The sequence below is a fragment of the Pseudomonas sp. GW-45 genome (assembly GCF_056896675.1).
Genome location: NZ_CM167674.1, coordinates 115,343 through 346,028, shown reverse-complemented (window position 1 = coordinate 346,028; position 230,686 = coordinate 115,343). Strand labels below are relative to the sequence as shown.

At 56.5% G+C, this 230,686-nt stretch carries 199 protein-coding genes, 2 tRNA genes, 1 other RNA gene, 2 pseudogenes and 1 riboswitch (1 of these 205 only partly in view); of the genes and pseudogenes, 91 read left to right on the top strand and 113 right to left on the bottom strand.

What is annotated here, in order from left to right; genetic code table 11:
• The 3 genes from AC1XYH_RS01530 to AC1XYH_RS01520 form a co-directional block, all read right to left on the bottom strand.
• Nucleotides 1–275, bottom strand: partial view of a 23S rRNA (adenine(2030)-N(6))-methyltransferase RlmJ gene (locus AC1XYH_RS01530; protein ID WP_483324915.1) — the 5' end (the start) only. 568 nt of this gene lie to the left of the window's left edge; 275 of the gene's 843 nt are visible here — the first part of the coding sequence; its start codon is at nucleotides 273–275; its stop codon lies beyond the left edge, outside the window.
• 78 nt (nucleotides 276–353) lie between these two features.
• On the bottom strand, nucleotides 354–2,153 hold the full coding sequence (gene tfpB, locus AC1XYH_RS01525) for a type IV pilus assembly ATPase TfpB (RefSeq protein ID WP_483324914.1): 1,800 nt from the start codon (nucleotides 2,151–2,153) through the stop codon (nucleotides 354–356).
• A gap of 71 nt (nucleotides 2,154–2,224) precedes the next feature.
• Nucleotides 2,225–3,628 carry a CYTH domain-containing protein gene (locus tag AC1XYH_RS01520; RefSeq protein WP_483324913.1) on the bottom strand — a complete coding sequence of 468 codons (1,404 nt, stop codon included), beginning with the start codon at nucleotides 3,626–3,628 and terminating at the stop codon, nucleotides 2,225–2,227.
• A gap of 126 nt (nucleotides 3,629–3,754) precedes the next feature.
• Here AC1XYH_RS01520 and AC1XYH_RS01515 point away from each other — a divergent pair, with 126 nt between their 5' ends.
• From AC1XYH_RS01515 to AC1XYH_RS01490, 6 genes are all read left to right on the top strand, one after another.
• Nucleotides 3,755–4,432: a TIGR00153 family protein gene (locus AC1XYH_RS01515; protein ID WP_483324912.1), complete on the top strand. Its 678-nt coding sequence runs from the start codon at nucleotides 3,755–3,757 to the stop codon at nucleotides 4,430–4,432.
• A gap of 37 nt (nucleotides 4,433–4,469) precedes the next feature.
• Entirely contained in the window at nucleotides 4,470–5,729 is a 1,260-nt protein-coding gene (locus tag AC1XYH_RS01510) for an inorganic phosphate transporter (RefSeq protein ID WP_483324911.1), read from the top strand.
• Nucleotides 5,730–5,790: 61 nt separating this feature from the next.
• Complete coding sequence (gene argE / locus AC1XYH_RS01505; RefSeq protein ID WP_483324910.1) at nucleotides 5,791–6,939, top strand: acetylornithine deacetylase; 1,149 nt, start codon at nucleotides 5,791–5,793, stop codon at nucleotides 6,937–6,939.
• Nucleotides 6,940–7,014: 75 nt separating this feature from the next.
• Complete coding sequence (gene argA / locus AC1XYH_RS01500; protein WP_483324909.1) at nucleotides 7,015–8,298, top strand: amino-acid N-acetyltransferase; 1,284 nt, start codon at nucleotides 7,015–7,017, stop codon at nucleotides 8,296–8,298.
• Between the two features lie 93 nt (nucleotides 8,299–8,391).
• A complete protein-coding gene (ilvD, locus tag AC1XYH_RS01495; RefSeq protein WP_483324908.1) occupies nucleotides 8,392–10,230 on the top strand; it encodes a dihydroxy-acid dehydratase in 1,839 nt (612 codons plus the stop codon).
• 227 nt (nucleotides 10,231–10,457) lie between these two features.
• Complete coding sequence (locus AC1XYH_RS01490; RefSeq protein WP_483324907.1) at nucleotides 10,458–12,143, top strand: putative bifunctional diguanylate cyclase/phosphodiesterase; 1,686 nt, start codon at nucleotides 10,458–10,460, stop codon at nucleotides 12,141–12,143.
• A gap of 69 nt (nucleotides 12,144–12,212) precedes the next feature.
• Here AC1XYH_RS01490 and AC1XYH_RS01485 read toward each other — a convergent pair whose 3' ends face one another.
• The 4 genes from AC1XYH_RS01485 to AC1XYH_RS01470 are packed head-to-tail and all read right to left on the bottom strand — an operon-like array spanning nucleotide 12,213 to nucleotide 15,117.
• Entirely contained in the window at nucleotides 12,213–12,743 is a 531-nt protein-coding gene (locus AC1XYH_RS01485) for a dihydrofolate reductase (protein ID WP_483324906.1), read from the bottom strand.
• Nucleotides 12,740–13,534, bottom strand: a complete 795-nt coding sequence (locus AC1XYH_RS01480; RefSeq protein ID WP_483324905.1) for a thymidylate synthase — start codon at nucleotides 13,532–13,534, stop codon at nucleotides 12,740–12,742. The genes AC1XYH_RS01485 and AC1XYH_RS01480 overlap by 4 nt, the downstream gene beginning before the upstream one ends.
• The gene (gene lgt, locus AC1XYH_RS01475) at nucleotides 13,531–14,325 is read right to left on the bottom strand and encodes a prolipoprotein diacylglyceryl transferase (protein ID WP_483324904.1); all 795 of its coding nucleotides are present in this window, start codon (nucleotides 14,323–14,325) and stop codon (nucleotides 13,531–13,533) included. Before lgt ends, AC1XYH_RS01480 begins: the two co-directional genes overlap by 4 nt.
• 9 nt (nucleotides 14,326–14,334) lie before the next feature.
• A complete protein-coding gene (locus AC1XYH_RS01470) occupies nucleotides 14,335–15,117 on the bottom strand; it encodes a sulfite exporter TauE/SafE family protein (protein WP_483324903.1) in 783 nt (260 codons plus the stop codon).
• 164 nt (nucleotides 15,118–15,281) lie between these two features.
• Between AC1XYH_RS01470 and AC1XYH_RS01465 the strand changes: the two genes are divergently transcribed.
• Nucleotides 15,282–16,058 (top strand): NRDE family protein, encoded by a 777-nt coding sequence (locus tag AC1XYH_RS01465; RefSeq protein ID WP_483324902.1) that lies wholly within the window; start codon nucleotides 15,282–15,284, stop codon nucleotides 16,056–16,058.
• Here AC1XYH_RS01465 and ptsP read toward each other — a convergent pair.
• Nucleotides 16,042–18,309 (bottom strand): phosphoenolpyruvate--protein phosphotransferase, encoded by a 2,268-nt coding sequence (gene ptsP / locus AC1XYH_RS01460; RefSeq protein ID WP_483324901.1) that lies wholly within the window; start codon nucleotides 18,307–18,309, stop codon nucleotides 16,042–16,044. The genes AC1XYH_RS01465 and ptsP overlap by 17 nt on opposite strands.
• Nucleotides 18,310–18,311: 2 nt before the next feature.
• The gene (gene rppH, locus AC1XYH_RS01455) at nucleotides 18,312–18,800 is read right to left on the bottom strand and encodes an RNA pyrophosphohydrolase (RefSeq protein WP_483326275.1); all 489 of its coding nucleotides are present in this window, start codon (nucleotides 18,798–18,800) and stop codon (nucleotides 18,312–18,314) included.
• Nucleotides 18,801–18,969: 169 nt separating this feature from the next.
• On the opposite strand from rppH, the gene AC1XYH_RS01450 reads away from it, so the two are divergent.
• Entirely contained in the window at nucleotides 18,970–19,623 is a 654-nt protein-coding gene (locus AC1XYH_RS01450; RefSeq protein ID WP_483324900.1) for a histidinol-phosphatase, read from the top strand.
• A gap of 68 nt (nucleotides 19,624–19,691) precedes the next feature.
• On the opposite strand, the gene AC1XYH_RS01445 is transcribed toward AC1XYH_RS01450, so the two are convergent.
• Nucleotides 19,692–20,885, bottom strand: a complete 1,194-nt coding sequence (locus AC1XYH_RS01445; RefSeq protein WP_483324899.1) for a class I SAM-dependent rRNA methyltransferase — start codon at nucleotides 20,883–20,885, stop codon at nucleotides 19,692–19,694.
• 124 nt (nucleotides 20,886–21,009) lie between these two features.
• On the opposite strand from AC1XYH_RS01445, the gene AC1XYH_RS01440 reads away from it, so the two are divergent.
• Both AC1XYH_RS01440 and AC1XYH_RS01435 read left to right on the top strand, forming a co-directional pair.
• Nucleotides 21,010–21,894, top strand: coding sequence for an HDOD domain-containing protein (locus tag AC1XYH_RS01440; protein ID WP_483324898.1), 885 nt, complete (start codon nucleotides 21,010–21,012; stop codon nucleotides 21,892–21,894).
• A 76-nt stretch (nucleotides 21,895–21,970) separates the two neighbouring features.
• On the top strand, nucleotides 21,971–22,492 hold the full coding sequence (locus AC1XYH_RS01435) for a glycine cleavage system transcriptional repressor (protein ID WP_483324897.1): 522 nt from the start codon (nucleotides 21,971–21,973) through the stop codon (nucleotides 22,490–22,492).
• Nucleotides 22,493–22,565: 73 nt separating this feature from the next.
• Here AC1XYH_RS01435 and AC1XYH_RS01430 read toward each other — a convergent pair whose 3' ends face one another.
• From AC1XYH_RS01430 to AC1XYH_RS01420, 3 genes are all read right to left on the bottom strand, one after another.
• Nucleotides 22,566–22,853 (bottom strand): encapsulin-associated ferritin-like protein, encoded by a 288-nt coding sequence (locus AC1XYH_RS01430; RefSeq protein ID WP_483324896.1) that lies wholly within the window; start codon nucleotides 22,851–22,853, stop codon nucleotides 22,566–22,568.
• A 95-nt stretch (nucleotides 22,854–22,948) separates the two neighbouring features.
• The gene (gene trkA / locus AC1XYH_RS01425; RefSeq protein ID WP_483324895.1) at nucleotides 22,949–24,331 is read right to left on the bottom strand and encodes a Trk system potassium transporter TrkA; all 1,383 of its coding nucleotides are present in this window, start codon (nucleotides 24,329–24,331) and stop codon (nucleotides 22,949–22,951) included.
• 39 nt (nucleotides 24,332–24,370) lie between these two features.
• Nucleotides 24,371–25,819, bottom strand: a complete 1,449-nt coding sequence (locus tag AC1XYH_RS01420) for a TrkH family potassium uptake protein (RefSeq protein WP_483324894.1) — start codon at nucleotides 25,817–25,819, stop codon at nucleotides 24,371–24,373.
• A 454-nt stretch (nucleotides 25,820–26,273) separates the two neighbouring features.
• On the opposite strand from AC1XYH_RS01420, the gene tspO reads away from it, so the two are divergent.
• On the top strand, nucleotides 26,274–26,717 hold the full coding sequence (gene tspO / locus AC1XYH_RS01415) for a tryptophan-rich sensory protein TspO (protein ID WP_483326274.1): 444 nt from the start codon (nucleotides 26,274–26,276) through the stop codon (nucleotides 26,715–26,717).
• Complete coding sequence (locus AC1XYH_RS01410) at nucleotides 26,717–27,709, top strand: alpha/beta hydrolase (RefSeq protein ID WP_483324893.1); 993 nt, start codon at nucleotides 26,717–26,719, stop codon at nucleotides 27,707–27,709. Before tspO ends, AC1XYH_RS01410 begins: the two co-directional genes overlap by 1 nt.
• Nucleotides 27,710–27,812: 103 nt before the next feature.
• On the opposite strand, the gene AC1XYH_RS01405 is transcribed toward AC1XYH_RS01410, so the two are convergent.
• From AC1XYH_RS01405 to AC1XYH_RS01380, 6 genes are all read right to left on the bottom strand, one after another.
• Nucleotides 27,813–28,508: a tRNA (adenine(22)-N(1))-methyltransferase gene (locus AC1XYH_RS01405; protein WP_483324892.1), complete on the bottom strand. Its 696-nt coding sequence runs from the start codon at nucleotides 28,506–28,508 to the stop codon at nucleotides 27,813–27,815.
• A gap of 222 nt (nucleotides 28,509–28,730) precedes the next feature.
• Entirely contained in the window at nucleotides 28,731–29,048 is a 318-nt protein-coding gene (locus AC1XYH_RS01400; protein WP_483324891.1) for a DUF6482 family protein, read from the bottom strand.
• 26 nt (nucleotides 29,049–29,074) lie between these two features.
• Nucleotides 29,075–29,776, bottom strand: coding sequence for an SDR family NAD(P)-dependent oxidoreductase (locus AC1XYH_RS01395; RefSeq protein WP_483324890.1), 702 nt, complete (start codon nucleotides 29,774–29,776; stop codon nucleotides 29,075–29,077).
• Between the two features lie 298 nt (nucleotides 29,777–30,074).
• Complete coding sequence (locus AC1XYH_RS01390; protein ID WP_483324889.1) at nucleotides 30,075–31,112, bottom strand: DUF2955 domain-containing protein; 1,038 nt, start codon at nucleotides 31,110–31,112, stop codon at nucleotides 30,075–30,077.
• Nucleotides 31,113–31,119: 7 nt separating this feature from the next.
• Nucleotides 31,120–32,184, bottom strand: a complete 1,065-nt coding sequence (locus tag AC1XYH_RS01385; protein WP_483324888.1) for an HlyD family secretion protein — start codon at nucleotides 32,182–32,184, stop codon at nucleotides 31,120–31,122.
• Entirely contained in the window at nucleotides 32,181–32,672 is a 492-nt protein-coding gene (locus AC1XYH_RS01380) for a MarR family winged helix-turn-helix transcriptional regulator (protein WP_483324887.1), read from the bottom strand. The genes AC1XYH_RS01385 and AC1XYH_RS01380 overlap by 4 nt, the downstream gene beginning before the upstream one ends.
• A 225-nt stretch (nucleotides 32,673–32,897) precedes the next feature.
• On the opposite strand from AC1XYH_RS01380, the gene AC1XYH_RS01375 reads away from it, so the two are divergent.
• Both AC1XYH_RS01375 and AC1XYH_RS01370 read left to right on the top strand, forming a co-directional pair.
• Nucleotides 32,898–33,677, top strand: coding sequence for a bestrophin-like domain (locus AC1XYH_RS01375; RefSeq protein ID WP_483324886.1), 780 nt, complete (start codon nucleotides 32,898–32,900; stop codon nucleotides 33,675–33,677).
• A gap of 71 nt (nucleotides 33,678–33,748) precedes the next feature.
• Nucleotides 33,749–34,159, top strand: coding sequence for a PH domain-containing protein (locus tag AC1XYH_RS01370; protein WP_483324885.1), 411 nt, complete (start codon nucleotides 33,749–33,751; stop codon nucleotides 34,157–34,159).
• A 7-nt stretch (nucleotides 34,160–34,166) separates the two neighbouring features.
• Here the strand turns inward: AC1XYH_RS01370 and mgtE are convergent, their stop codons facing one another.
• Complete coding sequence (gene mgtE, locus AC1XYH_RS01365) at nucleotides 34,167–35,795, bottom strand: magnesium transporter (protein ID WP_483324884.1); 1,629 nt, start codon at nucleotides 35,793–35,795, stop codon at nucleotides 34,167–34,169.
• 310 nt (nucleotides 35,796–36,105) lie between these two features.
• Here mgtE and AC1XYH_RS01360 point away from each other — a divergent pair, with 310 nt between their 5' ends.
• The 4 genes from AC1XYH_RS01360 to creC all read left to right on the top strand — a co-directional run bounded on the left by AC1XYH_RS01360 (nucleotide 36,106) and on the right by creC (nucleotide 40,879).
• Nucleotides 36,106–38,094 (top strand): marine proteobacterial sortase target protein, encoded by a 1,989-nt coding sequence (locus AC1XYH_RS01360; RefSeq protein WP_483324883.1) that lies wholly within the window; start codon nucleotides 36,106–36,108, stop codon nucleotides 38,092–38,094.
• Nucleotides 38,087–38,650, top strand: coding sequence for a class GN sortase (locus AC1XYH_RS01355; RefSeq protein ID WP_483324882.1), 564 nt, complete (start codon nucleotides 38,087–38,089; stop codon nucleotides 38,648–38,650). The genes AC1XYH_RS01360 and AC1XYH_RS01355 overlap by 8 nt, the downstream gene beginning before the upstream one ends.
• A gap of 79 nt (nucleotides 38,651–38,729) precedes the next feature.
• Nucleotides 38,730–39,431 (top strand): two-component system response regulator CreB, encoded by a 702-nt coding sequence (gene creB, locus AC1XYH_RS01350; protein WP_483324881.1) that lies wholly within the window; start codon nucleotides 38,730–38,732, stop codon nucleotides 39,429–39,431.
• On the top strand, nucleotides 39,428–40,879 hold the full coding sequence (gene creC / locus AC1XYH_RS01345; RefSeq protein WP_483324880.1) for a two-component system sensor histidine kinase CreC: 1,452 nt from the start codon (nucleotides 39,428–39,430) through the stop codon (nucleotides 40,877–40,879). Before creB ends, creC begins: the two co-directional genes overlap by 4 nt.
• Here creC and gcvP read toward each other — a convergent pair.
• From gcvP to AC1XYH_RS01300, 9 genes are all read right to left on the bottom strand, one after another.
• A complete protein-coding gene (gene gcvP, locus AC1XYH_RS01340) occupies nucleotides 40,867–43,752 on the bottom strand; it encodes an aminomethyl-transferring glycine dehydrogenase (protein WP_483324879.1) in 2,886 nt (961 codons plus the stop codon). The two genes, creC and gcvP, sit on opposite strands and share 13 nt — an antisense overlap.
• Before the next feature lie 96 nt (nucleotides 43,753–43,848).
• On the bottom strand, nucleotides 43,849–44,229 hold the full coding sequence (gene gcvH, locus AC1XYH_RS01335; protein WP_483324878.1) for a glycine cleavage system protein GcvH: 381 nt from the start codon (nucleotides 44,227–44,229) through the stop codon (nucleotides 43,849–43,851).
• Between the two features lie 47 nt (nucleotides 44,230–44,276).
• Nucleotides 44,277–45,368, bottom strand: a complete 1,092-nt coding sequence (gene gcvT / locus AC1XYH_RS01330; RefSeq protein WP_483324877.1) for a glycine cleavage system aminomethyltransferase GcvT — start codon at nucleotides 45,366–45,368, stop codon at nucleotides 44,277–44,279.
• Between the two features lie 140 nt (nucleotides 45,369–45,508).
• Nucleotides 45,509–47,140, bottom strand: a complete 1,632-nt coding sequence (locus AC1XYH_RS01325) for an ABC transporter permease (RefSeq protein WP_483324876.1) — start codon at nucleotides 47,138–47,140, stop codon at nucleotides 45,509–45,511.
• A 127-nt stretch (nucleotides 47,141–47,267) separates the two neighbouring features.
• Nucleotides 47,268–48,269, bottom strand: coding sequence for an extracellular solute-binding protein (locus tag AC1XYH_RS01320; protein ID WP_483324875.1), 1,002 nt, complete (start codon nucleotides 48,267–48,269; stop codon nucleotides 47,268–47,270).
• Nucleotides 48,270–48,410: 141 nt separating this feature from the next.
• A complete protein-coding gene (locus AC1XYH_RS01315) occupies nucleotides 48,411–49,664 on the bottom strand; it encodes an FAD-dependent monooxygenase (protein ID WP_483324874.1) in 1,254 nt (417 codons plus the stop codon).
• A complete protein-coding gene (gene ubiH / locus AC1XYH_RS01310) occupies nucleotides 49,661–50,818 on the bottom strand; it encodes a 2-octaprenyl-6-methoxyphenyl hydroxylase (RefSeq protein ID WP_483326273.1) in 1,158 nt (385 codons plus the stop codon). The genes AC1XYH_RS01315 and ubiH overlap by 4 nt, the downstream gene beginning before the upstream one ends.
• A gap of 29 nt (nucleotides 50,819–50,847) precedes the next feature.
• The gene (pepP, locus tag AC1XYH_RS01305) at nucleotides 50,848–52,188 is read right to left on the bottom strand and encodes a Xaa-Pro aminopeptidase (RefSeq protein WP_483326272.1); all 1,341 of its coding nucleotides are present in this window, start codon (nucleotides 52,186–52,188) and stop codon (nucleotides 50,848–50,850) included.
• Nucleotides 52,189–52,199: 11 nt separating this feature from the next.
• The gene (locus tag AC1XYH_RS01300) at nucleotides 52,200–52,772 is read right to left on the bottom strand and encodes a UPF0149 family protein (protein ID WP_483324873.1); all 573 of its coding nucleotides are present in this window, start codon (nucleotides 52,770–52,772) and stop codon (nucleotides 52,200–52,202) included.
• A 240-nt stretch (nucleotides 52,773–53,012) separates the two neighbouring features.
• Between AC1XYH_RS01300 and AC1XYH_RS01295 the strand changes: the two genes are divergently transcribed.
• The 6 genes from AC1XYH_RS01295 (at nucleotide 53,013) to AC1XYH_RS01270 (ending at nucleotide 57,158) form a co-directional block, all read left to right on the top strand.
• Nucleotides 53,013–53,231, top strand: coding sequence for a TIGR02449 family protein (locus AC1XYH_RS01295; RefSeq protein ID WP_483324872.1), 219 nt, complete (start codon nucleotides 53,013–53,015; stop codon nucleotides 53,229–53,231).
• Nucleotides 53,228–53,530 (top strand): cell division protein ZapA, encoded by a 303-nt coding sequence (locus tag AC1XYH_RS01290; RefSeq protein WP_483324871.1) that lies wholly within the window; start codon nucleotides 53,228–53,230, stop codon nucleotides 53,528–53,530. Before AC1XYH_RS01295 ends, AC1XYH_RS01290 begins: the two co-directional genes overlap by 4 nt.
• A 119-nt stretch (nucleotides 53,531–53,649) precedes the next feature.
• Nucleotides 53,650–53,828: non-coding RNA, 6S RNA (gene ssrS / locus AC1XYH_RS01285), on the top strand.
• A gap of 4 nt (nucleotides 53,829–53,832) precedes the next feature.
• Nucleotides 53,833–54,462: a 5-formyltetrahydrofolate cyclo-ligase gene (locus AC1XYH_RS01280; protein ID WP_483324870.1), complete on the top strand. Its 630-nt coding sequence runs from the start codon at nucleotides 53,833–53,835 to the stop codon at nucleotides 54,460–54,462.
• Nucleotides 54,463–54,745: 283 nt separating this feature from the next.
• On the top strand, nucleotides 54,746–55,195 hold the full coding sequence (locus AC1XYH_RS01275) for an EVE domain-containing protein (protein ID WP_483324869.1): 450 nt from the start codon (nucleotides 54,746–54,748) through the stop codon (nucleotides 55,193–55,195).
• A gap of 103 nt (nucleotides 55,196–55,298) precedes the next feature.
• Nucleotides 55,299–57,158, top strand: a complete 1,860-nt coding sequence (locus tag AC1XYH_RS01270) for a sensor domain-containing diguanylate cyclase (protein WP_483324868.1) — start codon at nucleotides 55,299–55,301, stop codon at nucleotides 57,156–57,158.
• On the opposite strand, the gene ilvA is transcribed toward AC1XYH_RS01270, so the two are convergent.
• Nucleotides 57,155–58,669, bottom strand: coding sequence for a threonine ammonia-lyase, biosynthetic (ilvA, locus tag AC1XYH_RS01265; protein ID WP_483326433.1), 1,515 nt, complete (start codon nucleotides 58,667–58,669; stop codon nucleotides 57,155–57,157). The two genes, AC1XYH_RS01270 and ilvA, sit on opposite strands and share 4 nt — an antisense overlap.
• A 154-nt stretch (nucleotides 58,670–58,823) precedes the next feature.
• On the opposite strand from ilvA, the gene rpiA reads away from it, so the two are divergent.
• Entirely contained in the window at nucleotides 58,824–59,498 is a 675-nt protein-coding gene (gene rpiA / locus AC1XYH_RS01260) for a ribose-5-phosphate isomerase RpiA (protein WP_483326432.1), read from the top strand.
• 7 nt (nucleotides 59,499–59,505) lie between these two features.
• On the opposite strand, the gene AC1XYH_RS01255 is transcribed toward rpiA, so the two are convergent.
• From AC1XYH_RS01255 to AC1XYH_RS01245, 3 genes are all read right to left on the bottom strand, one after another.
• On the bottom strand, nucleotides 59,506–60,399 hold the full coding sequence (locus AC1XYH_RS01255; protein WP_483324867.1) for an SdiA-regulated domain-containing protein: 894 nt from the start codon (nucleotides 60,397–60,399) through the stop codon (nucleotides 59,506–59,508).
• Nucleotides 60,400–60,421: 22 nt separating this feature from the next.
• Nucleotides 60,422–61,090, bottom strand: a complete 669-nt coding sequence (locus AC1XYH_RS01250) for a fumarylacetoacetate hydrolase family protein (protein ID WP_483324866.1) — start codon at nucleotides 61,088–61,090, stop codon at nucleotides 60,422–60,424.
• A gap of 72 nt (nucleotides 61,091–61,162) precedes the next feature.
• Entirely contained in the window at nucleotides 61,163–62,554 is a 1,392-nt protein-coding gene (locus AC1XYH_RS01245; protein WP_483324865.1) for an FAD-binding oxidoreductase, read from the bottom strand.
• Nucleotides 62,555–62,730: 176 nt separating this feature from the next.
• Between AC1XYH_RS01245 and serA the strand changes: the two genes are divergently transcribed.
• The 3 genes from serA to AC1XYH_RS01230 all read left to right on the top strand — a co-directional run bounded on the left by serA (nucleotide 62,731) and on the right by AC1XYH_RS01230 (nucleotide 66,403).
• Entirely contained in the window at nucleotides 62,731–63,960 is a 1,230-nt protein-coding gene (gene serA, locus AC1XYH_RS01240; RefSeq protein WP_483324864.1) for a phosphoglycerate dehydrogenase, read from the top strand.
• Nucleotides 63,961–64,128: 168 nt separating this feature from the next.
• Nucleotides 64,129–65,466, top strand: a complete 1,338-nt coding sequence (locus tag AC1XYH_RS01235) for an ATP-binding protein (RefSeq protein ID WP_483324863.1) — start codon at nucleotides 64,129–64,131, stop codon at nucleotides 65,464–65,466.
• Nucleotide 65,467: 1 nt separating this feature from the next.
• The gene (locus AC1XYH_RS01230) at nucleotides 65,468–66,403 is read left to right on the top strand and encodes a response regulator (RefSeq protein WP_483324862.1); all 936 of its coding nucleotides are present in this window, start codon (nucleotides 65,468–65,470) and stop codon (nucleotides 66,401–66,403) included.
• Between the two features lie 20 nt (nucleotides 66,404–66,423).
• Here AC1XYH_RS01230 and AC1XYH_RS01225 read toward each other — a convergent pair whose 3' ends face one another.
• Nucleotides 66,424–66,903, bottom strand: a complete 480-nt coding sequence (locus AC1XYH_RS01225; RefSeq protein WP_483324861.1) for a 2-thiouracil desulfurase family protein — start codon at nucleotides 66,901–66,903, stop codon at nucleotides 66,424–66,426.
• A 55-nt stretch (nucleotides 66,904–66,958) separates the two neighbouring features.
• A complete protein-coding gene (locus AC1XYH_RS01220; protein WP_483324860.1) occupies nucleotides 66,959–67,594 on the bottom strand; it encodes a 2OG-Fe(II) oxygenase in 636 nt (211 codons plus the stop codon).
• A 215-nt stretch (nucleotides 67,595–67,809) separates the two neighbouring features.
• Between AC1XYH_RS01220 and AC1XYH_RS01215 the strand changes: the two genes are divergently transcribed.
• A complete protein-coding gene (locus AC1XYH_RS01215) occupies nucleotides 67,810–68,556 on the top strand; it encodes a DUF2059 domain-containing protein (RefSeq protein WP_483324859.1) in 747 nt (248 codons plus the stop codon).
• A 98-nt stretch (nucleotides 68,557–68,654) separates the two neighbouring features.
• Here the strand turns inward: AC1XYH_RS01215 and bipL are convergent, their stop codons facing one another.
• Nucleotides 68,655–69,587, bottom strand: coding sequence for a phospholipase BipL (bipL, locus tag AC1XYH_RS01210; RefSeq protein ID WP_483324858.1), 933 nt, complete (start codon nucleotides 69,585–69,587; stop codon nucleotides 68,655–68,657).
• A 183-nt stretch (nucleotides 69,588–69,770) separates the two neighbouring features.
• On the opposite strand from bipL, the gene AC1XYH_RS01205 reads away from it, so the two are divergent.
• The 3 genes from AC1XYH_RS01205 (at nucleotide 69,771) to AC1XYH_RS01195 (ending at nucleotide 73,089) form a co-directional block, all read left to right on the top strand.
• Nucleotides 69,771–71,948 carry a malate synthase G gene (locus AC1XYH_RS01205; RefSeq protein WP_483324857.1) on the top strand — a complete coding sequence of 726 codons (2,178 nt, stop codon included), beginning with the start codon at nucleotides 69,771–69,773 and terminating at the stop codon, nucleotides 71,946–71,948.
• A gap of 164 nt (nucleotides 71,949–72,112) precedes the next feature.
• Nucleotides 72,113–72,697 (top strand): DUF805 domain-containing protein, encoded by a 585-nt coding sequence (locus AC1XYH_RS01200; protein WP_483324856.1) that lies wholly within the window; start codon nucleotides 72,113–72,115, stop codon nucleotides 72,695–72,697.
• 77 nt (nucleotides 72,698–72,774) lie between these two features.
• Nucleotides 72,775–73,089, top strand: coding sequence for an antibiotic biosynthesis monooxygenase family protein (locus tag AC1XYH_RS01195; RefSeq protein ID WP_483324855.1), 315 nt, complete (start codon nucleotides 72,775–72,777; stop codon nucleotides 73,087–73,089).
• 37 nt (nucleotides 73,090–73,126) lie between these two features.
• On the opposite strand, the gene AC1XYH_RS01190 is transcribed toward AC1XYH_RS01195, so the two are convergent.
• Nucleotides 73,127–73,363 carry a hypothetical protein gene (locus AC1XYH_RS01190; RefSeq protein ID WP_483324854.1) on the bottom strand — a complete coding sequence of 79 codons (237 nt, stop codon included), beginning with the start codon at nucleotides 73,361–73,363 and terminating at the stop codon, nucleotides 73,127–73,129.
• 125 nt (nucleotides 73,364–73,488) lie between these two features.
• Here AC1XYH_RS01190 and AC1XYH_RS01185 point away from each other — a divergent pair, with 125 nt between their 5' ends.
• Nucleotides 73,489–74,445, top strand: coding sequence for a quinone oxidoreductase family protein (locus tag AC1XYH_RS01185; protein WP_483324853.1), 957 nt, complete (start codon nucleotides 73,489–73,491; stop codon nucleotides 74,443–74,445).
• Here the strand turns inward: AC1XYH_RS01185 and AC1XYH_RS01180 are convergent.
• Nucleotides 74,435–74,977, bottom strand: a complete 543-nt coding sequence (locus AC1XYH_RS01180) for a DUF3087 domain-containing protein (RefSeq protein ID WP_483324852.1) — start codon at nucleotides 74,975–74,977, stop codon at nucleotides 74,435–74,437. The two genes, AC1XYH_RS01185 and AC1XYH_RS01180, sit on opposite strands and share 11 nt — an antisense overlap.
• A gap of 166 nt (nucleotides 74,978–75,143) precedes the next feature.
• On the opposite strand from AC1XYH_RS01180, the gene AC1XYH_RS01175 reads away from it, so the two are divergent.
• From AC1XYH_RS01175 to AC1XYH_RS01155, 5 genes are all read left to right on the top strand, one after another.
• Nucleotides 75,144–75,833 carry a hypothetical protein gene (locus AC1XYH_RS01175; RefSeq protein WP_483324851.1) on the top strand — a complete coding sequence of 230 codons (690 nt, stop codon included), beginning with the start codon at nucleotides 75,144–75,146 and terminating at the stop codon, nucleotides 75,831–75,833.
• 478 nt (nucleotides 75,834–76,311) lie between these two features.
• Nucleotides 76,312–77,139, top strand: coding sequence for a hypothetical protein (locus tag AC1XYH_RS01170; RefSeq protein WP_483324850.1), 828 nt, complete (start codon nucleotides 76,312–76,314; stop codon nucleotides 77,137–77,139).
• 196 nt (nucleotides 77,140–77,335) lie between these two features.
• The gene (locus AC1XYH_RS01165) at nucleotides 77,336–79,108 is read left to right on the top strand and encodes a diguanylate cyclase (protein WP_483324849.1); all 1,773 of its coding nucleotides are present in this window, start codon (nucleotides 77,336–77,338) and stop codon (nucleotides 79,106–79,108) included.
• A 39-nt stretch (nucleotides 79,109–79,147) separates the two neighbouring features.
• On the top strand, nucleotides 79,148–79,882 hold the full coding sequence (locus AC1XYH_RS01160) for a phosphatase PAP2 family protein (RefSeq protein ID WP_483324848.1): 735 nt from the start codon (nucleotides 79,148–79,150) through the stop codon (nucleotides 79,880–79,882).
• 204 nt (nucleotides 79,883–80,086) lie between these two features.
• A complete protein-coding gene (locus AC1XYH_RS01155; RefSeq protein WP_483324847.1) occupies nucleotides 80,087–81,388 on the top strand; it encodes a diguanylate cyclase domain-containing protein in 1,302 nt (433 codons plus the stop codon).
• A gap of 40 nt (nucleotides 81,389–81,428) precedes the next feature.
• On the opposite strand, the gene AC1XYH_RS01150 is transcribed toward AC1XYH_RS01155, so the two are convergent.
• A complete protein-coding gene (locus AC1XYH_RS01150) occupies nucleotides 81,429–81,968 on the bottom strand; it encodes a cytochrome b (RefSeq protein ID WP_483324846.1) in 540 nt (179 codons plus the stop codon).
• Between the two features lie 238 nt (nucleotides 81,969–82,206).
• Here AC1XYH_RS01150 and AC1XYH_RS01145 point away from each other — a divergent pair, with 238 nt between their 5' ends.
• From AC1XYH_RS01145 to AC1XYH_RS01125, 5 genes are all read left to right on the top strand, one after another.
• Nucleotides 82,207–83,193: a diacylglycerol/lipid kinase family protein gene (locus AC1XYH_RS01145; protein WP_483324845.1), complete on the top strand. Its 987-nt coding sequence runs from the start codon at nucleotides 82,207–82,209 to the stop codon at nucleotides 83,191–83,193.
• The gene (locus tag AC1XYH_RS01140; RefSeq protein ID WP_483324844.1) at nucleotides 83,190–83,999 is read left to right on the top strand and encodes a metallophosphoesterase family protein; all 810 of its coding nucleotides are present in this window, start codon (nucleotides 83,190–83,192) and stop codon (nucleotides 83,997–83,999) included. The genes AC1XYH_RS01145 and AC1XYH_RS01140 overlap by 4 nt, the downstream gene beginning before the upstream one ends.
• 3 nt (nucleotides 84,000–84,002) lie before the next feature.
• Complete coding sequence (locus AC1XYH_RS01135) at nucleotides 84,003–84,722, top strand: extensin-like domain-containing protein (protein WP_483324843.1); 720 nt, start codon at nucleotides 84,003–84,005, stop codon at nucleotides 84,720–84,722.
• A gap of 98 nt (nucleotides 84,723–84,820) precedes the next feature.
• Nucleotides 84,821–85,603, top strand: a complete 783-nt coding sequence (locus AC1XYH_RS01130; RefSeq protein ID WP_483324842.1) for a TSUP family transporter — start codon at nucleotides 84,821–84,823, stop codon at nucleotides 85,601–85,603.
• 60 nt (nucleotides 85,604–85,663) lie between these two features.
• Nucleotides 85,664–86,269, top strand: coding sequence for a glutathione S-transferase family protein (locus tag AC1XYH_RS01125; RefSeq protein ID WP_483324841.1), 606 nt, complete (start codon nucleotides 85,664–85,666; stop codon nucleotides 86,267–86,269).
• 8 nt (nucleotides 86,270–86,277) lie between these two features.
• On the opposite strand, the gene gtfA is transcribed toward AC1XYH_RS01125, so the two are convergent.
• Together gtfA and AC1XYH_RS01115 are read right to left on the bottom strand one after the other, a co-directional pair.
• On the bottom strand, nucleotides 86,278–87,720 hold the full coding sequence (gtfA, locus tag AC1XYH_RS01120; RefSeq protein ID WP_483324840.1) for a sucrose phosphorylase: 1,443 nt from the start codon (nucleotides 87,718–87,720) through the stop codon (nucleotides 86,278–86,280).
• Between the two features lie 101 nt (nucleotides 87,721–87,821).
• Entirely contained in the window at nucleotides 87,822–89,042 is a 1,221-nt protein-coding gene (locus tag AC1XYH_RS01115; RefSeq protein WP_483324839.1) for an MFS transporter, read from the bottom strand.
• Between the two features lie 231 nt (nucleotides 89,043–89,273).
• On the opposite strand from AC1XYH_RS01115, the gene AC1XYH_RS01110 reads away from it, so the two are divergent.
• Nucleotides 89,274–89,729 carry a YqaA family protein gene (locus AC1XYH_RS01110; RefSeq protein ID WP_483324838.1) on the top strand — a complete coding sequence of 152 codons (456 nt, stop codon included), beginning with the start codon at nucleotides 89,274–89,276 and terminating at the stop codon, nucleotides 89,727–89,729.
• Nucleotides 89,730–89,737: 8 nt separating this feature from the next.
• On the opposite strand, the gene AC1XYH_RS01105 is transcribed toward AC1XYH_RS01110, so the two are convergent.
• A complete protein-coding gene (locus tag AC1XYH_RS01105; protein WP_483324837.1) occupies nucleotides 89,738–89,968 on the bottom strand; it encodes a VF530 family protein in 231 nt (76 codons plus the stop codon).
• 132 nt (nucleotides 89,969–90,100) lie between these two features.
• On the opposite strand from AC1XYH_RS01105, the gene AC1XYH_RS01100 reads away from it, so the two are divergent.
• The 4 genes from AC1XYH_RS01100 to AC1XYH_RS01085 all read left to right on the top strand — a co-directional run bounded on the left by AC1XYH_RS01100 (nucleotide 90,101) and on the right by AC1XYH_RS01085 (nucleotide 94,420).
• On the top strand, nucleotides 90,101–90,628 hold the full coding sequence (locus AC1XYH_RS01100; protein WP_483324836.1) for an RNA methyltransferase: 528 nt from the start codon (nucleotides 90,101–90,103) through the stop codon (nucleotides 90,626–90,628).
• Nucleotides 90,629–90,637: 9 nt separating this feature from the next.
• Nucleotides 90,638–91,864 (top strand): BaiN/RdsA family NAD(P)/FAD-dependent oxidoreductase, encoded by a 1,227-nt coding sequence (locus tag AC1XYH_RS01095; RefSeq protein WP_483324835.1) that lies wholly within the window; start codon nucleotides 90,638–90,640, stop codon nucleotides 91,862–91,864.
• 192 nt (nucleotides 91,865–92,056) lie between these two features.
• Nucleotides 92,057–93,802 carry an amidohydrolase gene (locus AC1XYH_RS01090; protein WP_483324834.1) on the top strand — a complete coding sequence of 582 codons (1,746 nt, stop codon included), beginning with the start codon at nucleotides 92,057–92,059 and terminating at the stop codon, nucleotides 93,800–93,802.
• A 24-nt stretch (nucleotides 93,803–93,826) separates the two neighbouring features.
• Nucleotides 93,827–94,420: an HdeD family acid-resistance protein gene (locus AC1XYH_RS01085; RefSeq protein ID WP_483324833.1), complete on the top strand. Its 594-nt coding sequence runs from the start codon at nucleotides 93,827–93,829 to the stop codon at nucleotides 94,418–94,420.
• Between the two features lie 24 nt (nucleotides 94,421–94,444).
• Here the strand turns inward: AC1XYH_RS01085 and lnt are convergent, their stop codons facing one another.
• Entirely contained in the window at nucleotides 94,445–96,073 is a 1,629-nt protein-coding gene (gene lnt / locus AC1XYH_RS01080; protein WP_483324832.1) for an apolipoprotein N-acyltransferase, read from the bottom strand.
• 216 nt (nucleotides 96,074–96,289) lie between these two features.
• On the opposite strand from lnt, the gene AC1XYH_RS01075 reads away from it, so the two are divergent.
• Nucleotides 96,290–97,189, top strand: a complete 900-nt coding sequence (locus AC1XYH_RS01075; protein ID WP_483324831.1) for an acyltransferase — start codon at nucleotides 96,290–96,292, stop codon at nucleotides 97,187–97,189.
• A 17-nt stretch (nucleotides 97,190–97,206) separates the two neighbouring features.
• Here AC1XYH_RS01075 and ald read toward each other — a convergent pair whose 3' ends face one another.
• Nucleotides 97,207–98,331, bottom strand: coding sequence for an alanine dehydrogenase (ald, locus tag AC1XYH_RS01070; protein WP_483324830.1), 1,125 nt, complete (start codon nucleotides 98,329–98,331; stop codon nucleotides 97,207–97,209).
• 97 nt (nucleotides 98,332–98,428) lie between these two features.
• Nucleotides 98,429–99,484, bottom strand: coding sequence for a GGDEF domain-containing protein (locus AC1XYH_RS01065; protein WP_483324829.1), 1,056 nt, complete (start codon nucleotides 99,482–99,484; stop codon nucleotides 98,429–98,431).
• Nucleotides 99,485–99,735: 251 nt separating this feature from the next.
• On the opposite strand from AC1XYH_RS01065, the gene AC1XYH_RS01060 reads away from it, so the two are divergent.
• From AC1XYH_RS01060 to AC1XYH_RS01040, 5 genes are all read left to right on the top strand, one after another.
• A complete protein-coding gene (locus AC1XYH_RS01060) occupies nucleotides 99,736–100,740 on the top strand; it encodes a response regulator (protein WP_483324828.1) in 1,005 nt (334 codons plus the stop codon).
• Between the two features lie 31 nt (nucleotides 100,741–100,771).
• Nucleotides 100,772–101,725: a sensor domain-containing diguanylate cyclase gene (locus AC1XYH_RS01055; RefSeq protein ID WP_483324827.1), complete on the top strand. Its 954-nt coding sequence runs from the start codon at nucleotides 100,772–100,774 to the stop codon at nucleotides 101,723–101,725.
• A 181-nt stretch (nucleotides 101,726–101,906) separates the two neighbouring features.
• The gene (locus AC1XYH_RS01050) at nucleotides 101,907–102,071 is read left to right on the top strand and encodes a hypothetical protein (RefSeq protein ID WP_483324826.1); all 165 of its coding nucleotides are present in this window, start codon (nucleotides 101,907–101,909) and stop codon (nucleotides 102,069–102,071) included.
• A gap of 67 nt (nucleotides 102,072–102,138) precedes the next feature.
• Complete coding sequence (gene dbpA, locus AC1XYH_RS01045) at nucleotides 102,139–103,521, top strand: ATP-dependent RNA helicase DbpA (protein WP_483324825.1); 1,383 nt, start codon at nucleotides 102,139–102,141, stop codon at nucleotides 103,519–103,521.
• Nucleotides 103,522–103,571: 50 nt separating this feature from the next.
• Nucleotides 103,572–105,470 carry an SLC13 family permease gene (locus tag AC1XYH_RS01040; protein WP_483324824.1) on the top strand — a complete coding sequence of 633 codons (1,899 nt, stop codon included), beginning with the start codon at nucleotides 103,572–103,574 and terminating at the stop codon, nucleotides 105,468–105,470.
• Nucleotides 105,471–105,572: 102 nt separating this feature from the next.
• Here the strand turns inward: AC1XYH_RS01040 and sodC are convergent, their stop codons facing one another.
• The 3 genes from sodC to AC1XYH_RS01025 all read right to left on the bottom strand — a co-directional run bounded on the left by sodC (nucleotide 105,573) and on the right by AC1XYH_RS01025 (nucleotide 107,664).
• Complete coding sequence (sodC, locus tag AC1XYH_RS01035) at nucleotides 105,573–106,100, bottom strand: superoxide dismutase [Cu-Zn] SodC (protein WP_483324823.1); 528 nt, start codon at nucleotides 106,098–106,100, stop codon at nucleotides 105,573–105,575.
• Between the two features lie 176 nt (nucleotides 106,101–106,276).
• Nucleotides 106,277–106,459 (bottom strand): rubredoxin, encoded by a 183-nt coding sequence (locus tag AC1XYH_RS01030; protein ID WP_483324822.1) that lies wholly within the window; start codon nucleotides 106,457–106,459, stop codon nucleotides 106,277–106,279.
• The gene (locus AC1XYH_RS01025; protein ID WP_483324821.1) at nucleotides 106,456–107,664 is read right to left on the bottom strand and encodes an alkane 1-monooxygenase; all 1,209 of its coding nucleotides are present in this window, start codon (nucleotides 107,662–107,664) and stop codon (nucleotides 106,456–106,458) included. Before AC1XYH_RS01025 ends, AC1XYH_RS01030 begins: the two co-directional genes overlap by 4 nt.
• A gap of 143 nt (nucleotides 107,665–107,807) precedes the next feature.
• Here AC1XYH_RS01025 and AC1XYH_RS01020 point away from each other — a divergent pair, with 143 nt between their 5' ends.
• Nucleotides 107,808–108,830: a helix-turn-helix transcriptional regulator gene (locus AC1XYH_RS01020; RefSeq protein WP_483324820.1), complete on the top strand. Its 1,023-nt coding sequence runs from the start codon at nucleotides 107,808–107,810 to the stop codon at nucleotides 108,828–108,830.
• Nucleotides 108,831–108,860: 30 nt separating this feature from the next.
• On the opposite strand, the gene AC1XYH_RS01015 is transcribed toward AC1XYH_RS01020, so the two are convergent.
• The 7 genes and pseudogenes from AC1XYH_RS01015 to tkt form a co-directional block, all read right to left on the bottom strand.
• A complete protein-coding gene (locus tag AC1XYH_RS01015) occupies nucleotides 108,861–109,958 on the bottom strand; it encodes a PQQ-dependent sugar dehydrogenase (protein WP_483324819.1) in 1,098 nt (365 codons plus the stop codon).
• 24 nt (nucleotides 109,959–109,982) lie between these two features.
• Nucleotides 109,983–110,456: a hypothetical protein gene (locus tag AC1XYH_RS01010; protein ID WP_483324818.1), complete on the bottom strand. Its 474-nt coding sequence runs from the start codon at nucleotides 110,454–110,456 to the stop codon at nucleotides 109,983–109,985.
• A 36-nt stretch (nucleotides 110,457–110,492) separates the two neighbouring features.
• A pseudogene (locus tag AC1XYH_RS01005) lies at nucleotides 110,493–110,753 on the bottom strand (hypothetical protein); the annotation flags it as partial.
• Between the two features lie 82 nt (nucleotides 110,754–110,835).
• Nucleotides 110,836–111,900 (bottom strand): class II fructose-bisphosphate aldolase, encoded by a 1,065-nt coding sequence (gene fba, locus AC1XYH_RS01000; protein WP_483324817.1) that lies wholly within the window; start codon nucleotides 111,898–111,900, stop codon nucleotides 110,836–110,838.
• A gap of 141 nt (nucleotides 111,901–112,041) precedes the next feature.
• Nucleotides 112,042–113,202, bottom strand: coding sequence for a phosphoglycerate kinase (locus AC1XYH_RS00995; protein WP_483324816.1), 1,161 nt, complete (start codon nucleotides 113,200–113,202; stop codon nucleotides 112,042–112,044).
• Between the two features lie 58 nt (nucleotides 113,203–113,260).
• A complete protein-coding gene (gene epd, locus AC1XYH_RS00990; protein WP_483324815.1) occupies nucleotides 113,261–114,295 on the bottom strand; it encodes an erythrose-4-phosphate dehydrogenase in 1,035 nt (344 codons plus the stop codon).
• 107 nt (nucleotides 114,296–114,402) lie between these two features.
• On the bottom strand, nucleotides 114,403–116,403 hold the full coding sequence (tkt, locus tag AC1XYH_RS00985) for a transketolase (RefSeq protein WP_483324814.1): 2,001 nt from the start codon (nucleotides 116,401–116,403) through the stop codon (nucleotides 114,403–114,405).
• 226 nt (nucleotides 116,404–116,629) lie between these two features.
• Here tkt and AC1XYH_RS00980 point away from each other — a divergent pair, with 226 nt between their 5' ends.
• Nucleotides 116,630–117,640 carry an ArsR/SmtB family transcription factor gene (locus AC1XYH_RS00980; RefSeq protein ID WP_483326431.1) on the top strand — a complete coding sequence of 337 codons (1,011 nt, stop codon included), beginning with the start codon at nucleotides 116,630–116,632 and terminating at the stop codon, nucleotides 117,638–117,640.
• Nucleotides 117,641–117,643: 3 nt separating this feature from the next.
• Nucleotides 117,644–118,828: a methionine adenosyltransferase gene (gene metK, locus AC1XYH_RS00975; RefSeq protein ID WP_483324813.1), complete on the top strand. Its 1,185-nt coding sequence runs from the start codon at nucleotides 117,644–117,646 to the stop codon at nucleotides 118,826–118,828.
• Between the two features lie 77 nt (nucleotides 118,829–118,905).
• On the opposite strand, the gene AC1XYH_RS00970 is transcribed toward metK, so the two are convergent.
• Nucleotides 118,906–119,367, bottom strand: a complete 462-nt coding sequence (locus AC1XYH_RS00970) for a c-type cytochrome (protein ID WP_483324812.1) — start codon at nucleotides 119,365–119,367, stop codon at nucleotides 118,906–118,908.
• A gap of 103 nt (nucleotides 119,368–119,470) precedes the next feature.
• Nucleotides 119,471–119,553, top strand: a riboswitch (S-adenosyl-L-homocysteine riboswitch).
• A 20-nt stretch (nucleotides 119,554–119,573) separates the two neighbouring features.
• Between AC1XYH_RS00970 and ahcY the strand changes: the two genes are divergently transcribed.
• From ahcY to AC1XYH_RS00945, 5 genes and pseudogenes are all read left to right on the top strand, one after another.
• Complete coding sequence (gene ahcY, locus AC1XYH_RS00965) at nucleotides 119,574–120,983, top strand: adenosylhomocysteinase (RefSeq protein ID WP_483324811.1); 1,410 nt, start codon at nucleotides 119,574–119,576, stop codon at nucleotides 120,981–120,983.
• A gap of 91 nt (nucleotides 120,984–121,074) precedes the next feature.
• A complete protein-coding gene (gene metF, locus AC1XYH_RS00960) occupies nucleotides 121,075–121,923 on the top strand; it encodes a methylenetetrahydrofolate reductase [NAD(P)H] (protein ID WP_483324810.1) in 849 nt (282 codons plus the stop codon).
• Between the two features lie 20 nt (nucleotides 121,924–121,943).
• A complete protein-coding gene (locus AC1XYH_RS00955; protein ID WP_483324809.1) occupies nucleotides 121,944–122,684 on the top strand; it encodes a substrate-binding periplasmic protein in 741 nt (246 codons plus the stop codon).
• Between the two features lie 59 nt (nucleotides 122,685–122,743).
• Nucleotides 122,744–123,484, top strand: a complete 741-nt coding sequence (locus AC1XYH_RS00950; protein ID WP_483324808.1) for a substrate-binding periplasmic protein — start codon at nucleotides 122,744–122,746, stop codon at nucleotides 123,482–123,484.
• A gap of 219 nt (nucleotides 123,485–123,703) precedes the next feature.
• Nucleotides 123,704–125,227 (top strand): annotated as a pseudogene (locus AC1XYH_RS00945) (DEAD/DEAH box helicase); the annotation flags it as partial.
• A 208-nt stretch (nucleotides 125,228–125,435) separates the two neighbouring features.
• Here AC1XYH_RS00945 and AC1XYH_RS00940 read toward each other — a convergent pair.
• From AC1XYH_RS00940 to rpe, 8 genes are all read right to left on the bottom strand, one after another.
• Entirely contained in the window at nucleotides 125,436–126,011 is a 576-nt protein-coding gene (locus tag AC1XYH_RS00940) for a YceI family protein (RefSeq protein ID WP_483324807.1), read from the bottom strand.
• 1 nt (nucleotide 126,012) lies between these two features.
• Nucleotides 126,013–126,582 (bottom strand): cytochrome b, encoded by a 570-nt coding sequence (locus AC1XYH_RS00935; protein ID WP_483324806.1) that lies wholly within the window; start codon nucleotides 126,580–126,582, stop codon nucleotides 126,013–126,015.
• 157 nt (nucleotides 126,583–126,739) lie between these two features.
• Nucleotides 126,740–127,534, bottom strand: coding sequence for an indole-3-glycerol phosphate synthase TrpC (trpC, locus tag AC1XYH_RS00930; RefSeq protein WP_483324805.1), 795 nt, complete (start codon nucleotides 127,532–127,534; stop codon nucleotides 126,740–126,742).
• Nucleotides 127,531–128,577 (bottom strand): anthranilate phosphoribosyltransferase, encoded by a 1,047-nt coding sequence (trpD, locus tag AC1XYH_RS00925; protein ID WP_483324804.1) that lies wholly within the window; start codon nucleotides 128,575–128,577, stop codon nucleotides 127,531–127,533. Before trpD ends, trpC begins: the two co-directional genes overlap by 4 nt.
• A 20-nt stretch (nucleotides 128,578–128,597) precedes the next feature.
• Nucleotides 128,598–129,194, bottom strand: a complete 597-nt coding sequence (locus tag AC1XYH_RS00920; RefSeq protein ID WP_483324803.1) for an aminodeoxychorismate synthase component II — start codon at nucleotides 129,192–129,194, stop codon at nucleotides 128,598–128,600.
• A gap of 12 nt (nucleotides 129,195–129,206) precedes the next feature.
• On the bottom strand, nucleotides 129,207–130,685 hold the full coding sequence (gene trpE, locus AC1XYH_RS00915) for an anthranilate synthase component I (RefSeq protein WP_483324802.1): 1,479 nt from the start codon (nucleotides 130,683–130,685) through the stop codon (nucleotides 129,207–129,209).
• Nucleotides 130,686–130,865: 180 nt separating this feature from the next.
• The gene (locus tag AC1XYH_RS00910; protein ID WP_483324801.1) at nucleotides 130,866–131,546 is read right to left on the bottom strand and encodes a phosphoglycolate phosphatase; all 681 of its coding nucleotides are present in this window, start codon (nucleotides 131,544–131,546) and stop codon (nucleotides 130,866–130,868) included.
• A gap of 1 nt (nucleotide 131,547) precedes the next feature.
• On the bottom strand, nucleotides 131,548–132,222 hold the full coding sequence (rpe, locus tag AC1XYH_RS00905; RefSeq protein WP_483324800.1) for a ribulose-phosphate 3-epimerase: 675 nt from the start codon (nucleotides 132,220–132,222) through the stop codon (nucleotides 131,548–131,550).
• A 107-nt stretch (nucleotides 132,223–132,329) separates the two neighbouring features.
• Between rpe and AC1XYH_RS00900 the strand changes: the two genes are divergently transcribed.
• Nucleotides 132,330–133,334, top strand: coding sequence for a DUF3530 family protein (locus AC1XYH_RS00900; protein WP_483324799.1), 1,005 nt, complete (start codon nucleotides 132,330–132,332; stop codon nucleotides 133,332–133,334).
• Here AC1XYH_RS00900 and djlA read toward each other — a convergent pair.
• The 3 genes from djlA to AC1XYH_RS00885 are packed head-to-tail and all read right to left on the bottom strand — an operon-like array spanning nucleotide 133,308 to nucleotide 135,784.
• Nucleotides 133,308–134,102, bottom strand: coding sequence for a co-chaperone DjlA (gene djlA, locus AC1XYH_RS00895; RefSeq protein ID WP_483324798.1), 795 nt, complete (start codon nucleotides 134,100–134,102; stop codon nucleotides 133,308–133,310). The genes AC1XYH_RS00900 and djlA overlap by 27 nt on opposite strands.
• A 3-nt stretch (nucleotides 134,103–134,105) precedes the next feature.
• The gene (gene murU / locus AC1XYH_RS00890; RefSeq protein ID WP_483324797.1) at nucleotides 134,106–134,771 is read right to left on the bottom strand and encodes an N-acetylmuramate alpha-1-phosphate uridylyltransferase MurU; all 666 of its coding nucleotides are present in this window, start codon (nucleotides 134,769–134,771) and stop codon (nucleotides 134,106–134,108) included.
• Entirely contained in the window at nucleotides 134,768–135,784 is a 1,017-nt protein-coding gene (locus AC1XYH_RS00885) for an aminoglycoside phosphotransferase family protein (protein ID WP_483324796.1), read from the bottom strand. The genes murU and AC1XYH_RS00885 overlap by 4 nt, the downstream gene beginning before the upstream one ends.
• Before the next feature lie 185 nt (nucleotides 135,785–135,969).
• On the opposite strand from AC1XYH_RS00885, the gene AC1XYH_RS00880 reads away from it, so the two are divergent.
• The 11 genes from AC1XYH_RS00880 to AC1XYH_RS00830 all read left to right on the top strand — a co-directional run bounded on the left by AC1XYH_RS00880 (nucleotide 135,970) and on the right by AC1XYH_RS00830 (nucleotide 149,836).
• On the top strand, nucleotides 135,970–138,705 hold the full coding sequence (locus tag AC1XYH_RS00880; protein WP_483324795.1) for an LPS-assembly protein LptD: 2,736 nt from the start codon (nucleotides 135,970–135,972) through the stop codon (nucleotides 138,703–138,705).
• A complete protein-coding gene (locus AC1XYH_RS00875) occupies nucleotides 138,695–139,984 on the top strand; it encodes a peptidylprolyl isomerase (protein ID WP_483324794.1) in 1,290 nt (429 codons plus the stop codon). Before AC1XYH_RS00880 ends, AC1XYH_RS00875 begins: the two co-directional genes overlap by 11 nt.
• Entirely contained in the window at nucleotides 139,984–140,976 is a 993-nt protein-coding gene (gene pdxA / locus AC1XYH_RS00870) for a 4-hydroxythreonine-4-phosphate dehydrogenase PdxA (RefSeq protein ID WP_483324793.1), read from the top strand. The genes AC1XYH_RS00875 and pdxA overlap by 1 nt, the downstream gene beginning before the upstream one ends.
• Complete coding sequence (rsmA, locus tag AC1XYH_RS00865) at nucleotides 140,973–141,782, top strand: 16S rRNA (adenine(1518)-N(6)/adenine(1519)-N(6))-dimethyltransferase RsmA (protein ID WP_483324792.1); 810 nt, start codon at nucleotides 140,973–140,975, stop codon at nucleotides 141,780–141,782. Before pdxA ends, rsmA begins: the two co-directional genes overlap by 4 nt.
• Nucleotides 141,779–142,162, top strand: coding sequence for a Co2+/Mg2+ efflux protein ApaG (apaG, locus tag AC1XYH_RS00860; RefSeq protein WP_483324791.1), 384 nt, complete (start codon nucleotides 141,779–141,781; stop codon nucleotides 142,160–142,162). The genes rsmA and apaG overlap by 4 nt, the downstream gene beginning before the upstream one ends.
• 21 nt (nucleotides 142,163–142,183) lie before the next feature.
• Nucleotides 142,184–142,996, top strand: coding sequence for a symmetrical bis(5'-nucleosyl)-tetraphosphatase (locus AC1XYH_RS00855; RefSeq protein ID WP_483324790.1), 813 nt, complete (start codon nucleotides 142,184–142,186; stop codon nucleotides 142,994–142,996).
• A gap of 20 nt (nucleotides 142,997–143,016) precedes the next feature.
• The gene (glpE, locus tag AC1XYH_RS00850; RefSeq protein ID WP_483324789.1) at nucleotides 143,017–143,337 is read left to right on the top strand and encodes a thiosulfate sulfurtransferase GlpE; all 321 of its coding nucleotides are present in this window, start codon (nucleotides 143,017–143,019) and stop codon (nucleotides 143,335–143,337) included.
• A 309-nt stretch (nucleotides 143,338–143,646) separates the two neighbouring features.
• Nucleotides 143,647–145,569, top strand: coding sequence for a PrkA family serine protein kinase (locus AC1XYH_RS00845; protein ID WP_483324788.1), 1,923 nt, complete (start codon nucleotides 143,647–143,649; stop codon nucleotides 145,567–145,569).
• A 137-nt stretch (nucleotides 145,570–145,706) separates the two neighbouring features.
• Complete coding sequence (locus AC1XYH_RS00840; protein WP_483324787.1) at nucleotides 145,707–146,978, top strand: YeaH/YhbH family protein; 1,272 nt, start codon at nucleotides 145,707–145,709, stop codon at nucleotides 146,976–146,978.
• Complete coding sequence (locus AC1XYH_RS00835) at nucleotides 146,975–148,528, top strand: SpoVR family protein (RefSeq protein WP_483324786.1); 1,554 nt, start codon at nucleotides 146,975–146,977, stop codon at nucleotides 148,526–148,528. The genes AC1XYH_RS00840 and AC1XYH_RS00835 overlap by 4 nt, the downstream gene beginning before the upstream one ends.
• Before the next feature lie 69 nt (nucleotides 148,529–148,597).
• Nucleotides 148,598–149,836: a multifunctional CCA addition/repair protein gene (locus AC1XYH_RS00830; RefSeq protein ID WP_483326430.1), complete on the top strand. Its 1,239-nt coding sequence runs from the start codon at nucleotides 148,598–148,600 to the stop codon at nucleotides 149,834–149,836.
• Here the strand turns inward: AC1XYH_RS00830 and folK are convergent.
• Together folK and folB are read right to left on the bottom strand one after the other, a co-directional pair.
• The gene (folK, locus tag AC1XYH_RS00825; RefSeq protein ID WP_483324785.1) at nucleotides 149,815–150,357 is read right to left on the bottom strand and encodes a 2-amino-4-hydroxy-6-hydroxymethyldihydropteridine diphosphokinase; all 543 of its coding nucleotides are present in this window, start codon (nucleotides 150,355–150,357) and stop codon (nucleotides 149,815–149,817) included. The genes AC1XYH_RS00830 and folK overlap by 22 nt on opposite strands.
• On the bottom strand, nucleotides 150,354–150,716 hold the full coding sequence (gene folB, locus AC1XYH_RS00820) for a dihydroneopterin aldolase (RefSeq protein WP_483324784.1): 363 nt from the start codon (nucleotides 150,714–150,716) through the stop codon (nucleotides 150,354–150,356). Before folB ends, folK begins: the two co-directional genes overlap by 4 nt.
• Before the next feature lie 50 nt (nucleotides 150,717–150,766).
• On the opposite strand from folB, the gene plsY reads away from it, so the two are divergent.
• Nucleotides 150,767–151,351 (top strand): glycerol-3-phosphate 1-O-acyltransferase PlsY, encoded by a 585-nt coding sequence (gene plsY, locus AC1XYH_RS00815; RefSeq protein WP_483324783.1) that lies wholly within the window; start codon nucleotides 150,767–150,769, stop codon nucleotides 151,349–151,351.
• Between the two features lie 4 nt (nucleotides 151,352–151,355).
• On the opposite strand, the gene tsaD is transcribed toward plsY, so the two are convergent.
• A complete protein-coding gene (tsaD, locus tag AC1XYH_RS00810) occupies nucleotides 151,356–152,393 on the bottom strand; it encodes a tRNA (adenosine(37)-N6)-threonylcarbamoyltransferase complex transferase subunit TsaD (protein WP_483324782.1) in 1,038 nt (345 codons plus the stop codon).
• Between the two features lie 218 nt (nucleotides 152,394–152,611).
• Here tsaD and rpsU point away from each other — a divergent pair, with 218 nt between their 5' ends.
• The 5 genes from rpsU to AC1XYH_RS00785 all read left to right on the top strand — a co-directional run bounded on the left by rpsU (nucleotide 152,612) and on the right by AC1XYH_RS00785 (nucleotide 160,154).
• Nucleotides 152,612–152,827, top strand: coding sequence for a 30S ribosomal protein S21 (gene rpsU, locus AC1XYH_RS00805; RefSeq protein ID WP_092286121.1), 216 nt, complete (start codon nucleotides 152,612–152,614; stop codon nucleotides 152,825–152,827).
• A 234-nt stretch (nucleotides 152,828–153,061) separates the two neighbouring features.
• The gene (gene dnaG / locus AC1XYH_RS00800) at nucleotides 153,062–154,963 is read left to right on the top strand and encodes a DNA primase (RefSeq protein ID WP_483324781.1); all 1,902 of its coding nucleotides are present in this window, start codon (nucleotides 153,062–153,064) and stop codon (nucleotides 154,961–154,963) included.
• A gap of 87 nt (nucleotides 154,964–155,050) precedes the next feature.
• Nucleotides 155,051–156,907 (top strand): RNA polymerase sigma factor RpoD, encoded by a 1,857-nt coding sequence (gene rpoD / locus AC1XYH_RS00795; protein WP_483324780.1) that lies wholly within the window; start codon nucleotides 155,051–155,053, stop codon nucleotides 156,905–156,907.
• Between the two features lie 112 nt (nucleotides 156,908–157,019).
• The gene (locus AC1XYH_RS00790) at nucleotides 157,020–160,055 is read left to right on the top strand and encodes an EAL domain-containing protein (protein WP_483324779.1); all 3,036 of its coding nucleotides are present in this window, start codon (nucleotides 157,020–157,022) and stop codon (nucleotides 160,053–160,055) included.
• A 22-nt stretch (nucleotides 160,056–160,077) separates the two neighbouring features.
• Nucleotides 160,078–160,154: transfer RNA gene (locus AC1XYH_RS00785), tRNA-Ile, on the top strand.
• Nucleotides 160,155–160,293: 139 nt separating this feature from the next.
• Here the strand turns inward: AC1XYH_RS00785 and AC1XYH_RS00780 are convergent.
• Complete coding sequence (locus tag AC1XYH_RS00780) at nucleotides 160,294–160,860, bottom strand: MOSC domain-containing protein (protein ID WP_483324778.1); 567 nt, start codon at nucleotides 160,858–160,860, stop codon at nucleotides 160,294–160,296.
• Nucleotides 160,861–161,274: 414 nt separating this feature from the next.
• Between AC1XYH_RS00780 and AC1XYH_RS00775 the strand changes: the two genes are divergently transcribed.
• On the top strand, nucleotides 161,275–161,673 hold the full coding sequence (locus AC1XYH_RS00775; RefSeq protein WP_483324777.1) for a DoxX family membrane protein: 399 nt from the start codon (nucleotides 161,275–161,277) through the stop codon (nucleotides 161,671–161,673).
• A gap of 113 nt (nucleotides 161,674–161,786) precedes the next feature.
• Here the strand turns inward: AC1XYH_RS00775 and AC1XYH_RS00770 are convergent, their stop codons facing one another.
• The 11 genes from AC1XYH_RS00770 to amn all read right to left on the bottom strand — a co-directional run bounded on the left by AC1XYH_RS00770 (nucleotide 161,787) and on the right by amn (nucleotide 174,245).
• Nucleotides 161,787–162,671, bottom strand: coding sequence for a phytanoyl-CoA dioxygenase family protein (locus tag AC1XYH_RS00770; RefSeq protein WP_483324776.1), 885 nt, complete (start codon nucleotides 162,669–162,671; stop codon nucleotides 161,787–161,789).
• Nucleotides 162,672–162,786: 115 nt separating this feature from the next.
• Nucleotides 162,787–163,272, bottom strand: coding sequence for a nucleoside 2-deoxyribosyltransferase (locus AC1XYH_RS00765; RefSeq protein ID WP_483326429.1), 486 nt, complete (start codon nucleotides 163,270–163,272; stop codon nucleotides 162,787–162,789).
• Between the two features lie 3 nt (nucleotides 163,273–163,275).
• Nucleotides 163,276–163,854, bottom strand: coding sequence for a nucleotidyltransferase family protein (locus AC1XYH_RS00760; RefSeq protein WP_483324775.1), 579 nt, complete (start codon nucleotides 163,852–163,854; stop codon nucleotides 163,276–163,278).
• Nucleotides 163,855–163,860: 6 nt separating this feature from the next.
• A complete protein-coding gene (locus AC1XYH_RS00755; protein ID WP_483324774.1) occupies nucleotides 163,861–164,154 on the bottom strand; it encodes a putative quinol monooxygenase in 294 nt (97 codons plus the stop codon).
• The gene (locus AC1XYH_RS00750) at nucleotides 164,155–165,342 is read right to left on the bottom strand and encodes an XdhC family protein (protein ID WP_483324773.1); all 1,188 of its coding nucleotides are present in this window, start codon (nucleotides 165,340–165,342) and stop codon (nucleotides 164,155–164,157) included. It abuts the gene before it with no gap.
• A gap of 36 nt (nucleotides 165,343–165,378) precedes the next feature.
• Nucleotides 165,379–166,599 carry a cytochrome c gene (locus AC1XYH_RS00745; RefSeq protein ID WP_483324772.1) on the bottom strand — a complete coding sequence of 407 codons (1,221 nt, stop codon included), beginning with the start codon at nucleotides 166,597–166,599 and terminating at the stop codon, nucleotides 165,379–165,381.
• 12 nt (nucleotides 166,600–166,611) lie between these two features.
• Nucleotides 166,612–168,795, bottom strand: a complete 2,184-nt coding sequence (locus tag AC1XYH_RS00740) for a xanthine dehydrogenase family protein molybdopterin-binding subunit (protein WP_483324771.1) — start codon at nucleotides 168,793–168,795, stop codon at nucleotides 166,612–166,614.
• A 13-nt stretch (nucleotides 168,796–168,808) separates the two neighbouring features.
• Nucleotides 168,809–169,261, bottom strand: a complete 453-nt coding sequence (locus AC1XYH_RS00735; RefSeq protein WP_483324770.1) for a (2Fe-2S)-binding protein — start codon at nucleotides 169,259–169,261, stop codon at nucleotides 168,809–168,811.
• Nucleotides 169,262–169,579: 318 nt separating this feature from the next.
• The gene (locus AC1XYH_RS00730) at nucleotides 169,580–171,493 is read right to left on the bottom strand and encodes a metallophosphoesterase family protein (protein WP_483324769.1); all 1,914 of its coding nucleotides are present in this window, start codon (nucleotides 171,491–171,493) and stop codon (nucleotides 169,580–169,582) included.
• Between the two features lie 135 nt (nucleotides 171,494–171,628).
• Complete coding sequence (locus tag AC1XYH_RS00725; RefSeq protein WP_483324768.1) at nucleotides 171,629–172,642, bottom strand: HAD family hydrolase; 1,014 nt, start codon at nucleotides 172,640–172,642, stop codon at nucleotides 171,629–171,631.
• Between the two features lie 130 nt (nucleotides 172,643–172,772).
• A complete protein-coding gene (amn, locus tag AC1XYH_RS00720) occupies nucleotides 172,773–174,245 on the bottom strand; it encodes an AMP nucleosidase (protein ID WP_483324767.1) in 1,473 nt (490 codons plus the stop codon).
• A 93-nt stretch (nucleotides 174,246–174,338) separates the two neighbouring features.
• Here amn and AC1XYH_RS00715 point away from each other — a divergent pair, with 93 nt between their 5' ends.
• A complete protein-coding gene (locus AC1XYH_RS00715; protein ID WP_483324766.1) occupies nucleotides 174,339–174,680 on the top strand; it encodes an alpha/beta hydrolase in 342 nt (113 codons plus the stop codon).
• Nucleotides 174,681–174,690: 10 nt separating this feature from the next.
• Here AC1XYH_RS00715 and AC1XYH_RS00710 read toward each other — a convergent pair whose 3' ends face one another.
• Together AC1XYH_RS00710 and AC1XYH_RS00705 are read right to left on the bottom strand one after the other, a co-directional pair.
• The gene (locus AC1XYH_RS00710; RefSeq protein WP_483324765.1) at nucleotides 174,691–175,029 is read right to left on the bottom strand and encodes a YegP family protein; all 339 of its coding nucleotides are present in this window, start codon (nucleotides 175,027–175,029) and stop codon (nucleotides 174,691–174,693) included.
• A 104-nt stretch (nucleotides 175,030–175,133) separates the two neighbouring features.
• Nucleotides 175,134–176,168: an AraC family transcriptional regulator gene (locus tag AC1XYH_RS00705; protein WP_483324764.1), complete on the bottom strand. Its 1,035-nt coding sequence runs from the start codon at nucleotides 176,166–176,168 to the stop codon at nucleotides 175,134–175,136.
• A gap of 145 nt (nucleotides 176,169–176,313) precedes the next feature.
• On the opposite strand from AC1XYH_RS00705, the gene AC1XYH_RS00700 reads away from it, so the two are divergent.
• Nucleotides 176,314–177,222, top strand: a complete 909-nt coding sequence (locus AC1XYH_RS00700; RefSeq protein WP_483324763.1) for a TauD/TfdA dioxygenase family protein — start codon at nucleotides 176,314–176,316, stop codon at nucleotides 177,220–177,222.
• Entirely contained in the window at nucleotides 177,219–178,013 is a 795-nt protein-coding gene (locus AC1XYH_RS00695; RefSeq protein WP_483324762.1) for a 2-keto-4-pentenoate hydratase, read from the top strand. The genes AC1XYH_RS00700 and AC1XYH_RS00695 overlap by 4 nt, the downstream gene beginning before the upstream one ends.
• Nucleotides 178,014–178,284: 271 nt before the next feature.
• Here the strand turns inward: AC1XYH_RS00695 and AC1XYH_RS00690 are convergent, their stop codons facing one another.
• On the bottom strand, nucleotides 178,285–180,072 hold the full coding sequence (locus tag AC1XYH_RS00690) for an acyl-CoA dehydrogenase C-terminal domain-containing protein (protein ID WP_483324761.1): 1,788 nt from the start codon (nucleotides 180,070–180,072) through the stop codon (nucleotides 178,285–178,287).
• A gap of 242 nt (nucleotides 180,073–180,314) precedes the next feature.
• Entirely contained in the window at nucleotides 180,315–182,105 is a 1,791-nt protein-coding gene (locus AC1XYH_RS00685) for an acyl-CoA dehydrogenase C-terminal domain-containing protein (RefSeq protein WP_483324760.1), read from the bottom strand.
• A 301-nt stretch (nucleotides 182,106–182,406) separates the two neighbouring features.
• On the opposite strand from AC1XYH_RS00685, the gene selO reads away from it, so the two are divergent.
• Together selO and AC1XYH_RS00675 are read left to right on the top strand one after the other, a co-directional pair.
• Nucleotides 182,407–183,837 (top strand): protein adenylyltransferase SelO, encoded by a 1,431-nt coding sequence (gene selO, locus AC1XYH_RS00680; RefSeq protein ID WP_483324759.1) that lies wholly within the window; start codon nucleotides 182,407–182,409, stop codon nucleotides 183,835–183,837.
• Nucleotides 183,838–183,988: 151 nt separating this feature from the next.
• Complete coding sequence (locus AC1XYH_RS00675; RefSeq protein ID WP_483324758.1) at nucleotides 183,989–185,782, top strand: sodium:proton antiporter; 1,794 nt, start codon at nucleotides 183,989–183,991, stop codon at nucleotides 185,780–185,782.
• A gap of 47 nt (nucleotides 185,783–185,829) precedes the next feature.
• On the opposite strand, the gene AC1XYH_RS00670 is transcribed toward AC1XYH_RS00675, so the two are convergent.
• The 13 genes from AC1XYH_RS00670 to AC1XYH_RS00610 all read right to left on the bottom strand — a co-directional run bounded on the left by AC1XYH_RS00670 (nucleotide 185,830) and on the right by AC1XYH_RS00610 (nucleotide 204,014).
• Nucleotides 185,830–187,104, bottom strand: coding sequence for a bifunctional O-acetylhomoserine aminocarboxypropyltransferase/cysteine synthase (locus tag AC1XYH_RS00670; protein ID WP_483324757.1), 1,275 nt, complete (start codon nucleotides 187,102–187,104; stop codon nucleotides 185,830–185,832).
• A 99-nt stretch (nucleotides 187,105–187,203) separates the two neighbouring features.
• Nucleotides 187,204–187,974, bottom strand: coding sequence for a ParA family protein (locus tag AC1XYH_RS00665; protein ID WP_483324756.1), 771 nt, complete (start codon nucleotides 187,972–187,974; stop codon nucleotides 187,204–187,206).
• Between the two features lie 80 nt (nucleotides 187,975–188,054).
• Nucleotides 188,055–189,137: a uroporphyrinogen decarboxylase gene (gene hemE / locus AC1XYH_RS00660; RefSeq protein WP_483324755.1), complete on the bottom strand. Its 1,083-nt coding sequence runs from the start codon at nucleotides 189,135–189,137 to the stop codon at nucleotides 188,055–188,057.
• A gap of 289 nt (nucleotides 189,138–189,426) precedes the next feature.
• Nucleotides 189,427–190,845: an FAD-dependent oxidoreductase gene (locus AC1XYH_RS00655; RefSeq protein WP_483324754.1), complete on the bottom strand. Its 1,419-nt coding sequence runs from the start codon at nucleotides 190,843–190,845 to the stop codon at nucleotides 189,427–189,429.
• Nucleotides 190,846–190,947: 102 nt separating this feature from the next.
• A complete protein-coding gene (gene gltB / locus AC1XYH_RS00650) occupies nucleotides 190,948–195,396 on the bottom strand; it encodes a glutamate synthase large subunit (protein ID WP_483324753.1) in 4,449 nt (1,482 codons plus the stop codon).
• 269 nt (nucleotides 195,397–195,665) lie between these two features.
• Nucleotides 195,666–197,228, bottom strand: a complete 1,563-nt coding sequence (locus tag AC1XYH_RS00645; RefSeq protein ID WP_483324752.1) for an AAA family ATPase — start codon at nucleotides 197,226–197,228, stop codon at nucleotides 195,666–195,668.
• Complete coding sequence (gene aroB / locus AC1XYH_RS00640) at nucleotides 197,225–198,304, bottom strand: 3-dehydroquinate synthase (protein ID WP_483324751.1); 1,080 nt, start codon at nucleotides 198,302–198,304, stop codon at nucleotides 197,225–197,227. Before aroB ends, AC1XYH_RS00645 begins: the two co-directional genes overlap by 4 nt.
• Before the next feature lie 188 nt (nucleotides 198,305–198,492).
• Complete coding sequence (gene aroK, locus AC1XYH_RS00635; protein ID WP_483324750.1) at nucleotides 198,493–199,002, bottom strand: shikimate kinase AroK; 510 nt, start codon at nucleotides 199,000–199,002, stop codon at nucleotides 198,493–198,495.
• 5 nt (nucleotides 199,003–199,007) lie between these two features.
• Nucleotides 199,008–201,146 (bottom strand): type IV pilus secretin PilQ, encoded by a 2,139-nt coding sequence (locus AC1XYH_RS00630; RefSeq protein ID WP_483326428.1) that lies wholly within the window; start codon nucleotides 201,144–201,146, stop codon nucleotides 199,008–199,010.
• 57 nt (nucleotides 201,147–201,203) lie between these two features.
• Nucleotides 201,204–201,731 carry a type 4a pilus biogenesis lipoprotein PilP gene (pilP, locus tag AC1XYH_RS00625; RefSeq protein ID WP_483324749.1) on the bottom strand — a complete coding sequence of 176 codons (528 nt, stop codon included), beginning with the start codon at nucleotides 201,729–201,731 and terminating at the stop codon, nucleotides 201,204–201,206.
• Nucleotides 201,731–202,372 carry a type IV pilus inner membrane component PilO gene (locus AC1XYH_RS00620; protein WP_483324748.1) on the bottom strand — a complete coding sequence of 214 codons (642 nt, stop codon included), beginning with the start codon at nucleotides 202,370–202,372 and terminating at the stop codon, nucleotides 201,731–201,733. The genes pilP and AC1XYH_RS00620 overlap by 1 nt, the downstream gene beginning before the upstream one ends.
• Nucleotides 202,369–202,950 (bottom strand): PilN domain-containing protein, encoded by a 582-nt coding sequence (locus AC1XYH_RS00615; RefSeq protein WP_483324747.1) that lies wholly within the window; start codon nucleotides 202,948–202,950, stop codon nucleotides 202,369–202,371. The genes AC1XYH_RS00620 and AC1XYH_RS00615 overlap by 4 nt, the downstream gene beginning before the upstream one ends.
• Nucleotides 202,950–204,014 carry a pilus assembly protein PilM gene (locus tag AC1XYH_RS00610; protein ID WP_483324746.1) on the bottom strand — a complete coding sequence of 355 codons (1,065 nt, stop codon included), beginning with the start codon at nucleotides 204,012–204,014 and terminating at the stop codon, nucleotides 202,950–202,952. The genes AC1XYH_RS00615 and AC1XYH_RS00610 overlap by 1 nt, the downstream gene beginning before the upstream one ends.
• Nucleotides 204,015–204,198: 184 nt before the next feature.
• On the opposite strand from AC1XYH_RS00610, the gene AC1XYH_RS00605 reads away from it, so the two are divergent.
• Nucleotides 204,199–206,595: a penicillin-binding protein 1A gene (locus AC1XYH_RS00605; RefSeq protein WP_483324745.1), complete on the top strand. Its 2,397-nt coding sequence runs from the start codon at nucleotides 204,199–204,201 to the stop codon at nucleotides 206,593–206,595.
• On the opposite strand, the gene AC1XYH_RS00600 is transcribed toward AC1XYH_RS00605, so the two are convergent.
• Nucleotides 206,553–207,500, bottom strand: a complete 948-nt coding sequence (locus AC1XYH_RS00600; RefSeq protein ID WP_483324744.1) for a LysR family transcriptional regulator — start codon at nucleotides 207,498–207,500, stop codon at nucleotides 206,553–206,555. The two genes, AC1XYH_RS00605 and AC1XYH_RS00600, sit on opposite strands and share 43 nt — an antisense overlap.
• Nucleotides 207,501–207,657: 157 nt before the next feature.
• On the opposite strand from AC1XYH_RS00600, the gene AC1XYH_RS00595 reads away from it, so the two are divergent.
• Entirely contained in the window at nucleotides 207,658–209,352 is a 1,695-nt protein-coding gene (locus tag AC1XYH_RS00595) for an AMP-binding protein (protein WP_483324743.1), read from the top strand.
• 2 nt (nucleotides 209,353–209,354) lie between these two features.
• Nucleotides 209,355–212,639 (top strand): carboxyl transferase domain-containing protein, encoded by a 3,285-nt coding sequence (locus tag AC1XYH_RS00590; protein ID WP_483324742.1) that lies wholly within the window; start codon nucleotides 209,355–209,357, stop codon nucleotides 212,637–212,639.
• Nucleotides 212,640–212,698: 59 nt separating this feature from the next.
• Here the strand turns inward: AC1XYH_RS00590 and cydC are convergent, their stop codons facing one another.
• From cydC to AC1XYH_RS00545, 9 genes are all read right to left on the bottom strand, one after another.
• On the bottom strand, nucleotides 212,699–214,348 hold the full coding sequence (cydC, locus tag AC1XYH_RS00585) for a thiol reductant ABC exporter subunit CydC (protein WP_483324741.1): 1,650 nt from the start codon (nucleotides 214,346–214,348) through the stop codon (nucleotides 212,699–212,701).
• Nucleotides 214,341–216,017: a thiol reductant ABC exporter subunit CydD gene (gene cydD, locus AC1XYH_RS00580; RefSeq protein WP_483324740.1), complete on the bottom strand. Its 1,677-nt coding sequence runs from the start codon at nucleotides 216,015–216,017 to the stop codon at nucleotides 214,341–214,343. Before cydD ends, cydC begins: the two co-directional genes overlap by 8 nt.
• On the bottom strand, nucleotides 216,001–217,008 hold the full coding sequence (gene cydB / locus AC1XYH_RS00575; protein ID WP_483324739.1) for a cytochrome d ubiquinol oxidase subunit II: 1,008 nt from the start codon (nucleotides 217,006–217,008) through the stop codon (nucleotides 216,001–216,003). Before cydB ends, cydD begins: the two co-directional genes overlap by 17 nt.
• 2 nt (nucleotides 217,009–217,010) lie before the next feature.
• Nucleotides 217,011–218,414 carry a cytochrome ubiquinol oxidase subunit I gene (locus tag AC1XYH_RS00570; protein WP_483324738.1) on the bottom strand — a complete coding sequence of 468 codons (1,404 nt, stop codon included), beginning with the start codon at nucleotides 218,412–218,414 and terminating at the stop codon, nucleotides 217,011–217,013.
• Between the two features lie 224 nt (nucleotides 218,415–218,638).
• Entirely contained in the window at nucleotides 218,639–219,358 is a 720-nt protein-coding gene (locus AC1XYH_RS00565; protein WP_483324737.1) for an LrgB family protein, read from the bottom strand.
• A complete protein-coding gene (locus tag AC1XYH_RS00560; RefSeq protein WP_483324736.1) occupies nucleotides 219,358–219,717 on the bottom strand; it encodes a CidA/LrgA family protein in 360 nt (119 codons plus the stop codon). Before AC1XYH_RS00560 ends, AC1XYH_RS00565 begins: the two co-directional genes overlap by 1 nt.
• Before the next feature lie 329 nt (nucleotides 219,718–220,046).
• Nucleotides 220,047–221,189 (bottom strand): acyl-CoA dehydrogenase family protein, encoded by a 1,143-nt coding sequence (locus tag AC1XYH_RS00555; RefSeq protein ID WP_483324735.1) that lies wholly within the window; start codon nucleotides 221,187–221,189, stop codon nucleotides 220,047–220,049.
• Between the two features lie 19 nt (nucleotides 221,190–221,208).
• The gene (locus tag AC1XYH_RS00550; RefSeq protein ID WP_483324734.1) at nucleotides 221,209–222,387 is read right to left on the bottom strand and encodes an acyl-CoA dehydrogenase family protein; all 1,179 of its coding nucleotides are present in this window, start codon (nucleotides 222,385–222,387) and stop codon (nucleotides 221,209–221,211) included.
• A 141-nt stretch (nucleotides 222,388–222,528) separates the two neighbouring features.
• On the bottom strand, nucleotides 222,529–223,560 hold the full coding sequence (locus tag AC1XYH_RS00545; protein ID WP_483324733.1) for an AraC family transcriptional regulator: 1,032 nt from the start codon (nucleotides 223,558–223,560) through the stop codon (nucleotides 222,529–222,531).
• Between the two features lie 95 nt (nucleotides 223,561–223,655).
• On the opposite strand from AC1XYH_RS00545, the gene AC1XYH_RS00540 reads away from it, so the two are divergent.
• Both AC1XYH_RS00540 and AC1XYH_RS00535 read left to right on the top strand, forming a co-directional pair.
• Nucleotides 223,656–225,134 carry a flavin-containing monooxygenase gene (locus AC1XYH_RS00540; protein WP_483324732.1) on the top strand — a complete coding sequence of 493 codons (1,479 nt, stop codon included), beginning with the start codon at nucleotides 223,656–223,658 and terminating at the stop codon, nucleotides 225,132–225,134.
• Complete coding sequence (locus AC1XYH_RS00535; RefSeq protein ID WP_483324731.1) at nucleotides 225,118–226,098, top strand: alpha/beta hydrolase; 981 nt, start codon at nucleotides 225,118–225,120, stop codon at nucleotides 226,096–226,098. Before AC1XYH_RS00540 ends, AC1XYH_RS00535 begins: the two co-directional genes overlap by 17 nt.
• A gap of 57 nt (nucleotides 226,099–226,155) precedes the next feature.
• Here the strand turns inward: AC1XYH_RS00535 and AC1XYH_RS00530 are convergent, their stop codons facing one another.
• From AC1XYH_RS00530 to AC1XYH_RS00515, 4 genes are all read right to left on the bottom strand, one after another.
• A complete protein-coding gene (locus tag AC1XYH_RS00530; RefSeq protein WP_483324730.1) occupies nucleotides 226,156–227,607 on the bottom strand; it encodes an esterase-like activity of phytase family protein in 1,452 nt (483 codons plus the stop codon).
• Nucleotides 227,608–227,739: 132 nt separating this feature from the next.
• Nucleotides 227,740–228,276 (bottom strand): DUF2931 family protein, encoded by a 537-nt coding sequence (locus AC1XYH_RS00525; protein WP_483326427.1) that lies wholly within the window; start codon nucleotides 228,274–228,276, stop codon nucleotides 227,740–227,742.
• 152 nt (nucleotides 228,277–228,428) lie between these two features.
• Complete coding sequence (locus tag AC1XYH_RS00520) at nucleotides 228,429–230,312, bottom strand: PAAR domain-containing protein (RefSeq protein WP_483324729.1); 1,884 nt, start codon at nucleotides 230,310–230,312, stop codon at nucleotides 228,429–228,431.
• Nucleotides 230,313–230,505: 193 nt separating this feature from the next.
• Nucleotides 230,506–230,581: transfer RNA gene (locus tag AC1XYH_RS00515), tRNA-Thr, on the bottom strand.
• Nucleotides 230,582–230,686 lie beyond the last annotated feature (105 nt).

Sequence of the window (230,686 nt, the reverse complement as noted above, 5' to 3'; positions counted from 1 at the left end):
TCGTCCGACACATTGTGCGCCGCCACCGCAGCGCGAAAATCGTTCAGCCATAGAGGCAGATCATCGCGCTCCCAGAGTCGGCCAATACCATCCTGATACTCGCCAGTCTTACCGGCGGTCTCACCGTGCAGATCGTAAAACGCTGTACCTGCATGACTGTCGAGATAGCACAGTGGCGTGTCTTTGCGTTGCATAAGTTGCAGCAAACGGCGCAGAAGCGCGTGCTTGAGAACATCGGCGTGATTGCCGGCGTGGTAGCTATGACGGTAATTCATGAAAAGATCCGCGAAGTGGCTGTGCGTAAAGCGCGCATTCTAGCAGACCCGGCACAGGCCGATGTGCAACGGCCTGATCTAACTCTGCTGACTCTGCGGCGTCACTCGCAGCACTTCTTCAATAGTCGTCAGGCCAGAAGCTACTTTCTGTGCACCGGATAGCCGCAGACTGTGCATACCTTCCTTATAGGCCTGACGGCGCAGGGCGTCCAGATCGGTATCAGCATGGATCAGCGACTTGATACCGGCACTGATTGGCATTAATTCATACACCCCGGCACGACCACGGTAACCGGTCTCACGACATTCCACGCAACCAACCGGCTCTTGCGCTTGGGTGGGTATGGGTGCGTTCCAGGGTTTGGTCAGACCTACCCAGCCCTCTTCATCCACCTGCATGGGCGCCTTGCAATGCGGGCACAGGGTGCGCACCAGGCGCTGCGCCATTACCCCGAGCACTGTCGCTTTGATCAGATAGGGCGGCACGCCCAATTCGATCAAACGGCTTACCGCGCTGGGTGCATCATTGGTATGCAGCGTAGAGAGCACCAAGTGCCCAGTCAGCGCCGCTTGAATTGCCATTTCGGCGGTTTCTAGGTCGCGGATCTCACCGATCATGATGATATCCGGATCCTGACGCATGAGTGCGCGGACCGCATTGGCAAAGTTCAGATCGATATTGTGCTGCACCTGCATCTGATTGAAGCTGTCTTCAACCATTTCAATCGGGTCTTCCACAGTACACACATTGACTTCAGGCGTGGCCAGCTGTTTGAGGGTGGTGTACAGCGTGGTGGTCTTACCGGAACCGGTTGGCCCGGTAACCAGGACGATACCGTTCGGTTGCGAGACCATGCTCTGCCAGCGCCGCTGATCTTCGCTGGAGAAGCCCAACTGATCAAAGCTGCGCAACAGCACTTCCGGGTCGAAGATACGCATCACCATCTTCTCGCCAAACGCCGTTGGCAACGTGGAAAGGCGCAGCTCGATCTCGTTGCCCTTGGGCGACTTGGTCTTGATACGACCATCCTGAGGTTTGCGCTTCTCAGCGACGTTCATCCGGCCCAGGGTTTTCAGGCGGCTAACCACCGCTACCGTGACCTGAATCGGGAACTGATAAACCGTGTGCAATACACCGTCAATGCGCAGGCGCACACTGCCCGTCTCGCGACGCGGCTCGACGTGAATATCACTGGCGCGCTGTTCGAAGGCATACTGAAACAGCCAATCAACAATATTGACCACGTGTGCGTCGTTAGCATCCGGCTCCTGGCTCATATTGCCCAGGTTCAACAACTGCTCGAAGTTACCGATACCACTGAGCTTTTGATCGCCCGCATTAGCGCCGGTTACCGAGCGCGCCAAGCGATAGAACTCGACTGTGTAGCGTTGCAAGTCGCTGGGATTGGTTATTACACGCTTAATATCACGGCGCAGCACATGGCGCAGATTATCTTCCCAGCCGGTGACAAAGGGCTGAGCGCTGGCGATGATGGCTTCTTTCTCATTCACATCAACAGCGAGAATTTTATGACGCTGGGCGAAGGCGAAAGACATCAGCGGGGTGACCGCCGAGACGTTGATTTTGAGCGGATCGATACGGAAGTAAGCTTGACCAGCCTCAGCCGCCATCCAGCGGCTTAGGGTATCCAGATCAAGCTTTTTGCCCGGCCTGGTTTCATCTACAACGTCTTGGCTGGCGATGAATTCGAGCGGGTGCAACTTAGCGGTATCGCCTGAACCGGAGCGACGTAGCGTCACCAGGTTGTCTACCGTCTCGGAGGTGAGTCGCCCCTGCGCCATAAGCACATTGAGAAAATCACCCAGATCCAGTGGCCGATCACTGCCGGGAATCGCCAGATCCGCCAGACTTTTCATACCGCGCTCCCTTTTCAACATTCCCTGTTCAGTCTGGCAGCCAAAGGGCCGCCAGACCAGCCTGCTACTGGTTACTGATTCAGCTCACGCCACGCGTTTAGCTTACGCACTCGCTGGCCCTGCTTGCGCAGCGCCGCCAACAGCAGCTCACGTTGCTCTTCTTCTATCTGCGGGTATTGCTCCAGCAACGCCTGTAGCTTGTTCAATTCACCAAACAAGCGATCGGGCTCAGAGACCTCAAGAAAAGACCGGAAGTTGCCCAACAATAGATGCAAGCGACCAAGCCGTGGCAGTTGATCCATCCACTCATGTACTTGGTGGTCGGTATCATTATGGTGAGGTACGCGCAGCTCTTGAATCTCCTTGCCCACCGTACCGAGCAGCCAGCGCTGTAACGTCAGCGCCGCAATACGATCACCACGTGGCGGGCGCTTGGTCTGCCAGCGCTTGGCCAACAGCCATAGTGCCAGTTCAACGAACAGCTGGCCCCAAGCAGCATCAGACAGTTGCTGATCGAACGCTTCACTCGCCTGCTTACGTGCTATTTCACCAGCAGTGTCATCAGCCCAACCCTCCAATACCAGCGGCTGAAACACCGCCAACAGTTGATCCAGAGGCACAATAAAAGACTGTGCCGAAGAACGTGGCAAGGCTAGGTCAAATACGCCGAAACAAGCACGCAAAGCAGTCATACTGCCGGTCAACTCGCGAAACAGCTTCCACTGCCGAGCATAGCGGTACTGCTCAGCCAAACGTTGAACGCGGCCCAACAATTGAGTAATCAGACCTTCAATAACGTCATCAACACTGGTGCTAACCTGCCATTGCGGTGCATCCAGGCGTAACGCGTAGCTGCTTGGATCAAATAACCGATAGCCACGCTCAGCTTTGCTGATATCGCATGGCATCAGCACCTGATCACGGCACAGCTCGAGGGCCAGCTCAAGCAAAGCGACGGGCGATCCTGTGCGAATTTCCAATTCCAGCTCACTGATCGGTTCAACCTGTTCGCCAGCCGACACTTCACCCTGATCCAGCGCTGCCTCGACCTCAACTTGTTCGCCATCACGTTCCCAGCGCAGCAGCACGCGGGTACGTTGGAAATCGGTGGTAAACACGGGTTGCAGCGTGCTTTTGTCCAGCTCGGCCAACGCCGCAGGCCAGCAACTGTCGTCCAGCAAACTGAAGTCCAGCGCCTGCTCTTGCAGGTTCCAATCCCATTCGTTGCGCTCTGATAGACCCGCGACACTTTGGCCGCGACTTTTCAGGGTCTGGATGATGGCATCGCCATCACGCCGCAGGCGCAGCGCCACTTTCGCGCCAGCCAGATCGCGCTCAGGCGTATCATAGTATTGGTTGTACAAGGTGCTGATTTGCCAGTCATCGACCAAACGGCTCTTCAACAAGGGATGCTCACGCAAGGCATTCAGTACATCAGCACTAGCGCGCAATTTAATTTCGGTTTCTTTGCCCATCGGGTTTCTCTGCCATACCGCCGCCCGAGGGGCAAGCGGTAAAAATGTGTTCTTTTGATGTCAATCAGATGACGGCCAGACATGCAGCACCTATACTTTGCGGCCTAATCTCCCGCTGGAGGCGCTATGCCTAACAATCCCTTTCTCAGCCTGTTCGGCCGCTCCCCTATAGGCCCGATGCAGCAGCACATTGCCAAAGCACACGAGTGTGCTGCGCAATTGATGCCTTTTATCGAAGCAGTCATCGCTAATGACTGGACTGCGGCCGAGCGTATTCAACAGCAGATTGCCCAGCTCGAACGGGATGCTGACAAACTCAAGAAGGATGTACGCGTACACCTGCCCAAAAGTCTGTTTCTTCCTGTGCCGCGTTCAGACCTGCTTGAGCTGCTCAGTGTACAGGACAAAGTTGCCAACCGCGCCAAGGATATCGCCGGCCTGATGTTGGGTCGCAAGATGATGATCCCGGTGCCGTTGAATGATGCTTTCAGAGCCTTTGTGCAACGTTCAGTGGATGCCGCAGCCCAAGCACTCACAGCAATGAACGAACTGGACGAGCTGCTGGAAACCGGCTTCTCCGGCCGCGAAGTAACGCTGGTGGAGCGCATGATTGAAGAGCTCGACGCGATCGAGCACGACACCGACAACATGCAGATCAAGCTGCGCGCTGACCTGTACAAACTAGAAAAGGATCTACCTCCGGTAGACGTGATGTTCCTGTATCAGATCATCGAATGGATTGGTGATGTCGCTGACCGCGCCCAGCGCGTAGGCAACCGCCTGGAATTGCTGATGGCCCGCTAAGGGCAAGCCGAACCATGCATCCAACAGAGTACTAAATATGACGCTGATTACAGAGTACGGCACCGTCCTGCTCATTCTGGCCTGCCTCTTCGGTTTTTTCATGGCCTGGGGGGTAGGCGCCAACGACGTGGCTAATGCCATGGGCACTTCGGTCGGTTCCCGCGCGCTGACCATTAAACAGGCGATTCTCATCGCCATGGTTTTCGAATTCCTCGGCGCTTATTTGGCCGGCGGCTCCGTTACCCAAACTATTCGTAGCGGCATTCTTGACGCTGACATGATCAGTCCGGACCAGATGATCTTCGGCATGTTGGCCTCGCTTCTTGCTGCCGGCACCTGGTTGCTAATTGCATCGATCAAAGGCTGGCCGGTATCAACCACTCACTCCATTATTGGCGCCGTCATCGGCTTCGGCGCAGTTGGCGTATCCATGGATGCCGTGCATTGGGGCGGTGTGGTACCCATTGTGTCGAGTTGGGTCATTTCTCCTCTGCTGTCCGGTGTGGTTGCCTTCATGATTTTCATGAGTGTGCACAAGCTGATCCTCAACACCGAAGATCCCTTTGCCAATGCTAAGCGGTACGTGCCTTTCTATATGTTCGCGGTCGGCTTTATCGTCACCATCGTCACTTTGACCAAGGGCCTCAAGCACGTTGGTCTTGAGCTGAGTGGCCTGCAGAGCCTGGGCCTTGCATTGCTGTTCGGCGCAATCGTCTGCGCCGTGGGCGTGTTACTGCTAAAGCGTATCAAACCTGACCCTGTTGCAGATAAGAGCTTCCACTTCGCCAGCGTGGAAAAAGTCTTTGCCATATTGATGATTTTTACCGCCTGCGCCATGGCGTTCGCCCATGGCTCCAATGATGTCGCAAACGCGGTGGGTCCGCTGGCAGCCATTGTTGGCGTACTAAGCTCCGGCGGCGATATTGTCGAGAAGTCAGTGGTTCCCGGCTGGGTACTGTTGCTCGGCGGTGTTGGTATCGTCGTCGGCTTAGCCACCTACGGCTACCGAGTCATGGCGACAATCGGCCAGCACATCACCGAGCTGACACCCAGCCGCGGTTTCGCTGCCGAACTGGCCACTGCGACCACAGTGGTCGGCGCTTCCAGCATCGGCCTGCCAATTTCGACGACCCACACCCTGGTAGGCGCAGTGCTTGGCGTTGGCATGGCGCGAGGCATCGGCGCACTTAACCTGCGAGTAATCGGTACTATCTTCAGCTCGTGGGTGGTCACCCTGCCCGCTGGCGCGGTTCTCGCGATCATCTACTTCTTTATCCTTTCGGCTATTTTCAGCTGACGAATAGCACCCGGCGGCGTAAGCTGAACACTCCTGTTCGCTTACGCCGCCCGGAGTTTCCATGGCTTTGCCCTCGCTAAAAGCGCAATTCGACGCCCTGCTCAAACTACCCTCTATCAGTTGCACCCAAGACGATATGGACCAGTCCAATCTACCGGTAGTGCATCTGCTAGCCAGTTGGCTCGGCGACCTAGGCTTTGCGTGCGAGATTCAGCCGATTCCCGGAGAGCCCGGAAAAGCCAACCTGATCGCGACCCTGGGCAGCGGACCTGGCGGCCTAGTAATGGCCGGCCATACCGATACCGTACCCTGCAATCCCGAGCGTTGGCAGCACGACCCTTTCAAGCTGACCGAGCAGGATGGGCGCTGGTATGGGCTGGGCAGCTGCGACATGAAAGGCTTTTTTCCGCTAATCATCGAAGCCGTACGCGATTATGTTGATCAGCCCTTCAAGCAGCCGCTCATCGTGCTCGCCACCGCCGACGAAGAAAGCTCCATGAGCGGTGCACGTGCGCTGGTTGCCAGTGGCCTGCCAAAAGCACGTCATGCCATCATTGGCGAGCCGACCGGGCTCAAGCCCATTCGTGTGCATAAGGGCATTATGATGGAGCGCATCGACATTACCGGTCAGGCTGGGCACTCGTCGGACCCTGCGCTCGGCAACAATGCGATGGAAGCTATGCACAGCGTCATCAGCGAACTGATGGTGTTGCGCAGCAGTTGGCAGAAGCGCTGGAACAATCCGCTGTTCGGCGTACCGACGCCCACGCTGAACCTGGGCTGCATTCATGGTGGTGACAATCCCAATCGCATCTGCGCCAAATGTGCACTGGAGTTCGACATCCGGCCACTGCCGGGCATGGACCCGGACGCCCTGCGTGCCGACATCCAGACTCGGTTGGACCTCATTGCTGCCGAACGTCAGGTCGAGATTGTCTATGCGCCGCTGTTTCCAGGCGTGCCGCCCATGGAAACGGCGGCCGACGCGCCACTGGTCAAGGCTTGTGAGGCACTCACCGGATATAGCGCCGGCAGCGTCGCGTTTGCCACCGAAGGCCCTTACCTGAACCAAATCGGCATGCAGACGCTGATTCTTGGGCCCGGCGACATCGATCAAGCGCATCAGCCGGACGAGTTTCTGGCCATGGAGAGACTCAATCCAACCGTCGATATACTGCGCGAATTAATCAAACGATTCTGCCTGCAATAACCGATTCAGCGACCAATAACTTGAAGCTTGCTGCGACAGGCCCTTTAATAGCTCTTTTGCATGGAAACCCCGCGAATGCACGACTACGTCAATTGGTTCCGCCACTCGACGCCCTATATCAACCTGCACCGGGATTGCACCTTCGTGCTGATGCTCCCGGGCGAAGGCTTGGCGCACCCTAACTTCAGCAATATCGTCCACGACATCATGCTGCTTAACAGCCTGGATGTGCGCCTGGTATTGGTACACGGTTCGCGCCCACAGATTGAAGAGCGCTTGAATGCTCGCGGCATCACCTCGCGTTATCACAATGATCTGCGCATCACTGATATCGACACGCTGACCTGCGTGACTGAAGCCGTTGGCGCGCTACGTATAGCCATTGAGGCGCAATTGTGCACGCAGCAACAGGGCGCGCGCTTACGGGTAACCGGCGGCAATCTGGTCACTGCCAAACCGATTGGCGTGGTTGACGGCGTCGACTTTCATCACACCGGCGAAGTAAGACGCATTGATCGCAAAGCCATCAGTCGCCATCTGGATGAGCACGACATAGTGTTGCTGTCGAGCCTGGGATACTCCCCCACCGGCGAGGTATTCAACCTCGCTTCTGAGGATGTTGCGACCAGCGTGGCGGCCGCCCTGGGTGCCGATAAACTCATTCTGTTCGGCGAAGATACCGGCATCAAAGATGAGAGTGGCCAATTGTTGCGCGAACTTAAACCGACCCGCGCCGCGCCCTTGCTCAATAGCCTTGGTAATACGATGCCGGGTAACTTGCTGCGCGCCGCTTGCAAAGCCTGCAACGCTGGTGTGCGCCGCTCGCACATCATCAGCTTCGCCGAAGACGGCGCCATGCTCAATGAACTGTTCACCCGCGACGGCGGCGGCACGCTGGTTGCTCAGGAAGCCTTCGAGCAAACCCGCGCAGCCACCATAGAAGACGTTGGCGGCCTGCTAGATCTGCTGCGCCCATTGGAAGATGCCGGCATTCTCGTACGGCGCTCACGCGAAGTACTGGAAACCGAGATCAGCCAATTCGCCTTGGTTGAGCGCGACGGCACTATTATCGGCTGCGCCGCACTGTACCCGCTGGAAGGCTCGACCTCGGCGGAGCTGGCCTGCGTTGCAATCGACCCTAACTACCGGCAGGGTGGTCGTGGCGATCAGTTGCTGCAGCACATCGAGGCGCAAGCGCGTAGCATGAAAATTGATACGCTGTTTGTGCTCACCACCCGCACTGCACACTGGTTCCGCGAACGCGGCTTTGTGCCCAGCAGCGTAGAACGTTTACCGGCCAAACGCGCCGAGCTGTACAACTACCAGAGAAATTCAAAGGTCTTCGAAAAAGCCCTCTGAACCAATCTTGCATCACACCAGCGCCGAGCGGCTGCATGCCGCGCGGCGAATTGGTATGCTTATCCGATTGCAATACACCACGGGATTACTGTCATGCCTGATTACCGCTCAAAAACATCCACCTTTGGCCGCAACATGGCCGGCGCTCGCGCGCTGTGGCGCGCCACCGGCATGAAAGATGAAGACTTCAAGAAGCCGATCATCGCGGTCGCCAACTCCTTCACCCAGTTTGTACCGGGCCACGTGCACCTGAAAGACATGGGCCAACTGGTCGCGCGCGAAATTGAAAAAGCCGGCGGTGTAGCCAAAGAATTCAACACCATCGCGGTCGACGACGGCATCGCTATGGGCCACGACGGCATGCTCTATTCGCTGCCCAGTCGCGAGATCATTGCCGATTCGGTCGAGTATATGGTCAACGCGCATTGCGCCGACGCCATCGTCTGTATCTCCAACTGCGACAAAATTACCCCCGGCATGCTGATGGCCGCACTGCGTCTGAACGTTCCTGTGGTCTTCGTCTCTGGCGGACCTATGGAAGCTGGCAAGACCAAGCTAGCCAGCCACGGTCTGGATCTGGTTGATGCCATGGTGGTCGCTGCAGATGAAAGCAATTCAGATGAAAAAGTCGCCGAATACGAGCGCTCTGCCTGCCCGACCTGCGGCTCCTGCTCCGGCATGTTCACCGCCAATTCAATGAACTGCCTGACCGAGGCGTTGGGCCTGGCTCTGCCGGGTAACGGTTCCATGCTGGCAACCCACAGCGACCGTGAGCAGCTGTTCTTGCGCGCGGGCCGCACCATTGTTGACCTGTGCAAAAAATACTATACCGATGGCGACGACAGCGTGTTGCCGCGAAATATCGCGAATTTCAAAGCATTTGAAAACGCCATGACGCTAGACATTGCCATGGGCGGCTCCACCAATACTATTTTGCACTTGCTGGCATCCGCGCAGGAAGGCGAGATCGAATTCGACCTGCGCGATATCGACCGCCTCTCACGCACAGTGCCTCAACTGTGCAAAGTGGCGCCCAATATCCAGAAGTACCACATGGAAGATGTGCATCGCGCCGGCGGTATTTTCAGCATCCTCGGCTCACTGGCACGCGGTGGTCTGTTGCACACAGACCTGCCGACCGTTCACAGCCCAAGCATGGCAGAAGCAATCGCCAAATGGGATATCACCCAGACCGATGATGAAGCAGTACTCACCTTCTTCAAAGCCGGCCCCGCGGGCATCCCAACGCAAACCGCATTCAGCCAATCTACCCGTTGGGATAGCCTGGATGACGATCGCGAGAACGGCTGTATCCGCAGTGTAGAGCATGCCTACTCGGCCGAGGGCGGCTTGGCTGTGCTCTACGGCAACATCGCGCAGGATGGCTGCGTGGTAAAAACCGCCGGCGTGGATGAGTCCATTCACGTATTCGAAGGTAGCGCCAAGATTTTTGAAAGCCAGGACACTGCCGTAAAAGGCATTCTGGCTGATGAAGTAAAAGCTGGCGATATCGTCATCATTCGCTACGAAGGCCCAAAAGGCGGCCCGGGGATGCAAGAAATGCTTTATCCCACCAGCTATTTGAAATCAAAGGGCTTGGGTAAGGAATGTGCGCTGCTGACCGACGGACGTTTCTCCGGCGGCACGTCGGGCTTGTCCATTGGCCACGCTTCGCCGGAAGCAGCTGCTGGCGGCGCCATTGGCTTGGTCCGCGATGGCGACAAGGTGCTGATCGATATCCCCAATCGCAGCATCAACCTGCTGGTCAGCGATGAAGAGTTATCGCATCGCCGCATTGAGCAGGACAAGCTCGGCTGGAAACCGGTTGAGCACCGCCCTCGCAAAGTGACCACGGCACTGAAGGCTTACGCCTTGCTCGCCACTAGCGCCGACAAAGGCGCCGTGCGCGACAAAGCGATGCTCGACGGCTGATACAGCTAGCACGCCCTAAGGCGCGGTTAGGCTACCCTATCCGCGCCAATATTAAGTCATCTCCGAAATCCTCGCACCAATCCGTCAAGCCGCCGCCACTAAAGGCCTTGTGCCATACCGCCGGTCGGAGATTCAGTCCTTCCGCTACATCAGAATGCTGCCAGTTGTCTGTGATGACGTTAACATCAGAGCGTCATTGAATTGTGCATGGACGAACAAAACCAAAGATGCCTGGCACGGATCAGATTAAAATCACAGTAACCAAACTGCTATTGGTTGAAACCGACCCTGCGAAACGCGAGCAGTTGTTGGAGCTGTGTCATGCACAGACTTCCGCTCCGCTGGATGTTGAAATCTGTACGCGTCCTCGTGAAGCTGTCGCCCGGCTCGCCAAAGGCGATTTCCAGGCCTGCCTGTTACCCAATGACCTCCCTCTTCTGCGCGAAGCGCGCCGCGCCGCTACCAGTACGCTTTATCTGTTGATAAGCGATGGCACCACACCAGAGCAAGACAGCGCCGCGATAGAAGATGGAGCCGACGATGTATTAGCCTACGCCAGCCTGGATGCCGAACAACTGCACCGTGCGCTAATTCACGCCGCGCTGCGGCGCAGTGGCGGCGAGAAGCTGGCGCAGTTGGCGCGCCAGGACCCGCTCACCGGGCTGGGCAATCGCGCACTACTGGAAGACGAGCTGGAGCGCATGATTCTTCGTGGTCAACGCAGCCCCACCGGCTTCGCGCTACTGTATATCGATCTCGACTATTTCAAACAGATCAACGATAGCTTCGGCCACGGCCTCGGCGATTTACTGCTGGCGGTCATTGCCAATCGACTGCGCCGAACCATGCGCCAGGATGATTTGATCGCGCGCATCGGCGGCGACGAGTTTGTCGCGTTGCTAAATGACCTGCATGATCCGAACGACGCCGCGCTGATCGCCAGCAAAATTATTCATACCCTGAGTGAGCCCATTACCCTCAGCGGTCATCACCTTCTCATTTCAGCCAGCATCGGTATTGCCACCTTTCCCACTCACGGCACTACCGCCGCAGAGTTATTGCAGCACGCCGATCAAGCCTTGTACCGAGCCAAAGCGAATGGCCGCAACGCCTACGCTTTTTACAGCCCAGATGAAGAGGCCGAAACAAAGCACAATCTGGATGTGGAGCAAGGTCTGCGGCATGGCCTGCTGGAAGGACAATTCCGCCTGCACTACCAACCCATAGTGGATACCCAGCATGGCGACACGGTCGCCTGGGAAGCCTTACTGCGTTGGCAGCACCCCACCCTAGGCCTGCTCACGCCTGACGCCTTTCTCAAGCTGGCAGAGCACAGCGGGCTCATTCTGCCTATGGGGCATTGGGTGATTGGACAGGCTTTAGAAGCAGTGAGTCAGTGGCAGGACGCTGGGATTGACTGCAGGCTGTCAATTAACCTGAGCGATCGCGAGCTGAAGCAGCCACGCTTTGCTGATCAGCTAAAACAACTACTCATCAAAAGCAAAGTCTCGCCACATCTACTGCAGCTTGAGCTACGCGAAGATGCGCTATTGAAACACGCAGGCCAAGCGGGCAAGTTGTGCAATGCGCTCGCTGCACTCGGAGTCGATATCTGGCTGGATCACTTCGGTTCGGAATACGGCGCTTTCGGCTACCTGAGCCGGCTACCGATCAAGGGCGTGAAGATCAATACCAATGAGCTAAATCCGCAGCGAGACGCGGCACATGCCAGCTACGTACAGAATCTGATCACGCTAACGCGCAGCATGGGCAAGCAAGTGACAGCTAACTATGTGGAAGATGCGCATAGCGCCGACCAGCTCTCAAGTTGGGGTGGCAACTTTCTGCAGGGTTACTGGATCGGTAAACCACGGCCGTTAGATGCCATCATTTCCGGCATCCCCAGCACCTAGCAACCCCTTTAAAGAGCACCCGCTTTGCCACGGCGGGGCCGCTCATCACTTAACCGGCAGGCTTTCGGATCAGGCTACCAACCGTCGATCCAGCACTTGATAGCAATGCGCTGGATAAGCCTCACCTTCGGCTACCGCCCGCTCCTCGCGTAACTCCCACTCTGCATCACTGAACGCTGGAAACCAGGCGTCGCCTTGTGGCTCCAGCTCGACGCGAGTTAGATACAATCGATCCGCCAGCGCAAGGCATTGCTGATAGAGATTGCCGCCGCCAATAATCATGATCTCATCCACCGCATCCAGCTCGGCCTGATGCCGCGCCAGGGTCAGGGCCTGCTCAATGCTATCCACCACCTGCACACCGGGGATACTCAGGTCAGCCTGACGACTGATAACAATATTGCTGCGGCCAGGCAAAGGCCGACCAAGCGAGTCGAACGTCTTGCGGCCCATCACAATCGGCTTGCCCATGGTCGTCGCCTTGAAGTACTTAAGGTCTTCAGGCAGATGCCAGGGCATCTTGTTGTCGCAACCAATCACCCGGTTGCGCCCCATGGCAGCAATCATGGCGACTTTGATGCTTTGCCCAGAGCGACTCATACCGCCACCGGCGCTTTAATATGCGGATGGAATTGGTAGTCTTCCAGCGTGAAATCGTCGAAGGTAAAAGCAAACAGATCCTTGATCTCAGGATTCAGTCGCATGCGCGGCAACGGCAACGGATCACGCGACAATTGCAGGTCAGTCTGCTCAATATGGTTCGCGTACAAGTGGCAGTCGCCGCCCGTCCAAACGAAGTCGCCGGGCGTCAGGTCACAGACCTGTGCCACCATCAATGTCAGCAATGCATAACTGGCAATATTGAAAGGCACGCCCAAAAATATATCCGCCGAGCGCTGATACAGCTGACAGCTCAACTTGCCATCGGCTACGTAGAACTGGAACAGCGCATGGCAGGGCGGCAGAGCCATCTGATCAACCAGCGCTGGGTTCCAGGCGGAGACAATCAATCGACGTGAGTCAGGATTGCTCTTGATCATCTTAATCAGATTACTAATCTGATCAATCGACTCACCGTTAGGCGCTGGCCAGGAACGCCACTGGTAACCGTAAACCGGACCCAGATCACCGTTCTCATCAGCCCAGTCGTCCCAGATGGAAACGCCGTTTTCTTTCAGGTAAGCAATATTGGTATCGCCCTGCAAAAACCAAAGAAGCTCATGCACGATGGACTTGAGATGGCATTTCTTGGTGGTAACCATAGGAAAGCCAGCCGCTAGATCAAAACGCATCTGGTGGCCGAAGACGCTGTAGGTTCCAGTGCCCGTGCGGTCACTTTTATAGGTTCCGGTTTCGCGCACCAAGCGCATCATATCGAGATACTGTTTCATGCGTAGCGCCCCTCACGACGGTAAGCCTGCCCCATCATCAGGGCTCCCAAAAGAATCATCGGAATACACAGCAGCTGACCCATGGTCAGCCAACCGAACGCCAAGTAACCAAGCTGCGCATCCGGTACTCGAACAAACTCAACAGCAAAGCGGAATACGCCGTAACAGATGGCGAATAAGCCGCTGACCGACATCGTCGGGCGAGGCTTGCTGGAGTAGATCCAAAGAATGGTGAAAAGCGCCACCCCCTCCAGCGCAAACTGGTACAGCTGCGACGGATGCCGCGCCAATTGCGCCGGATCGTTAGGGAATACCATAGCCCAAGGTACGTCAGTCGCCTTGCCCCATAGCTCGGAATTAATAAAGTTGCCGATGCGCCCAGTACCCAGGCCAATGGGTACCAGTGGAGCAACAAAGTCCATCAGGCGGAAAAACGGCGCCTTGTTCTTGTAAGAAAACCACAATACTGCCAACAACACACCCAACAGACCGCCGTGGAACGACATTCCGCCCTTCCATATTTCCAGAATGAGCAGCGGATTATTGATATAGGCGGGCAGGTCATAAAACAGCACATAACCGAGGCGCCCCCCGGCAATCACCCCCAGCGCGACCCAGAACACCAAGTCAGAGAGTGTCTCCTTACTCCACTCCGGGAAGTGGTCGGGCAATCGGCGTTTGGCCAGCCACCAGGCTCCGCCGATGCCGATAAGATACATCAGGCCATACCAATGAATCTGTAATGGTCCCAACGAGACAGCAACCGGATCGATATTCGGGTAGGTCAGCATAACGGATCTCTAAACAAGGAAATTGATACCCACGCACAGCAGCAGCAGAGCAAACAGTCGCTTCAAAAGCGTCTGCGATAGGCGATGCGCCAACCGCGCACCAAAACCAGCAAACAGCATACTCGTCGCCGCGATGCCAATCATCGCCGGCAGATAAATATATCCCAGACTCCACTCCGGTAGCGGCGTGGCAGCCCAGCCGGTCCAGATAAAGCTGGCGGCACCAGCAAGCGCTATCGGCATACCGCAAGCCGAAGAAGTCGCCACGGCCTGTTGCATAGGCACGCTGCGCCACACCAGAAAAGGCACCGTCAGCGAACCGCCGCCGATACCAAAAATGGCCGAGGCCCAACCGATGAAAGCGCCCGCCAGGGTCAGTGTTGGTTTCCCAGGCACATCTAGGGCCGCTTTGGGCTGCAGTTTAAAGGCCATCTGCATTGCGACCGCAATAGCAAACACACCGATGACTTTCTGCAGCACGGGCCCGGAAATGTAGGACGCGGTGAGCGCCCCAAACACGCTGCCCACGACAATGCCCAGCGTCATCCAGACAAACAGTGGCCAGCGCACCGCGCCAAGGCGATGGTGCGCGCGCACTGCATTAATTGAGGTAAAAACAATGGTCGCCAGCGAAGTACCCACCGCCATGTGGGTCAACACCTCGGGCGAGAATCCCTGCAGGGCAAAACTGTAGACCAGCACCGGCACTATGATCATGCCGCCGCCAACGCCAAACAGTCCGGCGAGCGTGCCGGCAAAGCCGCCCAGTATCAGATAGATCAGAAATTCCACAACGCCCCCAACTGAAACTAATTCAGATGCACTGCTGGCATCCGGCAAGTGCGCTAGTTTAGCGGAAACACGCCGTCACCATAACCACGCAAAGCCAACAGGATATGTCTCACCCCACTGATTGCGACAACAGGTAGACTGGACAGATTCAACAGGAGAACCGCATGTGTTTGATCGCCTTGGCCTGGCAAGTGGCCGCTGACTACCCACTGACCTTAATCGGCAACCGCGACGAATTCCATCAACGCCCCGCACGCCCAGCGCAGCCCTGGCAGGAAGAAGGCATGCCTGGCCTCTTGGCCGGCAAGGATCTGGAAGCCGGAGGTACCTGGCTCGGCATAACGCGGGGCGGCCGCTTTGCCGCGTTAACCAATATCCGCACGCCCGGTGCCATGCGCGGGCCGCTTTCGCGCGGCAAACTGGTGCTCGACTATTTAGCCACCGATAGCACGCCGGAAGACTATCTCACGCCATTGAGCACGCAGGCTGGCGATTATGCCGGCTTCAACCTGTTGGTCGGCGATCGCAATTCGCTTTGGTATCTTAACAGTCTGGAAGGCAAGCCACGGCCGCTGCCACCGGGCGTGTATGGCCTATCCAATGCAGAGTTGGATTCCGACTGGCCGAAACTAGCCAAGTTACGCGACCAACTGGCAGCGCAGCCGCTGGCACCGACAGAACAACTACTAGCCCTGCTGCATGACGATCATATCTACGCCGATGCGCTGCTACCCAAGACCGGCGTTAACCCGGATCTGGAACGCATGCTGTCAGCTGCTTTTATTCGCGGCAACCAGGATTACGGCACACGCGCCAGCAGCTTACTACGCCTGCATGCCAATAATGACGTTGAGTTGGTGGAGCAGCGCTTCGGCCCATTGGGCGAGGCGGAGGGAGAAAGCCGCTGGCGGCTAGCGGCTGAAATCAGCGCGCCTGCCTGAGCACTTTGCCAAGGCCCATGCGGCGAAGCGCAAGATGCAGGGTACTGAGCACCAGATGCGGGTTGTCGAGCTCAATTACTTCATCCAGCAGCGCTTTGGCATCGCTCATGCTGATCTGGCGTAACAGCCATTTCACTTTGGGCAGGTTGGTCGCATTCATCGACAACACATCGCAGCCCATCGCCATCAGCAGTACCGCAGCCGCCGGATCACCGGCCATCTCGCCGCAAACACTCATCGGCTTGCCGGCTTCACGGCACGCCGTAGCAACCTTGATCAGCGCCTGTAGTACCGCCGGATGCAGTGAATGATACAGATCTGCTACGCGCGGATTATTACGATCCACCGCGAGTAAATATTGGGTCAAATCGTTGGTGCCCACCGACAAAAAGTCGACCATTTGAATCAATTCACGCGCCTGATACACCGCTGCCGGTATCTCGATCATCACGCCGACCGGTGGCATGGGTACGTCAAAACCCTCATCCAGCACTTCACTGTAGGCACGGTGAATCAGGTGCAATGCCTCTTCGACCTCATACAAGCTGCTAATCATGGGCAGCATAATGCGCAGATTGTTCAAGCCTTGGCTGGCTTTGAGCATGGCACGCGTCTGCACCAGAAAGATTTCCGGGTGATCCAGCGTTACCCGAATGCCCCGCCAGCCAAGGAAAGGATTGTCTTCCTTGATCGGGAAATAGGTCAGCGCCTTATCACCGCCAATATCCAGCGAACGCATGGTTACCGGCAGCGGATGGAAGGCTTCCAACTGCTCGCGATAGGTCGCTTGCTGTTCTTTCTCGCTGGGAAAGCGATCCTGAATCATAAACGGCACTTCGGTGCGGTACAGACCCACACCCTCAGCGCCGCGATCCAAGGAACGCGCTACATCCGCCAACAAGCCGGTATTTACCAGCAGCGGCATGCGATGGCCGTCCAGCGTAACGCAGGGCAGATCGCGCAGTTTTTCCAGCCCCTGAACCAGCTCACGCTCTTCGCGCACCAGTTCAAGATATTGCGTGCTCAGCCCCGCCGACGGGTTGATATAAACTTCGCCGCGATTGCCATCAACGATCAGCCCAAGACCATCCACTCGGGTATAAGGCAGATCGACCGCGCCCATCACCGTAGGAATGCCCATAGCCCGGGCCAAAATAGCAACGTGCGAGCTGCCGGAACCCAGCACAGAAACCAGGCCCACCAGTTTTTCTTTGGGTACCAGTCCGAGCATAACCGGCGATAATTCTTCGCTGATCAAAATGGTGTGCTCGGGAAATACCAGTTCCTGCTGCCCGACCGCCTGCAGATAGGCAAGTATGCGGCGCCCGAGGTCTTTCACGTCAGCGGCTCGTTCGCGCAGGTAAGGATCATCCATCAGCTCGAAACGGCCAACATGCGCACTGACCACCTCACGCAGAGCGCCTTGCGCCCACTGCCCGGCACGGATGGCTTTGGTCACTTCGTTGCCTAAGGCTGCGTCATCCAACATCATCATGTAGACGTCGAAGAGCGCCAGCTCTTCCGGGCGCAGCTGGCTGGACAGTTTGGCTGACAACGCTTGCATGTCCGCACGCACGCCGTCCAGCGCACCCCGAAACAGACGAACTTCTGCTTCAATGTCTTTGGCCGGCTTATCTGGCACCGCCTTCAAGTCAGCCGGTGGCAGAATGACGACTGCATGGCCGATGGCCACACCAGGAGCACCGGCCACGCCGGTGAAGCGCGTATCTTGCACAACCTCGTCGCCCCAGCCCAAACCACCAATGGCACCGGTCGCCTCTGCGTGGGCAATAACGCCCGACAACTGGGCACTCATGGTGACCAAAAACGCTTCTTCGCCCTCGTCAAACTGGCGTCGTTCTTTTTGCTGAATGACCAGCACGCCCATCACGCGGCGGTGGTGAATGATCGGCACACCGAGGAAGGAGGCGTAACGCTCTTCACCCGTTTCGGCAAAATAGCGGAAGCGTGGGTGCGCTGCGGCGTCTTCAAGATTAACCGGCTCCTCGCGAGTGCCCACGTAACCGATCAAGCCCTCGTTAGTGGCCAGGGAAACAGCGCGCACCGAGTCCTTGTTCAGGCCTTCGGTGGCCATCAACACATAGCGGCCGATATCGGGATTCAGCAGATATACCGAGCAGACCTCGGTACCCATGGCTTCGCGTACACGCTGCACGATAATGTCCAGAGCCGCTGCCAGATCTCTAGCAGAGTTGACCTCTTGAACAATTCGACGCAGCGTATTGAGCATATTTAACAACCTGGAAGAGTCGTGAGAAGGCGCGGCGCCAGCTCTTTCATAGCGCGCCGGTAAACATCACGTTTAAATGGAACCACCTGCCCCAGAGGATACCAATAACTGACCCAGCGCCAGCCATCGAATTCCGGTTTTGCGGTCTTGGTCATGCAAACGCGCTGCTCTTCGGCGGTAAGCCGCAGCAGGAACCACTTTTGTTTCTGGCCGACGCAAATCGGCTGCGAGTGATTACGGATCAAACGCTGAGGCAAACGGTAACGCAACCAGCCACGGGTGCAGGCAAGAATTTCGACATCTTCCGGCAGCAGGCCAACTTCTTCATGTAATTCGCGATACAGCGCCTGCTCGGGGCTTTCATTATGATGAATGCCGCCCTGTGGAAACTGCCAGGAATCCTGCCCGATACGCCTGGCCCAAAGCACCTGCCCCAACTCATTGGTCAGGATAATGCCAACATTGGGTCTGAAACCATCGGGGTCAATCACAGCCAGTATCCTTCTTTTATATCTCCTGCATTGTTCCACAAAGAAGCCTGAGGCAGCAATTGCAGAAACCGGCAATCCTGCAATAGCGCTCCAGCAGCGCATTTATACCGCCAGTGCATTATCCTAGTGGCTGCTTTTTCAACCAAAATCCGATTTCCAGGAGTTTACTTTGAGCCTTGCCATTTTTGACCTCGACAACACCCTGCTCGGTGGCGACAGCGATCACGCCTGGGGTGAGTTCATTGTTGCTCAGCGTATTGTCGACCCTGAGGCCTATCAGGCCCAAAACGACACTTTCTTCAATGAGTATCTTGCCGGCAAGCTGGATATCCAGGTTTACCTGAACTTCTGCCTACAGTTGCTCGGCGAGCATGAGCCCACCCAACTAGATGCCTGGCATCAGCAGTTCATGGCTGAGAAAATCATGCCCATCATGCTGCCCAAAGCCCTGGCTCTGATCGAGAAGCACCGCGCCGCCGGCGACACGCTGATGATCATCACCGCGACCAACCGCTTCATCACTGCGCCGATTGCTCGTGCACTGAACATCGATATTCTACTGGCCACCGAGTGCGAGCGTGACAACGACCGCTATACCGGACGCACCACCGATGTAGCCTGCTTTCGCGATGGCAAGGTGACTCGTCTACAGCGCTGGTTAATGGAAAATAATCGTACGCTGCCGGGGAGCTACTTCTACAGCGACTCACATAACGACCTGCCGCTACTGAGCATGGTTGATCACCCGGTCGCAGTCGACCCGGACGACACACTCAAGACCCATGCGCAGCAGCAAGGCTGGCCGGTTATCAGCTTGCGCTGAACCTGATATTGGAAGGGTCAATAGCCTGGGCAGCTATTAGCGACCCAGGCGACTTCAAGCACTCAAGGTCAGACTGGCAGCACGCGGCAGAAAAGTGCCTTGATATAAGCCGTTTCTGGAATAGCGGGATGCAGTGGATGATCCGCACCCTGATAGCCGCGTTCGGTAATCACCAGGTTGCGATCCAAATGGCGACTGGCGCCTAGCAGCGCTTCTTTCAACTTGTCTTCTTCCAAGTGCATGGAGCAAGAGGCTGACACCAGGATGCCGTCCTTGTTGAGCAGGCGCATGGCTTGTTCGTTTAAACGGCGATAAGCCGCTTCACCGTTGCGCATGTCCTTGCGCTTCTTGATGAACGCCGGCGGATCAGCGATGACCACGTCAAAGCGCTCACCGGCATTTTTTAGCTCCTTCAGCGCCGTCATCACGTCGCCTTCAACCACCAGCATCTTCTCAGCCACACCGTTCAATTCCGCATTGGCCTCCACGCGGTCCAACGCTGACGCCGAGCTGTCTACACACATGACTTCACTGGCGCCAAACGCCGCAGCCTGCACACCCCAGCCGCCAATGTAGCTGTACAGGTCCAGCACACGCTTGCCGGCTACGTAAGGCGCCAGCCGTGCACGGTTATTGCGGTGATCATAGAACCAGCCGGTTTTCTGGCCGTTACGGACCGGCGCCTGGAATGCGACGCCGTTTTCTTCCAACGCTACCAGTTCCGGCATAGTGCCGAAGGCGTCTTCTACATAAGAGGGCAAATCTTCCAGCTTGCGCGCGCCACTGTCGTTCTTGAACAGCACGGCTTGCGGCTTGAACACCTGCACCAGGGCAGCAACGATATCGTCACGCACGCGCTCCATACCCGGCGTGCCAATCTGTACGACGAAGTAATCACCAAAACGATCTACGACCAAACCCGGCAGCAAATCGGACTCACCGTAGACCAAACGATAGAAAGGCTTATCGAACAGGCGTTCACGCAGGCTCAGCGCTACCTTGATGCGATGCACCAACAACGACTTATCCAGTATGTGACTGGTATCGCGGCTGTGCATACGCGCGCAAATCAGATTATTTGGGCTAACGCAGACCAGGCCGAGCGGCTTGCCTGTCGCGGTTTCCAGCTGCACTTCCTGGCCAGCATGCAGCTCGGTCAGTGGTGTCTGGGCGGTATCCACCTCGTTACTGAAGACCCACAGATGGCCTCCGCGAATGCGTCTGTCCGAATTATGTTTGAGACGCAGGCTTGGCAGTGTCATGGGGTACTCCGATAAGATTCAGCTGAAAATGTCGCTAGCGGGCAATTATACAGGGTGCCAAGCGCGCTAGTCTCCGGCTAAACTCGACAGTTAGACCCTTGAGACAGTAACGGATCGCAAAACCATGACCCTGGACCTTACGGATGAGCAAATAGCCCGCGCCCTGCAAGGCATCAGTGTGCCCCCGCAGCCGCAGATCATGGTTGACCTGCAAATGGAACAGGTCATGCCAGACCCCGACCTCAAGACCATTGCCCGCCTGATCAGCCAAGATCCCGGTCTTGCCGGCAGTCTGTTAAAGATCGTTAACTCGGCCTTCTTCGGCTTGGCCAACCGGATTACTTCGATCCAGCAGGCAGTCAATCTGCTTGGCGTCAGCCGGGTGATCAATATCGTCAACGCGCAATCCATTCGCGGCGAGCTGACCGATGAGAATATCGTCAACCTCAACCGCTTCTGGGATAGCGCGCAAGACGTCGCCATGACCTGCATGACGCTAGCCAAGCGCATCGGCTGCGTCGAGCCAGATGAAGCCTACGCGCTGGGGCTGTTCCACAATTGCGGTATACCCCTGATGCTGAGCCGCTTCCCCTACTACATCGAAGTCATGGAAGACTCTTACGCGCAAGATCAGGCGCGCATTGTTGATGTGGAAAATCAGCGCATGAACACCAATCACGCGGTGATTGGCTACTACACCGCAAAATCCTGGCTACTGCCTGGCCACCTGTGCGAAGCCATCGCCAGCCATCACAACGCTCAACAGCTGTTTCTTGCCCCTGGCAGCAACGATGCGGTGCAGAAGAACCTGCTGGCCATCCTTAAAATGGCTGAGCACATCTGTCAGGCTTACCGGGTGCTCGGTAACCAGAAGATCGATCATGAATGGAATGCTGTTGGCACAGCCATTCTCGAATACGTTGGCCTGTCTGAATACGATTTTGAGAATCTAGAGGCTGTTTGCCAGGAACTGACCGCAACCGGCGAAGGTCGCTACTATCAAGACTGATAATGCCCAAGACTGATTCAACCGCCGGAACGTCCGTTAGCCGTCGTTGAAATACGCCTATCCACAGGAGCTACCCATGACTACCCCACTCGTAATCACCGTAATGTCCGCCGACAAACCCGGCTTGGTAGAAAGCCTAGCGCAAGCCATCAGCCGTCACGGCGGCAATTGGCTGGAAAGCCGCATGGCACGTATGGCTGGCCAGTTCGCCGGAATTTTGCGAGTCGATATTGCCAGCGACCAGGTTGAAGCCTTGCGGATCGACCTTGATGGCCTGACCCACCTGGGTATCAATGTGCAAGTGGCGATCAGCGGCTTGGCCGACGCACCAGAGCAACACTCCCTGCTCCTCAACCTGGTCGGCAACGACCGGCCGGGCATCATGCATGAGGTATCGCAAGTGCTGGCGAGTCATGGAGTGAACGTCGAATCGCTGGAGACTGAGTGCGTGCCTGCCCCCATGAGCGCTGACTTGCTGTTCAAAGCAGAAGCTCAGCTTGGCGTGTATCCGCAAACTGATTTGGATGCCCTGCGCGATGCGCTGGAAAATCTCGCCGACGACCTTATGGTTGAGCTGCAAGAGCTGCCGACGGTTTAAACGTCTGAACCAGTATTAACAGCGGCCTGCAGAGGCACGGCAGGCCGCGCCCCGTATCAAGCCGCTATAAGATTTAGTGCTTGCCCAGCCTCTTCTCGGTAAACAAATACTCACGCAGCTGTTCATCGAAAATAGGGTCACGCCGCCGAATCCACTCAATCGTCATGGCTGCGTGTTCTTTTTCTTCGTCCCGGTTGTGAATCAGCACTGCTTTCAACTCTTCATCTTTGCAGGCATCAACGCGCTGGTTGTACCAGTCAACCGCCTCGAGTTCTTCCATCAGCGAGACGACTGCTCGGTGCATATCGCGGGTCTCATCGCTCAGTTCAGCGACGGGTTCATGGTAGCCTTCATGCGACATATCGATCCCTCCTCAGGGCACTGCATTTAGATTGATGTTCACGGGTTACAAAAGCCCATCTGCGTGAGCCTGAAACTCTTAATATAGTGGTGCGACTACAGCAAAAAGGTCAGCCCCACTTGGAATAAACGCTCTACCGCCGGGACATCGCGTTGATCCGGCACAAACACGATGACGTGGTCGCCATCCTCAATTTGCGTGCTGTCGTGCGCGATAATCACATTCTCGCCACGCACCACCGCACCCACCACAGTACCCGGCGGCAGCGCCAGTTCATCTAGCCGGCGCCCCACCACTTGCGAGCTCTGCGCATCACCGTGGGCAACCGCTTCCATTGCCTCAGCGGCGCCGCGCCGCAGCGAGTGCACGGCCACCACGTCGCCCTTGCGTACATGGGTTAGCAGCGCGCCAATAGTTGCCTGTTGCGGGGAGATAGCAATATCAATATCTCCGCCCTGCACCAATTCGGCGTACGCCGGGTTACTGATCAGGCTTATCACCGTACGCGCGCCCATGCGTTTGGCCAACATAGAGGACATGATATTGGCTTCATCGTCATTGGTGACGGCCAAGAAGACATCAGTGCTCTCGATGCTTTCTTCGATCAACAGCTCGCGGTCTGAAGCGCTGCCGTGCAGCACAGTGGTGCGATGCAGCTGTTGCGAAAGCCACTGGCAGCGCTGCAGGTCATGCTCAATCAGCTTGACGCGGTAATCTCCTTCGAGCGCCTGAGCCAACTGCGCGCCAATGCTACCGCCGCCCGCGATAATGATGCGTTTGTAGCGTTTTTCACGCTGCCGCAGCTCGGTCAATACCGCTCGGATATCCGATTTCGCGGCCACAAAGAACAGCTCATCACCTTCCTCGATCACTGTATCGCCTTGCGGCACTATCGAACGATCGCGCCGAAAAATCGCGGCCACGCGAATTTCTACCGAGGGTAGTAGGCCTCGTAGCGATGCAATCTCATGCCCCACCAGCGCACTGCCATGCAACGCCCGTACGGCAACTAACTGGGCGCGACCGCCAGCAAAATTAATCACCTGTAGCGCACCGGGGAAGCGAATCAGCTTCTTCAGGTGCTGAGTAACCAGCGCTTCGGGGTTGATAAGCACATCGATTGGTACTGCCACTTTGGCAAACAGCGCTTGGCCTTGCTCCATGTAACCGGTTTCACGCACCCGCGCAATTTTGCGCGGCACGTTAAACAACGACTGCGCGACCTGACAGGCAATCATATTGATTTCGTCACTGTTGGTCACCGCCACCAGCATGTCGGCATCCTCCGCACCCGCACGCGCCAGCGTAACCGGGTGCGAACCCGGCGCACACAGTATCTTTATGCTTGGAAAGCGCTCCTGCAGCATTTGTAAACGCTGCTTGTCGATGTCCACCACAGTGATGTCTTTGGCCTCACCGACCAGATTTTCCACCAGACTGCGGCCCACCTGCCCCGCGCCCAGCACTATGATTCGCATCAACTATCTCCAACAATTTGCCTATGCCGCCGAGCCATCTCAGCCGCGCCAAAACATAGGGGTGAAGAGTACCATCAGGGTCAACAGTTCCAGCCGCCCCATTAACATAGCAAGCGACAGCAGCCATTTAGCGGCATCCGGCAGGCTGGCAAAGTTGCCCGCCGGCCCAATAATGTCGCCAAGCCCCGGACCGACGTTGGTCAATGCTGTGCTGGCAGCGGTCAAACTGGTCAGCAGATCCAGCCCCATCATTGCCAACAACAAGGTTACAACTGCCAGAGTGACAAAAAACAGAAAGGAAAAAGCGATTGCCGAAAGGATAATGTCATCCTGCACCGGCTTGCCGTTGTATTGGGTGACAAAGATACCGTTGGGATGGACCAGCTTGCGAATCTGTGTACGCAAAAACAGATAGCTAAGCTGGAAGCGAAACACCTTCATGCCACCGCTAGTGGAGCCCGAGCAACCACCAATGAAAGTCACCACAAAGAACAGGGCGATACCGAATGTGCCCCACTGAGTGTAATCATCGGCGGCAAAACCGGTGGTGGTAATCACCGACACCAAATTGAAAGCAGCCTTGGTAAAAGCTTCGAACGGCGAGAACAGATTGAGGTTGATCAAATCCACCGTCAGTAGCAGCGTCACCACCAGGATGATGCCAAGAAAACCCAACACCTGCTGATTCTTAAATAACGCCATCGAAGGCCTACGTGCAAAAGCAATCAGCAGGGTGAAAGGCAGTGCACTGAGAATCATGAATAGGGTTGAGACCCAGAGCACCGGCGCGCCGAAGCGTCCCATGGAACGATCGTCGGTTGCAAAACCACCCGTGGAAACCGTCGCCATCGCGTGATTTATCGCGTCAAACAGCGTCATGCCGACCAGCCAATAGCTGGTGATACAGGCAACGGTGAGCGACAGATACGTCAGCACCAACAAACGCGCCAACGATTGAATGCGCGGTATCGACTTATCCGACCAATCGGACGATTCGGTATGGAACAAGCGCATGCCACCAATACGCAGAAACGGCAGGATGGATACTGCCATGCCGATTACACCTAGCCCACCCATCCACTGCAGTAGCGAGCGCCAGAGCAGCAGGCTGGGTGCCAGGTGTTCAATATCGCTGAGGACCGTTGAACCTGTCGTAGTAATCCCAGACACGGCTTCGAAGACCGCATCCACGGCACTCAGTTGAAAGTGACTGAAAAACAACGGCAAGGCGCCCACCAGCGACATCATCACCCAACTGAGACTGGTCAACAGGTAAAGCTGGCGGGAAATCAAATGGAAACCTACAGAGCGGCAACTGAACACCAGAAACAAACCGCAACCCACGGAAATACCGCAGGAAATCAAGAAGACTTCCATCTCCGGATCCTGCCGCCACCAGGCAAACACTGCCACGCAGGCCATCAAGCCCGACATGATCAGAATCAAAATGCCACACACAAATAATACCGGACGCAAAAACCGGATCATGCTCAGGCTCCCACCCGTCCAAAATGTTCAGCACATAATACTCAAACACCAGCCTGCGCGCCGAGAATCTATATCGCTCTGATTTTACAGTGAAGCATTAAAACCATGGATTTATCGCTTTAACTCGCCACAATTGACTCGGTTTAGCTTTAGCGACTTTGTTGCATGAGCTGCAAAGCGTACACAATGACAAGCTTCATAACGAAAAACCCTCTGCCGAGACTGATTTGGGCGATATCCAGTATCGAGGCTCGGCAAAGCCCTGTTACGCGTTGCGCTAAGCTCCAAACCAGACTATTGAGGCCGGTGCTCAAGCCAGCGAGATCTTTAACCTCGGTGCTCTAAACCAGCATGTTGCTATGGCCACGGAATTTATTAGTCCACAGCGGGGTCATTGAAATATGGATTTAAATCTTAAGGACATTTGGCGGCTGAACTCAGCCAAGGACATACGATGACTTTTCTTATTTTTCTTCTGGCCTGCGGCGCCGCGGCGACTACCGGCATCATTTTTAAACCAGGGCAGTGGTACGAAAGCCTCATCAAACCCAACTTCACTCCCCCCAACTGGTTATTCCCCGTCGCATGGTCGTTTATTTATCTGCTACTCGCCTGGGTAGGCCATCGCCTCTCGTCAATACCCGGCAGCCAAGTACTTCTGGCGCTTTGGGCGGCGCAAATTGCCCTTAACACACTATGGACGCCGGTGTTTTTTGGCGCGCAACGTATTTTCGCCGGGATGATTATTATTGCGCTGCTGTGGCTGGTAGTCGCGGCCATGGTGTTAATGGCATTGCGGCTCGACGTAATCAGCGGGCTGTTATTGCTGCCTTACCTCGCATGGCTGTGCGTAGCAGCGGCACTTAATTATTCAATCTTGCGCAAGAACCGCTGGTGATGCCTGGCAACTCGGCGTCCAAAACACTCTGGTCCGCTAGCAAGCAGGACCTTGAGCAAGTACAGGCCTTTAACAAAAAATTGGCCTGGTTACCTCGCTTTAAGATGCGCAACCGTTTCACGCCTCGATTGATTCAGGGGCTACTGCGCGTCAGCCAAATAGGCGGCGATCAAAAGTTGCGCAAACAAGGGCTTAGTGTTGAAAACCAGATAATCACTGTGGGCAACGTTTCAGTGCCTGTGCGCATAATCAGACCCAAAGCAGAAACAAAAGGTGTAGTGCTCGATTTTCACGGGGGTGGCTGGGTGATTGGCAACGCCCAGATGAACGATAAATTCAATATCGCCATGGTGAAGGAGTGCAACGTAACAGTGGTGTCGGTCGATTATCGGCTTGCCCTTCCAGCTCCGATAGCAGCGCTGACTAAAGATTGTGCCTGCGCCGCCCGCTGGCTATTGCGCGACGACAATAGCGAGTTTGCTGATTTGCCGGTGGTTGTCGTAGGCGAGTCAGCCGGAGCACATCTCGCCGTAGCGGCTTTACTTGAATTAAAGAAATGGCCAGTCTCGTTTGCGCGATTAACCGGAGCTTTGCTGTATTACGGTGTGTACGATCTAACGGGAACCCCGAGCGTCCGAGCAGCGCCACCGGAAACTCTGGTGCTGGACGGCCCAGGGATTGTGGAAGCGCTGCGCATGCTGACGCCGGATTTGAGCGATGAGCAACGCAGCGCGCCGCCAATGTCGCCCTTGCACGGGGACTTTACCAACTTTCCTCCCGCGCTCATGTTCGCTGGTGAGCTAGACCCGCTAATAGACGATACGCTCAACCTGGCTGATAGGTGGAGCGCATCCGCAGCCGTTGAGCTAAAAGTACTGCCGTCATCGCCACACGGACTTATCCATTTCCCGACCAAGCTAGCCGGCGACGTGCTGACACACGCTCGGCATTGGATTACCGCGCGAAACGAGGATTTTTATCGGAGCAAGTGATGCCGTTTTTCTCTTACGGAAAGTCATGCGGCGTGGTTAAAGGCTGGCCACTATTCGGACGAAAGCGGCCCCTGCGACCTTTCGCATAAAAGCCAAGCCAGCCTTACGCGAGCAGCTCGCTAATCAATCGAATCTGCCGGGTGATGTGCTGCACTTTCTCCTCGGGAACCGCATGTCGCGCCCGCGCAAAGTGAGTCAGGGTCAGCTGCTTATGGCGCAGCATGCGCTGCCATTTGGCGAGAAACGCAGGGGTACGTGCTTTTATCTGCAGCGGCCCGAAGTACAACTCCTCTTCGGTGTACAGCATCAGCTCGGTACGCTCGGCGATGATGATCTCGTAATCGAAACGATCTTCATGCAACAACTCCTCGCAGAGAATGCAGTAACCGTTATCCATCAGCCATTGACGCAATGGCTGCTCGCCCCCGTTTGGCTGAAAAATCAGCCGTTCATGTCCGCTCAGATGTGCTTTGCCATTCTCGAGAATATCGCGAATAGTCTCGCCGCCCATGCCGCAGATGGTGATCGCGGTAATCTGGTCTGCTTCCTTGATCGCCTCAAGGCCATAAGCCAAGCGCACGGTAATCGAGCTGCCCAAGTCGTTTTTACGCACTGTACGCCCGGTCGCGTGGAACGGCGTCATAGCCACCTCGCCTGCCACCGCAGCAGCGATAGCCCCTCGCCGCATCAACGCCACCGGCAGGAAGCCGTGATCTGAGCCGATATCAGCCAGGCGTGCACCCGCTGGCACGTGCGCTGCCACACGCTCCAGGCGCATGGACAATGTATTTCCGTTCAACTGTTCTCCCCTTTCCACCGCGAACGACCTGAGCAGTTAGTTAGCTCGGGGCGAGACTTTATAGGGCAACGCGGTGCAGTTCAAATCCCGCAGCAAAGCGCATACAACGAGCTATATCTAGCGCACAGGAGCCGCCCTAACGCGGACCCGGCCCTTAACGACCGGTAACGGTAACGACGGACCCCAATTCGGTAAATGAGCGAGTGCCGGCGTTGCTCGAAACTACCAACCAAAGGACAACGAAAATCGCATCCGCAACGGCTCTATGGGGCCTTGGCGAGCGCCGCACATCTCATCATGGACGACGTGCTGTACTAACACACAGCTTAATGGAGGCGAGGATGGTGGTAGCTCACTCAGCAAGTCTCGTAGCTGCGCGCTAGAACGCAGCCGCAGTGTTTGGCCGCGACTATCGAGCAACGTGCAGCATTGACCCTGCCATTGCGCACGCAGGATATAAAAGCCACCTTCTAGCGATAGCAACTCCAACTCACGAATTTGACCGTCGGTGGCGAGCTTAAGCAGTTGCTGAATATCCATGCATATCCCCTCGTATCAAACCGTGCTTACCAAGGCAGGCGCTCGCCGTTATAGGAGAAAAATCCGCCACTGTCTTGGGCGGTACTTTGATCTACCACGGTGAGCAGTTCGACGGCTGCTTGCTCCGGAGGCCGTGCATTGGCCGCGCCGCGGAATGGTTGGGATAACGGCGATACCACGGTACCCGGATGCAGACTTAACAAGCGCGTTTTGGGCCGCTGGCGCGCGAGCTCTATGGCGGCGGTTTTGATCAGCATATTTAACGCAGCTTTAGAGGATCGGTAGGCGTACCAACCCCCCAGCCGGTTATCACCAATACTGCCAACCTTGGCAGACAATACGGCCATGGCACCCTTGGCATCCAACAATGGAACAAAATGCCGCAACACCAACGCCGGGCCCAATGTGTTGACCTGAAATACCCGCTGCAGAGACTCTGCCTCTATTGCTGCCAGCGATTTTTCCGGTTGCAAACCAGGCCCGTGCAGAATGCCTGTGGCCAATAGAATGAGTTGATAGGGCGCGTGCTGTGCCAAGGTGGCGCCCGCGATCGCGATACTGTCAGGACACTCTAAATCGAGCTTTGGAAGGGTTTCTCTGCCCAGCTCGGTTACCTGCGCACACGCGGGGTCGCTGCGCAGCGCCTCACAAAACGCCTGCCCCAATGCCCCACTGCTACCAATAACTAAAGCGCTATAGCCTTCACCGAACGACTGCAGACGCAGCATCAGCGTGCACCTAGGTAATAGTGGCAAGGCATCGGCCTTATCCTGGCGGCTCTGCTCAGGCTAACAGGGATGTTCATGATGCGTTTCATCAGCTGCTCGCGTTCTGGGTATGGCGCTATAAGTTGTACAAGCCTGAAGTTATGCACAGCGAAGGGCGAAAGCGCTCCGCCGATAGCGGGCTTACAGCGTATAACCTACCGCCTCGCAGCCAAACAATCTATACACAGCTTATACACAAAGCGCGTTATTAGAGCGGGGAACTACAGCGACTGATCATCAATTAGCACTTTGCTGCGAACTACAACTGAAACCGCGTAGCCCTAAACCGGTTCAACAACAGGTGCATCAAATACACCGCCGTCAGCGATAACGTCACCGCAATGGACAGGGAGGCAAAGCGATACAGATCGCTATAGAACAGGTCCTGGCGCGGCGTGAGGTACTGGCCGAACAGGATGGCCATGGTGGTGAGCGCGGCGAAGCCAGCGCCGGAGCCGCCTTCGAGCAGGTGAATTCGGGCAAACAACATTAGGCTGACCCAGAGTCCGGCCGCGACAAAAGGCAGCACATCAAAGTGATCCAGCAATACAAATTGCACCACCAGGCCGACGTTACAGCCCACCAGTGTACCCAGGGCGCGGTTCCAGCCCGCCGGTCCGGCGCCTTTCCAGTTCAGCGGAAACAGCACCAGAATGCTGGCAACCTGAGCCGAAAGACCGCTTTGCAAGTTGAACACCTGAAACACGATGAATGACAGCGTAGCTACGGTGGTGGCCAGTATCACTTCGTGGCGTTGATTGGTCAGGGGCTTGTTCGGCATTTGCCGCGGCTGGCGTGGCTCGACATCGGCGAAGAGCACCTGCATCAGCATGGCGATGCCCAGCGTGGTGAAGACCGAGACGATGTTGGAGGCGACTATGTCGCCAATGTCGGCCGTCGGGTAGCTGGCGAAGTGCAGCTGCATCGACATATTGACCACCGCCATGGCACCAAACAGGAAGTTGGGCCCGCGGCTCATCTCGCGAAACAGCAAGGCAAACATCGCGATCACCATGATCGTCATGGGCACCGGTTTGTCGCCGAACATCCCCTGAATGATCAGCACCGAGAAGCTCACTACCAGCATGTTGGCGATGAACTGGCGCATCACATGACCGTTCAGCTTCGGCACCATGCCCAGCAGCAATATGGGCTGCACCACAAAGAAAGCGCCGTAATTCCAGCCCATTAGCTTGCAGAGCAGAAAACCCAGCATGCCGCCGAAAGCGATACGCAGGCACTGACGCACGTCATTGGCGTCCAGTTGCTTCTTGCTGGTCAGCAATAGAGGTCTCATGCCGGCCTCAGTAGATGTAGTGCATGAGACTGACCAAGTGAATCTGCAAGCCACCCAATAGCGCCGCAAGACCACCCACCGGATACAGCTGAACTGTAGCGCGCGAGCCGGAGGGAAGCTGTGCCAGCAGTTCGGGCGTCTCGTCTAGCGCTAGATGAATGCGCTGACGCTGGGCATCTCGTACCCAGCGGTCAGAGGTCTCCGGTGCGGCCAGGCTGCCATCGGGCATCAACTGGCCCTGTAAGGTTCCGGCGTCTACGGCAGTCACCCGCGCGGTAAACACGTGGCCCGGCAACGCATCAAACACCACCGCAGCCTCTTCACCAACAGCCATATGCACCAATGATTTCTCGCGGAAATCGGCAATGACATCCGCTTCATCACTGACCAGCGCCGCTAATGAGTTACCCACTGCCGCGTAGGTGCCGGGCTTGATCTGCAGGTTGGAGACGATGCCGTCGGTTTCTGCGCGCACCTCGGTGTAACTCAAATTCAACTCGGCGCGCTCCAGATCATTACGTGCCTGACGCAGGCGCAGGTTATCTTCATCGGTTATGCCGCGTTGCACGCGCAACTGCTCGGCGCGCGCCTTGGCGCTGGCAAGGCTGGATTGGGCTCCCTGATAGCTGGATTGAGTTTGATCGTAGAGCTGCTGCGAGACGTTACGGCTAGCCAACAAGGTGCTCATACGTTTGTGCTCCCGCGCCAACTCATTGACCTGTACCTGCGCTGAGCGCACCTCGGCCTCCGCCGCTGCAAGCGATGCATCATAACCTTCGTTATCGCGCCCGGCTGCTTCCATTGCCAACTGGGCCTGTTGTACCGCCAGTTCATAGGAGCGCGGATCTATGCTGAACAACAGATCGCCGGCCCGTACATGCTGGTTGTCCTTCACGCGCACTTCAATGATCTGGCCGCTGACTTGCGGCGCGATGCGAATAACCGGATGCATCACCCGTGATTGCGGCGTGAGCGGCATCCACAGGTCAGCGGCGAGAAAATAAGCGAACACCAGCGCGAAAATAATGAGCGATACGCGGACCCAGCGCGCAAAAAGCTGATCGGGTGTCATTCACTTACCTCCTGCTGATTGCCAAGCAACGCCCGCACGTTGTGCTCCATGCTTATAAGCACCTCGGCGAAGGCATCCAGCTGCTGATCTGTCAGACCCTGGTAAATATCCTTGCGGACCTCGGCAATATGCGCTTCAAGCATGCACACTTGCTCACGCCCTGCCGCGGTAAACCACAAGCAATGCACACGGCCGTCAGCCGCATCCCGACGACGCTCGATCAGCTTTTTTTCCTCAAGCTGATTCAGCGTGCGCGTCAGCGATGGCATCTCGATAGCCAGCTCAGAGGCCAGCGCTTGCTGGGTACAGCCCTCGCCTACCTTGTCGAGATGCATCATCACGGCCAATCGCGCCTCGGTCATATCCAACTCGCCGAGCGCCTGATTGAGCGCGCTACGCCAAAGCCTGTGCACACGCCCCATGGCTGCTCCCATGGACGGCTTTAAGGTTTCGTGCAGTGGCAATATAGCCGTATTCAGTGCGCTCATAACCAGACTCCGACAACAATGATCAATATAGTTAGCTTGCTAACAATAGTACTACTGGAAAACTATTTAGCAAGCTAATAATTGTTCAGAGGTATCGCCATGGTTTGACAGCACCGGCAAATCAGCTATGAATTCATTCATCCGCGCAGAAATACGCCAACCACTCAGTAAGCGCCTCTGTCAGCAGCATGCACCTGAGTCCTAACATCTTTTCTCGGAGTTGCTATGGCCCTGCAATTGCTCGACTTTCTACCCATCGAAATGGTCTATCTGAGTCTGGTGCTGCTGATCATCCTATTTTTTGAAATCGGCTTTCAGATTGGCCGCACCGCACGTTCCGACAATGATGCGGATGCAGCAGGTGCTCTAGGCCCTATCGTTGGCGGGGTGCTGGCCATGCTCGCGTTTTTATTAGCCTTTGTATTCTCAATGGCAGCTAACCAACATTCCGTGCGCAAGGAGAACGTGCTGCAGGAAGCCAACGCCATCGGCACAACCTACCTGCGCACCGATCTTATCGACGCGCGTTATGGCGATCCGATGAAAACCCTGCTGCGCGAATACGTGGACCTGCGGGTAAATCATCTGCAAGATTACAGCGTCGAGGAGCTGATCAAAGCATCCGCAGAGTTGCAAACTGAGCTCTGGAATTTAATGGCCGCGGCTGACATAGCCAACCCTGGCCCCAATAGCATGATGCTGACCAATGCGCTGAATGACATGATCGATATGCAGGAAGTGCGTATTGCTGGCGTACTGTATGACCGCATTCCTGAAAGCATTCGCCTGACGCTGTTATTGATCGCCGCGCTAAGCATGATCACCCTCGGCGCGCAGGCTGGCACCTCGGGCGCGCGGCGCCTCATCGCGGTGATCCCGATGGCATTGGCCTTTGGCGCGCTGACCACCATAGTGCTAGACCTCGACCGTCCCGGTGAGGGCTTTATCCACGTCGAGCAATATGCCATGCAGCGCCTGCTCGAGAGCATGCAAATAACCCCTTGATGCTGTCGCCAGCTGCTGCTTTTGGGTAAAGTCGTCTACCAGATAGCCCCACAACTGCCAGCGAGTGCTCCATGTCCTATATCGAAGAATCCCTTTCCGACGGCGAAGCGGTCCGCACCATTTTTCAGCTGCACTGGTTTGCCAAAGTACCTATGTATTGCTGGATCGTGCTGGGCATTCCTACCCTTGGGATCACTTGGTTGGTGGCGATCTACGAGTATTTTCGTCTGCGCTCGATTGAGCAAGGCGTGACCAACAAGCGAGTGATCTTGAAGAAAGGCATCATCAGCCGACATACCGAAGAGATGAAGCTGACCTCCATCGAGACCGTGGAGATCGAGCAAAGCATTTGGGGGCGCATGTTTGGCTACGGCACTATCAAACTGACCGGTCGCGGAATCAGCGATGTGACCTTCAAGAACATTGATGACCCCATGGCCGTCAAACGCGAGATCGAGAGCGTTAGCAACCCGATCGCCTGAGTGGCCGTTAAAGCAGAAACAGCGTTGCAAGACCAAGAAAGGAGAGGAAGCCGACTACGTCGGTTATCGTAGTAAGAATAACGCTACCTGCCAGCGCCGGATCAATCCCAAAACGGCGCAGCAGCAAAGGGATCAACAACCCCGACGAGGCAGCGCATAGCAAATTTAGCAGAATGGCGGCGCCGATAATCGCGCCAATCTGCCAACTGCCAAACCAAACATACGCCAGCGCTGCTACCACCGCTGCCCAAACCAGCCCGTTGAGAAAGCCAATTCCCAGCTCCTTTGCTAACAGCAACCGCGCGTTGCCTCCCTCCACTTGCCCCAGCGCCAATCCGCGAATCACCAGCGTCAGCGTCTGACTTCCGGCAATGCCGCCCATGCTGGCCACAATCGGCATGAGCACTGCCAGCGCTACAATCTGCTCCAGCGTGCCCTGAAACAACCCAATCACCCAAGCCGCCAGAAACGCCGTAACCAGATTGATGCCCAACCAAACCGCCCGCCGCCGCGCACTGGTTAGCACGGGTGCGAACATGTCTGCTTCATCGTTGAGGCCGGCCAGTTTCATCATCGCGCGTTCGGAATCTTCGCGGATGATATCGATGACGTCATCCACCGTGATACGACCAAGCAGCACGCCCTCATCATCGATAACCGCCGCCGAGAGAATATCCAGATCTTCAAAGCGCCGGGCTACTTCATTGCTGGTAAGGGTTACATCCAGAGCCTTGAAGTCGGCATCCATCACCTCGCCAACCTGCATCTCAGGCGGACTGGTGACCAAGCGACTAAGGCGCAGCACGCCTTGATAGCGGTTCTTACGATCGACCACCATGACCTTATCGGTATGATCAGGCAGATCTTCCAGCAAACGGAGATAACGCAGTACCGAGCCCACACGCACATCTGCACGCACCGACAAATGGTCGGTATTCATCAAGCCGCCAGCTGAGTCCTCAGGGTAGGACAGCATCGACAGTAGTTGTTGACGCTTGCGCACGTCCATCGTCTGCAACAGGCGGCGGCCATTGCCTGCAGGCAGATCCTGAATAAGGTCAACCAGATCATCCAGGTCCAGCTTCTGGGCAGCTGCGGCCAGTTCCTGCTCGTCCATCTCCAGCGCCAGCCGGGCCCGCACTTCATCATGCAGATGCACCAGAATCTTGCCCGCGCGCTCCGCGTCGAGCATGTCCCACACGGTGCTGCGTTCATCGGGTGGCAAGGCCTCAAGCAAGCCAGCAGCCTTAGCCGGATGCATCTGTCGGAACGCCTTACCGACGCGCTTGTGCTTGCCCGCCTCCAGGGAGTCACGCACGCGCGCAATCTGTGTGGTTGCGCCGTGCTCGTCGTCTTCATCCAACTCATCCGAGAGCGCATCGTCATGCGGATCGCGCAGCAGGCTAGCTGCCATCAGCGCGTCCAGATGCCGCAATACGTGCTCTTCGGTATTGTCATCGACCTGCTGCCACGCAACCCGCCGCTGCTCAGGATCAAGCGCTTCCAGCACGCTGGCGACCTTGCCCGGATGCATCACGCGCAACAATTTGCGCACACGCTTATGCTTGCCTTTGTCCAGCGCTTCGGCAATCGCATCGAGTTCGGTATGAATGGCGTGCTTGTCAGCTTCACTCATCGGCGAGTTTGACTCCTGTGGCTGAATCGGACATCGAACAGTCAAGGCCCCGCGCAACATCGAAGCGTGCTTCGATCAAGTGGTGACGGCCAACGCCGCCGAGTGGCAGGTGCTGTTACAGATGCGTCCTAATGTACCCTTGGCAGACGCTCCGCACCAGAACGTAGTCACCGTCGCAGCCGATTGCGGTCACTCGCAGAATGGCGATTCAAGGTCGCCCGCAAAATAAATTCAAAGCACACACAAACCACATCAAGCGCACAAACAGGCTCCTCAGACTGAGAACATCACTCAACCAGGGAGACTCAACATGAAGCCTGTGATCGCATGGATATTCATCGTCAGCAGCCTGTTCTGCCAGCACTTACTGGCAAGCGAGCCCGACAACCACCAGCCACAAACCGGGCTATTTCTACTTCGCGCCAACGCTCAGTCTGACTGGCAGCCGGCGCTGCTGCTCAACACCTATGTGGATGTACAGATTAGCGGCCCCATTGCGCAGGTACGCGTGCGCCAGCATTTTGCCAACCCCGGCGACGCCTTCGCCGAAGGCAGCTATGTGCTGCCGCTTAGCGAGAATGCTGCCGTACACGGCATGACGTTGGACATAGGAGAGCGGAAAATCGTCGGCCAGATTCACGAGAAAGCCGAAGCCAAAGCGATATACGAGCAGGCCAAACGCAACGGCCAGAGCACCGGGCTGACCGAACAGCAACGGCCCAATCTGTTTCGCACCTCGGTGGCCAATATCGCCGCTGGCGAGCAGATCACCGTTACGCTGGAATACACCGAGCTGCTGGTACCGGATGCTAATAAGTACAGCCTGCGCCTGCCGCTCACCATGACACCGCGCTACGCCGCCAAGCCACAAGCGAGCGATCAGCCAGCGCCGCACTCAAGCACCTCACAGGCACACCCCGAAGGCTCCATCATTACCGCAGATGAGGCTGATACTGCATCGCATCACGCGCGGCTAAATATCTATCTGGATCAAGGCATGCAGCTGGAGCAGGTGCGCAGCCCAAGCCACCAGCTTAGCGCTGACTATGATGGCCGGGGCTACGGTATTCGTCTGGCGCAGAACCCGGTGCGCATGGATCGTGACTTCGTGCTCGAATGGCAAATGCCCGCCGCCGGCAATCAGGCTGCAGTATTCAGCGAGCAGGTGGGTGAAGATCATTACGCGTTGCTGATGCTCTCGCCAGCAGCGCAACCGGCCAGCTCTGAGCGTCAGCCGCGCGAGGTTATGCTGATTATCGACACCTCTGGTTCGATGCAGGGCGAACGCATTCGCCAGGCGCGGCGCAGCTTGATTCACGCACTGGGCCGATTACAGCCGGAAGATCGCTTTAACGTGCTGGAATTCAACAGTTATCACAGCATGCTGTTCCGCGAGCCGCAGCTAGCCAGCCCGGATAACCTCGCACAGGCCAGCCAATGGGTCGCCGGTCTTAATGCGGATGGCGGCACCGAAATGCTCCCCGTGCTGCGCGATGCACTGAGCCAACCCAACGAGCCAGGCTACCTGCGGCAGCTAATTTTTATCACCGATGGCTCGCTCAGTAACGAGCAAGCAGTACTCAGCATGATTCATCAGCGTCTGCGTCAATCACGGCTGTTCACCGTCGGTATTGGTGCTGCACCGAATAACTACCTGCTGCGCAAGGCCGCCGAGCTGGGTCGCGGGCAGTTCACCCCGATAAACGAAAGCGAAGGCGTGACCGAAGCCATGAACCGCCTATTCGAGAAGCTCGAGTCGCCGGTACTGACCAACCTGAGCATCACCCTCCCCGAGGGTATTCAAGCTGAGATCTGGCCTGAGAAATTACCCGACCTTTATGCAGGACAGCCGCTGGTGGTCGCCATGAAGCTTAACCGAATGCCAGAACAGATCACCCTGCATGGCCAGCAACCCGAGCCTTGGCAGCAGGAGTTAAAGCTGCCTGCCGATCAGCAGCACAACGGCGTCGCACGGCTGTGGGCACGCAGTAAAATCGAAGCGCTGATGGATCAAATCAAACGCGGTACGGATGAGAGCAAGGTTCGCCCTACCGTGCTGGAGGTCGCGCTGCAGCACCAACTGCTGAGCAACTACACCAGTTTTGTTGCGGTCGAGCAGGTGCAGGTGCGTGATTCGAACACGCCGCTGCACTCACAGCAGATTGCTAACCTGAATCCGGTTGATCATCGTATGTACCCACAAACCTCGCTCGGTTTGGCGCGCATCTGGAGTCTGTCAGCACTGCTCCTGTTGGCGGCGTTAGCGCTACTGTTCTGGCGCCGTCCAGCCCATGCGTAAGCTGATCGCGCTCGGCCTGCTGCTCGGCGCCTTCGGGCTCGCCGGGCAGGGGCTCTGGTTACAGGGCAAAGCGGTACTGGCGCAGTGGTTGATTGCCCACGCGTGGGAGCAGCAACTCGCCAGCGGGCAACCGGTCAAACCCTGGGCCTGGGCCGACACCTGGCCCGTCGCGCGCTTGAGTGGCCCCAACGGCGAGGTGAGTTACGTGCTCTCCGGGGTTAGCGGTCAGGCGCTGGCGTTCGGACCGGGGCAACTCGACAACGGCGTGCAACCCGGAGACCTCGGCACCCTGCTACTGGCTGGCCACCAGGACAGCCACTTTGCCTTTTTACAGCGACTCAAGGATGGCGAGCAGTTGCGCGTTCAGGCCGCCGACGGACAAGAGTACGTGTACCGCATCGCTAGCCAGCGGGTGGTGGATAGCCGGTATGAACAGATCGCCCTGCAACACAGCCACGCCGAGCTACAGCTGGTAACCTGCTTCCCGTTTGCCGCGCTGACCAGCGGTGGCCCGATGCGTTACGTGGTCAGTGCCTGGCTGGAACCCACCGGGTGATTGCACTAGCGCACGGGAAAACGCCACAATCAGAACCCGAAGCGCAGCCGCAGCAATAGCGCATACAAGGAACGCCGGCATGGGCGATAAAATACTGATCATTGAAGACGAGCCGGCCATCGCCGATGCGCTGCTCTACGCGCTGACCACCGAGGGCTTTGAAGCGCACTGGTGTGGGCTGGCGCGCGATGGCATGAGCTGGCTAAAGCAAAACCCAGTGGATTTGGTGGTACTCGACGTTGGTCTGCCGGACGAAAGCGGCTTTGAACTCTGCCGCCGCATCCGTCAATTTTCCGCAGTGCCGATCATGTTTCTAACCGCGCGCAAGGAAGAGGTGGATCGCATCGTCGGGCTGGAAATCGGTGCCGACGATTATGTGGTTAAGCCGTTCAGCCCGCGTGAAATATCCGCCCGCGTGCGCGCCATTTTGCGCCGCGCTCGCCCTGCCGCAGCGCCAAGTGAGCCAACGGAAGGCGCGCTCTTTGTGCACGACGAAGAGCGCAAACGTATTCGCTATCACCAGCAGTGGTTAGAACTGACCCGCTACGAATACCTGATCCTTAGCGCCCTGCTGCGCCATCCGGAACACATTCTTAGCCGAGACCAGTTAATGGATGCAGCCTGGAGTGATCCCGCCGCAAGCCTGGACCGGGTAATCGATACGCACATAAAGGGCATTCGCACCAAACTTAAAAAAATCCTGCCGGGCAACGAGCCCATCGTTACTCATCGTGGGCTCGGCTACAGCATTGAGTTAAGCCGCAGCGAGCCCGCTGCGTGAGCTTTAGCACGCGCATTCTGATCGCCTGGTTTCTGCTTGCCGGACTAGCCACGGTGCTGTTTCTCAACAGCATCCTCAATCAAGTACCCTCCTCCGTGCGCCAGGCCAGCGAGGAGGTATTGGTCGACAGCAGCAATCTGTTGGCGGAAGTCGCCAGCCTGCACTGGGATGAGGGCTTCAGCGAGGGTTCACCCTTTAATCAAGCCGTACAGCGTTACCTTAAGCGGCCGCTGGACGCGCATATCTGGTCACGGCATAAAACCCAGAGCGAGCTGGTGGTGTATCTCACCGATAATCGCGGCCAGCTGATTTATCACAGTGACCCGAGCCTGATCGGCAGCGACTTTTCCGACTGGCGCGATGTCGCTATGACTCTGCGTGGTGAATACGGCGCGCGCACCACGCGCACCGACCCGGACGACGAGAACACCAGTTATATGTACGTTGGCGCTCCGGTTATCGACGGCGACCGCCTGCTTGGCGTGCTGTCGCTCGGCAAACCCACCGCCAGCCTGCATCCCTTTATTACCCTGGCGCACGGATATTTCTGGCAGCGCGGCGGCATCATTCTGCTCTGTGCACTACTGCTCGGCGCGGCGATGTCGATCTGGATGACCCGTTCGATTCGCCGGCTGGTGAATTACGTGGAACGCGCGCGGCATGGTGAACGCGTCAGCCCACCCGTGTTGGGTGACCGCGAGCTCGATCGGCTAGCCCGCGCCACCGAAGCCATGCGCCAGGAGATCGACGGCAAGGCCTACGTTGAGCAGTACGTGCACACCCTGACCCACGAGATGAAATCACCGCTGTCCGCCATTAAAGGTGCCGCCGAATTACTGCAGGAGGCTGGCGTACCGGACACTATGCGCGAGCGCTTCCTTGGTAATATCGACTACGAGTCTGCACGACTGCAACGCTTAGTTGATCGTCTGCTGTCGCTTGCCAGCGTAGAAAAACGTCAGCAGCTAGAGCAGCCGGAAGAGCTCGACCTGGCCGAGATTCTGCACCATGAGCTGGAAGCCAAACGCCCTCTGGCACAGAAGAAACAACTGCAGCTTGAGTTGAGTTGCCAGGGTGACACGCTGCTCCAGGGCGAGGCGTTTCTGCTGGAACAGGCCATTAGCAATTTGCTCGATAACGCCATCGAGTTCTGTCTGCCCGAAGGGCGGGTGGAAGTGGAGCTATGCGGGGAGAGTGAAGAGCCATTGCAGTTGAAAGTACGCAACGATGGCCCGGCGGTGCCGGACTACGCGCTGGCTCGGGTGTTCGAGCGCTTCTATTCACTGCCCAGACCCGATAGCCAGCGCAAGAGCACCGGCCTGGGGTTGAGCTTTGTCAGTGAGATCACGCAACTGCATCACGGTCAGATCAAGCTATACAACCTCGACGCCGGTGGCGTCGAGGTGTGTTTAACACTGCCGCGCGAGCAACCGGATCAGTCCTCGTAAGACTCAATCGGTGGACAGGCGCAAAACAGGTTGCGGTCACCATAAACGTTGTCGATACGGTTAACGCTCGGCCAGAACTTATTAGCCGCGACCCAACTCTGCGGGAATACGGCCTCTTCACGGGTGTAGGCACGTTGCCAGTCGCCCGTGATGTCTGCCAAGGTGTGTGGCGCGTTGTGCAGCGGGTTATCTTCCGCTGTCCACTCGCCATGCTCGACCTTGCGAATCTCCGCGCGAATCGTCAGCATCGCATCAACAAAGCGATCCAGCTCAGCCTTGGATTCACTCTCGGTCGGCTCGATCATCAGCGTACCGGCCACCGGGAACGACATGGTCGGCGCATGGAAGCCAAAGTCCATCAGACGCTTGGCGACGTCTTCCTCGGTAATCCCTGACGCAGCCTTGAGCGGACGAATATCAATAATGCACTCATGTGCCACCCGGCCATTACGGCCGCTATACAGCACCGGATAAGCATCACCCAGGCGCTTGGCCAGATAGTTGGCGTTGAGAATCGCCACTGCGGTGGCCTGACGCAGGCCAATCGCGCCCATCAGTGCAATGTAGGTCCAGCTGATCGGTAAAATGCTCGCACTACCCCAAGGTGCGGCACTAACCGCGCCGTTCTGCGGATTGGGGCCATCCAGCGGCACAACCGGGTGGTTAGCCACGAAGGGTGCCAAATGCGCCTTCACGCCGATAGGGCCCATACCAGGGCCACCGCCGCCGTGCGGGATGCAGAAGGTTTTATGCAGATTCATGTGCGACACGTCGGCTCCGATATCCGCCGGCCGAGTCAGACCCACCTGTGCGTTCAAGTTGGCACCGTCCATGTACACCTGGCCGCCGTGCTGATGGATAATGTCGCAAATCTCGCGGATACCTTCTTCATACACGCCGTGGGTTGATGGGTAAGTAATCATCAGACAGGATAGCTTGTCAGCATTGTCCTCGGCCTTCTGGCGCAAATCAGCCACATCTACGTTGCCCTGATCATCACAGGCCACCAATACCACGCGCATACTGGCCATCATGGCTGAGGCCGGGTTAGTACCGTGCGCGGACGTGGGGATCAGGCAGACGTCGCGATGCGCGTCATCATTGGCTTCGTGATACTTACGGATCGCCAGCAAACCTGCGTATTCGCCCTGCGCACCCGAGTTGGGCTGCATGCAGATGGCATCAAAGCCGGTGATGCCGCGCAGCATGGTTTCCAGCTCATCGATCAGCTGCTTGTAACCTTCAGCTTGCGCCAAAGGAACAAAGGGATGCAGTTGGCCAAACTCGGGCCAGGTGATCGGAATCATCTCAGTGGTGGCGTTCAGCTTCATGGTGCAAGAGCCGAGCGGGATCATCGAGTGGTTGAGAGCCAGATCCTTGTTCTCCAGGGACTTGATGTAGCGCAGCATCTCGGTTTCCGAGTGATAGCTGTTGAACACCGGATGCGTTAGGAACTCGGAGGTACGACGGAGCGCGGCGGGAATACCCTGTTCGCCACCGGCAACCTGAGAATCCAATGCCGCCAGGTTCTGGCCGTGCGCAGTACCCGCAAACACGGCCAACAGCGCCTCGACACTAGCGCGGGTGCTGGTTTCATCCAGGCTTACGCCAACCGCATCGCCGTCGATCATGCGCAGATTAATCCGCGCGGCGCGGGCACGCTCAACAATCTCGCCTGCTTTGCCCGGCACGTTCAGAGTTAGGGTATCGAAGAAGCTCTGATTGCTGCGGCTGATGCCCACCGCTTCGAGGCCAGCAGCCAAAATCGCGGTCAGGCGGTGCACCCGCTCAGCGATAATTTTCAAGCCCTGCGGGCCGTGATAAACAGCGTAAAAACTGGCGATATTGGCCAGCAGCACCTGAGCAGTACAGATGTTGGAGTTAGCCTTCTCGCGGCGAATATGTTGCTCGCGGGTTTGCAACGCCATACGCAGCGCACGGTTGCCACGGGTATCTACCGATACGCCAATGATGCGACCAGGCATGGCCCGCTTGTAAGCATCACGTGTAGCAAAGAAGGCGGCGTGGGGCCCGCCGTAGCCCATCGGCACACCAAAACGCTGGGCAGAACCAAAGACCACATCAGCACCCAGCTCGCCGGGTGAAGTCAACATGACCAACGCCAGCAAATCAGCCGAGACACAAGCCAGACCCTTTTGCGCCTGAACCTGATCGATCAAGGGTTTGAGATCACGAATCTCGCCCCACGTAGTCGGGTACTGGAACAGCGCACCAAACACCTCGTGTTCGCCTAAGGTGGAAACATCACCCACCACAACATCAAAGCCAAACGCCTCGGCGCGCGTGAGCACGACAGAGATGGTTTGCGGGTGGCAATCTTCATCTACAAAGAACAGGTTGCTCTTGCTCTTGGCCACGCGCTTGGCGAGCGCCATGGCTTCCGCCGCTGCAGTCGCTTCATCCAGCAAAGAAGCGCTCGCCAGTTCCATACCGGTCAGATCGATGGTCAGTTGCTGAAAGTTCAGCAATGACTCAAGACGACCCTGGGCAATTTCCGGCTGATAGGGCGTATAGGCGGTGTACCAGCCCGGATTTTCCAGCACGTTACGCAGGATCACCGTAGGCGTCAGGGTACCGTGGTAGCCCATGCCAATGCAGGAGGTAAACACTTGATTGCGCGCAGCTACCTGCTTCAGGTAACTCAAGACTTCCGCTTCACTGCGCGGCGCGCCCAGCTCCAACAACTCATTGCGCAGAATGCTCTGCGGCACAGTCTGGCTAACCAGATCTTCCAGTGACGTGGCGCCCAAGGTATCGAGCATGGCCTGCTGCTCGGCGGCGTCAGGGCCGATATGCCGACGAATAAAGTCGTCGGTCTGTTCCAGGTCAGTGAGGCTGAAGGAGTTACTCATGGATGGTTACCTGCAAAAGACGAGTGGCGCAAAAGAGTGAAAGCAAAAAGCCCTGACGCGAATCAGGGCTTTCACTGCAAACGGGGAAACAACAGCTCAGATAGCAGCGCCGTAGGCGTCAGCATCCAACAGCTTATCCAGCTCGCTGGCATCGCTTGGTTTGATTTTGAAAAACCAAGCTTCGCCATAGGGCTCGCTATTGACCAGCTCTGGCGAGTCGGTCAACGCCTCGTTGACGGCGATGACTTCGCCGCTGATGGGTGCGTAAATATCGGATGCAGCTTTAACCGACTCAACCACTGCACACTCTTCGCCAGCAGTGATCTGACGGCCAACATCCGGGCACTCGACAAACACCACATCGCCCAGCAAATCCTGAGCGTGATCGGTAATGCCTACGGTAACAGTGCCATCGGACTCCAAACGGGACCATTCATGGCTGGAGGCGTAACGCAGATCGGCGGGAATATTGCTCATGGGTATGTCCTCAAAAAATAAACGTAAAGGTGTTCGATTTATCCAACTTACTCAGCGACGGCTTGGCCGTTGCGCACAAAGCAGGGTTTAACCACCCGCACATCAAGCTGCTTACCGCGAATTTCGACCTTGGCACTACTGCCAATAACCGTGTCACGCGGTACCCGTGCCAGCGCAACCGAGTAGCCCAGCGTTGGAGAAAAAGTGCCGCTGGTGATTTCGCCTTCACCTACGCCCTCTACAATCACCTTTTGGTGACCGCGCAGAACGGCGCGCTCGGACAATACCAAGCCCACTTGTTTAGGCTGATCGCCAGCCTCTTTCTGGGCGGTCAAGGCGGCGCGGCCAATGAAGTCGCGCTCGGCTGGTTCCCAGGCAATGGTCCAAGCCATGTTGGCCGCGAGCGGCGAGATGCTTTCGTCCATATCCGAGCCATAGAGATTCATGCCCGCTTCCAGACGCAGGGTATCGCGCGCGCCCAGACCACAGGGTTTACAGCCGGCAGCCAAGAGTGCGTCCCAAAAGGCAGGAGCAGCGGCACCAGGCAGCATGATTTCCAGACCGTCTTCACCGGTATACCCGGTGCGACCGATAAACCAGCCACCTTCAGGCAGCCCTTGAAAAGGTTTCAGGTCGCTGATCAACGCGGCGCAAGCATCAGTCACTACGCTTCTGGCAACTTCGATAGCGCGTGGCCCCTGCACGGCAATCATAGCCAACTCAGATCGCTCGGTCAGAGTGACGGCAAATGACTCAGCTTGACGGTTCATCCAATCCAGATCTTTCTCACGGGTCGCGGCGTTCACCACCACCCGGTAACCATCCACGGTCAAATACACGATCAGATCGTCGATGACCCCGCCTTGCTCGTTCAGCATGCCGCTATACAGCGCCTTGCCGGAGGACTTAAGACGGGCCACGTCATTGGCCAACAAATACTGCAGATAGTTCTGGGCTTCAGTGCCGGTTACGTCCACCACAGTCATGTGGGACACGTCGAACATGCCGACGTCACGGCGCACCTGATGGTGCTCTTCTAACTGAGAACCGTAGTTGAGGGGCATGTCCCAACCGCCGAAATCGACGATTTTGCCGCCGGCGGCGAGATGCTGTTCGTACAGGGGGGTCCGCAATGCCATGCAGCAGTCCTTCAGTCTGTAGGATTTCAAAGCCGGGATTGTAGCCGCAAACCAGTGCGCTGTGCAGCCCTTCACCCAACGGTGCGATTAGTGGTGCCAATAGTGACGCCGACGCGGCGGTAGCAACGCGACGTCGGAGCCTAGCCTGGCCGCTGCGCCGAGCGGCGAACCAGGATAATCACCGGCAATAGCCCGGCCAGCACCAAACTCAGCGCTGGGAGTGCCGCGCGCGGCCAGTCACCCTCGGCGGTCAAACCATAAATACGCACTGCCAGGGTGTCCCAGCCGAAAGGCCGCATCAACAGCGTAGCAGGCATTTCTTTCAGCACATCGACGAAAACCAATAACGCTGCGCTGAAAATGCCCGGCAGCAGCAACGGCAGATAGATGCGCCAGAGCACACTGAGACCAGTATGCCCAAGGCTGTGCGCCGCCTCAGGCAGCGCCGGTCTGATGCGCGCCAACGAAGTGTCTAACGGGCCGCTGGCAACTGCCATAAAGCGAATCAGATAAGCCAGCAGCAGGGCGAACAAACTACCCAACAGCAAAGGCGCCGGGTTCTCAGCGCCCAACCAGGTGCGCAGCGGAATGATCAATTGATTATCAGCAAAGCTGAACGCAAACATAATACCCACAGCCAGCACCGAGCCCGGCAGCGCATATCCCAGGTTAGCTAGCGCCACTGCCGAGCGCACTCGGCGCAACGGTTGTAGCCGCCGTGCCAAGACCAACAGCAAGGCCACAGTCACCGTCGCCAGCGCAGCAATACTACCCAATAGCAAGGTGCTGCGGATCAGCCCCCAGTAACGGCTGTCAAAGTCACTTTTGCCACTACTGATGAGCCAGTACAGCAATTGCAAAACGGGAATAATAAAAGCCACAGAAAGCACCAGCAGACAGAATCCGAAGGCGAACCAAGCGCGGGTGCCACGTAATCGGTATAGAGCCCCCTGCCGTGGACGTTCGGCTCCTGGGAAACGCTTGCTGCCCTGCGCGCGCCGCTCCGCGTAGAGTGCAACCAGCACAAACAACAGCAGCAGGCTAGCTAACTGGGTGGCGGTCTGCAGACTAAAAAAGCCGTACCAGGTTTTGTAGATAGCAGTGGTGAAGGTGTCGTAGTTAAATACCGACACCGCGCCGAAATCCGCTAACGTTTCCATAATCGCCAAAGCAGCACCCGCGCCAACGGCTGGACGCGCCATCGGCAAAGCCACACGCCAGAACGCTTGCCACGGCGTATGACCTAGCACTCGCGCTGCGTCCATGAGGCCACGACCTTGTGCCAAAAAAGCTCCGCGGGCGAGCATATAAACGTAGGGATAGAAAACCAAGACCAACACCATGATCACGCCGCCCGTGGAGCGGATCGACCACATTCGAAAATCGCTGCCCAGCCACTCACGCAGAAGGGTCTGCAAGGGACCGGCGAAATCCAGCAAACCAATCATCACAAAAGCCAACACATAGGCCGGGATGGCAAAAGGCAACATTAACGCCCAATCAAACCAGCGCCTACCAGGAAACTCACACATGCTGGTCAGCCACGCGAGGCTGACACCGAGCAGCACGACGCCGCTTACTACACCCAGCGTCAACACCAGCGTATTGCGCAGCAGGCGCGCCATCTGCGTCTGCAACAGATGCGTCCAGATCGACATGTCGAGGCTGTTCCAGCTCAGCGCCAACACTAACAGCGGCAGCAGAACCAGGGCCGCAGCAGCGTAGGCAACCAGACGCCAGCGACGTTTATCAGGGATGGAGCGGTGCAGCACAGCAACTCCTGCTAGCAGGCTGTTGGAAGAGAGTAGGCGAGGTAGCCCAGATACAAAAACGCCCGGTCAACTGACCGGGCGTTCAGTATATCGACAAATGCCGATCAAGGCTTTGCCGCGAAACAGATCAGTGCCAGCCTACCCGATCCATCATCATGATGGCCTCGGCCTGACGACGACCAGCCACTTCAACATTAATGTTATCGGTCTTGAACTCACCCCAAGAAGCGACTTCCGCCGAAGGCGCAACCGACTCATTAGCAGGGAATTCTTGGTTTACATCAGCAAACACGCGCTGGGCTTCTTCGGTGGTCAGCCACTCGAGGAAAGCAATCGCGCCCTGGCGATGTTTGGCGTAGTGGGTCACACCGGCGCCAGAGATGTTGACGTGAACACCACGGTCAGCCTGATTCGGCCAGAACAACTTGACCGGCAACTCAGGGTTGGCGACTTCAAGGCGACCGAAATAGTAACTATTGACGATACCCACGTCGCACTGACCAGCGGCAATGGATTGCAGCAGGGCCGTGTCATCAGGAAATACCGGTGTAGCGAGATTATTGACCCAGCCCTGCAATACTTCCGTGGTGCGCTCCGGGCCCAGAGTTTCGATCATAGTGCCCGTCAGCGACTGGTTGTATACCTTCTTGGCAGTACGCAAACACAAGCGGCCCTGCCATTCGCTATCGGCCAACGCTTCATAAGTACTCAAAGTAGCGGGATCGACACGCTCAGTGGAGTAAGCAATAGTACGCGCGCGCAACGATAAACCAGTCCAGTAACCATTGGCAGACCGGTACTGAGCTGGAATATTCGCCTCGATCACATCGGATTTGACCTCACGTAGCACGCCCTGCTGCTCGGCCTGCCAGAGGTTGCCGGCGTCAACCGTAATCAGCAAGTCGGCCGGAGTATTGGCACCTTCGGCTTTCAAGCGGGCTAGCAACGGCGCTTCGCTGTCGGTAATGAACTGGATGGTGGTACCGGTCTTTTCGGTATACAGGTCGAACACAGGCTTGATCAGGTGATCCTGGCGGGAAGAATAGACAACCAGTTCTTTGGCCTGAGCAATACTACCCAGCGTGCTAAGTGCGAGCCCAATGACGGCTGCATTGCGAATCACTGACATGGAAACGCCTCTTGGTCGGAAAAAGAGGCTAGATGATAATGATTAAGCTTTAGCTTATCAATGCATTAGTGTTGCGTTTCATTGCACCCCAAGCGTTCGTCAGCGTCGACTTGGTGTGCAATACGCCCTGACCTATCGCGATCAGGGCCGTGCCAGCGACGGTAACTCGCCACTCAGCCCCATGGCACGCCGCATGACTTGCGCTTTGACTAGTGGCGTCTGATCGAACAACGTCATACCCGCATTGCGCAGCCAGCGCAGCGGGAGGGCTTGCGCATGAAACAGCCTTTCAAAACCTTCCATCGCAGCCATCACTGCCAAGTTGCTGCCCATCCGCGCGCGCTCGTAGCGCTGCAGCACCGTCAGCTCGGCCAGGCTTTCGCCGCGCTCCAGCGCTGCATGCAGCACATCGCTGAGCTCCGCGGCATCAAGAAATCCCAGGTTCACGCCCTGCCCCGCCAACGGATGAATGCTGTGCGCGGCATCACCCACCAACACCAGCCCCGGCATAGCATATTGCTTGGCGTGCCGCTGGCGCAGCGGGATGCAGACTCGACGATCCGCCGAGAGCACTGGTCCCAACCGAGACTCGAGCGCCTCGGTTAATGCCGCGCAGAAGGCAACATCATCCAGCGCCATCATCGCGTCTGCCCGCTGTGGCAGCAAAGACCAGACGATTGAGCAGAAATGCTTCTCGCCCTTCGAGGGCAGCGGCAAAAAGGCCAGTGGGCCGCTGGGCAGAAAACGCTGCCAAGCGGTGTGCTGATGCGATTCGGACAACTCCACCGTGGTCACTAGGGCGTGATGCAGGTAATCCCACTCACGCATGGCAAATCCTGCTAGTTCGCGCAGCCGAGATCGCGCTCCGTCTGCCGCTATCACCAGAGGTGCACGCAGTCGCTGTCCGTCGGTGTCGTCCAGCCGCCAACCGGTGTCTTCACGCACCAGACCTTGTACTGTGACCTTTGGCAGTAGGGTTACGCGGCTGGCGGTAAGTTGCTGCAGCAGGGCATTTTGCACCTGGTAATTCTCGACAATATGCCCAAGCCGAGACTCACCCAACGACTGCGCATCGAAATGCACTTCACCCGTACCCTCTGCGTCCCACACGCACATGCTGCGATAGCCAGCGCCTGCACCTGTCGGCAGTCGCTGCCAAGCGCCCAACGATTTGAGAATGTGCTCGGATGCAGCGCTGAGCGCGCTGACGCGCGGATCAAATCCGGAGGCTGTGGTTGGCGCTGGAATGGACTCCAACGGCTGACTGTCCAACAGGCCAATGCGTAAACGGGTATCGGCCATGGCACAGGCCAACGCAGAACCCACCATGCCGGCACCCACAATCAATAGGTCGAAATCCTGTGTTGAGCCTGGCTGCTGCGCTGCTGTACTCATCCTTTCAACCCCATGGCCTGACGCGCGAAGACGGTTTTCAAGGGCGAGACTATGTCCATCCCCAATAGTCCAAGGTTGCGCCCGGCAGTCAACACCGGTCGCTGATTGCTAAACAGCCGCGTTAACCAGTCGCTCAAGGCAATGGTCTGACGCTGATCAGCCTGTTGCTGCTGCAAATAACGCTGCAACACGCGCAGATCACCAGGCGCCTGCTCCGGCTTAGCGCGTAGCAGGCAATCAGCCAGCGCCATGGCGTCGCGCAGCGACAGGTTAAAGCCCTGGCCGGCAATCGGGTGCAGGCTATGCGCCGCGTTACCCAATACCACTAGCCCCGAGCGCACCTGCTCTTCAGACTCAATCAAACTGAGTGGATAGCTGTGTCGCGCGCCCACTTTTTTCAGCGCGCCCATGCGAAAACCAAAAGCCGATTGCAGGCGTGCTAAAAACGCAGCGTCGGGCAGATCAGCCACCGCAGCCGCTTCCGCAGCAGGCAACGTCCAGACCAGTGCACTGCGGTTTTGCGACATCGGCAGTAGCGCCAACGGACCGTTTTCAGTAAAACGTTCGTAAGCCACACCGGCATGCCCATTGGCGCTGGTGATATTGGCAATAATCGCGGTTTGATCGTATGCGCGGCTCTGGCGATAGATACCCAATTGCTCAAGCAGACCAGAACGCCCGCCATCGGCGATGACCACCAAGTCCGCACGCTGGTGTGCCTCACCCTGTTCTGCCTCAAGCGCTAGCTGGTAGCCTTGCTCTGCGGCGGTAATTCGGGTTACCCGCGCTGGCGCTTGCCAGCTGACCACCGAATGATCCAGCCCGCCAAGCAAGGCTTCACCGAGCACCGCATTTTCAACTACATAGCCGAGCGCTGGAACGCCCTCGCGCTGTGCCGACAGGCGGGTGACGCCCGGATGACCCCGGTCGGACACGTGAATATGCTCAATAGGCTCAACGCGTTGCGCCAAAGCTGACCAGACGCCGAGCCGCTCAAGCAACAGCCGACTGCCATGCGATAACGCGGTGGAGCGCGCATCGTAACTCGGCTGGGCGCCAGCGCTGCCCGGCGGCTGAGCTTCGATCAACTGTAACTGCCAGCCACGCTGTTGCGCGTGCGTCTGCAATGCCAACGCCAGACTGGCACCCACCATGCCGCCGCCGACAATGCTGATCAGTTGACTCACGCGGGCTCGGCCTCAAGCTGGCGCGCAGCTGCCATAAGCGCTTCGATTTCGTCCGGGTCTTTGACCACTTTATCCGTTAATACTTGGCAGCCGGTCTTGGTGACGATCACGTCATCCTCAATACGGATACCAATACCACGCCATTTGCGCGGCACGCTATCGTCATCCGGCGATATATAGATGCCCGGTTCAACGGTCATAACCATGCCCGGCTCCAGCGCACGCCAGACGCCACCAACGCGGTATTCCCCAACGTCGTGCACGTCCATGCCCAACCAATGTCCGACCCGATGCATGTAGAAACGGCGATAGGCTTCAGTCGCAATCAACTCATCAACATCGCCCTTAAGCAGACCCAGGTCGACCAGGCCGGCGGTTATCACCCGCAGGCTTGCGTCGTGCGACTCGTTCCAGCTGCGATCCGGCCCTATTACGTCGATAGAGGCATACTGCGCGGCCAAAACAATGTCATAAATCGCACGCTGCTCTGGACTGAAGCGCCCGTTGGCCGGGAAAGTACGCGTGATATCACTGGCGTAGCAGTCCAGCTCACAGCCGGCATCAATCAAAATAAGGTCGCCGTCGCGAATCTGTGCCGTGTTTTCGGTGTAATGCAGAATGCAGGCATTGCGGCCAGCTGCGACAATCGAAGAGTAGGCTGGCGAACGGCTGCCGTGGCGCATAAAGGTGTACTGCAGCTCGGCTTCCAGCTGGTACTCGTACATGCCAGGCCGGCAGACTTGCATGGCACGCGTATGCGCCTCACAGGAAATATCCGCAGCGCGCTGCATGACCTTCTGCTCGCCCGCACTTTTGTACAGACGCATATCGTGCAGCAGGTGATCGAGGGCAACAAACTCACTCGGCGGCTGCGCACCCAAGCGTGCCTTGCTGCGAATTTGGTTGATCCAGTTGGTCAGGCGGCGATCAAACTCCGGATTAGCACCCATCGCATAATAAACCCGAGTGCGCCCTTCAATCAGACCCGGCAGAATGTCGTCTACGTCAGTAATCGGGAAGGCATCGCTGGCACCGTATTCGCTGACCGCACCTTCCTGTCCAGCACGGTAACCGTCCCACAGCTCGCGTTCTTTGTCTTTTTCGCGGCAAAACAGCACGTAATCGCCATGCTCACGACCGGGAATAAGAACGGCCACCGCTTCCGGCTCGGGGAAACCGGTGAGGTATTGAAAGTCGCTGTCTTGACGATAATTGTGTTCTACATCACGGTTACGCACATAGACAAGCGCGGCCGGCAGAATCGCAATACTGTTGGGTTCCATCTGGTTCATCAGTGCCTTGCGGCGGCGGGCGTAATCCTGCTTGCTGATTTGCATGAAGACCTCGATCAATGCAGTGATGCGGGTGGTGTGTCCTGCTCGGAAGTCGCTGGCTGGCATTCACTGAACACCATAAGTACCGCCATACGCACGTATTCCATCACTTCCATGAAATCGACCTCATTCGCCTCAGTCTCATCCAGATCAGTTTGTACCTGCGAGATGGCGACAAAATCACGTAGCACGCTGTCGGCTTCTTCGCTCAGCTCATCGCTGCGCTCGACCAAGCCAAACCCAGCCAGAAAACCCTCACACCACTGACCGAGCGTCTCGGTGCGGTGATCAATGGTGGCGTTGTCATCGGGTAGCACCAGATTAAGCTCAAAGCCGCTGCCGGCTAGCTCTGCCAGGCTCGCGTCATAAAGCTGAATTAGCGCCACCTTGCCGGCCTCGGACAAACTGCCAGAGCCGTCAAGCAGCTCATTCGCGACGGCCAGCCAAGTGGTATGGTCGAGTCGCGCGCCAGCCGAAAGGCGGCCAACCAAGTGGCCGTGCAACTCAGCCGGGCGACCTACCGCCCCCACATCGTTGCAGATCTCAGCGTAACGGTCATAGTCAAAAACGGCAGGGATCAAAGCCATAGTGGTTTCCGGGCCTCCTGGAAGTGAGAAACAGACACTGCTGCGGGTTTGGATTACAGGTATGCTATGACCTGTACGCGGACGCTCGAAGCAGATGAACTAATGTGAGTCTATTGTGCCTGCCCGGCAAGGTGGAAATCTACCGCCCCGCCGTCGGCAAGCCCAAACCGAACGCCCATTGCGCGAGGTTTGACCACCTTTCAGGCCGCCTCTATAGTGGCTCCACACCGGGAAGACAGAATGGCACCAATGGACGCACCCGATATCGACGTACTCACACAGCGTATCACCCAACTGATTGACCTCTGCGACCAGCTAAAATTGCAGAATCAACACCTGCTTGCGCAGGAGCGTCTATGGCGGGATGAGCGCGTACAGTTAATTGAAAAGAACGATTTGGCCCGTCAGAAGGTCGAAGCCATGATACTGCGACTCAAATCTCTGGAGCACGACTCATGAGCCAACCCCTGACCGTCACCTTATACATACTCGATAAGGAGTATCGTGTTAGCTGCCCGCCCGAAGAACGCAGCAACCTCGAGCAGGCTGCGCGACATCTTGATACCACTATGCGCGACATCCGCAACAGCGGAAAAGTCATTGGCGTTGAACGCATCGCTGTCATGGCAGCGCTGAATATCAGCCATGAAATGCTGACCGGCAATCACGATCAAAGCGGCGCTCTGAACGAGCAAAAGACGCAAATCAGCGATTTAGTTAAACGCCTCGATCAAGCACTGGAAAATCACCAGAACTGAATATTGCGCCAGCGATCATCTACTTCGCTGGCGGCCTTGCCACACCGAATACCAACCCATTTAAACAACAATCGGCCTATCGGCATCGAAGTCGAGTCGGGATTTCTGTATAGTGAGCAACATCCCTGGGGTGTTTGCCAGTCGGAGATGTCCCTGAGCCGATACTCCTGTATTAGGAGGCCACGCGTTGTTGCCAGTGTGCATGTCCGCATGACGGAAAGCCTGAGGCAGCGCCGTGTCCCCCACCTTGAACTTTCGGGTTCAAGGGCTAACCCGACAGCGGCACTCCGGGGACCTTTTTCATGACGCCCGACTCCCGTAAGCAACTACGCAAACAACTTCGCACTGCTCGTCAAAACCTGAGTCGAGGCGCCCAAAAACAGGCTAGCCGACGATTAGCACGGCGCATCGGCCAAAGCAGCCTGTTTACTCGCAGCCGCCATATTGCCTTCTATTTGGCGGCTGATGGCGAGATCGACCCCTCCCCGCTCATCGCGCGCTGCCGCAAACTAGGCAAACATTGCTACCTGCCGGTATTGCACCGCTGGCCGAGCACGCACATGAGTTTTCAGCGCCTGCTGCCGCAACAACGCTGGATACGCAACCGCTTCGGCATACGCGAACCAAAACCCAACCGCCGCTTGCAGATCAAGCCATGGCGTCTTGATCTGGTGCTGATGCCGTTGGTGGGGTTTGATGCGCAAGGGAATCGACTGGGCATGGGGGGCGGTTTTTATGATCGCACCTTTGCTTTCAAGCACCGCCGTTCTCACTGGCAGACGCCAGTGTTGATAGGACTTGCTCACGATTGCCAAAAGACCAGTTCATTACCCATAGCCAGCTGGGACATTCCGCTAGACGGTATAGTGACTGATCGGGAGCAGTTGCTACTGCGCCCTGGTCTACAGCGCTCTAAATTAAATCAGGGATAACGGGCGTCTACTTCACGCGCCGAGGACTTATCTAGGTAACTCTGGGTATATCCCGTTGTTACCACCCCTAAACCGAAAACTATGACCAAAACCCACAACATATCTGGTTTGCGTCGCACGCGTTGCCTCCCTCTGGATCCGGCAATCTATTATTAGTCCGTACGGCGTTTGAAGCTGGATCCACCCCAATGGATCTTGAGATACTTCAAACCTGCGTAACAGTGCGTTCCATTTAACCCCTTCAAAAAGCCTTGTCAAGGCTGGACACTAAAAGGAGTACCTAATGGCTTACTGGTTAATGAAGTCTGAGCCGGATAGTTTTTCCATCGACGACTTGCGTAGCGCCGGTCAAGCGCCATGGGACGGTGTCCGCAATTACCAAGCCCGCAACTTCATGCGCGACATGCAGCCGGGTGACAGCTTTCTTTTCTATCATTCCAGCTGCAAACCGCCGGGCATCGCGGGCATTGGCGAGATCGTTAGCGAACCCTACCCTGACCGAGCCGCGCTAGACCCAGAGAACCCATACCACGACGCTAAGGCAAGTGAAGATCGTTTACCTTGGGTGGCTGTGAACGTCACGCTATCAAAAAAGTTCCCGACACTATTGGCACTAGCTGACATCAAACAACTCAACGGGCTTGATGGGCTGCCCTTGCTGCACAAGGGAAACCGTCTATCAGTGATGCCGGTCACTCCCCAACAATGGGCGATACTGACAGCGGCAACCTAGCCTTTATCGAGAAAGCGACTCGCCAAACGACAACCGCTCCAAGCAAACTGGCCTCATTGACAGCATTGTGCTATCAGTACAGCTAGACACACAGAGTGCAGTCATGCCAGCCCGATCAGCCAAGCGCAATCCCAAACAGGCCTTCACCCTTATAGCCTTGCTGTTCGGGCTGCTGTTGGTTGCTATTTTTTATGTCTGGCAGGCGCTACTTGCAGCAGAACAGGCACAGGCACGCGCTCGCTTGCAGTTGGAAGCCAACAGTTTAGCCGCGCAGATAGAGGCGCGCTTTGAGCAGCAAACCGCCACCCTCGTTCGGTTAGCCCAACGCTGGGACTCCCAGCGCGAGAACCCACATCTTTGGCAGGCTGACGCTGATCGCTTATTGCGCGACTTCAAGAACTTCCAGGCTATCGAATGGTTGGATCGCGATTACCGTATGCGCTGGATTCAACCCTTGGTAGGTAACGAGGCGGCCATCAATTTCGCCTATAACAAGGACCACCCCAACTACCCCGTCCTGGTCAAAGCGCAGAGCAGCGGCACACCCCATTTGAGCAACACCTTCAAACTTGCCCAAGACGGCCAAGGGTTGGCCTATTACGTACCCCTCTACCGGCAGGGCACCACCGGCAACGAGTTTGACGGTTTCCTGATAGGCGTTTTCCGCGTCGAAGTATTGCTGGCAGATATGCTCCGAGATCTGCAGGCCAATCGCCTTAGCATCGAACTGGAAGAGCGCGGCAGAACCTTGGTTAACCGACCAACCAGCGACCAGCTAAGCAACAGCTGGAGCGTTTCCAGCCCAGTAGTGCTCGGCGAAAACCACAACTTTGCGCTGGTTGTTCACCCCACGCAGCATCTGCTCGATACCGCCACCACTCATCTGCCACTGATGATCATGATCAGCGGCGCACTGACCGCCCTATTGTTATGCTCATCACTGTGCCTGGCTGTGCTTGGCGCACGCCGCAACGAAGCATTGAAAAACACCAATCGCCAACTGCAAGCCGAAGTAGCGCGGCGCCAGGCTACAGAAGAGAGCTTCAAGCACAACCAGGCACGACTGAAGCTAATCATCGACATGACCGATCATAGCCACGATGCGCTATTCATCATCGGTCTTGAGCCACAAGAGCTGGTGTATTTAAACCGCACTTGCTGGCAGAGCCTTGGCTACAGTGAGGAAGAGTTGCTGCAATTAACCAGCATCGCCCCCAAAGACATCATGCCCGACGTTGCCAAGTGGATGCACTCAGTGAAGAAACTGATACATAACCAAGGCAACGCCATTTTTCAGCAACATGTGCGCAACCGCGCCGGCCAGCTAACGCCGCTGGAAATCAGCGTGCGACATTTGCGCCGGGTGGGGCGTGATTATTTGATTTGTGTAGGTCGCAACAATAGCGAGCAACTGGAAATAGCCGAGCGACTACAACGGCTATCCAATCAAGATGGCCTGACCGGCCTCTACAATCGCCGCTATTTTGACAAAACATTGCTCAGCGAATGGCGTCGCCTGCGCCGCGACAACATGCCATTGGGTTTACTGATGTTAGATGTAGACCATTTCAAGCGCTTCAACGACCATCTGGGGCATCAAGCCGGTGACGACGCGCTACAGCGTCTGGCTACCTCACTAAACAACTGTTTGATGCGCGAAGGCGACTGCGTCTGCCGCTATGGTGGTGAAGAGTTTGCGGTTATTTTGCCGGGTGCTGATCTACCACAATGCATGCATGTCGCACGGCGTATCCATGAAGCTGTCGGCCTGATGGCTTTGCCGCACCCGGAAACCAGCAACAAAAGCGGCCTACTCAGCGTCAGCATTGGCGCTGCCAGTCTGCAGCCCATGCCAGAGTGGAGCCCTCACGACCTGATCAAACAAGCCGATGACGCCCTGTATCGCGCCAAAGCGGAAGGGCGCAACCGTACCTGCTGCGCGGACCAAGACGAACAAACCTAACCGAGATACAAGCGGTAAGCTGGATTATCCGTTTCATCCCAATACTGATAACCGATACTTTCCAGCGCTTCCGTAACCAGATGCCGGTCCTGCTCCGGAACCTGCAATCCGGCCACTACACGACCATACGCGGCACCATGGTTACGGTAATGAAACATTGAGATATTCCAGCGCCCGCCGAGCTTATTGAGGAAGTTGAACAGCGCACCCGGGCGTTCAGGAAACTCAAAACGAAATACCACTTCATTCTTCACCTGTTCGGCATGCCCACCGACCATGTGCCGAACATGCAGCTTAGCCAGTTCGTTGTCGGTCAAATCCAGCACCGGAAAACCCTGATCGATCAGTTGGGCTACCAGCTGATCGCGCGGGTCCAACTCGGGGTGCGTCTGTACGCCAACAAAAATGTGCGCTTCGCTGCCGCTGTGATAGCGATAATTGAATTCAGTAATCGCGCGCTTGCCGATAGCCTCACAGAAGATTTTGAAACTACCGGGTTTCTCTGGAATGGTTACGGCCAGCAGCGCTTCGCGCTTCTCGCCAATTTCCGCCCGCTCAGCCACGTGGCGCAAACGGTCAAAATTCACATTGGCGCCAGAATCAATCGCCACCAGCACCTGACCGGTGCAACCTTCACGCGCCACGTACTTTTTGATACCCGCAACGCCCAGACAACCTGCCGGCTCGCAGATCGAGCGGGTATCGTCGTAGATATCCTTGATCGCCGCGCACATTTCATCGGTAGTGACGGTAATGACTTCATCCACGTAATGACGGCAGACCTCAAAGGTATGCTCACCAATCTGAGCAACCGCTACGCCATCGGCAAACAAACCGACCTGGCTCAGCACCACACGCTCATCGGCAGCCAGCGCTGCCTTTAGGCAGGCGGAGTCTTCCGGCTCCACACCAATGACTTTGATGTCCGGGCGCAGATACTTTACATAAGCCGCAATACCGGCAATCAACCCGCCACCGCCGACCGGGACAAAGATCGCGTTCAGCGGTCCTTGAACCTGCCTCAGTATCTCCATTGCCACCGTACCCTGGCCAGCAATGGTATCGGGGTCATCGTAGGGGTGGATGTAAACAAAGCCTTTTTCTTTTACCAGCTTCTGCGAATAGGCCAGGGCCTCATCAAAAGCATCACCATGCAGCACAACTTTACCGCCGCGCGCGCGAACGGCCTTGACCTTGATCTCCGGCGTAGTGCGCGGCATCACGATGGTGGCTTTTACGCCCATATGCCGCGCCGCAAAGGCGAGACCCTGAGCATGATTGCCTGCTGAGGCCGCTACCACGCCGCAAGCGCGCTGCTCGTCGGTCAGCTGCGCCAACTTGTTGTAAGCGCCGCGTATTTTGAAGGAGAAAACCGGCTGTAAATCCTCGCGCTTGAGCAATACAGTGTTACCCAGGCGCTCTGACAAAAAAGGCGCCGCGTGCACAGGGGTCTCGATGGCTACGTCATAGACACGCGAACAGAGGATCTTCTTTACATAGGTTTCAAGCATCGGTGTTTCCAACATGGGCGCTTCCAGCATCGGCGAGACGAGCTCGTTCCGGGTGAAAACAGCCAGTCTAGCGAATCCCCGCCTGCACGACTACACGCCACCCGCCGCAACCCCGTATAATCCGCCCTTTGCCAGCACGCGAGAGGAATCCAGCATGACCCAGGACGAATTGAAACAAGCCGTAGGCCAAGCCGCCGTGGACCGCCTGCTGCCCCACCTGGACGCCCAAAGCATCATCGGCGTCGGCACCGGCTCAACCGCGAACTACTTCATAGACGCGCTGGCCAAGCATAAGTTGGCGTTTGAAGGCGCAGTTGCCAGTTCAGAAGCCACCGCAGAACGCCTTAAAAGCCATGGCATTGCCGTGTATGAACTCAACAGCGTGAGCCATCTGGACTTTTATGTGGACGGCGCCGACGAAAGCAACGAGCGGTTGGAATTGATTAAAGGCGGCGGCGCAGCCCTGACCCGCGAGAAAATCGTCGCGGCTGTGGCAAAAACCTTTATCTGCATTGCCGACGATAGCAAGCTGGTGCCCGTGCTCGGCAACTTCCCGCTGCCGGTGGAAGTCATCCCGATGGCACGCAGTCATGTAGCGCGTGAGATCGTCAAACTCGGCGGAGATCCAGTTTACCGCGAGGGCTGCGTTACCGATAACGGCAACGTCATTATCGACATCTACAACATGTCGATCGTTGATCCGCAGCAGCTCGAAAGCGATCTAAATGCCATCGTCGGCGTAGTTTGTAATGGGCTCTTTGCAGCGCGCCCAGCAGATGTTCTGCTGCTCGGCACTAAAGCAGGTGTGAAGACACTCGAACGCAACTGAACCTAATTCAGTTGCCGGGCACGAAACGATAAAACAGGTTGGGCTCGCTGACTAAGTAGAGCCGCTGCTGCTCATCCATCGCCAGCCCTTCGGCTTGCGGGATAGTCTTTTGCAGGCCGCTCATGCCACGCCATAAGCCAAGCAAGCTGAGCGGCTCACCGGTCTCAGCGTATTCCACCACCATGTGTGAATCATCACTGAGCAACAACAGGTGACCCGTCTCATCGTGCATGCTTAACGACGATAAGTCATGCATGAACAAGCGCGGAGAGTCGGGCGATTTGAGTTCTTGAATCTGCACCGCCATAGGCTCGCCAGCGCGCGCATCAACGAAGCCACTGACCGATAGGACTCGCAGCGGGTCACGCTCTTTGACCACCAACAAGCGATGCTTGCGGCCATCCCATGACAAGCCCTCGAATCCTTTATTGCCATTAAGATCCAGACCAATGGCCAGACTCGGCGCAGCCGTCGTATTAACTTCAATAGCATCTTCCGGTACGTCCAGTACCAGCAGTCGTTGACTGCGCTCTTCGGCAACCACATAGCGGTTACCCGCCACGTGAGTCAGACCCTCCATATCCTGCACACCATTGATTCGCACTGTGCGCAACAACACCCCTTCAAGACTCAGCTCCACCAGCAGTGGCTCACCGTTAAGCACCGCGAATAAGGTGTTGCTCTCACGGTTATAGGTCAATGCCGAGACGTCGTCTTCCAGACCGATGATACGTTGCCCCTCAATATCAACGCGGTAATCGCCGAGTTGCAGCGCACCTGCTTGAGCGGGCTGGGCGCCCAGCCGCCATGCATGCCAGAGCAGGCTATCAAGGCGCAAAAAATGCAGCGCAACTGCAGCTAATAGCAACACTAGCAGCAGTCCTGCTATCAGCTTCTTCATGTGCATCTCTAAATTGGGGTGTTCAGCCCGCTATGCGCGTGTCGATCTGCAATTTACCGGGAATGGATAGCTGCAAGCGGTCACCTGGCTGCAACACGCCGACGCCCGCTGGCGTGCCCGTTATCACCACATCACCCGGCAACAAGGTGAACTGGGTAGCGATATGCTTGATCAACGTCAGAATGGGAGTGATCATCTGCGCCGCGGTGCCCCGCTGACGGCACTCACCGTTGATATCCAACTGCATACCAAGCTCGCTTAGCTCGCCCGCCTCTGCCGCTGGCACGAAGGGGGACAAAGGGCAGGCGCCATCGAAGCTCTTGGCGCGCTCCCAAGGATGGGCCTTGGCTTTGAGTTGATTTTGCAGTTCGCGCAAGGTCAGATCCAGCGCCAGACCCACACCGATAACGGCCGCGGCAGCATCACCGTCACTGACCTCACCCGATAGCCGCTGACCAATCAGCAGCGCGATTTCGGTTTCGTAGTGCACCGGGCCGCGATTCTGAATCAACGAAATTTCGTCACCGATAGGCACCACCGAGGTCGCCGGCTTTATGAACAACAGCGGCTCTGTAGGCACCGGATTATTCAATTCGCGCGCGTGCTCTGCGTAGTTACGGCCCACGCAAACGACCTTACCCATCGGCAAATCAACCGCCGAGCCATCCAGATAACGATGCTGATAGATCATGTTATTCCTCTGTATTTCAGATCGGGGGAGGCAGGGCACGGCAGTGCGCGCCCGCATGCAATGCTGTTCGGCTCAGGCGAAGATCTTACCCGGGTTCATGATGCCGTTCGGATCAAACACTGCCTTGATCGACTTCATCACCGCGATCTCAGCCGGGCTACGGCTGTAAGTCAGGTAATCGCGCTTGGTCATGCCGACGCCATGCTCGGCAGAGATCGACCCGTTGTACTTTTCAACGACTTCAAATACCCACTTATTGACGGTTGCGCACTTCTCGAAGAACTCATCCTTGGACAGATTATCCGGTTTGAGAATATTCAAGTGCAAGTTGCCGTCGCCAATATGGCCGAACCAGACGATTTCAAAGTCGGGATAATGTTCGCCGACGATGGCGTCAATTTCGTGCAGGAAGGCCGGCACTTTGCCGACCGTAACCGAGATATCGTTTTTGTAAGGCGTCCAATGTGAAATGGTCTCGGAGATAAACTCGCGCAGTTTCCAGAGATTCTGCAGCTGCTGGTCACTTTGACTCATTACCCCGTCCAGCACCCAACCCTGCTCAACGCAATGCTCAAACGTAGCCAGCGCATCGTTGGCGATATCGTCACTGATGGCTTCGAATTCCAGCAGCGCATAAAAAGGGCAGTCAGTTGCAAAGGGCGCCGGTACATCGCCACGGCCCATGATCTTCGCCATCGCCTTATCAGAGAAAAACTCGAAAGCAGTCAGGTCCAACTTATCCTGAAAGGCGTGCAACACCGGCATGATCGAATCAAAATCAGGCGTACCCAGAACCATCGCAGTGAGGTTCTTCGGCGCCCGATCCAAGCGCATGGTCGCTTCCACCACAAAACCCAGGGTGCCTTCAGCGCCGATAAAGAGTTGGCGCATATCATAGCCAGTGGCGTTCTTGATCAGGTCTTTGTTCAATTCCAGCAGCTCGCCAGTGCCGGTCACCACCTTCAGACCAGCAACCCAATTGCGGGTCATCCCGTAGCGAATAACTTTGATACCACCAGCATTGGTGCCGATATTGCCGCCAATCTGACTTGAACCGGCAGAAGCAAAATCCACCGGATAGTAGAGCCCCTGCTCTTCAGCAAACTGCTGAAGCTGCGCAGTGATCACGCCAGGTTGGCAGACCACGGTGCGGTCAAATGCGTTGAAATCGCTGATCTGATTCATGTAATCAAAAGACACTACAATCTCGCCATTGGCAGCGACTGCAGCGGCAGACAACCCCGTACGGCCACCAGAGGGCACCAGCGCCAGCTTCTGCTCATTAGCGAAGCGGACAATGGTCTGTACCTGTTCGACCGTCTTGGGGAAAACGATCGCTAGCGGTGCAGGCTCAAAGTGTTTGGTCCAGTCCTTTCCCCAAGTGTTGAGCGACTCGGCGTCAACCCGAACCTTGTCAGGCTCTACCAGGGTTTTGAGGGTATCGATCACGGCTTCTGGGGTCATGGTGGGCTCTCAAACAAAATTCATGCAGCGCCTGAGTACATTTCATGCAGCGACAGGCATCAAAAAAGGCAGATTATGCTAGCATACGCGGCTTCCGAAACAGGACACTTCTGTCGGACAAAATCGCAAACGGTTTTGCTCGGCTCTTCTTAATCAGCATTCGGGTAACTGACACCATGGCCAAAACCTCGCTGGACAAAAGCAAAATCAAGTTTCTGCTCCTCGAGGGCGTACACCAGACTGCCGTCGATACATTAAAGGCAGCCGGTTACACCAACATCGAGTATCACGCCGGCTCTCTGCCGGAAGAGCAGTTGAAAGAAGCCGTTGCCGATGCACACTTCATTGGCCTGCGCTCGCGCACCCAGCTTACCGCCGAAGTATTCAGCCACGCCCATAAGCTGGTGGCTGTTGGCTGTTTCTGCATTGGCACCAACCAGGTTGACCTGAACGCCGCGATGGAAATGGGTGTAGCCGTATTTAACGCTCCCTACTCCAACACCCGCTCGGTCGCCGAACTGGTACTGGCCGAAGCCATTCTTCTGCTACGCGGCATTCCAGAAAAGAACGCAGCCTGCCACGAAGGCGGCTGGATGAAGAGTGCCACTAACTCCTACGAGATTCGCGGCAAAAAGCTCGGCATCATCGGCTATGGCTCGATCGGCACTCAGCTGTCGGTCCTGGCCGAAAGCCTGGGCATGAAAGTGTACTTCTATGATGTGGTCACCAAACTACCTTTAGGTAACGCGACCCAGGTCGGTTCACTGACCGAACTGCTGGGCATGGCCGACATCGTCACCCTGCACGTACCGGAAACGGCAGCCACCAAGTGGATGATGGGCGAAGCGGAAATCCGCGCCATCAAGCAAGGCGGCATTTTGATCAACGCCGCCCGTGGCACAGTAGTGGATATCGATGCACTGGCCGCGGCCCTGCGCGACAAGCACCTTAACGGCGCAGCGATTGACGTATTCCCGGTTGAGCCACGCGCCAATGGCGACGAGTTCATCAGCCCGCTGCGCGAGTTCCAGAACTGCATCCTGACGCCGCACATTGGTGGCTCCACTATGGAAGCTCAGGCCAACATCGGCCTGGAAGTAGCCGAGAAGCTGGTACGTTACAGCGACAACGGCACCTCCATCACCTCGGTCAACTTCCCGGAAGTGGCATTGCCGTCACACCCTGGCAAGCACCGCCTGCTGCACATTCACGAGAACGTGCCAGGCGTCATGAGCGAGATCAACAGCGTGTTTGCCGCGAACGGCATCAACATCTGTGGCCAGTTCCTGCAGACCAACGAGAAGGTCGGTTACGTAGTTGTCGATGTCGACGCAGACAACTCCGACCTGGCGTTTGAGAAGATACTGCAGGTCAAGGGCACCATCCGCGTACGGGTTTTGTTCTAAAAAAGCCTGATAGCGCGGTCCACCGCGCTGCAGTGATAAAAGGGGCGCAACTTCGGTTGCACCCCTTTTTTGTTAGGGCAGGCGAATGCACCCCATTGCGCCCGCTGTCATACGCTGGAAACCTGACGCTGGTTCAATGGCGCTTCCACTCGCCAACCGGCTCACACCATGTCTGCCATTCAGTCTCTCACTGCCTTGCTCAAGCCGGTCGATCCGCTAAGCCCTGAAATGACCATCAGTGATGTCGCCGACCAGTTACTGCTGCCCGACTTCAAGGCTTTCCTCTCCCTGCCGGTCGTTGATAAACAGCAGCGCCCGCTTGGTTTGGTCAGCCGTTACCGCCTGCAGGATATCTTCATGCAGCGCTTTGGCCGCGATTTGTGGGGTAAACGCTCAACAACCGAGGCTGCCAACCCAGATTCCTTGGTAATCCCACTCAACACGCCGCTAGACGAAGCCGCGCGCATCGTCACAGCGCAGCTGCAATACCCCATTACCGAAGACTTTATCCTGGTCGACGAGGCGGGGCGCTATCAGGGATTAGGCACGGTACTGGATCTGCTAAAAGCCATGGAGAGCCGCATAGACCAACGTAATCGCGCGCTCAACCGCGCACTCCGCGAGCTGAAGAACTCACAAGCACACCTGATTCAATCAGAGAAAATGGCGTCACTAGGCCAAATGGTGGCCGGAGTCGCGCATGAGCTGAATACGCCGCTGGGCTATGTGAAAAACAATGTGCAGCTGTTGCGCGACCTAGTGCAGCCACTACTGGAGCTAGCCGAAGCGCAGGCGCAGCTAAGTCAGTGTCTGAACGACCCCAACACACCCACTGATACAGTCGAAGCGGTGTTCGCCCGCGTACAAGATGCCACCGAGCTGGCCTCCCCCGCGACCTTCGAGGAAGACTTCACACCGCTGGTGGATGACACCCTGTACGGGCTGGAACAGATCGGCGAACTGGCTGTGAGTCTCAAGGACTTTGCCCGCCTGGACCGCGCCATGAGCGAAGACATCGACCTGAACGAATGCGTGCGCAGCGCCCTGGTGATCGCGCGCAATAGCTTAAAAGACAAAGCGCAAGTGGTTACTCGCCTCAGCGATGAATTGCCATCCATCACCTGTACGCCATCACAAATCAACCAAGTGCTGTTGAACATGCTCACCAATGCAGCGCAAGCCATGCGGGGCAGCGGCCAGATTTTGATCAAGAGCTGGGCGGATACCCAGCGTGCCTACATCTCAATTCAGGACAACGGCCAAGGCATCCCGAAAGCCATTCAGCAGCGCATCTTCGATCCTTTCTTCACCACCAAGGCAGTGGGCGAAGGCACCGGGCTGGGGCTGGCAATTAGCTACAAAATTGTGCAGCAACACGGCGGCAATATCCGCTTTGCTTCCGAGCCCGGGCGCGGCACGCGCTTCGTTATCAGCTTGCCGCTGAGCCAACCCGCATCACTGCAACGGCAGCCGCAGCCTCGGCTGCCGCTACAACGGAGCGCTTGATATGACCACGGCCGACCGCGTAAGTATCCTGTTTGTAGATGATGAAGAGCGCATTCTGCGTAGCCTGTCATTGCAGTTTCGTCGTCAATATCAGGTTATAACGGAGTCCAATCCTGCTCGGGTAATGGCGCGCCTGGAGATCGAACCGGTCGACATCATCGTCAGCGATCAGCGCATGCCCCAAATGAGCGGCAGCCAGTTGCTTAGCCAGATACAACAGGCCTACCCAAACAGCCTGCGCATTCTACTCACCGGGTACTCCGACCTGGATGCCGCTGTCGATGCGCTGAACAGTGGTGGCATTTTCCGCTACTTGACCAAACCTTGGGAACAGCAGGACATGGCAGACACGCTCGCGCAGGCCGCCGAGATTGTCCGCCATCGGCGCCGATTTCTGGCCCAGGCACCCGTCGCGGTTCCGACGCCTGCGGTTGCGGCTCAACGCGTTCGCCTGTTGTTAATTGATGACGATCAAGAAACCCTGTTACTGAGCCGCGACATTTGTGGGCGCCTCGGCGTGCAATTGCTGGCAGTCAGCACACTGGATGGGGCTTTAGCCAAGTTAAACGAAGAGGAAATTGATATTTTGCTCAGCGATATCCGCCTGGGCAATGACGATCTGCGTCCACTACTGATGACGTTGGCGCAAGCTCATCCGCAATTGCTGAGCATTGTAGTGACGCCTTTTCAGGACACCCAGCTGCTGCTCAAACTAATTAATCAGGCACAAATTTTTCGTTATCTGCCCAAGCCAATTCGGCGCGGCATGCTGGAGCGGGCGATCAAGACCGCAGTGAATCAGGTAGAGGAGGCTAGGCTGCAGCCCAGCGTACCCTCACTGCGCCAAGCTGAGGCCCCGCGTGCGGCCGAAGAGCAGAGCCGGGTGAGCAACTTTATGGGCATGCTCGGGCGCTTGCGGCAACGCTTAACCGCTTGAACCGGCTGCACACGATCTTTTTATACAGCCAAAAGCGCAACCAGCTGCTCAATCTCATCCTCGTTGAATACTTTTACGCCTGCGCGACGCAAGGCGGCAGCAGTGACGCCTTCTCCCGTGACCCGAGTGCCGTTGAAGTTGCCATCGTAGTTTTCATGATTGCCGCAGGAAGGACTGCGCGCTTTGAGTAGCGCAAAACGAATGTTGTGGCTTGACGCCAGCTGCACGGCGCGGTCGGCGCCGCGCACAAAAGCGGCCGTTACATCATCCCCGTCTACGGCCAGCACTGGCAGCAGACCGTCAAGTACCGACGCTCCCTGCCCACCGGGGATCTCAGCCGGGGGCCTTGGTGTCGGTAAGCCACCCGCTACTTCTGGACAAACGGCAACCACTCGACCCTCGGCCTGCCAACGCAATAACTGCTCCTGCGGATCGAAACCGCCACCGTCATAGCGCACCGCATGACCTAACAGGCAGCGGCTAACCAGGATTTTTTCCATTGCAACGTCATCCATTCTTAGAGCAAGGCGCTTTAGTCTAAGCCCGCTACGGCGTTCAACGCAGCAGCGGATTGTCCGGGCGGCGGCGGAACCAACCAGCCAAGCTCGCCCTGTCTTTGCCAGCAGCCAACACCTCGTGTTCTATGTCCGCGCTAGCGAATACGGCCACCGTACCGGCGCGCGGCGGAAAATCTCGCACCCCTGAATCCAGATGCAGCCGCAATTCACCGCCGTCACCTGGCTGCCAGTGCTGATTTAGATAAGCAACCACCGACACCGCACGCAAAGGGCTATTTTGAAAACGATCCAGATGCCTTTGGTAGCCAGCGCCCGGCGGATACAGCGCAAAGTGAGTTTCAAAGCTATCCAGCCCCAGGAAAAGGCTGCGATTTAATGCTCCGCGCAGGGTATCCATCAGCGCCAGATAAGTGGCATTGGCCGCATGGTGTGGGCAGTCATCCAGCCAACGGGTGTAATCACCGCGAATTTCCGGCACAACTGCTTGATCGCCGCCTCGGCCGATAGCGGCTGGGGTCAGGCGGTCCTGCTGCCAAAGCGCGCGGCACTGCTCAGCCAGCGCCTGCACTAGCGGCCCAGGTAGCAAGTTGTCCTGCACGGACCAACCGCGCTCAGCCAACTCGTCAGCTATCAGCTCATAACGGCTGACCGACACCTCGGGGAACTCGAACATGGCAGTGATACTCGAAGAGGGAACGCCGGCCTGTCAGAGGCCACAGCAGAGAGTGCGATAGGCTTACTACAGAGAAGACCGTATTCGCTCCGCCGCTCATTGCGCGTCTAGCGGGTCAATCCGAATAAGCGGTCGCGGGCATTGTAAGTCATAGCAACTCTCTGGCAAGATTTTCCGCGCGGGCAGCTGCCCGCACGTCATTACAAGAGGCTTTTATGCGTCACACCCTATTTTCAGCCGTTCGCACCACACTGATGAGCGGTTTATTGGCCATCAGCATCCCCGCATTCGCCAATACCAATGAGCTGTACCAAGTCTCCGGCATGCAAACCCATCAGGAGCACTTTCAGCAAGCCTTGAAAAAAGCGCAACAGCGCTATGCAGCCCAATTGCCCGCATCCGTCGCTGAGAACCTGAAGAACAAGAGCAACGAGCGCTTTGAGTCAGGCCGTATGCATGCTCGAGCGGCCGCCACGCTGCAGGTTAATCTGAACGACAGTGAGCTAGAGCAAGCGTTAACGTTCTACCGCAGTGATCTGGGTCAGCAGGTAGTCACTGCAGAAACCCGAGCCACCTCACCAGCCGAGGTTAGCGCCATGCAAAATGGCCTGCCGGTGATGCAGGCCAGCGCCGAACGCAAAGCCACTATCGACCGATTGGCCAAGCAATTACCGGCCCTGGACATGGGCGAAGAAGTTTCAATGGCGCTAGCCGGCATGGCGACTCAGAGCGCCAACCAAATGCTCGGTGGGCTGTTCCAGATTCCCGAAGGGCTGGCCACGCAGCAACGCGGCGCACTACGCTCACAAATGGAGCCGAACTTGCCGCAGACCCTCTTGTACGTTTACCGCGACCTGGATGACGCACAACTCACCAGTTATGCAGACTGGAGCGAGTCGGACAACGGCCGCGCTTTTTATAAAGCCGCGAACGCTGCTGCGCATGACGCACTGAATCCCTGATTCAGCTGAGGCACAAAAAAACGGGACACTAAGCCAAGTGTCCCGTTTTTATTTTTAGCATCAACCTATCCAGTCAGACGCCTTCATCCAATAGCCAGCTACCCGCCTAAACGCGGCGCCAGCCACTCCAGATATTGCTTACGTAGCTTCTGGTGCTCATTGGCCAAGTGATGCCGCGCCTTGGGCAAGTAAAGCGTATCCGGCTCGGCAAACTTGCTTTCCAACACCTTAATGTTGTGCTGCCAGTCCACAGTACCGTCATCCTGACCTTGAATAATCAAGGGTTTGTGAGCCACGCTGCTGGCACTCTCGATGCGCGGAATCCAGCGTTCCAGCGCCTGCACCCAAGCCACCGGCAATACCTGTGGCTGCAGCGGATCGTGAGTACGGATGAAATCCAGAAAAGCCTGATCACTGGAGTTATCGGTGAACTTGCGACCCAGTTGCTGCACAAAACCGCCCAGCAGGCGCAGCCCCATCTGTGAGAATCCCCACTGCCGTGGCCGCACCAACGGAGCCATCAGAATGGTTTCGCCCAGCTCTTGCGGCAGTGGGCCGTGCAACAGCCGATCAATTAGAATGGCGCCGCCGGTGCTCTGCCCAAGCATGTGCCAAGGCGCCGGCAACTCCCAGAGCATCGCCTGCTCAAGAACACCATCAAGCACCTTCTGATAGCGCATAAAACAATCAATACTCGCGCGTTCGCCACTGGACAGACCGTGCCCCGGCAAATCGAACGCCAATACGGCGAAATGCTGCTGCAACGCCCACTCAATCAAATGCCGATACAAGCCCATATGGTCGTAATAACCATGCAGAATCAACAGAGTGCCGCGAGCAACCGGTGGCTTCCATATTTGTACCGCGACACTGAATCCATCCACCTCAATGCGCCCGAGATGCTGGGCCGAACGCTCGCTGAAGTCGATCCCGTAATAACCAGCATAACGACGCGCAGCCGCATCCACTGCCCGGCCAGGTTCAAGTGCCGGCAGCTGATCAACAAAGGAAGTAATAAAAGCCTGGTCCATTCAATGTCCAGCCAGAAAAAGGGATGCAAGCCCGCAACAGCGGCCTAGACGGCTGCGCGGCCCCACAGAATTCCACGTTATGAGCATGATTTGCAACCGATCATCGTGTAACATTCTGGCTCTCCAAATTCCACGTCCTGGTGCGCGATGCGCGCAGGTTATCAGCAGAGTGAGGGTTGCCCCATGACAGACCGCGTCCAAGTTGGCAGTTTACAAGTTGCCAAGGTTCTCCACGACTTCATCAACCAGCAGGCCATTCCGGGCACCGGCGTCGACGCCACCGCCTTCTGGGCCGGCTTTGAAGCGCTGATCAACGACTTGGCGCCGAAGAACAAAGCCTTGCTGGCCAAGCGTGACGATCTACAGGCTCAAATCGACGCCTGGCACCATGCACACAAGGGCCAAGCCCATGACGCTGCTGCTTATAAAACCTTCCTGCAGCAGATCGGTTACCTGTTACCCGAGCCCGAAGATTTCCAGGCCACCACCGCCAACGTCGACGAAGAAATCGCCACCATGGCCGGCCCCCAGTTGGTAGTCCCGGTGATGAATGCGCGCTTCGCTCTGAACGCAGCCAATGCTCGCTGGGGCTCACTCTACGATGCCCTCTATGGCACCGACGCCATCTCCGAAGCAGACGGCGCAAGCAAAGGCCCTGGTTACAACGAAATCCGTGGCAACAAGGTTATCGCTTTCGCGCGTGACTTCCTCAATCAGGCAGCCCCGCTGGCGAATGGTTCCCACGTTGATTCAACGGCTTACACCATCAAGGACGGCCAACTGAGCGTCGCTCTTAAAGATGGCACCCGCACAGGCCTGAAAGATGCCGCCCAGTTTATCGGTTTCAATGGTCCTGCTGACGCGCCCACCGCCGTACTGCTCAAGCACAACGGCCTGCATTTCGAAATCCAGATCGACGCGACCACCAACGTCGGTCAGACCGATGCGGCTGGCGTAAAAGACGTACTGATGGAGTCGGCACTGACCACCATCATGGACTGCGAAGACTCCATCGCTGCGGTTGATGCCGACGACAAGACCGTCGTCTACAGCAACTGGCTGGGCCTGATGAAAGGCGATCTGGCGGAAACCGTCAGCAAGGGCGGCAGCAACTTCACCCGCACCATGAATCCCGACCGCGAGTACACAACCCCCGACGGTTCAAGCCTGTCTCTGCACGGTCGTTCACTGCTGTTCGTGCGTAACGTTGGCCATCTGATGACCAACAACGCCATTCTCGACAAGAGCGGCAATGAAGTGCCTGAAGGCATCATGGATGGCGCAGTCACCAGCCTGATAGCGCTGCACAACCTGAATGGCAACACCAGCCGCAAGAACACCCGCACCGGTTCGGTCTATATCGTAAAGCCGAAGATGCACGGCCCGGAAGAAGTCGCCTTCACCAGCGAGCTTTTCGGCCGCATCGAAGACATGCTTGGCATGCAGCGCAACACGCTGAAAGTCGGCATCATGGATGAAGAGCGTCGCACCACAATCAACCTGAAAGCCTGCATCAAGGCTGCCAGCGAGCGTGTAGCTTTCATCAACACCGGCTTTCTGGACCGTACCGGCGACGAGATTCACACGTCAATGGAAGCAGGCGCTTTCATTCGCAAGGGCGAAATCAAAGGCGCAGTCTGGATTGGCGCCTATGAGAACAACAACGTCGACATCGGTCTGGCGACTGGCCTGAAAGGCCGTGCTCAAATCGGCAAAGGCATGTGGGCCATGCCCGACCTGATGGCCGCCATGCTGGAGCAGAAAATCGGTCACCCAATGGCGGGCGCGAACACTGCCTGGGTCCCTTCTCCGACTGCCGCCACCTTGCACGCCTTGCACTACCACAAGGTGAACGTGGCTGAGCGTCAGGACGAACTGGCCAAGCGCACTGCAGCTTCTGTCGATGACATCCTGACCATCCCGCTGGCTGCCAGCACCGACTGGTCCAAGGAAGACATTCAGCAGGAACTGGACAACAACGCTCAGGGCATCCTTGGCTATGTTGTGCGCTGGATTGATCACGGCGTTGGCTGCTCCAAGGTGCCAGACATCAACGATGTGGGCCTGATGGAAGACCGCGCGACTCTGCGTATCTCCAGCCAACACATTGCCAACTGGTTGCGTCACGGCATCTGCTCGGAAGAGCAGGTCATGGAAACGATGAAGCGCATGGCTGCAGTGGTTGACCGTCAAAACGAAAACGACCCGGCCTACAAGCCAATGGCGCCAAACTTTGACGACAGCATCGCCTTCCAGGCCGCCGTTGAACTGTGTGTCGAAGGTACCAAGCAGCCAAACGGTTATACCGAGCCGGTTCTGCATCGTCGTCGCCGCGAGTTTAAAGCCAAGTTCGGCCAGTAAGCCCGCAGCGCAGCACTGAAAGACCCGGCCCCGCGCCGGGTCTTTTCGTTTCGGGAGGACAGAAAAAGAGAGTGGCACGCTATTGGCCGTCATTGAGAAAAAGCGCATCATCCGCGCCAATTCGTATTTATCGCAGTGCACAGTCAATAACGGGGATGTGGCGCGTGGAAAGAATCGAGCCGGTTTTCAGTAAAAAAGAGCAAGGCACCAGCGGCCTGTACGCAAGCCGGAAACACGCAGAAAAGAGCCGCAAAATAACGCGCCCCGCGGTACTTGAGATGGAAGGCAGGTTATCTCTGGCCAATTGCTGGCTATATCACGCGGCCTTCAACCTCGATCTCTTTATGCTGTTTTACGCGCTAGCCTATTACCTGCTGCGCCACGACCCGTTTTTATTACTGCTGAGCATATCGATCCTCTTCCTGCTCAACTGCTGGGTCAGTCTCGCCCTGGTTATCAGACGCACCCGAGACATCGGCTGGTCTGCTTGGTGCTGCTGGCTGTTTGCCCTGCCACTCATTGGCGAGCTGTTCATGCTGTTTATCGCCCTCAAACCCGGACAGCGTAAAAGCAACAAGGCCGGACGTCCGAATCCGTCTTACAGCAAGGCACAGCATCGGAAGATAGCTGCTCTTGCCGTCCTCAACACAGTTCTGGTGGTATCACTACTGATGCTCTTTCAACCGCAAATCCAGGACGCCGCGCGCATCATCGCGACGGCATTCCTTGAACTCATTAGCAGACGATAAAACCGACCCCAGCTGAACCCTTAGGCAACAACGAGCTCCAAACTCAAGCAAAGCGAATTGATACGGGAGCACGCACAATGAAGTACATCTTTGAAGTACACATCAAGGAAGGTTTTCACGCGGAGGATTATGCCGACGCCTGGGTTCGCGCCAGCCAATTGATTCAGCAAGCACCTGGCGCTAAAGGTACCGAGCTACATCGCAAGATAGGCGATCCGCGCACGTTGATCGCCATTGCCCATTGGGAGAACAAGACTGACCGCGATGCGATGGAAGGCAAGCCCAGCGAAGCAGTGGCAAAAATCATCAAGGGAGCCGCGCGCTTCTGCGATATCCGTTTTATTGGGGAGTTTGATGAGCCGGAATGGGTGGTGATGCCGCCAGCAAGTTGATCGCCGCGTAGCGCGACTAGCTGAACAGACTAATCACTCACTCAGCTTCATTCTTCTTGTGCCCACGCAAATTGAGCACAAACAAACCGACCTGCAGGGTAATCAGGGCGTAAGCTGCGGTGTGCCAACCCCAAACGATCCACAACAGGTTGCTGAAAATAAAACAGCAGAACCCCCAGTTGCGTTTACGCCGAACTTGCGAACCAACCAACCAGGCGGCGATCAGTGTCGTCACCATCGCCGGCCATTGCAGCAGGTCTATCAATGTATCCATGTCCATAATGAATGGACATGGATACTGCAGCAGCGTTCCGTATCCGCCACTGCTTAACTATGCCCTTTCAACACAAGAAGTTTAGAATCCACCTTCTCCTTCCTTGACTGCTCAATGGGGTTTGCATGAAAGCTGCTGTCGTCGAGAACGTAAATTTACCACCCCGCTATGCCGACTTCCCTGAACCACAAGCACAGGCTGGCGAAGTAATGGTCAATGTGCGCGCTGCCGCGCTTAGTCAGCTGGTACGCGCCCAGGCTTCAGGCAAGCACTACTCTAGCCCAGCACCTCCCTTTGCACCTGGCGCTGATGGTGTGGGTGTTTTGAACAATGGCCAGCGCGTCTATTTTGCCTTTCCGCGCGGCCCGGTGGGTGCCATGGCTGAACGCGTGGCCGTTGCTGCCGACTGCGTAGTAGCAATACCCGACGGAATCGACGACCTGACTGCGGCCGCTATCGCCAATCCGGGAATGTCATCTTGGGCAGCGCTGACCGAACGCGCGCATTTCAAGCCGGGTGAGTTTGTCCTGATCAACGGCGCAACCGGCGCTTCAGGTCGCCTGGCTATCCAGGTAGCTAAGCATCTAGGCGCTGGCCGCATCGTGGTCACCGGCCGAAACCCAGCAACTGAGCCGGAACTCTTGGCTTTGGGGGCTGACCGTTTCATTGCATTACAGCAGGAGGCGCAGACGTTACTGGCGCAACTGCGTGAGGAAATAGACGGTGGCATCGACGTGGTGCTGGATTACCTCTGGGGGCCATCGGCCGAAGCCATAATGACCGCAGCCGACGGTCATGCTCCGGGGCAGGCCGCACGCCGAATTCGGTTTGTGAACATAGGCTCGCTCGGCGGCGCGAACATGGCTTTGCCCGCCGGCGCACTGCGCAGCAGCGGGCTGGAACTCATGGGCAGTGGACTAGGTAGTGTATCGAACGCAGCACTGGTGCGTTGTATTGGCGAGCTTCTCGACGCCGTAGCAAAAGCCGACCTGCACGTCGAGGCAATCGCTAAGCCACTCGCGCAAGTAGAGACTGTGTGGACCGACAACAGCCTCGCAGGTCGCGTGGTGTTTACACTTTAGCTTTTGCCACTTTTATCGCCTCCAGCCACTCGCTGTGCAATTGGTACTGCTCTGGCTCAAGGCCTTGCCCTTGCAGGGTCGTGAGCAGCTGCTCACGCTCGGCAACCAGGTCGTCCAACGCGCTAGTATTACCATCTAGCTGGTGCATTTCCAGCAATCCAAGATGATAGAAGCGCAACAGCTTCTGCGCCTCTGGATTGCCGCGCGCGACCTCATCCTTAACTTGATGCATAACATTGGTAATACGCATTAAGCTACGTTTTAAGCCCCAGCCGTAAGCGGCTGGGCGCATAAATGCCTGCTGCCAAAAAGCATAACGTACGATGAGTACCGTCAGCGTCGCACCCAACAGCACTCCTGCCAGGTTCCAGCGAAAGTTGCTGACATCAGGCTGGCCAAACAAAGCAACCAAAAGGGTCGACAACGCCATCGCCAGCAACGCAAACAGACCGATGACTACAAAGGTGCTTTTACGCGTCTGCCGACGATAGATAACCGGGTCGCGCTGCTCAATCTCGAATAGAATCGCCATACTTGCACCTCTGTGCTCTGTTTCTGCGCAGAAGTGTACGCAGTCCGCCGGTAAAAGGCAGCCGTGGAGCCAGCTATACTATTGCTCAACTCTGGCTCAAAGCCGTATCAGCGGTAAACTGCTCTGCAGAAGCACACCCTTTCGACCCATCAACAATGGCCCGCTTATGTCCTTTATACAACGTGCAACAACCTGCCAACGCTTGCTCACTGTATGTTCTCTTACCTTACTGCTGAGCGCTTGCGCCAACCAGCAGCATAGCGATGACAGTCAAAGCGGGAGTGACGAGATTGCCAACAGCCTGATCAGCGGCGAGCTGCACAACGGGCACTATCGCGCCGCCGACGGCAGCTTCAGCGTCGATACCCCGTTCCGCCCGGGCAGCGAAGCCTACCGCAACATGCACATTGCCGAATCATTGGATATCAGCGAAAGCCAAGTGCAGTTCACCTCAGCCGCTGCGCCGGTCGAGGTTTATCGCGTGCATCTATTCAAGGGCGACCTGCCAGCCGAAGGCGAGCTATACCGCCAAGCCACCGCGCAATATTTCAAGCTGTTTGAAGAACGCTACGAAACCACCTTGGAGCCCATCACACTGCAAGACCATGAAGTCAGCGGCGTTACCGCAACCAGCGCGACTTTTGGTCAACATATCCCACAGCGCAGCGCGCTCGGCCTCAATGCAGAAGCGGTTGATATCTGGCACAGCTATTACTACCTGGAGCGCGGCGACAACGCGGCGTTTATCTGGATTAACCGTCCGCAGCCCAATCAACCCGGCGCTACCCAGGGTGCAGAAGAGCGCATTGAGGGCTTCATCGATTCGTTCGAACTGACCAGCAAATCGTTGCATTAGTGTTGCGCGAGAGCCGTCTCAGGACTGCTCGTGATGAATCAAGGCGGCATCATCTTGCTTGGTACTCGCACCTAGACAGAAAGTAGCTTGGCAACCAAAACCATCCGAAGCATTCCTAGCAGCACTCGCGAAAGCGCTGGCTTTTTGCTTTGCTTTGGTGGGCTGCTCACGCTGGTAAGTACAGCAAAAAGCTGCTGAAACTCACCGGTCACGTTGCCGGCTAGGAGCTGCCGATACATTAGGAAAGCAAGTGCTCGATCACCTGTTTCACGACACGCAAGGCACTCTCCCTTTGTAGCCCGCAGAGCAACAGGATAAGATTCGCCTACGCGGATTCGAGGCCGACACGAGGCACTGGTCCGGCGATAGAATGCAGGCCCCGTTCCTGGGCATCTGTGCACACTTTTACTCAGTTCCATGTCCAGAGCGCGCCAGCCATTCGCGCGCCGAGGCCAGTACCATTATCAGGATTTACAGCATGCCCCGTTCGCTACTCAACTTTTTTTTACTGTTATGCATTGCCGTCGTTCAGGGCTGTGCCACTTACACCACCCCCGCTGGCGGGGTGAATATCCCCTCGCTGGGCGAGGGCGACATTACCGAGCTTATGGCCGTTGAACCCGCTGCCAAGTTTCCTGCTCGCCTTGCGGTAGCGCGGGTACAGTCATCGGGTTACAGCTCGCGCACCAACGACAGTTACGGCAGCGGCCGCTACAGCGTGGTGACTACCCGAGACATCGAAGACGAAGCCGACTTCAGCCAACTGGCCAGTATGGACATGGTTGCCGGCGTCGCCCCCGTAGGTCGCTTGCTACTGCCGGAACAACTCGACACGCTCAAGGATCTGCGTCTATCCGCCGCACGCCTTAAGGCAGATATGCTGCTGATCTACTCTATAGACACGGCTTTCCACGTCGAAGGGAAGGCGCTGGGCCCGCTGACTGCGATCACCTTGGGCCTGCTGCCTAGCAAGCAAGCTTTTGTTTCCTCAACCACCTCTGGCCTACTGGTCGATGTACGCACGGGTTACACCTATGGCGTAGCCGAAGCCACCGAGCGCAACGTGCAGCGCACCACCCTTTGGGACAGCGCAAACGCTGTGGACCGTGCGCGAACCGAATCAGAAGCCGCCAGTTTTAAACACTTTATTGGCGAGGTGGACACCCTCTGGGGCGCTACCTTGCGCCAGTATGCTGTGAGCGAACCGATACCAGAGCCCGTTGCGCCGCCAGCCCCCAGCAAGCCTATCCCTACCGCTCCGGCAGTATTGGAGCCCACCGGCGGGCAGGAAACCTTTACCTTCTAAGCATTTGTCGCGTCATATTATTTAGCCAGCCTGCTTACACTCCGTTACAATCTGGATTCAGCGCATTTATCTGCCGCGCGGCAACCTGGAAGCTTGACTGCAGATGATCAGCAACAGACGGCAAAGACCCTGGATACCCTACCGGTGCAACAGCCTGCTTAAGGTCTGGCTACTGCTTACTGGTTGCCTGCTTGCAATGTCCAGTGTTAGCGCTCAGGCGTATCAGCTGAGTTCTGCCGAACATATCTATCTCTCGCCTGAGCTCTCGATTTATCAACACCATGGCGGCCCGGCTGACCTGCAGGAAGTGCAGCAGGCCTACGCGCAACATGCATTCGAACCGCCCCGCGACAGCGCTATAGCCAGTAACTTTGGCTTAACAGATGCACAGATCTGGCTACGCGTAGAGCTCGACACTGCCACTACCTCGCCCTCACGTTGGCTACTTGAGGTCGCCCATGCCTCACTGGATGATGTAGATATCTACCTCGCACGAGACGCAGAGCCCTTCCTGCATCAGCACTCCGGCGACCACATCGCTTTTGATGAAAAACCCATCAAGCATCGCAACCATGTTTTTGAATTACAGCTTGAGCCTAACAGCCACTACACCTTGTATCTGAGTATTGCATCCGAAGGTACTCTGGCTGCGCCGGTGAGCCTGTGGCAGCCAGAGGCTCTGTGGCACGAAGACCAATCCAGCTACTCGGCACTGAGTATCTATTACGGTCTCTTGCTGGCCCTGCTGGTGTACAACCTGTTTCTTTATCTGTCATTGCGTGATCCGCTGTTTTTGATCTACGTCGCTTTTATCAGCTGCCTGGCCGTAGGGCAGGCCGGGCTTTCCGGGCTGGTTGGGCAATTCATCTGGCCGCATAACGCCTGGCTGACCAACTTGGCCCCGACTACCGCCGTTTCCGCTGCAGGCTTTTTCGGCGCCATGTTCGTCCAACGTTTTCTGGCCGACACACCCCGCCGCTTGCGGCTGCAATGGTTAATGCCATTGATCAGCTGCGCTTACGCGGCCACCTTCATCTGCGTCATCTTTTGGTCGTACCACTTAGCGGCTATTGCGGTGAACATTATTTCCCTGCTGTTTGCTGCCAGTGCTTTTTTCCTAGGCGCCGTAAGCCTCTATTTTCGCGAACCCGGCGCGCGCTTTTTTGTGTTGGCATGGATTTCTTTTCTATCCGGTGTCACTGTTATTTCGTTGCATAACCTCGGCCTGCTGCCCTCGAACTTGTTGACCTCCAATGCCCTGGCAATTGGCTCAGGTTTAGAGATGCTATTGCTCTCACTAGCCCTGGCTGACCGTATTAATGACATCCAGCGCGCGCATGATCAGGCGCAGGCGCAAGCCTTGCAGATTCGCCAACAGTTGCTGGAAAACGTACGTGAGAGCGAGCGCCTGCTCGAAGCACGCGTCGCAGAGCGTACGTTAGAACTCGAGCAGACCAACCGGCAGCTGCAAAAAAGCCAGCAACTACTGGAGCAGCAGGCGATGCATGATCCGCTCACCGGCCTAGCCAACCGCGCTTTGCTGGCTCAGCGCTTGGTGCAAGCGCAAGCGCGAGCAGACCGGCAACAAACCGCTTTTGCCTTGCTGGTGGCTGACCTCGACAGCTTCAAAAGCATCAACGACCAGCTAGGACACTCCGCCGGCGACGAGGTGCTGGTTGAGGTAGCCAGGCGCCTGACCTCGACGGTGCGCAACAATGACGTGGTCGCACGCATGGGTGGTGACGAGTTCGTACTGGTGCTCGAGACGCCGCGCCCTAGTGATGACATCCCCAGGCTGCGCGAAAAAATACGTCAGGCGGTTTGTGCGCCCATTACACTGAGTTGCGGAACCTTGGTGAGCGTTGGGGTAAGTATCGGTTCAGCGTTCTACCCGGACGATGCATCAAGTGCCAGCATGTTGTTCAATTGTGCAGACCAGGCGATGTACGCAGAAAAGCCGACCGCATAAATCTGCCGCTTTACATTCATCCTTTGCCACAGGAACCGCATGCTGACAGACATCCTGATCGACCTCAGCGTAATACTCCTCAGTATCACCCTGCTTTATCTGAGCCTGCTGACCTACACGCGGCGACGCATGGCTGCTTGGCACAGCACCCTACAGGAACGCCGAACCGCAATATTGCTGGTGCTCAGCCTCTCCGTCATTGCCATCAAGGTCAGCCAAGAAGTGCTGGGCGGGCACACCAGCGAACTGGATATCGCCATTCTGGAGTACATCCATCAGCACGCCTCCCAGGCCACCGTTAGCTTTTTTCAGTGGGTTACTCTGAGCGGATCGTCAAAGTTCCTGACGCTGCTGGGTGTGCTACTAACTGCGGCCTTCTTATTGGCGCGACACTACCGTGCGGCGCTGCTGCTAAGCAGCTCGATGATCAGTGGAGCGCTTCTGGTATATGGTCTGAAACTGGCCGTTGGCCGCGCCCGTCCAGCGCTCTGGGAAACTGACCAGTATTGGGGCTACAGCTTCCCAAGCGGCCACACGCTGGGCTCCGCCGCCTGCGCAACTGCCCTGGCGCTGTGTGTCGCTAGGTTGTGGCCTGCGGCGCGGCTGCCAGGCATCGTTTTTGCGGGAATCTGGATTGCCCTGGTAGCGACCTCACGTTTGGTGCTCGGAGTACATTGGCCAACCGATGTGTTGGTCGCTGCCTGTATCGGCATCGTTTTGCCGATACTGCTAATGCAGACATTCGACGCCGTGAGGCCTAGGCCCACACGCTGAATGCTGTAGCCTTGCCTGGGAGCTGGCGCCCCCCATAAATGCGATAATTAAACTTCCCGCCAGTCAGAGCACACGACTAGGCTCAAAGCCTGACGACGCCGCAGCCCTATAGCACTATAATGCCATCATGTTACTAGGACACGGACCGTCCTCCACGGCCCGGCGGGAAGGTCCTACTCCATACTTTATGTGTAAGTTGACGCCATGAGTTCAAAAACACCAATGCCGCTGGCAGCGCATATCGTGGACATGCTGCTGGATGCGGTCTGTATGGTTGATGAACAAGGAACCTTCGTTTACATCAGCGCCGCATGCGAGCGCATCTTCGGTTATACCCAGCGTGAGCTGATCGGGCGAAATATGATGGAACTGATTCACCCCGATGATCTGGAACGCACCCTTGCAACAGCTCAGCACGTGCGCGACGGAGAGCTGATCAAACATTTTGAAAACCGCTATCTGCGAAAAGATGGCGTGGTAGTGCACATCATGTGGTCTGCAAGCTGGTCGGAGGAGGACCACCTGCGCATTGCCGTTGCGCGCGACATTACCGAACGCAAGCAGCACGAGAGCATGCAGGCCGCGGTCTACGCCATTTCAGAGGCGGCCAACAGTGCTAACGACCTGAACACGCTGTGCAGCGAGGTGCAGCAGATAGTCAATCACCTCTTGCCGACGAGCCTTTTCAGTCTGGCACTGCATGATCCGGAAAGCGGTGAGATAAATTATCGCTACCATCGTAGTGACGGCGGCCCGCCCCCCACCGACTTAGACGCACACACGCAGGCTTACGGAGACATCGAAGGGTTCACCAGAGTAGAGCAGGCACTGCAACCCAACTGGTTGGGGGTACCTTTGCTCGCACAAGGCGCAGCCATTGGCGCATTGGTACTGCATCGGCAAACGAGCTACCCCGCTTTTGGCGAGGGCGATAAAGCTCTGCTGCAGTATGTTTCTACTCAGGTCGCTGCGGCAGTGCAACGCGTGCAAATGCAATCACGGCTGCATTTTTTATCACACCATGACCAACTGACCGGACTGCCCAACCGCACTCTGCTGGCTGACCGGCTGAGCGTGGCCCGCATTCGCTGTGAACGCGATGGCAGCCAACTTGCGGTGCTGTTTTTGGACCTGGACCGCTTCAAGGAAATCAATGACCGCATGGGGCACGCCGTTGGCGACCTGATGCTGCAGGAAGTCGCCGATCGGCTGCGTGGAGTAGTACGCGAGGCGGACACAGTCGCGCGCATGGGGGGCGACGAATTTGTGATCCTGCTGGAGAGTATTACCCTCGCAGATGACGCCTGCAACGTAGCTGAAAAAGTCTGCGCTGCGCTGACGCGTCCCTATCAACTGGACGGCAAACCGGTGCATTGCAGCCCCAGTATTGGTGTCGCCCTGTCGACAGAACGTGCCGCAGAAACCGACCAGTTGCTGAAACGGGCTGACCAAGCAATGTATCAAGCCAAAAAGCTGGGTGGCAGCCGCTATGTGCTGGCAGGCTAAACCTGCCGCTGCGCAACTACTGTGAGCCGGCAGCGTGCCTTTACTTGCCCGGCAGCATGCGCTTGAAAGTATTGTCACGCCAGACGTAGTGGTGAGCGACGCCTGCTGCTGCGTGCAAACCAATCAGCCAATAACCGGCTACGCCGCCCCACTCATGAATATCCTTCAGGTCGCCTGCCAGTGTTTTGTTTGGAGACATCAGCGAGGGTAGCGTAAGCCACTCAAAAATCTGGGTTTTGCCGCTCGCACTCAGTATCAACCAACCCAGTAGTGGCAGCCCGATCATCAATACGTACAACGCCACATGCATCAAACCGGCAATACGATTTTGCCACGCTGGCGGGGCCGGATGAATTGCCGGTGCCTTGTACAATGCTCGTCCGATCAGGCGCAACCACACCAGAACAAATACGCTCATGCCAAGTGCAAAGTGCAAATGTTTGAACAGATCGCGGGTATCGCTGCCACGGGGAAAGTTACCCCTAAGTTCGATGCAGGCATAAACCGCAGCGATCAACAATAGCATCAGCCAGTGAAGGCTCATGTTCAAACGGTGATATCGGGCTGGAGCGGGTGTCATGATTAGAAATTCCCTGTACTGGCTTAATGTCCTGTGGAATATGGGCGCTGCAGCTTAACTTATGCTTAAGGCACCATATTAACTATTAGCAATGCCTTTGCTTTAGGGCGCAACACAGGCCCGGCCAAGGGAACCATCACGCGTTTGGTAGACCTAAGCACTAGACACTCATTTCAACATCTCGGCGCCACTAGGCTAAGCGTGCTTGGCTGCTGATGGCCTCCTTCAGGGTAACGGAATGCCTCAAAATTCAGCTTTATCAAATTCAGCTGCGCCTTTACCCGAACTGCGCGGTGATGAAACCTTCTACATAGTGCTCAATACGGGCTCCGGTAAGCACCAAGGTGACGAGGTGCAAGACAGTATCAGCAAGGTGCTGAATGCTGCAGGCCGTCAATTCAAGCTGCTCAAAGTCAAAGGGGGTGACGGCTTGGCTGCAGCAGCACAACAAGCCGTGGAGCTAGCCAAAGCCAATCGAGGCGTAGTGGTTGCCGCTGGCGGTGACGGCACTCTAAATGCCGTTAGCAACGCGGTGCTGGGTACCGGCCTGCCGTTTGCTATTTTGCCGCAAGGTACTTTCAATTATTTCGGTCGTACCTATGGCATTTCGCAGGATACGGAAACCGCTACCCGCTGCATGCTCGACGCGGTAATCCAGCCGGTGCAGGTCGGCATGCTCAACGACAAGGTATTTTTGGTGAACGCCAGCCTGGGTTTGTATCCCACGCTGCTGGAAGACCGGGAGAGTTATAAGCAGCGCTACGGTCGCAGTCGCTGGGTGGCACTATGGTCGGCCATGGTCACGCTGTTTCGTGCCCATCGCCAGCTTTCGGTGCAGCTCGATTTTGAAGGCAAAACCCGTACTTTGCGCACCCAGACGATTGTCGTGGGTAACAATTCGCTGCAACTCGAGCATATTGGCGTGCATGAGGAGGTCGAGCTACAGCGCGATCATCTGGTCGCGATGACCGCCAAACCACTCAGTACTCTCGCACTCTACGGGCTTGTCGCGCGTGGGCTGCTCAGCCGCATGGGTGAAGCGGACAATCTAATCAGCTTCGGCTTCAAGAAGATGACAGTACGCTTGGGCCCAGCCCGCAAACGCATCAAAGTGGCAATGGATGGCGAAATATTCTGGTTGCGTGCGCCGCTAGAGTTTCGCGTGCCTGAAGAATACTTGCCGTTGCTGGTGCCTCGCGACGACGCACAACGGGAGCGCGCATGACGTGTTTACTGCATATTTCAGACCCGCATTTTGGCACCGAGCAAAGTAAGGTTCCCGCCGCGCTGATGCGCCTGGCACAGCAACACCAGCCTGATCACATTCTGCTCAGCGGCGACATCACGCAACGTGCGCGACCTAGCCAGTTCGCCGCCGCGCGCGCCTTCACCGACCAGTTGCCCGCGCCGGTGCTGACCGTGCCCGGCAATCATGACATTCCGTTGATCATTAATGTGTTCGCCCGGCTGTTTTATCCCTATCGTAATTACGCCCGGGAGTTTGGACAGGAGCTGGAACCGGTGCTGGAGACAGAGCAGCTACTGGTGGTCTGCGTCAATTCAACCAAACCGGCGCGGCACAAAAACGGCGAGGTAACAGCAGCGCAGATAGCCCGGGTTGCACAGCGCCTGAGACAGGCGAAACCGGGACAACTGCGTATTGTCATGCAGCACCATCCGGTACGTGCCATCGAGGAATCAGACCAGTCCAACCTGCTGATCGGCCGAGCGCAGGCGATTCCGGAATGGGTGGATGCGGGGCTCGATTTGCTGCTTGCCGGGCATATTCATCTGCCTTACATACGCCCTCTGACCGGGCAACACAGCCCCCGCACCGGCTGGACGGCGCAAGCAGGCACTGCGGTATCGCAACGAGTACGTGGCAGTATTCCCAACTCGGTAAACCTGATACGCCATGAGTGCCATGAGGGGCTACATGAGTGCTGCGTAGAGCGCTGGGATTACGCTGAGCAGGCCGATGAATTCCAATTATTTAGCCAAACCGATCTGGCGTTGCACCGGAGCGACTAAGGCATGCGCCTGTTCCAATCTGGTTTTAATGCCTTTTTGTGCCTGCTACTGCTGCTAATCCTGTTCGCATTACTGCAACCATGGTGGAGCCTTCCTCCCGAGTGGAACCCGCGCACACCAATCAGCTTGAATGACCCCGTCACGCCGGTCACTCGCTGGAAACTGCAGCAGTTACGAAACTCGCCTCAAGAGTGCCTCGCATTGCTTGATAGTGCTGCCGACGACTCCCTAAAGCACACGCCCTTAGCGGATTACACTCCCGTTAAAGGCTGCCCACTGAGCAATGTGGTGCGTATAGAGCGGACCAGTGTGGGCTTCAATGCGCCCTTCACGTTAACCTGCCCGGTCGCAGTCAGTTGGTTGATGTTTGAGCGCCAGCGCTTGCAGCCCTTAGCCGAGCAACACATGGGCTCTCCCCTGGCCCGGATCGAACACTTCGGCACCTTTGCCTGCCGCAACATTTATCACCGCGAAAATGCGCGGCGCAGCGAGCACGCCAGCGCAGCCGCTTTCGATGTGGCTGGTTTTACTACCCGCAGCGGCGTGCAGGTCAGCGTACTCAAGGACTGGAGCAACCAGGCGGCCGCCAACAAATCGCTATTTCTGCACGAGGCTCACGACGCCGCCTGCGATTACTTCGGCACCGTTCTGGGTCCGGACTACAACGCCCCACACGCCAATCATTTTCATCTCGACAACCGCTATTTCGGCTACTGCCGCTAACAGCTGTCGCACCGGTGTGTTGCAGTGCCAGCCATTGTTGCCGGCCCTACCCGACCGTTAAACTGCGCGCCTATCCTGCATCTCTGCCGCGGAGCCTCATGTCTGATCTGTCGCTGTACCAACTCGCCTTGATTGGTCTGATTTTCGTCTGGAGCGGGTTTGTGCGCTCAGGTCTGGGTTTTGGCGGCGCAGTACTCTCGCTGCCCTTTTTGCTGTTGGTAGACAACGATCCGCTGGTATTTCTGCCGCTGATTGCAGCGCATCTACTGATATTCTCTTCGCTCACTATTTTCATGAACAACCGCAAGCGTGCGCCCCAAACCGATGGCCAGGCGCGCGAAAGCACCGTGGACTGGCGTTACCTGTGGCGCATGCTGGGCATTATGATAGTGCCGAAAATGATCGGCGTGCTGGGCTTGCTGACCCTGCCAGCCAGTGTGATGAGCATCATCATTTTCTGCATTGTCGGCGCCTATTCAGTCTCCTACATTCTCAACCGGCCCTTTCGCAGCAACAGCAAGGTCGTGGATACCCTGTTTCTGATGCTCGGCGGTTACGTCAGCGGTACCTCATTAATCGGTGCGCCGCTGATCATCGCCGTAGCGGCGCAACATGTGGCCAAAGAGAAACTGCGGGATACGCTGTTCGCACTCTGGTTCATTCTGGTTGCCATCAAGATGGCTGCCTTCATCTACGCCGAAGTCGACCTGCAGCTGATCCATCATCTGTGGTTGCTGCCCTGCGTCACAGTGGGTCATTTCATCGGCCTGCGCTTCCACGACCATATGCTCAAAGGTGAGACCAGCAAGTTCTTTCGCATGCTGGGCATTACCCTGTTGGTAATCAGCTGCATCGGTCTGTGGCAAATACTCGCGGCTTAAAGAAAAACCGCAAGAACGGTCTATGCTGGTTTAACTCGCCACTCTGCCAGGAGCCAATCCATGACCAGCCTGACGCTCTACACCAACCCACAATCACGCGGGCGCATCGCCCACTGGATGCTGGAAGAGACCGGCACGCCATACGAAACCGTATGGCTCGAATATGGCGAGCAAATGAAGAGCCCCGATTACCTGGCAATCAATCCGATGGGCAAGGTACCCGCGCTGGTACACGGCTCCGTGGTGGTGACCGAGTGTGCGGCCATTTGCGCCTATCTAGCCGATCGATTCCCGGCAAACCACCTGGCACCAGCGGTGGACGATCCGCGCCGCGCCACCTATTTGCGCTGGTTATTTTTCGCCGCCGGACCCTTGGAAACCGCCGTAACGGCAAAGTCCCTAGGCTGGGAAGTGCCTGAAGGCCGCAGCCAGATGGCCGGTTTTGGCAGCTATGCTGACGTCCTCAATGCCATAGAGGGCGCCCTGCAGGTAGGCCCATGGCTGTGCGGAGAGCTGTTCACCGCCGCCGATGTGTATATTGCGTCTCAGCTTGGCTGGGGCATGATGTTCGAGAGCATTGAAAAGCGCTCGGTCTTTGAGCGCTACGTCGAACGCGCCTATGCACGCCCCGCTAATATCGAATCAGATCGACTCAACAATCTTTAACCCGCCGATCAACCAACCAGGCTCTGCTCGCTTAAGTCATGTTCGTCCCGATAGCGGATTCGCACTGTTTTGAAACGCAGGTCCACTGTCAGGTGGCAGTAGTGTTCGCCATGCCGCCAGGCCATGGCGACGCTGCTATCGTTGGAATAGTTCAGTTCGAAGCGGCCATCGAAGGCTGGGTAATTGCTACGAAAACGCATCAATTTCAACAGCCGTTGAACCACCGGTTGCTCTATCGCGTCATCCACCTCTGACAAACTGTAATAGTGGCGATTAATGTCGCGTAGCTCACCACTTTCACGCATCAGCTCTTCATCGTTACAGCCTGCCAGCAAACCGACGTAATACACTTGCGGAATGCCGGGGCAAAAAAACTGGATTGCGCGTGCGGCGATGTAGGCGTCGTCGTTCTGCATCAATGCATCGTAGAAGGTACAGGTGAGCTGATAGATGGCACCTACGCTGTTCACCCTGGCCGCCGAGCGACGCAGGATCGGGTCGGCGCTGCGCTCGTTGATGTTATCGATCAAACCTTTAATCTTGTCATCCGGCAGCACGCCCTCGACATCAGGAATGCAGATGCCGTCGTGCGTATCCAGCACGGTGATCATGTTGCGGGGGCACATGCGCAACCAGTTTTTCAGGTAGGTACTGTTGGCATCCAGCAGTGAATAGAGCATCAACGGCGGCAGCGCGAAACCGTAAGGATGCATGTTACGCCGGCCGATGGCGTATTGAAAACTGGTGTGATCGTGCACCTCAGGGAGGCACTCTGCACCATGGCGTAGCGCTACGTCGTTGATCCATTCGAGGATACGATAGACATCTGGCTCAACCAGAAAGCAACTGGTTCCGATGCGCTTGGTGGTGTAGCCAAAGGCATCCAGACGCAGCAGTTTTACGCCGCGCTCGGTGAGAAAACGGATGTAGTCTTCCATCAACTCATAAGTGAGCGGCGATTCGTAATTCAGGTCAATCTGCCGTTCGGTGAAAGTACACCAGACCCGCCCGGTGCTGCCGTCAGCAAAGGTCACGTCGCGAAAGGGTTCTTTCTCCTTACGGATATGAATCTTGGCCAGATCATCCGGGGTGATTTCACCGAAGCGCTCAACGTGCACAAACAGCTCGGCATACTTTGACTCAAAGCCCTTATCCACAAAGTCGAGAAACTCTACTGACTCGTCAGAGATGTGATTGACGGTCAGATCGCAGCACAGTTCATAGTCGGCTGCCAGCCGCTCAATATCTGTCCAATCGCCAAACTCCGGGTCCACTTCTTTGTGCGTCAGCGGCGAAAAACCGCCGTCGGCATTCGAGGGAAAGAACGGCAGTATATGCACGCCACCAATGGCATCAGACAGATGCTTGTTAAGGGTGGCGTGCAGATCCTTGAGATTATTACCAATACGGTTGGGATAGCAGATCAGTTGCACGGCGTTGCGGAGCGGCATAGACAATATCCTTGCACAAAGAGTAAATCCCGGCTGCACATCACCTTAGCCGGGTAACCCTGCTCCTGCAAAAACCGCGCCTCGGGCAGGCCGAAAGCCTGCTACGCCTCGCCGTGCAACGGATGCCGCGACTCATGGCGACGCGCCAGCCAATAAAGCAGCAGACCGCCGAGCGCCGTTGCAGCACCCACATAACCGGTCGAGGTCCAACCAAAACCAGCAACAATGGCCATGCCGCCAAGCCAAGGTCCGAGCGCATTGGCGATGTTGAAGGCGGCGTGATGCGCCGAGGCCGCCAGCGTCTGCGCATCAGCCGCCACATCCATCAAACGAGTTTGCAACGGCGGCGATAGCGCCACCATGCTACCCACTGCCACAGAGGCCAGCAGGATGCTCCACATTGCCTGCGCCGCCAACGGAAACAGCAGCAGGACTAAGGTGCTCCAAACCAGTACCACACCCACTGCGCGAAACTGCAGACGCTCGAACAACCAGCCGCCCACCAGATTACCGAGAATCGCACCCACGCCAAACGCCGCCATTGCCAGCGGCACCATAGCGCGAGGCACTTTGGTGATATCCAACAGCGTCATCGCCAAATAGCTGAACACGCAGAACATACCGGCAAAGCCAATGGCGCCAATACCCAGCGCGAACCAGACCTGAGGCCGACGAAAAGCCTGCAACTCGGTCAGTGGATTGCTGGGTTTGTGTTGTGCTTCAAGCGGTACAAAGATCGCCACCATCACAATCGTCAACAGCGCGATCACGGCCACCGCGACAAAGGCATAACGCCAACTGATCGACTGCCCCAACATGGTTGCCAATGGGTTACCAATTAGAATGGCCACGGTCAGGCCCAGCATAACCTGACTGACCGCGGCAGCACGTTTGTTCGGCGCGACCAACGACGCAGCAACCAAGGCGGCAACACCAAAATAGGCACCGTGCGGCAGGCCCGCGATAAAACGCGCCACCATCAAGCTGTGATACCCCGGCGCCAGCGCGCTACCCACATTGCCGACGGCAAAAAAAGCCATCAACAGCAGCAACAAATTACGCCGGCGCAAGCGCGCGCCAAAAATCGCCAACACCGGCGCACCTACCATCACGCCGATGGCGTAAGTACTGATAACGTGGCCGACCTGCGGTTCGCTGACTTGCAGGTCAGCCGCCATATCCGGCATCAGACCCATGATCACGAATTCGCCGGTGCCTATGGCAAAGCCGCCGATCGCCAGCGCCAACAAAATCAGCCAGGAAGCTACCTTGGCCGGCACCTCCGTAGTGGGGGCATAGGTTTCCAGCGATGAATCCGACATGCAGTTTTCCTGTCAGGGAGTTGGCAAAGCCGCCGATTATTCGCCCTTTGCCCGCTTGGGTGAACCCATGCGGGAGAGATTCGGCAATAATTTGCGCAATCAGCCAGAAAACCGTCTATTTTGTCGCTTTAGGGGCACTAACACAGGTCATCTTGCGGTGGACGGTGGCCTGAAGCTCGGCAACCTCAGGCAATCCGGTATGCTGGCGGCACTGAATCGGGAATCTGCCGCATGTGGGAGCTAACAAGTTACGCTGGACTCTTTCTGATTGCATTTGGCGCCGCCACCGTGCTGCCTGCACAATCAGAATTCGCCTTGGTCGCCATGCTACTGCAAGGTCATTACCCGACCTCGATGCTGTTGCTGGTCGCCACCGCCGGCAACGTGCTGGGCGCAGTATTGAACTGGGTGCTGGGCCTCTACATTGAGAAACTGCAACACAAGCGCTGGTTCCCGTTAAAACCCAAACAACTGCACCGCGCGCAGGCTACCTATCACCGCTGGGGCTACTGGTCGCTGTTGATGAGCTGGGCACCCTTTATCGGTGATCCGCTGACCATAGTTGCTGGGTTAATGCGCGAACCCTTGTGGCGTTTCGTTTTGATTGTGACCCTGGCCAAGGGCGGCCGCTACCTACTGTTGGCCGCTATTACGCTTGGCTGGGTTCCTGCCGACGCAGCGGGCTAATCAGCCTGTTAGCGCAACGACTCGATGTACAGCGACTCAACTTTAGTCCGCGCCCAGGGCGTTTTACGCAGGAATGTCAGGCTGGATTTAACGCTCGGCTGGCTGATAAAACAGTTGATCGGAATGCGCCGCGACAGCTCCTCCCAGCCAAACCGCTCAACCAACGCCTCGACAATCGCCTTGAGTGTTATTCCGTGCAACGGGTCTGTGTGTTTGATTTCGCTGGGTTCTTGCGGCATGACGGCATCCTGATTAAGCGGTATCCGCCCAAGCGCGCTGAGCGCGGGCGCGAAAGCCTGTATTCTACCCGCAGCTCGCCGCTTGCCCAGCCCCGGCGCGACAATTTAGCCCCGCAGCAGATGGAACAGTAGATGAATGATCCCCAGGTACTGATTGGCCTGAGTAACCCAAAGAGTCCGACCAACGTGGGCGCCGTGATGCGCGCTGCCGGCTGCTTTAGCGCCGATGCCGTGCGTTATACCGGCACACGGCATGATCGCGCCGCGCGATACAGCACCGATACCCAGCAGGTCAGCCGGCACATCCCGATCACCCGTGTTGAGAGCATGTTGGGCGCTTTACCGCCCGCCATTCAGGTGGTCTGCATCGAACTGGTTGAAGGCGCCATAGCGCTGCCAGACTTCGTTCACCCGGAGCGCGCGCTTTATCTGTTTGGGCCTGAAGACGGCACTCTGGAGCAGTCGCTGATTGATCGCTCCGATGCGGTTGTTTACATACCTACGGTGGGTTGCCTCAACCTCGCCGCCACGGTCAATTTGGTGCTCTACGATCGTCTCTGCAAGAACCCGCAGCATACCCGCGGCGATGAGCTGATCCGGCGCAGCCGCGACACCAACAACAATGCTAGAATCCGCGCCAAACCAGCCACCCCAAAATAGATGTCAGCCGTGTCTAACTCTTCTACCGACTTTGACGTGATAGTACTGGGCGCCGGTGCCTCCGGCCTGTTTTGCGCCTTTACTGCGGCCCAGCGTGGTCGGCGTGTGCTGGTACTGGAGCGCGCCAACAAGGTGGGGAAGAAGATATTGATGTCCGGTGGCGGCCGCTGCAACTTCACCAATCAGGTGGTGGAGCCAAGTCACTTTCTGTCGCGCAACCCGCACTTCTGTAAATCGGCGCTCAAGCGTTACAACCAGTGGGAATTCATCGCACTGGTCGAACAGCACGGCATCGATTATGAGGAGCGTAAACACAGCCAGCTGTTCTGCAAAGACTCCGCCAAGCAGATCGTCGCGATGCTGGAAGACGAATGTATCAACGCCGGCGCCGAGATTCGCACCCAATGCGAGCTGCAGCGGCTTGAGCCGCTAAATGATGCTGCCAGCCCTTTGCGCTACCGTCTGCATCTAGAGCAAGACGGACGCGCACAACGCCTGAACTGCAACGCGTTGGTGGTCGCCACTGGTGCACTCTCGGTGCCCACTCTCGGTGGCTCGGGGATAGGCTATGAGTTGGCCGAGCAGTTTGGCCTGAAGCTGGTGCCGCGCCAGGCTGGACTGGTGCCTTTCATGTTCAGCGATGCCATGAAGCCTTTTTGCGAGCGCCTATCCGGCCTGGCGCTGGATATTGAGGTAAGTTGCAACGGCCAGTCTTTCAGCGAGGCGATGCTGTTTACCCATCGCGGTATCAGTGGGCCGGCGATTCTGCAGATATCCAGCTACTGGGCTCCGGGTGATGAAATCAGCATTGATCTGTTGCCCGGTATTGATGCCGTCGAATGGCTGCTTCAGGCCAAGCAAGAGCAGCCACGCAGCCGCCTGAAAACCCGACTTGGCCAGCAGCTTTCCAAAGGCCTGGTCGCAGAGCTACAGCAGCTCTGGTGGCAGCAGGATGATGACACAGCACTAGCCGAATTCAGCGACCGCCGACTCAGCGAGATTGGCCAGCGTCTCAACGCCTGGCGGCTCAAGCCCTCAGCTACCGAGGGCTATCGCACCGCGGAAGTGACCCTCGGCGGCGTCGACACCGACGATATCAGTTCGAAAACCATGGAAGCTAAAAACCAGCCTGGGCTGTATTTCATCGGCGAGGTGTTGGATGTTTCCGGCCATCTGGGCGGCTTCAACTTCCAGTGGGCCTGGTCGTCGGGTTATACCGCGGGCCAGTTCGCTTAGCGGCCGCTAAAAGCGCCTACCTACTAAAAAGGCCATTTCAACCGCCTATTCAGGCATTTCTGCCCGCGCATTTCTCTGCCTATCCTGCCAGCCTTGTCTACACTGAGTCACAATCATCAGCTGCATGCGCGCAGCCCTCTGCTGCGCCGACCACAGCAATCGGATTTGACGTTTTTTCGACAAGGAGCACGCATGACTGTCATTCCCCGTTTTGCCCACCTGCCTCTGGCAACCCTGATCAGCACCCTCAGCCTTGCTAGCGGTGCCATTGCCGCGGTCGAAGATCCGGCCGACATCATTTTTTATGGCGGCCCCATTCTGACCATGGACGATACCTACCCCAACGTGGATGCGGTCGCGGTAGACAATGGCATCATCGTCGGCGTTGGCACCCGGACCATGCTGGAAGCCGACTTTCGTGGTGCAGAAACCGAACTGCGCAACCTGAACGGGCACACTCTGATTCCCGGTTTTGTCGACGCCCACAGTCATTTTTCCTTTGTCGGCGTGCAGGCTATTTCCGCCAACTTGCTGCCGCCACCTGATGGCCCCGGCAGCTCGATTGCTGCTCTGCAGGATGCACTCCGTCAGTATCTGGCCAGCAGCACCCGTGCGCAGGACTATGGCGTGTTGATCGGTTTCAACTACGACGACTCGCAACTGCTTGAAAAGCGCCACCCCACGCGAGCAGAACTGGATGCAGTCTCAACGACTATTCCGATCATGGCCATTCACCAATCCGGCCATCTCGGCGTGTACAACACTAAGGCGCTGGAAGTCCTTGGCATCAACGCCAACACACCAAACCCGGAAGGCGGCACCATCTACCGCGAGAAAGATGGTGTTACACCCAACGGTTTAATGGCTGAGAATGCGCATATTTCAGCGCTGATCAAACTGCTGCCCGAGTTCACTCCTGAGCAGCGCATCGACATGCTCAACAAGGCCCAACAGATCTATCTAGCCAACGGCTTCACTACCATCCAGGACGGCCGTACTTCACCCGGCAGCCTGCATGGCTTGGCACAGGCAGCCAAAGCCGGCTATTTCAAGGTCGACGTGGTGGCCTACCCGGATCTGGTCGCCAACCTCGAAGACCCGATGCTGGACGGCCCGTTGATGTCGCGCACCTATTCCGACCACTTCCGTATTGGCGGCGTCAAATTGACCTTCGATGGCTCCCCACAGGGCAAGACCGCTTGGTTCACCCATCCGTACTTTCAGCCGCCAGAACATGAGCCAGATGACTACAGCGGCGCGCCGCTGTTTGCCAACGATGCCGAAGCGCGCAGCTTGATGGAGATGGCCTATACCAACGGTTGGCAGGTGATGGTGCACGCCAACGGCGACGCGGCCATTAACCAACTGATCCGCCTGACCGATACCGTGCAACGCGAGATACCCGAGGTCGATGACCGGCGTACCGTTCTGATTCACGGCCAGTATCTGCGCCCCGATCAAATTCCGCAGCTGGCGACGCTTGGCATATTCCCTTCGCTTTATCCGATGCACACCTTTTACTGGGGCGATTGGCATCGCCAGTCAGTCGCAGGTCCGGAGCTGGCTAAGTTCATTTCGCCAACTGGCTCGGTCTACCGTTCGGGTATGAAATTCAGCATTCACTCCGATGCCCCCGTGGTGTATCCCAACTCCATGCGTATTCTGCACAGCGCCACTAACCGGGTGACCCGCAGCAATATTATCCTCGGGCCGGAGGAACGGCTGGATGCCCTGACCGCTCTGAAAGCGATGACCATCTGGCCGGCTTACCAGCATTTCGAAGAGAGCAGCAAAGGCTCCATCGAAAAAGGCAAACTGGCCGACTTGGTCGTGTTGTCGCATAACCCAGTCACCCTGGATCGTGAGCAGTTGTTGGGCGTCAAGGTGCTGGAAACTATTAAAGCCGGAGAAACTGTCTACAAGGCCGCAGCGCAATAGGATGTCAAACCAAGGAGCATCATTATGAAACCGACTGTCGAGCCTTCCTCTACCGGCACAGCCGCAGTTCCCGCTCTACTCGGTGACCTTAGCCGCAATTGGGGCTGGTTGCTGGCTTTGGGCATTCTCTTCATTGTCCTAGGCCTGATTGGTCTAGGCATGAGCGTTACCCTGACCATCGCGACGGTATTTCTGTTTGGCGTCATGCTGTTAGCCGGGGGCGCTCTGCAGCTGGTTGACGCTATCCGCAGCAAAAATAGTGGAGGACGCCTAATTAGCGGGCTTATGGGCGCACTCTACTTGCTCGGTGGTTTTCTGCTGATTAGCAAGCCACTGGCCGGTTCTGCCGTCATTACCCTGTTGCTCGGCGCTGCCTTTTTTGCCATCGGCCTGGTGCGCATCATGCTAGGCATGCAGCTGCGCGGTACCGGCAGCAACTGGGGCTGGCTGGTGTTTGCCGGCGGTATCTCGTTACTGCTGGCGTGCATGATTTTCCTGCAGTGGCCAGCCTCAGCGTTATGGCTGATTGGCATCTTGGTGGCGATTGAGATGCTGGTGCATGGCTGTGCCTATGTGATGCTGGCCTTGGCTGCCAAGGCAGTAAGCCGCAACCTCTGATGCGGCCGACCTGTAGTGAATAGCTCAGGCGGCGTGCGAACGTCGCCCGGCTATCAACCCCCAAAACAATAACAACGCCAGCGCGGCATAAAGACTCCGCTGCACCAGCACAGCATGGCGGCTGTAGAAGCTGCCGCCCGCATTCGCAGAGAAGGGTATATCCACCAGTCGTTCCGCCCGTGAGAAGGCCTGCGTGCTGGCTACCACTCGCCCACTGGGTACGATTGCTACCGACGGGCCATTGTTGATCAAGTGCACCATGGGTACGCGATTCTCCACCCCGCGCAGGACCGACATATCGCGATGCTGAAACGGCTGTGATGTCTCGCCAAACCAGTTGTCCTGCGACAGAAACAGCAACAGTTTACCTGCTGAATCAGCCCCAATGGACTCAGCCACAAACTGCGGAAAGGCCGTCTCGTAACAGACTTTGGGAATCACCCGCATATCACCTACCCTGAACTCCACGTGCTCAGTACCCGCGCCAACCGGGCGCAGATAATCCCCCATGAACATGCGGGTTACTTGGGTGATCCCCGGCAACTCAAAAAAGGCTGGCAGATATTCGCCAAAGGGCATGCGTTGCACCTTACGGTACTGCCCGGCTAGCCGGCCATTGTGATCCAACCAAGCCACCGTATTGAAGCTGACCTGCTCGGCGTTAACCCAGCGATTTTCCACATCGTGGAAGAACAGCGGCACGCCCCAGCTGGTGACCTCCTTGCCGTACCCATGGCGCACGGTGAACATATCGTAATAGCCCTTGTAGCGCGCTTCAGGCCAGGCCACCCATTGGGCACCCGCTTTCGCCAGCCGGCGACTGGCAACCATCTCTTCCGGCGCCTCACGGGTAAAACCTTCGCGCGGCGCTGGAATGCGACGCCTCGGCGGGTCATTGGGCTGCACCAAGCCAATGCGCGTGGTATCCCAGCTGCGTACCTGGTTATCCCAATAAGACAATGCGTAAAACCCATAGGCAAACCACAACAGCAATACAGCGCCTGCCACCAGCATGCCCATACCAGCCCCGCGGCTGTTACTGTAATAGGCTTGGAGCAGCTGAAAAAGCAGCCCACTGAACAGCAACATGATGATATTCAAGCCCTGCGCACCCAGCAGGTCAACCCCCTGCAGGGCAACCAGAAAACGCGCTTGCCCTTCGGCAAAGTCGGTAACAAAAAGCTGTGGGAAAATCGCCATAACGACAGCGATAACCAACGGAAAGGTGAGCAGGTCCCAAGTTGGCACACGCAGTGCCAACCAGCGGTAGAGCAAACATGCAAAGCCCAAAGCCAAGCCGGTATACAGCCAGAACAACCCCGCCAAGATAGCACTGACCGGCCAAGACAAGCCTTTGAGATGAATCATAAAATCGATCATCCAATGGCTGGCGCCAGCAAAACACAGCACGCCCGCCAGCCAGCCAAGGGCAAAGGCGGCCGGCAAGCGCGTATCACGCAATGCGTAGAGCAAGGGTACTCCGGCTAACCAACCGGTCCAGAACAACACCGGGTTAACCCATGGCGCAAACATCATCACGCCGCTGACGGCAGCCAACAACACGCGAGTAGTCCATGACACCACGCGCGCTTGCTCGGCCAGCACCAGGGTTTCCGTCGCCAGACTCGCGGGCGATGCATCAAACTGCGACATGGAACCTCTTATTATTATTCAGAAGCTAATCTGCGGCGGTTCATCAGACGCAGGAATCCAACGAATTTATGCCAATAAAATCACGCTTCGACAATAGAAGCGCGACCACCACGGCAACATCACCCGTTAGGGTGAATTTGCCAGAGCCATCAGACTGGAATCCGGTAAACAAAACCCGGTACTCTTGATTTTTCGCTGCCGAACGGACATGCATTTATGCCCCATTGGTTGACTGGTTCACTCACCTGTTTGCTGATTCTGCTGAACACCCTGATCGGCATTGGCCCGATGTTGGTCTTCGGACTGCTCAAGGCGCTTATTCCAAACGCGGATCTGCGTCGCGGATGCTCCAAAGCAGTGATGAGGGTCGCGGAAACCTGGGCCGAGATCAATAAACGCATCTTTCATCTGCTGCTACCAACTCAGTGGGATGTACGTTGCGACACCACGCTGGCAAGCGAGCAATCTTATCTGGTGATCAGCAATCACCAGACCTGGGTGGATATCCCCGCCCTAGTGAACGCCTTCAACCGCAAAACGCCTTATTTCAAGTTCTTCCTTAAACGCGCGCTGATCTGGGTACCGTTTCTCGGCTTGGCGTTCTGGGCACTCGACTACCCCTTCATGAAGCGCTACAGCAAAGCCCATCTGGCCAAGCACCCGGAAGACCAGGGTAAAGACTTGGAAATTACCCGTGGCGCCTGCGAAAAATTTCAACAGCTGCCGGTCACCGTAGTGAATTACCTGGAAGGTACGCGTTTCACTCCAGGCAAGCACCGGCAGCAGCAATCACCCTTTCGCTACCTGCTTAAGCCCAAAGCCGGCGGCATTGCCTTTGTGGTCGCCGCACTCGGCGCGCAGATGCGCTCGGTGCTAGATGTCACTATTGTCTATCCCGACGAGCGCCCGCCAGGCTTCTGGCAACTGGTTAGCGGACAGGTGACACGGATCACCGTGGATATCCGTTGTCGCACTCTACCCACCCAGCTGATAGACGGCGATTACAGCCTTGACCTTGAGTACCGCAACCAATTTCAGCAGTGGGTCAGTCAGCTATGGATCGAAAAAGATCAGCGCATTGCCGCCCTGCGTCGCGAACTCGCCGAACGACCTTGAGCTGCCAGGCACAAAGGTTAACCCGGTAATTCACCGATGACCTCAGACAGCGACTGAGAGGGCAAGCCGAGCGCTTCGGCCACCTCGGAATTACACAAAATCCCCCCGCTAAGATTCAAGCCTTGCGCAAGATGCGGATCCTCGCTCAGCGCCTGCTTGACGCCTTTATTTGCCAACGCCAAGACAAAGGGCAGGGTTGCATTATTCAGCGCCTGAGTTGAGGTACGTGCGACTGCACCGGGCATGTTAGCAACGCAATAGTGCACTACCTCGTCAACCACATAGGTGGGCTGATCATGGGTAGTGGGGCTTGAGGTTTCGGCGCAACCGCCCTGATCAATCGCCACATCCACCAATACAGCACCCGACTGCATGCGTGCCACCATCTCGGCGCTGATCAACTTGGGCGCGGTAGCACCCGGGACCAATACCGCGCCAATCACCAGGTCGGCGCCCAGCAATTGCTCTTCCAACGTCACGCCAGTCGAATAAAGGGTACTGACGCGATTGCCGTACTGCGCGTCCAGGCGCCTGAGTGCGTCCGGGTTCTTGTCCAGCACGGTGACATCAGCGCCTAGCCCAACGGCCATTGCCAGCGCATTGCTGCCGACCACCCCACCGCCCAGAATGACCACCTTACCGCGGGGTACGCCCGGCACGCCGCCGAGCAGCACACCTCGCCCACCCTTGGCTTTCTCCAAACAGCCGGCGCCAGCTTGAATGGCCATGCGCCCAGCCACCTCGGACATTGGCGCCAATAGCGGTAAGCGTCCGTGCGCATCAGTTACGGTTTCATAGGCGATACAGATGGCCCCGCTGGACAGCAGGTCTTCGGCCTGGGCGCGATCTGGCGCCAGATGCAAGTAAGTGAACAGGATCTGACCGGGGCGCAGGCGGGCGCGCTCTTCGGCCTGCGGCTCCTTGACCTTGACCAGCAAGTCGGCTTGGGCAAACACCTCCTCCACCGTCACCAGCTCCGCGCCAGCTTGGCGATAGAGTGCATCATTGTAGCCAATCGCCGTGCCGGCATCGTGCTCGACAAACACTTGATGCCCCTGGCGCACTAGCTCGCGCACTGATTCAGGCGTCAACCCCACGCGGTACTCATGATTTTTGATCTCTTTCGGAACGCCAATATGCATGGCACTGCCCTCCTCACTGACCGGACTCTAGAGTTATCAGTGTAGTTGGCAGCGAAGGATGATCGTCAAAAGATTGAGAAGGCGTGCAGAGAGGGCGTTAATCAGCTGCAGGAGCGGCTTCTGGAAAAGAGCTTGTGGCAGCAACAATCCGATTGCGTCCGCCGCTTTTGGCATCATACATGCGCTTGTCGGCGACTTTCAGTAAGGCGCTCAGATCATCCCCATCATCGTTCAAGGTCGCCACGCCACCACTAAAACTCATCTGCAACGCAGTGCCATCGGCCAGCTGCAATGGCGTGGTGGCCAATTGCTGACGCAGCTGATCTGCCAAGCTAGCGGCCTGATGGTGATCCGCGCCGAGCAGCAGAACGGCGAATTCTTCGCCTCCCAGCCGGCAAGCCAGGTCAGAGCCACGCAGGCGACCAGATAGCAAATGAGCCGCATGCTGCAAGGCTTGATCCCCTATATCGTGTCCGTATTGATCATTCACTCGCTTGAACATGTCCAGATCCACCACCACCAGGGACAGCGCCATTCCACTGCGTTCTGCCTGGCTGCGCAAGCGAAGGAACTCTTCACCCAGGCGCATGCGGTTGGCGATGCCAGTCAGGTTGTCAGTACCGGCTAGCTCAATCAAGCGTGCCTCATTGCTCGTGCGGCTGCGCTCATAGATATGTGAAAACAGCATTACCGCAAAACTACTGAAGGCAAGGTTGGTGGCAATGAGTGCGTCCATCGAATTCTCGCCGGTCATGTAACGCACATTGAAGGCGATGACCGCCGCGGTAACAAAGATCAACGACATCCATAGGCCGCCGCGCTGGCCCAGCAGCAGGTAGGAAATGATGGGGATGGTTTGAATCCATGCAAACACGGTGAAAGAGGTTTTTGGCAGCAATAAAGCAAATACCATCATGCAGAAAAAAGGGACTAGATAAGCGACCGTCCAAGCAACCAGATGCCGGGTGGTCGGCACAACGCGCTGCAAGCTCAGCGCAAAAAATGCATACGCCACCTCCAGCCCCGCCAGCAAATACATCCCGCGATAGCTATTCAAGCCAGCGAAGATCAGACCAAAGACAAATGTGAGCCACAACAACGCCCGCAAAACGGAACGGCGATGGCTTTGATTTTGTTCGAGTTGCTTGGCCATTTTTTTCCTTTTAAATCACCCTTTGCAACGGGCGCAGCAACATACTTCGGAACAAACAACAACCCAATAGTATCCATTCAAGTAGGCAATATGCGAATCGGGGCTGAAAAAACTCTGGCATTTGTGCCGAATGTCTTCTCAAGAGGTCAATATCTTGTCATGCTTGCAAAATAGTCTAAGTAATAGCCATCTGCCTTTACTTGACAAAATAAAGCACAGAATAACAGACAAATGGCGCCAAGGATCTTGAAGTGACCGCGATTCCACTGCTGGTATGTGACGACTCCAATATGGCTCGCAAGCAGCTGATTCGAGCACTGCCGGCAAATTGGCCGTTTCGAATTACGCAAGCCACCAATGGCTTGGAGGGTTTGGAGGCGATTCGCGCCGGCGCTGGGCAAATAGTTTTGCTCGATTTGACGATGCCCGAGCTTGATGGTTTCGGCGTGCTGGCGGCGCTGCGCGAAGAAGCGCTCGAGTGTGAAGTTATAGTGGTTTCTGGCGACGTCCAGGAAGAAGCCGTGCGCCGCGCCAAAGCGTTAGGCGCACGCGCGTTCATCAAGAAACCAGCTGACCCTATGCAGTTAGCTGAAGCGCTGAATTCCCTGGGTGTCGAGGTGCCGCTCACTACGCCTGCAACAGACGGCCGGGAAAGCGAATTTCCGCTGCCCAACGTTTCTTTCCGCGATGCCTTCCGTGAAGTATCCAATGTTGCCATGGGGCGTGCCGCCGAACTGCTAGGGCGGGTGCTCAATCTGTTCATCAAGCTGCCCATACCCAACGTCAATATTTTGGAAGTCGGCGAGCTGCACATGGCGCTGGCCGACGCTCAGCGCGGGCAGCGATTGTCTGCCATTTGCCAAGGCTTTATCGGCGGCGGCGTCGCCGGAGAAGCCTTGTTGATCTTCCATGACTCAGAGATTGGCGATGTAGCCCAACTGCTGAACGCGCGCGAAGATGAAAACGCACAACTTGAAATGCTGCTGGATCTGGCCAGCATCATCATCGGCGCTTGCCTTAACGGCCTGTCTGAACAGCTGAACATCACCCTGTCACAGGGGCACCCAATGGTGCTAGGCCAACATTGTCCGATCGAAGATCTAATTCGCATCAACCAACGCCGCTGGAAGCGCACCTTGGCTGTGGAAATCAGCTACGGTCTGGAAGACCTGGAGATTCATTTCGACCTGTTGCTGCTGTTTACCGAAGACTCGGTCCCTCGGCTACGGGAAACCCTCGACTTCATGATCAACTGACCACGTGATCAACTGAATAAAGGCAAGGCGCATGGCTGCTCAGTTTGACATCAACGAACTCCACTGGCTGCTCGACATCGTCCAGAGCATCGATGTGGGCGTGGTAGTGATGGACCGTGAATACAAGATTGAGGTTTGGAACAGCTTTATGGAGAACCACTCCGGCTTAGGCTCGGCAGAGGTCAACCAGCGCTCATTGTTCGAGCTGTTTCAGGAAATAGACCAAACCTGGTTTACCCAAAAGGTCGAAACTTCGGTCATGTTAGGCACCCGCGCTTTTACCATCTGGGAGCAGCGGCCCAACCTGTTTCGCTTCAAAAGCTACCAGCCGATCACCGGGCTAGCCGATGAAATGTACCAGAATGTCACCATTTTGCCGCTGCGCAGCAGTACCGGCAAAACCGATCACGTGTGTTTAATTATTTATGATGTAACCGGAGTCGCTGTAAACAAACGGCAACTCGAGTCTGCCAATACTAAGCTGAGAGAGTTAGCGCTGCGTGACGGCCTGACCGGGTTACTCAATCGGCGTTACTGGGAAAGCTGCCTGGAGCACGAGTTCGCACGTCACCAGCGCTATGACAACGAAGTCTGCCTGGTCATGTTCGATATCGACCACTTCAAGAAGGTCAACGATACCTTCGGCCATCAGGCCGGTGACGAGGTTATCCGCACGACTGCGCGCTTGACCGAACAGCTGGCCAGAGAAACCGATTTTTGCGGACGTTACGGTGGCGAAGAGTTTGTTGTGCTGCTGCCAGACACGCCTTTGGAAGGAGCTCAACAATTTGCCGAGCGCCTCAGGCAAAGCGTCGAGCGTCAGCAACTGGACCACCAGGGTACGCCCGTGACCTTCACCATCAGCTTAGGCGTTGCGCGCCTGACGGATGGCATGGAAAGTTACAAAGAGTTGATTGAGCGCGCCGACAAAGCGCTTTACCAGTCCAAAGAAGCTGGCCGCAACCTCACCACCATTGCGGAATAAGACCACATTCAAAAGTCATTTCTGTGAAGCATTTCACATCTCACAAATAGCCGGGTATGATGCGCGGCAAGGGATCGAAAGCGTCAAGGAAGAGGCTATTATAGAATAAAACCTGCCTGATAGACGTTTTTCTGACAGCATCCAAGCCATAGCAAGTCAACCAACACACGGCAGTCTGACCATGAAATCACCTACACGCGGGTGGCGCTGGGCCTATCGCAAGACCCGCAGCTACCACACTACAAAATTGCAGGCGCTATACCGCGCGACTCGTTACTGGGCAACCGGTGATACCGGCTCCTTTATCAGCCATGGCGGCTTTCGCAAGACACGCATTCGGCGCTGATAGCGCTGCTGGCCAGCAAGCCCAATCTGATACACTGCAAGGCCTTTCTTCGCTTCAGGCCAGCCCCGTGACCCAGACTACCTTCGACTCGCTAAAACTGCCCCAGGCTATGCTCGATACCCTGCAGCAAATGGGCTATGCGAGCATGACGCCGATTCAAGCCGAAGCGCTGCCGCTGATACTTCAGGGCAATGATCTGCTGGCCCAGTCACGTACCGGCAGCGGCAAGACAGCCGCCTTCGGTATCGGCCTGCTGACCCCACTAAACCCGCAGTTCTTTGGCTGCCAGGCACTAGTGCTGAGCCCTACGCGCGAATTGGCGACGCAAACGGCCACAGCCTTGCGTAACCTGGCACGCGGGCTGCCCAATATCAAAATTATTACGTTATGCGGTGGCACTCCTTTTGGGCCGCAAGCCGCCTCGCTGGAACAAGGTGCACACGTCATCGTCGGCACGCCCGGTCGAATCCAGGATCACTTGGCTCGCGGTACTCTGACCCTCGACAACCTTAACTGCCTGGTGCTAGACGAAGCCGACCGGATGCTCGACATGGGTTTTGTCGACCCTATCCGCGAGATCATCGGTCACACGCCAAAGCGCCGCCAGACTCTGTTGTTTTCAGCAACCTACCCGTCAGGTTTGAAATCATTGGCCAGCGAATTCATGCGCGAGCCGAAACAGATCACCATAAGCGATGCCAGCCCAAGCAATCCCATCACTCAGCGCTTCTACGAAATTGAAGAGAAGCAACGCTTTGATGCCGTGTTACGTTTGCTCGCCGCCGATCGACCACAACCCTGTATCGCGTTTTGTCACACTCGCCAGCAGTGTCAGGAACTGGCCGACTTTTTGAACGCCAATAGCATCAGTGCGCAAGCTATACACGGTGACATGGAGCAACGCGACCGCGATCAAGTACTAGCATTGTTTGCCAATCAGAGCTGCAGCGTGCTGACCGCGACCGATGTTGCCGCCCGAGGCATCGATATCGAAGGCGTTGCAGCGGTAATCAACGTAGAACTCTCGGCTGATCCTTCCGCGCATACCCACCGCATTGGGCGTAGCGGCCGTGCCGGCCAGTCCGGCTTGGCGCTGAGCCTGGTGGCCCCTCGCGAACTCAAACGTTCGCGCGCAATTGAAGAAACCAGTGGTGAACCGCTGAACTGGCAGGAGCTCGACAGCTTGCCTGCCAGACTCGACCAGCCAATGATCGCGCCCATGCGCACGCTGGCGGTAGCCGGTGGCCGCAAGGACAAGTTACGCCCCGGCGACCTGCTTGGCGCCCTCACTGGCGACGCGGGCTTATCGGCAGATGCAATTGGCAAGATCAGCATCAGTGACTATCAAGCCTTGGTCGCTATTCGCCGCGATCAGGCCAAGCAGGCACTCGCGCGACTGAGCGAAGGTAAGATCAAGGGCCGCAACTTCAGGGTGCGCCTGCTGTCATAGCGCCAACTGTAATCCCCATAACCGATAAATACCGATAACGAGCGCCGTCCATGGATGCCAGTCAGCAACTGATTCTGTTGATTCTTGGTTGTACCATTGCATTATTTCTATGGGGCCGCTGGCGCCACGATGTGGTGGCCTTGGCCGCTTTGATGGCCTGCGTGGTTACCGGCTTAACCCCAGCCGCGGATGCGTTTGTCGGCTTTGGTCATCCTGCGGTAATTACCGTGGCGGCTGTGCTGATTTTGAGCAAGGGCCTGCAAACCACCGGCGCCGTAGAAGCACTGGCCCAGCGCGCCCTACCCAAGAACGGCGGCCCATTGCTCAGCCTGGCCGTGCTAACTCTGCTGGGTGCAGGCTTATCAGCGTTCATGAACAACGTCGGCGCCATGGCACTACTCATGCCGCTGGCGCTGCAACTCGCGGCGCGTGAAGGCATGCCGCCCGGCAAAGTCCTCATGCCACTGGCGTTTGGCACCATTCTAGGCGGCATGACCACGCTAATTGGTACTCCTCCTAACCTAATTGTCGCCGGCTTCCGCGCCCGCGAAGACCTTGGCGGCTTCGGCATGTTCGACTTCACGCCAGTGGGCATCGCAGTCGCCATAGCCGGGGTGATCTTTGTCGTCTTCACCAGCCGCTGGCTGGTGCCACGTCGTGAGCAGCCCGACGTGGGCAGCTTCGATACCGGCACCTACCTGACCGAAGTGCATATTGACGCCGACAGCAAAGTCGATGGCAAAACCCTGGCGGAAGTTGAGCTACTACTGGAAGAGAACGACGCGCAAATTGTCGGCATGGTACGCAATGACTTTCGCGTCACCGCCCCCATGCCCAGCCGCGTGTTGCGGGCCGGCGACATTCTGGTAATCGAGGCAGAGCCTGAAGGGCTAGGCTCTTCGCTCACCCGTCTGGGCCTGAAACTGGAAGAAGCAGTACCCACCAACGGCAATGACAAGCAGGACGAAGGGCAGGACAGCGAAGAAAAAAACGAGTCGGCAAGCAGCGAAAAAGAACCCCCGCAGAGCGATGCTACGGCTGAGCAGAATAAGGACAAAGATAAAGAGAAAAGCAGCAAGCCCTCACTGTCCGATGAAATAACGCTACAGGAGCTCGCAGTGCAGCCCGGCGCCGACATCCTCGGTCGCAGCGCATCCCACATTCAACTGCGCACGCGTTTCGGCATCAACTTGCTGGCCATATCCCGCCGCGGCCATCGCTCTATTCGCCGGCTGCGCTGGACCGAGATCCAAGCCGGCGATGTGCTGCTGATGCAAGGAACCCCGGAAGCCATCTCTGGTTTTGCCAGCGAGTACGGCTGCGTCCCCTTAGCACCACGGGCCATTCTAATTCCCGACGGGCGTCAAGCGCTGACTGCCGCCGGCATCATGCTGTGCTCCATCGCGCTGGCCGCCTTCGGCATCCTGCCGGCGGCGGTCGCCTTTATGGCCGGGGTGTTGGGTTACATGCTGACCCGCGTGATACCCCTGCGGCGCATTTATGAGGCGGTCGATTGGCCAATCATAGTGCTGCTGGCTGCGCTTATGCCGATGGCAGCCGCGATGGCCGATACCGGCGCTGCCGACCTGCTGGCCAAAACGCTATTGGATAACTTTGCGCAGGGTAACGCAGTCATTGCTTTGGTTTTGATGCTGGTCGTCACCATGACGCTGTCGGATTTCATGAACAACGCTGCCACCGCAGCCGTCATGTGCCCAATCGCATTGAGTGTCGCAGGGCAACTGGAGGTTAATCCCGACAGTTTTCTCATGGCTGTAGCCATCGGCGCTTCCTGTGCGTTCCTGACGCCAATCGGCCACCAGAACAACACATTGATTCTTGGCCCCGGCGGCTTTCGCTTTGGCGATTACTGGCGTCTTGGCCTGCCCCTGGAGCTGCTGGTCGTTGCCGTCAGCGTCCCTATGCTGCTGTGGGTGTGGCCACTTTAAGGCCTAGACCACGCCGGTCAAATTGCATGTTTCTCTAGCTCTGACTCAAACAGGATCAGAGCTAGAGATAGACAGCCCGACACCAGCAACAGCTGCTGCGATTTATTCGCTGATCAGGCCGCATGCAACACGCGCACCGCCACCACCCAATTTTTCCGGTTGATCGGAATTGTTGTCACCGCCCGCATGCACCATCAACGCACGCCCTTCAATTTCTGCCAGCGTTTTGATTCTTGGCGCCAGTACCGGGTAGTCGGCAACACCCTGAGCATTAACATACAGCCCAGGCAGATCACCTAAATGACCCTCTCCGTATGGCCCAAGGTGCTCACCCGTGCTGGCGGGATCGTAGTGACTGCCTGCCGCAGCCGCCGGAGTAGGCTTGCCATCCTTATCGGCGGTGGCACAACTGGGGTTTTCGTGTACGTGGAAGCCATGTAAACCGGCAGGCAGCGATTTCAGGTTTGGCGTAAACAACAGCCCATCGTCGGTTTCGCTGATCACAACAGTACCAATTGACTCCTGCTTGCCGTCCAGCCCCACCTTGTTAATGGTCACTTCTTGGGAGGCCGCTTGGGCCATTCCCGCCGTCAATGCCAGTGCCAATGCCAATCCGTTACGTGCTTTCATAATGAACTCCAGTTGTCATGTCGCATGAGGGCAGAACGGAGAATTAACCAGGCCAGCGCGAGCTGGCCCCATTTCCCCGCCTCTGTGATAGTGACAGGACACCAGCGCGGTTGTTCCTTCTGCCTGCACGCACAACGCCGGCCTAACCAAGAGCGCGGCGCGTCATTCTGCGTGATCTAGTCACCCGGCGACGGCTCAGCAACCGCACTGAAGTCTTCTTTATAACGCACCGCGCAATCGGGACAGGCGAAACTATCTGGCAGCGTTTCCCAACGGGTGCCCGCCGCAAACCCCTGATGCGGATCACCCTGCGCTTCGTCATATTCGTAATCACACTCGGGGCAACGATAGCGGCTCATGCTGTCGCCTCCACCATCCCCGGCACCTGGCTTTCAGGGCTCAATGCATAACGACGCATCAACATTTCCTTTTTCGCCGGCAAAAAGTTGATGCGCTCAGGGTCGCGATCGACCGCGTCCAGCAAGCGTTTATCCATTACCTTGAACCATAGCGGCGGAAAATACGCCAACAGATACATGCCAGGGTACCCGCTTGGCAAACGCGGCAGATCCTCGAAGTCGCGTAGCGATTGATAGCGCCGTGTGGGATGCGCGTGATGGTCGGAATGGCGTTGCAGGTGAAACAACGTCCAATTGGAAAACAGGTGGTTACTGTTCCAGGAATGATGCGGCTGACAACGTTCATAGCGACCACTCGGCTGCTTGATACGTAGCAGGCCGTAATGCTCGATGTAGTTGGCCTGGGTCAGCTGGAATGCACCCCAGAAGGCTATCAGCAGCATAATCGGCAATATCCCGATACCCAGCCAGGCAATCAACCCTCCGTAAAGCAGGGCACTGATCAGCGCCGGTTGCAGAATTTCATTCTCTAGGCTCCATACCGACTTCCCGCAGCGGTCCAGCCGTTGCGCCTCCAAATCCCAAGCACGAAAGAAAGCGCCGGGCATCTCGCGGAATACGAAGCGATAAACGCTCTCGCCCATACGCGACGAAGCAGGATCTTCGGGCGTCGCCACATCACGGTGGTGGCCGCGATTGTGCTCTACGAAGAAATGCCCGTAACAACCCAGCGCCAGGGTGATCTTGGCGAGCCAGCGCTCAAGCGTGCTCTTCTTGTGGCCCATTTCATGACCCAGATTCAAGCCAAAGCCCAACGAGCCTCCGGTGGCCAGAATCACCGCCAGAATGCCATGCCAAGGTAATTCGTGAGTGCCCAGGAAAATGATGTTGACCAGAAAACTGACCCAAAGAATGGGCACCAGTGCGTAAGTGACATAACGGTAATAGGGGTCAGCCTCCAACGCAGGAACAGCCTCCTCCGGTGGGTTGCTCAAATCCTCACCCAGCAGACCATCCAGCATGGGGATGACCACGTAGCCGAATAATGTCGATATCCAGAGCCACATGACGTTCGGTGAAACCAACATATAGAGAAGCGGGCCGACCAACGCCAGGCACGGTACCAGCAGTGAGAACAACCAAAGCCGACGCTTACGGTCGACGTAACCGAAGAGGCCATTGTCCGGTGCAGCAATAGCGGTCATGTGATCATCCTTTTATTGTTGTGGTTATGACCCTGACATCTTCTGCTCAGCAATCAATAACAACACCCGTTGCAACCGGCAAATTATCGTCATATTGTGACATCAGCTACTGCCCCAATCCCCTAACCACAACAAGGTTCAGTATGCCGTCCCAACAATTCTGGCTCAGCCCAGCGGTTCACCCCGTGTACGCACGCCTGGTTTACGCCGAGCTGTTGCGCCAAGGCTTGAGCGCCGAACAGATACAGACCGACATTCCGCTAGACTGGAGCGCGCTGTTACACAGCAATCAGTTCCTCAGCCTCAGTAACCTGCAGAGCTTGCTGCTCAATGCCATGGCGCTCAGCGACTGTCCTTGGCTGGGTTTTGCTGTGGGTATGCATACAGATGTAAGCGCACACGGCCCGGCTGGTTACGCGGCAGTCACCGCGCCCACGATTGGCGAGGCCATCAGCCTCACAGAGCAATACACCAGCTTGCGTCAGCACCTTGCGGCGTTTCGATTGGAAAGCAGCCAGCCCCCCGTATTGGTTCTCGACGAATTACGCATGCCCGAAGCCATCCGCGAATATCTGCTGGGGCATTTCACTACCGCGCTGCTTCGGCTGCTTGAAACCCTCGGCGGGCAACCGCTGAACAGCGCCATCCGTATAGACTGGCCGTTGCCGAAGCCTTGCTGGGCGAAAGAGATTGAAGGTTATGCTGGAGAATGGCGCTATGGCGCAGACGCTCTGCGCATTTACCTGCCGGCTGGACTACTGCAGCAAGACTGTCTCGGCGCTGATGCCCAAGCCTGCCAACAGGCTCTGCGCGATTGCGCCAACCAGCTACACCGCCAGCAACGAGGCGGCACCCTGACTGAGCGTATCAAACAGCGTCTACTGCAGACCGGACAAGGCTTTCCCACGCTGCCTGAGATGGCGGAACACGAACATGTCACCGCGCGTACACTGATTCGTCACCTGCGCAACGAAGGCACTCACTATCAACACATTCTGGACAACCTGCGTAGCGAGCAGGCGAGCTGGTTATTGGTGCACACCGAGCTGAGTATCGAGAGCATTGCCGAGCGGCTGGGCTATCAGGATACCAGCAACTTCAGCCGCACCTTTCGTCGTTGGCACGGCTGTACGCCCAGGTTATACCGCACCCAGTATCAGCGGTGAGGCAAGCAGCGCCCCACCGGCCGACGTCGGTTACTGAGGCGTAACCCGCAACACGCTGCCATTGGCGCTATCGGTCAGCAGATAAACTGCGCCATCAGGACCGGTGCGCACATCACGGAAACGAGCGTTCAGTTCTTTAAAAAGGCTTTGCTGCTCAACCACCTTGGTGCCATCCAGCACTACCCGGCGTACTTCCTTACCGGCCAAGGCCGATACCAGCAAATTACCCTGCCACTGCGGGAACAGCTCGCCGCGATACAAGGTCATGCCCGAAGGTGCGATAGAGGGAGTCCAGTGCAGCAGCGGCTGCTCCAGCCCCGGCAGTTCGGTGTATGGCGACACCTGGGCACCGTCGTAATCGATGCCATAGGTGATTTTTGGCCAGCCGTAATTCTTGCCAGCCTCAATCAGGTTAACCTCGTCACCACCGCGCGGGCCGTGCTCATTACTGAATATCCGTTGTGTTTGCGCATCGTAGAGGATCGCTTGCACGCTGCGGTGACCAATACTGAACAGCTCTGGCTGCGCGCCTTCTTGCGCAACAAAGGGATTATCTTGAGGGGCAGAACCATCGCGATTCAGACGCACAATGCTTCCCAAGTGGTTGGCGGTGTTCTGCGCCTGCTCGCGATAATCGAAACCGTCGCCCAAGGTCAGCAGAAGAGTGTTGTCTGGTAGAAAGGCTATGCGACCGCCGTAATGGGCGCTACCTTTTTTGGCTGGCTGCACGCGGAAAATTTCCTGAGTGTTTTCCAGCGCTTTGCCATTGAAGTGCGCCGAAGCGAGGCAGGTATGGTTAGCCTCGGCCGTACCACAGGCATAGCTCATGAATAGCTCGCCTGACTCAGCAAAGTCCGGCGCCAAAGCCAGCCCCATCAGGCCCGCCTGGCTATTAACGAACGCCTCAGGTACGCCGCTGATCGGCTCGGCCTGCAGCTCACCCGCCGCGTTGATCAAACGCAGCCGGCCAGCCCGCTCAGTCACCAACATGCCGCCATCAGGCAAAAAGGCTAATGACCAAGGGAAGGACAAACCTTCGGCAACGGCCTCAATTTTATAGTCTGCGGCCTGAACGCTGGCGCTAGCCGCCAGCAACAGGACGGCACTCACAAGAGCTTTATTTAACATAGGTCATTCTCCTTGAGCGAGTCATCAGCCCAGCACCCGCAGCCCGCGCCGCGCTTTAGGCTTGGTCAAACGACCAAACAACCAACTGCCCACACCGACCGCCAGCATCATGCACAGCAAGCCAGCGGTAACACGCGTAGCCGCGATAAAGGTAGGCATCGGCAACAGGTAATTGGCCAGTGTAAAGGCTACCCAGATGCCGGCAGCGCCTGCTAGCAGGTAGAGCAAACCGCGCCAAGGTTTAAAGATGCGCCCAAGCCCTTCAGCAACCGGCAACGCCAGCAATAGGGTCGCGGCGACCATAATGGCGAAAAGCGGGGTGAAGTTGAGCAAATCATGCCAGCTGGTAGCCAGCCGGGTCGGCAGCTCTACAGGTACGTTCATCTCCTGCAAAAAGAGCAGGTTGAACTGGGTTTGCACCAAGCTACCCAGCACCGTGGCTAGCACGACGCTAAGCAGATAAAAAAGGATGATCCGCAGGACGGATACGAGCTTCATTATTGTTATTCCTGATCAGACGGTAGGGATGTGGTGTCAGTCTTCAACGCTGGCTTGCGGAAGTTCGGGCAGGTTGCGTAGACCTTGTTCGTAAGCCGGGTTGTCGAACGGCTGGTCGGTATCCAGCATGACGCCGATGCAGTGCGCGAGCACCTGTGCCATCAACTCCAGGCTTTCATCACGGCCGTAACCAACCAACGTTAACTTGTTCAACGTGGCTTGTGCGGCGGCTGGCTCACCCGCTGCCAGCTGATTCTCAACGGCTTCGATCAACTTGCTCTGGGCAAACGCCTCGTCCGGCTCTTCATCGATTGGCTGCATATACTTTTCTCGTCAGCAGATAGCAACAGGGCGGCCTACGCCGCCCTGTTCAAAACGCTTAGTTAATCTTGGGGTCTAGTTCACCGCGAGCATAACGCTCGAACATGTCATCCAGGCAGATCGGTTTGATCTTGGACGCATTACCAGCGGTACCAAAAGCTTCATAACGAGCGATACAGATGTCGCGCATCGCATCCACTGTCTTGGTGAAGAACTTGCGCGGATCGAACTCACTGGGGTTCTCTGCCAGGAAGCGACGAACGGCACCTGTCGAGGCCAGGCGCAGGTCGGTATCGATATTGACCTTACGCACACCAAACTTGATGCCTTCGACGATTTCTTCAACCGGCACACCGTAAGTCTCAGGAATCTCGCCACCAAACTCGTTGATGATTTTCAGCCACTCCTGGGGCACGGAAGAAGAACCGTGCATAACCAAATGCGTGTCCGGAATACGCTTGTGGATTGCCTTGATCTGCTCGATAGCCAGAATATCGCCTGTCGGTGGACGCGTGAACTTGTAAGCGCCGTGGCTGGTACCGATGGCAATTGCCAGAGCATCAACACCGGTCTGCTTGACGAAGTCAGCAGCTTCTTCTGGGTCAGTCAGCATCTGGCTGTGGTCGAGGATGCCCTCGGCGCCAATACCGTCTTCTTCACCTGCTTGACCGGTTTCCAGGCTACCCAGACAGCCCAACTCGCCTTCCACGGACACACCACAGGCGTGCGCCATTTCGACCGTGCGACGGGTAACGTCAACGTTGTACTCATAGTCAGTCGGCGTCTTGCCGTCTGTGCCGAGCGAGCCGTCCATCATCACCGAGGAAAAACCCAGTTGAATGGAGCGCTGACAAACACCAGGACTGGTGCCGTGATCCTGGTGCATGCACACAGGAATGTGCGGAAACTCTTCAATCGCCGCCAGAATCAGGTGGCGCAGGAAAGGCGCACCCGCGTATTTGCGGGCGCCAGCTGACGCCTGCACAATCACCGGGGAGTCAGTCTTGTCCGCCGCTTCCATGATGGCGCGCATCTGTTCCAGGTTGTTAACGTTGAATGCGGGGACGCCGTAACCGAATTCGGCGGCGTGGTCGAGCATCTGGCGCAGGCTGATGAGGGCCATGGGTTATCTCTCCATAAAAATTATCGTAGCGGCAAGCTGCCCGGTAAATTCCGACAGTTTACGCGTGTCACTCAAACTTGGTACCCCTTGCTGGCAGCCTGCCGTGAAGGGGTCGGTATTGCTTGTAGCTTACAGCTGAACTTATTGAGCGCGCGATTCCAGTACTTCAACCGCCGGCAAGACTTTGCCTTCGACAAACTCCAGAAAGGCACCGCCACCGGTGGAAATGTAGGAAATGCGCTCGGCAACGCCGTATTTATCGATGGCCGCCAGGGTGTCGCCACCACCGGCAATAGAAAACGCAGCGCTATCGGCGATTGCCAGTGCCAGCGTTTTAGTGCCCTCGCCAAATTGGTCAAACTCAAACACACCGACCGGACCGTTCCACAAAATGGTGCCGGAGGATTTAAGCAACTCGGCAAACTGCGCTGCGGTCTGCGGGCCAATATCCAGAATCATGTCGTCTTCAGCCACATCGGCCACTGCTTTAACGGTTGCTTCAGCGTCCTCGGCGAAGGCTTTGGCAACAACCACATCAACCGGCAGCGGCACGCTGACCTTGGCGGCGATAGCCTTTGCTGTTTCCAGCAGATCGGCTTCGTACAGCGATTTACCGACCGGCAGACCCGCAGCAGCGAGGAAGGTATTGGCAATACCACCACCAACAATCAGCTGGTCACACTTGTCTGCCAACGCCATTAGCACATCCAGCTTAGTCGACACCTTGGAGCCTGCAACGATGGCCGTCATCGGCCGAGCAGGTTTGTGCAACGCCTTGGCCAGCGCGTCCAGCTCAGCTGCCAGCAGCGGGCCCGCGCAGGCGACGGTAGCGAATTTAGCTACGCCGTGGGTAGAGCCTTGTGCACGGTGCGCGGTACCAAAGGCGTCCATCACAAACACGTCACACAGCGCAGCATATTCTTGCGCCAGTGTGTCGCTATTTTTCTTCTCACCGTTGTTGAAGCGTACGTTCTCCAGCAGCACTAACTCACCTGGCTCAACGGTCACGCCCCCCAGGTAGTCGCGCACCAGAGGGACTTCACGGCCCAATGCCTTGCTCAGGTAGGCGGCTACCGGTGCCAGACTATTTTCTTCGCTGAACACACCTTCTTCCGGGCGGCCCAAATGCGAGCAAACCATCACCGCCGCGCCCTTCTCCAGCGCCAGTTTGATGGTCGGCAGCGCAGCGAGAATGCGTGCATCGCTGCTAATCTGGCCATTTTTGACCGGCACGTTGAGATCTTCACGAATGAGTACACGCTGGCCCTTAAGGTCCAGCTCGTTCATGGTCAGTACGGTCATAGCCCGCTCCTTGAATAAGTTAACAGTCAATTCTTGCAATTCGTTTGTGCAATAGCGCTCAGTTTTCGCGCTGCAACCAATAACGCGCCACATCCAGCATGCGATTGGCGAAGCCCCACTCGTTATCAAACCAGACCAGGATGTTGACTAGCCGCGGGCCAGACACGCGGGTTTGGCTAGCATCAATGACCGCCGAGTGCGGGTCATGGTTAAAGTCGCAACTGGCGTGCGGCAATTCGGTGTAGTCCAGAAGGCCTGCCAAAGACCCTTGCGCCGCTTCACGCAGCAGCTGATTAACCTCTGCGGCCGTGGTATCGCGGGTCACCAACAAGGTGATATCCAATGCCGATACATTCACCGTCGGCACACGCACGGCTTTGGCCTGAATTCTCCCAGTGAGCTCTGGTAGCAGACGTTCTATACCGCGGGCCAGCCCGGTAGACACCGGGATAATCGACTGGAAGGCCGAGCGAGTGCGACGCAAATCGGTATGGTGATAGGCATCAATTACCGGCTGATCGTTCATCGCCGAGTGGATAGTGGTGATAGAGACGTAATCCAGCCCCAGTTGCTCGTTCAGCAACTTGAGCAAAGGCACACCGCAGTTGGTGGTGCAGGAAGCGTTGGAAACCAAACGCGCGTCAGGCGGCAGCTGTTGGTGATTAACACCGTAAACCAGCGTTGCATCTACCGCCTGTTCATTGGCCATGGGCTGCGAAAACAACACTCGCGGCACACCGGCATGCACAAAGCGCAAGCCCTGCTCGCGCGTGGTGTACTGGCCGGAACACTCCAACAGCAGGTCCACACCCAAACCCTGCCAATCGATACCTTCCGGCTCAGCCTGGCGCAGCACCTGAATTTCTCGACCATCAACCAGCAGGTTATCGCCAGCCAACTTTACCTCGCCGGGAAAGCGGCCGTGGGTTGAGTCAAAACGGGTCAGATACTCAATGCTCTCGCGATCCGCTAGATCATTCAGCGCCACTATCTCCAGACCATCGTCACCGCGTTCGTGCAAGGCACGCAGCACGCAGCGTCCGATACGGCCGTAGCCGTTCAGAGCGATTCGATAGGGGCGGGCGTTAAGCATGAGCTATCCGTCGATACTGAGAATGGAAAACCGCGGGCAGATTTCCACCCTACGCAAAGTTGGCGCTTGCCTGCTGGTCGGCCGCGGCCAACCAGCAGGCAGTAGCTTCAGTCTTCCAACAGCTCTTCAGCCACCAGCATCAGGTTCTGTAAGGTAAAACCGAACTCTTCAAACAACAGGTTGGCCGGAGCCGATTCGCCGAAGGTCTGCATACCGATGATACGACCGTCGAGGCCGACGTACTTGTACCAAAAGTCGGCGTGAGCCGCTTCGATAGCAATGCGCGAACCGACTTCCAGCGGCAGCACAGCCTGCTTGTATTCAGCATCCTGCTGGTCGAACACGCTGGTGGATGGCATAGAGACCACGCGCACCTGCTTGCCCTGCTCGGTCAGTGCAGTCCAAGCGTCTACCGCCAAGCCCACTTCTGAACCGGTAGCAATCAGGATCAGCTCCGGCTCACCGGCGCAATCTTTCAGCACGTAACCACCGCGGGCTACGTCGGCCAGCTGGCCGGCATCACGTTCTTGGTGCTGCAGATTTTGGCGCGAGAAGACCAGCGCACTCGGACCGTCTGAACGCTCAAGCGCGTACTTCCATGCCACCGCTGACTCGACCGCATCGGCCGGGCGCCAGGTATCCAGATTTGGCGTACACCGCAGGCTAGCCAACTGTTCGATAGGCTGGTGAGTAGGGCCGTCTTCGCCGAGGCCAATGGAGTCGTGGGTATACACATGAATCACCCGTTGCTTCATCAGCGCCGACATGCGCACCGCGTTGCGCGCGTATTCCATGAAGATCAGGAAGGTGGCGCCGTAAGGTACGAAGCCGCCATGCAAGGCAATGCCGTTCATGATCGCGGTCATGCCGAATTCGCGCACGCCGTAAAACAGATAATTACCCGAAGCGTCGCCCGCCTCAACACCCTTGCAACCTTTCCACAAGGTCAAATTCGAAGCGGCCAAGTCGGCAGACCCGCCGAGCATTTCAGGCAACAATGGGCCAAACGCATTCAGGGCGTTTTGGCTGGCCTTGCGGCTGGCAATAGTCTCGCCCTTGTTGGCAACATCAGCGATATAGGCGGAAGCCTGTTCGCTGAAATTGGCCGGCAGATCACCCGCCATGCGGCGCAGCAGCTCAGCGGCTAGCTCAGGGTGGGCACTCTGGTAAGCGGCAAACTTGTCGTTCCACAAGCCTTCAGCCTTGGCACCGGCTTCGTGAGCATCCCATTCGCTTTTAATGTCAGCAGGAATTTCAAAGGCAGCATGCGGCCAGTTCAACGCCTCGCGTGTGGCAATCACTTCGGCATCGCCAAGCGCCGCGCCGTGCGATTCTTCCTTGCCTTGCTTATTCGGCGAGCCGAAACCAATGATGGTTTTGCAGCAGATCAGCGTTGGTTGATCTGTGTTCTTGCGTGCCGTCTCAATGGCGGTTTTGATCTCGTCGGCATCGTGGCCATCCACGTTGCGGATCACCTGCCATCCGTAGGCCTCAAAACGCTTGGGCGTGTCATCGTTAAACCAGCCTTCCACTTCACCATCAATGGAAATGCCGTTGTCATCATAAAAAGCGACTAATTTACCGAGACCCAGCGTGCCCGCCAGCGAGCAGACTTCATGGGAGATACCTTCCATCATGCAACCGTCACCCATGAATGCATAGGTGTGGTGATCGACCACTTTGTGACCATCACGGTTGAACTGAGCAGCGAGCACCTTCTCGGCAATCGCCATACCCACGGCGTTGGCGACACCCTGACCCAGCGGGCCAGTCGTCGTTTCGACGCCTGGCGTATAGCCGTATTCGGGGTGACCCGGGGTTTTGCTGTGCAATTGACGGAAGCTTTTGATGTCATCAATGCTCACGTCATAGCCGGTCAGGTGCAGCAGTGAGTAGATGAGCATCGAGCCGTGACCGTTAGACATAACAAAACGATCACGGTCGGCAAAATTAGGATTAGCCGGATTATGCTTGAGGAAATCACGCCACAGGACTTCGGCGATATCCGCCATACCCATGGGCGCTCCGGGGTGGCCGCTATTGGCTTTCTGCACAGCATCCATACTAAGGGCTCGAATGGCATTCGCTCGGTCACGACGGCTGGGCATGAACAACTCCTGTGGCTGACAAGGCATAGGCAAGCAGCCGCAGCAAGCGACTGGCCAGAAAATAAGGCGGGCATTTTCGCGCAAACAACGCCAGCGGGCAATGAAAACCCCCTAAACCCGTGCGCAAAGCTAATAACAGGCAGACGAATGGCAGCCCTTCAATCTATATCAAAAACTTTTGATATAGAACTTGCGAGCACTCAGCATCAACACTACACTGCCCTACATGAACCACATTGCGCGCATTGACGCTGCCCTCCCCAGCCCCACCGATGCACTGGCTGCCTTCTGCAAGGCGACCGGCGATGGCTTGCGGCTGGATATTCTGCGGGTGCTGCGCAACGACTCTTTCGGCGTGCTGGAATTGGCGCAGATTTTCGCCATGCGCCAATCGGGCATGAGCCACCACCTTAAAGTAATGGCTAATGCTGGACTGGTCATTGCGCGCCGCGAGGGCAACTCGATCTTCTATCGGCGCAGCCTGCCCGCACTGGAAGTAAGCTGGCATCAACTGCATGCACAGCTGCTCAACGAGCTGGATGCCTTGCCACCCGAAGCCAGACTGCAATCTGCGATTGCCTTGGTGCACAACCAACGTGCCGAGCTGTCGCGCCAGTTCTTCGCTCGTTTTGCCGAGGGCACGCCCGCACAGCAAGACTTGATCGCCCACTTTGGCCTGTATCGCGAACCACTCTTAGCGCTGATTGAGACACTGCCACTGCCCGCGCACGAGCTGGCCATTGAAGTGGGCCCGGGCGAAGGCGGCTTTCTGCCCAGCCTGGCCGAGCGTTTTAAGCAAGTAATTGCGCTGGATAACGCCGAATCCATGCTTGAGCGCGCGCGCCAGCAATGCAGCGACGCCGGGTTAAGCAATGTCGAATGCTTGCTCGCCGATGCATTGGCGCCGCAGCAACTGCCACTGGCCGACTGTCTGGTCTGCAATATGGTGCTGCACCACATGCCGGCGCCCGCTGAAGCACTTAAGCGCTTCGCTGATCTACTCAAACCTGGCGGTAGCCTGGTGCTTACTGAACTCTGCAGCCACGACCAAAGCTGGGTACGCGACAGCTGTGGCGACCTCTGGCTGGGTTTTGATCAAGACGATATCGCCCGCTGGGCGACTGATGCCGGTCTGGAATTCGGCCTCAGCCAATACATTGGCCTGCGCAACGGCTTTCAATTGCAGTTGCTGCAACTGGCCAAACCCGAACCATCTCCCTCCGAGGAAAGGATATAAACCATGAGCGATTATTCGATTTTCACCTCCGAATCGGTTTCCGAAGGTCATCCCGATAAGCTGGCCGACCAGATTTCCGACGCCGTACTGGATGCCATCCTCGCCGAGGACAAGTACGCGCGCGTAGCCTGTGAAACCATGGTGAAAACCGGTGTCGCCATCGTTGGCGGCGAGATCACCACCACGGCCTGGGTTGATCTGGAAGATCTGGTGCGCAGCGTGATCAAAGACATCGGCTACACCTCCTCCGAGGTCGGTTACGACGCTGATACCTGCGGCGTAATCAACATCATTGGCAAGCAGTCGCCGGATATCGCGCAAGGCGTGGATCGGCAGAAGCCGGAAGATCAAGGCGCTGGCGACCAAGGCCTGATGTTCGGCTACGCCAGCAACGAAACGGACGTGCTTATGCCCGCGCCCATTACTTTTGCGCACCGCCTGGTCGAGCGCCAGGCCGAAGCGCGCAAAGACGGCACCCTTAACTGGCTGCGTCCGGACGCCAAATCACAGGTCACCTGCCGCTATGAAAATGGCATTGTGACGGGCATCGACGCCATCGTGCTATCTACCCAGCACAACCCAGAGATCAGCCTGGCTGACCTGCGTGAAGCAGTGATGGAAGAGATCGTCAAGAAGGTGATTCCCGCCGACTTGCTGCATGCCGATACCCAGTACCACATCAATCCGACCGGCAAATTCGTGATCGGCGGCCCGGTGGGCGACTGTGGTCTAACCGGCCGCAAGATCATCGTCGACACTTACGGCGGCATGGCCCGTCACGGTGGCGGTGCGTTTTCCGGCAAGGATCCGTCCAAAGTTGACCGCAGCGCAGCCTATGCCGGTCGCTATGTGGCCAAAAACATCGTCGCAGCCGGGCTGGCCGACAAGTGCGAGATTCAGGTTTCCTACGCTATTGGTGTAGCCCAGCCCACCTCGGTATCGATCAATACATTCGGCACCGGCACGATCAGCGACGACAAAATCGTTAAACTGGTTCGCGAGCATTTCGACCTACGTCCATACGCCATTACGCGCATGCTGGATTTGCTGCACCCAATGTACCGAGCTACCGCCGCGTATGGTCACTTCGGTCGCACGCCAGAGCAAGTCACTGTCAAAGGTGACACCTTTACAACCTTCCCTTGGGAAAAGACGGACAAGGCGGAGGCTTTAAAGGCTAGCGTTTAAGGGCAGCGGCAAGCTGGACTCGCTCACGCAGAGGGCTGGCTTTTAACGTGCGGTTTAGAGCTAATACTTACCACCCATCAGCGGCGGTAAGTATCATGACAAGCCTTGCAAGCTTGCTGTACCGCGCGAAGCTGATCCGAGACCTGCGCAGGGCCGCTCACACCGCCCTGGGTTGCATCAGTGAGATCAACCACAGCGGTTTTATAGGTATCAATTGCGTGGACAAAGCCTTGAGGATCGGACCAGATGTCAGCCTTGGCACGATTGGTTTCAGGGTCTTCGCCCGGTTCAGGGAAGTGAGACCAAGGTTGATCCGCTAGCTGAGCAAGTTTTTTGGCATGCTCGGCAAAAATGTTGCCATCGAAGGGCAGGCGATCAGACAGCATGCCGCCCATGGGTTCGCTCTGTTTGAGCATTTGTTTGAACACAGCCTGGCGTTTGCCTTCGGGCGAATTGGGGTCGGCTTCGTTACTGCAGCCGACCAACGCCGCGCCCAACAGCGCGGTGACAAAGAATTTTCGGTATGGAACAACAATCATGTTTCATCCAGACAGCTATAAATGAGGGGCGATAGTATCGCTGCTTGACTGGGTCTGGCCAAGGCTGCGCTGCATGCGCAGCCTTGGTTGGAAGAATTCGAACCCCTGCGAGGGGCGCTGCAGCAGCCGATTCAGCGGCTGCCAGGCTCGCACGGGGCATGTGACATTTAACCGCGCCCATTCGCATCCACGAATGGAGAAACCACATGAGTGCCACTATGAATACTGCCAATTTCACTGATTTCAAGGTCGCCGATATGTCACTGGCCGACTGGGGCCGCCGCGAAATCATCATCGCTGAGTCGGAAATGCCGGCTCTGATGGCCATGCGTCGCAAGTATGCTGACGAACAGCCACTGAAGAATGCCAAGATCCTTGGCTGCATTCACATGACCATCCAAACCGCAGTGCTGATCGAAACGCTGGTCGCATTAGGCGCTGAAGTACGCTGGTCGAGCTGCAACATTTTCTCGACTCAGGATCAGGCCGCTGCCGCTATCGCCGCTGCCGGCGTTCCAGTCTTTGCCTGGAAAGGCGAGACGGATGAAGAATATGAATGGTGCATCGAGCAAACCATTCTTAAAGATGGCCAGCCATGGGAAGCCAACATGGTGCTGGACGACGGCGGCGATCTAACCCAGATCCTGCACGACAAATACCCAGCCATGCTGGAGCAGATCCACGGCGTTACCGAGGAAACCACCACCGGTGTACACCGCCTGCTCGACATGCTGAAAAAAGGCACCTTGAAAGTACCCGCGATCAACGTCAACGACTCGGTCACCAAGAGCAAGAACGACAACAAGTACGGCTGCCGCCACAGCTTAAATGACGCCATCAAGCGCGCCACCGACCACCTGCTGTCCGGCAAGCAAGCGCTGGTTATCGGCTATGGCGACGTCGGCAAGGGTTCTGCCCAGTCACTGCGCCAGGAAGGCATGATCGTCAAGATCTCCGAAGTCGATCCGATCTGCGCGATGCAAGCCTGCATGGACGGTTTCGAGCTGGCTTCACCTTACATTGACGGCCTGAACGACGGCAGCGAAGCTAGCGTCAACCGCGACTTACTGGGCAGAATCGATTTGATCGTGACCACAACCGGTAACGTCAACGTCTGCGACGCTAACATGCTCAAAGCACTGAAAAAGCGCGCTGTGGTTTGCAATATCGGTCACTTCGACAACGAAATTGACACTGCCTATACCCGCGCCAACTGGCACTGGGAAGAGGTCAAGCCGCAGGTTCACAAGCTGCACCGCACCGGCAAGGACAACTTCGACGCCACCAACGATGACTATCTGATCCTGCTGGCCGAAGGCCGTTTGGTGAACCTGGGCAACGCGACAGGTCACCCGAGCCGTATCATGGACGGTTCATTTGCCAACCAGGTTCTGGCACAGATTCACCTGTTCAAGCAGGGCTTTGCCAATTTCAGCGCTGCAGAAAAAACCGCTCACCTGCGCGTTGAGGTTTTGCCTAAGCAACTGGACGAAGAAGTCGCACTGGAAATGGTCAAGGGCTTTGGTGGCGTGATCACCAAACTCACCAAGACCCAGGCCGACTACATTGGCGTTGAAGTGGAAGGCCCGTTCAAACCGGATAGCTACCGCTACTGATCAGCCGCAGACCGCTTGTTTCAGACCGTACGCTGCTAATAGCAGCTGCGGCCTGACGAGCCAGTTTGCCGCTCGAATTAAGAGACACACCATGAATACAGCATTAAACAAACCGATCAGCTTCGAGTTTTTCCCCACCAAAACCGATGCCGGACATGCCAAGCTGATTGCAGCCGGCCATGTGCTGGCTGCGGAAAACCCGGAGTTTTTCTCCGTCACCTACGGTGCCGGGGGATCTACCCGCGACCGCACCCGTAAAACAGTCCTGCAGCTGGATAGCGAAGTAAAGGTCGCCACCGCGCCGCACCTGTCTTGTGTTGGCGACTCACTGGAAGACCTTCGCACTTTGCTCGGCGAGTACCAAGAAGCGGGCATCAAGCGCATTGTGGCGCTGCGTGGCGACCTGCCCTCCGGTATGGGTCAGGCCTCCGGCGAGCTGCGTTACGCTAACGAGCTGGTCGAGTTCATTCGCAGGGAAACCGGCAATCAATTCACTATCGAAGTGGCCGCCTACCCAGAAGCGCATCCACAGGCTCAGCATTTTGAAGCCGACCTGAAAAACTTCGTGCGCAAAGTACAGGCCGGTGCCGACAGCGCCATTACCCAGTACTTTTTCAACGCCGATTGCTACTTTCACTTTGTCGAGCGTGCGCGCAAAGCGGGAGTCGAGATACCCATAGTACCGGGCATCATGCCAATCACTAATTACAGCAAGCTAGCGCGCTTCTCCGACGCCTGTGGTGCCGAGATTCCGCGTTGGATTCGCAAGCAACTGGAAGCCTACGGCGACGACAGTGACAGCATCTGCGCATTTGGCACCGAGGTGATCAGCCAGATGTGCGAACGCCTGCTGGAAGGTGGCGCGCCGGGCCTGCATTTCTATACGTTGAACCAAGCCGAACCTAGCCTCGACATACTGCGCAACCTACGCACAAACTGATTAACGGCTAGACTGCAGCAATGCGTGCTCAACTCTTTCTGCTATTGCTGCTTATACCCGAACTGTCACTGGCGACCAACCTCAAGGTCGTCAGCGAAGCCTGGGCGCCCTACATCTTTGAGCAGGACGGCGAGCTCCGCGGGATCGACTACGAAACCGTGCAGCAGGTTCTCGCCCGGTTAGGACACAGCAGTGAGTGGGAGTTAGTGCCCTGGAAGCGCGCCATGCTGAGCGTCAGCAGCGGCCGCGCCGATGCCATTCTCGACATACTGCCAACCAGCGCGCGTCGCCAGCAGCTGATCTTTCCGGCTGAGTATCTGTCGCGCAACGACTCCGTGCTGTTCTATGCGCGCAAGCATCCGCATCCCTACAATAACCTGCAGAGCCTGCGCGGACTCACCCTCGGTGTCGCGCCCGGTTACAGCTACGGCAGTCCAGCGTTCATGGCGGCTGATTACTTTACCCGCGAGGCCGCCCCGAGCATTGAAGCCAACCTGCTGAAATTGCTCAGCCAGCGCATCGATCTAGCAGTGGTTGACCGTCGCGCGGGTCTGCATGTGCGCAAGCAACTGAACCTGCAAGAGCAAATCGGCTTCGACCCCCAACCCATAGGGAGCGGCAAGCTTTATCTGGCTTTCCATAGGGGCGAGGGCAAACTCGAACTGAGCCAGGCTTTCAGCGCTGAGCTGACGCAATTCAAGGGCAGTGAAAACTACCAGCGCATTCTGACCAAGTACGGCCTGCAAGAATCGGAAAACTAGCGTCTAAAGCCTGCCACAGAGGCTATTTTTACAGCCCATAAGCAGGCTAGACTGACTCAATGAAAGCAAAACTCTGGCTGTTCCTGTTCCCGCTACTGATGTGCCGCTGTGCATTAGCGGAGCCTTTGGATATTGTCAGTGAGGCATGGCCGCCCTATATCTACGAAGACCGCGGACAACTGCGCGGCGTGGATTACGAGGTCACCAACCGTGTGCTCAGCCAACTGGGCTATCAAGCCCGTTGGCGACTAATGCCTTGGCGCCGCGCACTCTATAACACCTCAATCGGCCGCGCCGACGCCATCCTCGATATATCCCCAAACCCACAGCGCCGACAAGAATACATTTTCTCCTCTGAGCCACTCTCCATCAGCGAGTCCGTACTCTTTTATCGCAAGGATCGTCCACACCGCTTTACCGAGTTGCATGATCTAAAAGGGCTGAAAGTCGGTGTATCAGCCGGCTATGTTTACGGTAACCCAGAGTTCATGAGCGCAGATTACTTTAGCCGCGAGCCCACAGCTTCTGCGCAGGCGTGCCTGTCGATGCTAATGCTTGGTCGTATTGACATGGTGATGATGAACAAACGCGCCGGGCTGTTCACGCTGCGCCAGCTGGCGCTAGAAGACAAGATCGACCACCATCCATTGGTGGTCAGCAGTGGGCCGCTGTTTCTGGCATTCCATCAAACACCTGAACTTCGCCAGCTGTCCGAGCGTTTCAGCACTGCATTAAGCACCTTCAAGGGCAGCAATGAGTATCTACAGATACTCCAGCGTTACGGCCTCAGTGAACGCTGAGAACCGCCGGTGCCAGGCTTTTTGGTGGGCAACACAACCGCTGAGCAGGCTGGGCTGTGTCGCAACACGCTTTCTGTTATACTCACGCCCCTTCATTCCAGGCCGCACGGACAAGCGGCAGGTATGCAACCCCTTGGCGGGCAGTGTCACCCTGACACCAGCTCGCAGGAATCCGGTTGTTACCTGTCTGTTCGCAACGGCCATCACAAGGTTATCTGAATGTCCTTTGCTTCCTTGGGCCTGTCCGACGCACTCGTGCGCGCGGTTGCAGCCACCGGTTATACCAAGCCCACGCCTGTTCAGGCGCAAGCTATTCCTGCCGTACTCGAAGGCCGCGACCTTATGGTTGCCGCGCAGACCGGCACCGGCAAAACCGCCGGCTTTGCACTACCGATTCTTGAGCGCCTATTCCCGGCCGGTCACCCGGACGCGGGCCACCAACGCGCATCCAAGCAGGTACGCGTACTGGTTTTGACGCCAACCCGTGAACTGGCTGCACAGGTGCATGACAGCATCCGCGCCTACGCTTCTGAACTACCTCTGAAATCCGCCTGTGTGTTTGGCGGCGTCGGCGCCAACCCGCAAATGAAAGCCATTGCTCCGGGTCTGGACGTACTGGTCGCCTGCCCTGGCCGCCTACTGGATCTGGTCGGTCAGCGTGCAGTTGACCTCTCCAAGGTAGAAGTATTGGTGCTTGACGAAGCCGACCGCATGCTCGACATGGGCTTTGTACATGACGTAAAGAAAGTCATCGCCAAGTTGCCCGGCAAGCGTCAAACGCTGCTGTTCTCGGCCACTTTCTCTAAAGACATCACCGACCTGGCCAACAAGCTGCTAAATAACCCAGCACGCATTGAGGTCACGCCGCCGAACTCTACCGTTGAGCGGATCAATCAAAAAGTCTACCGCGTAGCGGCTGGTCACAAGCGCGCGCTGGCTGCTCACCTGATCACCATGGGTGCGTGGGAGCAAGTGCTTATCTTCACCCGCACCAAGCATGGCGCCAACCGTCTGGCCGAGTACCTCGACAAGAACGGCCTGCCATCAGCCGCCATCCACGGCAACAAGAGTCAGAGCGCCCGTACCAAGGCACTGGCTGACTTCAAAGCCAACAAGCTGCGCATTCTGGTCGCCACCGACATCGCCGCTCGCGGTCTCGACATCGATCAACTGCCGCACGTCATCAACTTCGAGCTGCCTAACGTCTCCGAAGACTATGTGCATCGCATCGGCCGCACTGGCCGTGCCGGCCGCAGCGGTGAAGCGGTATCGCTAGTCGCCCCGGACGAAGACAAGCTGCTGCGCGCCATCGAGCGCATGACCAAGCAGCGCATCGAAGAAGGCACGCTCGAGGGCTTTGAGCCACCAGCGCAAGCCGAGCTCAACAGTGATCGCCCAGAGCGTCCGCGCGGCAGCCCTAGCACCGGTCGCAACCAACAGCGCAGTGCCAGCAACGGTAGCAGCAACGGCCGTAGCCAGGGTGCCGGACAGGGCGCCAGTAAGAGCACTGGCTCTGGTGCAGGTGCAGGTGCAGGTGCCGGCCAAGGTCGTGGTCAGGGTCGCAATGACAAACCCCGCACCGAACGCCCACGCGGACCCAAGCGCCCTGCTCATGTATCAAGAGAGCCGGAGGATGCAGTGACCCTCGAGCGTCGTCGCCAGGCCAACGGCAATCGCGCCGAACCCGCCACACAGGACCGCCCGGCGCGCAAGCCAAACAGCCGTGGACCCAACAGCCGCGGACCACAGCGTGAGAAGCCAGCTTTACTCGGGCCACGCTAAAACCTAAGGGTTAATCGTTTAACAAAAGGGGCTTCGGCCCCTTTTTTGTTGGCTCATAAATGCGAACCTGCGGCCAGAGCAGACGTGTTTTTTTGCTAACTCGGCCAAAATGCATAAAAAAAAGGGCCTCCGAAGAGGCCCGAGCACAACATAAAAAACCTGGGGGAGGTTACTGACGCACACCTTCAACAGTGATGATTAGCTCAACTTCCTGTGACGCAGGTCCCAGGTCCATGGAAATATCAAAATCCTTCAGCGCCAGCGTGGTGGTGCCAGAGAAACCAGCGCGATAGCCACCCCAGGGGTCCTCGCCTTCGCCGATAAACTTGGCATCCAATACGACCGGTTTAGTGACGCCATTGAGCATCAGGTTACCGGTAATATTAGCTGTATCGTCGCCCGTCATTTCAACTTTGGTAGACTCAAATGTCGCTGTAGGATGTGCGCCAACATTCAGGAAATCATCACTGCGCAGGTGCTTGTCACGCTCAGCGTGATTGGAGTCTACGCTGGTAGTGTTGATGCTGACCTTGACTGCACTGGCTTCTGGCTTATCCGCATCCCAGCTGAAGTTGCCGCTGAAATCGTTGAAGCGCCCATAGATCCAGCTGTAGCCCAGGTGGCTAATTTTGAAATTGACCGAGGCGTGTTGCCCCTGTTGATCTATAACGTAATCCGCTGCCTGCAATGAACCCGACAGCGCCATCAAACCACCCAGTGCCAACCCTGCAAATGTCTTTTTCATACTAACTCTCCTTGGCGTTTTTAAGCCGCATGCCCAGCATGCGGCGCAATGTATCGTCACGATCCAGCAGGTGGTGCTTGAAAGCGCCTAGCGCATGCAAGGCCACCAGCCCGAGTACTCCCATCGCCATCCAGTAATGCACTGCACCAGCCCGATCCGCCTGTTCAGGCAGCCCGGTAACCAGCGCTGGTACCTCGAACCAACCGAACAAGCTGATGCCCTGTCCTTTAGCCGTCGAAATCAGATAGCCACTCATCACGATAATGCCCAGCAACAGATACAACAGCAGGTGTACCCACGCGGACAGGGCGATTTCCCATGGCTTATGCCCAGGGACCGCCTCTAATTTAAGATTGGCCAGCCGCCAACCCAAGCGCAATACCAGTAGCGCGGCTAACAGCAGACCTATGCTCTTGTGCCAGAAAGGCGCACTCGTGTAATAGGGGCTGTAGTAGGTCAGATCTGTCATCCACAGACCCAATGCGGCCAGCGCAAACACGCCAATCGCCATCAACCAGTGCAGAAAAATGCTGATCCAGCCATAACGGTGGGCGGTGTTTCGCAAAGGCATGACTGGCTCCAATTCATTAACACGCATGATCCCATCGAGAGATAGAGACAAAAAGCGCAATATTTGGTTCTAAAGCATCAGGTTTCCTTATGTTTCAGCTACAAAAAACCTCCCGGCGCCTGCGCGCGGGGAGGTTTTTAGCAGCCCGAGGGGCAGGCTAGAAGAATAATCTTTTCAGTTCATGCCCAGGGTCACCGGCACGCATGAAGGCCTCCCCCACCAAAAATCCGTACACATCATGGGCCAGCATCAACTCTACGTCGGTACGATGCAAAATACCGCTCTCAGTGATCAGCGTCTTACCCTTGGGAATTTGTGGCAGAAGCTCAAGAGTGGTGTCCAGCGTCACCTCAAAGGTATGCAGGTTACGATTATTGATACCTATCAACGGCGTATCCAATTTGAGGCCGCGCTCCAGTTCAGCTGCATCATGCACCTCAACCAATATATCCAGCCCTTGCTGCCGCGCGGTGGCGGCCAATTCGCTCATTTGCACATCATCCAGGCAAGACACAATCAGCAGAATACAGTCGGCGCCCAGAGCACGGGCTTCTACCACCTGATAGGGATCAACCATGAAATCCTTGCGGATAACCGGCAACGAGCAGGCATTGCGCGCCTGTTGTAGATACTCATCATGGCCCTGAAAGAAGTCCACATCGGTGAGCACTGACAGGCAAGCAGCACCACCCTCCTCGTAACTGAGCGCAATCGCAGCGGGATCAAAGTTTTCGCGCAGCACACCTTTGCTAGGGGAGGCCTTTTTAATTTCGGCGATGACCGCCGCCTTGCGGGCACTGGCTCGGCTCTGCAACGCAGCAGCAAACCCACGCGTGCTTGGTGCCGAAGCCGCCTGTTGTTCTAGTTCCTGCAGCGATACGCGCGCGCTGCGCTCGGCCACTTCTTCATGCTTGCGGGCGACAATGTTCTGCAAAATCGTCGGCACACTCATTGCGCGGCCTCCTCTCTAAACACCTCGGTAAAGGCGATCAGCTCGTTGAGCTTTTCCCGTGCCAACCCCGAATAAAGTGCATCGGAGGCCAGCTTGACACCTTCTTGCAAAGAGGTGGCGTGATCCGCCGCGTAGAGCGCTGCGCCGGCATTCAAGATAATAATATCTGCGGCTTTGTCACCTGCTTCGGTGGTGCGCTTGCCGAGCGCATCGCGAATCAGTGCCAGCGAAGCCAGCGGATCTTCAACAGTGAGACCAATCAGGCTACGGCTCTTGATGCCCAGCTCTTCGGGACTGACTTCATACTCACGCACTTCACCATCTTTCAGTTCGGCTATGTGGCTGGTGGAAGCCAGACTCAACTCATCCAACCCATCTTTAGAGTGCACTACCAGCACATGCTCGCTACCGAGACGCTTGAGCACTTCGGCAATCGGCCGGCAAAGGGTCTGGGTAAAAACGCCAATCACCTGATGCTTGACGCCAGCCGGGTTGGTCATCGGCCCCAGCATGTTGAAAATAGTGCGCAGCCCCAGCTCGCGACGGGGGTTAATCGCGTGCTTCATTGCCCCGTGATGAGCTGGTGCAAACATAAAACCAACACCCACGGTCTCGACACAACGCGCCACTTGCTCAGGCGTGAGATCCAGATTGACCCCCGCCGCTTCCAGCAGATCGGCACTGCCGCTCTTACCGGAAACCGCGCGATTTCCGTGTTTGGCAACTTTGCCACCCGCTGCAGCGACTACCAGCGCAGCGGCGGTGGAAACATTGAAAATGTTGGCGCCATCGCCGCCAGTACCGCAGGTATCTACCAGGCGCTCAGCATCAATGGTGACACCTGCTGCCAGCTCACGCATGACCATGGCGGCGCCAGTGATCTCATCGAGCGTTTCACTTTTCATCCGCAGGGCGACTAGAAAACCACCGATCTGTGCATCGGTACACTGACCCGTCATGATCTGGCGCATGACGTCCTGCATCTCTTCGGTACTCAGGTCGAGCTGATCAACTACCTTGCTGAGCGCTGTCTTGATGTCCATAAATGCTCCTATGCTCGCTGTCAGCCGCGCAGGCCGCCCTGCTGCTTGAGAAAGTTATCCAGTAGTTCGTGGCCCTGATCTGAAAGGATAGATTCGGGGTGGAACTGCACTCCCTCAATCATGAACTCACGATGGCGCACACCCATGATTTCATCCACGTTGCCCCCATCATCCTGCGTCCAAGCCGTCAGCTCCAGGCAATCAGGCAAGGTTTCGCGACTGATCACCAACGAATGATAGCGAGTTACCGTGAGTGGATTATTGAGGCCCGCGAAAACCCCCAGGCTTTGGTGGTAGACCGGGCTGGTCTTGCCATGCATGACCTGGCGAGCACGCACCACATCACCACCGAAGGCCTGACCAATACTCTGATGACCTAGGCAAATACCGAGAATCGGCAGTTTACCGGCAAAGTGTTTAAGCACCGCGACCGATACGCCTGCCTCATTCGGCGTGCAAGGGCCCGGCGATACCACGATGCGCTCTGGCGCCAGCGCTTCAATCTCGGCCAGCGTCAGCTCATCGTTGCGGATGACCTTCACTTCAGCACCCAGTTCGCCCAGATACTGCACCACGTTATAGGTAAAGGAGTCGTAGTTATCGATCATTAACAGCATGGTATTGCTCCTTTACCGGGCGGCTTGTTCGGCGAGTGCGATGGCGCGAAACATGGCGCGGCGCTTGTTGATGGTTTCTTCCCACTCCAGTGCTGGCACCGAGTCGGCAACAATCCCACCACCGGCCTGCACATGTAGCTCGCCGTTCTTGATTACCGCAGTGCGGATCGCAATCGCGGTATCCATATTGCCATTCCAAGCCCAGTAACCGACCGCGCCGCCGTATACGCCGCGCTTGACCGGCTCCAACTCATCAATGATTTCCATGGCGCGTATTTTTGGCGCGCCAGATAATGTACCGGCCGGTAAAATCGCGCGCAGAGCGTCCATCGCGTTCAACTCAGCTTTGAGCTCGCCCTGCACGTTAGAAACGATGTGCATCACGTTAGAGTAGCGCTCGATAACCATCTTTTCGGTCAGCTGCACCTTGCCAATTTCCGCCACGCGGCCCACATCGTTACGGCCCAGATCGATCAGCATCAAGTGTTCGGCAATCTCTTTGGCGTCCGACAGCAAGTCTTGCTCAAGCGCCAGATCTTCCTCTTCGGTCGCGCCGCGCGGGCGAGTACCGGCAATCGGGCGAACAGTCACCTCGCCCTCTTCCACCCGCACCAGCACTTCAGGCGAACTACCCACTACGTGGAAATCGCCAAAGTTGAAGAAGTACATATAAGGCGTGGGGTTCTGACTGCGCAGCGCACGATACAGATCAATAGGCTCAGCCTTGAAATCGATGCTCATACGCTGCGACGGCACAACCTGCATGCAATCACCGGCCAAAATATACTCTTTCACCGTGTCTACAGCGCGCTCGTAATCCTCGCGGGTGAAGCTCGCGCGATAGTCCATTTCCATGTCAACGGAGGCATTTAGATCGAGCAGCTTGCGCGGCTGCATCGGTTGGCGCAGCTGTTCCAGCAATTGATCAAGACGTGCATTGGTCTGCGCAAAGGCATCCGCCTGTGCAGGATCCGCCAGCACGATGGCGTGCAGCTTGCCGGCAAGGTTGTCGAACACCACAACCTCATCTGAGACCATCAACAAAATATCCGGGGTACCCAAGGTATCCGGGTTAACGCTATTGGCCAGACGTGGCTCGACATAACGCACGCAGTCATAGCCGAAATAACCAACCAGTCCGCCATTGAAACGTGGCAAGCCGGGGATTGAGGGCACCCGATAACGCGCCTTGAACTCTTCGACAAAGGCCAGCGGGTCAGCGCATTCATGACGCTCCTGCTCGACACCATCGGTCAACACGGTGGCGGTATGGCCATCCACCCGCAGCACGGTACGCGCTGGCAAGCCAATGATTGAGTAACGACCCCACTTTTCGCCGCCTTGCACCGACTCCAGCAGATAGGAGTAAGCACCATCGGCCAGTTTCAGGTAGGTAGACAGCGGGGTTTCAAGGTCGGCCAGTACTTCGCGCACTACGGGTACGCGGTTGTAGTCCTGGGCAGCCAGGCGAAGGAATTCGTCTTGAGTCATGATCAGCCTCATGGGCAAAAATTGTTGTCACACACAAACCAGGGGTGCCCGCGTATTACGCAGGCGAGCGCACATCAGACACGCCAACGCCAGCGGGCGAGCGCCTTGATAACTCTCATCAGTTTGCGGTTGCTGACAAACACGGCTGATCCATCTATCAGAAGGGATAACGCAGCAAGACTATATGAGCGCATCAAGTGAATCAACCAGCAAGTCAGGGTTTTCCGCTGCAATGGGCTCGCCGTGGTTGTAGCCATAACTGACCGCGACTACCGGCACACCAGCCGCTTTCGCCGCTCTTACATCACTGCGCGAGTCGCCCACAAAGAGTGCCTGAGCAGCGCTAACACCCGCTTGCTGCAACACCCAGAACAGCGCACCAGGATCAGGCTTTTGCGTGGGCAGCGTATCGCCGCCTACCAACCAGTCGAAGCTGTCGGCCAAGCCTTTATCCGCCAAGAGTTCGGGTAAAAAGCGCTCTGGCTTATTGGTGACTAGCGCCAGCTTAACGCCGCCTGCACGCAAGGCCGACAACAGTTCGGCGGCACCGGGATAAAGCCGCGTGCGGGAATGATCACCCGCGTAACAACGCAGGAAATCAGCAAGGCCAGACTCCGCCTCATGCTCATCCACACCAGCATGCTGCATACTGCCGGCTAGCGCACGGCGTACCAGTATCGCCGCGCCGTTGCCGACCCAGTCACGCACGCGCTCTATACATGCGGGGGGACGGCCACGCAGCGCCAGCATCTGGTCTACCGCTGCGGCCAGGTCTGGCACCGAGTCCATCAGGGTGCCATCCAGATCAAACATAACCACCTGCGGAAGGTCGCCACCGAACAGTTGCCGTAAAGCCTGCATCTCAGCGTGCGACCTGGGCCAACTCGCTGCGCATGCGATCAATCACTGCCTTGTAATCCGGGGCATTGAAAATCGCAGAACCGGCCACAAAGGTGTCGGCACCGGCCTCGGCAATCGAACGAATGTTATCCACATTGACGCCGCCGTCGATCTCCAGACGAATATCGCGGCCACTGGCATCAATCAGCGCGCGGGCCTCGCGTAACTTGTCGAGCGTGCCTGGAATAAACTTCTGCCCACCAAAACCGGGGTTAACGCTCATCAACAGCACCATGTCGACCTTGTCCATTACATACTTCAACGCATCCAGTGAAGTGGCTGGATTGAACACCAGGCCAGCTTTTGCGCCACCCTGTTTGATCAACTGCAGTGAGCGGTCAACATGCTCCGACGCTTCAGGATGAAAAGTAATGTAAGAGGCACCGGCCTCAAGAAAATCACCGATCAGGCGATCCACCGGCTTGACCATCAAATGCACATCTATGGGGGCTGTAATGCCGTATTTGCGTAGCGCCGAGCAAACCATGGGGCCGATGGTCAGATTTGGCACGTAATGGTTGTCCATCACATCGAAATGCACGATATCCGCACCGTCAGCCAATACTTTGTCGACTTCTGCGCCCAAACGCGCGAAATCAGCGGACAAGATGGAAGGGGCAATGGCGTAATCTGGCATAGCAAACCTCAGCTGCGGCAACGATAGGAAATGCCGGCCAGTTTACCCCAAGCGCGCTGCAGCTGCGCTGTTATACTCAAATCGACACCGTAAAAGGACTCCTCTGAATGCGCGCCACGCTGCTTTTATTCGCCCTGTTGCTGCCCTTCCACGCCCAGGCGCAAACGCCCGAAACCGAAGCTGACGCTGCCCCAGAAGCCGTCGAGCCGAACACCCGTGTAGATGCACCCACGCGCAGCGCCCTTTACGAGCAAGCACTAGAGCGCAAGTTACCGACCGAAGAGCAACGACAACTGGACTTTCATGGTGAATCGCAACTCGGCCTGTTTCTCCCAGCTGCACGCCCTGAGGCGCTCGGCGGCGTGTTGCTGATTGCCGGGCCGGGCGAGCACGCTGATTGGCCGGAGCTGATTGCGCCGGTAAGACGTCAATTAAGCGATGCAGGCTGGAATACACTATCGATCAGCTTGCCTGATTCATCGGGCGCATCAGACAGCCCGCCCAACCCTCCAGCCGAAGATAACCAAGCGGACACACCGGATGATGAGCTGAGTGAGGAAGAACAAGGGCTGCAAGCGGCAGACAACCAGCCGGACCAGCCACCCACACCAGAATTGAAACCAGCCAACAGCGATCCTGACTATGCCACCCGCGCCATGCAATTGATCCAAGCAGCTTGGCAAGTGCTTGCAGCAGAGGGCAATGAACACATCACCATCATCGCGCGCTCCGAAGCGGGTTACTGGGCCTTGCGTGCCGCCAGCCCGCCAGCCAGCGGCCAACCTCCGCAGGCGCTGATTTTATTCAAACCCAAAGACCCAGGCATTGAAGGGCAACCGAACATCAACTTGCTGCTGGAAAAGTGGGACAAGCCGTTGCTTGAGCTCTTCAATGCTGGCAGCCCACAAGGCGCCATTCAGGGCACAGAACATCAGCGTATTGCCCGGCGCACCGGCCACAACCTGTATCAACAATGGGATATCGACTACCTGCGGGACTCTATGCTCGCTGACGACATGCTACGTAAACGCTTACAGGGCTGGTTGGAGCGACGCTTGCTCAATCAAACGACTGAAGTCGGCGCCTCACCGAAACCCGCGATAACGCCTTAACGTTTCGTAAGCCTCTTGGATACGGTGAATTTGCTCTCCGGCACCGGATAGCTGCGACTCACCAGCCCCCCGAGCAATCAGCTTATCCGGGTGGTGCTTGCTCAGCTGCCGGCGATAGGCGCGCTTGATCTGCTCAGGACTATCATCCAGCTCAACCTTCAGCAGCGCTGCCGCTTGGTGCAAACGATCGTGACTGGCAACCGGCGGCCGCGCCGGGCTGCGCTGGCGTTGATGCTGCTGGTGTTTCTGATGCATGCGTTGCTGCTCGGCGTTGCCGACGCCCGCCTTGCTCGACCAAGCATCCAGTAGCACGCGTGCATCAGCGCTCAACTGCCCTGGCAACAAGGCCATCCGCCAACAGCAATCCAATAGCTCAGCAGCCCTGCCCGGCTCGCGGCGGCAAAATGTGCGCACTAACCGAGTCAACTCTGGCCCCGCGTTTTTACCGGCGTTGAAGTCGTGCATCGCGGCTAAACGCGCCGACTCATCCAACCGATATTGGTGCATCAAATCCCGCGCCAGCTGTAGATGCGCTGGCGTCACGCGACCATTGGCTCGCGCCAGCCGCCCCATGCACAAAAACAGCACATACTCGAAGCGTGTACTGCGCCCGCGTAACTCACCCAACTTACTCGACAAGTCACTCCAACGGCGCAACCGCCAATGCCTGTCCAGCGCATGCCCTAGCACTGCACCGAGCAGCGCACCTGGCACGCCCCCCGCCAGGCTTCCCACCACCGTGCCGAGTACCGTCACTGGCCAGAGCATAAGCTAACCCGCCGCCAGCCGGTCAGCGTCGGCAAGACGCTGCGGCGTACCCACATCAATCCAGTCTCCAGCAAAAAACTCGCCACTAACCAACCCTTGCTCCGCGGCCACGCGCAACAGCGGTGCCAGCTTGAACGCCGCAACCGGTTGCTCTGCCAGCAACGCGGGGTGCAGCACTGCAATACCGCTGTAGGTCAGGCCGGTCTCGCCCGGCGCGGGATTGCTGACCAGGCCGTCTTTCAGCATAAAGTCACCTTGTATGTGATGCGCAGGGTTGGCAATCAGCACCAGGTGCGCCAGCTTGCCTTGCGGCAACGTCAGCGCAGCGAAATCATAGCGGGACCAGATGTCGCCATTAACCAGAATGAAAGGTCCATCGCCCAGCAGCGGCAGCGCCTTACGAATCCCACCACCGGTCTCCAACGCTTCATCTTCTGCAGACCATTGAATCTGCACACCAAATTTGCTGCCATCTTCACAATATTGCTGTAACTGCTCACCAAGCCAGGCGTGATTAATAACCAGCTCGCGCACGCCCGCACACGCCAGCGCTTCGATATGCCACTGGATCAGTGGTTTACCCGCAACCGGCAGCAGGGGTTTAGGTATACGCAAGGTCAGCGGGCGCATCCGCTCGCCTTTTCCGGCTGCAAGAATCATTGCCTTCATGCCTGCAGACCCAAACTGTCGAGCAATTGCTGTAATGGCCGCAAACGACCATCTTCGGCGCAAGCATCGCGTAAATAGCCAATAAAACGCGGTGCATCCTGCAAGTAATGCGGCTTGCCATCGCGATGACAAATACGCGCAAAGATACCCAGAACCTTCAGATGGCGCTGCACGCCCATCAAACGCGCCTGATCGAGAAACAGATCCAGCGTCTGCGGCACCGGCACGCCAGCAGCATTCGCCTGCGTCCAATAGCGCGTGAGCCACGCCGTGCGCTCTGCTGGAGTCCAGCTAAAAAACGCATCGGCAAACAGCGAGGTGGCGTCATAGCTTGCAGGACCATAGAGTGCGTCCTGAAAATCCAACACACCCGGCTCGCCCTGGGCGGTCATTAAATTGCGCGGCATGTAGTCCCGATGTACGAAGACCTGCGCTTCACCCAAATTACTGTCCAACAACAGCATCTGCAGCTGCTGCCAGCAAGACTGCTGCTGCTCGGTAAACTCGCGGCCCAGCTCGCGCGCCACATACCAGTCTGGGAATAACGCGAGTTCGCGCTGCAGCACCGCCCCATCGTAGGGCGGCAGCACGCCAGGGCGGCTAGCCAGCTGCCAACGTATCAGTGCCTCGATCGCAGCGTTAAACATCTGTTCCAGCTGCTGCACAGTGACGCCAGCCTCAATACTCTGCAGATAAGTTCGACTGCCCATATCTTCCAGCAACAGAAAGCCTTGCCCCAAATCACTGGCCAGTATCCGCGGCACTCTCACGCCAGCGTCCTGTAACAAGCCGGCGATGCGCACAAAAGGCGCACTGTCTTCATGCTCGGGCGGCGCATCCATCACAATCAGGCTGCGTTCACCCGCCTGCCAACGAAAGTAGCGCCGAAAGCTTGCATCCGCACTAGCTGGAGCCAGCGTACCTTCGCACACAGCCCCCCAATTCATCTGAGCGAAGCCCTCTGCGAGCGCGCCAGGCAGCCATTTTTGCAATTGCGTGGTTCTTATATCCATTTTCGCTCTTTTCTCATCGCAGCCACCAGGTTGTGCCCAATAGCCACCTTAATTGCCGTCAACTATTCTTTATCGAGTCGCCCCGCCCCATTACCGTTCCTTAGACTGAGGTCTTTTTCCGAGGTTTCCTAGCTCTGGCGGCGCCCTATGCTTTATTATCCGGTATCTTGCTGGACAGACACAGCATGCAGATTGCTATCTCCTCGCACAAGGCGCGCGAGCACGCACCGACTGGAAGCCCGGATAATTACATAATGGCCTACCGAACTCCTCCGTTTCGCTCTTCGTTTCCCATGCTGCTCGCCAGCTCCTTGCTGCTTGCTCAGCCTATCAGTGCGGTTGCTGCCGAACAGGTACGGTGCAGCGCCAGCGGCACCAGCTGGAGCTGCGAACCCATGCAGCCGCGCGGCGAATTGCCGCCAAGACCGCCACAAACCACGCCTGCCCCCGCACCGGTCAGCAACGCACCCGTCGGCATCGCAGCGCCGGCAGTTACCGCAGCTGCCGTGACCGCACCCCGTGTTAATGAGTTCAGCCAACTCGACTGGGTGCCACGCGAACAACTGACTAGCGAACAGCAGGCGGCTATCGCGCCGTACTGCGGCGGCACCTACGTGGAGCCTGAGCGCAGCGGTCGTGATGACGAAACGCCCTTTGATCAGCTGCCGGTACAAGCTTCTGCTGACTCAAGTCGATTTGAACAAGGCAGCCAGACTGGCGTTTTGGAAGGCGACGTTCTACTACGCCAAGGCCGCCTGCAGGCCAGCGCTGATCAAGCAAGCTTTGATCAGACTAATAGTAGCGCGCAGCTAAAAGGCAATGTGCGATTGCGCGACCAAGGCGTTTTGGTACTGGGCGACCAAGCCAGCATGCGTATCGACAATGGCGAAACTCGCATCGACAACGTGCAGTATGTAGTGCACGAGGCAGGGGCCCGCGGCGACGCGGAAAAATTGCTGCGCCGTGATGACGCAGTAATTGTCATGACTAACGGTAGCTACACCACCTGCGAGCCGGGCCAAAACACTTGGTCGCTGCACAGCAAAGACATTGAGCTGGACCGTGAAAAGGGCTGGGGCGAAGCAAAACACGTAACCCTTAAGGTCAAAGACGTACCGGTCTTCTATACCCCTTACATCTATTTCCCCCTGGATGACCGTCGTCATACCGGTCTGCTGCCACCCTCGTTCAGCCACTCGACCGACAACGGCACCGAGATCGAGACGCCGTACTACATCAATATCGCCCCCGATTATGACGCCACTATTTACCCGCGATATATGTCTGAGCGCGGCATGCAGCTGGAAGGCGAATTCCGCTACCTTAAGCCAGACAATGCAGGCAGCGTTTCTGCTGCCTACCTGAACGACACAAAATACGATGAAAACCGCTGGCTGTATGGCTGGCAGCATCAAGGCGGCTTGAGTAGCCGCTGGAGCACTGAAGTCGACTACACCGACATCAGCGATCCTTTCTACTTTCAAGACCTGAACTCAGCGCTCGACGTACGCAGCGATACCTACGTTGATCAGCGCGCAGGCGTTACCTACCGTGGTGACGGCTGGCGCTTTAATGCGGCGGTACACGGCTACGAGCTAGCGACCATTACATCGCTGACTCCCTACGAGCGCTTGCCACAATTGCGCCTCGATGGAGCGGACTGGCTAGGTAACTCCGGCCTGCGCTTTGGCTACAAAGCCGAATACACGTATTTTGATCGTGATCTGGATAGCGGCTTCATCACCGGCCAAGACGGCATCCAGTTCGACAGCTTGGGCAATCCCATTTTGACGCCCGACGAAAACCTGGTTGGCCTACAGCGGGCTACTGGTCACCGCGTCAGCGTCAGCCCCAGTCTGAGCTATCCGTGGCGCAACAACTGGGCCTTTGTTACTCCCAGCGTGCGTACCCAGTCGACCTATTACGACCTTGATTTCGACTCCCAAACTGATGGCTTTGACTACGCTGGCGCTAACACCACGCCATCAAGCACCATTCCGGTCGCGAGCCTGGACGGCGGTCTGTACTTCGACCGCCAAACCAACTGGTTCGGTAACAGCCTGCGCCAGACGCTGGAGCCGCGAGCCTTCTATTTGTATGCACCGGATGAAGACCAAAACGATCAGCCGTTATTCGATACCAACGAAAACACCTTCAGCTATAACTCGCTATTCCGCGACGACCGCTTCAGCGGCAACGACCGTGTGGGCGACGCCAACCAGCTGTCGCTTGGTGTAACCAGTCGCGCGCTGGAAAATGATGGTAGCGAGCGAGCCCGTGGCAGCTTTGGCCAGGTGTTCTACTTTCGCGACCGCAACGTCCAGCTGCTAGAGCCGGACGGTACCGCGCCGGAAGCTGACACCTCTTCATCGTCAGCCTACGCGGGCGAGTTGATGTATAAAGTCAGCGATGCTTGGCGCCTGAATGCCGATGCGCTTTGGGATCCGGATGACAGTGCCAATGACGCCGGTAGCTTGATGGCTAACTACCAGCCCGAGCCGCGCAAGATACTCAATATGGGCTACCGCTACCGCAACAACATCAACACCTTCAACGCGTTGACCGGTAGCTTTGATCGCGACGCCGACCAGCGCATTGATCAGTCCGACATGTCGTTTATGTGGCCACTAGGCCCACAATGGAGCGTCATCGGCCGCTGGCAGCATGACTTCGCCGAAGATCGAACCCTTGAAGCATTCGGTGGTCTGGAATACGACAGCTGCTGTTGGAAGCTGCGCGTAGTCAACCGCTACTGGGTCGACTACAACGAGTTTGAATCGGTCGCTCAGGACGAAACCAATCGCGGTATCTTCCTGCAAATCGTCCTCAAGGGCCTTGGCAGCGTGACCGGCAACGACGTCGACAGTCTTCTCGACGATGGAATCCCAGGCTATAGAGAGCGTGAAAATAATGCATTGTAAGTTTATACCGGCCGTCTTCAGCCTGTGCGCTGCCATGCTGTTCGGCACTGCCGCTCAGGCCGAAGTTGTACCTCTGGACCGGGTTGCGGCCATCGTCGACAGCGACGTGGTCATGGTGAGTCAGGTAAAAGAGCGCATACAGGCAGTTCGTCAGCAGTTGCGCCAAAACGGCACAGAGCTGCCGCCCGAAGATCAGCTGCAATCACAAGTGGTTGATCGCCTGGTACTCGAAAGCATTCAGCTGCAAATGGGCGAACGCGCCGGTATCCGTATCGACGATGGCGCCCTGAATCAGGCCATGCAGCAAATCGCCGCTCGCAACAATGTCACCCTGGATCAATTCCGCGCCGCCCTCGAACGCGACGGCATTAGCTACAACCAGGCACGTGAACAAATTCGTCGCGAGATGATCATCAACCGAGTGCGTCAGCGCCGCGTACGCGACACCATTCAGGTTACTGATCAAGAAGTGCGCAACTTTCTCAGTTCAGAAGTCGGCAGATATCAGACCTCAGCGGACTTCCGCCTGGCCATGATTGTGTTGCCGCTGGCAGAAAGCGCGAGCCCGGCAGACGTCGAGAAAGCAGCCAAGGCTGCAGGCGACATTTACCAGCAACTGAACCAGGGCGCTGACTTCAACACCCTGGCCGCCAGCCGCTCTGCGGGCGACACAGCACTGGAAGGCGGTGAGTTAGGCTGGCGCAAGGCAGCACAACTGCCAGGCCCATTCGCCAACGCCGTCAGTCAGTTGGACATAGGTCAGATCACTCAACCAATGCGCTCGCCTGCGGGCTTCCACATTCTCAAGTTACTCGAGAAGCGCGGCGGTGAAGGTCAGCTGGTGCAGGAATTTAACGTCCGCCACATCCTGATCAAGCCCAGTGAAATACGCTCTGAAGGCGAAGCGGCTCAGCTGAGCCAGCGTTTGTATGATCGCATTGCGGCAGGTGAATCCTTCGCTGAACTGGCTAAATCCTATTCAGAAGATCCGGGCAGCGCGCTCAATGGTGGCGACCTGAACTGGGTTACCGCCGACGCACTGGCGCCAGAGTTCGCTGAGGTAATGACCAGCCTTCCGGAGAACCAGGTCTCGGTGCCATTCCAAAGCCAATACGGCTGGCACATTCTGGAAGTAACCGGCGAGCGTGAGGTCGACATGACCGATGAGATGCGCGAACAGCAAGCCAGGAACCTGATCCAGAGCCGCAAGTACGAAGAAGAACTGCAGTCCTGGCTGTTAAAAATTCGCGACGAAGCTTACGTCGAGACCAAGATCTAGTGAGCCAGCCCTGCCTCGCGATAACCGCCGGTGAGCCGGCGGGTATCGGTCCCGATCTCTGTATCCAGATAGCTCAGCAACCCAGCACTCTGCAACGCGTGGTGATCGCCGACCCCGAACTGCTGCGCAGTCGAGCTGCGTTGCTCGGGCTTCCAATAGAGCTGTCCATCTACGACCCTGACGCCATCGCAGTACCCCAGGCTGCCGGGCAGCTACACGTGCTGCCCGTACCTCTGGCAGCGCCCTGCCAAGCAGGCCAGCTGGACAGCCGCAACGCTGAGTACGTGCTCAACACCCTGCGCCTTGCGGGTGAGGGCTGCTTGTCTGGCAACTTTGCGGCAGTGGTTACCGCACCGGTACACAAAGGTATCATCAACGAAGCCGGCGTTCCCTTTTCCGGGCATACCGAATTCTTTGCCGAGCTGACCCATACCGAGCAGGTAGTGATGATGCTAGCTTGCCCCGGTCTGCGGGTCGCACTGGCCACCACACACCTGCCGTTGCGCGCCGTTGCAGACGCCATCACGGGTCCGTTGCTGGAGCGAGTTATCCGCATTCTGCACAGCGATCTGATCAGCAAATTCGGTATTGCCGCACCGCGTATTCTGGTCTGTGGCCTGAATCCACATGCCGGCGAAGATGGCCACCTTGGGCGCGAAGAACTGGACATCATCATTCCCGCTTTGAATGCCCTGCGCAGCCAAGGCATCAACCTTATCGGACCGTTGCCGGCGGACACCTTGTTTACAGCCAAGCACCTGGACCAGGCTGACGCGGTACTTGCCATGTATCACGACCAGGGCTTGCCAGTACTCAAACACAAGGGTTTTGGCCAGGCAGTGAATATCACCCTGGGCATGCCAATTATTCGCACCTCCGTCGATCACGGCACCGCGCTGGATCTGGCTGGCACCGGCAAAGCAGATGCCGGCAGCCTCTTGGTCGCGCTGACCACTGCCGCGCAAATGATCGACGCTCGGAGAGCACTATGAATCAGTTTCCGCAACATAAGGCGCGCAAGCGTTTTGGCCAAAACTTCCTGCACGATGCCGGCGTGATTGATCGCATCATCCGGGCCGTCGCGCCCCGTGAAGGCGACCATCTGGTCGAGATCGGTCCAGGGCAGGGCGCTATCACCTCCGGTCTACTGGCCAGCGGAGCGCAGCTGGACGTGGTTGAACTTGACCACGACTTGCACCCTATTTTGATGGGCCAATTCGGCTTTAATGAGCGCTTTAAACTGCACAAGGGTGACGCACTCAAGTTTGATTTCAGCCAACTGGCCACCGATGAGCGCAAGCTACGCGTCGTCGGCAACCTGCCCTACAATATTTCCACGCCGTTGATGTTTCATTTACTGGCGCAGTCTCACTGTGTTGGCGACATGCACTTCATGCTGCAGAAGGAAGTGGTGCAACGACTGGCCGCCACTGCGGGCATGAACCATTACGGCCGTCTGGGTATCATGGTGCAATACCACTGCACCGTAGAGCATCTGTTTGATGTCGGCTCAGGCGCTTTCAAACCCGCACCCAAAGTTGACTCTGCGATTGTGCGCTTAACGCCGCACGCCACCTTGCCACACCCGGCAGACGACGTGAAAATCCTTGAAAACCTGGTGCGTGAAGCTTTTAATCAGCGTCGAAAAACCCTGCGCAACACACTCAAGCCGCTGCTCACTGCTGAGCAGATCGAAGCCGAAGGGCTCGACCCAGGCATTCGCCCAGAACAAGTTGACCTGGGCGGGTTCGTGCGGCTGGCAAACCACTTGGCTCGACTGGAGGCATCCTCATCATGACCAAAGCCGACACCTACGCCATCGAAGTCAGCGTGCAAACACGCTATCTACGCGAGCAGTCCGACCCAAACGCTGAGCGCTTCGCCTTCGCTTACACCATCACGATTACCAACCAGGGCGTGTTACCTGCACAGTTGCTCAGTCGTCACTGGTTGATCACCGATGGCAACAGCAAAGTACAGGAAGTGCAGGGCCCTGGGGTGGTCGGCGAGCAGCCAACCATAGCGCCCGGCGCCAGCCATACCTACACCAGCGGCTGCCTGTTGGACACGCCAGTGGGCACCATGGAAGGCAGTTATGACATGCGCGCCAGCGACGGCCATCAGTTTGTTGCCGAGATAGATCGCTTTCGGCTGGCCAAACCCAACGCATTAAACTGAATCGAGTAAATAGATACCGGTATGACGATTTACGCTGTTGGCGACATTCAAGGCTGTCTCAAGCCACTCAAATGCCTGCTGGCCGAAGTCGACTTCAACCCGTCCAGAGACGTGCTCTGGTCTGTGGGCGACATGGTTAACCGCGGGCCCGAGTCGCTCGAAACCTTGCGCTATCTGAACAGTCTGGATAACGCTTGCGTCGCGGTGCTTGGAAACCACGACCTGCATCTGCTGGCAGCGGCCTACGACAGTAAGCGGCTACGCAAGTCCGATACGTTGAAGACCCTACTGAAAGCGGATGATCGCAAAAAGCTGATTGACAGCCTGCGCCAGCGCCCGCTCGCACACCACGATGCAGCTCGCGGCTATGTTATGAGCCACGCGGGCATCCCGCCGATATGGAGCATCAAGCAGGCCCTGGAACTGGCATCAGAGGTTCAGAACGTCCTGCAATCCGACAAACGCCTACCGGGCTTTCTTGATGAAATGTACGGTAATGAGCCGTCGCGCTGGAAGGACAGTCTCAAGGGTATGCCGCGGTTGCGTGCCATCACCAACTACCTGACCCGCATGCGCTTCTGCAAGCCCGATGGCACCTTGGACCTGAAGTCCAAAGAAGGTCTGGAAACCACACCCAAGGGCTATGCGCCCTGGTTCCGCTACCCGCGCAAAGATCCTGCAGTCCAGGTAGTCTTTGGCCATTGGGCGGCACTGGAAGGCCGTACCGGCACGCAAGGTGTGCACGCGTTGGACACCGGTTGTGTCTGGGGCGGACGCATGACACTGATGAATCTCGACAGCCAGGAACTGCATCATTGCAACTGTTCTAGCTAACCTATTGCGGAGCCTTCACTATGAGCGATTTTCAACGTATTGACCCGAGCATGGCTAGCAGCCTGCTGCAGGACGGCGCAGCACTGGCAGATATCCGCGACCCGCAAAGCTATTCGCAGGGCCACATACCGGGCGCTGTGCGGCTAGACAACGACAACCTAGGCCAATTTGTCGCTGCCGCTGACAAGCAGACCCCTCTGGTCGTCTGCTGTTATCACGGCAACTCCAGCCAGCCTGCTGCCGCCTATCTGGCTAGCCAGGGCTTTACTGCAGTGTATAGCCTGGACGGCGGCTTTGAACTGTGGCGCCAACAGTATCCGGACCAGGTCAGCCACGACTGAACAGTCGGTTACGAAAAAAACTCGGTTTTCTCCTTTCCCTGCGCCGCGATATGCATCTATCCTGATTTCAGGAGATTCATAAAGAGCAAGTCGGTCTGCTGGCTTCCGATAACAACGGGAGCCTGCCGGATCCGTCGTCCGGCCAGCCATTCTGGTCGCCCGGTGCCTCCGACAGACTCCCCGACCATGCCCGTCTTTGCGTTTTGGGGGAATCACGCATCAGGATATGCCGTCGCCCGGTAAAGCGCGTCAGGCGGGCTGTTGCCCGGAAGTTTCAGACCTCATCCCTGGTAACAGCGAGGTCGTGTCATGAGCATATTCAGTCATTTCCAGAACCGCTTCGAAGCCACCCGACAAGAAGATTACAGCCTTCAGGAATACCTGGAGCTCTGCAAAACCGACCCCACAACCTACGCCTCTGCCGCCGAACGCTTGTTGATGGCAATCGGCAAACCCGAACTGGTCGACACCTCACTCGACCAGCGCTACTCACGTATCTTTTCCAACAAAGTGATCAAGCGCTACCCCGCCTTTGCCGATTTTCACGGCATGGAAGACGCCATCGAGCACATCGTTTCCTTCTTCCGGCACGCCGCGCAGGGGCTGGAGGAACGTAAGCAGATTCTCTATCTGCTGGGCCCGGTCGGCGGCGGCAAGTCCTCCTTGGCAGAAAAACTGAAGTCGCTGATCCAGCAAGTGCCCTTCTATGCCATCAAGGGCTCACCGGTATTTGAATCACCGCTCGGGCTTTTCAATGCCGAGGAAGATGGCGACATTCTGGAAGAAGACTTCGGCATTTCGCGCCGCTACCTCAACAGCATCATCTCGCCTTGGGCGGTTAAGCGTCTGCACGAGTTCAATGGTGATATCTCACAGTTCCGCGTAGTCAAACTCTACCCCTCAATACTGCAACAGATCGCTGTGGCCAAGACTGAGCCCGGTGACGAGAACAACCAAGACATCTCATCCCTGGTCGGCAAAGTCGACATTCGCAAGCTGGAAGAATTTCCGCAAAACGACCCGGACGCCTACAGCTACTCTGGCGGCCTATGCCGCGCCAACCAGGGCTTACTGGAGTTTGTCGAGATGTTCAAAGCCCCTATCAAGGTACTGCATCCGCTGTTGACCGCCACCCAAGAGGGTAACTACAACAGCACCGAGGGCATGGGCGCTATTCCGTTCAGCGGAGTGATACTGGCGCACTCCAACGAATCTGAGTGGCACAGCTTCCGCAACAACAAAAACAACGAGGCTTTCATCGACCGCATCTACATCGTCAAGGTGCCCTATTGCCTGCGAGTCAGCGATGAAATCCAGATTTACGCAAAACTACTCAGCAACAGCTCATTAGCTAACGCCCATTGCGCACCGGATACGCTAAAAATGCTGGCGCAATTCACCACCCTCTCGCGCCTCAAGGAGCCGGAAAACTCCAACGTCTATTCCAAGATGCGCATCTACGATGGTGAAAACCTCAAGGATACCGACCCCAAAGCCAAATCGATTCAGGAGTACCGTGATTCGGCCGGTGTAGATGAGGGTATGAACGGCCTGTCCACGCGCTTCGCCTTCAAAATCCTCTCCAAAGTATTCAACTTCGACACAACCGAGATAGCCGCAAATCCGGTACATCTGCTTTATGTACTAGAGCAACAGATCGAGCAGGAACAGTTCCCCAACGAGATTGGTGAGCGTTACCTGCGTTTTCTCAAGGAATATCTGGCACCCCGCTACGTCGAGTTCATCGGCAAGGAAATCCAGACGGCCTACCTTGAGTCCTACAGCGAGTACGGTCAGAACATCTTTGATCGCTACGTACTCTACGCCGACTTCTGGATTCAGGATCAGGAATACCGTGACCCAGAAACCGGCGAGATTCTCAATCGCGTCTCGCTTAACGAAGAGCTTGAGAAAATCGAGAAGCCGGCTGGGATCAGCAACCCCAAGGATTTTCGTAACGAGATCGTCAACTTCGTGCTGCGCGCACGGGCGCAGAATAACGGCAAAAATCCCAGCTGGCTGTCATACGAGAAATTGCGGGTAGTGATTGAGAAGAAGATGTTCTCCAACACCGAAGACCTGTTGCCGGTGATCAGCTTCAACGCCAAGGCCTCCAACGAGGACCAGAAGAAACACAACGACTTCGTCACCCGCATGGTCGAACGCGGCTATACCGAAAAGCAGGTGCGGCTCTTATCGGAATGGTATCTGCGCGTTCGCAAAGCGCAGTAACGGCAATTCTGTTACTGCGCTTTGCCCGGCTGCCAGCTTCAAGGGGCCAGTAGAGCGGCGCCGCTGGAGCAGGCAGAAGTTTGGACTGAGCACGGCCAGCTGCCAGCTTATCGCTTGCGGCTGGCCCCGGAGGGGCCATGAGTTATGTAATTGACCGACGTCTTAACGGCAAAAACAAGAGCACCGTAAACCGCCAGCGGTTTCTACGGCGCTACAAGTCACACATCAAAAGGGCCGTGGAGGACGCCGTCGGGCGCCGCTCGATTACCGACATTGAGCATGGCGAAAACATCAGCATTCCCGGCCGCGACATTGATGAACCCACGTTTCACCATGGTCAGGGGGGGCGCCAGACTCAAGTGCATCCCGGCAATAAGGAGTTTTCCCCGGGCGACCGCTTCGCACGCCCCCAGGGAGGTGGGGGTGGCACCGGCGGCAATCAGGCTGGTGACAACGGCGAAGGCATGGATGAGTTTGTGTTTCAGATCACCCAGGACGAGTTCCTCGACTTCATGTTTGAAGACCTCGCCCTGCCCAACCTGATCAAACGCCAACTGACCGGCACAGACACCTTTAAACCGGTGCGCGCCGGCATTAGCCAGCAAGGCAATCCCTCGCGCATCAATATCGTGCGCTCAATGCGCGCCGCCCATGCACGCCGCATCGCTCTCAGCGGCGGCAGCCGCAAACGACTGCGCGCCGCCCTCGCAGAACTGGAAGTACTGCGTCAAACCAGTCCAGACGACCTGATAGCCATCCAAGCACTGCAAGAGGAAATTTCGGCGCTGCGCGTACGGGTTGAACGTATTCCTTTTCTGGATACCTTTGATCTGCGCTACAACCTGGTAGTCAAACAACCCAACCCCTCATCCAAGGCTGTGATGTTCTGTCTGATGGATGTATCCGGCTCCATGACTCAGGCCACCAAGGATTTGGCCAAGCGCTTCTATATCTTGCTCTACCTGTTTTTGCGACGGAATTACGAGCGCATCGAGGTGGTGTTTATCCGCCACCACACCAGCGCCAAAGAAGTTGAAGAGGAAGAGTTCTTCTATTCACGCGAGACCGGCGGCACCATTGTCTCCAGCGCCCTGCGTCTCATACAGGAAATTATCGAGGATCGCTACCCGGTCAACGAATGGAATCTCTACTGCGCCCAAGCCTCGGATGGCGACAACTGGAATGACGACTCGCCCATCTGCCGCGATCTCCTAATCAACAAGATCATGCCGGCCATGCAGTACTACTGCTATGTGGAAATCACTCCGCGCGAACATCAGACGCTCTGGCAGGAATACCAGGCGGTGGCCGAGCACTTTGGCGACAGCTTTGCACAGCAGCAGATCACCGACGCCGGCGACATCTACCCGGTTTTTCGCCAGTTGTTTCAGAAGAGGATGGCAACATGACTCGAAACCCCATTTCCACCGGCTCGGAATGGACCTTCGAGTTAATCCGCGAATACGACCGGGAGATAGGCCGCATCGCCCACGACATTTACGGGCTGGACACTTACCCCAATCAGATCGAAGTGATCACCGCCGAACAAATGATGGACGCCTACGCCTCGGTTGGCATGCCGCTGGGCTATCACCACTGGTCCTACGGCAAACATTTTCTGGCCACCGAAAAAGGCTACAAGCGCGGTCAGATGGGGCTCGCTTATGAGATAGTGATCAACTCGGACCCTTGCATTGCCTATCTCATGGAAGAGAACACCATGACCATGCAGGCACTGGTCATCGCCCATGCCTGCTATGGCCACAACTCGTTTTTCAAGGGTAACTACCTATTCCGCAGCTGGACCGACGCCAGCGCTATCATCGACTACTTGGTCTTCGCCCGGCAGTACATCACCGAGTGTGAGGAGCGCTACGGCATCGATGCCGTGGAGGACTTGCTGGATTCCTGCCACGCGTTGATGAATTACGGCGTTGATCGCTACAAACGCCCCTACCCGATCTCTGCCGCCGAGGAGCGGCAGCGCCAACAGGAACGCGAAGAACACCTGCAGCGCCAGGTAAATGAACTCTGGAAGACCATCCCTCTGGGCCACGGCGCGCCAGAGGACGACGAGCCCAGCCTGCGCTTTCCCTCCGAACCGCAGGAAAACCTGCTGTACTTCATCGAAAAGAACGCGCCGCTGCTGGAGCCTTGGCAGCGGGAAGTCGTGCGTATCGTCCGTAAAATTGCCCAGTACTTTTATCCGCAGCGTCAGACCCAGGTAATGAACGAGGGTTGGGCGACCTTCTGGCACTACACCCTGCTCAACCATTTGTACGACGAAGGCAAAGTCACCGACGGCTTCATCATGGAGTTTTTGCAGTCGCATACGAGTGTCATTCACCAACCAGCGTTCGACAGCAATTGGTACAGCGGCATCAATCCCTACGCCTTGGGCTTCGCCATGATGCAGGACATTCGCCGCATCTGCGAAAAACCCACTGAGGAGGATCGCCACTGGTTCCCCGACATTGCCGGCAGTGATTGGCTAGAAACCATCAAGTTCGCTATGCGCACCTTCAAGGACGAAAGCTTCATCCTGCAATATCTGTCGCCAAAGGTAATCCGCGATTTCAAATTATTCGCCATCGTCGACGATGAAACTGACGATCACCTGGAAGTGACGGCTATCCACAACGAAAACGGTTACCGCGCGGTGCGCGAGCTGCTCGCCGCGCAATACAACCTCGGCAACCGCGAACCCAATATTCAGGTCTGGTCGGTTGATCGCCGAGGGGACCGCTCAATTACCCTTAGGCATCAGCGTCACGAAGGCAAACCGCTGGGCAAGTCGACCGATGAGATGCTCAAACATCTGCATCGACTTTGGGGTTTCGACATTCACCTGGAGAGCCGCGACAACAATCGGCTAGTTGCCGAGGCGCACATCCCCCCGCGCCCGCAACCCGAGGAGGAGCGGCTACCGCGTTTTGATCTGAATATTCCGCCGATTTGAATAAACACTTGAAGCCACCGCGCCAAGGCGGGAAGCTTGCGCACTGATATTCCGCAAGAAGCGCAGGGCATGACAGAGAACACAATAACCTATCTGGTCGGCGGTGCCGTCCGCGATCAACTGCTAGGCCGCCCGGTCACCGAGCGAGACTGGGTAGTGGTTGGCAGCACCCCGGAGGCCATGCTCGCGCAGGGCTTTCAGCCGGTCGGGCAAGACTTCCCCGTGTTCATCAAGCCGCAAACGGGGGAGGAATACGCTCTTGCGCGTACCGAGCGCAAAAGCGGCAAGGGCTACGGCGGCTTCACCTTCCACACCAGCCCGGATGTCACTCTGGAAGACGACCTGATTCGCCGCGACCTGACCGTGAACGCCATGGCGCAAGCGCCGGACGGCAGCATCATTGATCCTTACGGCGGGCGGAAGGATCTGGAGAAACGCCTGCTGCGCCACGTTTCCCCGGCGTTCGCCGAAGACCCACTGCGCGTGCTGCGGGTAGCCCGCTTTGCCGCGCGTTACGCGCATCTGGGTTTTCAGGTTGCACCGGAAACCATGGCGTTGATGCGGCAACTGTCGGAATCCGGCGAGCTTCAAGCGCTCAACCCCGAGCGCAGTTGGAAGGAGATCAGCCGCGCGTTGATGGAACCCAATCCTGACGTATTCATTCGCGTTCTGCGTGAGTGCGGCGCCTTAGTCGAACTCTTGCCCGAAATCGACGCCTTGTTTGGCGTTCCGCAGCCAGAAGCCCATCATCCGGAAATCGATACCGGAGAGCATATCCTGCAAGTGCTGCAGATCGCCGCACGCGATCAGTTCCCGCTCACGGCCCGCTGGGCCTGCCTGCTGCACGACCTGGGCAAAGGACTAACGCCAGAAGCCGAGTGGCCGAAACATCACGGCCATGAGCAGAAGGGGCTTAAAACAGTAAAAGCGGTTAATCAACGCTGCAAGGCACCAAAAGACTGCCAGGAACTGGCGCTGCTGTGCTGCGAATACCACACGCATTGCCACCGCGCCCTGGAGCTGCGGCCACAGACGCTGATCAAGCTATTCAAGGCGCTGGATATCTATCGCCGTGCTGAGCGCTTTGAAACCTTTTTGGCGGTATGCCGTGCCGATGCGCAAGGTCGCACCGGACGCGAGCAAAGTGATTACCCGCAAGCTGATTACCTGCGCGGCGCTGCCGATGCCGCACGCAACGTCAGTATTCAGCCACTGCTGGACAAAGGACTACAGGGAGCAGATCTGGGCAAAGCGTTGGAGCTCAGCCGGCAGCAGGCTATCGCCGATTACAAAGCCGCGCTGGGTTGACTGGCCTGCAATAGCGAATCTGGCGTCAGATCTTGATCTTGCCACGTCAGAGCCACCGGCCAGAGCTGCTGCGCACCCTGCCATGCAGCCCAATGTTGCGCGTAACTCTGTTCACTGCCAGGCAATCGCACTTCGGGCGCCAACAACGCTAGCGGCCACAGCACAAACGCGTTGCGCAGCACTTCGGGGCGCGGCAATAGCAAACCGGCGTGCATGCCGGTCAAATCCCCGTAGGTCAGAATATCGATATCCAGTGTAATGCGGCCCGGCACCTTAGCCTCACGCCGCCCACAGGCAGCCTCAACCGCTTTAAGCGCAGCGTTCAGGTCGACCAACGACAACGTGGTATCAAAGGCAGCGGCCATGTTGTAAAAGCGCTTGCCGAGCATCCCCACAGCATCACTCTCAAAAACCGGTGATAACTGCAAATTACAGCCCAGCTGCTGCAGCGCATCCAGCCCGCGCTGCAGGTGGTAGTCCCGTGCGGCATTGCTGCCTAGGCCGAGATAAACGCGGTTCACGACGGTAACACCCCGCGCTCAATTAGCACGCCCACGCCGCCCGTCGCTTGCTTCACCGCAGCGGGTTTGGAGACTCGCAGGCGCAACCATGGGATATCAAATTCTTTGCGCAACAGCGCGGCCAGCTGTTCGGCGAGCGTCTCAACCAGCAAAAACTCGCTGGCCTCTACAAAAGTCGTGATGTACTCGCTGATCGCGGCGTAGTTCAGGGTGGCAGACAGGTCTTCATTCGCGGCGGCTGGGCGAATATCCCAAGCCATATCCAGATCAAAGATCAGCGGTTGACGAATGGTGCGCTCCCAATCGTATACCCCGATCACAGCGTCCGTTGTTAACCCCTTGATAAAAACCTGATCCACGCATTGCTCCAGTGTCGACTACAATCGTCGTTTTCATTATGGTCAGCATTATGTCCGCTAACCTGTTGCTATGGTCCTGCATCGCCTACCTGCTCGGCTCGATATCCTTCGCCGTGCTGATCAGCCGTTTGCGTCATTTGCCCGACCCGCGCCAGCTCGGCTCACACAACCCAGGCGCCAGCAACATGCTACGCCTGGGGAGCCGTTCACTGGCGCTGGCGACCCTGCTTGGCGACCTCAGCAAGGGCTTGCTGGCGGTATGGCTAGCGCGTCAGGCTGAGTTACCGCTGTCCCAACAAGGCTGGGTCGGACTCGCTGCGGTCTGCGGTCACGTCTTACCGATTTACCACGGTTTGCAGGGCGGAAAAGGCGTTGCCACTGCCGCCGGGGTTATGTTGATTCTGGCTTGGCCCGCCGCATTGCTGGCAGCGCTGATCTGGGCGTTAACCTTCTACTGGCAACGCATCGCCTCGCTTGCCTCTTTGCTCGCTAGCCTATCCTTGTTGCCGTGGCTAGCCTGGCAAACGCCGGAACTGTTGCTGCCCATTAGCTTGATGGTCAGCCTGATTCTACTACGCCACAGGGTGAACATCGGCCGCTTGTTAAACGGTCAGGAAAATCGCTTCGAGCCCTGACCGCTCAAGCCTTGACCACAAGCGGTGGCAACTGATCCATCGGCCAGCGCGCACGCGCTTCAATACCGGCCACATCATGCTGACCGGCCATCAAGCGCTGACAGCCAGCGTAGGCAATCATGGCTCCATTGTCCGTACAGAACGCCGGGCGAGCGTAATACACCTCGCCTTTCAGACCGGCGGTCATTTTTTCCAGACTGGACCTTAAACGTTGATTGGCGCTCACACCGCCAGCAATCACCAGACGATTGAGTCCAGTCTGCTTAAGCGCACGCTTACACTTAATCGTCAGTGTTTCTACTACAGCGGTTTCAAACCCCAGTGCCAAATCAGCTTGCATCTGCTGACTGATTTCACCTTCGCGGGTGCATTTCTGCCAAGCGTTGAGCACCGAGGTTTTCAGGCCGCTGAAACTAAAATCCAGCCCGGGCCGATCTGTCATTGGCCGTGGGAACACAAAAACACCGGCCTCGCCATGTTCAGCCAGGCGAGCTATCTCTGGACCGCCGGGATAAGGCAGCCCCATCAATTTGGCCGTTTTATCAAATGCCTCGCCCGCGGCGTCATCCAACGACTCCCCCAATAGTTGGTACTCGCCAATGCCATCTACGCGCACCAATTGGGTATGGCCACCGGACACCAGCAAGGCGACGAACGGAAACTCAGGCGGGTTCTCTTCCAGCATAGGTGCCAGCAAGTGACCTTCCATGTGATGCACACCCAGCGCAGGTACGCCCCAGGCGAACGCCAGCGCGCGAGCGCAGGCACCACCCACCAGCAGTGCGCCTACCAAGCCAGGGCCTGCAGTATAGACTACGCCATCAACGTCACCCGGCTGCAGGCCTGCCTGCTCAAACACCTCGCGCATCAAGGGCACTAATCGCTTTACGTGGTCACGTGACGCCAACTCGGGCACCACACCACCGTATACCCGGTGCAGATCAATCTGACTGAACAGCGCGTCCGCCAGCAGTCCCCGCTCGCTGTCGTACAGCGCCACGCCGGTTTCATCACAGGAGGTTTCGATACCTAGAACGCGCATGCTTTGCCTTGTGTAGTTAATTGCGAACGTGCTCGCATTAGTTGTTCAAGTCGCGCATCATAATCAGCCCGGCGCCCACAGGCCAGTTTTTTGCCTTTTGGGTGCCGTAGGCTTTGCATTTTTCAAATAGAGGCGGTAACATCCGCGTCCCTTGAAATGCAATCGCCGCAGGCAATATCGCCTCCGGCTACGACTACAACGTTTGAGAAAGGTACGAAATGCCTAACGTCAAAGTTAAAGAGAACGAACCCTTCGACGTGGCCCTGCGTCGTTTCAAACGCTCCTGCGAAAAAGCAGGCGTTCTGGCTGAAGTGCGCCGTCGTGAGTTTTATGAAAAGCCCACTACCGAGCGCAAGCGCAAGGCTGCTGCCGCTGTAAAGCGTCACGCTAAGAAAATTCAACGCGAACAGCGTCGTCGCGAACGTCTGTATTGAGTTCCGACACTCAGCTCTGTAGGGCCTGATCGCAGGCCCAACGAGCGTCTAAGTTTTGGCGCACAGCAGAGCTGAAGAAAATTTGAAGTACGCACTTTTCCGGCCTTCCGACTTAGGAATGGGCTGGATTTTTGCGTCCCTGCGTCCTTCAGATACTATAGTGCGCTCTACCGATTTTGCGTCCGGCTTTACTGCCCGCGCTACGACTCCCTTTCGCTAGTGCAAGGCAGATACATGGCCGGGCTGATTCCTCAGGGCTTTATCGATGACCTCCTCGGACGAACCGATATCGTTGAGGTGGTTGGCGCACGCTTGAAATTGAAGAAAACCGGGAAAAATTACTCGGCGCTCTGCCCATTTCATAACGAGAAATCGCCCTCATTCAGTGTCAGCCCAGATAAACAGTTTTATTACTGCTTTGGTTGCGGCGCTGGCGGCAATGCCCTTAGCTTTGTTATGGACTTCGAACGCCTCGACTTCCCAGAGGCGGTCGAGGACCTGGCCAAGCAGGCGGGCGTCGAAGTCCAGCGCGAAGAGCGCAGCGACCGCCGCCAATCGAGCACGCCCCGTAAAGACAGTCCGCTGTATGCCCTGCTTGAACAGGCTGCAGCCTACTATCGCCAACAATTGCGCCAGCATCCAAAAAAACAGCGGGCCGTCAGCTACCTGAAACAACGCGGACTCACCGGACATATCGCCAAAACCTACGATATAGGGTTGGCGCCGCCTGGCTGGAACAATGTGATGGCCCACCTGAGTCGTGATAGCTCCGAAGAGAAGGCGCTAATCGAAGCTGGCTTGGTGGTGGAAAACGAGGACAGCGGAAAGCGCTACGACCGCTTCCGCGACCGCATCATGTTTCCGATCAGAGACAGCCGCGGGCGTGTTATTGGTTTTGGTGGGCGTGTTCTGGGTGACGACAAACCCAAGTACCTGAACTCACCAGAAACGCCCGTCTTTCACAAGGGCCAGGAACTCTATGGCCTCTATGAGGCCAAACAACAGAACCGGCAGCTCGACGACATCCTGGTAGTTGAGGGTTATATGGATGTCATCGCCCTCGCCCAGCACGGCGTCACCAATGCCGTCGCCACGCTCGGCACAGCAACCAGCGAGGATCATTTGAAACGTCTATTCCGCTTGGTTCACAGCGTGACATTCTGTTTCGATGGCGACAAAGCCGGCAAGCAGGCGGCCTGGCGCGCACTGAATTCCGCCCTACCCGTACTGGAAGACGGGCGCCATGTGCGCTTTCTGTTTCTACCCGATGGGCAAGACCCTGACAGCATGGTACGCGAAGAAGGCCAGTTAGCATTTCAGCAGCGCATCAACGAACAGGCGCAGCCACTCACTGAATATCTGCTCAGCTACCTGAGCAAAGAGGCCAACCCAAGCAGCCTTGAAGGCAAAGCACACTTGGCCGCCCTCGCCCTGCCACTGATCAACAAGGTGCCGGGCAGCCTGTTGCGGCGCCTACTACGTCAATCGTTGGCGCAGATTACTGGCATGGATCTGGACAAGGTCACAAGCGAAGAAAGAAACCCTGCTCCCAGCCCGGCCGCCGAAACAACGCCGCCGCAAGAACAACATGACGCGCCACCCCATTGGGACGATGACTGGCAACCAGCGATGGACGACTACCAGCCTTCCTACGAGCCTAGCGCCCCCGCACCAGCGCCTCGCAAGCCTGGCCGCAAGGAAAAAAAAGGCGTAGACAGCCCACTACTGCAGGCCACTCGCACCTTGCTACACCACCCCCACCTGGCGGGACTGGCCCAGCAAGCCAACGAACTGGCTGACGAAGACGAAGACGAGGCGCGACTATTAGTCGCACTACTGGATGCAGCACAAAAAAATCAGGGCTTGAGCACCATAGAATTGCTCGCCAGGTGGCATGGTACGGCGCTTGGCGAGCAATTGAGTCGCTTGGCCGAACAAGAGTGGTTGCTGAATAATCCCAGCGACAACCTTGAACAACAGTTTTTCGACACTATAAATAGATTATCCGCCGAACAAACCGAACGGCACATCGATAAACTTCTCGCTAAATCGGCCAATGAGCCGCTGAGCATCGAAGAGAAGCAGCAACTGCGTGACTTATACCGGCGACAACGAGCGCCAAAAACCGACAGGTAACGCGGTCTCAACTGGCACGGACCCCGGAATTCAGGGTATAATCCGCAGCTTACTTTTTTGCACACCAATGCATCCACAAGGGTTGTTATGTCCGGAAAAGCGCAACAGCAATCCCGTCTCAAAGAGCTCATTGCCCGCGGTCGGGAGCAAGGCTATTTGACCTATGCGGAAGTCAATGACCACCTGCCCGAGGATATCTCTGATCCGGAGCAGGTGGAAGACATCATCCGCATGATCAACGACATGGGCATCAACGTGTTCGAAACCGCACCGGACGCTGACGCTCTGTTGCTGGCCGATAACGATGCTGATGAATCCGCCGCCGAAGAGGCTGCAGCTGCACTGGCTGCGGTTGAAACCGATATTGGCCGCACCACCGACCCAGTCCGCATGTACATGCGCGAAATGGGTACGGTCGAGCTGCTAACCCGCGAAGGCGAGATTGAAATCGCCAAGCGCATCGAAGAAGGCATCCGCGAAGTGATGGCGGCCATCTCGATGTTCCCCGGCACCGTTGACGGCATTCTCGCCGATTACGCGCGTGTTACCGAAGATGGCGGACGATTGTCCGAAATTTTCAGCGGCTACATTGATCCTGACGACGATGGTTTGTCCGGTACCGATAACGCAGCCATCCCTAGCGCCGCCTCCAAGGACGACAAGAAGAAGTCCGACGACGACAGCGAAGATGATGACAGTAATGACGACGACAGCGAAGACGAAGTCGATACTGGCCCCGATCCGGAAGTGGCGCGCATGCGCTTCACCGCGATTGGCGATCAGCTGGAGAAGGTCAAGAAGGTACTGAAGAAGAACCCGCGCAGCAGCAGTAAAGTGATTGCCGAGCTGGATGCACTCGCATTGCTGTTTATGCCGATCAAGCTGATACCTAAGCAATACGAAGCTCTGGTGGTTCGCGTTCGTGGCGCACAGGATCAGATTCGCAAACTAGAGCGCGCCATCATGCAGCTCTGTGTTCGCGACGCCCGTATGCCGCGTACTGACTTCCTGCGCAGCTTCCCCGGCAACGAAGTCGATCAAGGCTGGGTTGATAGCCTACTGGCAGGTAAGCCGCGTTATGCCGAAGCGTTAGAAGCGGTTAAACCTGACATCCTGCGCGCACAAAAGAAACTAGCTGCTATGGAGCTGGAAGCCCAGCTGACGGTTTCTGAGGTTAAGGACATCAACCGTCGCATGTCGATCGGTGAAGCCCGCGCCCGCCGCGCCAAGAAAGAGATGGTCGAAGCTAACCTGCGTTTGGTTATCTCTATCGCCAAGAAGTACACCAACCGTGGCTTGCAGTTCCTCGATCTGATTCAGGAAGGCAACATCGGCTTGATGAAGGCAGTGGACAAGTTCGAATACCGTCGTGGTTACAAGTTCTCGACCTACGCTACCTGGTGGATTCGTCAGGCGATCACTCGTTCGATTGCCGATCAGGCTCGCACCATTCGTATTCCGGTGCACATGATCGAAACAATCAACAAGCTGAACCGCATTTCGCGTCAAATGCTGCAGGAGATGGGCCGCGAGCCCACACCTGAAGAGCTAGGCGAGCGCATGGAAATGCCTGAAGACAAGATCCGTAAGGTGCTCAAAATCGCCAAGGAGCCCATTTCGATGGAAACTCCCATTGGCGACGATGAAGACTCCCATTTGGGCGACTTTATTGAAGACGGCACCATGGAATCGCCAATCGATTCTGCCACCGTGGAGAATCTGAAGGAAGCGACCCGCGACGTATTGTCCGGCCTGACCGCGCGCGAAGCCAAGGTGCTACGTATGCGCTTTGGCATCGACATGAATACCGATCACACACTGGAGGAAGTCGGCAAACAGTTCGATGTCACCCGTGAACGGATTCGTCAGATCGAAGCCAAAGCATTGCGTAAGCTACGTCACCCAACCCGTAGTGATCACCTGCGCAGCTTCCTCGACGAGTAAGCCGCCGCACCGCAAATCGGTACCAATGCCCAGCTATGCTGGGCATTTTTTTGTCCAAAGCGCTACACTGTCAAAATAATATCGTTTCGCCATGGATACAGGTTTCAACTGAATGAAGGCAGCTGCAAGAGCAAGCTTATTCAGTACCTTGGCATTGCTCGGCAGTGGCTGCCGCGATGTCGACGGCAGCACCCCGATTGCCAATATGCAATTCACTCAGGTGGGCGTGCTGCTGCTTTCCTGCGTCTTGCTGCTGGCTGCCCACGGACTTAATCAGTTGCGCCGCCGGGCTAACTCTCAAAGACAACAAGCGCTCTCCCTACTCAACCAGCAGGAACACCGTTACCGCACCCTGGTAGAGAACCTGCACGTAGTGACGTGGGAAATGTCCCTGCCCTCGATGCGTTTTATCTATGTGTCTCCACACGCCAAGGATCTATTGGGCATTGCCGCAGAAGAATGGCTTCAACCCGACTTTTTCCACACTCAGCTGCACCCTGAAGATCGCGTTCGGGTAACCCAACTCCTGCAACAACAAGCCAATAACAGTGACGGCCAAAGCTTTGACTTTCGCCTGCTACGCCGTAACGGCCAGGCTTGCTGGGTTCGCGCCATCATCAATAGCGTCAGCAGTGAAGAGTATGAGGCCATTGCGCTCAATGGCTTGCTGGTGGATATTCAAGAGCAAAAGGCAGGCGAATTGGCGCTGCGCACTTCGGAACAAAAATTCGCATCGGTATTTCACAACTTTCCGGACAGCATTGCGCTAGCCGACGCGGCAAGCGGCAAGCTCCTGTCTATCAACCAAACTTTTGAGCAGCAGTTTGGATTCTGCGCGGCCGAGGCTATAGGGAAAACGTCCACACAACTAGGCACTTGGGCAGAACAAGGCGTCGGGCCCGGTCTGCTGGAACGCCTGAAAACACAGACTCAGAGCAACCTGGAGGTTCGCTTCAAGCGACGGGACGATAGTGAGTTTACCGGCCTGATGTCATCCCGCAGCGTGCAGCTAAATCAACAGGATATCCTGGTCGTAGTAATCCGCGACATATCTGCTCTCAAGGTAACTCAGCAGCAGCTTGAACTCTCTGAACAGAAGTTCTCAAGCGCCTTCCATGCCTCTCCAGACGGCCTGCTAATTACCCGACGAAGCGATGGCAAGCTGCTCGACGTCAACGAAGGCTTTACCCGCATAACCGGATATAGCCGTGCCCACGCACTCGGGAAATCGACGTTCGAACTGGGTCTGTGGAACGATATCAAAGACCGCGAGCGCATGGTCGAACTGCTCCGTTCGCAAGGTACTGTGCGTGACATGCTGTCCAAGGTAACTGATATTTACGGCAATCTTCGCGATGTAGAAATCAGCACCGAGGCGGTAGTCGTCAACGGCGAAGACTGCATGCTAAGCATCGCCCGAGATGTGACGGACCGCCTTAAGATGGAAAGCTCGCTGCGTCAGGCCGCCACCGTGTTCGAGAACACCAACGAAGGGGTCATCATTACTGATGGCGAAGGCACGATTCTCGCCGTCAACAAAGCCTTTGCGCGCATCACTGGTCACCCGGAAGATCAACTGCTGGGGCAGCCTATGAGCAAGCTTGGCGAATACACCGAGGACTCCCACCTGATCCGCGAAGTTGCCCACGCGCTTCGCGACGAAGGTCAATGGCAAGGAGAAGCCTGGAATCGACGCAAGAACGGCGAACTCTATGCTGCCTGGATCAACATCAGTCAGGTGCTCAATGTTGACGGAAGCCTTAACCACTTAGTCGCCGTATTCAGCGACATCACCCCACTCAAACATACCCAGGCGCGGCTGGACCATCAGGCGCATCACGATCCACTGACCGACCTGCCCAATCGCACGTTGTTTGAAGCTCGCCTGCGCGAGGCGCTCCACGCCCAGCAGAGCAACCAAAGCACCGGCGTGGGTGCCCTGCTGTTCATCGACCTAGACCGCTTTAAACAGATCAACGATAGCCTCGGCCATCCCGTCGGTGACATGCTGTTGAAGTCGGCAAGCCAAAGGCTGTGCGCCGTATTGCGTGATATAGACACGGTAGCTCGTCACGGCGGCGACGAATTCATTGTCTTGCTGCCCAATCTGCACACTGACGAAGACGCTGCGAGTGTTGCGGACAAACTACTGGCCGTATTCCACCAGCCGTTTCTGGCGGCCGGCCACGAATTTTTTGTTAGCGCCAGCATCGGCATCAGTCTGTTTCCTACTGATGCGAGTGACGTTAATAGCTTGATCAAGCACGCTGACGCCGCGATGTATCGCGCCAAAAAACAAGGTCGCAACCGCTACGCGTTTTACACGCGCGAACTGACCATCGACGCCCATCAGCGTATGGAAATGGAGACCGACATGCGGCGCGGCCTGGAACGCAGCGAGTTTATTCTTTACTACCAACCCAAGCTCGACCTGGCCGAACGAAAACTCAATGGCATGGAAGCACTGGTACGATGGAATCACCCGCAGCGCGGTATGGTAGAACCAGACCAGTTCATTCCACTAGCCGAAGAGACTGGATTAATCGTTGAACTTGGCAAACACATCCTTGAGCTGGCCTGCATTCAGCTCGCCGAATGGCGTCAACAGGGGCTGAGCCCACCACGCATGGCAATCAACGTATCCGGCGCGCAGTTAGTCGGCAACAAGTTGGTAGACGATATTCGCCATGCACTGGAAGTACACAACATCCCCTCCTCGCTGCTTGAGTTAGAGATCACCGAGGATTTCGTGATGAACCAGAACCGCGAAGCTATCAAGCTGCTGGACGTTTTTCATGACATGGGCATCCATCTTTCGATAGACGATTTCGGCACCGGTTACTCATCGCTTGCCTACCTCAAAGAAATGCCGCTCGACACCCTGAAAATCGACCGCAGCTTCGTATCCGGTCTACCCAACAACCATCACGATGCAGCCATCAGCAAGACCATAATTGTGCTGGCCCATAATCTGGGTATGAGCGTCGTGGCTGAAGGAGTAGAAAACAGCGCGCAACAGACGATGCTGGCTGAGCAGGGTTGCGATACGGTACAGGGCTACCACATCAGCCCTCCTTTACCAGCTGATGCATTTTCCTCGCGCTTCCTGCAACGCGCGCCTAGTCAGAGGCCTTCTCAGCCCGTATAATTCCGCCCTGTTATAAAAACGTGGGCCTATAGCTCAGTTGGTCAGAGCAGGCGACTCATAATCGCTTGGTCGTAGGTTCAAGTCCTACTGGGCCCACCATTTTTATCAGCACACACTCCCCTTTTTGACAATCAAGCCAACGACTTTCCGATGCAAATCATCACTGGGCAGCTTAGGTACGTTGAATTACCTCTACTCCCATTGATTGCATTCAGACACCTTACCCACCCTCGAAGACCTACTTCGCTGGCACTCGGTATATCAAGGCGCTATGGGGCATTGGTGGCAATTCAACAGCGATAAGGTCACCTGAGCGCACTTCCCCGCTACATAGCACGACACCCATTACACCTGCTTTTCGAATTAGCCCTGCCGGCGTTTTCGCAACCAAATGCCGCAGCAGTCCTGGTTGAAACTGCTCAATCTGAACGCAAGGGTTACGTAAGCCTGTAAGCTCGATCACCGCATCAGCGCCCAGGTGCAGCCGGGTGCCGGCTGGAAGCTTCATCAAGTCGAGGTTACGGGTGCTGATGTTTTCGCCCAGCTCGCCCGGGCATAGCTGATGCCCCATTTTCAGCAATGCGTCGAAAAGCTCCGCCTGGATCAAATGCACCTGACGAAGGTTTGGCTGTAGCCCAAAGCGTTTGATATGAAATCGATGCTGATCGGTTGCTCCCGCATGGGCATCACCTTCCACACCAAAATCCTCTATAAGCCTGATGAATTCTTGGGGTGTTTTGCTAAAAACATGCTTGTTGTTAAGTTGAACACCCACGATGTGGGCAGCACAATTGCTGTCGGACATTCTGCAAGCCTCTTACAAGAAGGCCAAAGCCGCCCTAAGCGGGCACGGAAAACACCGTGTCGGCCGCTCGCTCCCAAGGCCAGAAAGGGCAGCGAATGCCGCGAGATAATTATTGCACAGATAAACTCGCTTCCACTTGGAGGAATTCTGCACCAGCCCCTTACTGAAATGCTATGTCTCAACTTACCGGCTGCACTTGCCGGTCAGGACCGGTAATCTCCCCTCAGCCAGCGGTAAAGAAGCCGGGATGATAGAAAGCTGCGGGGGCTCATCTTGGGAAGCTGGAAGACCCGATATACAGGTCGTAACAAGCGGCAACCAAGCGGCTTGTAGAGACCATCCACGTGCGCTTTGCCATAAAGCGTGAACAAACGGGTCGGCCTTTATGGTCGACTGACGAACAGGAAAGATGGAATGAAAGCTTGGACTCTATTGTTTTTGCGCGTGTCGCTGGGCTGGTTACTGGTGATCTGGGGCGCAGACAAAGTAATTAACGTTGAGCATGGCCTAGCTGTTGCGAACAAGTTTTATTTTGGCTTCTTAGCCGTCGAGCAGGTACTGCAAGCCGCAGGCGTGGCGCAAGTGCTATTGGGGTTGGCAGTCGTCGTTGGCTTTGCCCGAAAGTGGACCTATCCAGCACAGCTACTGCTGAACGCAGCCTCACTGTTCGCGGTATTTCAATCGGTGGTAGACCCATGGAGCTGGTTCTTCGAGGGTAGCAACGCTCTGTTCTATCCGTCGCTGATTATCTTTGCCGCCAGCCTTCTGCTGATTGCATTCCGTGATGAAGACACGCTAGTGGTCAGTAAGTAGTGATATTAAAACCACTGCGCTTTATCGCTTAAAAGCGGCAGGAGACGAGCCGGCTTGAACGCCGGCTCAGCCACTGTTTAGCGAACAAGCTTACTTAGGCAAGCTTAAGCACGTTAAACCTCTGAACAATCTGCGCCACTTTTTACCTCTAACAGCCGACGCGGATGCATTCCGTCGACCATTCCCATGAAAGGCGGGTGTATCGAGTAGCCCAGCATGCGCTGAATATGCTCACTGCATTGCCGTGCACGTTCCAGTGGAACGGACAGACTAAAGTTCTCTTGTTGGCGAGCCCAAGGCGCGCAGTATTGAGCAGTAACGGCTAAGCGCGGGCTATCACTGCTATTGGCTCCGCCGCTATGCCATAGCGTACCGAGAAACAACACCATGGAGCCCTTGGGCATAATCACCGGAATAGCTTGGGCGCATTCTTGCTCTGTAGGGCTGCGCTGTCCCCAGGTGTGGCTTCCGGGTATGACGACGGTGGCACCATTATTCGCGGTGAAGTCCGTCATGGCGATGATGGTCGCCGCGCCAAAGGGTGGTCGCGGGCGTTCTATAGGGTAAAAAGCATCGTCATAATGCAACGGCTGTGCGCTCTCTCCTGGCAGGATATTGATTGCCTGGAGCTGGGATAATAAATAATTGGGTGCCAGTACCCGATCTAACAACCCCAGAACCAACGGATCTTCAATCAGCGGATTACATGCAAAGGTTTTGGCTATCACGCCGTACAAGCGTTGGGTCTTAACACCCTCGAAATCATTACGACCGCCATTGGCTGGAAGCAGACCGCGCAACTCGTTTTCGATGCGCTCTATTTGCTCCACTGGTACAACAGACTCCAGTATGACGTAACCGTCGCGGGCCAGCTGCTGGGACAGTTGATCCAGTTTGGCTGGATCGATAGCCTTCTGGCTCCCCGCCGTGGAAAGAAAGGTTTTTGCATGACCGCTGACCAGGTACTCGCTGCTACTCGACAGAACCCGCTGCTTCATGACCATCTCCTGATGTCTGCTGTCACAGCACTATGCTCCAGACCAAGCCGGTAACCAATGCAACCCACCGCTTGTGAATAAGGCGTAATTCGTTAAAGCATCCGAGTTGACATGCTTAGCGCAGATACGCCGCTAACGCTGCGACTCCAGCTGCCGCCGAGTCGCTCGCGCCAGCCCAGCTACACGACAGCATCAGGTTCTTGGGCAAACCAAAAGCCTCTACCTGATAGCCCTCGTTACAGTTGCCCTGATCGTCCATGACCAACTGCTCAGTCATCGCCCGATGATCGGCAAAATAAGCCCACACTGGCTTGCCTAGCGCGCTCGCGTAACCCACTTCGAATACGGTGCCGGAATCGGGTTCGGCCCCTCTGAAGTTGCCGAGGTTTGCCAACACAGCGTCGGCTTGCTTAATGCTTTGCAGGTTACGTTGGCAAATCCACTGCGCCAGATGCTCTACATTCTGTGGCGGCTGAGCATCCAGCGGGTAAATGCCAAGCAAGCCATGTGCGGCGCAAAGTGCTTTTAGCTGTTCCCCGCGCGCAATGGCGTCGGCGCAAAAAACATCAAAACCGGCCAGATAAACCGTTTTCAAGGAGATCTCCTATTGTTCCAGCCGGTCTGGGTGATCTATATCTAAGTGAATACCTGCATCCGGGACAGCGACCTCAATCACATGGTGAGGATGACGGAGCAGCAAGTCGCGAGCTCCGGTGTCGCCCTGCAAGACCAGCAGTTCTGGCCAGAAATTACGGCCAAAGATGACAGGATGACCGCGCTTGCCGTTCTGAGAAGGCACCACAATATTGTCTGCCGTACTGAGGCGAGCCAACGCGCGCAAGGTTGCACTGTCGATCCGCGGCATGTCGCCCAGCAATACGGCTATTGCTAAAGCGTTACTATCAAGCACAGCGCTCACGCCAGCAGCCAAGCTATGCGCCATACCCTCACCGCTACGAGTACTACGCACTACCTTGCCATCCGTCGGCAACCCTAGATGCGAGGGTTCATCCTCTAGGCGCAACACTACCCGCACATCGAAAAATACATTGTGAGCATTCTCGAAGCTAGCCGCCAGCAGGGTTCGCCCATCCGATAATCTGGCCAGCCGCTTGTCGCTACCGAAACGGCGGGAGCTGCCGGCAGCCAGCACCAGCGCGACTAGCTGCGAAAGGCTCGCCAACGTCAGTTAGTCCTGAGCATCCAGCAACATGACATCACGCTCAGCAATCAGACCGGCCAATGCCTGGCCCATTGCTTTGTAATGCGGCGCCTGGCGGTGCGCTTCAATCGCCTCCATGCCGGCCCATTGTTCAACAAACACAAACTTGTGGTCGTCACTGCGATCAAGATGCAGCACATAGCCACGGCAGCCCGCTTCGGCAAGCGATGGAGCAACCGCGCTCTGAAGAACCTCTTTAACCTTCGATGCTTCGCCTTCGACGGCGCGCAGTACAGCTACAACGGTAATGTTATCGGACATTTAAACAATCTCGGTAGATGACAAAGGAACAGGCTGCACACTGAGTTCGGTGGCATCCTGATGATGTACACGGGTGGATGGCAGGTCATGAATCGATGCGTTACGGAGTTTGAGCATGCCACCCTCACGACCATTGAGTACGGCCGTCATCTCCGCAAGCATAGCCATGGCAACGCTCTCGGGAGTATCACCGCCCAGATCCAGACCAATGGGGTAGTACAAACGCTTAAGGCCGTGCGTTGCGCCCCCCTGCGCTGACACTTCACGTAATAAACGCTCGGTACGATCACGCGGACCAAGCTGGCCGATATAAGCGGCGTTCGAGCTTAACGCTGCCGCCAGCCAGTAGGCGTCCTGTTGCAGGCTATGAGTCATGATCGCGACCGATGCATCCTGCATTAAGGGAAGTGGATCGAAGCTGCTATCCAACTGCCCAAGTAGCACCGTGTCCGCTTCCGGGAAACGACTAGCACGCGCAAAGTGGGCTCGGCTGTCGAGTACAATCACATACCAGCCAAGTAATTTGGCCATGCGCACCAAAGGCTGGGCGTCATGACCACCGCCAAAAATAACCAGCCGACGTGCCGGCGCAAGATATTCGATGAGTACCTGCACTTCGCCTTCAGGCTGCTGAAAATAATGCAAGCTAGTACGCCGCTGCGTCAGTGCCTCGTTTAGCGCACTGCGTACCGGCGAGACTAATGACGCCGGCAGCTCGCCTTGCAGCTTGCCGGCAGCGGTCAGCAACAGTCGTTGGCCAAGGCCAGCAGACGGACTGATCAGCGTGGCAACCGCCCTGCCCTGACCGTCGGCCTGCAGCGCGCGCAAACCCTCCATTAACATACGCCCGGCGGGCGCATCAATGCGCTCGAACAGGATATGCACTTTACCGTTGCAGCCGAGGCCGAAGCTCACCGCAACCTCGCCATCCTCATCGTCTTCGGCGGTGCTGTAGCTACGCAGCGCGGGGCCGTTTTCAGTCAACCACCAAGCCGTTCGCGCTACCTCACTTTCCAGGCACCCACCACTAATAGTGCCCTCGGTCTGACCCAAGGCACTAATCAGCATACGTGCGCCGGGCCGGCGGTAAGCAGAACCTTCCACCTTAACTACGGTTGCCAACACCGCCTCTTCGCCCTGCCCAGAAGCAGCGTCAACAGCGCTAAGCAATTGCTCAAACCCGGCCACTAGGTGCCCTCCCGAGAATGTTGCGAAGCCGCATATTCAATGCCCTGTATTGCCGCGCTTGGCCGCCACATCTTCAGCGCTGACGCTGCCGCCACTCTGACCAAAGTGTTGCAACACAAAGCTGCTTACCGCGGCCAATTCAGGATCACTGTAGCCCTCGGCAAAGCGGGGCATGCGCTGATCTACTGGTTGCTCCTGGCCAGCATGTCCGGTCAGGAGTATGCCAAGCAGGTTGGTCGCGGCCGGATCGTTGACTGTTTTCAGCCCCATGAGTGAGGCGACTGGGCTCTGGTTGCCCTTGCCATCCCAACGATGGCAGCTAGCGCATGCACCAGCAAACAGGTTGCTACCCAACCCCATTTCCGTGGGCATGCTTAGCTGTTTGGTCTCGGGTCGTGCGATACCCGCTTGTTGTGGCTCGGTGCTTAGCAGGTAGGTCGCTATCGCAGTCAGGTCTGTCTCTTCCAAATGGCGCAAACTCTTGCTGACCACTTCAGCCATGGGGCCGCCTGCAACCCCTTTACCCGGGGCATAACCCTTGCTCATGTAATTGACCAACTCAGCCTCGCTCCAGGCACCGATGCCATGGGTCTCGTCTGAGCTAATGTTGTAAGCCTGCCAGCCCTGTATCAGGTTACCCGCCAGCGGCTCACCGCTATCGAGCGCCTGGAACAGGTTACGCGGGGTATGACACTCTGCGCAGTGGCCTGGCCCCTGCACGAGATAAGCACCGCGGTTCCACTGTTCAGACTGCTCGGGCTCAGGCTCGAAACGTTCATCATCAAGAAACAGCATATTCCAGAAGACCATTCCCCAACGCTGGTTGAACGGAAAAGACAGTGTGTTTTCCGGCGGCGCTTGGTTGATCGGGTCCAGACTCGATAAATAAGCTTTGATCGCCAGTACTTCGTCCTCTGGCATTAAGGTGTAGGAGGTATAAGGGAAAGCCGGATAGTAGTGCTTGCCGTCCTTACCGACGCCGGAATGCAGCGCGCTGACAAAGTCTTCATCGCTCCAGCTGCCGATCCCGGTTTCTTTATCCGGAGTAATATTCGGCGAATACAGCGAACCAAACGGCAGCTTGAACTCAACACCGCCGGCGAAAGGCTTGCCCTCGGGCGTGGTGTGACACGCTACGCAGTCCGCTGCAGTCGCCAGATATTTTCCGCGCTCGATCAGCTCAGCATTATTAGCCAGAGCGGCGCTCGACAGCCCGGATAGCCCCAGGCACAAAATAGCAAATTGGTTAAAACGCATTGGTCAGTCTCCTTACGCCGGGTAATAACCGGCACGACTCAGTGGCAGACGACGCAAACGCGTCCCGGATGCAGCATGTAGCGCATTGACCAGCGCAGGGCCAATCAGCGCAGTACCGGTTTCACCCACACCGCCCGGCGCTTCCAGACTGGGGACAATATGTACTTCAACTCCCGGCGCTTCGTTAATACGCAGCTGACGATAATTGTGGAAGTTGGTCTGCTGCACCACGCCTTGCTCAATCAGAATTTCATTGAACAAAGAGGCCGAGAGACCGAATAACGTTCCACCCTCAATCTGTGCGTGAACTGAGGTCGGATTGGTTACCAAACCACAGTCGATAGCACTGACCAGGCGTTTAATGCGCACTGCCTTGTCGCCCAACATCTCCATTTCCACCACTGTAGCCACATAGCTGCCGAATACCGCGCTGACCGCTACGCCGCGGCCCTGCCCTGCCGGCAGAGTGTTACCCCAACCGGCTTTCTCCGCGGCCAAGCGCAATACGGCCTGCGCACGCGGTTGCTCGGCCAGCAGGCTAAGACGGAATTCCACCGGATCGGCGCCGGCGTTGTGCGCCAACTCGTCGATAAAACACTCGAGCGCATAGGTACTACGCAAGGGTCCAACGCCGCGCCACCATGACACAGGTACAACCTTGGGTTCTTCACGCACGTAATTAACGAGCAGGTTCTGCAGCTCGTAAATTGGCTCGATGGCGACCTCTACCGCATCAGCATCAACGCCGTTTTCAGGCAGGCTGCCCATGTAGCGTCCCAGCACCGAAGCACCGGCGATACGGTGTTGCCAGCCGGTCGGTTTGCCGTCTGCATCTAACGCTGCGGTCAACCGGTCGGCGTACTGCGGGCGATAAAGATCGTGGGTCATGTCTTCTTCACGACTCCAGATCAGTTTGATCGGATAGCTGACATGCCGCGCCACATCGACTGCCTGGGTAATGAAGTCATAGTCCAACCGCCGACCAAATGCGCCACCGATCAGTTGGTTGTTAACAATGATCTTGTCCGCCGGTAGGCCACTGATTTTTGCCGCCGTTTGCTGAGCAAATACCGGCACCTGTGTGCCCACCCACAACTCACAGGCATCTGCACGCACATGGGCCACGCAGGTCATCGGCTCCAGCGGAGAATGCGATAGAAAGGCCTGTTCATAGACCGCCTCAAAGCGGCTCTCGGCACTTTCCAACGCTTTACCAATGTCGCCCGTGCTGTGCGCAACAACCCCATCACGCGAGCTGGCTTGCAGCAATGCCTCATCTATTTGCGCCGAATTGACGCTAGCGTGCTCGCCCAAATCCCATTCAACTTTCAGCGCTTTCAAGCCCTGCTGACAGGCCCAATAGTTGCTCGCGGTCACCGCAACCGCGTTGTCCAGTTTGATCACATCGCGTACACCCGGCACTTTTTTAGCCGCTGAATCATCTACACTGCGCAACGTGCCGCCGTAGACTGGGCAAGTCATAGTCGAGGCAATCAGCATGCCTGGCACCGATAAATCGATGGTGAACTGCGCCTTGCCGTTGACCTTGTTAGGGGTATCAATACGCCGCGCCGGCGTGCCCAGCAAGGTGAATTGCTCGGGTGTTTTCAACACCACCTCGGTTGGCAACGGCAGCTCACTGGCCGCATCGACCAACTCGCCATAACCGAGCTTCTGCTCAGCCGGGCCAAACACCTCACCATTCTTGGCATGGCACTGCGAGGCGTCAACGCCCCAGCGTGCGGCAGCGGCTTGTATCAGCAACAATCGGGCCGTGGCACCGGCTTCGCGCAGCGGCTTCCAGCTATGCCGTGTAGAGGTAGACCCACCGGTTGCCTGGAATTGCATCAGTGAATCTGCATACAGCTCACTGTCTGGCGGCGCATCTTCGATGGTTACGGCAGAAAGCGGCACTTCCAATTCCTCGGCAACCATCATCGCGATACCGGTATGCGCACCCTGGCCCATCTCGATTTTAGGTGAGATCACCGTCACCAGACCATCGTGGCCAATCCGCACATAGGCGCCGTAAGCACGCGGTGACTGATCGCCCAAACGGCCTGCCGCGGTGGCCTCTGCGGCAACACTGCGCGGTACAAAGCCAGGCAACCAGGTGCTGAGCACCAGACCGCCCAAGGCAGCACTCGAGCCCTTCAGAAAACCACGCCGCGATACTGCAAATCTCGACTTATCCATTAACTGTTTCTCCTCAGGCCTGGCCGATGTCTTTGATGGCCGCGCGAATGCGCGTGTAGGTGCCGCAGCGGCAAATATTGCCTGCCATGCCGGCATCAATCTCAGCATCACTAGGAGAGGGTTTGTGTTGCAGCAGCGCCGTGGCAGACATGATCTGCCCCGACTGACAGTAACCGCACTGCACCACCTCATGCTCAAGCCAGGCTTGCTGCACTTTGGCACCCACAGCGTTTTCAGCGATGGCTTCTATGGTGACAATCGCCTTGCCCGCAACGGCGCTAACCGGGAGCACGCAGGAACGAACGGCTTCGCCGTCAAGGTGCACGGTGCACGCACCACACTGTGCGATGCCACAACCAAATTTAGTTCCTGTTAGCCCCAGCACATCACGCAAAACCCAAAGCAAAGGCATATCGTCAGGAACATCAAGTTGGTGTTGTTCACCATTAATGGACAGCAGGTTCATAGAGACCTCATCACGGCACGGAATTAGTTATATTTTTATACACTTTAGCAGTTGGCTCGGCATCGAGGCGCAAGCACAAAAAACCAAGCTGATCGACAACGCCTCACCAACGAGCCATTGGATAGACGCGAAACAGCGACAGCTATTCGAATAAAGGCTAAGGATAGAAGGCAGGGTAGCGCTAACGGTGAGCAGGGCGATAGAACATTACCCCGAAAGATTTGCGAAAAAAGCCAGAGCCCACGCTAGCCCTGAGCCGAATACGGCGTATCACAAAGAGAGAGAAGCCGAGCCTGGCAGCCCGGCTTCCCGGACGTTTTAACGTGCGATCAACGCGTAAGCACCATCTTGGTCCAACCGTGCCCACACATGTTCACCACCCACACTGACCATGCCCGCGGAGGTGGCGCAACTTTCCGGCACATCTGCTGGCACATCGTTCAGATAGCTGCTGTCGTAACTGGCAGCGCTGAGACACTCTTCTGTCACCACCGCTTCCCAGCCTTCAGCATCCTCGTTCCAACGTCCCAAGGTCAGGCTGGTGGCATCAGCGCTGGCCGGTAGATTGAACTGCAGCACGAAGTCGTCACCGCGCTCATCGTCATCCAACACCCAGTTACTGTTGACCCGACCGGCAGGCAAAACGACCGGCTGTTTCCCTCTTTCACTACCATCCCCGAAACTACCAGCGAAACCGACATCCGTCTGGATGTTTTTCATAACGCCTCTGGCGCCATTGTAGGTCCCGTCTTGCCCTTGAATACCACTGATGATCAATACATCCGACTCGGCGCCTTCACGTTTCGCGACCCAACTTAACGACACCTGTTTTTTCAAATCAATGGTGGTCTCGCGGATCTCAACTTCCTCGTCCGCAGTCCCTTCGTTGATCAACCGCACGCGCTGGCTGTTATTCAGGTTTGGGGAGTAGCTTGCGTGCGGTATGTGTAGATAACGTAAGTAGCGCGCCGCCAGTTCCGCATTACTTTTTGCTGTTGATACACCAGGCTCGAAATTGGTCGTCCTGGTGCGGGTTTCATACCGGTTGAAGATGCTGTTCTCGCCGTCCAGAATGCGCGCTGAAAAGCCGTTCTCCGATACACAAGCGCTGGTGCGGTAGCTCTTGTCGTGCGTCATGTTGAGCTGGTTACTCGCCGGAATACTCGACGGATAGACGATTTTGTCGCAGCGTTCAGCGGTCCGCGTAAAGCGGTCGATCAGCTTCCATTGCGGGTCTGCCAGTTCGCGCTGGCCGTCTTCGTTGCTGGTAACAGTATGACTCTCGTAGTAAGAGCGGTAATCGACCAGGTCACCATTGAACGTAAGGATCGAAGCGTTCACATCCAATGAACCGCTGCTGCCGTCGTTTACCTTCACCATGACCATATCCTGGATAAGTTCGCTCTCGCCGAAGCGCGAGTCGTATCCTTTGTAAGAGGCATTGCCGCTTACCAGTTCGGTGTAATGGCCGCCGTAGTAGCCCGCCACCAGACTGCGCAGATATTGGTGTTCATGCCCTGCTACGTAAATCACGTCGTTGTCGGCGAACAATTGCCGATAATCGTTGTGTACCAAAATGAACTGCTGATCACCTTCGGACGTATCGTAGGCTTCGACCACACGCTCGCGAATATTGCCGTAGCGGGAACCCACCATGGTGTTGTGCGTAGACACAATGATGTGATCCACCTGGTCACGGTAGGTTTCGATCATTTCGCGGGTGAAGTCGTAGGTGAACGGCAGCTGGCCGTAAGACAACGTAATAATCAGCACGTTGTCGCGCACCACCGCGTAGTTCTTGTCGCGCTGTCCAGCCATTTGAATTGCATCAGCGGGAATCAGGTCGCTAACGTTGTCGTACCAATCCTGGTCAGTACCTTTGATATCGTGATTGCCTTGCAGTGGCAACATCACAAAATCATCGCGATAGTCATCCACCACACTGCGCCATTGGGCGTATTCCGCTGGCGTTGCTTCCTCGGAAAGGTCGCCAACAACCAGTAGAAGATCTACCTTCTGCTCGCGATAAAACTCCATCAACGCACGCATCGGAATGATGGAAGAGTTCTGACCACCACCCTGGGTATCGGGAATGACACCGACTCTCAGCGTCTGCGACACCGGTGTTTCCGGCGTGCTGACGTCGTCATTATCACTGCTGCTACTGGAAGACAGACAACCGGTCAGCAAGCCACCGGCAATAAGAGACACAATTCCCGTACGAATAAACATCTTAATTCCTTTTCAGACTTGGTTTATCAAGCCTGAAAAGCTACAGCGCGCACGTGAAGGCAGCGAGACAGAGCGGTTACATTAAAAAAACAGCCCGCTCATAGCACTCCATTGCATCTCCACGCACACAGAGGATCACTCGCCTGGATACACCGTTTTCCAGTCTGCCTTCATATCGACCAGCGTCCAGTTGCGCTGATTTGCCTCTTCAATGCCTTTATCCAGCTGACCAATATGCGACTCGCGATCATAAGCCCACTCCCGGTCAGCATCGGTGTGATGCACGATCATCCCAAAGCGCGGCAAGGTATCTTCTGTACCCCGAGCGATGGTGGTGTATTGCAGCATCTGCAGATCGCCGTCGGAATTACCCGCAGCGAAGATCGGACGACGACCGATATGGCGGTAGATACCTACCGGCTTGCCGACTTTGTCATCGTTCAACAGCAGGTCACCGGTTTTAACTATGGTCGGAATGCCATCGCGCATTTCGAACTTGGCATCCAGCGTCGAGCCGATGACCTGCTCTGGCGGGATTCCGTAGGCTTCTTCAGCAAACACGCGCATAAAATCAATCCCACCACCCGATACGATGAAGGTTTTGAAGCCGCTAGCCCGCAAATAGTCGAGCAGCTCCAGCATTGGCTGGTAAACCAGTTCGTTGTAGGGGCGTTTTTTGGTGGGATGCTCTGAACTCGCCAACCACGTCTTAACGGAAGCAGAGAACTCTTCTGCCGTCATGTTGGTATGGGATACACCGAGAATTTTCATCAGGCCTTCCATACCGGACGCCATAACCGCTTCGGTATCGCCTGCCAGTACACTTTTGAACGGCTCTGTGGTTTTCCACTCAGGGTGTTGCGGTGCCTGCAGACGAATCTGATCCAGTGCAAACAGCCCCTGAAAATAGAGCGGCTGCTCGGTCCAAAGAGTGCCATCGTTATCGAAGGTAGCGATACGTTCCGGCTCGGGCACAAAACCAGGACCACCCTGCTCGGTTACCTTATCGACAAAACTGATAATAGCGGTTTTGGACGCCCCGTCATTCCAGGATGGTAGCGGGTCCGTGGCCTCCGCTTGAGCAACGCTAGTGCCAGTCAAACTGACGAATGCAAATAACGCGATAATTCCAAATTGCTTGAATGGCATGGTGGTCTACCTTTGTCCCTGTGTAGGTCAATACGTAGAACAAAGATAGCCTCTGATTGCGGATTTGCAATCAGAGGCTATCAAGCTGCAGTTTCAGCAGCTTCACAAATAGATTGTATCGCCGAAGCGTCTAGCGGAAGGGCGGCTCGTCGAAGCTCCGCAGTTTTCGCGAATGCAATGAATCCAGCTGACTGCGCAGCAGCTCCAACGCATGAATACCAATATGCAGATGTTGGGTAACCGCACGTTCATAAAACACGCCCGCCGCGCCCGGCAGCTTGATTTCGCTATGCAGCGGCTTATCGGAGACGCACAGCAAGGTGCCGTAAGGTACGCGCAAACGATAACCCTGGGCTGCGATGGTGCCGCTTTCCATGTCTACGGCGATGGCGCGCGCCATGTTGATCAGCGGGCGCTCCTGCGCCCAACGCAGCTCCCAGTTGCGATCATCGTAGGTCAGCACGGTTCCGGTACGCAGCCGGCGCTTGAGTGCGTCGCCCTGCTCTCCCGTGACCTCGGCGGCAGCCTGCTGCAAAGCCTGTTGTACTTCGGCCAACGCTGGTAGCGGGATGTTCGGTGGCAGCACGCGGTCGAGAATACCGTCACGGCGCATGTAGGCGTGCGCCAGCACGTAGTCGCCAATAGTCTGCGACTGACGCAAACCTCCACAGTGGCCAATCATCAGCCAGCAATGCGGGCGTAGTACTGCCAAGTGGTCAGTAATGTTCTTGGCGTTGGATGGCCCCACACCAATATTGACGAGAGTGATGCCTTCCGCAGGGTTTTCAGCCTGCAGGTGATAGGCCGGCATCTGATAGCGGTGCCAGACCACAGTCTCGATGATGGCCTGCATCTCACCCTCGGCCATGCCACGCTCAATCACCACATTGCCTGGGAATACCAGACGCTGAAAGCGCGTGTCGGTCTGCAGCATATCCAGCCCATGACGGATGAACTGATCAACATAGCGATGATAGTTGGTTAGTAGAATCCACGGTTGCACATGCTGCCAATCGCTACCGGTGTAATGCACCAGACGGCGCAGGGAGAAGTCGGTACGCGCCGCATCAAAGAGCGCGAGCGGTAGCGGGTCGATATTTTCCCAGTCGTAAAGACCGTCGGCGGTACCGTCGTTGGCGGCGGACAAATCAGTGCTGGGAAATACCCGCGCTAACTCCGCTGCGGTCACGCCTGATGCGCCCAGTTCATCGCCTTGCTCAACCACATAGGGATAAGGAATATTGGCCTGGCTGGATCCCACTTCGATGGTGACAGTAAAGTCGCTCATCAGCGGTCGCAATTGATCCAACAAATAGCGCCGAAAAGCCGCTGGCTGAGTGACGGTAACGCTGTAGGTGCCGGGTACCTGGACCTTGGCGTAAGCACGCACGGTGCTGGGCACCTCACCTTGGCAGAGATAGGTCAGCCGTAGCTCGGGATAACGGAAGGCGCAACGACTGACATCAGGCCGCTCGCGGTTGTGCATGTAGTTCTTTAGCGCCTGACGCAGAGCACCGGTGGCCTGTTGATACAGGGCAGCAAGGCGATCCACCGCCTCTTCAGGACTGGACACTACGACAAAATCGTCTGGGCATGAGTTCATGGAGCACCTCGGCTGTTCACATGCGCCTATCTTGCCTGTAGCGCAGCGCACACGCCACCAGCCTGCTACACGGTTAGACGCACCCAGCACTGCGTGGCAGCCAGTCCGTCACTCTGGTGGAATGAGCGCAACCTGTTCGAACAGCTACCGCAGTTGAATAAGCGCTTTGCCGAACCCGGTACACAGGCGCGTTTGTTGTTGAGCGTTGGCTCGCTAGAAGAACCTGTGATCACTGAGGGAAACCCCAACCCACGCCAGCGGTTGATGCAGCAACGCCGCAGGATCAGTAATCTAAATGAGCTGTTCGCTGCCCTGCAGCCGTTGCGCTCACTCGGGCTGGAAAGCGCACAGATGATGTTGCCCGGAGCTGATCACGGCGGCAGCGCAGCACAAGCCAGCCTGCGCGTACTCGATTTCGCCCGCGATCAGCCCTGAGGTTTACCGATCACTCAGCGGTCTTGTCTTTGGTGACGCTGCTGGCGCCATTGCTCTTGACCGACTGAATCCCAGTTTCAGCATTACGCGCCTCGGCGTACATCTGACTGGTGCCAATGATCTGGTGATTCGCCGCTTTGAGGTTGAAGTAGTGCTTGCCGTTCTTGGCTTCCTTGCGATCGTAGCGCCCATCGTCCTCGCAGTTTTTTTGCACCGAGGCGATGCCGTTTTCAGCGCTGGCGCGAGTTGTGTATAGCTCGCTGGTGAGAATAGTTTCTGCGTTACCCGCCTTGAGTACAAAACGGAATTGCCCGTCAGTGCTTTTGCTTAACTCATACCATCCCGCCATAACTTGACTCCTTTTTTGACAACTGCCCTTGCGGGCACCTCAAGGCAGTATAGTCAGGGTGGAGAAATCGTCTCAAAATGACACAAGTTAAAGCTCATCAAAACTCAAACGACCAAGGTCACCCGAGTCTCCAGTGCTTGTCGGTTACGCCATTGCTTGGGCGAGCAGCCATTCCAGCGTTTGAATGCGCGGGAAAAACTCGCCGCTTCGGCATACCCCAACTGCTGTGCAATGCCGTCCAACCGCAGGTCAGTGTCCCGCAGCAAGCGCTCGGCCAAATTGCTGCGTACTCGCGCATCCAGCATGCCAAACGGATACCCCTCTTCAGCCAACCGACGATGCAAACTACGCTCGGATAGCCCCAACATGTCAGCCACCTTCGCCGCGCCTTTGCTGCCGCCAGCGTGACTCATCAGCACCTGCATCACCTGCCGCGCCAGCGGGGTGTGCACATCCTCCACTCCGGCGCACAACTGCTGGCACAAACTCGCGCACGCGGCCTGTGTCATGGTATTGGCCAGCGGTAGCGGCGCGTGTAAATCGGCTTCCCCGATCAACATGGCGTTGCGCTCAGCCTGCAACTCAACGGTGCATCCGAAGTAGTCAAGGTACTCGGCAAGTGGGGCTGGTTGGGCCAGATTAAACTCGACTCGCAAGGGTACAAAAGGTCGTTGCAGCAGCTCACTGAAAACCCGCAGCCATGCTGCCAAGCCGCGTTCAATGACCAGCGCACAGGCATCCGGAGGTAGCACACTTTGATCCAGGCTCAGGTAAACGCCTTCTTCTACCTGCTGCAAACTGACGGGGCAAATAGACAATGACAGGGCCCGAAACTGGCTGCTGATCTGCAGCGCGTCCGCCAGCGAGCGACTGGCAAGCATGGTATAGCCAAGCAACCCAAGACTGGTGAGGTGGTACTGCTGGCCTAACAACAAACCCAACCCGCGCTTGGGGCAGGCCGCCACCAGATTGCGGATGACTGCCAGCTCCTGCCATAGCTCAATAGGCTCACCAGCCTGCATATCTGCTGAACGCAGTCCACTAGCTTGCAGGCATTGCTCCGACGACACCTCCAACTGCCTTGCGATGGCCAACAGATAATGCACATTGGTGCTGTCGCGCCGCTCACGCCAATTCATTGTTAATAGCCCCAGATAAACTACGCCTGGCAGAAACTATCATGTTTTGGCGGTTTTGATCATGGTCGAGTGAGGCTAGTTATTGCAAGCTGAGGACATAGCACCACGTTCACAAAAACAAAAACGACAACACAGAGGTGAAACTATGCCTGAATTTTTCTACACCCATGCACGCAACAACCAAGCCCGCTCCAGCGAGCACTTCAGCGTCAGCCCGGTCGCTGGCTCACTCGGCGCCGACATCCATGATATCGACCTCAACAACCTCAGCGAGCCGGGGCAAGCCGCTTTACGGCAGGCGCTGATGGATCACTGCGTCCTGTTCATCCGAGATCAAGACCTCAGTGTCGAGCAGCTAGAGACGGTCACGCAGCGTTTCGGACAGTTTGGGGTAGAACCCTACGTCAAGCCCATGCCGGATCATCCGCATGTAGTGCATGTGGTCAAAGAGGCCAGTGAGCAAACGCCGGTCGTTTTCGGCGGCGCGTGGCACTCAGATTGGTCGTTCCAGGAACAACCGCCCGCATTCACCTTGCTCTACGGCAAGGATGTACCAGCCAGCGGCGGCGACACCCTGTTCAATAATATGTATCTGGCCTGCGAATGGCTGTCTGATACATTGCGCGACACCCTGCACGGGCTAGACGGCATACATAGCCCGGAATTCGGTTACGGCCCCAATGCCAAGCACAACGCCGGCCTGGAGAGCATGAAGATCGTCTTTGGCGAGAGCGTAGAGCACGATGTGCGCAGCCACCCGCTGATTACCCGTCACCCAGAAACCGGCCGCGACGTGCTCTTCGCCAATCCGGTCTATACCTTGGGCATCGCCGGCATGAAGTCCGAAGAGTCACGCCCGATTCTCGATTACCTGTTCAGCGTGGCGCAAGCTCCCGCCTTTACCTGCCGCATGCGCTGGACGCCGGGCACCCTGGCTATTTGGGACAATCGCTGTGTATGGCATCAGCCAATCTCCGACTATTTTGGCGCGCGCCGGGAGATGTTTCGCACTACAGTAGTGGGCGAAAAACCCCTCAGAGGAAGCACCAAATGAGCTCTACCAGCGAGCCAACCGAAGCGGCAGAACTGCTATTACAAGCCCGCGCGCTAAAAACACCCTGCGCCTCGATCGTGGAGCGCTGCCACATTGCCAGCATGGAGCAAGCTTACGCAGCCCAGCAGCAATGGCAGCGCCTGAGTATTGAACGGGGTGATCGCATCGCCGGTTACAAGCTAGGCCTCAGCAACCCGGCCGCGCAGGCCGCCATGGGGCTGGATGGCCCGTTGCAAGGCGTACTTATGGCCAATGCGCAATACCCCGCCGGCTCCACGCTGGCCTACACCGACTTCATCGCGCCACGCGCTGAGATCGAGGTGGCCATGGTTTTCGCCCAGGATTTGACTGACCCTGAGCTGGGCCGCAGCCAACTGCTTGCAGCTCTGCACGCGGTGGTGCCTGCTTTGGAGATCTGTGATTCCGCCATAGCTGGCTGGCCGAAAACCCTGTTTGATGCGGTGGCTGACAATCTGTCTTCCGGCGGCTACCTATTGGGCACTCCGCAGTGCGAGCCAGCCAAAATAGACGCTAGCGCGCTGACGGCCACGCTTGAGCTCAACGGCGAACAAATAGCCGAGGGGAAAGCCAGCAGTGCTATGGGTGATCCAATCGAGGCTTGCCTGTGGTTGGTTCGCGATCGACTGCGACAAGGCGTGAGCATCAAGGCTGGCGACATCATCCTGACCGGCGCTTTGACGGGGCTACACCCGATTGCACCAGGCGACCACCTGGTCCTGCGTATGGGTGAGCTGGGAGAGGTTAGCTGTCGCTTCAGCTCAGCAGCTTGAGGCGCTATTAAAACGTTGAAAAAGGCTACTGCAGAAAAGAAAAAACCCCGCCGAGGCGGGGTTTTGCAGAATAGTTTCCTGATCATCCGTAATAACAATGCCTCCGAGGCACTATCCTTATTCCCTGTTGTTTGAGTCGCTTCCTGCGATGCTCCTAGCACGACTGATACTACGCAAGTTCTCAGAAAGTGCCCATAAGCTATTGTCACCACAGCATGTAAGCATTTGCTTACATTTGATCGGCCCTGCCCGCCAAAGACAGGGCGATTGCTCAAAACTGTGCAGCATCCAACTCGTATAATGACTCACTGCCAGCCCCTACCGACTCGCTCAGCGAGTGAATACGCGGCAACAAACGCTTGATGAAGAAACGCGCAGTGCCGAGCTTAGCGCTATAGAAGCCGCCCTCATCTGTACCCGTCTTGGCCAATGCAACCTTGGCCATTTTCGCCCACATAAAGGCGTAAGCGGTATAACCAAACACATGCAGGTACTCAACCGAAGCCGCGCCCACTTCATTCGGGTTGCTCTTGCTACGCTCGATTACACCAGCGGTCAGCTCTTCCAGATTGCTCAGTGCCTTGGATAGCGGCTGCACGAACTCGGCCATAGCGCCATCGCCGTTATCTGCCACAAAGCCGCGTATCTGCTCCGCAAACACCTTGAAGAAGGCGCCGCCGTTAGCCACGGTCTTGCGGCCCATTAAGTCCAGCGCTTGAATGCCGTTGGTACCTTCATATATCTGCGAAATGCGCACGTCACGCACCAGCTGCTCCTGGCCCCACTCACGAATATAACCGTGCCCACCGAATACCTGTTGGCCATGCACACAGTTTTCCAGACCTACGTCGGTGAAGAAGGCTTTGGCCACTGGCGTCAGCAGCGCGACCAGGTCTTCAGCCTGCTTCTTGGCCACAGGCTCGTCGGCATATTTGCTGATATCCAGCTGCATACCCACGTAGGTAGAGAAGGCTCGGCTGCCTTCGGTAAGCGCTTTCATGGTCAGTAGCATGCGGCGCACGTCAGGATGCACGATGATCGGGTCGGCTGCTTTATCGGGCTGCACAGCACCAGTAGGCGCACGGCTCTGGATGCGCTCGCGTGCGTAATCCACCGCGCTCTGGTAAGAGGCTTCGGAGCAGCCGATACCTTGAATACCGATCGACAGACGCTCGTAATTCATCATGGTGAACATGGCATTAAGGCCTTTATTGACCTCACCGACCAGATAACCGCGTGCCGAATCAAAGTTCATCACGCAGGTAGCCGAACCCTTGATGCCCATCTTGTGCTCAATAGAGCCACAGTTGACTGGGTTACGCTCGCCCAATGAGCCATCTTCATTAACCAGAAACTTGGGTACCAGAAACAGCGAAATGCCTTTAGGGCCAGCTGGCGCGTCGGGCAGTTTAGCCAGCACCATGTGAATGATGTTCTCGGTCAGGTCGTGCTCGCCACCGGTAATGAATATCTTGGTACCGCTAACCAAATAGCTGCCATCAGCCTCCGGGATCGCCTTGGTACGAATGATGCCCAGGTCGGTACCGCAATGTGATTCGGTCAAACACATGGTGCCAGACCATGCGCCAGCGTACATATTAGGCAAATAGGCCTGCTTCAGTTCTTCGCTGCCGTGGGCGTCAAGCGCCAGACAGCAACCGGCGGTCAATGCGGGATACAGCGCAAAGCTGTTGTTGGCGCCGTAAACCATCTCTTCAACTTGTACGCCCAACGTCTTGGGCATGCCCAGCCCACCAAACTCAGGGTTACCGCCCAGACCTACCCAGCCACCTTCGGCGTAGGTCTTGAACGCGGCCTTGAAGCCGCTAGGCGTGGTGACTTCGCCGTCGTTCCACTGGGCGCCTTCTTCGTCGCCGCTACGGTTAAGCGGGGCTATCGTTTGCGAGGTGATTTTGCCGGCTTCTTCCAGCATGGCATCGGCGGTTTCCGCATCGATGGCACCGTCCAGCCCAGGCAGACTCTGCCAGAGCGCGTCGGCTTCAAATACTTCATTCAGCACGAAACGGATGTCACGCAGGGGGGCTTTATAATCGGCCATGGAAATTTCCTCTTCAACAGGTGCGCCCGGACCATACCGGAACAGGACCGGGATTGTAGCGCGGCAACGAATAAACCTATAGCGTCTTTTTATGACTTTTATTTACAAATCAGTCACACAAATATAAGCCTATTTCTCTGCACCGCTTAAGACTAGCCGTTAGTCATGTCGCTTGCGCAACGCGTTACAAATTACAGGCGTAAAAAAACCCCGAACCAGTCGGGGTTTTTCTCAGGCCAGATTTAGAACTGATCTACCGTAATATCCATCAGGTTATCGGCGCCGGAATCTAATGCCTCAACGTGAGCCTGCGCACGTGGCAGTAGGCGCTTGAAGTAGAAGTTCTGCGTAGCCAACTTGGCTTTGTAGAAATTTTCTTCGGAGGAGCCTGCATCCAGCTGCTTCTGAGCGACAGTAGCCATCTTCAACCACAAGAAGGCATGTACCACGTAACCGGAGAACATCAGGAAGTCGACAGAACAAGCGCCTACTTCTTCGCGGTTCTGCATCGCACGACCGGCGATGCGTTGAGTGATTTCACCCCACTGAACATTGAGCTGGCTCAACTTAGCGATATCGTCTGCAAATTGACTGTTGCCTTCATTCGCCTGACAAAACTTGTGCACTTGTTTAGTGAAAGCTGCCAACAATTTACCTTGGCTACCTAGTACTTTACGGCCCAGAAGGTCTAGCGCCTGGATGCCGTTAGTACCTTCATAAATAGGTGCAATGCGGCAATCGCGCATTTGCTGCTCTTGGCCCCACTCACGGATGTAACCGTGACCACCGAATATCTGCATACCTAAGCTAGTCACTTCCATGCCGGTATCGGTCATGAAGGCTTTGCAGATGGGCGTCAGAAAAGCCAGTTGCTCTTCAGCGGCAGCACGCTCCGCCTCATCTTTCGCGTAATGCGCTTGATCTAGCAGCTGCGCGGTGTAATAGGTCAAGGCGCGGTTGCCTTCGTTAAAGGCTTTCATGGTTAGCAGCATGCGCCGCACGTCAGGATGCACAATGATTGGGTCAGCGGGTTTCTCAGGTGCCGCAGGGCCACTCAAAGAACGCATCTGCAGACGGTCCTTAGCGTAAGCAAGAGCTGACTGATAAGAAGTTTCGCCGTTACACAGGCCCTGCATACCGGTACCCAAACGTGCATGATTCATCATGGTGAACATGCAATTCAGACCTTTGTTGATGTCGCCGATCAGGAAGCCGGTCGCACCATCAAAATTCATCACACAGGTAGCCGAGGCCTTAATGCCCATCTTGTGCTCAATTGAGCCGCAAGCCAGATTGTTACGCTCACCTTTTTCACCGGCAGCATCAGGTAGAAACTTCGGCACGATGAATAGTGAGATGCCTTTGGTCCCGGCGGGTGCATCGGGAAGTTTGGCGAGCACCAAATGAACAATATTCTCGGCCATATCGTGCTCACCGCAAGAGATAAATATCTTGGTACCGGTGATTTTGTAGCTGCCGTCAGCCTCGGGTACAGCACGTGTCTTGATTAGACCCAAATCCGTACCACAATGGGATTCGGTCAGACACATGGTGCCAGTCCAAGTGCCGGGGGTCAGCTTGCTCAGATAAAGATCTTTTTGTTCTTGCGATCCATGAGCACGAATCGCCGCCGCACAACCATGTGAAAGTCCTGGGTACATGCCGAAGGCGCAGTTTGCGGAAGCGACCATTTCGCTGACCGCTAAGCCCAAGGAGGCTGGTAATGCCTGTCCGCCATACTCGACCGGCGCAGTCATCGAGCCCCAGCCGTTTTCGCAGTACTGCTTATAGGCTTCTTTGAAGCCTTTAGGTGTAGTCACCTCACCGTTTTCGATGTGACAGCCTTCTTCATCACCGGTACGGTTCAAAGGTGACAATACATCCTTGGTAAACTTGGCACCCTCTTCCAAAATAGCTCGCACCAGGTCAGGTGAGGCATCTTCAAGACCATAGGCTTCGTAGCCAGCAGCAAAATCGAGCACTTCATCCATAACAAAGTGCATGTCACGCAGGGGGGCGTTGTATTCGGGCATGTTGGCTCTCCAAAAGGGCGGCCGGACCATACCGGCGGCAACTATTCATACAGGTGTTTGAACACTAGGGATGTGCGGCGTCAAGGTCAAGATTTCCCCGCGACCATTACCTCGCTTGATGCAGAGCCATAACACAGGGAACATGACCAGTCGGTCATGTGGCAAACATAATTGCCGCTAATCACAAGCTGCTCCAGCCCCGCGAGAACTTACGCGACAGTGCGGCTTGCGATAACAGGTCAACAGACCCTAGCATGTCCTCATCACTTTACCCCTGCGCTAGCCCGCAGAAGGATCTATCTTGGCCCTGCTCTCTGATTTGCAATTCGACAATCGCTTCGCCCAGTTGGGAGACAATTTTTCTACGCGAGTCACACCGGAACCGCTGCGTAACCCGCGGTTGGTGATCAGCAGTCCCAGCGCCATGCAACTGCTGGATTTATCGCCTGAGGAAGCCGATGGCGCGCTGTTCACCGAGCTGTTCTCCGGGCATAAAATCTGGAGCAGCGCCGAGCCAAGAGCAATGGTTTATTCCGGACACCAATTCGGCTCCTACAATCCCAAACTGGGAGATGGCCGAGGCTTATTGCTAGGCGAAGTAGTTAACCACGCCGGAGAGCATTGGGATCTGCACCTGAAGGGCGCCGGCAGCACGCCCTACTCGCGCATGGGCGACGGGCGCGCGGTACTGCGTTCATCTATTCGCGAATTTCTTGCTTCTGAAGCCTTGTATGCGCTCGGCATACCTACCAGCCGAGCGCTCTGTGTCACCGTGGGCGACAACCCGGTGTACCGCGAGCGAGAAGAGCGTGCCGCCATGCTCCTGCGTCTGTCGCAGTCGCATATCCGTTTTGGCCATTTCGAATATTTCTACTACACCCGCCAGCACACCCAGCTGCGCGAGTTACTGGACTTCACCCTGCGCAGTTGCTACCCAGCGTGCCTCAAGGAAGCGAACCCAGATCTGGCCATGTACCGCGAGGTCCTGCAACGCACGGCTGAAATGGTCGCTGGCTGGCAGGTGTATGGTTTCTGCCACGGCGTGATGAACACCGATAACATGTCGATTCTGGGTATTACCTTCGACTTTGGCCCCTACGCCTTTCTTGATGCGTTCGACTTCAATCATGTGTGCAATCACTCAGATCATGAGGGCCGTTACGCCTTCCACCGACAGCCCGCGATAGCGCAGTGGAACATGGCCTGTTTGGCACAAACCTTGACGCCTTATATAGAGGCGGAAACGCTAAAAGCCGAGTTAGCCCATTTCATGCCGATCTTTGAGCAACACTACCTACGCCTGATGCGCCGACGCCTGGGCTGGGCGGGCGCTCAGCGCGGCGATAGCGAACAGATCGAGCAGTTACTGCAATTGATGCAAGATAGCGGCAGCGACTTCAATCTGAGCCTGCGCTTACTGGCCGAGGGCAAATCCGAGGTACGTGATCATTTCATTGATCGCGACGCCTTTGATCATTGGCTTGCAGAACACCTGCACCGCAAAGGAAACAATGCAGATCAAGATCAAGCACTAAAGGCCAATCCGATTTACTTGTTGCGCAATTACCTGGCACAGAACGCAATTGCCGCTGCGGAACAAGGCGATTTCAGCGAAGTGAGGCAGCTGCATTCCCTTTTAGCGGCGCCTTTTAGCGAACGGCCAGACGCAATGGAATATGCTGCAGTACCTCCCGACTGGGGACGTCATATGGAGATTAGCTGTTCGTCCTGAAGAGGAATGGGTGCATCTGCCCTGTTATTCTTTTCAGTCATATAAAAATCAGTTTTTGTACTTGGACAAACTTAAAAATCCCTCTTAATGTGGCGCCCAGACGGGTTCCGCCAACTGGAACCTAATAACCTCACACGAGATTCAGGTGTCCATGAGCTGGGATTCGTTGCCATTGATCGGCGTCGCGCTGCTGTTGTGCTGGGTGTTCTACGCTTTCGCGCGCGAGAAGTTTAGCCCAGATGTAGTCGTCGGCATTGCCGTCGCCGTCCTGCTGGTTAGCCAACTATTATCGCCTGCTGATGTGCTCAGCGTGCTGTCGAACAGCGCGCCCATCACCATCGCGTGTATGTTCATTTTGTCCGCCGCGCTGGAGCGCACAGGCTGCGTAGAAACCCTGGGCAACTGGCTTTCACGCATGGGCGGTGGCAGCCCATGGCGCACGCTGTTCAGTCTGATGATGACCGCGATGCTATTGTCGACCTTCATCAACAATACCCCTGTAGTCGCCATTCTTACTCCGGTTGCTATAGCCCTTGCTACCCAAGTTGGTAGCAAACCTTCAAAGATGTTGATCCCGCTGTCTTATGCCACCATTCTCGGCGGCACCATGACCATGATTGGCACCTCGACCAACATCTTGGTTGATGGCGTGGCTCGCGAAATGGGTATGGAACCCTTTGGTATGTTCGAGATAACCCTGCCGGGCGCCATACTCGCGGGTATTGGCATGGCTTTCATTCTGTTGATCGGTTATCGCCTACTGCCTGACCGCGAGAGCCTGTCGCGCCAATTGCGACCAGATCAGGCACGTACCTTCATGACAGAACTGCTGGTGCCGCACAACTCACAGGTCGTCGGACAGACTATTAGTCAAGCCAGCCTTAACGGCAACAGCGGCATCAGCGTGCTGAAAATATTCCGGGGCGATGATGAGCTTTCGACGCCCCTGAACGACACTCTGCTGCGCGCGGGTGACCGACTGATTTTGCATACAACTATGCGCGACTTTGTTGAGCTCAGGCAAAATGGCCTGCTTGCCTTCAACCGCGAAGACAGCGCCAGCTTCGAAACCATCTCAACCCGCGACGTGATGCTGGCTGAGGCCATAGTAGGCCGCAGCTCACGCTATAGTCACCGCCCGATGCGCGACCTCAACCTAACCGCGCGCTATGGCATTCACGTTCTGGCTATTCACCGCCAGAACGAGAACATCCAGGATAACCTGGACGAGTTTCAGCTGCAGTTTGGTGACGTGATGCTGGTGGAAGGTACCCCAGCGCAGATCAAGAAGTTCGCTGACAACGGCGATTTGATTAGCCTCAACTCGGTTCAAGAGCGAGCTTATCGCCGCAATAAAGCGCCAATAGCTATTGCTGCAGTAGTGGCGGTAATGGTGCTGGCTGCGGCGAAGGTCATGCCTATCGAAGGCTTGGCGATGATCGCTGCGGCGCTCGTCGTGGCCACTGGCTGCCTGGACACCGAAGACGCTTATAAAGCAATTGATTGGCGTATCCTCACATTGATCTTCGGCATGCTGGCAATCAGCATAGCGATGAACAAGGTAGGCTTGGTAGACACTGTGGTCAGCCATGTGATGACCCTGTCCCCGCTGCTGGGTCCGCTATTTATGCTTTCCTTCATCTATTTACTCACGTCGATACTGACCGAAGTGATCAGCAACAATGCCGTGGCAGTGCTGGTAACTCCCATTGCCATCGGCGTGGCCCATCAATTGGGAGCTGATCCGCGCCCCTTTGTGGTCGCCGTGATGTTTGCTGCCAGCGCCAGCTTCGCAACCCCCATCGGCTATCAGACCAACACCTTCGTTTACAGCGCCGGCGGCTACCGCTTCAGCGATTTCATGCGCATCGGCGTGCCGCTCAACCTGATCATGTGGGCAGCTGCGTCTTTCATTATCCCGATGATTTGGCCGCTGTTTCCCTGACCCACAAAAAAGGCACCCAACTGGGTGCCTTTTTTACGCAGCCTGCTTTAGCTCGCCGCGTTAAGCGCTTGCTTCAAATCATCCAAAATGTCATCAATGTGTTCAATGCCGATGGACAACCTAACCATATCCCGGGGCACGCCCGCCTTGACCAGTTCTTCATCATCCAGCTGTCGATGGGTTGTTGAAGCCGGATGGCAGGCCAGCGACTTGGCATCACCTATATTCACTAGCCGCACTACCAACTGCAACGCATCAATAAAGCGCCCACCCGCCGCCTGACCACCCTTAATTCCAAACGACAACACCGAAGCCGGTTTTCCGCCCATATAGCGCAGTGCCAAGGCATGCTCGGGATGCTCCTCCAAGCCGGCGTACTGTACCCAGGCCACTTGGTCATGGTCCTTCAGGTAGCTAGCCACCGCCATCGCATTGTCGCAGTGACGTTCCATGCGCAATGCCAGCGTTTCCATACCCTGCAAGATCATGAACGCATTGAAGGGCGACAAGGCGGCGCCCATATTGCGCAGAGGCACCACTCGGCAGCGACCAATAAAGGCAGCAGGACCGAAGGCCTCGGTATAAACCACGCCGTGATACGAAGGATCTGGGGTGTTCAACAGCGGAAATCGCTCGGCTTGTTCAGCCCACGGAAAACGACCGCCATCCACCACTATGCCGCCCAACGTAGTGCCGTGACCACCCATGTATTTGGTCAGCGAGTGCACCACGATATCGGCACCAAACTCGAAAGGACGACACAGCGCTGGAGTTGCCACCGTGTTATCGACAATCAATGGCACACCATGGCGATGTGCTGCATCGGCGAGCGCTTGAATGTCGAGAATATTGCCAGACGGGTTGCCGATCGATTCGCAAAATACCGCCTTGGTGCGGCCATCAATCAACCTTTCCAGCGCCGCCACGTCATTATGTTCCGCGAAGCGCACCTCAATCCCTTGGCGAGGAAAGGTGTGGGCGAACAGGTTATAAGTGCCGCCATAGAGCTTGGCTACCGAGACAATATTGTCTCCAGTTTCGGCCAGGGTTTGAATCGCTGCGGTAATCGCTGCCATTCCGGACGCCATGGCCAAAGCGCCGACGCCACCTTCGAGGGCCGCGACACGCTTTTCAAGCACGTCGTTAGTCGGGTTCATAATCCGTGTGTAAATGTTACCCGGCACCTTGAGGTCGAATAGATCGGCCCCGTGTTGGGTGCTGTCAAACGAGTAGGACGTGGTTTGGTAAATAGGCACAGCCACCGCATGGGTGGCTGGGTCAGGAGTGTAACCGGCGTGTATGGCGAGCGTTTCCAGTTTCATGGCGCTTTCCTTGTTATGAAGTCCAGCGCCGAGCATGCGCAAGCTCGCTCAATTGGTCAATCAAACTGCCCTTGGCTTATAACCCACCAACGCTGTCGCTTACTGACCCTCAATATGATCGTGCAACGCAATAAACTGCTGCGTTAGCTTATGCCGCCCATCAAGGAAAATCAGCGGCGTTGCCGCTTGGTGCGATTCGCGCATCCGCACTGAGCTATTCAGATACACCGGTAAGACCGGCAGCCCTTCGGCAATCATTTCATCAAGAATTTGCTGTGGCAGGCTGGCTCTCGGCTGGAACTGGTTTACCACGATGCCCTCTACTTGCAGATCTTCATTGTGCTCTTCACGCACGTCCTCCAGTTCGGCCAACAGCCCATACAGTGCTTGCCGCGAAAAGCTGTCGCAATCGAAGGGGATCAACACACGGTCCGCAGCAATCAACGCCGACATAGTGTAGAAATTAAACGCTGGCGCAGTATCAATGTAGATACGCTCGTAGCTATCTTTAAGATCCTTAAGCAACTTTCGCAGCTTCTGAATCTTGTAACGCGATTCCAGCTTGTGCTGCAGGTCAGCCAATTCAGGGCTGCCAGGCATCAACCAGAGATTCTCGAAAGGGGTTTCTACCACAAACTGTTCGGCCTTCTTGCCAAACAGTCCGCTGGACAGGGTCTGCGAAAAGAACTCCGCAATGGTGGTATCGATCTCCGCCATCCCCTCACCCAGCAGATAGTGGCTGGAGTTGGCCTGCGGATCCAAATCGATAACCAGTGTTTTGTATCCAGCGGCAGCGCTGACTGCTGCTAGGTTACAAGCAATACTCGACTTACCAACGCCGCCTTTCTGGTTGAATACCACCCTGCGCATAAATCTCTCCTTGTTTCCATAGCCTGTTGTTGAGCAACCCGTTCAGTGCCTGGTCGCGCAGGAAAGATGCGCAACCTTTGTCAGCCTACGATAGCAGTCGAATCATGATAAATAGCTGACATCTCGTGAACTGCTTCAATAAAGGCTCCTGCATGCGCCGGATCAACCTCGGGGGTGATGCCATGGCCGAGATTGAATACGTGCCCGCTGCCTTTGCCATAACTGGCCAGAATGCGCGCTACTTCCTCGCGAATGGCCGCGGGCTTGGCGTACAACACGGTTGGATCCATGTTGCCTTGCAATGCCACCTTGGCGCCGACTCGTGAGCGCGCCACGCCGATGTCCATGGTCCAATCCAACCCTAGCGCGTCAGCGCCGGTTTCGACAATGCTCTCCAGCCACAAACCGCCGTTTTTGGTGAAAAGGATCACCGGCACTTTACGACCATCATTCTCGCGGATCAGACCTGCCACTATCTTGCGCATATAAGCCAGCGAGAACTTCTGATAGGCGTCGGCCGACAGGTTACCGCCCCAGGTATCGAAAATCTGCACCGCCTGTGCGCCGGCCAAGATCTGACCGTTCAGGTAACTGATAACAGAATCAGCCAGCTTATCGAGCAATAGGTGCATCGCTTCGGGCTGATCGTAGAGCATCGCTTTGGTCTTGCGGAAATCCTTGGATGAGCCGCCCTCGACCATATAGGTCGCGAGTGTCCAGGGGCTGCCAGAAAAACCAATTAGCGGCACTCGACCATTAAGCTCGCGGCGGATAGTGCGCACCGCGCCCATGACGTAACCAAGATCCTTCTCTGGATCAGGTATTGGCAGCGCCTCAATATCGGCTGCGGTGTTGATTACTTTACGGAAGCGCGGTCCTTCTCCAGCTTCAAAATACAGCCCCTGCCCCATGGCATCCGGAATCGTCAGAATGTCGGAGAATAAAATGGCAGCATCCAGCGGGTAGCGCTCCAATGGCTGCAAAGTAACCTCACAGGCCATCTCCGGGTTGGTGCACAAGCCCATGAAGTCACCCGCTCTTGCCCGCGCCGCGCGGTACTCAGGCAAGTAACGCCCGGCCTGGCGCATCATCCATACCGGCGTAACGTCGACTGGTTGGCGCTGCAGGGCGCGAAGGAAGCGATCATTCTTGAGTTCAGTCATGGGGAGATTATCCAGTTACAAAGTCAGCTGGCATTGTACCGGGATTGCCGACAAAGGTCAGGAGCCTAGGAGCCTGTCGGACTTCACACTACCCTGCTTCGGAACAACCATATGGGGTCATGTTCTGCGCTCTTTTTCGTTTAATAGAATGACTATTCGCTCAAAAGATCACTAAAAACGACTCCAATCGGACTTTTCCTCCCTACGGGCGGTTAAGTCCAACAGGTTCCCATAAACAACAAGGGCGCCCGCAGGCGCCCTTGTGATATAGCATTTGAGTACGACTGAATTACAGCTCGAGGTACTCAATAATACCTTCAGCAGCCTGGCGACCTTCCCAGATTGCCGTTACCACCAAATCAGAACCGCGCACCATGTCACCACCGGCGAAAATCTTCGGGTTAGTGGTCTGGAACTTGTACTGACCTTCCTCCGGCGCAACAACACGACCCTGACTGTCGATACCCACTTCCTTATCGGAAAACCAATCAGCCGGGCTTGGGCGGAAGCCAAAGGCAATGATAACCGCGTCCGCTGGCAACACCTCTTCAGAACCGGGAATCGGCTCGGGGCTGCGACGTCCACGTGCATCGGGCTCACCCAGGCGCGTCTCTACGACCTTCACACCCTCAACCCGATCTTCACCGACAATCGCAATTGGCTGACGGTTAAACATGAACTTAACGCCTTCGTCTTTGGCGTTCTTCACTTCCTTGCGCGAGCCAGGCATGTTGGCTTCGTCGCGACGATAAGCGCAGGCAACCGAGGAGGCGCCTTGACGGATTGAGGTGCGGTTGCAGTCCATGGCGGTATCTCCACCACCGAGCACAACAACCTTCTTGCCTTTCAAGCCGATGAAATCTTCTGGCGCTTTCTCAAACCCCAAGTTGCGATTGACGTTGGCAACCAGGTAGTCCAACGCATCATACACGCCAGGTAAGTCCTCACCGGGGAAGCCACCCTTCATATAGGTGTAGGTGCCCATGCCCATGAATACCGCATCGTACTCTGCCAGCAGTTCGTCAATGCTGACGTCCTTGCCGATCTCGGTGTTCAAACGAAACTCGATACCCATGCCCTCGAAGATCTCGCGACGACGGGACATTACCGTTTTTTCAAGCTTGAACTCGGGGATGCCAAAGGTCAGCAGGCCACCGATTTCAGGGTAACGATCAAACACTACCGGGCTAACGCCTGCACGTGCCAGCACGTCTGCACAACCAAGGCCCGCTGGACCGGCACCAATAATGGCAACACGCTTACCGGTCGGCACAACAGCCGACAGATCAGGACGCCAACCCATGGCAAACGCGGTGTCGGTGATGTACTTCTCGACGTTGCCGATAGTCACAGCACCAAAACCGTCGTTCAAAGTACAGGCGCCTTCACACAGCCGATCCTGTGGACAAACACGGCCACAGACTTCCGGCAAGGTATTGGTCTGGTGCGACAGCTCGGCCGCCTCCAGAATGTTGCCTTCAGATACCAGCTTCAGCCAGTTGGGAATGAAGTTGTGCACAGGGCACTTCCACTCACAATAGGGATTACCGCACTCCAGGCAGCGATGTGATTGGTCGGACGCCTCTTCCGGCTTGAACTGCTCGTGAATTTCTACGAACTGCGTTTTGCGCGTGCGCAGCGCTCGCTTCTTCGGGTCTTCACGACCTACGTCAATGAATTGGAAGTCGTTATTCAAACGGTCTGCCATGTCTACACCTCATCAGTGCAGCGTCACTATTACCAGTGGCGCTGCCGAATCTCTATCGCTAACCGGGCGGCTAATCCTGCCCGGTCGCTGGTATCCCCGCTTTTACTGCGGGTTGGCTCTGGTACTTGTCAGCAACGCACGCAAGCTGGCAGCTTTGGGTTTGACCAGCCAGAAGCGGCGGATGTAGTCGTCCAGATTATCGAGAACCTCAAAACCCCAGGCACTGTCAGTCTCTGCGACATACTCGGTCAACACCTGAGTCAGGTGACTGCGATAGACTTCCATCGACTCACTGCTGATCCGGTGTAGCTCCACCAGCTCGTGGTTCAGCTTGTCAAAGAAGCTGTTGTCACGATCCAGAACATAAGCAAAACCACCGGTCATGCCCGCGCCAAAGTTGTGGCCCGTGCTACCCAGCACACAGACCATACCGCCGGTCATGTACTCGCAACAGTGGTCACCGGCACCTTCAATTACTGCGTGGCAACCGGAGTTGCGCACCGCAAAACGCTCGCCAGCGATACCGGCGGCAAACAGCTTGCCACCGGTGGAACCGTACAGGCAGGTGTTGCCGATGATAGACGTTTGCTCCGAGCGGAATGGGCTACCTTTCGGCGGCACAATGACCAGCTTACCGGCGGTCATCCCTTTGCCCACGTAGTCGTTGGCGTCACCTTCCAGGTACATGTGCAAACCGCCGGCGTTCCACACGCCGAAGCTCTGACCCGCAGTCCCCTTAAAGCGGAAGGTAACAGGGGCGCTGACCATGCCTTGGTTGCCGTGTACCTTGGCAATTTCGCCCGACACCCGCGCACCGATGGAGCGATCACAGTTGGTCAGCTTCATCTCGAACTCACCGCCGGTGCGACCGTCAATGCTGGCCCGCACCAACTTAACCATTTTCTCGGCGGTTTCGCCTTTATCGAATGGCGGATTGCGCGGCTGCATGCAGAACTGCGGCTTGTCAGCAGGAACGTCTTTGCTGAACAGCAGGGGCTCGAGATCGAGATTCTGCTGCTTACTGGTGCTGCCGGGCAGAATTTCCAGCAAATCGGTACGTCCGATCAGCTCTTCCAGAGTGCTTACGCCCAGCTTGGCCAGCCACTCACGGGTTTCAGTCGCGACGTAGGTGAAATAATTCATCACCATCTCGACCGTACCAATGTAGTGGTTATCGCGCAGGTGTTCGTTTTGCGTTGCCACGCCGGTTGCGCAGTTGTTCAAGTGACAAATACGCAGATATTTACAACCCAAGGCGATCATCGGCCCAGTGCCGAAACCAAAGCTCTCGGCGCCTAGAATAGCCGCCTTGATGACATCCAGGCCGGTTTTTAAACCACCGTCAGTCTGCACCCGCACTTTGCCGCGCAGATCGTTACCACGCAGTGTTTGATGCGCTTCGGACAGGCCCAGCTCCCAAGGAGAGCCCGCGTAACGGATAGACGTCAGCGGCGAAGCGCCGGTGCCGCCGTCGTAACCGGAAATGGTGATCAAGTCTGCGTAGGCCTTGGCCACACCCGCAGCAATAGTGCCCACGCCGGGCTCGGATACCAGCTTGACCGAGACCAAGGCAGCAGGGTTAACCTGCTTGAGGTCAAAAATTAGCTGCGACAAATCTTCAATCGAATAAATATCGTGGTGCGGCGGTGGCGAAATCAGCGTGACACCGGGCACGGCGTAACGCAGGCGAGCAATCAGCTCATTGACCTTACCACCCGGCAACTGACCACCTTCACCGGGCTTGGCACCCTGTGCAACCTTGATCTGCAGCACATCGGCATTGACCAGATACTCGGGCGTCACACCAAAGCGACCGGACGCGATCTGCTTGATCTTGGATGTCCGCTCAGTACCGTAACGAGCGGGGTCTTCACCGCCCTCACCGGAATTGGAGCGCGCGCCCAACCGGTTCATTGCCTCGGCAATGGCCTCGTGCGCTTCAGGCGACAATGCACCCAACGAGATACCGGCAGAGTCAAAGCGCTTGAATATCTGCTCGAGCGGCTCAACCTGATCCAAAGCAATAGCCGTCTGGTCGTCACGAACCTTTAGAAGGTCGCGCAACGAGGCAACCGGGCGATTATTCACCAGCGCCGCATATTCCAGATATTTGTCGTAGCTATCGCCCTGCACAGCATCCTGAAGCGCGCGAACCACATCAGGGTTGTAAGCATGGTATTCGCCACCAAACACGAACTTCAGCAAACCGCCCTGCTGAATCGACTTGCGTGGATTCCACGCTTCCTTGGACAGCAACAACTGTTCGTCCTGCAGATCACAAAAACGCGCGCCCTGAATACGGCTTGCGACGCCTTTGAAGCAGACATCAACGATTTCATCAGCTAGACCGACTGCTTCGAAAAGCTGCGCACCACGGTAGGAAGCAATCGTGGAGATGCCCATCTTCGACAGGATCTTCAACAAACCTTTGGAGATGCCTTTACGGTAGCTCTTGAAGACTTCGTAGAGGTCACCAATAACTTCACCGGTGCGCAGCAGATCGCCGAGCACTTCGTAAGCCAAATAAGGATAGATAGCGGTGGCGCCAAAGCCCATCAATACGGCGTAATGGTGAGGATCGCGCGTGGTGGCGGTCTCGACCAGAATATTACATTCAGAACGAACGCCTACAGCGGACAGATGGTGGTGTACTGCGCCCACCGCCAGCGCCGCGTGAACCGGCAACTTACCTGCTTCTATGTTGCGATCACTCAGTACGATCAGCGACTTGCCTTCACGTACTGCGGCTTCTGCCTGTTTAGCAATATCGCGCACCGCATCGCCGAGCGGAATAGACTCATCCACGTTTAGGTCGATGGTATGCACCGCGAAGCCTGGGCGATCCAGATGCATCAGGGTACGCCACTTCGCCGGAGAGATGACCGGGGAGCTGAGGATAGCTCGGTTGGCGTGGTCGGCAGTTTCTTCGAACACATTACGCTCTGCACCGAGGCACGTCTCAAGCGACATGACGATAGCTTCACGCAACGGATCGATCGGCGGGTTGGTTACCTGAGCGAACTGCTGACGAAAATAATCGTAGACCGAACGCACGCGACTCGAAAGCACCGCCATCGGCGTGTCGTCACCCATCGAACCGACAGCTTCCTGACCGTTCTCGGCTAACGGACGCAGCACCTGATCACGCTCTTCAAAGGTGACCTGGAACATCTTCATATACTGCTTAAGACGCTCGGTAGAGAGGAAGTCCGATCCGTGGTCGCGGTCATCCAGCTTGGCCTGGATACGCAGCGCGTTTTCCTTCAACCATTTGCGGTAGGGATGACGTGACTTGAGTCGGTCTGCAACATCATCGGTATGCAGCACTTCACCCGTTTGAGTATCAACCGCCAGAATCTGACCAGGCCCCACACGGCCCTTGCTGATCACGTCTTCGGGCTGGTAATTCCACACGCCGATTTCCGAGGCCAGGGTGATGTAACCGTTCTTGGTGACCACATAACGCGCAGGACGCAGACCGTTACGATCAAGCAGGCAAACCGCATAACGACCTTCAGTCAATACGATACCCGCTGGGCCGTCCCAGGCTTCCATATGCATGGAGTTGTACTCATAGAATGCCCGTAGATCGGCATCCATGGTTTCAACGTTCTGCCAGGCTGGCGGCACGACCATGCGAATGGCTCGGAACAAATCCATGCCGCCGGTAATCAACAATTCCAGCATATTGTCCATGCTGGAAGAGTCGGAACCTGTGGTGTTGACCAATGGCGCCAGACTATCGAGGTCAGGCATTAGATCATTGGTGAATTTGTTACGCCGAGCGTGCGCCCAATTACGGTTAGCGGTGATGGTGTTGATTTCACCGTTGTGCGCGACCAGGCGGAACGGCTGAGCCAATGGCCACTTGGGCAGTGTATTGGTAGAGAAGCGCTGGTGGAACACGCTGATCGCGGTTTCCATGCGGTCGTCGCCGAGATCCGGATAGAACTTATCCAGGTCCGCCGGCATCATCAAACCTTTATAGGAAATGACCTTGTGCGACAGGCTGCAAACATAGAAGTTGCTGTCGGCTTGCATGGCAATTTCTGCCTTGCGGCGCACATAGAACAGCTTGACGCCGAACTGCTGCTCGTCCAGCCCTTCGCCGGTCACAAACACCTGTTCAATACGCGGCATGCTACTTAACGCTAGTGGGCCGAGCACAGTTTCATCCACCGGCACTTCGCGCCAGCCAAGGCTCGTTAGCCCCTGGTCTGCCAGAGCATCAGCGAACGCTTGTTTGGCAGCGCTAGTTGAGGCTGCATCCGCGCCCATGAAGACCATGCCAACGGCATACTGTTCGGGAAGCTCGACAGACAACTGCTCCTGCGCGACTGAGCGCAAAAAGCGATCAGGCTTCTGAATAAGCAGCCCACAACCGTCACCGGTCTTACCGTCGGCGTTGATACCGCCACGGTGAGTCATGCATGTCAGGGCCTCAATAGCCGTCTGGAGCAAGTGATGACTGGGCTGACCTTCCATGTGGGCAATCAAGCCAAAGCCACAGTTATCCTTGAACTGATCAGGCTGGTATAAACCTGCTTTCATAGGCACACTCTCAAAAAGCTATTGAATTCAAGCGCTTACAAGGATCAAACAAGAATTGATCTGGCTAGGCGCCGGACAAAAGGGGGGTAATTGTACACAGCAGCCTATACGGCCACAATTTTTTTTGAGACAGCCATGCCGCATAAGCATATTCAAATGTCGTAAATAGGAAACTTTGCGTTTCACTATAGCGCTAATTCAAACCTGCAACCATGCCTTTTTAGCACACTAGAGCCACCGGTGGAGCGGACCTCCACCGGTGGCCGCAATCAACGTAAAGACTTCTGGATATCGCCAAAACTACGCGGCCACGGCTTACTGTCGCGCAACGTTTGCGGCAAATTGGCCACCCCTGCCTGGGCCGCCTGGCGTCCGCCATAGCTACCCTGAGTTACCACAAACCAGGGCGCGCCCTGATGCATTGTCTCGAAGTAGCCAATATCACCTAGTTGTGCATGCGTTTTCACAAAGGCGGTTGCTGCCTGCTCTGAGCGTGTGCCCAGCAGCTGCACGGCGTAACGGCTGGCCGATTGTTGACGATACCATTCCGTTTTGCGAATACTGCCACTCGCCTCCGCGGGTTTGGGTGTCGCCGCAGGCGACGCTACCGGGGGCCGCGCAGACGCTGCTTCCGCCGGTTGTGGCTTAGGTGTAACCACCGGCGGCGCGGGCTTCACTTCAACAGAAGGAGCTTGTGAAACTGCCTCCACCTCAACCGCGGAGGACTCCACCTGCTCCGGCACAGGCTCAGCAACGCTGATGTCAGATGTAGCATCCGCAGATACCGGAATTGACGGCGATGCTGGGGAGGGCACTGAGGGCGCGATAGGCTCAGCACCAGCAGGTAAAGGGGCCGTCGGTGGAGCACTAGGCTCAACTGCTGCTTCTCCACTCAAGCGCACTTCAGGGATCGGATCAGGCAAAGCCAACACTGTGGTTTCCGGCTCTTTGGGCTGATCTCCCATATACCAAGCAAAGCCAACCCCCAGCGCAACCAACGCTACCGCCACCAAAGTACGAAGCGGCAAACCGCCGCGCCCAACTCGCGCGGCAGCAGCAATAGGCGCCTGCTCCATCGCCTCAAACATAACCTCCCTTGCCGCATTATTGATGCCGCCGGGCCAGCCTTGCGAGCGGGTATGAATAGCAGCGACTTGTTCGTCCGCCAGCAGCTCAATGCCCTGCCCTGCACCCTCAAGACGCTGACCGAGATAGTCGCGCGTTTCTGCTAGATCCAATGGCTGCAGAGCAGCCATATGCACGGCACCGTCTTCCGGAGAAGTCTGCAAAGACTGCAAAGCAGAGGCAATTTGCACTTCGTCAGCAAACAGAAAAACGCGAGGGGCACTTTGGCCTGCTTCGGCAATCTCGGCCAGCATACCCAAAGCTGAAGACTCCAACTCTTCGGCATCATCAACAACCAAGTATAACTGGATGCCAACAGCCTCACTGTCCTGGGCCTTTTGCAGCAGGCTCCCTACGTCACGCCCATCCGCGTTGGCTGCCTGGCAGATATAACCAAGCAGTGCTTCCTCATTAGAAAATTCGCGTGCTGATAACACAATGCACTGCACGCTTTCCTTGTTACTGCTGGCTACCAAAGCCTGCCGCAGAAGTGTCTTGCCGCTCCCTTCCGGGCCAGTCACCACCAAAAGCTGGCTACTGTAGCGCGCCAAATGGTGCAGCTCCGCCAATACAGGCTTGCGCTTGGGAGTAAAAAACCTGAATCCCGGCGTACGCGGTGCAAAGGGGTCATGGGTGAACTGGTAGTAATCCAACAAACGGTCGATTTCGCTCATCGAGGTAAAGGCCTCTTCCTTGTATTGCGTCATGCTGGCGACATCGCCAAGCAGCCCGACAGCGCGTCGGCGTCAAAATCCGTGGTCACCGTGGCATCACCCAAAGCTCTGAGTAATACCAAGCGCAACTGCCCATCCAAAACCTTTTTGTCTACCGCCATCAAGCGCCGAAAATCAGTTTGCGACATATTCTCGGGCGGCATTACTGGCAAGCCGGCAGAAGCGACAACACTAGTGCCGCGAGCCAAGTCTTCAGAGCTTATCCAGCCCATACGTGCGGACAAGTCCAACGCCATCACCATGCCAGTACCCACCGCTTCGCCGTGCAACCAATTTCCATAACCTTGATGCGTTTCAATCGCATGGCCAAAGGTGTGACCTAGATTCAGGATAGCCCGGACGCCGCCCTCACGCTCGTCTGCAGCAACAACCTCTGCCTTGATTGCACAAGAACGTTGAATCGCTTCAGTAATCAGTTGGGAGTCTAGAGCGCGCAAGGCAGGCATATTACTTTCCAGCCAAGCAAGAAATTGGGCGTCACGAATAAAACCGTATTTGATAATTTCTGCTAGCCCAGCGCTAATCTCACGCTCCGGCAGTGTTTTTAAACTATCCGTATCAATTAGCACAGCCTGCGGCTGATAGAACGCGCCTATCATGTTTTTGCCGGCGGGATGATTGATGCCGGTCTTGCCGCCAACAGACGAGTCGACTTGAGACAGCAAGGTAGTAGGAATCTGGATAAAATCGACTCCCCGCTGATAGCACGCCGCAGCGAATCCAGTCATATCGCCAATAACCCCGCCGCCTAGCGCTATCAAGGTCGTTCTGCGGTCATGTCGGTCATTTAGCAACGCATCAAAAATCTGTTGCAACGTAGCCCAGTTCTTGAACGCTTCACCTGTAGGCAAGATCACCTTGGTAAGCTTAAAGCCGTGCAAGACGCGCTCTAGATTGCCGAGATAGAGCGGCGCAACTGTATCGTCGGTGACAATACAAACCTGCCTCCCTTTGATGTGCGAGACCAGCAGATCGGAGCTATCAAAAAGCCCAGAGCCGATATAAATAGGATAACTACGGTCACCAAGATCAACGTTCAAACACTGCATCCAGCTTCTCCCTCTAACATCCGCAAAGCATACAACATACCGGCTCTACGCGGATATGCCGCCCAAGCAAAAGCCGTCAGCCGCGCCTGAACGGCTTTAGAGCGAAAAGGTAGTCAATAGGGAGGGGAATAGAGGCGGGTTGAAGCATAAAAAAACACGACTGATGGCATTATTGGCGCCAAGCAAAGCTAGCTTTCAAGCAGTTTGGTAACAATAGTGTTAACAACAGTTTTCGGTCCTCGCTGATCGGTCTCTATCACTAAATCAGCTATTTCCATATACAGTGGGTCGCGCTTAGCCATCAACTCCCGCAACACATTTTCCGGGTCACTGGTTTGCAATAATGGTCGCTGACGATCCTTTGACGTGCGCTGCAGCTGCTGCTCTACGCTAGTACGCAGATAAACCACCAAGCCGTTTTCAGCTAAAGCTGCGCGATTTGCATCACGCATTACCACACCACCACCGGTCGCCAGGACGATCCCATCTTCCTGTACCAACTCCGCGATCATGGCCTCTTCACGCTCTCGAAAGCCTTCCTCGCCTTCTACGTCGAATATCCAAGGGATATCCGCGCCTGTCCGCACTTCGATCTCACGATCAGAGTCTTTGAAGGGGTGACGTAGCTCTTTGGCAAGAAGACGCCCGATGGTGCTCTTACCAGCTCCCATCGGGCCTACCAGGAAAACGTTACTCAAGCGCGTTATCTAGCAAGAGTAATAGCGCCATTGTTAATGATGCGAGGCGTCAGGAAGATCAGCAGTTCATTTTTACTTTCATTAGTGATATCCCGACGAAAGGCTCGCCCCAATACAGGCAAGTCACCAAGGAACGGAACCTTCTCTTGAGCATTTTGAGTTTGACTAGAGAAAACCCCACCAATCACGATAGTCTCACCATCAGCTACCAGGATTTTGGCATCAACCTCATTCTTTCGAATAGTTGGTACTCCATTTACCTGTTGAGTAAAGTCCGCTTCGTCTTTTGTAACCACTACCTCCATTATCACCTGATTATCAGGCGTAATCTGAGGAGTCACTTCAAGAGACAGTACAGCCTCAGCAAAAGCGGTAGTAGTTGCCCCACTTGAACTGGCTTCTTGGTAAGGAATTTCGGAACCTTTTAGGATCTTGGCTGTTTCCTTATCTGAGGTAACAACCTTAGGCTGAGATATGACTTCCCCGTTTCCTGTGCTCTCCATAGCAGAAAGCTGCAAATCAAGAATAGCGTTGTCAGTAATAAAGCCTATACCTATGCCAGATGTTGCGGCTGCCACACCCATGTCTACAAATGGCGAATTCGCCTCTCGCTCAGGAACACCATAATACCCACCGGTGCTGGTCCCATCAGGTAAAAAATCAGGCGTCTCACCGATAGAAGTCTGCGTATCCTTACCGAAGGCGGTGAACCTGCTACCCAAATTAACACTGCCTCCCCAACGAACTCCAAGCGCCTTATCGAAACCGACGTTGGCCTCAACAATTCGAGCTTCGATCATTACCTGACGAACAGGAATGTCGAGCTGAGTAACAATACGCCGCAATTCGTCAAGCTTATCCTGGGTTTCAAGCGCGATGATGCTGTTAGTACGGGCGTCTACTGTTAAAGAGCCGCGCTCAGACCCATCGTCCGAAGCAGTAACCGACGCGAACAGTTGAGCGATATCAGCCGCGTTGGCATAGTTGACCTGAATCAGCTCGCGGCGCAGCGGCGCCAGCTCTGAAATTTGCTTCTGCGACTCCAGCTCCTGGCGTTCACGTGCTGCAATCTCGTCAGCTGGCGCTACCAGCAATACGTTGCCGATCTGACGCTTGTCCAGACCTTTGGTTTTTAATACCAAGTCCAGCGCCTGGTCCCAAGGAACGTTTTGCAGGCGCAAGGTAATACTGCCCTGGACAGTGTCACTGGCAACCAGATTCAAATCCGTAAAGTCTGCAATTAGCTGTAACACCGAACGAACTTCAATATCTTGAAAATTCAGCGACAGCTTTTCACCGGAATAAGTAAAAGAATCAGCGCGGCGCTGTTCTACTTCGGCGCGACTGAGCGGCTTAAAGCTAACGGTCAAACGATTATCTGTTTGATAGACCAAGTGCTCGTACTGACCGGTAGGCTCAATCACAATACTGGCGTTATTACCATTGCTAGACGCGTTAATGAAGTTCACTGGCGTAGCAAAATCTTTCACATCCAGCTGAACGCGCAGCTCGTCAGGCAAACGAGTATTAGGGAAGCTCAGCTTTACCCTTCCCCCCTGCTCCTCAACGTCAACACGAATTGTCGGATCCGTCAGATCAATGATGACGTTGCCTTCACCTTCACTTCCACGCTGAAAATCAAGACTACTGATCGCGCGCCCTGAAGAAACAGCACTGGAAACTGCAGGTTCTGACTCTGCGCGCCAATTGCTGTTATTCGCCGCGGGCGTAGCAACAGGTGCTGAAGCCGCCGAGGCAACAGGGGAGGAACCACCAATCAGTACGAAAAGGTTATTACCTTCTGCGCGAGTGGTGTAAGGAGCCAAGTTGGAAAGGTTGATGATCAAGCGTGTGCGATCATTCGCCTCGACCACTGTAACGCTGCGAGCGTTACCCAAGCCTAGCTCACGATTACGCTCACCCAGTTTGTTCTGCACACCGGGTAAATCCAACGCTATGCGGGCTGGCTCGTCAATGGTGTAACCCTTAGGTGACCCACTAACCGGCTCATCAAACGTCAACTTGAGCTCTACCCGATCGCCCGGCAGAGAGGCAACGTCCATTTTTTGTAAATCGGCGGCCATAGCCAACGGGCTCAGTAGCGCCACTAAGGCTGCCAGCGATATTTTTTTGGTTAGAGGCATTTGATTGCGTTCCACGCGTGACTGTTTGCAGTTCATGATTATCTCTCCCTGGTTGACCTATCCGCGCTCAGGCAAGCTGAGAGTCCGCGGTCGCTCTAACCAACCCCCTTCACCATCCGGCACGATTTCGATTACGTCCAAACGGTTTTCCTGTATCCCCGTTATACGGCCGTAGTTTCGCCCCAGATAGTCACCAACTTGGACTCGGTGCACGCTACCCGCACCCTGAACCAGGGCTTGCATGCCGTTGTTGTTGCTCAAAGTGCCGACCATTTCGAAGCTTTCAATATTGAAGCCTTCGAGGAATTGTTTAACGCGGTTCTCGTCGGGCTTGATGTCTTGTGAGCCGCGCTGACGTTGAGTCAGGTCTATACGGATGGGTGGCTGGAAAGGGCTTCTCAATGACGCAGCACTATAAGTAAATGCCTCATAGGGCTCAAAGCGCGGCAAGGCCTCGATTTTTCCAGCTGGCCTGGCACGCGTCTCATCCATAAAGCGCTGCAGATCAGCGAACTCATTATTACCGCAACCCGCCAAACCGAATACAGCGAGAAGGGATAAACAGGTTATGTTTTTGCCAATCATTATTGCTGTCCTCCCGCATCGCTCGTATCGCCTGCATCGTTATAGCGATAGGTCTTGGCCACAATATTCATTGTCAGCAAATCTGGACTGGCCACGTTCACCGGCTCAATAACGAAATCATTAAGAGTCACAATGCGAGGCAAACCGGCGACACTACTGACAAAAGTAGCGAGGTCGTGGTAACTACCTCGAACCACAATATTGATGGGCAGCTCAACATAAAACTGCTTGGCGACTTCCGGCTTTAGCGTGATCGACTCGAACTCAAGGCCGCTATTGAGGCCCATCTGAGTGATATCTTCAAGCAAGCCAGGCACTTCGCTATCCTTGGGCAATTGCTTCAACAAACCACTGAAACGCTCTTCGATTTCGGCTAGCTGCTCTTTGTAAGCTTCAAGATTGGCTGCGCGGAAAGACTTATCCTCAAACTCTTTGCGTAGCGCAACCTCTGTTGCCTCAACACGCTCCAAGCTCACTTGCAAATCTTTAAGGTGGAAGTGGTAACCCAACACCAAGAGCACCACAAATACCAGAACACAGACGATGACCTTTAAAGCGCCAGGCCAAGAACCAATATTGTTGAAATCCAGATCACTGAGGTCGATCTTCTTCAAACTATCCATAGATTGAGAAAAACTCATGGCTGCTGCTCTCCCTCAGCGGCGGCGCTGGCACGCGGCTCGGTCTGCTTCACTGTCAACTCAAACACGTTGGCCTGATCAAGCGCGCCAGAAGTGATCGCCCGTACGGCAGTCAGATTAGGTGAAACCAGCCAATCGGATGCATCCATTTGCCGCATAAGCTTGGAAACCCGGCTATTAGACTCTGCCCCACCTTTGATACTGACAGATGAGCCGCTCATGGAAACCGAAGTAAAGTAAACCCCGTCAGGCAAGGTCCGTGTCATCTCGTCAAACACCCGGACTATGATCGGACGATTACCCTGAAGATCTTGGATGATTTTCATACGGTCGAGCAATTGAGTGCGGCGCGCTTGCAACTGCTCAATTTCGCTAATGCGCGCTTCCAACAGTGTGATTTCTTTCTGCAGGAAAGTATTGCGGGCGTTTTGATGCTCAATCTTGCCATTCAGGTGACGATCACCTAAAAAAACCAAAGCGCCAGCAAAAACCACAACCAGTGCCAGAATGGTTAAAAATTCCTTTTTCCGTTCTTCCCTTAGCTGCTCGCGCCAAGGCAACAGGTTAATGCGAGCCATTAGTCAAAACTCCTCATTGCCAGACCACACGCAATCATCAATGCAGGTGCGTCATTACTAAGCGCCACTGCATCAACCTTGTTCGACAGGGTCATGTTTGCGAAAGGGTTGGCAACCAAGGTGGTAGTACCGATCTTCTGTTGGACCAGCTGATCCAGGCCTGGAATAGAGGCTGTACCACCTGCCAGGAGGATGTAGTCCACATCGTTGTACTGCCCACCGGCGAAGAAGAACTGCAGCGAACGAGAAACCTGCTGCACCACCGCGTCTTTGAATGGACTGAGCACTTCGCTTTCAAAGTCGTCTGGCAAGCCGCCTTGCTTCTTGGCGAGCCCAGCTTCTTCTTGAGAAAGGCCGTAACGGCGCTGAATTTCGTCGGTTAACTGCTTGCCACCGAAGAGCTGCTCACGGGTGTAGATAATACGGCCCTGGCTGAGAACGCTGAGCGTCATCATAGTCGCGCCGATATCAATCACCGCGATGGTAAGCGCCTCATCACCGCCGTCAAGCTGGTGAATCACCAAGTCGCACGCCCGCTCCATAGCATAGGCCTCGACCTCGACAACCTTGGCCGTGAGCCCCGCGAGCGCTAACGCAGCTTCGCGGATATCGACGTTTTCACGACGACAAGCGGCCAGAAGAACCTCTTCTCGCTCTGCGTTACGGGGGGAGACACCTTGAACTTCGAAGTCGATGGAAACTTCATCAAGCGGGTAGGGAATATATTGATCAGCTTCGAGCTTAATCTGCTCTTCCATTTCGTCTGGATCCAAACCGGCATCCATCTCAATGGTTTTGGTGATCACGGCCGATCCCGCTACCGCAACAGCGGCTTGTTTTAGCGGCGTTCGAGAGCGCGCCAAGACTTTTTCCAAAGCCTGGCCGACACCCTCGAGCTCGACGATATTTTTCTCCACCACCGCACCGGGTGGCAAAGGTTCAACCGCATAAGCTTCGACCTTATAGCGGTTACCGGAGCGACTGAGCTCTAGCAGCTTCACAGTGGTGGAGCTGATATCGATACCCAGTAGCGTATTCGCTTTTTTCTTGAGGAGCCCTAGCACAGCCAATTTCCTATCAGCATCCGACACTTACGGACGGTTTATGTTTTCCTACATTAAATAACAGTCCCTGTACAAGCGCAAATAGCTAAATCAAAAAAAATACGCTTATAATGCAGACTGCTACACCCTTCAAGGGCAGCAATACTGCTAACTTTCTAATTATTCAGGGAATTCCGCATCCCTTATGCGTTTATTAAAATTTCTATTCTGGTCTCTTTTAGCCCTGGCTTGCACCCCGGTTCTGGTGCTGAGTGGGGTCGCACTCTATCTTAGCCCTGCTTTACCAGATGTTGAAACCCTGCGTGATGTGGAATTGCAAACCCCGTTGCGGATATATAGCACAGATAACAAGCTCATTGCAGAGTTTGGTGAAATGCGTCGATTCCCCATTACCTACGATGAGGTGCCCGCCACTTTCGTACATGCACTGCTGGCAGCGGAAGACGACAACTTTTTGCATCACCATGGCGTTGACCCTGCTGGCCTCTTGCGTGCGGTAGCAGAGCTAGTACAGACCGGGCACATTCAAACCGGGGGCAGCACCATCACCATGCAAGTGGCAAAAAACTATTTTCTGTCCAGCAACCGGGTGTTCTCGCGAAAATTAAACGAAATATTGTTGGCGCTGCAGATCGAACGCAACTTAAGCAAGCAGGAAATTTTCGAGCTTTACGTCAACAAAATTTACCTCGGTAACCGCGCCTACGGCATTGAGGCGGCCGCTCAAGTTTACTACGGCAAGTCGATCAGCGAGCTGCCCCTGGCCGATCTGGCCATGATTGCAGGACTGCCCAAAGCACCCTCGCGCTATAACCCCATCGCCAATCCCGAACGGACCAAGCTGCGCCGTAACTGGATTTTGCAGCGCATGCTGATGCTCGGTTATATCGACCAGGCCAGCTACGACGAAGCGATAGCCACTCCCATCACTGCCCGCAATCACGGTGCCAATCCTGAAATGGAGGCGCCTTATATTGCTGAAATGGCGCGCCTGGAAATGGTTGACCGCTATGGCGACAAGGCCTACACCCAAGGTTTTAATGTCTACACCACCGTTAGCAGCAACATGCAGGAACTGGCTAACCAGGCGTTGCGCAGCGGACTGGAAGAGTATGATCAGCGCCATGGATTTCGCGGTCCCGAGGCACGCAACCCGGATATTACGCTAGAACAAGGCGCCAGCTTTCTGAAGAAATATCAGAGCCTCGGCGGCCTAGAACCGGCATTGGTCACCGCAGTACATCCCGACCGCGTGGAGGTGAGTTTCCGCCGTGACCCGCACGGCGTCATCAGCTGGGAGAACATGAAGTGGGCTCGCCCCTATCTCAGCGCCAACAGCATGGGCCCGCGCCCCGGAAAACCGGCTGACGTGCTAAAACCCGGCGACATTATTCGCGTAAGTCACGTCGAGGGTGAAAACCAGTATCGACTTTCGCAATTACCCAAAGCACAAAGCGCGCTAGTGGTGCTTGGCCCTCAAGACGGCAGTATCAAGGCACTGATCGGCGGCTTCTCCTTTGTCGAAAGCAACTACAACCGGGCAACCCAGGCGAGGCGCCAACCTGGCTCTAGCTTCAAACCTTTCCTTTACTGCGCGGCACTCGACAATGGCTATACGCCCGCCAGTCTGGTCAACGACGCGCCGCTGGTGTTTGTTGACGACTACATGGACTCAATTTGGCGACCCCAGAATTCGGGTGGCGATTTTCTCGGCCCCATCCGCTTGCGCGAAGCCTTGTATCGCTCCCGCAACCTGGTATCTATTCGCCTGCTGCAGGATCTGGGCGTAGATCATGCCATGACCTACATCGAGCGCTTCGGCTTTGCTCGCTCGGACTTGCCACGCCATCTATCCGCAGCCTTGGGCACATCCGAAATGACGCCTTTGCAGGTTGCTCAGGGATACACCACTTTTGCCAACGGCGGCTACGCGGTTAAACCCTATTTGATCGACCGTATTGAGAACCGCTACGCCCAACTGGTCGACTATTCCCGGCCAGCCGTAACGCCTGCCCAAATGGAGCAAGAACAGGCTCGCCTGGACGCCTACTACCTGCGCCAACCAGAAGGCATTCTGCCGCAGGTAGAGAAAGCCGAGCGTGTGGTCGACCCACGCACTATTTATCAGCTCAATAGTATGTTGCGAGACGTGATTCGACGCGGCACAGCGGTGCGCGCCAGATCATTACAGCGCAAAGACCTGGCCGGTAAAACGGGTACGACCAACGACCAGAAGGACGCCTGGTTTTCCGGTTTCAATCCTGATCTGGTTGCTACCGCATGGGTCGGATTCGATCAGCCCAGCACACTGGGTCGACGCGAGTTCGGTGGCACCGCTGCCCTGCCGATTTGGATGAGTCTCATGGGGCCAGCTCTGGAAGGCGCACCTGATGTAGAGCCACGTATGCCCGAAGGGATGTTGACCGCGCGGATCGACTCGGAGACTGGCCGCAGCGCACCACCGGGTAGTAACGGCATTATGGAAATATTCAAACAGGAAGATGCCCCACCTCCGTACAGCGAACTAGGACTGGGCGGTTACGATAGCGAAGGCGCCGTTACACCCCTTGAGCTGTTCTGAGCCAACGACAGTAACTGCTGACGCAGCCAGCGGTTCACCGGGTCATGCTCTGCGGCCTCATGCCAATACAGGTTGAGTCCAATGGACGGCAAAGGCAGCGGCATCTCGAGTAAGCGGTTATCCAGAGACGCGTTCACCAGCTCCGCATGCCGCCTGGACATGGTCAGCAACAGATCACTCTGCGCCACCACCAGACTCGCAGCTTGATAGTTCTGACACTGCTGCATCACGCGCCGCATCAAGCCCATATGCCCTAGCGCCAGATCCTCGTAAGACAAGCCGCGGCGCCATGACGCTACCGCAATATGCTCCGCGGCCAGATAACGCTCGGTCGTAAGCTCGCCCACAAAGTCTGGCCCCGCCACCACACAGAGCGGCTCTGTCAGCAGTTGCATCTGGCGCAGATTGGCGTCAACCGGCCGTGCTATCTGCACCGCAAGGTCAATACGGCCCGCAGCCAGTTCCAGCTTCAACTCGGACCAGCGCACGCCCGCTGTCCGCACCTTACATTTAGGCGCACAGTGACGCAGGCGTGCGAGTAAGGGCGGCAGCAACACCAGCTCCAACTGCTCCGGTAGGCTCAAGGTAAAAGTGCGCTCGTCCTGCAACGGATCAAAATCCTGTAGCCCTTCCAGGCTACGCTGCAAGCGCGCCAAGCTATCGCTGATCACCGGAGCAAGCCGCTGCGCTAACGCGGTCGGCGTCACACCGCGCCCCTCGCGCACGAACAACGGATCAGCGAAATGCTCACGCAAGCGCGCAAGCGAGTGGCTAACTGCCGACTGGCTGACATGTAGCACCGCCGCGGAGCGCGTGAGGCTGCGTTCACGAAAAACCACTTCGAAGACCCTGAATAAATTCAGGTCCATGCGGGCAACCGATGACAAACCATTCATTTCATTCATAGCAGGAAGCCCTAGGCCCAAGATGAAGCACAATATCTACGCCGCTCCTGGCGATGTATGAGCTTGATTCATAATTATAGATGAATAAGCTTCGCTTCATCCCTTTGCGTGAACGGCCTAAGCTGCACCACATAAAATCAACAACGAGGGCTGGCAGATGCAGGAATCAGATTACTTGGCGAACTTGCGTGCCTTACAAAAGGCCGCATGGCCCAAAGGCGCGCCCACCGAAGCGGTATACCCCTTGGGTGAACAACCGCTGACGCGCTATCTGCAGCACTGGGCTCAATCCTGCCCGGAAAAAACCGCCATTCATTTTTACGGCCATCAACTCAGCTATGCCGAGTTGGACGATTTAAGCGACCGATTTGCCGCGCTGCTGTACCAGCAGGGCATCAAGCCTGGCGATCGAGTCGCGGTATTCATGCCTAACTGCCCACAGCTACACATCGCCTTCTATGGCATTCTGAAAGCTGGCGCTATTCACGCCCCGGTTAGCCCCATGGCTAAAGGTATGGAGCTGAGCTATCAGCTCAACGACAGCGGCGCCAACGCCATTGTCTGCTTTGACCAGTTGCTGCCGGTGGTACGCGAAGTGCGAGCAGAAACCGACCTCCAGCTGATCATCAGCACCAGCCTGTCCGAACTATGCCCTGCCGCGCCCCCAATCCCAGTACCCGATCTGCTGCAAGCGCCCAAGCTGCCAATCACCGACAGTATCGACCTGCTGCCTGCCCTGCAAAATATCGCACCGGCAACCAACCTTCCCGCCCTACAGCTCGATGACATCGCAGCGCTGAACTACACAGGCGGTACCACTGGGCTGCCCAAGGGCTGCATCCACACCCACGGCGATATGCTCTACACCTGCGCCAGCTTCCTGCCGACGGCGTTGGGCCTGGACTCTGAGCGTATCAGCCTCAATTTCATGCCAGAATTCTGGATCGCCGGGGAAAACGCAGGGCTGCTATTTCCGATTTTTGCCGGCACAACCTTGGTGCTGCTGGCGCGCTGGGATGCGCTCACCTTTATGAGCGCAGTGCAGCATTACAAAGTCAATCAGACTGGGTTACTGGTCGACAGCGCATCAGAGGTGCTTGATCATCCGCAAGTTAGCGAGTTTGACTTCAGCTCGTTGGAAACCACCAGCTGTGTGTCTTTTATCAAGAAGCTCACGCCCGAATATCGCTCACGCTGGCTCGCTCTGACCGGTTGCACACTGTTCGAAAGCAGCTTTGGCATGACCGAGACCCACACGTGCGACACCTTCACCGCTGGCTTGCAGAAAGATAACTTCGACCTTAAATCCGCCCCCACTTTCGTTGGCTTACCCGTTCCCGGCACTGAGTTTAAAGTCTGTGACTTCGCCAGCGGCGAACTGCTGCCACTGGGCAGTGAAGGCGAGCTTTGCGTGCGCACCCCCTCGCTGCTGAAAGGGTACTGGAACAAGCCCGAGGTCAGCGCCGAGGCACTGCGCGATAGCTGGCTGCACACCGGCGACAGCGGCGTGATTACCGAACAGGGCTTCATCCGCTATCTTGGACGGCGCAAGGAAATGCTCAAGGTCAACGGCATGAGCGTATTCCCCAGCGAGCTGGAAGCCATGCTCGGCCAACACCCCGACATTCTTGCTTCAGCAGTCGTCGGCCGACCGGACGAACAACGCGGCCAAATGCCGATCGCTTTTATCATCTGTAAACCAGGTAGCAGCGCCAGTGCCGAGTCGCTGCACGCGTGGTGTAAAACTGCGATGGCCATTTTTAAGGTGCCGGAAATTCGCTTGGTCGAATCGCTGCCCATGACAGCGACCGGCAAAGTAAAAAAACAGGAATTACAGGATTGGATCAACTAAGCATGTCATTCAATAGCGTACTGATCGCCAACCGCGGCGAAATCGCCATTCGCCTCGCCCGCGCCCTGGCTGAAATGGATATCCACAGCGTCGCGGTCTACGCCGAAGACGATGCCGAGTCACTGCACGTGCGTCGCGCCGACACTGCCATCGCACTTACCGGGCAAGGCGCCGCCGCTTACCTGGACAGCGAGCAATTAATTGCAGTCGCAAAAGCGCAGGGATGCGATGCCATTCATCCGGGCTATGGCTTTCTCAGCGAGAACGCCGACTTTGCACGCCGCTGTCTGGCGGCCGGAATCGCCTTCATTGGCCCAGCTCCCGAGGTACTTGAGACCTTCGGCGACAAGGCCAGCGCACGACGCCTAGCACTGCAGCAAGGCGTACCTCTGGTGCAGGGCACCAACGAGCCGACTTCGCTGGAGCAGGCGCGCGCCTTTATGCAATCGCTGGGCGCCGGCACTGCCGTCATGCTCAAGGCACTAGCGGGGGGGGGCGGCCGCGGCATGCGCGCTGTGCACAGTTTGGAGGAGCTGGATGAAGCTTTCGTGCGTTGCAGTTCGGAGGCGAAAAGCGCCTTTGGCAACGACGCGCTCTATATAGAACGACTGATCACCCGCGCACGGCATATTGAAGTACAGATCATTGGCGACGGCACGCAGGTGTCGCATTTGTGGGAGCGCGACTGCACGCTACAACGCCGCAATCAAAAGCTGCTGGAAATCGCACCCGCGCCAACGCTGGACCCGGCAGTACGCGGGCAGCTCCTGCAAGCCGCCAGAACCCTGACTCAAGCCGTCAACTACCGTGGCTTGTGTACCGTCGAGTTTTTGTTGGATGAAGACGCGGGCGACTTCGTATTTATGGAAGCCAACCCACGAATTCAAGTAGAGCACACGGTCACCGAGGCGGTTACCGGGATAGATTTGGCGCAAACACAGATTCGCCTTGCAGCAGGCGCCAGCCTGGTCGAACTCGGTCTGGAGCAAAAGCAAATCCCTGAAGCCAAAGGCTTCGCCGTGCAGCTGCGCGTCAACCTGGAAAGCATGAGCAACGACGGCAGCGCCCGCCCGGCTGGCGGCACGCTTAGCGCCTACGAGCCGCCCAGTGGCGCAGGCATTCGCGTGGACGGCTACGGTTATAGTGGTTACACCACCAGCCCGCGCTTTGACTCGCTGATAGCCAAATTGATTGTGCAGGCCAATGACGACTACGTTGGTGTATTGCGCCGCGCCTATCGAGCGCTTTGCGAGTTCCGCCTGGAAGGCGTCAGCAGCAACCTACAGTTTCTGCAGAACTTACTGCAAAACGCAGCCGTGCAAAGCAATGACGTTTTTACCGGCTTTATTGAAGCCAATGCTGCGACGCTGACCGCGTCACAAACCAGCGAACATCCGCATCGTTATTTCAGCGCTGGCAAAACCGCCGCAACAGAGCAGCAAGACGGTGTTATCGCTCCCGCCGGCACCGAACCGCTTAAATCGCCGGTGCAAGGTGTACTGGTTAGCCTGGACGTACAAGTCGGCGATGCCATTGCCGTAGGTCAGCAAGTCGCGGTATTGGAAGCCATGAAAATGGAGTTCGTGGTGAAAGCTGCGCAGAGCGGCATAGTGCGCGCACTGGCGGTTGAGCCCGGCGCCAGCCTATTTGAAGGCAGTGCCCTACTCTATCTCGAACCGGCCGAGGTCACCGCCGGCCAAGAATTGAGCGAAGAAGCCATCGACCTTGAGCATATACGCGCTGATTTGCGCGAAGTGCTCGAGCGCCAAGCTGACCTCACCGACGAGCGCCGCCCGAAGGCGGTCGCCAAACGCCGCAAGACCGGCCAACGCACCGCCCGTGAAAACCTTGCTGATCTGCTCGACGACGGCAGTTTTATGGAATACGGCGGTTTCGCCCTCGCCGCGCAGCGCATGCGCCGTAGTCACGCAGAACTTCTGGAGATGAGCCCGGCGGATGGACTAATCACCGGTATCGGTACAATCAACGCCGAGCAGTTTGGCGCGGAAGCGGCGCGCTGCATGGCGCTGTCCTACGATTACACGGTATTCGCCGGTACTCAAGGCGTGACCAATCACAAAAAAACCGATCGCATGCTGGAGTTGGCCGAACAATGGCAACTGCCGCTGGTGTTCTTCACTGAAGGCGGCGGCGGGCGTCCCGGCGATATCGACAAGGTGGGTGTGGCCGGGCTCGACTGCACTACCTTCATGCGCATGGCGCGACTGAGCGGCATGGTGCCAACCGTCGGCGTGGTATCCGGGCGTTGCTTTGCCGGTAACGCCGCCCTGCTGGGCTGCTGCGACGTGATCATTGCCACCGAGAACGCCACCATAGGTATGGCCGGTCCGGCGATGATTGAGGGTGGCGGTTTGGGCCACTTCACTCCGGAGCAGGTTGGCCCGGTGAGCATGCAGGGTCCGAACGGCGTAGTGGATGTCGTGGTACCGGATGAGGCAGCCGCCACTCGCGTGGCCAAGCAGTACCTATCCTACTTCCAGGGTGAGACACGTGAGTGGCAGTGCGCGGACCAACGCGAGCTGCGTCACCTGATCCCGGAAAACCGGTTGCGCGTATACGACATTCGCCAAGTCATTGAGAAACTGGCCGATGCGGATTCAGTGCTGGAATTACGCCGACATTTTGCGCCGGGCCTGATCACCGCGCTGATCCGAATCGAAGGTAAGCCATTCGGCCTGATCGCCAATAACCCGATGCATCTTGGCGGCGCCATTGATGCCGTGTCCGGCGACAAAGCCGCGCGCTTTATGCAGCTATGCCAAGCGCACGGTCTGCCGATGGTTTCGCTCTGCGACACACCCGGCTTTATGGTCGGCCCCGATGCAGAGCAGCAGGCCACAGTGCGGCATGTCTCGCGCATGTTCGTCACCGCCGCCAGCCTAAGCATTCCCTTCTTCACCGTGGTACTGCGCAAAGGTTATGGCTTGGGCGCGCAGGCGATGGCCGCTGGTAGCTTCCACGCGCCGCTGTTTACCATCGGCTGGCCAAGCAGCGAGTTTGGTGCCATGGGGCTGGAAGGAGCAGTGCGACTGGGCTACGCCAAGGAGCTGGCTGCCTTGGAAGACCCGGCTGAGCAGCAGGCGTTTTTCGATAAAATGGTCGCCGAGCTGTACGCACGCGGCAAAGGCATCAGCATGGCCAGCTTCCTGGAAATCGACGCTGTCATCGACCCACTGGAAACCCGCGACTGGTTACTGCGCGGCCTGAATGCAGCGCCCGCGGAGTCACGTCGCAAGGGCACTCGGCCATTTGTGGATACTTGGTAACGGTTATCGATGAGTGCTGCTGTAATCTTTTCTGTTCGCGCAACGCGGCGCAGAAAAGGTTACAGCGCGCTCAAGGCGACAACACGGTCAACCTTGGGCAATAAAGCCGCATCATGCCCCAGCAACAACGCCGTGCGGTCCGCCAGCCAAGGCTCTAATCGTGCGCTCACCCGCTCTCGGGTGGCAGCGTCCAGGCCGCTGAATGGCTCGTCCAGAATTACCAGAGGTGCGTTTTTAAGCAGCACTCTTGCCAGTACCAAACGCCGCCCTTCACCACCCGAGAATTGTTTGCCTGATTCGCCCACCCAGGTATTCAGTCCGGTCGGCAATCCATCAACCAGGTCGGCCAGATCTACCATCTCCAGCACTGCCCAGAGTTGTTCATTACTCGCGCCAGGGTTACCCAACAGCAAATTAGCAGCGACGCTGTCATGCAATAACTCAGTCTGCTGAGTTAGGTAGCCAAGCTGGGTGCGCCATTTCTGAAGCGGCAACTCAAGCAACGGCGTACCACTAACCAGCAGCTGCCCTGAGTCAGGGTCTAGCAAGCGCGCGGCCAGCGCGGCCAAGGTCGACTTACCCGAGCCGGAGGGGCCAATAATCGCCAGGCGCTCGTTTCTTGCCAGCGTTAAGTTAAAACCCTGTATCCCGGCGTGACGCACTCCAATATCGTGCCATTGCAACGTAACGTCGGTGGGCATAGGTAAGGGCTGGTCCGGATCGACCAAGCGGCTACTCATGCTAGTCTGCTGATTCAGTCGCGCCGCGGCAGCTCGAGTGCCGCCGAATTGTGCGAAGGCCGCGGGCAAGCCAGCAAAACCTTCGCTCAATGCCATCAACGCCAGCGGAATCATCACCATGATCGGACCCGACAGCAGTCCTGCTGCATAGGCTTGCATTGCACCAAACAAACCTAACAAAACGGTGGCCATCACGCCCAACGTTGCCAGACCCTGCCCAAGAGCAATACGCCCTTGCAGAATCAGTTGTTCATCCAATATTTGCTGACTACTGGCCAGCAGCCGCTGGCGATGCAGGCCCAGAGTGCCGGCAGCCGTCAACTCAGCCAGCCCCTGCAATTGCTCAACAGCCTGAACCCGCAGGTAATCAAGCTGCTCCACTCGCCGGGCGCTGTAATGCAGCCCAAACAGTGCCATGCCCAAGGTCAGAAACAGCAGCAGCCCCAGCAGCACGGCGCCGAGCAACAACGCTAGAGAAAGATGGAAAACCGCGATCAAGCCACACACTAGCGTGATACCCAGCAACGCCACTACCGGCGGCGCGAGCAGGCGTAAGTAAAGGGTATCCAGGGTATCTATATCGGCGGTCAGACGATTGAGCCATTGCGCTGCGCGCAGGCGACTCAAGGTGGCACCATCCAGCAGCGCCAAAGCCGCGAAATGCCGACCGCGCAAATCGGCGAGTAAGCTCAACACCGTGTTGTGGTTGAAGACCCGCTCGGAGTAGCGCGCGACCGTGCGCGTGAGAGCGAAAAACCGGATGCCGCCACCCGGCATATACACATCAAACATCACTCGCTGGCCTGCGGCCCAGAGCAGCGCGGTAACGCCCGTGGCGGTAATAAACCAACCAGACAGCGCTAACAGACCCATGGCACTGAACAGGGTTAATGCCAGCAGCAACGCACCGACTACCAGGCGCGAACGGCGCTGCATGATGAGCGCCAGCCAAGGCTTTAGCTCATGCATCTGTGAGTCTCCCACTGTTCAGAACATAACGGCGATCAGCCAACGCCATCAGCGCTGGATGGTGGGTGGCAATGATCAGCGTTTTGCCGCTAGCCGACAGCCCGCGCAGAGCGGTTATTACTTCAGCTTCGCTCTGCTCATCCAGGCTGGCAGTAGGTTCATCCAGCAGCACCACATCAGCTGTCGACAACCATACCCTTGCTAGCGCTAACCGCTGTGCTTGGCCACCGGACAACCCACGACCACCTTCGCCCAAAACCGTATCTAAACCATTAAGCTGAGCCCCGAGCAGCGCACCAAGACCCACAGCCTCAATCGCGCGCGACATCTCCTCAGTGCTAGCCTGCGGAGCAGTGAGACGCAGATTCTCCGCCCAGCTTCCCTGAATCAAAAAGGGCCGTTGCCCCAACCAGGCAAGCGGTTGCTCACCCGGCAGATGACCCAATATTGTGAGGCTGCCGCTGCCGGGTTTAACGAAACCAGCAATGCAGTGCAGCAAGCTGGATTTGCCTGAGCCGGAAGGCCCTGTGAGCGCAACTACTTGCCCGACTGAAACCTGCAAAAAGATATCGATCAGTACCGCTCCACGGCCCGGATAAGACAAGCTCAACTGGCGAATGCAGATACCATCGGCGCCCTGTTTTGCAGACTCACTCTGAGAGTCAATATTCGCCGCTTCATCCTGCAACGCAGCCATACCCTCAGCCGCTGCCAGTGCTGCAGCCCGGTCATGATAGGACTGCGCCAGGCTGCGTAGCGGTTGAAAAAACTCAGGCGCCAGCAACAGAATCAGTAGGCCGGAAAATAGCGTTAACTGGGCCGCAGGGCCGTATTGAATGTAGCCAAGCAAACCAAAACCGATATACATCGCAACCACCGCGATCGCCACAGAGGCGAAGAACTCCAACACCGCAGAGGAGAGGAAGGCTATGCGTAAGGTGCGCATGGTGACCGAGCGGTAACGCTCGGAGGCATCTTGTACCGATTGGGTCGCGGCACCTACCTGCCCGAACAGCTGCAGGCTGGTGAGGCTGCGCACCCGATCAAGAAAATGCCCGGCCAGCCGCCCTGCTTCCAGCACGTGCTGCTGACTCACCTTTTCTGCGCTCATGCCAATTAGCGCCATAAACAAAGGAATCAGCGGTGCTGCAAGCAACAGAAACAACGCCGCTAGCCAGTCGAGCCAGAACACGAGCAGCAGAATCAATAAGGGGGATAGTAGAGCTAACCACTGTTGCGGTAGATAACGCGCGTAATAACCATCCAGCGCCTCTGCCTGCTCGACCCACTGATTGGTCAAAGCCGCGCTGGAGCGATCCGCCAAACGGATCGGTCCAAGATCAGCCCAGTCGGCAGCCAATTGCTCGCGTGCCGTTTGGCGCACCCTCACACTGGCATGCTGGCCACAACGCTCTTGCACCGCCTGCGCAAGAGCACGCAGCACAACAGCCAAGCCCAAACCCACACCTGGCCACAGCAAAGAGGAATAAGGGGCTTTTGCGATCAGCACGGCATGCACCAACCAAGCGATTAGGCCCATCTGCGCAATGAGCGCCAGTGTCTGCAACAGCCCCGCCACTACCGCAGCATACAGCCAGGGCCGAACTGCCAGCCCCTGCTGCCGCAGCCAATGACGGCTGCGGCGACCGGACTCAGTGATAGCCTTCACCCACGCGGACCTTGCCGCGGAAGATCCAATAGGTCCAAGCCGTATAGGCGAGGATAATCGGGATCACGAACAGCATCCCAAGCAGCAGAAACAGCTGAGAGCCCGGCGCAGAAGCCGCATCCCACAAAGTGAAGTTAGGCGGAATGACGTAGGGCCAGCGCGTCCACAGCAGTGCAAAGTAGGTGGAAAAGAACATCGCCATGGTCGCAAGGAAGGGCACGACTTCCTTGCGCTTACGCAACCCGCTCCAGATCTGGTAGGCAAAAAACAGTGCCAATACGGGGAAGATCCAGATCCAGCGAACCATCGAGAACCAGCGCTCATAGGCACTTGGATCAACCGACGGCGTCCAGATGCTGATGATACCGAAAACACCCAGCACAGCGGCCAGCAACCACGGCGCGATCCGATAGGCCCACTGCTGAATATAGCCCTCGGTTTTCATAATCAGCCAGGTGCTGCCGAGCAGCGCATAACCGGCCATCAAGCCTACACCGGTCATCACCGTGAACGGCGTGAGCCAATCGAAGGCACCGCCAGCGTAAACCAGGCCTTCGGTTTTATAACCTTGAATATAGGTACCCACCACCACACCTTGCGCAAAAGCCGCCAGGTAGGAGCCGCCGGCAAAGGCCCAGTTCCACAGGTAGCGTGAGGTTTTTGCCTTGAAGCGAAACTCGAATGCAACGCCGCGAAAGATCAAACCCGCGAGCATCAAAAATACGCCGATATACAACGCCGGCAGCAAGATTGAATAGACCAGCGGAAACGCCCCGAGCAGGCCGGCCCCACCCAGCACCAGCCAAGTTTCGTTGCCGTCCCACACCGGCGCCACCGAGTTCATCATCACGTCGCGGGCATCTTCATCCGGCGCGAAGGGGAACAGCATGCCCACGCCCAAATCGAAGCCGTCCATCAGCACATACATGATCACGGCGAAGGCAATAATCATCGCCCAGATCATCGATAGGTCAAAGATTTCCGATTCCATGCTCAGGCCCCCTTATGTTCGAATGCCACGTCACTGCCCGACAGGGGACGCGACGGCCGATGCACTTCATCATCTGCATCAATGTGGGTTTCATCAATCTCAAGGCCGTCTTGCAACACGCGCATCAGGTAGTACAAACCTGCGCTGAAAATCGCCGCGTAGACCGTGATGTAGCCAATCAAAGTAAACAGCGCCATGCCACCCGTTAGCGAGGGTGTAACACCTTCGGCGTGGGTCATCATTCCGTACACCAGCCAAGGCGACCGACCGGTTTCAGTGACTACCCAGCCCGCCAATACGGCGATAAAGGGCGTAATACTCATCAGCCGCAGCCCCTGCAAAAACCAGGGTGTCTGCCAGTAGCGCTGTTTGTAGCGCAGCAACAAGCCCATAAAGGCGGTTGCGATCATCAGCAGACCCAGCCCGACCATCACGCGGAACCCCCAGAAAACCCACGGCACTTCCGGCTGTTCAGCAACCGGGAAGTCCTTGAGTCCGGGCACTACGCCATCAATATCATGGGTCAGAATCAGACTTGCCAGCTTGGGGATACCAATCTCGATGAGATTGCTTTGGCTTTCCTTATCTGGCCATGCGAACAGCAACAAAGGTACGCCGGATGAGGTTTCCCAGTTGGCCTCCATCGCGGCAACCTTGGCGGGTTGATGCTTCAGGGTGTTAAGTCCGTGGAAGTCGCCCACCACCGCTTGGGTGGGGGCGAGAATCAAAATCAGCCACAGGCACATGGATAGCGCCTTGCGATTCACTTCTACTTCACGCCCGCGCAGTAAATACCAGGCACTCACCCCCGAGACCACGAAAGAGCCTGTCAGGAACGAGGCAAGCACCATGTGCGCCAAACGATAGGGGAAGGACGGATTAAAGATGGCCTCACTCCAGGAGGTGACAAAGAACACGCCATCTCGCAACTCTACGCCCGCTGGCGTATGCATCCAGCTATTGGCGGCAAGAATCCAGAAGGTTGAAATCAGGGTGCCCAGCGCCACCATGCAGGCGGCAAAGAGGTGCAGTCCCTTGGGCACCCGGTTACGCCCGAACAACAGAACACCCAGAAATGCCGCTTCAAGGAAGAACGCGGTGATCACCTCATAGCTAAGCATTGGCCCAAGAAAGTTGGCTGCCGCGTAGGAATAGTTACTCCAGTTAGTACCGAACTGGAAGGACATGACGATGCCCGAGACGACACCCATGCCGAAGACCACGGCAAACACCTGTACCCAGAATTTGGACAGGCGCTCCCACACGGGGTTACCGGTTTTGAAGGAAAGCGCTTCCAGAAAGGCGATGAAAGAAGCCAGGCCAATACTGAAAACTGGAAAGATCGCGTGAAACGACACCACAAATGCAAACTGCAAACGTGACAGCAGGAGGGGATCCAATTCCATGCGCGCTACTCCTTAAGAGAAAAGTTGATGCAGGTTGCGGGTAATACCGTCTGCAGTCAGCAATAGGTCCGAGGATGAGACCGTGCTACCACTTGGATTGTTCCATGTCGCAGTGTGCCTCACTCTCACGCAATCCGGGATCAGACGAATTGCCGCAGGCCGCATCAAAACAAGGCTAAACCCGTGGCACCACACAGGTTTGCTAGCAAAAAAACGAGTCGCGGCTAAAGCATAACCCACAAAGACACCGCCAGCGGCAGCAGAAGTGCAGTCGCCATACCCATCAAACTCATCGAGAGCGCCGCGAAAGCGCCTGCCTCCTCGCCCTCTTCCAAGGCTCTGGAAGTGCCCACGGCGTGAGCCGTCATGCCCATTGCCATTCCCCAGGCGGCGGGATGGTCAACGCCGGCAATACGCAGCAACCAAGGTCCGAAGATCGCTCCCAACACGCCGGTAAACATAACAAATACCGCCGCCAGCGCTGCAACACCGCCGATCTGCTCAGCCACCAACATGGCAATGGGCGAGGTAACCGACTTAGGCGCCAGGGTCATCATGATCATAGGTTCGGCGCCCAACAGCCATGCCAATAGCACCGCCATCAGCGTAGCAAAGGTGCCGCCAACCAATAGACAAATAACGACGGGCCAGAAGAAATTGCGGATCCTTCGGAGGTTCAGATACAAGGGTATCGCCAAAGCCACGGTGGCCGGGCCCAGCAAAACCAGTAGTGGAGATACAGCCTCGCGGTAATGCGGATAGTCCTCGCCTGCCAGCCAAATCAGTAGCGCCAGTACCGGTGTTGACACCAAAACCGGGTGAAATACCGCCATGCGCGTCTTCTCGTACAGCGCAAGGCCAAACTGGTAGGCGGCCAAGGTCATGCCTACCCAGAACAGCGGATGATTAAGAACAGCTACCCACGCCTGCTGCAGATTGCCCATCAGGATTTATCCTCACGTTGCTGACGCATGATCATGCGCTGCATTAGCCAACCACAAAAAGGCAAACTCAGAGCCAAGGAAATCGCCAGCGTAAGCAGAATTGCGGTGGCATCAGCGGCGATCTCCGCACCATAAGCCATGATTCCAACCGCTGGCGGCACCAGGATCAGTGGCAGATATTTCAATAATCCACCGGCGGCCAGGCTAATGGACTCACTGACCTCGCCGCGCAGGCAAAGATAAATCACCATCAGCACCATGCCGATAATCGGCCCAGGCAGAATCGGTAACAATAGGACATTCAGCCCCGTCCCCAGCAGCTGAAAAAATATCAGCCAGGTCATTCCGCGTAACAGCATGTTCGTGCCCTTCAAGCAAACAGTGCCAACAAGATTAAACAGTCAGACGCGGGGTGCCTAGCCCTGCCTTCGTAGCAATTGGTAAACAGCAGGATGACCGGCTCACATGGCGGCGTACAAACTTAACAATTGGTATGACCAATATTAAAAAATCCCGCAGCGCCAAACGGTGCGGGATTTTTCTTCACGAGAGCGGCGACACTAGATCAACAGTGTCGCCGCTGGCATCTACTTCAGCGAAATATCCACTCGTTCGATGCTACCCGTGAAGCGGAAGGGAGGTTTGTATTCGGTCGAAACCGGCAGCCTGCGCGTCTGCCGGAATCGGGTTAGTACCCCTTGAGGGAGGCAAAGCGGTTGGCGTGGTAACGGAAGTCACCAAAAAGCGCCTGCACGCAGCGCGCGCGCTTCATGAACAGACCAATATCGAACTCGTCGGTCATGCCCATCCCACCGTGCATTTGCAACGCTTCATTGGTGGCCAACTCAGCCACTTCAGAGGCCTTGGCTTTGGCCAGGCTGACCTGCATGGACGCGTCATCATCGCCGGCATCCAGCGCCATCAGGGCTTTCAGTACCGCCGACTTGACCAGTTCCAGCTCACTAAACAGGTGCGCGCAACGGTGTTGCAGCCCCTGGAAGGTGCTCAGTGTGACGCCAAACTGCTTACGCTCCAGCAGATAAGCCACCGTGCGTTCAAAGGTCTCCAGTGAGAGGCCCAACAACTCGGCGGCCAACTGCGCATTGACCACATCCAATGTCAGTTCCAGTGCAGCAAAACCCTTGCCTGCTTCACCCAGCAAATCAGTCGCGGCCACTTTAACGTCATCAAAGGTGACCACTGCCGCATTGCGACTATCGGCCATGCTGGTGCGCTCAACACGAACACCCGCAGCAGTACGATCAACCAGCAATAACGTAATACCCTCGCGCTCGCTATCAGCCCCGCTGCTACGCGCAGACACGATCAACTTGTCAGCAACGTGACCATCAACCACAAACTGCTTGCGTCCGTTGAGTACAAAGCCGTCGCCTTGCGCTTCCAAGCGAGTGCTGACCCGCACTGGGTTATGCCGTGGCGTCTCATCCACCGCGAGCGCCAGGAGTAGCTCACCGGCAGCCACTTTGGGCAGCAAAGCCTGTTGCTGCTCGCTGGAGCCCGCCAACAGCAGCGCCGCAACGCCGCCTACCGCCGTCGAGATCAAGGGTGACGCGCTGAGATTTCGGCCCGCTTGCTCTGAGATCTGCCCCATGCCCACGTAACCAAACTGCGAGCCACCCAATTGCTCGGGCACCAGGGTGCCGACAAAGCCCATTTCAACCATGCTCTGCCACAACTCACGGGAGAAGCCGGTTTCATCGTTGTTGTCGCGCAGGGCTCGTAACTGACTAACCGGTGCGCTCTCAACCATGAAGCGCTTGGCCGCATCCTTGAGCATCTGTTGTTCTTCGTTTAATACCAATGCTGACATGACGTGTTCCTCTAACCGGTTACTGGAGCCCAAGAATATTGCGGGAGATGACGTTCAGCTGAACCTCGGTAGTGCCACCCTCAATGGAGTTGCCCTTGGAGCGCAGCCAATTACGCGGAATCGCGCCCTCGCGGTGCGCCTCTCCTTCCCAGACCAGCCCGTCACTGCCATGCAGTGCTACCAGCAGCTCCTGCCGACGCTTATTCAACTCAGTCCCGTAATACTTGAGCATGGCAGACGCTGCGCCCACACCTTGCCCCGTCTTGGCTTCATCCAGTACTCGCTCAGCAGTCAGCGCAAAAGCTGCCGCATCCAGATCCCAGCGCACGATTTCACCGCGCAGCATGCCATCGGCCAACTTGCCGCCATCCAGACCTATGCACTCCACCGCAACTTGCGACAAGGTTTTTTGGCCGGAAGCCGTGCGACCCATACCGCCAATCATTTCGCGTTCATGGGTCAGCAGGTACTTGGCAATAGTCCAGCCTGCGTTGATTTCGCCAACCACCTGACTCTTCTCAACCCGCACATCATCCAGAAAGCTTTCGCAGAACGGTGAGTTACCGGAGATCAACTTGATGGGTTTGGTGCTGACGCCAGGCGTAGCCATGTCAAACAGCACCAAAGTGATACCCAGCTGCTTCTTGGCATCAGGATTGGTACGCACCAGACAGAACATCCAGTCAGCCTTGTCGGCATAGGAGGTCCAGATTTTTTGGCCGTTGACGATGAAATGATCGCCCTCGTCCACTGCACGAGTCTGCAGGCCGGCTAGGTCAGAACCCGCACCCGGCTCGCTGTAGCCCTGACACCAGCGAATTTCGCCACGCACAATCGCCGGCAAATGCTGGCGTTTAAGCTCTTCAGAGCCAAATTTGAGAATCGCCGGACCAATCATCCACACACCAAAGCTGGACAGCGCGGGTCGTGCACTGATTCGCTCCAGCTCCTCACGCAGCACCTTATGCTCCTCCTGCGAGAGGCCACCACCGCCGTACTCAGATGGCCAGTCAGGCGCGGTCCAGCCCTTGGCGGCCATGCGCTCAAGCCAGAGCTTTTGGTCGTTGCTTTCGAACGTGAAGTTGCGACCACCCCAGCATTGGTCACTTTCCTTAGTGATGGGCTTACGCATGCTTGGCGGGCAGTTTTCATCCAGCCAGGCGCGAGTTTGTTGACGGAAGGCATCAAGATCGGCCACAGGTATTCTCCTTGTTATTGGATAAGTAACAGAACACAGCAGGCAATCAAGATACTCCGCGCAGCACTTCGGGTGGGCCGCCTTTGGTCGGCGGAATGAGTACCCATTAACATGATTGATAGCGCACCACGCGCAAGCGGCTCAGCGGGACTCGCGCTGCTGTCGATAGCGGCGCGGTGGCATGCCCTTCCAGCGCTTGAAAGCATGGATAAAATTAGACAGTTCGCCATACCCCAAACGCTGGGCCACCGTTTCAAGCGGCAACCCGTCAACGGCCAGTAGCTCTTCCGCTAGGGCCTGACGGCTTTCATCCAACAACTGACGGAAGCTGATCTGCTCAGCCGCCAGTCGCCGTCGCAAGGTGCGCTCACTCATGTGCAAGCGCTCCGCCAACTGGGGCATGTCCAACAACCGGCCTGGCTGGCTGAGCAATAACTCACGTACCTTCACGGCCAGACCTGAACGAGCGCGATGGCGCTGCAATAACTGACGACACTGCGCCTCACACAGCTGCGCCGTCACCGCGTTGCCACCCGCCAGCGGCAAATCGAGCAACAGTGAGTTGAGCTCAATCCGATTATGTGACCTGCCAAACCGGGGCTCGCAACCCAAAGCGAGCCGGTAACGTTCTAACTCATCAGCCCCAGGACGTGGCAAACACAGCTCGACCCCAGTAAAGGGTGATGACTGTCCGGTGAGCTCTTGCTGGATCAAGGCAACCGCAGCGCAGTCACGTAACAACACAAAGTCACGCACGACTTCCGGTACCGCCAGAGCATCCAGCTCAAGGAAGGCACGCTCGCCGTCAGTGCGCAGCTCAATACGGCTAAAAGCAAAGGTCAGGTCGAGGTAACGCAAGCCGAGTTCCAGCGCCTCGCGCAGGCTACTGCTGCTCAGCAAGGCGTAGCCCCATATCCCGTAATGCGCCAACTGATAGCGCTGCCCCGCTTCCAGCGCCAGCGTAGTCTGCTGAGGCAAAGCTTGCAGCAAATTAGCGATCACCTGCAGCTCTTGGCTGGCAAGAATCTCCTGCTGGGGATCGGCCAGCGCCAATACGCTCAACCCGGTAGCACTCAAACATTGATCCAGCGACAGGCCTTTATCTGTGCCGAGCTGCGCTAATAATTGCACGCTGGTAATACGCCGGTGTGCGGGCCACAAAGATGAATGCATAGCGTTTGTCCGAAAATCACAACTCTTTGACCGACTATGCCATAAACCGACCGCCAAGCAAGCGCTAAAATGTTGTTCAGCAATAGGAGAAAACAATGCACAAAAACAACAACTCCAGCAGCCCGGTACTCAGCGCCATCATCATCGGCAGCGGTTTCGGCGGCACCGGCATGGCAATCCAGCTGGATCAGGCTGGCATCAGCGATTTTCTGATTCTGGAGAAAGCCGACGAAGTCGGCGGCACCTGGCGTGACAACCATTACCCGGGCTCTGGCTGCGACGTGCCCTCCCATTTGTACTCCTACTCGTTCGAACCACGCACCGACTGGCCGCACAAATACGCGCGCCAGCCAGATATTCACGCTTACATAAAACACTGTGTGAACAAGTACAACCTGCGTTCACGCCTGCGTTTGGGTTGCGAGATCATCAGCGCTCAGTTCGATGAACAAGAGGGACTTTGGCGCCTGAACAGCGCAACGGGCGACGAGTTGCGTTGCCGCGCGCTGATCACCGCTTGCGGCCAACTGAACCGACCGCTGATGCCACAGCTGGAAGGGCTTGAAGACTTCAGCGGCCCCGCCTTCCACTCCGCCCGCTGGCAGCATGATGTCGACTTAAGCGGTAAACACGTAGCAGTCATCGGCACCGGCGCCTCGGCTATTCAGTTCGTGCCGCAAATAGTGCCGCAGGTGGCGAGTCTCGCGCTGTTTCAACGCAGCGCGCCCTATGTGATCCCCAAGGATGACCGCCAATACGACGACAATAAACGCGCTCGGCTCGCCCGCTTCGGTTGGCTCCACCAGCTCGATCGCGTCTGGCAATATTGCACCCACGAGGTGCGCGCTCTCGGCTTTGTCTATTTTCCGAAGCTCGTGAAGCAGACTGAAAAAGTCGCACTCAACCACATGCGCAAGCAGATCACCGATCCGCAGAAGCGCGCCGCGTTGACGCCCGACTACCCCATGGGCTGTAAACGTATTCTCATCAGCAACAACTACTACCCCGCATTAGCCGACGAAAAAGTGGAACTGATAACCGAGGCTATCGAACGCGTGGTACCGGAAGGTGTGCAAACTCGCGATGGGCAGCTGCATCCCGCAGACGTATTGATCTACGGTACTGGCTTTGCCGCTACCGAGTTTCTCTCGCCGATGCAGATCACCGGCCTGCAGGGCCAGGACTTAAATCATGCTTGGCAAAGTGGAGCAGAGGCGTACAAAGGCATTTGCATCAGCGGCTTCCCCAACCTCTTCATGTTGTACGGCCCCAACACCAACTTGGGCCACAACTCGATCATCTATATGCTCGAAAGCCAGTTCAGCTACATAGTGCAGTGCGTACAAACCCTGCAGCGCAGGCGTTTACGCTACCTCAACGTAAGAGCAGAAGCGCAGTCGAGCTACAACCAAGGCATTCAACACACCGCCAAACGCACTGTTTGGGCCCAGGGCTGCAGCAGCTGGTACCTCACCGCCGAAGGCAAACAAACCGTGAACTGGCCCGGCTTCACCTTTGCCTATCGCCATCTGACCCGTAAACCAAGGTTGACCGATTATGACTGCGTACGTTGATCAAAGCTTCAAACACCCAGAGCAGCCCGGCTTACGCAAATTCCTGCGCAATGTACTGCGGATCTTTTTTCGCGGCTTGATTCGTCCACCTGTGCCGATTGCCGTTCAGCGTGTGGTGTTATCTGCATTTACCTGCGCCATGCCACTGGCGCGCGGCGTTAGCCGACGCCGCGAGACGATTGCCAATCGGCCGTGCGAATGGCACCGCCCCGCTGCTGGCGGCGATGGCCGAGTGATGCTCTACCTGCATGGCGGCGCCTTTATCCTAGGCTCGCCCGCCACCCACCGCAGCCTGTGCTCCGCCCTGGTTAGCCGCGGTCAATGGGATCTTTGCGCGCTGGATTATCGACTGGCGCCGACCTACCCGAACCCGGCCGCGCGTGATGACTGCGTCGCCGCATACCAAGCGCTGTTAACCCGCGGCTATCGCCCCGAGCAGATTACCCTCGCCGGAGATTCCGCTGGCGGCAATCTGGTACTGGTGACCGCGCAAAGGCTGCATGCGCTGGGCCTGCCCATGCCGGAGTCTTTGGTGTGTTTTTCACCCGTAACTGACTTCACCGGTGAGCAACTGCACAACCCGCCTGCCGGAGACCCACTGATACATCCAGACTGGATGGACCTGGCTCGCGACGCTTACTGCCAGCCCGGACAAGACCGCGCCGATTCGGCCGTCTCACCTCTCAACGGTGAACTTTCGATCTTGCCGCGCTTGCTACTGCAGGTTGGCGAAGACGAGCTGTTGCTGAATGACAGCTTGCGCCTGGCCGAGCAGGCGCGGGAGCAAGGAGTGCAAGTGCGCTTGGAGCGTTATGAGGAGCTGTGGCATGTATTTCAGGCACATACCGGCCTGCTGAAGGCATCCGATCAGGCACTCGATCGTGTGGTGGAGTTTATTCGTTCAGGTGCAACCAATACTGAAATAACCAATGCGGACACAACAACGGCAGAGCCGGTGTCGTAAAAGCAGACAGGCACCCGCGTGGGTGCCTGTCTGCTTTTACGGTAAAGAATCGCAGCCTCAATCTACCGACAAATCCACTTCACGGACAAACAGTCGGCCAGCATCGATAGTGCCAGCATCCAGCATTTTCTGCTCTAGCTCTCCGCCCGTGGACCACGTCGCAAAATCGTCGTCGTTCAACACACCCAAGTGCTGATCATCGATACGCCACAAACCTTCCATCTTGTCGTGCGGATAATTTGTTTCGACCACCATATCCAGCACCAACGTCTTATCTACCGGATAGATACCCACCGCCGCCAGCGCCGCCCAACCACCATCCAGCACTACCTCCTCCAAGGTTTTGCCATTGATGGTCAGACCCAGGTCGGAGTCCTGCAGCATGCCAGCCTGCAGCGCTACGGTTTCCAGATTGGTACCCGTCGATAAATCAATCCGATAAACCTGCTTCTGCGCATCCGGCGTTACACCTGCAGCGCCGTCCGGCCCGCCATACAGGAAGCTGCCATCGCGCTCCAACACCAAAAAGTCGTTCGTGCTCAGCCCGACCATTTCCGAGTTGGAGTTAGCCGCTTTTTCTTGCTGATACAGATACTGGCCGATCTCACCCGTCGCCAGATCCAACGTCACAATGCGCGTGATGGTGAGCGCGCGAACCGCCTTGGTCGGCAGGTCCATAGTCGACTGCATCAAGCCCACCAGAGTCTTCTCATCCGGCGTAATAGCCAAACCTTCCATACCGCGATTGGCACGGCGATAAGCAAACTCCGCCGGCAAATTGAAGCGCGTGCGGGCATCGGCCGAGAAGGGATTAATGCGATCAATTTCTTTGCCGTCAGCGTCAAAATGCACGATGTGCGGGCCGTACTCATCACTGACCCAAAAACTACCATCGCGCAGCGCAACCAAGCCTTCACCATCCAGGCCGTAATCATCCAGCTTTATCGGGTTGCTTATCGCATCATAAGGCTGCGACTGATCTTCCAGCACCGGACTACCATCAGGGTTGTAGGGTGTTTCACCGGTGCCACCCAACGCGGACGTATTCGGCAAACCCGTGATCAATGTGCCGTCAGGACGCTTGAACAGGATTGTGTCCAGCAGCTCAACGCCACCCGCCTCGCTCAAACGAAAATGACCAATTCGCGGTGTGTAATCCGCTACTGGAAACGATTTACCCGCCCCGTAGGCGCCGCCGACGAAGTCTGCGTTCGGGCCTCGATCGGTCATCGCGTAAAACTCATCCACATTACTCGGATGAGCCGTCATCGCCGAACCAAAGCCGCCATTGCGTACCTCGAAGGTTGATAACGTCTTGGCATCGACCAGATCGTCACGCAGTATCGTAAACGGCAGTTCCGCGCCCTCATCCGGGAAGCTGTCCAAGCGCTCAGCCAACTCCTGCTCGGCGGTTCTCTCGGGTTCATCTTCATCGTCGTTGTCGGAATTGCATGCGGTGAGCAGCAGACTGCTGAACAGCAAAGCTGCGAGAGGTTTCCAGTGAGTCATAACCCTTCCTTGTTGTTGGCCCCGGCTGGCGGAGAAACGACAAAGGTAAGGCGCTCAGATGACAAAAAGACTAAATGGAGATGACGTTATTAGGACACTGCCTGCTCTGTATTGCTGATCAGGCAGTCGGCGTTACCAACTGTCGAAGGGAATTTCATGCGTATCGAGGTAGTGCTGAGCATGCTCACTTGGCGGGCGATAATACTCACCTCCTGATGTACCGCCATAAGGGCCTTTTGGTTCCACTACGCCCTCAAAGCGGCCTATCTCTATTGGCTCAAGGCACGCTCCTGTGAGCCACGCCTTGGCTATACCGCCGGGAGCTAAACCCAAAGTAATCGCGTAGCGGTAACCCGTAATATTTTTGTCATCGAAACGGCAATACGCAGAGTGCCCTGTGACCATTTCCTTGCGAACCCAATCAGGGATATCAAGCCGCACGTTATAGGTTTGCGGCTCGACTAAAGACTGCCAACGAACAAAAACATGCGTTGGCAAGTCTATCCCAGTCATGGGTCGAGTCGCTCCAACCCCAGGACGACGCGGCCAACCGACAGGGTTTCCTTTATTGCCTGGCGGATTTTGTATCGAGGATGTACCTCCATGTACTCGCTCATAGGCAAAACCGCGTTGATCCACTACATCCACACTTTCTACCCAAACCTCCATGTAGTTCGGGGCCAAAAGCCCAACCTCCCACGTGCGGTAAGGTAGCTCAGGGGCAGACGGACGTTGCGACTTCCCTGCACCCGCACAAGCAGTTAGCGCCATAAGCAGCATCAGCGCATATAGTGTTTTACCCATAGTGCGCAGCCCTGTAATTATTGATCGACATAAACAGCTCTCTTGTTCTCTTTACGCGGTTTGTTTGGAAAAAAGCCCATCCGCGCATTCCAATTAGCGGAGGTATGTATATAACGGCCATGCAAATAGCGACGGTCGCTCTCGCTCATAACTGCACTTTTTCCAGCCATTGCCGCCGCTATCACTTTGTCAGCAATTGGCTTCAGATCACTCGGAATAGAAAACCGGTCATCGTGCTCACTGAGAATATCGAACGGTGCACTACCCTCTAAGGCTTTGGCATGCATTACGCGCAGAGACACCCTCGATAGCTCGCCCCGCACAAGCCGATCCAGGCTGAGCAACAACAAGATATCTCCTTCGGATCCTTGCCCTGTCCGCCTATGATGCTCCGGCAACAGTTTGAGCTCTTGCTTAATGAAGCGTCCATTACCCGGCAGTCCTTTGGCGCGAAAAGCGTCTTCCTCCGCCTCACGTTGCCGCCACGCAGGTGACGCTTGCAGACGCGCCCTATCAATACCATTTAATGAGTAGTAGTCGCCGCGCACCAGTTTTGGCCTGCCAAGCAATAGCCTTTCTCGAGTAACTCGCGGGTAGCCGCCACCCAAATTGGAGTGTACGCCAGGCAGCACAAGCTCTTCGTGGTATGCCGGGTCAACCCGATTCAAGCTGAAATTATGCCTGTGCTCATCCGCTGCGGTGAGATGTACCACCTTGTTGGCGCAACCGCGGGCTAGGTGCAGATTAACGCCGGGGTTCTTGGCGTCACCCACACTCAAATGACCGCGCACAGGATCGCCAATCGCAGCGACAGTATCGAATACGCCAATAAAGTTAATGCTCGTGTGAGATCGCCATTTAAATTCCGGAACGAACGTTGAAAGCGACCTACTAATATAGCAAGACATGACGCCGCCATCTGCCATCAAAACCTCATTTGCAAAGTGCCTCGCCGCAGCCGCGCCACGACTAAAACCAAAAATATCGAATCTGATTTTTTCAATCAAAACTTCGGGGTTGTTATCCAACAATTCTCGCAACTTCTTAGTAAAAACCTCCGGACTTTGCTTCACCCTCTCCACAACACCCGTTTCGCCCTGTCCAAAAGCGTAACCAACAAGTGAGTCGTCCCCGCCACTCAAGGTACCAATGCCGTCAATGTAAACTTTAATGCTTGCCTCTTGAGCATCCGGACTAATCTGCATGTCTGCCTGATCAAGATACAAGTCATACAACAAAGCCACATTGCTCGCTTCGTTGCCAAAACTGGTATCTGGCGTAGAGTCATAGCGCCCATCTTCGCTGAAGTCTGAATAGCCTTCAGCCTCACAGAACTCACGGATTACTTCCAAAGTCTGTTGATCAAACTGAGTCAGATCTTCCTTCCTACACTGAGCAGTAAAGGCGGCATTGTTCATATTGTTCAGGGTGCCATCAAAGAACATACCCACCCGCAGGGTTATGCGCTGCTGCAGCGGCAACTCCTGCTCGTCTTCTTCCTCCTCTTCCTCAACCGAAAAAGGCAGCTCACCGCCGGCAGAGCTAGAGCGTAGCTGTTGAGCCGGCGGCGTCAGGGTCGGAGCAAGCAAACTCTTGGCAGAGCCGTCATTGCTGCCACTCACAACAGCGCCGCCAATAAATACCGTCCCGGAACCGCCAATAACCACATCACCGTGACTGCCGGTACTGCCCATCACAGCGGCAGGCCGGCCGTTGATTAACACATTGGGTACGACCTGACCGACCAAAGCGCTGCCGCAAACGGTGCTGTCGCCCAAGCGAGCAGCGGGTTGTCCGTCGAACAGCACATCCGACGAACCGGTAACAATGGCGTTACTTCCATGCCCAGTCTGTGGGCACTGAGTAGGGTCGCCCAAGCGGGCGGCGGGTTTGCCTGACATGCCAAGCTCCTTTGGCAGTGAATACTCCTGTGAAGTACCGATGCTATGAACGCCCGAGAAATCGGGCAATCGTTTTGCTGGCGAGGTGTGACGCAGTGCCTGCTCGGTAGGTGAATTCGCTGGGAGGGCAATGAAATGAACGTGCAGAAACGCAAAAGGCCCATCCGAAGATGAGCCTTTTGCGTTAAATCTATGGTGCCGGCACCAAGAGTCGAACTCGGGACCTACTGATTACAAGTCAGTTGCTCTACCAGCTGAGCTATACCGGCGCGGGGTGCATTATATATCGCTAAATTTGTGTGTAAAGGTATGCAGCGCATGAGTTTGCATTTATGTGCAGATTTTTTTGTTTAAGTGCCGACCTATCACTTGTG

Coding starts and splice junctions, on each gene's coding strand:
- argE (WP_483324910.1), top strand. CDS start 5,791: ATGGCTTTGCCCTCGCTAAAAGCGCAATTCGACGCCCTGCTCAAACTA.
- AC1XYH_RS01050 (WP_483324826.1), top strand. CDS start 101,907: ATGAAATCACCTACACGCGGGTGGCGCTGGGCCTATCGCAAGACCCGC.
- djlA (WP_483324798.1), bottom strand. CDS start 134,102: ATGCTCTGGCCAGTGACGGTACTCGGCACGGTGGTGGGAAGCCTGGCG.
- AC1XYH_RS01355 (WP_483324882.1), top strand. CDS start 38,087: ATGCGTAAGCTGATCGCGCTCGGCCTGCTGCTCGGCGCCTTCGGGCTC.
- AC1XYH_RS01090 (WP_483324834.1), top strand. CDS start 92,057: ATGACTGTCATTCCCCGTTTTGCCCACCTGCCTCTGGCAACCCTGATC.
- cydC (WP_483324741.1), bottom strand. CDS start 214,348: ATGCATGAGCTAAAGCCTTGGCTGGCGCTCATCATGCAGCGCCGTTCG.
- AC1XYH_RS00570 (WP_483324738.1), bottom strand. CDS start 218,414: ATGGAATTGGATCCCCTCCTGCTGTCACGTTTGCAGTTTGCATTTGTG.
- ptsP (WP_483324901.1), bottom strand. CDS start 18,309: ATGCTCAATACGCTGCGTCGAATTGTTCAAGAGGTCAACTCTGCTAGA.
- AC1XYH_RS01085 (WP_483324833.1), top strand. CDS start 93,827: ATGAAACCGACTGTCGAGCCTTCCTCTACCGGCACAGCCGCAGTTCCC.
- AC1XYH_RS01055 (WP_483324827.1), top strand. CDS start 100,772: ATGGCTGCTCAGTTTGACATCAACGAACTCCACTGGCTGCTCGACATC.
- AC1XYH_RS00615 (WP_483324747.1), bottom strand. CDS start 202,950: ATGGCTCGCATTAACCTGTTGCCTTGGCGCGAGCAGCTAAGGGAAGAA.
- AC1XYH_RS01280 (WP_483324870.1), top strand. CDS start 53,833: ATGACGCCCGACTCCCGTAAGCAACTACGCAAACAACTTCGCACTGCT.
- AC1XYH_RS00535 (WP_483324731.1), top strand. CDS start 225,118: ATGACTGCGTACGTTGATCAAAGCTTCAAACACCCAGAGCAGCCCGGC.
- AC1XYH_RS00910 (WP_483324801.1), bottom strand. CDS start 131,546: ATGCAGGCTTTACGGCAACTGTTCGGTGGCGACCTTCCGCAGGTGGTT.
- AC1XYH_RS00995 (WP_483324816.1), bottom strand. CDS start 113,202: ATGACCGTACTGACCATGAACGAGCTGGACCTTAAGGGCCAGCGTGTA.
- AC1XYH_RS01430 (WP_483324896.1), bottom strand. CDS start 22,853: ATGTCGCATGAAGGCTACCATGAACCCGTCGCTGAACTGAGCGATGAG.
- AC1XYH_RS00950 (WP_483324808.1), top strand. CDS start 122,744: ATGAAAGCAAAACTCTGGCTGTTCCTGTTCCCGCTACTGATGTGCCGC.
- metF (WP_483324810.1), top strand. CDS start 121,075: ATGAATACAGCATTAAACAAACCGATCAGCTTCGAGTTTTTCCCCACC.
- AC1XYH_RS01160 (WP_483324848.1), top strand. CDS start 79,148: ATGCTGACAGACATCCTGATCGACCTCAGCGTAATACTCCTCAGTATC.
- AC1XYH_RS01295 (WP_483324872.1), top strand. CDS start 53,013: ATGGCACCAATGGACGCACCCGATATCGACGTACTCACACAGCGTATC.
- rpoD (WP_483324780.1), top strand. CDS start 155,051: ATGTCCGGAAAAGCGCAACAGCAATCCCGTCTCAAAGAGCTCATTGCC.
- gcvT (WP_483324877.1), bottom strand. CDS start 45,368: ATGGCATTGCGGACCCCCCTGTACGAACAGCATCTCGCCGCCGGCGGC.
- sodC (WP_483324823.1), bottom strand. CDS start 106,100: ATGAAAGCACGTAACGGATTGGCATTGGCACTGGCATTGACGGCGGGA.
- AC1XYH_RS00920 (WP_483324803.1), bottom strand. CDS start 129,194: ATGCTGTTAATGATCGATAACTACGACTCCTTTACCTATAACGTGGTG.
- AC1XYH_RS00780 (WP_483324778.1), bottom strand. CDS start 160,860: ATGTCCGACAGCAATTGTGCTGCCCACATCGTGGGTGTTCAACTTAAC.
- gcvP (WP_483324879.1), bottom strand. CDS start 43,752: ATGAGTAACTCCTTCAGCCTCACTGACCTGGAACAGACCGACGACTTT.
- AC1XYH_RS01025 (WP_483324821.1), bottom strand. CDS start 107,664: ATGACCGCTATTGCTGCACCGGACAATGGCCTCTTCGGTTACGTCGAC.
- AC1XYH_RS00520 (WP_483324729.1), bottom strand. CDS start 230,312: ATGTCAGGCAAACCCGCCGCCCGCTTGGGCGACCCTACTCAGTGCCCA.
- AC1XYH_RS00875 (WP_483324794.1), top strand. CDS start 138,695: ATGCATTGTAAGTTTATACCGGCCGTCTTCAGCCTGTGCGCTGCCATG.
- AC1XYH_RS00885 (WP_483324796.1), bottom strand. CDS start 135,784: ATGGATATAAGAACCACGCAATTGCAAAAATGGCTGCCTGGCGCGCTC.
- AC1XYH_RS01245 (WP_483324865.1), bottom strand. CDS start 62,554: ATGACCCCAGAAGCCGTGATCGATACCCTCAAAACCCTGGTAGAGCCT.
- AC1XYH_RS01100 (WP_483324836.1), top strand. CDS start 90,101: ATGAATGATCCCCAGGTACTGATTGGCCTGAGTAACCCAAAGAGTCCG.
- gtfA (WP_483324840.1), bottom strand. CDS start 87,720: ATGCCGCTCCGCAACGCCGTGCAACTGATCTGCTATCCCAACCGTATT.
- AC1XYH_RS01385 (WP_483324888.1), bottom strand. CDS start 32,184: ATGACACCCGATCAGCTTTTTGCGCGCTGGGTCCGCGTATCGCTCATT.
- creB (WP_483324881.1), top strand. CDS start 38,730: ATGGGCGATAAAATACTGATCATTGAAGACGAGCCGGCCATCGCCGAT.
- plsY (WP_483324783.1), top strand. CDS start 150,767: ATGTCCGCTAACCTGTTGCTATGGTCCTGCATCGCCTACCTGCTCGGC.
- AC1XYH_RS01250 (WP_483324866.1), bottom strand. CDS start 61,090: ATGATCTATCAGCATCGTTATCTGGATGGCTCGGCGGTTGATTTGCCG.
- AC1XYH_RS01140 (WP_483324844.1), top strand. CDS start 83,190: ATGACGTGTTTACTGCATATTTCAGACCCGCATTTTGGCACCGAGCAA.
- AC1XYH_RS00880 (WP_483324795.1), top strand. CDS start 135,970: ATGCAGATTGCTATCTCCTCGCACAAGGCGCGCGAGCACGCACCGACT.
- AC1XYH_RS01065 (WP_483324829.1), bottom strand. CDS start 99,484: ATGGCCAAGCAACTCGAACAAAATCAAAGCCATCGCCGTTCCGTTTTG.
- ahcY (WP_483324811.1), top strand. CDS start 119,574: ATGAGTGCCACTATGAATACTGCCAATTTCACTGATTTCAAGGTCGCC.
- AC1XYH_RS00730 (WP_483324769.1), bottom strand. CDS start 171,493: ATGTTTATTCGTACGGGAATTGTGTCTCTTATTGCCGGTGGCTTGCTG.
- AC1XYH_RS01185 (WP_483324853.1), top strand. CDS start 73,489: ATGAAAGCTGCTGTCGTCGAGAACGTAAATTTACCACCCCGCTATGCC.
- AC1XYH_RS00830 (WP_483326430.1), top strand. CDS start 148,598: ATGACAGAGAACACAATAACCTATCTGGTCGGCGGTGCCGTCCGCGAT.
- pepP (WP_483326272.1), bottom strand. CDS start 52,188: ATGCAAATCAGCAAGCAGGATTACGCCCGCCGCCGCAAGGCACTGATG.
- AC1XYH_RS00775 (WP_483324777.1), top strand. CDS start 161,275: ATGAAAGCTTGGACTCTATTGTTTTTGCGCGTGTCGCTGGGCTGGTTA.
- aroB (WP_483324751.1), bottom strand. CDS start 198,304: ATGCAGTGTTTGAACGTTGATCTTGGTGACCGTAGTTATCCTATTTAT.
- AC1XYH_RS01040 (WP_483324824.1), top strand. CDS start 103,572: ATGGATGCCAGTCAGCAACTGATTCTGTTGATTCTTGGTTGTACCATT.
- AC1XYH_RS00955 (WP_483324809.1), top strand. CDS start 121,944: ATGCGTGCTCAACTCTTTCTGCTATTGCTGCTTATACCCGAACTGTCA.
- dnaG (WP_483324781.1), top strand. CDS start 153,062: ATGGCCGGGCTGATTCCTCAGGGCTTTATCGATGACCTCCTCGGACGA.
- trpC (WP_483324805.1), bottom strand. CDS start 127,534: ATGAGTGTGCCGACGATTTTGCAGAACATTGTCGCCCGCAAGCATGAA.
- AC1XYH_RS00790 (WP_483324779.1), top strand. CDS start 157,020: ATGAAGGCAGCTGCAAGAGCAAGCTTATTCAGTACCTTGGCATTGCTC.
- AC1XYH_RS01030 (WP_483324822.1), bottom strand. CDS start 106,459: ATGAGCCGCTATCGTTGCCCCGAGTGTGATTACGAATATGACGAAGCG.
- epd (WP_483324815.1), bottom strand. CDS start 114,295: ATGCTTAACGCCCGCCCCTATCGAATCGCTCTGAACGGCTACGGCCGT.
- tsaD (WP_483324782.1), bottom strand. CDS start 152,393: ATGCGCGTTCTAGGTATCGAAACCTCCTGTGATGAAACCGGCGTGGCG.
- AC1XYH_RS01275 (WP_483324869.1), top strand. CDS start 54,746: ATGGCTTACTGGTTAATGAAGTCTGAGCCGGATAGTTTTTCCATCGAC.
- AC1XYH_RS01300 (WP_483324873.1), bottom strand. CDS start 52,772: ATGGCTTTGATCCCTGCCGTTTTTGACTATGACCGTTACGCTGAGATC.
- AC1XYH_RS00900 (WP_483324799.1), top strand. CDS start 132,330: ATGCGCGCCACGCTGCTTTTATTCGCCCTGTTGCTGCCCTTCCACGCC.
- AC1XYH_RS01010 (WP_483324818.1), bottom strand. CDS start 110,456: ATGAAGCTCGTATCCGTCCTGCGGATCATCCTTTTTTATCTGCTTAGC.
- glpE (WP_483324789.1), top strand. CDS start 143,017: ATGAGCGATTTTCAACGTATTGACCCGAGCATGGCTAGCAGCCTGCTG.
- AC1XYH_RS00670 (WP_483324757.1), bottom strand. CDS start 187,104: ATGAAACTGGAAACGCTCGCCATACACGCCGGTTACACTCCTGACCCA.
- AC1XYH_RS01015 (WP_483324819.1), bottom strand. CDS start 109,958: ATGTTAAATAAAGCTCTTGTGAGTGCCGTCCTGTTGCTGGCGGCTAGC.
- mgtE (WP_483324884.1), bottom strand. CDS start 35,795: ATGAGTGAAGCTGACAAGCACGCCATTCATACCGAACTCGATGCGATT.
- AC1XYH_RS00710 (WP_483324765.1), bottom strand. CDS start 175,029: ATGGCGGGATGGTATGAGTTAAGCAAAAGCACTGACGGGCAATTCCGT.
- apaG (WP_483324791.1), top strand. CDS start 141,779: ATGACCAAAGCCGACACCTACGCCATCGAAGTCAGCGTGCAAACACGC.
- gcvH (WP_483324878.1), bottom strand. CDS start 44,229: ATGAGCAATATTCCCGCCGATCTGCGTTACGCCTCCAGCCATGAATGG.
- AC1XYH_RS00755 (WP_483324774.1), bottom strand. CDS start 164,154: ATGTCCGATAACATTACCGTTGTAGCTGTACTGCGCGCCGTCGAAGGC.
- AC1XYH_RS01440 (WP_483324898.1), top strand. CDS start 21,010: ATGACCCTGGACCTTACGGATGAGCAAATAGCCCGCGCCCTGCAAGGC.
- AC1XYH_RS00745 (WP_483324772.1), bottom strand. CDS start 166,599: ATGCGTTTTAACCAATTTGCTATTTTGTGCCTGGGGCTATCCGGGCTG.
- rsmA (WP_483324792.1), top strand. CDS start 140,973: ATGAATCAGTTTCCGCAACATAAGGCGCGCAAGCGTTTTGGCCAAAAC.
- AC1XYH_RS00525 (WP_483326427.1), bottom strand. CDS start 228,276: ATGGAGGTTTGGGTAGAAAGTGTGGATGTAGTGGATCAACGCGGTTTT.
- AC1XYH_RS01145 (WP_483324845.1), top strand. CDS start 82,207: ATGCCTCAAAATTCAGCTTTATCAAATTCAGCTGCGCCTTTACCCGAA.
- AC1XYH_RS01235 (WP_483324863.1), top strand. CDS start 64,129: ATGTCTGCCATTCAGTCTCTCACTGCCTTGCTCAAGCCGGTCGATCCG.
- fba (WP_483324817.1), bottom strand. CDS start 111,900: ATGGCCCTCATCAGCCTGCGCCAGATGCTCGACCACGCCGCCGAATTC.
- AC1XYH_RS01195 (WP_483324855.1), top strand. CDS start 72,775: ATGAAGTACATCTTTGAAGTACACATCAAGGAAGGTTTTCACGCGGAG.
- argA (WP_483324909.1), top strand. CDS start 7,015: ATGCACGACTACGTCAATTGGTTCCGCCACTCGACGCCCTATATCAAC.
- AC1XYH_RS00685 (WP_483324760.1), bottom strand. CDS start 182,105: ATGCCCGAATACAACGCCCCCCTGCGTGACATGCACTTTGTTATGGAT.
- AC1XYH_RS00540 (WP_483324732.1), top strand. CDS start 223,656: ATGCACAAAAACAACAACTCCAGCAGCCCGGTACTCAGCGCCATCATC.
- gltB (WP_483324753.1), bottom strand. CDS start 195,396: ATGAAAGCAGGTTTATACCAGCCTGATCAGTTCAAGGATAACTGTGGC.
- AC1XYH_RS00595 (WP_483324743.1), top strand. CDS start 207,658: ATGCAGGAATCAGATTACTTGGCGAACTTGCGTGCCTTACAAAAGGCC.
- amn (WP_483324767.1), bottom strand. CDS start 174,245: ATGAACTCATGCCCAGACGATTTTGTCGTAGTGTCCAGTCCTGAAGAG.
- AC1XYH_RS00560 (WP_483324736.1), bottom strand. CDS start 219,717: ATGCTGTTACGCGGAATGACCTGGCTGATATTTTTTCAGCTGCTGGGG.
- AC1XYH_RS01410 (WP_483324893.1), top strand. CDS start 26,717: ATGCCTGGCAACTCGGCGTCCAAAACACTCTGGTCCGCTAGCAAGCAG.
- tfpB (WP_483324914.1), bottom strand. CDS start 2,153: ATGAAAAGTCTGGCGGATCTGGCGATTCCCGGCAGTGATCGGCCACTG.
- AC1XYH_RS00735 (WP_483324770.1), bottom strand. CDS start 169,261: ATGAACCTGCTGTCCATTAATGGTGAACAACACCAACTTGATGTTCCT.
- AC1XYH_RS01225 (WP_483324861.1), bottom strand. CDS start 66,903: ATGGAAAAAATCCTGGTTAGCCGCTGCCTGTTAGGTCATGCGGTGCGC.
- AC1XYH_RS01390 (WP_483324889.1), bottom strand. CDS start 31,112: ATGAGACCTCTATTGCTGACCAGCAAGAAGCAACTGGACGCCAATGAC.
- AC1XYH_RS01155 (WP_483324847.1), top strand. CDS start 80,087: ATGAGTTCAAAAACACCAATGCCGCTGGCAGCGCATATCGTGGACATG.
- AC1XYH_RS01220 (WP_483324860.1), bottom strand. CDS start 67,594: ATGTTCGAGTTCCCCGAGGTGTCGGTCAGCCGTTATGAGCTGATAGCT.
- lnt (WP_483324832.1), bottom strand. CDS start 96,073: ATGTCGCAGTTTGATGCATCGCCCGCGAGTCTGGCGACGGAAACCCTG.
- cydB (WP_483324739.1), bottom strand. CDS start 217,008: ATGGAATCGGAAATCTTTGACCTATCGATGATCTGGGCGATGATTATT.
- AC1XYH_RS01150 (WP_483324846.1), bottom strand. CDS start 81,968: ATGACACCCGCTCCAGCCCGATATCACCGTTTGAACATGAGCCTTCAC.
- AC1XYH_RS01165 (WP_483324849.1), top strand. CDS start 77,336: ATGTCCAGTGTTAGCGCTCAGGCGTATCAGCTGAGTTCTGCCGAACAT.
- AC1XYH_RS00940 (WP_483324807.1), bottom strand. CDS start 126,011: ATGAAAAAGACATTTGCAGGGTTGGCACTGGGTGGTTTGATGGCGCTG.
- AC1XYH_RS01515 (WP_483324912.1), top strand. CDS start 3,755: ATGCCTAACAATCCCTTTCTCAGCCTGTTCGGCCGCTCCCCTATAGGC.
- ilvD (WP_483324908.1), top strand. CDS start 8,392: ATGCCTGATTACCGCTCAAAAACATCCACCTTTGGCCGCAACATGGCC.
- AC1XYH_RS00565 (WP_483324737.1), bottom strand. CDS start 219,358: ATGGGCAATCTGCAGCAGGCGTGGGTAGCTGTTCTTAATCATCCGCTG.
- AC1XYH_RS01435 (WP_483324897.1), top strand. CDS start 21,971: ATGACTACCCCACTCGTAATCACCGTAATGTCCGCCGACAAACCCGGC.
- AC1XYH_RS00835 (WP_483324786.1), top strand. CDS start 146,975: ATGACTCGAAACCCCATTTCCACCGGCTCGGAATGGACCTTCGAGTTA.
- AC1XYH_RS00740 (WP_483324771.1), bottom strand. CDS start 168,795: ATGGATAAGTCGAGATTTGCAGTATCGCGGCGTGGTTTTCTGAAGGGC.
- AC1XYH_RS00620 (WP_483324748.1), bottom strand. CDS start 202,372: ATGAGTTTTTCTCAATCTATGGATAGTTTGAAGAAGATCGACCTCAGT.
- AC1XYH_RS00725 (WP_483324768.1), bottom strand. CDS start 172,642: ATGCCATTCAAGCAATTTGGAATTATCGCGTTATTTGCATTCGTCAGT.
- AC1XYH_RS01230 (WP_483324862.1), top strand. CDS start 65,468: ATGACCACGGCCGACCGCGTAAGTATCCTGTTTGTAGATGATGAAGAG.
- AC1XYH_RS01270 (WP_483324868.1), top strand. CDS start 55,299: ATGCCAGCCCGATCAGCCAAGCGCAATCCCAAACAGGCCTTCACCCTT.
- murU (WP_483324797.1), bottom strand. CDS start 134,771: ATGAAGGCAATGATTCTTGCAGCCGGAAAAGGCGAGCGGATGCGCCCG.
- AC1XYH_RS01315 (WP_483324874.1), bottom strand. CDS start 49,664: ATGAGTACAGCAGCGCAGCAGCCAGGCTCAACACAGGATTTCGACCTA.
- AC1XYH_RS01290 (WP_483324871.1), top strand. CDS start 53,228: ATGAGCCAACCCCTGACCGTCACCTTATACATACTCGATAAGGAGTAT.
- AC1XYH_RS01205 (WP_483324857.1), top strand. CDS start 69,771: ATGACAGACCGCGTCCAAGTTGGCAGTTTACAAGTTGCCAAGGTTCTC.
- rpe (WP_483324800.1), bottom strand. CDS start 132,222: ATGCCAGATTACGCCATTGCCCCTTCCATCTTGTCCGCTGATTTCGCG.
- AC1XYH_RS00970 (WP_483324812.1), bottom strand. CDS start 119,367: ATGATTGTTGTTCCATACCGAAAATTCTTTGTCACCGCGCTGTTGGGC.
- AC1XYH_RS01115 (WP_483324839.1), bottom strand. CDS start 89,042: ATGTCGGATTCATCGCTGGAAACCTATGCCCCCACTACGGAGGTGCCG.
- AC1XYH_RS01490 (WP_483324907.1), top strand. CDS start 10,458: ATGCCTGGCACGGATCAGATTAAAATCACAGTAACCAAACTGCTATTG.
- AC1XYH_RS01400 (WP_483324891.1), bottom strand. CDS start 29,048: ATGGATATTCAGCAACTGCTTAAGCTCGCCACCGACGGTCAAATTCGT.
- AC1XYH_RS00630 (WP_483326428.1), bottom strand. CDS start 201,146: ATGCCTCTAACCAAAAAAATATCGCTGGCAGCCTTAGTGGCGCTACTG.
- AC1XYH_RS01180 (WP_483324852.1), bottom strand. CDS start 74,977: ATGGCGATTCTATTCGAGATTGAGCAGCGCGACCCGGTTATCTATCGT.
- AC1XYH_RS01485 (WP_483324906.1), bottom strand. CDS start 12,743: ATGAGTCGCTCTGGGCAAAGCATCAAAGTCGCCATGATTGCTGCCATG.
- lgt (WP_483324904.1), bottom strand. CDS start 14,325: ATGCTGACCTACCCGAATATCGATCCGGTTGCTGTCTCGTTGGGACCA.
- tkt (WP_483324814.1), bottom strand. CDS start 116,403: ATGCCCAGCCGTCGTGACCGAGCGAATGCCATTCGAGCCCTTAGTATG.
- bipL (WP_483324858.1), bottom strand. CDS start 69,587: ATGGACCAGGCTTTTATTACTTCCTTTGTTGATCAGCTGCCGGCACTT.
- AC1XYH_RS00600 (WP_483324744.1), bottom strand. CDS start 207,500: ATGAATGAAATGAATGGTTTGTCATCGGTTGCCCGCATGGACCTGAAT.
- AC1XYH_RS01380 (WP_483324887.1), bottom strand. CDS start 32,672: ATGAGCGCACTGAATACGGCTATATTGCCACTGCACGAAACCTTAAAG.
- AC1XYH_RS00695 (WP_483324762.1), top strand. CDS start 177,219: ATGAGCTCTACCAGCGAGCCAACCGAAGCGGCAGAACTGCTATTACAA.
- AC1XYH_RS00675 (WP_483324758.1), top strand. CDS start 183,989: ATGAGCTGGGATTCGTTGCCATTGATCGGCGTCGCGCTGCTGTTGTGC.
- AC1XYH_RS00555 (WP_483324735.1), bottom strand. CDS start 221,189: ATGTCAGCATTGGTATTAAACGAAGAACAACAGATGCTCAAGGATGCG.
- AC1XYH_RS01215 (WP_483324859.1), top strand. CDS start 67,810: ATGCGTCACACCCTATTTTCAGCCGTTCGCACCACACTGATGAGCGGT.
- AC1XYH_RS00590 (WP_483324742.1), top strand. CDS start 209,355: ATGTCATTCAATAGCGTACTGATCGCCAACCGCGGCGAAATCGCCATT.
- rpsU (WP_092286121.1), top strand. CDS start 152,612: ATGCCTAACGTCAAAGTTAAAGAGAACGAACCCTTCGACGTGGCCCTG.
- trpD (WP_483324804.1), bottom strand. CDS start 128,577: ATGGACATCAAGACAGCGCTCAGCAAGGTAGTTGATCAGCTCGACCTG.
- AC1XYH_RS01110 (WP_483324838.1), top strand. CDS start 89,274: ATGTGGGAGCTAACAAGTTACGCTGGACTCTTTCTGATTGCATTTGGC.
- ald (WP_483324830.1), bottom strand. CDS start 98,331: ATGCATATTGGCGTTCCGAAAGAGATCAAAAATCATGAGTACCGCGTG.
- AC1XYH_RS01320 (WP_483324875.1), bottom strand. CDS start 48,269: ATGTCAGTGATTCGCAATGCAGCCGTCATTGGGCTCGCACTTAGCACG.
- rpiA (WP_483326432.1), top strand. CDS start 58,824: ATGACCCAGGACGAATTGAAACAAGCCGTAGGCCAAGCCGCCGTGGAC.
- AC1XYH_RS01075 (WP_483324831.1), top strand. CDS start 96,290: ATGCCCCATTGGTTGACTGGTTCACTCACCTGTTTGCTGATTCTGCTG.
- AC1XYH_RS01395 (WP_483324890.1), bottom strand. CDS start 29,776: ATGCTGCGTCTGCAGTCGTTCGGTGAAGGCTATAGCGCTTTAGTTATT.
- AC1XYH_RS00935 (WP_483324806.1), bottom strand. CDS start 126,582: ATGCCTTTGCGAAACACCGCCCACCGTTATGGCTGGATCAGCATTTTT.
- AC1XYH_RS00645 (WP_483324752.1), bottom strand. CDS start 197,228: ATGACGCAATACAAGGAAGAGGCCTTTACCTCGATGAGCGAAATCGAC.
- AC1XYH_RS00705 (WP_483324764.1), bottom strand. CDS start 176,168: ATGAATTGGCGTGAGCGGCGCGACAGCACCAATGTGCATTATCTGTTG.
- AC1XYH_RS00530 (WP_483324730.1), bottom strand. CDS start 227,607: ATGACTCACTGGAAACCTCTCGCAGCTTTGCTGTTCAGCAGTCTGCTG.
- AC1XYH_RS01370 (WP_483324885.1), top strand. CDS start 33,749: ATGTCCTATATCGAAGAATCCCTTTCCGACGGCGAAGCGGTCCGCACC.
- trpE (WP_483324802.1), bottom strand. CDS start 130,685: ATGACTCAAGACGAATTCCTTCGCCTGGCTGCCCAGGACTACAACCGC.
- tspO (WP_483326274.1), top strand. CDS start 26,274: ATGACTTTTCTTATTTTTCTTCTGGCCTGCGGCGCCGCGGCGACTACC.
- ubiH (WP_483326273.1), bottom strand. CDS start 50,818: ATGGTGGGTGCCAGTCTGGCGTTGGCATTGCAGACGCACGCGCAACAG.
- AC1XYH_RS01375 (WP_483324886.1), top strand. CDS start 32,898: ATGGCCCTGCAATTGCTCGACTTTCTACCCATCGAAATGGTCTATCTG.
- AC1XYH_RS00700 (WP_483324763.1), top strand. CDS start 176,314: ATGCCTGAATTTTTCTACACCCATGCACGCAACAACCAAGCCCGCTCC.
- AC1XYH_RS01175 (WP_483324851.1), top strand. CDS start 75,144: ATGTCCTTTATACAACGTGCAACAACCTGCCAACGCTTGCTCACTGTA.
- AC1XYH_RS00545 (WP_483324733.1), bottom strand. CDS start 223,560: ATGCATTCATCTTTGTGGCCCGCACACCGGCGTATTACCAGCGTGCAA.
- AC1XYH_RS00665 (WP_483324756.1), bottom strand. CDS start 187,974: ATGCGCAGGGTGGTATTCAACCAGAAAGGCGGCGTTGGTAAGTCGAGT.
- AC1XYH_RS00605 (WP_483324745.1), top strand. CDS start 204,199: ATGCGTTTATTAAAATTTCTATTCTGGTCTCTTTTAGCCCTGGCTTGC.
- AC1XYH_RS01510 (WP_483324911.1), top strand. CDS start 4,470: ATGACGCTGATTACAGAGTACGGCACCGTCCTGCTCATTCTGGCCTGC.
- AC1XYH_RS01190 (WP_483324854.1), bottom strand. CDS start 73,363: ATGGATACATTGATAGACCTGCTGCAATGGCCGGCGATGGTGACGACA.
- AC1XYH_RS01480 (WP_483324905.1), bottom strand. CDS start 13,534: ATGAAACAGTATCTCGATATGATGCGCTTGGTGCGCGAAACCGGAACC.
- AC1XYH_RS01020 (WP_483324820.1), top strand. CDS start 107,808: ATGCCGTCCCAACAATTCTGGCTCAGCCCAGCGGTTCACCCCGTGTAC.
- AC1XYH_RS01125 (WP_483324841.1), top strand. CDS start 85,664: ATGACCAGCCTGACGCTCTACACCAACCCACAATCACGCGGGCGCATC.
- AC1XYH_RS00690 (WP_483324761.1), bottom strand. CDS start 180,072: ATGGCCGATTATAAAGCCCCCCTGCGTGACATCCGTTTCGTGCTGAAT.
- AC1XYH_RS01135 (WP_483324843.1), top strand. CDS start 84,003: ATGCGCCTGTTCCAATCTGGTTTTAATGCCTTTTTGTGCCTGCTACTG.
- AC1XYH_RS00845 (WP_483324788.1), top strand. CDS start 143,647: ATGAGCATATTCAGTCATTTCCAGAACCGCTTCGAAGCCACCCGACAA.
- AC1XYH_RS00840 (WP_483324787.1), top strand. CDS start 145,707: ATGAGTTATGTAATTGACCGACGTCTTAACGGCAAAAACAAGAGCACC.
- trkA (WP_483324895.1), bottom strand. CDS start 24,331: ATGCGAATCATAGTGCTGGGCGCGGGGCAGGTGGGCCGCAGTCTGGTG.
- pilP (WP_483324749.1), bottom strand. CDS start 201,731: ATGATTGGCAAAAACATAACCTGTTTATCCCTTCTCGCTGTATTCGGT.
- serA (WP_483324864.1), top strand. CDS start 62,731: ATGGCCAAAACCTCGCTGGACAAAAGCAAAATCAAGTTTCTGCTCCTC.
- AC1XYH_RS01520 (WP_483324913.1), bottom strand. CDS start 3,628: ATGGGCAAAGAAACCGAAATTAAATTGCGCGCTAGTGCTGATGTACTG.
- AC1XYH_RS00770 (WP_483324776.1), bottom strand. CDS start 162,671: ATGAAGCAGCGGGTTCTGTCGAGTAGCAGCGAGTACCTGGTCAGCGGT.
- hemE (WP_483324755.1), bottom strand. CDS start 189,137: ATGACTGAACTCAAGAATGATCGCTTCCTTCGCGCCCTGCAGCGCCAA.
- AC1XYH_RS01445 (WP_483324899.1), bottom strand. CDS start 20,885: ATGACACTGCCAAGCCTGCGTCTCAAACATAATTCGGACAGACGCATT.
- AC1XYH_RS00980 (WP_483326431.1), top strand. CDS start 116,630: ATGAACCACATTGCGCGCATTGACGCTGCCCTCCCCAGCCCCACCGAT.
- AC1XYH_RS01170 (WP_483324850.1), top strand. CDS start 76,312: ATGCCCCGTTCGCTACTCAACTTTTTTTTACTGTTATGCATTGCCGTC.
- ilvA (WP_483326433.1), bottom strand. CDS start 58,669: ATGCTTGAAACCTATGTAAAGAAGATCCTCTGTTCGCGTGTCTATGAC.
- AC1XYH_RS01420 (WP_483324894.1), bottom strand. CDS start 25,819: ATGATCCGGTTTTTGCGTCCGGTATTATTTGTGTGTGGCATTTTGATT.
- AC1XYH_RS00655 (WP_483324754.1), bottom strand. CDS start 190,845: ATGGCAGACCGTTTGAATAACGACTTCCAATTCATTGACGTAGGTCGT.
- AC1XYH_RS01465 (WP_483324902.1), top strand. CDS start 15,282: ATGTGTTTGATCGCCTTGGCCTGGCAAGTGGCCGCTGACTACCCACTG.
- AC1XYH_RS01130 (WP_483324842.1), top strand. CDS start 84,821: ATGTCTGATCTGTCGCTGTACCAACTCGCCTTGATTGGTCTGATTTTC.
- metK (WP_483324813.1), top strand. CDS start 117,644: ATGAGCGATTATTCGATTTTCACCTCCGAATCGGTTTCCGAAGGTCAT.
- AC1XYH_RS01360 (WP_483324883.1), top strand. CDS start 36,106: ATGAAGCCTGTGATCGCATGGATATTCATCGTCAGCAGCCTGTTCTGC.
- AC1XYH_RS01255 (WP_483324867.1), bottom strand. CDS start 60,399: ATGAAGAAGCTGATAGCAGGACTGCTGCTAGTGTTGCTATTAGCTGCA.
- AC1XYH_RS01105 (WP_483324837.1), bottom strand. CDS start 89,968: ATGCCGCAAGAACCCAGCGAAATCAAACACACAGACCCGTTGCACGGA.
- AC1XYH_RS00855 (WP_483324790.1), top strand. CDS start 142,184: ATGACGATTTACGCTGTTGGCGACATTCAAGGCTGTCTCAAGCCACTC.